The following is a 230,686-nucleotide window of genomic DNA, read 5'->3' as shown; positions in this document are numbered from 1 at the left end:
CGGATAGCAGCATCACCGGCTTGAATCCCAGCTCGGTTCCGTCCACCTTGTACTTGGCATCGGCCGTGACGGTGGACACCACCAGCGGCAGTTGCGCCTGATGGTCCGCCGCGCGCATGCTCATTTCGCCCATGGGCGTGGGGATGCGCGCGTTCTCGAGCGCCTTGGCGAACTCGTTCACGTTCAGCGTGCCGTTCTGCGCGGGGGTGCGCTTGAGCGCCTCTCCCACCATCTTCATGCCGTAGACGGTTTGCGGTTCCACAAAGACGGGGATGTGGCCGGTCTTGGCCTTGTAGTCCTCCACGAACTGCTGCGCGTCGGCGCCGCCGGCCTCCGCGTTGAAGGTGTGCACCACGAAATTGCCGGCGGCCAGGTCGCCCGCATTGGCGAGGTTGCCAGGCTGGTCCAGGTACACGGTGCCATAGCGCGCCTTCAGCCCGGCCGCCTTCGATGCCTTCATCAGGAGCAGCAGGTCGTTGGACCAGTTCCCGGTGAGGACGGTGTCGGCCCCCGAGGCGGCGATCTTCGCCACATAAGGCGCGAAGTCCTGGATCTTGTTCACGTCGTGCAGCGTCTTGTCGACCACCGTGTAGCCGCCGGCCTTCGCGTTATCCAGAATGGCCTGCTGCATATCCTGGCCCCAGGAATAGTTCTGGTTGATGGCGTACACCTTGGTACCCAGCGCGTTGGCCTTCTTCATGCCCTCTACCAGCGCCTTGACCCGGACCTGGGCATTGCCGGCGAAACGGAAATGGTAGAAGTTGCACTTCTCGCCCGTCAGCTCCAGGGCTTCGGCGCCCACGTTGATGTACACCATCTCCTTGCCGGGGTTGCGCAGGTTGTGCTTGCGCACGTCTTCGGTGATTTGTCCGCCGATGGCCGACGACGCGCCCTGCACGACGATCTGCACGCCGTCCGCCGCGGCGGCCTTGAGCTTGTCCGCCGCCCCGGCCGGTCCGCCCTGATTGTCGTACTCCACCAGTTGCACGGGTTCGCCGTTCCATCCGCCGGCTGCGTTGATCTGGTCGATGGCGTAGCGCACCGCCGCTCGATAGGACAATCCGGTCGACGCCTGCGGACCGGAAAGGGTCTCCACCAGGCCGATCTTGACTGGCGCGGCGGCTGCCGGGATCGCCCAGCAGGTGCCGAGCGCCACGACGACGGCGGCGGCGGAAAGGTCGAGCTTGTTCATATCTGTCTCCTTGTTTTTGAGTAGAAACGGGCTTGGCTCGAATCCGCTTGCCTCACCCTTCGTTGTATCGGGCCTGCACCGGCGCGATCGCGGCGGCTGTCAGCCCTGGCGCTTCAGAGATACTCCATGTTCCCGTCCACGCTGATCGCCTGGCCGGTGATATTCCGCGCGGCGGGAGAACAGAGAAACAAGGCCATGGCCGCGATGTCGTCCGTCGTCACCATCCGGCGCAACGAGATTTTCCCCAGATAGGTGTCGCGCATTGCCTCCGCGGACACGCCCGATGCCGCGGCGCGCGCGCCGATCACGCCATTCATGCGTTCGCCCTCCACGGTGCCGGGCAGGATCGCATTGACGCGCACACCCTGGGGCCCCAGCTCGATCGCCAGGGATTTCATCATGCCGACGATGGCCCACTTGGTGGACGCATAGGGGGTACGCAGGGCGTAGCCCAGGCGACCCGCCACCGAACTCATGGCGATCAGGCACGGATTGCTGGCGGACGCCTTGAGCAGCGGAACTGCCCGGCGCGCGAAGTAGAAGTGACTGTTCAGGTTGACGTCCACCGTGCGCTCCCAGTCGCTGGGGCGCAGTTGCTCCACGGGCCCGGTGGGGCCGGCGATGCCGACGTTGTTGACCAGCACGTCCAGGCCGCCCAGCGTATTGCTCACGTCATCGAAGACCGTGTCAACGTCCTTGGCCACCGAAGCGTCCGCCATGCTCGTCGTGATATCGGGTGCTTCGGCGGTCAGCCTGTCCAGCGCGGCGCGGTCGATATCGCAGACATGCACGCGGGCGCCTGCCTCCCGAAAGGCACGGGCCACGGCGGCGCCGATGCCTCCCGCGCCCGCGGTGACCAGGACGCGCAGCCCCGGCGTCGGGCGCAGCGTATCGATGATGCTTGTGTGCACCGGTTTGTCTCCTCTTTGTCCCAGACCGCCAGTGTCCAGGAGATGGCGGCACAACACTATGTTCCAATCACACATTGGACTGGGGGTGTTGATATGATGTTCGCACACTGGCGGTCGGCTGGCGGGCGCGCTCCCCCAAGCCGCCCGCCACTGCCCCGCTTCCACCCCCCAGGCGACCCATGGACCGCAAGCAACCCGCAGGCACCGGCGCAGGCACACGTGCAGGCGCGCGCAACTCCCATCCTGCCACGCCCGGCGTGGAGGCCGTGGCCGCCGACCTGATCGCCCTGCTGAACGGCAACGAACCCACGGAAAGCTTCGCCGCGAGGCTGTCAACGCTGGAGGCATTGCCCGACGGCCTGGCGCAGAAGAACAGCCTGATCGAACTCGCCCGCATGGCCATGGCGCTGCGCCACCGCATCGAGCAGCATGAGCAGCGCGAACGCGGCATGCTGGCCGTCATCGAATCGGCCCAGGATCTGGCCGGCCGCCTGGATCTGTCGGAGCTTCTGAAGGCCATCGTCACCCGCGCCCGTGATCTTCTGCGCGCGCATCTGTGCTGGCTGACCATCTACGACGCCGACATCGGCGAATTCAAGGTCGTTGTCGCCGACGGCGCGATCGCCCAGCGCACGGGGCAGATGACGGCCAAGCGCAAGCGCGGCGTCGCGGGCGTCGTGATGTCCACACGCCTGCCCTTCGCCACGCCGGATTACCTGCACGACAACCGCTTCGTCCACGATTCCGCGCTGGACGACATCTTTCGCGACGAAGGCGTCATGGCGTTGGTGGGGGCCCCCTTGATCTGGGACGAGCAGGTCATCGGCCTGCTATTCGTGGCGGATCGCTATCACCGCACCCACACCGCGCTGAACGTGTCGATCCTGTGCACACTGGCAACCCATGCCGCGGTGGCGATCAACAACGCGCAGGCCTTTGCCGATGCGCAGTCGGCGCTGGAGAAGGCGGAACGGGCGCGCGTCGAACTGGAACAGCATGCCCGCGACGTCCAGGATGCCGTCGAGGCCCACGAGCGATTGACCTCTCTGCTCGCCAAGGGCGCGTCCCTGGGCGAGCTTTGCCAGTCGATCGCGCAACTGCTCCAGGGCAGTATCCTCGTCCTGGACGAAGCCCATCAGGTAATCGCACGTGCGTCCGCCCCTGGCTATACCGGCACGGCGGCGCATGCGTACGAACCGTACGGGCCCCATAGCGCCGCATTGACGCAAGCGCTCAGGGATAGCCGACAAGCCGGCCGTTCGATGCTGGCCTACGACTCGGGCGGCGAGATTTGCCGCGCGAACGCGGTGATCGGCGGCGACGGCATGCTCGGCGCGGTCCTGCTGTTCCGGCGAGAAGACATGCGGGATATTTCGGTGCGGACCTTCGAAAGAAGCTCGAGCGTCATTGGCGTTGTGCTTCTCTCCCAGGAGCGCATCGAGGCCAGCAAGAGCCGCGACGTGTCGGCGTTGTTGCAGTCGCTGATCTCGCCCCGGCAGGGCGAGCCGGCGTTGACGCGCGACCGCGCCGATCGCTTCGGCCTGGATCTCTCGCAGCCGATGACGCTGATGCTGGTCGAACTGGAACAGGGAGAGCCCGGCGCAACCGCTCGGCGCCTGCGCGGCGGCCTGGCACCGCAGGCCGCGGTACTGGACGAAGTCGACGGCGTACTCGCCTTTGTCTGCCAGGCGAGCCGCGCACGGGAATTGGCGCAAGCCTTCGGCGACTTCGCTCGCCGCGAGATCGGGCCGGCGTACCGCGGGGTTGTGTCACGTGCCGCGCAAGGCGCGGCGGAAATGCCTGTGCTCTATGCCTCGCTGCGGCGCGCCCTTTCCGTGTTGGCTCGGCTGGGCATCCGAGGGCGGATTCTCGCCCAGAACGAACTGGCGCTTTATTCCGTGCTGTTCGAAACGCAGGACCCCGGAAGCCTGCACACCTTCCTGGAATCGACGATCGGCGCCGTCGTCGACCACGATCGCCGGCGTGGCTCACAGTTGGCCGCGACCTTGCTCGTTTATCTGGACAATCACCAGAACGCCAAGACCACCGCGGCGCACCTGGCGATCCACGTCAATACCGTGCGGCAAAGGCTGGCGACCATTGAAGGACTCATCGGCCAGTGGGAAGAGGCGACACGTGCCCTGGAGATCCACGTCGCGTTGCGCCTGTGGAGCATCGGCGCCGCCGACGGCCGCTCCGCCCTGGATGCCAGGTAGCGGATGAGCATCTCGATGGGAAAGTCCCGCCCTGATCGATAGTCCTGGCGCCACCATGCCCGAGCGGCGGGCCATGCGCTCATCCGAAGCGGGATGGACGAATGACGGATGCCCTTGAAACTTCCACCGCCATACCCAACATTCGCGGTACTGGCCGGCCGCGAGGCCGTCCCAGGCTCTGGTCAACGGCGGGCGCCACCGGTGCCGCCGGCGGATGCCTCGCCACTTCAACAGGAGAAGATGATGAGCGTACGTGATCTGATCCCCCGGGGCCGCAATTCCCTGGCCGCTGCCAATAACCGCGATAACGGGGAAGACCCGTTCCTGTCCCTGCACCGGGAAATGAACCGGCTGTTCGACGACGTTTTCCGCAACTTCGGCGTGGACCCCCGCGTCAGGCGCGCGTCGGCCGGCTGGCCCAACATCGAAGTGGCCGACGAGGACAGGGCCCTGCGCGTCACGGCGGAACTGCCGGGCATGGAAGAGCAGGATGTGGAGGTCCTGCTCGAGGACGGCGCGCTGACGCTGCGCGGGGAGAAGCGCGCCGAGTCCCAGGACAACGCACGCCGATTCTCGGAGCGTTTCTATGGCCGCTTCGAACGCGTCATTCCGCTCGGTTACGAGATCGACGAAGACAAAATCGTCGCGAACTTCAAGAGCGGCGTCCTGACCATTACACTGCCCAAGAGCGAGCGCGCCCAATCGCGGGCCCGGCGCATCGCCATCAGTAGCTGACACCGCGAGTAGCCGGGGCAATGCCCCGCCCGGCGCGCGGCCCGGCATGGGCCGCGCGCCCGCCGTCCAGGGACACCGATATGAAAATCAATCGGCAGACGCAGTTCCATCTCGGCTATTGGCTTCTCGCCATCGTCGCCCTGCTGTGGTTCCAGTCGCTGTACACCGCCACGCAGCAGGTCGCGCAGATTCCCTACAGCCAGTTCGAAACCTATCTCGACGCGGGGCAGATCGCGGAGGCGGCGGTTTCCGAGCAATACATCCAGGGCCGCTTCACCGCCCCGCAGGAGGGGCGCACCCACTTCATCACCGCTCGCGTGGAGCCCGACATCGCGCAGCAGTTGCGGCAGCACGGCGCCGTCGTGACCGGACAGATCGAGAACACCTTCCTGCGCGACCTGCTGTCGTGGGTGCTGCCGGTACTGTTGTTCGCGGCGGTATGGATCTTCATCCTGCGCCGCATGGGCGGCGGCCTCGGCGGCGGGCTGATGCAGATAGGCAAAAGCAAGGCCAAGATCTACGTGGAGGCGGATACCCGGGTTACCTTCGACGACGTGGCCGGCGTTGACGAAGCCAAGGACGAACTCAAGGAAATCATCGATTTCCTGAAGGACCCAAAAGCCTACGGCCGCCTGGGCGGCCGCATGCCCAAGGGCGTACTGCTTGTGGGGCCGCCCGGCACCGGCAAGACCCTGTTGGCGCGCGCGGTGGCCGGAGAGGCGCGGGTGCCGTTCTTCTCCATCTCGGGATCCGAATTCGTGGAGATGTTCGTCGGCGTCGGGGCGGCGCGCGTGCGCGACCTGTTCGAGCAGGCACGCTCGAAGGCCCCCGCCATCATTTTCATCGACGAACTGGATGCGCTGGGACGGGCGCGCGGCATCGGGCCGATGTCGGGCGGCCACGACGAGAAGGAACAGACGCTCAACCAGCTGCTGGTCGAACTGGACGGCTTCGACGCGTCGACCGGCCTGGTGCTGCTTGCCGCCACCAACCGGCCGGAAATCCTGGACCCGGCGCTGCTGCGCGCCGGCCGCTTCGACCGGCAGGTGCTGGTCGACCGGCCCGACAAGCAGGGACGCGTACAGATCCTGAAGGTGCATCTGAAGAAGGTGCGGCTCGCCTCCGATGTGGATGCGCAAAGCATCGCCGCGTTGACACCCGGGTTCACCGGCGCCGATCTCGCCAACCTCGTCAACGAGGCGGCGCTGCTCGCTACTCGCCGCCGTGCCGACGCGGTGGCGATGGAGGACTTCAATAACGCCATCGAGCGCATCGTCGCCGGACTGGAGAAACGCAACCGGCTGCTGAACCCGAAGGAACGCGAGATCGTGGCCTACCACGAGACCGGCCACGCGCTGGTGGCCACGGCGTTGCCTGGCGTCGATCCCGTCCACAAGATTTCCATCATCCCGCGCGGCATCGGGGCGCTCGGCTACACCATCCAGCGTCCGACCGAGGACCGCTTCCTGATGACGCGCGAGGAACTCGAAAACAAGATGGCCGTACTGCTGGGCGGCCGCGCCGCGGAGTGGGTGGTCTACGGGCATCTATCCACCGGCGCGGCCGACGACCTTGCCAAGGTCACCGATATCGCGCGCGCGATGGTCACGCGCTATGGCATGGCGGAGGCTGTGGGCCACGTGTCGCTCGAACGCGAGCGCCGCTCCTTTCTGATCCGGCAGGAACCGGGTGCCTTCGTACGCGAGCGCGACTATTCCGAGGCCACGGCCGCGGTGGTCGACCGGACCGTGCACGATATCGTCCAGACGGCATTCGCCCGCACCGTGAAGCTGCTGGAGGACCGCCGCGACGTGCTCGAGCGCACCGCCCGGTTGCTGCTGGAAAAGGAAACGCTGGACGAGGACGAACTGCGGGCGATCGTGATGGATCGGCCCCAGGCGGCCATGGAGGCGCTTGCCGACTAGCGGCCGCGGGCTGGGCCGTGCATCGGCCATGAGGGGCCTGGCCCGTGGAACTTCCAAGGCGCGTCGCCACGAACGCGCTTTCATCATCGGGCCGTTCTACCTATCATGTCACCTCGTCGCGCTTTCATTGGCGCTTCCTCGACGTACTCCAACGACGCTCCGGCGCCACACATTCATCCAAAGGCTCCTATCGAATGAACAATGAACCCGTCACCACCTTCTTTCCCGACCTGCGGTTTCTTGGCATCCCGATGCTCAGTTGGATAATCGCCATCGGCGTGGCCATCATCAGCTTCATCGTGCTGCGCCTCGCGGTAAGCTTCCTCCATCGCAGGCTCAGCACGGTCGCAAGCCGCTCCTCTTCCGTCGTGGGCGGCGTGGCCGGAATGGTGGTGGGCGGAACGAGCAACACGCTGCTCGCGCTGGCGGCGGTATTGATCGGGGCCGGACTGCTCGACCTGCCGCCCGCGTGGCTCGACCGGGTGAGCAGCCTGTGGTTCGTGGTGCTTGTGCTGCAAGCCGCACTGTGGGGCAGCCGCGCGATCACGCTGGTGATGACGCACTATATGCAAGGCAAGGGCGGCAACGAACGGGTCCAGCTCAGTGCGCTGACATCCCTGATGATGTGGGGCGCCAAGGTCCTGCTTTGGGCGATCGTCCTGCTGGCCATGCTGTCGAACCTTGGCGTCAATATCACCGCCTTCGTTGCCAGCCTCGGCGTCGGCGGCATTGCGGTGGCGCTGGCCGTTCAGAACATCCTCGGCGACCTCTTCGCATCGCTTTCGATCGCGGTGGACAAGCCTTTCGAGGTAGGCGACTTCATCGTGATCGGCTCGCTCGCGGGAACGGTCGAACATGTCGGCCTCAAAACCACGCGTATCCGCAGCCTTGGCGGCGAACAGATCGTGATGGCCAACACCGCGATGCTCACCAGCACGATCCAGAACTACAAGCGCCTGGCCGAGCGGCGGATCGTGTTCGAGTTTGGCGTCACCTACAACTGCACCGCCGCACAAGCGCGCAAGATACCGCAGATCGTCGAACAGATCGTCCGGTCGTTGGACTGCACGCGCTTTGACCGTTCGCATTTTCGCGGTTTTGGCGAAAGCACGCTCGACTTCGAGACCGTCTATATCGTGCTGAACCCAGGGTACAACGTGTACATGGACATTCAACAGTCCATCAACCTGCGACTGATGGAAGAGCTGGACGCCCTGGGCGTGGAGTTCGCCTTCCCGACCCGGACCATCCACGTGGCATCGATGCCTGCCACCGTGCGCCGGGACCAGAAGAGCGAAGCACCGGCTCCCGCGGCGGCGCCTGAACCCGCCCTCGAGGGCGCCGGCCCCACGGCTTGACGGCGGGGCAGCGGGATGGGTATTGGTGGCGCCCCCGGCGCGCTGCCCCAATGACGCCGCCAGCCGGGACGCAGCGCTTACTCGGGGCGCGAATCCCGCTTGTCGAACAGCCTGCTCAGCATATCGATCGGGATGGGGAATATGATGGTCGAGGATCTATCGTTCGCGATATCGTAGAGCGTCGAGAGGTAGCGCAACTGCATGGCTTCCGGGACGACGGCCAGCTCGCGCGCGGCATCGACGAGCTTTTCGGCGGCCTGCTGTTCGCCTTCGGCGTTTATGATGCGCGCGCGGCGATTGCGCTCCGCTTCGGCCTGCCGCGCGATCGCGCGCACCATGCTTTCGCTGATGTCCACGTGCTTGATCTCGACATTGGCGATCTTGATGCCCCAGTTGTCGGTCTGCCGATCCAGGATCTGCTGAAGGTCGGCGTTCAGTTTGTCCCGCTCCGACAGCATCTCGTCCAGGTCATGCTTGCCCAGGACCGAACGCAATGTCGTCTGCGCGAGCTGGCTGGTCGCCTGCATGTACTGCTCCACCTGGATGATGGCTTTGTTCGGGTCGACCACGCGGAAGTACACCACCGCGTTCACCTTCACCGATACGTTGTCATGCGAGATGATGTCCTGGCTGGGAACGTCCAGCACCACCGTGCGCAGGTCCACGCGAACCAACTGCTGGACCAGCGGCACCAGGATGATCAACCCCGGCCCTTTTACGCCCGTGTAGCGACCGAGCGTGAATACCACGCCCCGCTCGTATTCGCGCAATACCCTGATCGACCATACGACCAGGAGTACGACGAGCGCTGCGATAGCAATATAGGGAATAAGCGTCATGATCACAATGCGTCCTCCTGGCTTGCGCCGGCAGCTTCTACGGTGAGTTTCAGTCCGTCGCGGGCGGTGATGACTACGCGCGCGCCGGGCGCAAACGACGTGCCGCTGTGCGCGTCCCAGCTTTCGTCGCCAAGCCGGACGCGGCCCTCGGTTCCCGCCCAGGTCAGCACCAGCGCGACACGGCCGATCAGGGTGCTGTCGCCGGTGATTGCCTTACGCCGATGCGCCCGCAGGGCGACCCTCAGCAGGATCGCGAACATTACGCCCATGACGATCGTGGCGGTGATCACAACGGGCAGCGACAGCGCGAACTGCGCTTCGCCGCTGTCGAACATGAACAGCGAACCGAACGCGAAAATAGCCACGCCGGCGATCCCGACCAGGCCGAGCGTAGGCGTGAAGGCCTCGGTCACCATCAGCCCGATCCCCAGCAGTACCAGTCCCACACCGGCGTAATTGACCGGCAGCAGATTGAACGCGAACAGCGCCGTGACCAGCGCGACGGCGCCCAGGATTCCCGGAAAGACCGCGCCCGGGCTCATCAGCTCGAAGATGATGCCGTAGACACCCAACAGCATCAGCACATAGGCGATCTCCGGATTGGTGATGACGGCCAGGAATCGGGTGCGCCAGTCGGGTTCGATCTGGACGACCTGGGCGTCCTTCGTGGCCAGAGCCACCCGCTTGCCATTCAGGTTCACCTGCCTGCCGTCGGCCTGGGCGAGCAGGCCATTCAGGTCGGTCGCCAGGATTTCGACCACCTTTTTCTCCAGCGCCTCGTTGGCAGGGATGCTGACACCGTCTCGGACGGCATCTTCCGCCCATGGGGCGTTGCGGCCGTGCATCTCAGCCAGGCTGCGTATGAAGGCGGCGGCGTCGTTGATCGCCTTGCGCATCGATGCGTCGGCGGGCCCGCCCTTGGTCTCGGAGTCCTTGTCCGGCTTCGCTTCGTCTGGCGCCTTGTCCGGCTTACCGTCAGCCGGCGAGGCGGGCTCGCGCTCCGCCGGGCCACGCCGTTCGCCCATGGTCACCACGGTGGCCGCGCCGATATTCGTGCCAGGCGCCATCGCCGCCAGATGGCTGGCGTAGACGATGTAGGTGCCGGCGCTGGCGGCTTGCGCGCCACCCGGCGCGACGTAGGCCAGTACCGGGACTGGCGAGGCCAGCATGGCTCGGATAATGTCGCGCGTCGAAGAGACCAGGCCGCCGGGTGTATCGATGCGAATCACCACGGCGGCGGCCTTTCGTTCCGCGGCGGCGGCCAAGCCCTTGCCTAGGTATTCCGTGGTCGCGGGCCCGATCGCGCCCTTGATATCCAGCAGCACGATCGTGGGGGTGGAAGCGGATGGCGCTTGCGCCCACGCCGCCTGGTGCAGCAGAACAGCGGCAGCCAGCGCCATCCACAGACACCATAGCGTGAGGATAGGGACAGTGCTTCCGGGCCTGGGTCTCGCTACGAAACGACTGGTGGCGGGCAAGTGTCTCTCCTTGCTCGGGATCTCGCCGCAGGCGGGCGGATCGACAATCCATGAACGCACCGGTGGCGCGCGCATGGTTCACGATACTCCTCTGGCATGGGGATGGGGCGATAATCGATCGTTTACCTTGATACGGGAATTCACAAGGGAGCGCGCCGGAATGCCCGGACGAAGATGCCGACCCATGGAAGCCACCACCGAATTCTGGCGCGATCCTGCCTTGCCCTACGCCGAGAGCCGCCGCGCCTGCCATAGCCGCGCCTGCTACATACCCCACAGCCATCCGACCCTCTCCATCGGCGCGGTGGATGGAGGTACGAGCATCTTCACCGGAGCGGACGACGGCCCGGTCGCGCTGCGCGCCGGCACGCTTGTGCTCGTGCCGGCCCATCGCGTCCACGCCTGCAATCCGGCGCCCGACGCCGCATGGAGCTACCAGATGCTGCACCTGGACAGCGCCTGGGTTCAGGCGGTCCGCCAGGAATATGCCGGCCCCGGCACGACATGCAAGGACGAAGCGATCCGGATCGTATGCAAGCCCGCTGTCTATGCGCACTTTTGCGGCCTGAATGCGCTGTTGTTCTCCGGCTCGGATCCGCAGGACAAGGAGGCCGCGCTCATCGAGTTCATCGGAGCGTGCGACGAGGCGGACGGCATGCGTGTCGCCACGCGCGCCACTTCGCCTCGCCGTGCCAGGGCCCTTGGCCCGGTTCTTGATTTCCTGCGGAAGACGCCGGTGTCCAACGCCGCCTTGGTGGATCTGGCGCGCCTGGCCGGCATGAGCCGCTATCAGCTCATCCGGACCTTCCGCGCCGTGACGGGCATGACGCCGCACGCCTGGCAATTGAACCAGCGTGTCAACCTGGCCAGGGCGCGGCTGCGGGCCGGCGAGGATATCGCGCAGGTCGCCCATGGACTGGGATTCGCCGACCAAGCCCACTTCCAACGTGTATTCAAGGCCCATGCGGGTATCACGCCGGGCCGCTACCGCGCCTGACCCACTGCAATTTTCTTCAATACAGGCGCGGCCGGTTTCGACACACTTTCGGGGAGGTATCCGATGTGTGTCCCGCCATGCAGCAATTCCTGATCGTCGCCGCAGCGCATTTCCTGGCCCTGCTTTCGCCCGGCCCCGACTTCTTCCTGATTGCCCGTACATCGCTGGCGGCCGGCTGGCGTGTGGCCAGTGGCGCTTGCCTGGGCATCGCGGCCGCCAACGGCGCCTTCATCGTCCTCGCGTTCGCCGGCACGGCGGCGCTGCGGCCCGCCAGCACACCCTTTATCGCGCTGCAGATCGTGGGATGCGCATACCTGCTCTATCTTGGCGTCCTGTTCATCCGCCACGCCGGCGCCAATACCCTGAACGCGGTACCGGCGCCCCCCGGCCATCCACCCGCGCGGGAACGCCGCACCGCTTCATGGCGGCGCGCCGTGTGCATGGGATTCTTGTCCGGCATCCTGAACCCGAAGAACGCGCTTTTCTACGCCAGCCTGGCGGCGATGCTGACCGGCCCCCATGCAAGCGCCGGCTGGAAAGCCTTCTACGGCGCGTGGATGTTCGCGGTTGTCCTGGCGTGGGATGTGGCTGTCGCCATCCTGATAGGGAATCGGACTGTGCTGCACCGCTTCGCGCGCGTCTTGCCATGGCTGGAACGGACATCCGGTCTCCTGCTGATGCTGCTCGCCCTGGGTGTGCTGGCGGCCCTGGTGGCGTGAGCCGCTCCAGACCGCTCACGGGCAAAGCCCACGGAATGACGCATCAAGCCCCGGAAGGAAAAGGACAAGGGAAGTCATAGCGCACGGACCGGGGGCGGGGATTGCCTAGGCCCGCGCAGGACCACCGCGCCCGGCGTTCCGCATGATGTCGATAAAGCGTTCGACCGCGGGGTTCACGCCGGACGGCTGCCGCGTTGCGATCAACTCCGCCTGGACCGTGCCGGGTCCGCGTATCCCCACGTAGGCGAGGGTGCCCGTGCGCATGCGGGAAAGCGACGCTGGAACCAGCGCGATGCCGAAGCCTGCCTCCACCAGCGTCAGATTGGTGGGGATCATGCTTTCCATCACAATGCGAGGCGCCTTGCCGCTCGCCGCGACCATCAACTGCTGCACCTGGCTGAAATAGCGTGAATGCTGGCGCGAGTACCCGATCAGTTCGTGGTCCAGCACGGTGGCCATGGATACCCAGCGCTTAGCCGCCAGGGGATGGTCTTTGCGCATGGCCACCAGCATGGGTTCCTGATAGACCCGCTGGGGTGACAAGTCCGGATCGGCGAAGGGAGGACGCAGCAGCGCCAGGTCCAGATGACGCTGGTGCAGCGCCTCCGGCATGGCGTTCGAGTTCATTTCGCGCAGGTCCAGCTGCACGGTCGGATAGCGCTTGCGGAATGCGTAGAGCACATCCGACAGATTCGAATACGCGGCGCTGGGGGTAAGCCCGATAATCAGTTGCCCGATCTCGCCTTGCTCGGCCTGCCTGACCGCCCGGACCATGGCGTCGGCGTCCTGCGCCAGCTTCTGCACGTGCCGGTACAGTTCGGCGCCGGCGGCCGTCAGCCTCACCGAACGAGTGGAGCGTATAAGCAGCGTGACGCCCAGGGTTTCCTCCAGCCTGCGTATGCTCTGGCTGAGTGGCGGCTGGCTGATATGCAGTCGCTGCGCCGCTCGCCCGAAATGCAGTTCCTCCGCGACCATGGCGAACGCCTGCAGCAAGCGGTTGTCGATCATCATTAGGTCGTCCAGAATATCAATTCGATCGTCAACTTAGTATTAGACAACATAATTCGCCGGTTCCTAGAATGACTGATCCGATGACCGTGGCAAGGCCACGCATCTTCCAAGGGGAACTCCATGCACGGATCTCGACGTAAATCCGCACCCGCCAGGCTTTGCGCCGTCGCCTTCGCCACATTGGCGGCCGTCTTATCCATCCCGGCCGGCGCCCAGCAAGCCTATCCGAACAAGCCCATCACCTTCATCGTGCCGTACGCCGCGGGCGGCAGCTCGGACACGCGTTCGCGCCAACTGGCGCAAAAGCTCGGCGATCTGCTGAAAGTGCCCGTGGTGGTGGAGAACAAGCCCGGCGCCAGCGGCAACATCGGTACGGCTCAGATCACGCGGGCGCAACCCGATGGCTATACGATCGGCCTGGGCAATTTCGCGCCGCTGTCGGTCAACAAGGCGCTTTACGCCGGCAACCTGGGTTTCGATCCGGACAAGGATATCCAGCCAGTCGTACTGATCGAGCGGGGCGCGATGGTGCTGGGGGTGAACCGGAATTCTCCCTACAAGGACCTGGACGAGTTGATCAAGACGGCCAGGGCCAACCCGGACAAGCTCAACTATGCCTCGACCGGCGCGGGCGGCGCGTCCCATCTGACGACGGAGTTGTTCAAGAGCAGTGTGGGCATCAACGCCACCCACGTGCCGTACCGGGGCGGCGCGCCAGCGGTCAACGACCTGATGGCGGGCAATGTCGATTTCTACATCGAACTGGCCAGCCTTTTCATGCCCTATGCCGAGGGCGACGCGCCACGCCTGCGCCTGCTCGCGGTTGCTTCGGAGAAGCGCCTGGCCGCGTTGCCCGATGTCCCGACTTTCCGCGAAGCGGGCGTGGCCGATATGGTCGTGTCGAACTGGTTCGGCGTCATCGCACCGGCTGGCACGCCCGACGCCATCGTCCGTATGTTGAACGACAACATCAACCGAGTGTTGCAGGACCCGGACTACAAGCGTACGGTGGAATCCCAGGGCGCGGAAGTCGCCGGCGGCACCCCGGCCGACTTCAAGGCCTTCATCGCCGACGAAAGCAGGCGGTGGGGCGGCCTGATCGCGCAGAAGCACATCACCCTCCAATAGTCCGGCGCCGGCGCGCCGGCAATAGTGGCGCAACGCCGGCGTGCCGTTCACCTGTCCACGCAATGACGCACACCGCAGCCTCTTCTCCGGAATCCCTTCCCCGCACGCCGCTGTTCGCCGATCGCGACCCGGGCGACGTGCTGCGGGAAATCGCAACACGCGATGCCGACATCCAGGCCTGGGCCTGGTTGCCCGAGGCGGCGCCGGAGGCCAGCGTGCGGCGACCCGGCGTCCTCGCGGGCGTAGCCTTCGGCGTCAAGGATATTATCGATGTCGCCGGCATGCCGACGCGCTGCGGCGCATTGGCCATGGATGCGGAACCCAGGGCCTTCGACAGCGCATGCGTCGCCCAGCTGCGCGGGGCCGGCGCCATTCCGCTGGGAAAAACCGTGACCGCCGAGTTCGCCTTTACGACACCCGGGCCCACTCGCAATCCGCATCGGCCCACGCATACCCCCGGCGGATCGTCCAGCGGCTCGGCCGCGGCGGTGGCCGCGGGGATGGTGGAGTTGGCGTTGGGCACGCAGACCGGCGGCTCGATGATACGTCCGGCGGCCTATTGCGGTGTCGTCGGCTACAAGCCCACCTTCGGCCGCATACACCGCATGGGCATGCACGTGCTATGCGACTCCCTGGATACCATAGGCTGGTACACACGCACGATCCCGCAAGCCCTGGCCGTCGCCTCGGTGCTGATGCCGGATCCCTCGGCGCCCGCACTGAGCAATCGCGCGCCCAAGGTCGCGGTGTTGCCATGCGCGTCGCTGGGCGCGTTGACCGGCGGCGCATCCGCGGCGATGGCGCAATGTGTGCATGCCTTGCAGGCGCAAGGCGCGACCCTCGTGTTCCCCTCGGTGGACGCGGACATCGACGAGTTGAACGCCCTGCACGGTTGCATCATGCGCTACGAGCTCGCACGGGGCATGATGTCCGTGGTGCGGGCACGTGGACAGCTGGTCAGCGAGCCATTGCGGCAGGCGGTTGAAGCAGGCCTTTCCATCGACCATGGCAGCCATGTGCGCATGCAGGCACGACGCCAGGCCTTGGCACGCAAGTGGGAAGACTTGTTCGGGGACATCGATTTCATCGTGGCGCCCAGCGCGCCCGGCGAGGCCCCGCACGGGCTGCGGAGCACCGGCTCCTCGGTGTTCAACCGTCTGTGGTCCCTGCTGGGCTGGCCTTGCCTGCACCTGCCAGTCGCCGTTGGCGACCAAGGGCTGCCCGTGGGGGTGCAGTGGGTGGCGCGTCCCGATATGGATTGGGCCCTATTGCGCTGGGCGGATGCGTTGCGCGTGGCGGGGCCGTTTCGGTAGAGCGGGCCGTCACGGATTGCCCCGCATTTTGTATCGAAGTTGATCCGCTCGCCGTGCGCATACACGGCCTTACAGAAGCTTCCTTCTCCCAACACAGTGCGGATACATGGGCTTGCGTAAATGCCTGCACTGTTCAGATCGAGGAGAAACGGATGTCCACAGAGATCAATCCCCAAAGACGACGCTTTATCGACGTCGCTGCGCTCGGCATCGCGGCCGCCCAGCTGGGCATCGCGGGAGCCGCTGTCGCCGCGCCCGCAAGCGCGGCACCGGCGGCCAGGCCCAACATGGCCCGCGGCGCCCATACGTCCTTCGCGCCGCTCAAGCACATCCAGGCCGGCGTGCTCGACGTCGCCTACGCGGAAGCGGGTCCGGCGGATGGCAAACCCGTCCTCTTGATGCACGGGTGGCCCTACGATATCTACAGCTACGTCGACGTCGCGCCCATCCTGGCAGCCGCGGGCTACCGCGTCATCGTTCCCTACCTCCGGGGCTATGGCGCGACGCGCTTCCTGTCCGCGGATACCCCACGCAATGGTCAGCAGGCGGCGCTGGCCGTCGACGCGATTGCCTTGATGGACGCCTTGAAGATCGACCAGGCCATCGTCGCCGGTTATGACTGGGGCGCCCGCACCGTGAATATCATGGCCGCGCTCTGGCCGGAACGATGCAAGGCCATGGTGTCCGTCAGCGGCTATCTGATCGGTAGCCAGGAACTGAACAGGACGCCGCTGCCGCCGAAGGCCGAACTCCAGTGGTGGTATCAGTTCTACTTCGCCACCGAACGCGGACAGGCGGGCTACCAGAAGTACACCCGCGATTTTGCCCGGCTTATCTGGGAACTCGCATCGCCCCAGTGGGCGTTCGATGACGCCACCTTCGAGCGGTCCGCATCGGCCTTCGATAACCCGGACCACGTCAGCGTCGCGATACACAACTATCGCTGGCGGCTGGGCCTGGCCGCCGGGGAAGCTCGCTACGACGATCTGGAGAATAAGCTGGCACGGTTTCCGTCGATCGGCGTGCCGACGATCACCATGGAGGGCGACGCCAATGGCGCCCCGCATCCGCCTCCCAGCGCATACGCGAAGAGGTTCTCCGCCCGGTATGAACACCGGCTGATTACCGGCGGCGTCGGGCACAACCTGCCGCAGGAAGCACCGGAGGCCTTTGCCCAGGCCGTTATCGACGCCGACCGGTTCTGAGGCGGCCCGTGGACCCGTGCAAGCGGGTTCCGCTCATTGTCCCTGGCTCGCCTGGGCTTTTTCCAGCTCGTGCCTGGGCTGGTCCCATCCCGAGGCGGGCGTCATCTCGCCTACCCGCGTCCGCACTTCGTCGATGCGGCGGCATAGCGCGTCTACGCAATCGGGTTCATCCGCAACATGGATGCCCTGCGTCATCGTGATGTGGGCGCATTCGAAGCTTCCTCCACCGGCCAGCAGGATCATGCGTGTCGGCGCTTCGTCGCACACCAGGGCAATCACGCCCGGGCTGACGCGTTCCGGCGTCAGGACCGCCGTGGCCTCGGGCGGCAATAGTCCCTCGGTCATCGCGGTGACGGCGCTGGGCGCCAGGCAGTTCACCCGTATGTCGTGCCTGGCGCCTTCCAGCGCGAGCGTCTGCATCAGGCCGACCAATGCCATCTTCGCGGTACCGTAGTTCGACTGGCCGAAGTTGCCATACAGGCCGGACGAAGAGGTCGTCATCACGATACGGCCATAGTGTTGCGACTGCATCTGCGGCCAGACCGCCTTGGTGGCGTTGACAGACCCCATGACATGCACGTCCAGCACCCGGCGGAAGTCGTCGAGCGCCATCTTCGCAAAAGTGCGGTCGCGCAGAATGCCCGCGTTGTTCACCAGGATATCGATGCGGCCGAACGCCGACATCGCCTGGTCCGCCATGGCCTGCATATCGTCATGGCGCGTCACGTCGCCGGCGTGGGCGATGGCCTTGCCACCCGCCTGGCGTATCTCTTCGGCCACGGCCTGCGCGCCAGCGCCCAGGTCATTGACCACAACGCAGGCCCCGTGGCGCGCCAGCTCCAGGGCATGCGTACGCCCCAGGCCGCCGCCGGCCCCGGTGACGATGGCGACCCTGTCATTCAATCTCATGGACATGCTTTGCCGTCCGTTCAAACCCGTTCGAAGATGGCCGCGATGCCCTGGCCGCCGCCTATGCACATTGTCACCAGCGCGTATCGCCCGCCGATGCGGTGCAGCTCATGCAACGCCTTGGTGGTGATGATGGCGCCGGTCGCGCCGATGGGATGACCCAGCGAGATGCCGGAACCGTTGGGGTTGACCCTTCCAGGATCGAAGCCCAGTTCCCTGCTGACCGCGCACGCCTGCGCCGCGAAGGCCTCGTTCGACTCGATGACATCGAGGTCGGCCACCTTCAGGCCCACCCGTGCGAGCAGCCTGCGCGTCGCGGGGATGGGGCCCGTGCCCATGATCGCGGGTTCCACGCCGGCGCAGGCATAGCCGACCAGTCGCGCGACCGGCTTCAGGTTCTGTATTTTCGCCGCTTCTGCGCTGACCAGCACCACGGCGGCCGCGCCGTCATTGACGCCCGACGCATTGCCCGCCGTGACGGTGCCGCCTTCCTTCTTGAAGGCGGGTTTCATGGCGGCCAGGACCTCCAGGGTGGTGTCGGGCTTGACGTGCTCGTCCGTGTCGAAATGGACCACGCCTTGCCGCGTCGCGACGGGCACCGGCACGATCTGATCCTTGAACCGACCGGCGGCGATCGCCGCCGCCGCGCGCTGGTGGCTGGTCACGGCAAGCTCGTCCATCATGCGGCGCGTGATGCCGAACCGCTCCGCGACATTCTCGGCCGTGATGCCCATGTGGACCTGGTGGAAGGGATCATGCAGGGCATTCAGCATCAGGTCCAGCATGGCCGAGTCCCCCATGCGGGCGCCCCAGCGGGCCGACTGCACCAGGTAGCCGGCGCGCGACATGGACTCCGAGCCGGCGCCGACGGCTACATCGCAGTCGCCCAGGAGGATGGACTGCGCCGAAGACACGATGGCCTGCAGGCCCGAACCGCAAAGGCGGTTGACATTGAACGCCGAGATTTCCTGCGGCAGCCCGGCATCGAGCGCGGCGATGCGGCTCATGTAGATATCGCGCGGGTCCGTGGTGATGACGGTCCCCATCGATATATGCCCCACGCTATCCGGGACGACCCCGGCGCGCCGGACCGCTTCGCGCACCACCGTCGTGGCCAGCTCGGCGGGCGGCACGGTCTTCAGGCCGCCACCGAAGCGGCCGATCGCCGTACGCACCGCCGAGACAACGTAGACTTCTTTTCCCATGACGATTCTCCGGTTCAGTCTACCCGGCGCACCGGAGGATAGGCGAACGTGCCTTCGAGGTGCGCACGCTGCGGCTGGTACAGCCGCAAGGTCAGGTAGAACCCCGCGTTCGCGGGGGCGGGCAGCCAGTTCCTTCCCGGGCCGGGATCATCCGCCTGGATGCAAATGCTGAGACCGCCATCCGGATCGCGCCGCAGCCCTTGCGTCCTGTCGCCGATCGAGTGGCGTCCGATGGGATTGGCCACCAGCAGGCAGTCGCTGCGGCGGTACAGCGTGATCGACCAGAAGGCCCCGACCTGCAATGCGTTGTCCGGCGCAAAGCGCAGTACATAGCGCCGGGCGCCGGTCAAGGCTTCACCCTCGGCGTCCACCTCGGCCATGATGTACATCGCCTCTTCGATACCCAGCGTGCCGATCCAGTTGCGGGCCACGCGCGCACGCGTCAGGTAATCGTCCCCGAAAGTGGTGCGCACATTGACCGCAGTCGTCCAGCCGCCGCCCAGTTGCGAGGGCTGGGCGACGTCGCGCAGCTCCGTGTACACATCGGACAATACCTGCTGCAGGGGCTCGGCTGCCGGCGGCCATCCCGGCAGCGGCCGCGCCGGTGGGTTGCGCGCCAGCATCGTGCGCAGTACGCGCTGGTATTCCGCGGCCTGCGGGACGCCGGTGTCACGGTTGTCGAGCAAGGTATCGACGCGCGACAGCGCCGGCGTGCCGTCGGGCCGGTAGATCGCGAAGCGGTCCTGCAGCGCATGGACCTTGGCCAGATCCTCCGCGGTGGCGTCCACCAGAATGCGGCCGATGACCCATACGTCGTTGCAGGGCGCGCTGATCCTGTGCATGTCGGCGGGAACTTCCCCGGCCCAGTCGGGGCCGTGAATGAACAGCCGCTGCGCGTCGCCGCCCGTGGTCCGTCGCCCGGCGTAGGCCCATGGGTTGGTCCAGGCGTCCAGGAAGCCCAGCACCCAGTAGCGCCGCCCCATCTCCGGCACGTCCAGCACCAGCGGCCCCGCCGAAAGGTCCAGCCAGGCGTTCGTGAACAGCGTGTCGTTGTTCGGGGTGACGACTTCCTTGTCTTCCGGACTGCGCAGCCGCCGCGTGTGCGTGAACTGGTTCACCCACCGCATCCTCGATGCGGGGCTGTCGCCGGCATAGCCCTGGGTGGGATGCTTGCGCGCGGTGTTGGAGGCCCGCATGCGGGCCATCTCGAACAGGGGCAGGGTGGCGATCACCGCCTCGCGAACGGAGGCCGGGTCGGACGCCGGCGCGCGGGTCAGCAATACGGCGTCCAGCGCGACGGCGCCCTGCCCCTCGGCCCGCACGACGAAGGGATTGAGCTCGACCGATTCCAGGCTGTCGCCGGCGGACAGGGCGAAGCGCGATAACTGCACGATGGCGTCGGCCAGCGCGGCCACATCCGCCATGGGAGCACCGCGATAACCGTGCAGTAGCGGCGCGGTTTTCAGTTCGCCGATCATCTCGCGCGCCTGCCGATGGTCCACGGGCGCCAGGCGTAGCGCCACGTCCCCGAGCAGTTCCACGTTCACGCCGCCGGAGCCGAGCATGACCACGACGCCCAGGACCGGGTCGCGGCGCGCCCCGAGTATGCATTCCACGCCGCCCCGCAGCATGGGCGCCACCAATACGCCATCGATGCGGGCATCGGGCGCGGCGTCCACCGCCGCCGACACGACGCGGTCGTGCGCGGCGCCCGCCTCGGCCTCATCGTGGATATTCAACGCCACGCCGCCGACATCGCTCTTGTGCGTGATGTCGCGCGACAGGATCTTCATCGCAACGGGGAATCCGATTGCCGAGGCGGCCGCGATGGCCTCGTCGCGGGACCCGGCCCGCCTTGCCGGCAGGACCGGTATGCCGGCCTCGCGCAAGACCTCCATTGCCTCCGCCTCGTTGTAGGGTCCGGCGTGGAAGGCGACACTGTCGGCCGTGCTCGCGTTTGCCGGACTGCCATTCGTCGCGCTCGCGCGGGCGCTGCCGATAAAGAACTTCATGGCGGCCATGACCCGTATGGCGCGCGCTGGATCGGCGAAACACAGGCATCCCGATGCCTCGATGGCGCGATGCTGTTCGGCCGGCACCTGCGCGCTGAATATCACCACCCGCCCGGGGAAGTCGCGCCGCAAGTCCCGCCCCAGGCTGCGCTGGATGTCCTGCATTGCGGCTGTACTGCCGAATGCAGCCAGGAAAACCAGCAGGCTGCCATGGCCCGCTTCGCCAAGCATGGCCCGGGCGGCCACTTCCAGCACTTCGGGTTCAGAGGTCACCTGGCCGGTGAGGTCCACCGGGTTGCGCGTCGCGGCCAACGGCACGCGAGCGCGGATCGATTGCTGCGCGGAGGACGGCAGTTCCGGCACGTCCAGCCCCGCATCGGCCGCGTCGTCCGCCATCATCACGCCGACGCCGCCGGAGACCGTCAACAGACCGACGCGGTCGTTGGCGGGCAGCCCGGAAACAGCCAGGCTATGGGCCACGTCGAAGAACTCCTCGATCGTTCGCGCGCGCCACGCCCCATGCTGCCGGAACAGCGCCTCGAACGCCGCGTCGTCACCGGCCAATGCGGCGGTATGCGAGGCGGCCGTGATGGCGCCAAGGGAGGTGCGGCCCACCTTCACCACCACCACGGGCTTGCCCGCCGCGCGCGCCAGGTCCAAGGCCTGGCGCAGCCCGGCGCCATCCCGGCAGCCTTCGAGGTAGGCCATGATGACCTGCGTGGCCGGGTCGCGGGCCATCCAGGCGATGCAGTCCGCCACGGCGATATCCGACTCGTTTCCCGTCGTGATCCACATGGAAAGGCCGACGTCGCGCTCGCGCGCCATGCCGTATGCATAGGCGCCGAAGGCGCCGCTCTGGCTGACGATGCCGACCTTCCCCGGCCTGGCCAGGCCCGTCGACACCACCGGGGAGAAGGTCGCGTATATCGAGCGGGCGACATTCATGAAACCCAGGCAGTTTGGCCCCAGGACCCGGATACCGGCCGCGCGCGCCTTATCGGCGAAGGCGCGCTGGGCGGCTTCGCCCGCTGGTCCCGTCTCGGCATATCCGGCCGAAAACACGACGATGTTCCGGACCCCGGCCGCGATCGCGTCGTCCAGCGCGGCGTCGGCGCCGGCAGCGGGTATCGCGAAGATCGCCAGGTCGATGGGCCGGCCCACCTCGCGCAGCGACGCATAGGCGGCGCGCCCTTCGATCTCCGCCGCCCGGGCATTGATGGGATATATCTCCCCGGCATATCCGTGTTCAACGAGATATCGCACGGGGACCGCGCCGATCTTGTTGCGGTTCGACGATGCGCCCACGACGGCGATGGACCGGGGTGACAGGAAGGAATCGAGGTCTTGCGAAATCATGGGAGCGAGGCGTCTCCGGAGGCTGGGCCGCCCAAGATACGCCCGCCCATTTTATCGGGCAAGACGAGATTTCCGTGAAACCTATAAGCTGATCTTATTTATCGACCGGCCCTCTCCGCCTCCACGGCGAAGTCCAGGAAGCTTTCCACCGCAGGCGACAGGAACGAGCGGCTGCGCGCGAAAATCGCAATACGCCAGGTAACGGTCGGCTGGAGCAAGGGCAGGAACACCAAGCCAAACCCCTGCACCAGCGACCGCGCCATGGACGGACAAATCACATACCCCGGCCGTACCCGCAGCAAGGAAAGCGCGGTATTCACGCGATGCACCGGCACGACCTGCCTGGGATGATGCCGCGGCGGCACGTTGCTCAGAACGTTCAGCGCCAGGTTGGGCATGTAATTGATCAGGGGACGATCGCGCAGCGCCTTCCAGCTTACCGACTCGCCGTCCGCGAGCGGGTCATCGGGACGCAGGGCCGCCCACAAGGGATCCACCCGGATCGTATGGGCTTCGAGCGCGTCGTCCGCCAGCACGCCGGCCGGCCCGAATCCCACGTCGGCGCTGCCGCTGTGCAGGCCCCCGAGCACCTGTTCGATCGGCACATCGTCGAAGCGTACGTCGATGCCCGGGTGACGCTGCCCGAACTGCGCAATCAGTTCCGGCACCAGCGTGCAGGAAAGCGGTTCCGGGGCGGCCACGCGAACCAGTCCACGGCGCAGCTCCTTCAGGTTGGTCACGCTCTCCAGCGCCTCATCGAGATTGGCCAGCACCCTGCGCACCATCGGTTCGAATGCCGACCCGACGACCGAGGCGCCGACGCTGCGCGTATTGCGATCCAGCAGCCGCACGCCCAGGCGTCCTTCCAGTTCCTTCACCAGCCCGCTCAGCGCCGCCTGGGACAGATGCATACGGTCCGCGGCCTCCGAAAAGCTTCCGCACTCCAGCACCGTCACGAATGCTCGCAACTGCCTCAGCGTGACTTCAAGCGCCATGACGTCTCCTTTGCATGCCGGCATATGCCCGCCGCGCCTTCGCGCCCGGGATGGGCGCGTCCCGTGGAGATTTATAACCCAGGCTTCTAGGTTCCCCGGAAATCTAAAATTGTCCCGATAACGGTGCACATCTATCATCCTGTCTCGAAGCGTGCGCCGCACCGTCTCGCCTTGATACCGGTGCCGGCTTTCATTCCGAATAAAGCGCTCAGGAGACAATCGTGAAACTGAACCGACGGACGCTATTGGGCGCCGCCGCGGCCGGCCTCTGCACCAGCCTCGCGCCACGGGTTTTCGCGCAAGGCGACTGGCCCGCGCGCCCTGTCAAGATCGTCTCGCCGTATGGCGCGGGCGGCCCGAACGATATTTCCGCCCGGCTATTCGGCGAATACCTGGGGCGCAGGCTCGGGCAAACCTTCATCGTGGAAAACAAGGCGGGCGCCGGCACCCGGCTGGGCAACGAGTACGTGGCGCACGCCCGCCCGGACGGCTATACCATCCTGTACGCCGCCGCGCCCTATGCGACGCTGGAAGCGCTGTATGGCAAGCTCGGGTACGACCCCAAGAAGGATCTCGTACCCATCGCCATGGCGGCCATGGTCCCGCTGTTTCTCGTGGTCAACGCGCAATTGCCGGTCAAGAACGTCAAGGAACTCATTGCCTACGGCAAGTCGCGAACCAACGGTTTGACCTTCGGCTCGCCCGGCAATGGGTCGCAACCCCACCTGGCCGCCGAACTGCTGTTCCGGGACGCCGATGTGAAAGGCCTGACGGTGCAGTATCGCGGCGACGCCATGGCGTACACGGATTTGCTGGCCGGCCGTCTCGATGGCACGCTGACAGCCATTACCGCTGCCCTGCCGCATATCCAGAGCGGCAAGCTGCGTGTCCTGGGCGTCGCGTCCGCCACGCGCAGCGAGATCTATCCGGAGGCGCCCACCCTGCGCGAACAAGGCTTGCCCAATGTGGTCGCATCAGGATGGTATGGCTTCATGGCGCCAGCGGGTACGCCGCCGGCCATCGTGGAAAGGCTGGAACAGGAAATCAACCGCGCGTTGAACGATGCCGACATGAAGCAGAAGTTGCTGGCACAGGGCATGGAGGCCCGCCCCGAAAGCGCCGCGGCATTCGGGAAGTTCATCGACAGCGAAATGGCCAAGTGGGGCGACGTGATACGCAAGGCCGGTATCAAGGGCGAGTGACGCAGGGAAGGCAGGCGCGGCGAAGCACGGGCTTATGGATGCCACGCCGTCCAGCTCGCGGATGGGTGCTTAGCGGGTGCACCGTGGCGGCGCAAGGGCGCGGCCCGTGGCGTCAGCCGCCTCCGTCTCCGGGCGACACGAAACTCCGGTCAGTTGCCGAAAACGCGTCGGAGCCGTTCCAATTCCGCCAGGTTCAGACGCTTCGCTTCCTGTTCGGCATAGTCGCGCTCCCCCGACTCGTATGAGCCTTCATACAGGCACTTCTTGCGGTTGGACTTGCACTGGTCCGCAACGCCGGCCGAGGCGGAACCCCGACTCGACGCACCGGGTACGGTCAAGGTCCCGCCCGAGGCGGTGGGTTTGGTCGAGGAGCACGCGGAAACAAGCGCGATAAGACAAGCGGCTGCAGCGCGGAGACTCAGCATTCGCATGGACATCTCCGTGCCTGCAGGGGTGCGATAGGGCATTTTCTTGAAGGCCGCCAAGGGATGGCTTGGCAGGGTAGCCCTGGAGCGGGCAGTGGAGACCGGACCCGGGGCGTAACCTGCTGATTCGTGAAGTGTTGACCCCGGCCGCGGCCGGAATGGGCTTGATTATGGACTTGGTGAAGAGGCGATGGCAACAGGAGAGAAGAGTCCAAGCGTGAAGAGATTTTGTTCTATTTGTCAGTCCTGCCCGCGTGGCGCGGCACGCGGTGGCGGAACGGTGGCCGGACTTTCCTGCGGCGGGACTGCCCGGGCAGACCGAAGGCCTAGCGCCGCCCAACGGGCAGCAAGTGCCTTGCGTGCTCATCACTACGCCTCAACGCCCCTTCGTAGCGCCGTGGGGAATCGGTACATCGGCACTCAAGCGGTCGAGCGCAGCACGAACATCCCACCCAGGATCGCGGCGGCCATCAGCACCCCGGCGAAAAGCGTCGCGGCGACAGGCATCCCGAAAGAATCGATCAAATAGCCCGTTCCGACGGGCAATACCCCGGCGGGGATATAGCCGCCGATATTCAGCACGGCGTTGGCTTCAGCCCGGCGCGCGCCGTCGACGTTCAGCCCGATCAGCGTCAGGCCGCCCAACTGTCCCAGGCCCTGGCCAGCGCCGGCCAAAAGCGCTGCAATGACGAGTGCCGGCGCCACCGCCGCATTGATGGCGATGCCGAGGCTGAACATGGCCAGCACTGTCGCCGCTGCACCGCCCAGCAGAATCGATCGCACGGACAGCCGCCGCACGGAGAACTGCACGCCGGTCGCGGTGAGGAACATGGCGCAGGCCATGCCGCCGGCAATCAGCGGGCTGTGTATATCGAGCAAGCGCGAGAGCAGAGACGGACCCAATGCCAGCACGAAGGACGTAGCCGTGATGCCGGGCCCGAAAATACTGATACCCAAAGCCAGGTGACGCCGGTTCACGGCCGGGACGGAAGGCAGCCGTATCCGCAACGGCTCACGCCCGTCCGGTGCGGGACGGCGCAACGGCAAGAGGCAGGCGACCACCAGCGCGCTGGCCAATACAAGCAGCTCGACGCCAAATACCGCCACGACGGGTTGCGCCATGGCTTGGGCCAGGCCACCGGCGATCAAGGGCCCACAACCTGCCCCGAACACCATGGCGACGGAAGCCAGCAACGCGGCCAGCCGTTTGCGCCCGCTTCCGCCAAGGTCTCCCACGGCGGCCATGCCTGCCGTAACGATCACGCCCACCGAGATACCGGTCAGCAAGCGGGCGATAGCGAGGGCCAGTACCGAGCTGGCGCTGGCAAATAGCACACACGCGGCCAGCGCGGCCAGCAGTCCGGGCAGCAGTACCGGCTTGCGCCCATAACGATCGGACAATTGGCCAGCGACAAGCAGGGTCCCGAGCAAACCCGCGATGTATACCGCAAAGATCACGGTCAACGTGCCGGCGGAGAATCCCATCTGATGCCGCCAATGTTCGTAGAGCGGAGTGGGCGAATTCGACAGCATGAACACCGCCGCAACCATCCAGGTGGCGCCCCACATGGGCCGCTGTGATTCGGTTGGGCTTGTCATCATTCGACGCCTGCGAGAGACCGGATCGCCTTGGGCGTGCCCCCCTGCCCACCGGATGACTTGCCGCCGCGCGGTGCGCCGAGGTAGCGCAGATATGCCGCGGCGCTGGCATCCAATTCGCCGTCGCTGACGTGCGCGACGCCGTTCAAGACGAACGGCGGCAAAAAGATGCCACCCACGCGGCGGACCGTCGCTTCGAACGGCCAGGTCAGCTCTTCAATAGTGTGCCCGACGGAGCCATCGTGCCGATATCCGGTTTCCGGCGTGAATGTCGAGATCGCGATGCCGAATTCCTTGCCCTCCAGTGCGTGGCCGCCCTGGCCATATGCCCATCCATACTCCAGCACTTCGTCGAACCATTTCTTTAGCAGGGGTGGGGAGCTGTACCAGTAGATGGGGAATTCGAAGACAACGCGGTCGTTCTCGCCGAGAAGGGCCTGTTCGCGGCGTATGTCGATTCTTTCGTCGGGATAGCGGCCATACAGGTCGTTGACCGTCAGGTTGGCGTCGCACCGGCCGCGCAGCGTGGCCAACCACGCGCGGTGGATGCGGGATTCCCCAAGTTTGGGGTGGGAGGCGATTACCAGGGTTTTCATGACGTCCTCACTAGTCTATGGGCGAAAGGCCGTCGCGATTGGCTGGGCCGTGGAGCCATAATCCGCCCCGCGGGCACCGTGGTAAATTCCCCAACACCTCACGTGCCATGTGAAAAAAATCCCATGTTCGACTGGGAAGACCTGCATGTCTTCTGCGTATTCATGCGGCATAGATCGCTGTCGGGGGCGGCGCGCGAGCTGCAGGTGGAACACGCGACGATCGCGCGGCGCATCGCCTCGCTGGAAAACGACCTGAAGCTGAAGCTGGTCGATCGCCGGTCCCGCTCTTACGTCCCGACGCCGCATGGGGATGCCATCGCCCACCTTGGCGAACGCATGGAAGAACAGGCCTTCGCGGTGGCGCGTACGGCGGAGTCCGGGCAACTTGGCATCCACGGCGAGGTCATGATCAGTTCTCCGCCTGTCCTCACCCTGAACCTGATCGCGCCCCGACTGGGCGAGCTGCGCCGGCAGCATCCCGCGTTGCGGCTGCGCATCATCGGCGAGACACGTACCGCCTCGTTGCATCAGGGGGAGGCGGACGTGGCGCTCCGCCTCAGCCGCCCCACGGGAGCCGCACTGGTAATACGAAAACTGGGAAGTATTCCCTTTCGCCTGTATGCAGCGCCTGATTACCTGAGCGAGTGCGCGCCAAGCGCCTGGACCTTCCTGGCCTACGACGAGAGTATGGAAGAGTCGCCGCAGCAGACGTGGCTGAAGGCGCATGCCAATGGCAGGCCCATCGTACTGTCGAGCAATCACCTCGATATCCAGCAGGCAGCGGCCGCGGCCGGTGCGGGCATCGTCGGCCTGCCTTTTTTCGCAGGCGACCGGGATCAGCGCCTGGTCCGCGTGGACAGCGACGGGCCGAGCCTGACACGTGATGTCTGGCTGACCGTACATGGCGATCTGCGCCAGGTACCGCGCATAGCCGTGGTCATTGAGTTTCTGAGTAATGTGCTGGGCAGCGCGCTGAAGGGGCCGGCTGCGGCGTAGAACCACGGGCAGCGCCCCCATCCCGATGCATCTATGCCTCCGGCACTTAGCTGGGAACTATCCGTAGGGCGACTGCTGGGCTCCTGGAACCGTAAGCGCGCCCTTGTTCTTGCCCGCGAACACGAACTCGTGGAATCTGCGAGTTCAGGCAACCACGCAAGCCGAGAAACTTAAGCTCTGCCCGGGCACAGACTGGAGATCCTGAATTTTCCGGCAGAGTTCCGGGAATGGCGCTCACTCGGCAGGAATGGGCCGTGTCGCGAGAATTGGAGCGGGTGATGGGAATCGAACCCACGCTTGAGGCTTGGGAAGCCGCCGTTCTACCATTGAACTACACCCGCATTGGCCGTACCGCTCGACACCACGCGGCAGGGGAAGGGATTATAGCGCGACCGTGGCGACGCGGGCGGACGCCGTTCCAGCACCGCCTGTCCCCGCCGCACTGCCGCCCCACTACAATGGCGGGCTATGACTATGACCTCTACCTCGAAGGGCGATACGGCCGCTTCGGCGCCGCTTTCTTCGGCCACCGAGGCCGCGTTGCCCTCTTCCTCGCAGGCCCTGAACAGCCCGGGCGCCGCGCATATCCGCAGTTTCGTGCATCGCCGTGGCCACATCACCCAAGGCCAGCGCGATGCGCTGGAACGGCTGCTGGACCTGTGGTCCATTCCGTACGAACCGCACAAGCTCGACTTGGCCGCGGCCTTCGGCCGGCAGGCGCCGACGATCCTGGAGATCGGTTTCGGCATGGGCGAGACCACCGAGAAAATCGCCATGAGCCGCCCGGATGACAATTTCCTGGGCGTGGAGGTTTTCAACGCCGGCGTGGGGTCCATGCTCAAGCGCATCGAGGCGTCGCAGTTGCAGAATGTGCGCATCATCCAGCACGACGCGGTGGAAGTGGTCCGCGACATGATCGCGCCGGACACGCTGGACGGCGTGCACGTCTACTTCCCCGACCCCTGGCCCAAGAAGCGGCACCACAAGCGGCGGCTGATCCAGCCGCCCTTCGTCGCCCTGCTGGCCAGCCGCGTAAAGCCGGGCGGGTATGTGCACTGCGCCACGGACTGGGAGCAGTACGCGCAGCAGATGCTGGAAGTGCTGGGCAACGACCCGCTGTTGCGCAACGCGGCGGACGGCTATGCGCCGCGCCCGGAATTCCGTCCCCAGACCAAGTTCGAAGCCCGCGGCCTGCGCCTGGGCCATGGCGTTTGGGACCTTATGTTCAAGCGAGTCGGCTGAATGCTATTTCCTGCGATCGAGCCCTACCGTCACGGCATGCTGGACACCGGCGACGGTCACCAGGTGTATTGGGAGCTGTGCGGCAATCCCGCGGGCAAGCCGGCGGTGTTCCTGCACGGCGGCCCGGGTAGCGGCTGCGCGCCGGTGCATCGGCAACTCTTCGACCCGGATCAGTACAACGTGTTGCTGTTCGACCAGCGCGGTTGCGGCCGTTCGCGCCCGCACGCGAGCCTGGAGAACAACACGACCTGGCACCTGGTGGAGGACATGGAACGCTTGCGCGTCGACGTCGCCGGGGCCGAGCGTTGGCTGGTGTTTGGCGGCTCTTGGGGCTCTACCCTGGCCCTGGCCTACGCGCAGGCGCATCCCGGCCGCACGGCGGCCCTGGTCCTGCGGGGCATTTTCACGGTGCGGCGGTCGGAGGTGCAGTGGTATTACCAGCACGGCGCATCGGAACTCTTCCCCGATTTGTGGGAGGACTTCCTGGCGCCCATCCCGGCCGAAGAGCGCGGCGACATGGTCGCCGCCTACCACCGGCGGCTGACGGGCACCGACGCCGCGGCGCGACTGCGCGCCGCCAAGGCGTGGAGCCGTTGGGAGGACAGCACCATAACCATGCTGCCCAGCACCCGACACCAGCAAAGCCATGCCGCCGACCTGGCGGCCTTGGCCTTCGCCCGCATCGAGAACCACTACTTCGTCAACGAGGGCTTCATGACGGAGGGGCAGCTCATCCGCGACGCGCACAAGCTGCGTGACATTCCCGGCGTGATCGTGCAGGGCCGCTACGACGTGTGCACCCCGATGCGGACGGCATGGGATCTGCACAGGGCTTGGCCGGAAGCCCAGCTCCATGTCGTACCAGACGCGGGCCATGCCTTCGACGAGCCCGGCATTCTTACGCGCCTGCTGGAAGCCACCAACCGCTATGCCGCAACGGGGCGGCCATAGGCCATACGTACGGAAGCACGACAACCATGGATATTCTGTTGAACGGGGAAGCGCGCCAGATCGGTCCGGGAACCACCGTGCTGGGACTGCTGGAAGCGCTCGGTTACGTCGGCAAACGGGTCGCGGTCGAAAAGAACGGCGAAATTGTTCCGAAAAGTCAGCACGCTGACGCAATATTGAAACAAAACGACAAGCTGGAAATCGTCGTCGCCGTAGGCGGGGGCTGACCAGGCGTCAAAAAAGGGGGCTGATGCACCGGGCCGGCCCCGGTCAACCCTCGCAACCTGTTACATGTGATTGACGCCCGTTCTGCCCAAGCATCCGCATAATCGACCCATGCCATCGGACTCGTAGCGTGTTCGACCGGCTTACCGGCGCGGATAGTTCCCCGCCCGCTCCGGTCACATCGGCCAGGGCGCACCCCTGGCCGTTTTTTTTTGCGCGGCGCTAGCGCATGCCGCCGAAGCGGCCCAGGCCCTTGATGCCGCCCATGGCCCGCATCATCTTGGCCATGCCGCCCTTCTTCATCTGCTTCATCATGCCCTGCATCTGCTCGAACTGGGCCAGCAGGCGGTTCACTTCCTGCACGGGCACGCCGGCGCCGGCGGCAATGCGCCGCTTGCGCGACGCCTTGATCAGCTCCGGCTTGGCACGTTCGCCGGGCGTCATGGAGTTCAGGATGCCTTCGGTACGGCGCAGTTGCTTGTCGGCCTGCCCGCCCTGCAACTGCCCGGCGGCCTGCTGGAACTGGGCGGGCAGTTTCTCCAGCAGCGAACCCATGTCGCCCATTTTCTTGACCTGGGCCAGTTGCTCGCGAAAATCGTTCAGGTCGAATTTGCTGCCGGACTTCAGCTTGGTCGCCAGCTTCTGCGCTTCGGCGATATCGATGTTCTTCTGCGCCTGCTCGACCAGCGACACGATGTCGCCCATGCCCAGGACGCGTTGCGCCATGCGGTCCGGATAGAAGGCTTCCAGGCCATCGAGTTTTTCCGAAACGCCGACGAATTTCAGCGGCTTGCCGGTGACGTGCCGTACCGACAGGGCCGCGCCGCCCCGCGCGTCGCCATCCAGCTTGGTAAGCACGACGCCGGTCAGCGGCAAGGCATCGGCGAACGCGCGTGCGGTATTGACGGCGTCCTGCCCTTGCATGGCGTCCACCACGAAGAGCGTTTCCACCGGCTTGACGAGATCGTGGAGCGAGCGGATCTCGCGCATCATCGCTTCGTCCACCCCCAGCCGTCCGGCCGTGTCGACGATCAGTACGTCGTAGTGGAAGCGCCGCGCATGGTCGACCGCCGCGCGCGCGATGTCTTCCGGCTTCTGGCCCGCGTCGGACGGCACGAAGTCCACGCCCACCTGGGCCGCGACGGTCTTCAATTGCTCGATGGCCGCCGGGCGATACACGTCGGCGCTGACCACGGCGACCTTCTTCTTGCCGGTCTTGCGGCCGCCCTGGACATGATTGCCCTCGGCCAGCCAGCGCGCCAGCTTGCCGGTGGTGGTGGTTTTGCCTGCGCCCTGCAGGCCCGCCATCAGGATGACGGCCGGTGGCTGCACCGCCAGCGATAATTCGCCGGCTTCGGGGCCCAGGTCGCCCCCCATCAAGGCGGTCAGTTCCTTGTGGACGATACCGACCAGCGCCTGGCCGGGGCTCAGGCTGCTGGCGACTTCTTCGCCCAGGGCTTTTTCGCGGACGCGGGCCACGAAGTCGCGCACCACGGGCAGCGCCACGTCGGCTTCCAGCAGCGCCATGCGCACTTCGCGCAGCATCTCCTGGGTGTTGGCTTCGGTCAGGCGTGCTTCGCCGCGCAGCGTCTTGACGACGCGCGACAGGCGTTGGGTAAGGTTATCGAGCATGAGATGCGTTTCCGCTTAAACTAGTCGGCTGACAGGGGGCCGGCATGGCGCCGGTTGCGTCGGCGCCCGCATGCGGCGGCCGGTGAACGACCGGTGCCCGGACCCTATCCAGAACAACAACGGTTTCTATGTCACCAGGCATTGTATTTCACGCGGTCGCCGCACTGGCGTACGCGGTGCTGGGCGCGTCCCTGTGGCGGCGGCTGGCGGGCGCGGACGGCATCGAGCACGCGGGCCGGGTGGCGCGCACCTGCCTGCTGGGCGCGCTGCTTTTGCAGGGCATCGCCCTGTACCAGTCCATCCTCGGCCAGGACTACCTGTTCATCGGCTGGGCCCTGGCGCTGTCCGCGGCGATCTGGCTGGGCATGGTGATCTTCTGGCTGGAAAGCCTGTTCGTCCGCATCGATGGACTGCTGCTGTTGCTGCTGCCGGCGGCCGCTTTTGTCTGCGTGCTGGCGGGCGCCTTTCCCCAGGGACAGGTCGTACCGCACGCCAACAATGCATGGTTGCGCGGGCACTTGGTCATCGCCCTGATCGCCTACGGATTGATGACGGTGGCAGCCGTCCAGGCCATGCTGATGGCGCTGCTCGACCGGCACCTGCATCGCCCGCCGGGGCTGGAGAACGGCACCAACCTGATGGGCAAGGTACTGGACGTGCAGCCGGCGCTGCTGATGCAGGAGCGGCTGCTGTTCCGCGTCATTTCGGTGGGCTTCGTGGTGCTGACGCTGACGGTGTGCACGGGCTCGGTCGCCTCGTATATGCTGACGCAGCGGCTGCTGCCGTTCGATCATAAGACGGTGTTTACACTGCTCTCGTGGCTGACCTTTGGCGTGCTGCTGGTGGGACGGTACCGAAAAGGCTGGCGCGGCCGCGTGGCCTTGCGTTGGACATTGTCGGGATTCGCACTGCTGCTGCTGTCCTATACCGGCAGCCGGTTCGTGCTGGAAGTTCTGTTGCATCGAGGCTAAGGTGGGCAAGCTGCTTTTCTGGTTCATCCTCGTGCTGGTGGTGTTGACCATCGCACGTATCGCTGCCCGTGCCGCCACCCGCGCGCAACAGGGAGGCGGCGCGACGCGCCGCACCGGTCGTTCGCAGCGGACCCGCGCGGTGCCCGCCGAACAGATGGTCCGCTGCGCGCACTGCGGCATCCACCTGCCCCGGTCGGAAGCCACGCTGATCGACGGGCGCACATGGTGCAGCCACGAACACGCGCGGCTCGGCGAACGTAATCAATGAGGACAGGATAGCGGATGGCTCTGCAACTCGATCGGCATGGATGGTTGAAACCCGCTCGCGGCGTGACACAGGCGCCCTCGCCCAATTTCGACGCCCGGCCGACGCAGGCGGAGGTCTCGCTGCTGGTCCTGCACAACATCAGCCTGCCGCCCGGCCAGTTCGGCGGCCCCCACGTCCAAGGGCTGTTCCAGAACCAGCTGGACTACGACGCCCATCCCTGGCTGGCACGGCTGCGCGGGCTGCGGGTGTCCGCGCACTTCTTCGTGCGGCGCGATGGGGCCATCGTCCAGTTCGTCGGTACGGACCACCGCGCCTGGCATGCCGGCGTATCCCGCTTCGGTGGCCGTGAGCGTTGCAACGACTTTTCGCTGGGCATCGAGCTGGAAGGCACGGACGACCTGCCTTATACCGACGCCCAGTATGCGGCCCTGGCGCGGCTTACCCCCGCGTTGATGGCCCGCTACCCCCTGCGCGCGGTCCGCGGCCATTCGCATATCGCCCCGGGGCGCAAGACAGATCCGGGGCCGGCGTTCGAATGGATGCGCTTCGGGCATCTTTGCGGGTTTTTGCGGCGCGCCTTGCCCCCGCAATAAGCCAGTCTCGCCCTTCCAAGCTCAGCGTGCCGGGCGGCGTTGCGCCGTCGCGGGCCGCCAGCCCAGTTCGCCCGATATCGCGGCGGCAACTTCCTGGACGATGGGGACCATGTCGCGCATCCTTTCCATGGGCATGTATGGGACCGTACTGGAAACGCTGACCGCCGCGACGATCGTTCGGGAAGCATCCCGTACCGGCGCGGCGACGCAACGAATGGACGGTTCGTTGTCCTCGAGATCGAAGGCGTAGCCCGCGCGCGCATAGTCGCGCATGCGGTCCAGGAAGCGTTCTTCGGGCAGTGTGTTGCCCGCTGCCCGCGGCGAGACCGGCGCGCCGGCGTGCAGCATGGCCAGCCATTCCAGTTCATCGCCATCCAGCAGCAGCGCCTTGCCGACACCGGTGACCGCCAGCGGCATGCGGTGGCCCACGCGCGAGCGCATTTCCAGGCCCTTCTTGCCGGGGATTTTTTCCAGATAGAGGGCATCGGCGCCGTCGCGCACGGCCAGGTGGATGGTGTCGCCACTGGCGCGGGCCAGTTCCTCCAGATGGGGACGCGCGAGCGTCGCCAGGGGAATATCCTCGCGTGCCTGGAAGCCAAGTTCGATCAGCCGCGGCCCCAGCGTATAGCCGTACCCCGGCAACACGCGTAGATAGCGCTCCTGGACCAGGCAACTGGCCAGGCGGTGCGTGGTGCTGCGCGCCACGCCGATGCGCGCGCAGATATCGCGCAGATCGCGCGTCCCCGCCGCGACGGAATGGATGACCGCGAGCCCGCGCGCCAGCGTCTGTGTGCCGGAGGCCGTCGGGGCGGGGGCGGCCGTCATGTCTGTCGTGGTAGCCGTGTCCGTTGTGGCGGGCGCGTCTGCTGTGGCAGCAGTGCTCCTCGTGACCGAGGCGCTGGCCACCACAGGCGTGCCGGGAGCGCTGTTGGTGTGTCGTCGAGCCATATCGTTGTTCTGCACCCTGCGTTACGGCGGAGTCCCGGCCGCGCCCGCGCGCGCCGCGTTCGGCCATCCGATGTTCTGTCGCGCATTTTATCCCTATATATGGGATTTGATTCTACATTTTGAGCAAATCGGCATCGAGGGCTAGAATCCGACGCAGGAGACACCACGAGGACAGGCTCTATGACTGCCGCGACGCCGCACCCAGCGGCCCTCATCGCCCTGGATTGGGGCACATCTTCGCTGCGCGCCTACCGCATGGCCGCCGGCGGCGAGATCCTTGATACGCGCCATTTGCCCTGGGGCATCATGCGCCTGCCGACGCCGCCGGGCGACGGCGCCGCGCCGCCTGCGGCAGCCTCCGGTTTCGAGCTGGCGTTCGAGCAAGCCTGCGGCGACTGGCTGCGCGCCACGCCGGGCCTTCCCGTCATCGCGTGCGGCATGGTCGGCAGCGCCCAAGGCTGGGCGGAGGCCGCGTACCTTGATATCCCGGTGGACCTGCGCGCGATCGGTGCGCGGCTGACCCCCGTGGACACGCGGCGCGGCGCCATCCTGCGCATCATCCCGGGACTGCTGCAGCGGCAGGGACTGCCCAATGTCATACGCGGCGAGGAGACTCAGGTGGTCGGCGCCGTGGACAGCCAGGCGGATGCCGCCGAAGACTTGCTGGTCGGCCTGCCTGGCACCCATTGCAAATGGGTACGAGTGCGCGACGGCCGCATTGTCGAGTTCGATACCTTCATGACGGGCGAGGTCTATGCCGCCCTGCGCGCCCACACCATCCTGGGCCGCACCATGGCCGATGCCGCGTCCGCCGATGACGCCGCCTTCGAGCAGGGCTTGGGTGTCGCCGGCTCCGAGCAGGGTCGAGGCGGCGTACTGTCCACCATCTTCAGCACCCGCGCGCTGGGCCTTACCGGGCAACTCGCGCCCACGGCGCAGCCCGATTACCTGTCCGGCCTGTTGATCGGGCATGAAGTCTGCGCGCTGCGCGCCCTGCTGGACGCGCGCGGCATGCCATCGCGCATTGTCCTGTGCGGCGACGAAGCCTTGTGCCGCCGCTACGCGCGGGCCCTGCCGCGCTTCGGACTGGCCACGCCCGGACTGGCCGCGCAGGCGGCGGAACGCGGCCTGTGGCGCCTGGCCGTATCGGCCGGCCTGGTGTGACGCAACCCTGACGCACGAGGATATCCGTATGCCTTCCGTTTCTTCTCCACTGCGCACCGCGATGGCCGGATGCGGCCTGATCGCCATCCTGCGCGGCATTCGGCCCGACGAGGCCGAAGCCGTCGGCGAGGCCCTGTACGGCGCCGGTTTTCGCATCATCGAAGTCCCGTTGAATTCCCCCGAGCCGCTGACCAGCATCCGCAATCTGCGGCAGGCGCTTCCGCTCGACTGCATGATCGGCGCGGGCACCGTGCTGGATCCGTCGGCCTGCGCGGAGATCGCCAAGGCAGGCGGCGAAATCGTCGTCATGCCTCATGGCGATCCCCAGGTCATCCGCGCCGCCAAGGCGGCCGGGCTGGCGGCCTCCCCGGGCGTAGCCACGCCTACCGAAGCCTACGCCGCGCTTGCAGCCGGTGCGGACGTATTGAAGATGTTCCCCGCCGAACAGCTCGGGCCGGCCGTGCTCAAGGCATGGCGCGCCGTGATTCCCAACGATGTGCCGCTGGTTCCCGTTGGCGGGATCACGCCGCAACGCATCGCTGAATACGCGCAGGCGGGCGCGAGCGGCTTCGGCCTCGGATCGGCCCTGTACAAGCCCGGCATGGACGCCGCCGAAGTGGCCGAACGTGCGCGGGCCTTCGTGGCGGCCTGGCGCGACGCCTATCCCTCCACCGAACCGCAATCATGAAAATCACCAAACTCACCACCTACATCGTCCCGCCGCGCTGGTGCTTCCTGAAGATCGAGACCGACGAGGGTGTCTCCGGTTGGGGCGAACCCGTCGTCGAGGGCCGCGCCCACAGCGTGGCGGCCGCCGTGGAGGAACTGGCGGACTACCTGATCGGCAAGGACCCGCGCAATATCGAAGACCACTGGACCGTGCTGTATCGCGGCGGCTTCTATCGCGGCGGCGCCATTCACATGAGCGCGCTGGCGGGCATCGACCAGGCCTTGTGGGACATCAAGGGCCGCGCGCTCGGCGTGCCGGTATCGCAACTGCTGGGCGGCAATGTGCGCGACCGCATCCGCGTCTATTCCTGGATCGGCGGCGACCGGCCGGCCGATACGGCGGCGGCGGCCAAAGCGGCCGTCGAACGCGGCTTTACCGCCGTCAAGATGAACGGCACGGAAGAACTGCAGTTCATCGACTCGCACGACAAGGTGCGCAAGTGCCTGGAAAACGTCGCCGCGGTACGTGACGCCGTCGGCCCGGACGTCGGCATCGGCGTCGACTTCCACGGGCGCGTGCACAAGCCCATGGCCAAGATCCTTATCAAGGAGCTCGAACCCTACAAGCTGATGTTCATCGAAGAGCCCGTATTGAGCGAGAACCACGAAGCCTTGAAGGAACTGGCGCTGCTGTCGTCCACGCCCATTGCCCTGGGCGAACGGCTGTACTCGCGCTGGGACTTCAAGCGCATCCTGTCCGAGGGCTACGTGGACATCATCCAGCCCGATCCCTCGCACGCCGGCGGCATCACCGAAACCCGCAAGATCGCCGCCATGGCGGAGGCGTACGACGTGGCCCTGGCCCTGCACTGCCCTTTGGGCCCCATCGCGCTGGCGACCTGCCTGCAGATCGATGCCGGCTGCTACAACGCCTTCATCCAGGAACAGAGCCTGGGCATCCACTACAACGCCGCCAACGATCTGCTGGACTATGTCAGCAACCGCGAAGTCTTCGCGTACCAGGACGGGATGGTCGCCATTCCACAAGGCCCGGGCCTGGGCATCGAGGTCAACGAGGACTACGTGAAGGAACGCGCGGCCGTCGGCCACCGCTGGCGCAACCCGATCTGGCGCCACAAGGACGGCAGTTTCGCCGAGTGGTAAGGGCCTGACATCGCCGGGGATCCTGCATAAGCCCCGGCAGCCCTGCCACTCGAGGTTCTTGCGACGATTTCCCCGAACACAGCGCAGCCCACCGCGCCGCGATCGACCCCACGACGATCCGCCTGCGCGCCTGGAGACTGCACAGGAGACAGACCGTGCCCACCGCACACATCGGCGCCGTGCCCGGCGCACATGCCACGCGCAGCCGCTACCTGATCATGGTGATGCTGTTCATCACCGTCGTGATCAATTACCTGGACCGCAGCAATCTCTCCATCGCCGCGCCTGCCCTGAAGGACGAGTTCGGCCTGGACACCGTGCACGAAGGCTTGATCCTGTCGGCCTTCGGCTGGACCTACGCCGCGATGCAGATACCGGGCGGCTGGCTGGTCGACCGCGTCGCGCCGCGTTTTCTCTATGCCATCGCCCTGATCCTGTGGTCGGCCGCGACGCTGTTCATGGGCTTCGCCGGCAGCTTCGTCACCCTGTTCGTCCTGCGCCTGGCCGTGGGTGCGCTCGAAGCGCCGGCCTACCCCATCAACAACCGCGTCGTCACGACCTGGTTCCCCGAACGCGAGCGCGCCACGGCGATCGGCTTCTATACGTCCGGCCAGTTTGTCGGGCTCGCCTTCCTCACGCCCGTGCTGGCCTGGCTGCAACACCACTACGGCTGGCACATGGTCTTCGTCAGCACCGGCCTGATCGGCATTGTGTGGGGCGTGCTGTGGTTCATGATCTACCGCGAACCGCGCCAGTTCCGCGGCGCCAACGAGGCCGAGATCGAACTGATCCGCCAGGGCGGCGGCGTGGTCGACCTGGAGCGCCGGGTCACGGAGAAGAAAACGCCGTTCGCGTGGGCCGACCTGGGCCTGGTCATGTCGCGCCGCAAGCTGTGGGGGGTGTACCTGGGCCAGTTCTGCCTGACCTCCACGCTGTGGTTCTTCCTGACCTGGTTCCCGACTTACCTGGTGAAGTATCGCGGCATGGACTTCATCAAGTCGGGCTTCCTGGCCTCGGTGCCCTTCCTGGCCGCTTTCGTCGGCGTACTGTGCTCCGGCGTGTTGTCGGACTGGCTGATACGGCGCGGCGCGACACTGGGCGTGGCGCGCAAGCTGCCCATCATCCTGGGCCTGCTCATCTCCACGTCCATGATCGGCGCCAACTACACCGACTCGACCGGTTGGGTGATCTTCTTCCTGGCGCTGGCGTTCTTCGGCAACGGCCTGGCGTCGATCACCTGGTCTCTGGTCTCTACGCTGGCGCCCGTGCGGCTGCTGGGGCTTACCGGAGGCGTCTTCAACTTCATCGGCAATTTGTCATCGATCTGCACGCCCATCGTGATCGGCTTTCTGGTGTCGCAGGACAACTTCGCTCCCGCCATCGTCTATGTGGCCTCGCTGGCCCTGCTGGGCGCGCTGTCGTACATCCTGCTGGTAGGCAAGGTGGAGCGGATCGAGGAATAAGGCGCCGGACAAGGCACGGGGCAGTGCGCCGCTCAGGCCGCCTTGCCCCACCATCTCGCCGCGTGCCTGCGTGTATTGCCGCGTATCCACTGCGCCAGGCGTTGCAGGAGCGCGGGCTCGGTCCCTGGGTTCAGTTGTTCGCGCAGTGCGTTCGTGACTTCTTCCAATGCCGCCGGCAGGCGCGCTGCCACATCCTTGCCGACCTGCATCACATAGCGTGGCGCGAAACCGAGTTCGCCAGCCATGGCGGACAAGTGGTCCGCGGTAATGCGGCCGGGCGCCATCTCGCCGCCGATAGAGAACGCGAACCGGCGCGACAGCCCGGTGTACATCGCCGTGCACATCAAGTCGTAAAAAGGCGCCAGGCGGTGAGAACCGTCCGGCGCCTGCAGGATCGACAGGTTCTTCGCATGGCTGTCGTTGTTGCCCACGTACAGGTTGAAGAATATCCACGCCAGGAACCGGCGCAGGTCGCCGGCTTGCAGGCCCGAGCGCCGCAGCAATTCCCGGCATAGCGCCAGCGATGGGCCGCCGTCGGCTTCGTACTTGACGTCCGAAGGCTTGCCGGCCAATTGACATAAATCCAGCTGGTGCAGGCGCAGCAGGCCACCCGTGCCATCGTCCAGGCGGTCATACCTGCGGATCAGGCAGGCGCGCGTATCCGGCTGGTAGACGGCTTGGGCTACCCCCAGTTCCAGGCGAGCCGCCAACTGCATCACCACGGTTTCGTTCAAGGCGGAGGCCCATACGCCCGGCAAACCACGGATGTCCGGCTTGAGGATATGGCTGGAGGGCGCTGCCCCTTCCGGGATGGCCGGATTTCCGTCAGCGCCCACCATGATGAGCAGCTTGTCCTGGGCCCCGGCGAGCGAGATCCGCGCGCCTTCGGTTTCCGCCGCGAAGGCCGGCACCGACCCCTCTCGCAGTTGCGCCGCGATTTCGGCCCATGTCGTCGGGCGATAGCGCGGCGGGGCGGGCTTTTCTCCCTGCGGCATCAGCGTCAGGCCGCCGGCGGTGTCGCCCCCCACACTGCGCAGCAGGCCGAACACCGTGGTCGCGTGACGGCTCACCGACAGAAAGCGCCGGATATTGCCTTCCGGGAGCAGGTTCTCGAAATAGGCGACGACTCGATCGTCCGCGTGGTCTTCGGATTGCAGGGGCAGGTGCGCGCTCAACGGCGCGGCGCCGGGCAGCTTCAGCCAGGAGGGATCGTAGCGAAACCGCAGCGGACGTTCGTCGAACAGGCGTCCGACCAGCCGTCCACCGTCGTAGACATCCAGGACATCCGCCGTGGACATCAGAAGCTCCCACGCTTGCGGCGTACGACGACTTCAAGCCCCAGCAAGTCCAGCATATCCAGCACTTTCTGCAATTGCAGGGTGGGCTTGCCGCGCTCCAGGTCCACCACGAAGCGGTTGCCCGTATTGCCCAGCCCAGCCAGATCGGCCTGCATCAAGGCCTGGTCGCGGCGCGTCTGGCGCACCAGTTCGCCCAACTGCTGGGCCGTACGAACGGGGGTGCCGGAAAGCGGCGGGGTAGCCGGGGTATCGTCGGACATGGTCGCTCCGCGTTTATTACCGAACGGTAATTTTATGCGGCCATGCCGGGTATGTCGAGAAGAAAATTACCGAGCGGTAACTCCAATGTCGATCCTCGGCGGAATTCGACGCCAAGTTACCGCTCGGTAAGACGGGATTAAAGGGGCGGTACCCCACCCCGCCGCATCAGGCTTTGAGCAATAGCGCGTTCATCCGCTTCACGAAGGAGGCGGGATCGGCCAACTGGGCACCTTCGGCCAACATCGCCTGGTCCAGCAGCAGTTGCGCCCAGTCGCCGAAGTCCGCATCGGCGGCGTCACGCACGCGCGCCACCAGGGCATGTTCCGGATTGATCTCCAGCGTGGGCTTCACGTTGGGCGCTTCCTGTCCCGCCGCCTTCAGCATGCGCAGCAGGTTCGGGCTGAGTTCGTTCTGGCCGACCACGATGCAGGCGGGCGAATCGACCAGCCGCAAGGTCACGCGCACGTCCGCCACCTTGTCGCCGAGCGTGGTCTTCAGGCGTTCCACCAGCGGCTTGAAGGATTCCTGCACATCGGCCTGGCGCTTCTTTTCTTCCTCGTCCGCCAGCGCGTCCAGATCCAGGCCGCCCTTGGCCACGGAAACCAGCGACTTGCCGTCGAACTCGCGCAGATAGGACAACATCCATTCATCGACGCGGTCGGACAGCAGCAGCACCTCGATGCCCTTCTTGCGGAAGATCTCCAGGTGCGGGCTGTTCTTCGCGGCGGCATAGCTATCGGCCGTCACGTAGTAGATCTTGTCCTGCCCTTCCTTCATCCGGGACACATAGTCGGCGAAAGACACCGTCTGCGCGCCATCCTCGTTGTGCGTGGACGCGAAGCGAAGCAGCTTGGCGATGCGTTCCAGGTTGGCGGCATCCTCGCCCGTGCCTTCCTTCAGCACCGTGCCGAACTCGTCCCAGAACAGCGCGTAATCGTCCTTGCGGTTCTCGGCCAGGTCCTCCAGCAGCGACAGGATCCGTTTGGCCGACCCCTCGCGGATGGCGCGGACATCGCGGCTTTCCTGCAGGATCTCGCGGGAGACATTCAGCGGCAGATCGGCCGAATCGATCACCCCCCGCACGAAGCGCAGGTACGTCGGCAGCAACTGTTCCGCATCATCCATGATGAACACGCGCTTGACGTACAGCTTCACGCCGCGCCGCGCATCGCGGTCCCACAGGTCCATCGGCGCATGCTTGGGCACATACAGCAACTGCGTGTACTCGCTGCGGCCTTCCACGCGATTGTGCGTCCACGCCAGCGGATCGTCGTAGTCGTGCGCCACATGCTTGTAGAACTCGCGATACTGCTCGTCGGTGATATCCCCCTTGGCCCGCGTCCACAGCGCGTTGGCCTGGTTCACCGTCTCCAGCTCGTCCTTCTTGACCTGCTCGCCCTTCTCCGCGTCCCACTCTTCCTTCGCCATGCGGATAGGCAGGGAGATATGGTCGGAGTAGCGCCGCAGGATCTCGCGCAGCTTCCAGCCGCTGAGCAGGTCGTCCTCGTCGGCGCGCAGATGCAGCGTCACATCCGTGCCGCGGCCGGCCTTCTCGGTCTGGGCAATCGTGAACTCGCCCTGTCCGTCCGATTCCCAGCGGATCGCCTGGTCGGCCGGGGCGCCCGCGCGGCGGCTGACGACCGTGACTTTGTCAGCGACGATGAACGACGAATAGAACCCCACGCCGAACTGGCCGATCAGCTGGGCATCTTTCTGCTTGTCGCCGGTCAACTTGGAAAAGAACTCCCGGGTGCCGGAACGGGCGATCGTGCCCAAGTTGGACACCGCCTCTTCCCGGGACAGGCCAATGCCGTTGTCGGAAATCGTGATGGTGCGGGCCGCCTTGTCGTAATCCACCCGGATGCCCAGTTCGGCATCGCCTTCCATCAGCGCGGGGCTATCGATCGCCTCGAAGCGCAGCTTGTCGCAGGCGTCGGAAGCGTTCGAAACCAGCTCGCGCAGGAAAATTTCCTTGTTGCTGTACAGGGAGTGGATCATGAGGTGCAGCAACTGCTTGACCTCTGCCTGGAAGCCCAGGGTCTCCGATGCGGATTGGGATGCGGTTTCGCTCATGGTGTCGAAATCTTCGTGTCTGGTTGGTCGGAAGGTGAACGCCAGGGCGGGCGACCGGCACGCCGGTCGGCCTGCACCCCACACGGCGAGGCGACGCAGCCGGCTCGCCCGCGTGTTGGCGTGGCGAGCTCAGTATGGGGCCAGGAGCCGGGTTTTCAAGTGGGCTATAATTGCGAGCTTTCCGCCACGCAGCGCCACCAGGCGCCTGCGCACGACCTGCCCGGGTGGTGAAATTGGTAGACGCAGGGGACTCAAAATCCCCCGCCGCAAGGCGTGCCGGTTCGATTCCGGCCCCGGGCACCAAAACTCTCAATTCCTTGAATTATTGGGAGTTTTCAGCAAGGCAACGCTCATCAACTGTGATGCGGCGTGCGAACTGCGCCACGGCAGTTTTCCGCAATTTTTCCGTAAGCAGGTCTCGAGACTTTATACCTGTCGCCTCATCGAACCTTCCCCCGTAAGTACGAGCGAGCCTCCAGCCAAACTGGCACTGGTGCCCTCTATCGCTGATGGGTTTCTAACGGCGATGCGCCCCGTCCGTCCACTCAGCGCACCGGAGTGGATACACAAGTGTGTATCCAATGCGGTAAACTCGACAAATGACGACCAAAGAAGTGGGCATTCGTATTCGTGTTGAAAAAGAACTCAGGGACGAGTTCCAATCTGCCTGCCTGTCGGAGAATCGGCGCGCATCGGAAGTGCTCCGCGAATTCATGCGCATCTATGCACGCCATCGGATGGGAGGCCTACAAGGAGGCCTTTTCCCGTCCGGCGACCATCACGCTCCGAAGGAGTCCAATGAATAAGCGCAAGGGTGCAGAGGCACCCAAGAAATACAACGTAATCTCGCTGTTTTCCGGAGCCATGGGACTCGACATCGGGCTCGACCTTACCGGTCGATTCCAGTTACTAGCATGCGTCGAGAAAGTGCCATCGTTTTGCGAAACGATTCGTGCGAATCGCTCAGAGGGGCGGCTCCCTGCCGACCTAAAGGTGTTCGAGGGCGACATCTCTGACCTCGACCCCGCCGAAGTTCTGTCTGCCTGCGGGCTCAAACCAGGGGAGTTGGACGTACTGGTTGGGGGACCGCCCTGCCAAGCATTCAGTACGGCAGGGCGCAGAATGGCCACGCAGGACCCACGCGGTACGCTCTTGTGGCAATACCTCCGTTTTGTGGAGTACATGCAGCCAAAGTTCTTTCTGATGGAGAACGTGAGGGGGCTGCTATCTGCCGCACTAAAACATCGGCCAATTGCAGAGCGCCCCGAACGCGGCGGACCACCGCTTGCATCGGATGAACTGCCGGGCTCCGTTGTTCGGCTGTTTGCCGAAGACATGCAGAATTTGGCCAGTGTTGGGGGCTTCGGCTATCACATGGATTGCTTCGAGGTAAATGCCGTCAACTACGGCGCGCCTCAACTGCGCGAGCGCGCACTATTCATCGGGAATCGCTACAACGTCGTTGTTGATTTCCCCGACCCAACACACGGCCCCAATCACTCGATTCCCGCTCAGACATCCCTTCTTGAAGAAGCTGGCTCACTTAAGCCATGGAGTACGCTCCGGGATGCCATCGGTAGAATAAGTGACCCGGGCGAGGTGATTATGGACTTTAGCCCGCGCAAGAAGTCCTTTCTAGCCCGGATTCCTCAGGGTTCGAATTGGCGCAGCCTGCCGGTAGAACTCCAGCAGGAGTCAATGGGGTCCGCGTGGCATGCGAAGGGCGGCAGGTCTGGCTGGTGGCGCCGACTGAGCTATGACCTTCCATGTCCCACGCTTGTCACAATGCCGAACCACGCTAGCACTGCGCTTTGCCATCCAACAGAAGTGCGCGCCCTTTCGCTGAAGGAGTATGCACATATTCAAGAATTTCCCACAGACTGGGTTTTCAAAGGAACCGCTAGTCAGCAATACGCGCAGGTCGGCAATGCGGTGCCGGTGCGCCTTGGAACAGTAGCCGGAAACGTTATTGCAAAGGAATTGGATGCCCTTGCCGAGCGAAATTGGGTCGCAAGCGCAACCAAACCACAAGAGTACAGAGTAGTCTACGTACAATCGCATGTCCGCACTCGCCAGTGGTTCAAAGGCGGTAAGACTTATGTTTGGGAAGACGGAGAGGCCAATGCGTCGGCAACCTATGAAGCACCGCAGACTCTACGAAAAGTAAGCACAATAGGGTAAAAATGGCAACAGCGACAAGAAGAAGAAATGCAGTCCCAAACACACTCTCCGGGTTTCTTAAGTCACGGACGCATCATTTCAATCCGGAAGAAATTGTTAGGCTCTTCGGGGCGGTAACCGAGGAACGAGTAGACTGCCTCGCCGATGCGCTTGCGGCATACATCGGCACGAACTTACCAGCTGCATTTGAACGTCGAGATGGCCTGTCGGACTACCGTACGAACCCGTATGTGCTAATGACGTCCGCAAGCGTCATGAGATTAGATGACCCACAAGCCTTCGGGGCTTTCCTATTCAATAGCAAGTTATATATGGCGTTGGAGACGTCATTTGGCAAACAGATTGAGGCGGCCTTTGTTAGCCAGTACCCAATAGGCTCAGTTAACAAATGGATTGAGGCGCCGGAGAAGCGCGCAGAGTTTGCCGCTCTCGAGGGACTCAGTCGAGAGGAAAAGGCGCAGCAGCGACTCAATTCCGTGTGGCGCGAGATTGATAAATCCGTAGTTGTGGGCAACCGCCGATATCTTACGTCGATAAAAAGCGGCCCCAACACAATCAATGACACGCAAGTTCAGGGTATGACCCGAGCCATCATTGACAATTATCGCGCTTGGGTGCAACAGACAAGGGTTACATATCCGGAGGTCACTGGCATTGATGTTGTTCTAGGTTTGACATATGGAACAGACCGGACAACAAACAACAAAGAGAACCAGATTCTTGTCAAGCTCTTGCAGAACGGCTTCGAAGAAGCCGACCGAGCGAACGAGCCGGGAGTTTTAATCGACTCGGAAACTCGGTCCGTTCGTGTTTATCGGTGCATCGGCATGGATTTTTGGTCTTTCATTGGCAAACCAGACAATCGCCCAGCTGCGAACTTTGTTTTCTTAGAGGTTTTGCTTGCTCTGGCCAAAGCACTAGGACGAGGCGTCGAGAATGCGGACATCGAGACTCGGATTAACCTCAAGTTGCAACAGCTTGCCCTAGCTCTTTCTAAGTTAATGTTCCCTCGGCAAAGCCTACCCGCGTGGGTCAGAGATGACTTCTCTGAAGGTCAGCTATTCTGGTTCGCCACGGCTATAACGGCCTTCTACGACGAAGGAATTTGATGGCTTCCTGGAAGTAGGGAAAGAGCTGACGGTTTCTATGTTATGCCGGGTGTATCGCTGGTTGCTTTGCTGTAGGCGTGGCAGTCTACGCCGGAAGTCGAATTACCCGAAGCCCAAGACACGACACCCTTCACGACATCAGCTCAGCTAGTGCTTACAACAACGCCCGCCTCGCGCGGGCGTTGTTGTTCATGGTCGCGGAAGCCGTGTATTGACCCAGCGAAACCTGCTCAGGTTAAGCGGCTAATGCAAACGCCTCAGCCGGTGTCTTCATTCCAAGCGCTTGGTGCGGGCGCCGATGGTTGTAAAAGCGTATCCAGTCACCAATCACACGGCTGGCGTGCTGGATGGTCTCAAAGCGGTGGCGATGTACACATTGCTCCTTGAGCGTGCGGATTACCCGTTCGACCATACCGTTCTGCTGAGGGCAATGCGGCGTGATGAACTCCTGGCGCAAGCCGTAGCTGCGTACGAGCGCGGTGTAGCAGCGCGAGGTGAAGACCAGTCCGTTGTCCGATCGGAGCAAGAACGGCGTCGGCACGCGACCTAGCGTTCCGAAGCGGGCGATCAGGGCATGTTCCAGGGCGCTGCCCGCGGTGCATGCCTTGCCACTTCGCGACAGATGCCAGCCAAGTAACTCGCGCGTATGGCAATCGATCACCAGTGCGAGCGTCGCCCAGCCGTCCCGACCGGCCCACACTCGGCACAAATCCGTGGACCAGCGCTCGTTGGGCATTGTCGCCACCGATGGCAGGGCCTGGATGCGTGGCCTGAAGCCGATCGGCCGCTTGCGGACCTGCCAGCCCATTAACTGGAACACACGTTGTACGGTGTTCTTGTTGAACCCTAATAGGTGCGCAACCGTCCGGTAGCCAAACGACGGCGACTCCTCGATCATCGCCTTGATCGGCGCAGCGAATTTGGGATCGATCTTCGGCGCCGACTTAACCGGCTTGTAGTACACCGTGCGGCGCGGCACCTCGAACCAGCGGCACAGCTTGGCGATCGAGACGGTAATGCCGTCGGCTTGTAGTCCCTGGCGGATCATCTCGATCACTTCTCGTCCTCGCCCAGCAGGGACTGCAATTTTTTTCTGGCACGCAGCTCCAACATCGCCTCGCCGTACGCTTCTTGAAGATCCTTCAGCTGACGCTCGTATTGCTCTCGGACATCCTGCGGATTGGCCCTCAGGGCGTTTTCCATGCCGCGCTTGCCGTCATCGACCCATTGCTCGATCTCCGAGGGCGACAGATCGTACGTCCTGCTGGCTTCGGCAACCGTCGTTTTACCCTGAATAATGTCCAGCACCAGGGCGCTCTTGCGCTTGGCGGTCCAACGCTTGCTGTCGTCTTCCATCTTCGTGCTCATCGTCAACTTCCTCAATTATGACGTGAGCAGGTTTTCACTGGGTCAATGCAGCCACGCCGTCAGTCCCGACATCGCCACGCTCGCGGCCACTGTGAAATCGACATCACCCGGCAGCGGCGCGAGATTACGCGCCTCGACGGCGACGTATTCGGCGAGGGTACCGTCGCGATACCAATCCGAGAGGCCGAAGACCCGCTGCCCGACGGACAGGCCCGTCGTGCCATATCCAAGGGCAGTGACCACTCCAGCCAGCTCATGCCCGGGGATCGACGGGGTTCGGTCGCGCTCGAGCCGATCGGTCCAGGTCGGTGGCCACGTCAGCTCATCCCCGGTGAACCCGGACGCATAGACCTGAACGACGACATCGTTTATTGCTGCCTGCGGCCGGGGCCGCTCGGCCAGTTTCATCCCGGCCGTACCCGCGGCCTGGGTCGTCACTATGATTGCCTTCATGGAAATTTCCTCCATTGAGCCGGCCCGGATGGGCCGGGCCACGGTCACTCACGGCTTTGGCACGTTGAGGCGCTGGCTTTGTATAGATGCCAGGAGAAGCGAAAGCGAGGCAGCCAGGAGAACAAGGTCTTTCAGGAGGAACTGGCCGGGCATGGCTGAAATGGCCGGAAATCCCCCCGCCGTTGCCTCGGCTACGCCCGGAGTGGTCAAGAAAAAGGTGAGTGTGATCGCATAGGTCGCAGCCGACATCGCCGCGCCCAATGCCGAGAAGAAAGGCCGGAACGCGCCGAGAATCAGAGCCGCGGCGGTGGACAATTCAAGTACGCCTATAACGTAGCTTGCCCCTTGAACGCCGAACAAGGCATTCAACCAGCCCATGAAAGGGCTGTTGACGATGAACGGAGCGATGCCGCCGGCTTCGTAGGCGGTGAACTTCATCCCGCCGAACCAAAGAAAAATGACGACCAAAGCCCATCTGAGCAAAGCCAGGTGAGAAAGCGAACCCACGCTCTTTTCAGCGACTTGTGGACGAAAGTGATTTGCAGGAGTTGTCATTCCAGGGGTTCCGTTCGGGTTGTTCGTTGGCGATAGAAAGCGTCTACTCTAGGCCCGCCCGATACCGATTTCGAGACTAGCTTTGCTCAACAAACTGCCAGAAAGGATCAAACCAGCAAGACCGGAGCTTCATCCACTGACGGACGTGCGTATCCCGGGCGCGCTCCCGGACCGGCACTGAGCCCGATAGTCGGAAGGTTGAATGCCGTAGACATCATGGAATGCCTTCAGAAAACTGCTTCGGCTGCTGTATCCGACCGAGCGCGCGATCCTATCGACCGATAGTTCGTCGGTGATCAGCATCGACGCGGCTTGGCGCATGCGCAGCCTTCTGAGGACGGTCATCGGGGGCATGCCGATAACTTGCGTGAACCGCGCCATAAAAGACGATCTGCTCAAGCAAGCGATGCGGGCGAGGCTGTTGGCGGAGTGCGGCGCGCCGGGATGCGCCGCCATATGGGAGAAGGCGCGGGCGATATTGACGTCTCCCAATAGCGAGAAGCGCTCCACCCATAGATCGATGGAGGTCAATGAGCGTCTTAGCAACGCGATCAACACTACCTTGAGCAGGGTCGTCGTCATGGCACCCGTACCCACTTCCTGGTCGATGAGCTCCTGAAGGGCCAAGCGCAGTGTGCGGTCAATGTGGTGCGTGCTATCGAACTGTTCGACGATAGGGGCTTGCAACGTCGAGAACAAATTCACGGTCGCGCCATAGGACGCCTGGAAATAGCCGCAGATCAACATCAGGTGCGGGCCGTCTTCGCCGGCGACAAAGCGCCGGATCGCACCCGGCGGGAATGGCTTCCAGCGGCCCTCCACCTCCTGATACACCCCGCTTTCAGGATCCTCCGGCGGCACCGCGATATGGAAATACTGATTCGGCGGCGTGATGACAAGCGTGTGAGGTGAAAGCTCGATGGCCGGATGTCCCTCCAGCACCATGCGTCCCCGCCCGGACAGGTTGTAATGTATGCCGGGTGCGGATGTACCTCCCAGGTTTATGCGCCAACCGGGACTTACCAGGCATTCGGTCAGCCGCACAAAATCCACGGTCAGCGTGGATAGCAGGCCGTCGAGATCGGCGGCGGACATCCGCGTTATTGGCATGACTCGATGTTCAGGCGACCCATCCTCGTTCATAGAACCCCCATCGAAGTTGGAGCCATTCTCCTCGCGTTGTTTCAACGGTCGCAATCAAGTCGATGCGGCAGGGGGAACATTTTCGATAGCGATTGCGCAGACACGTGTCCTGCTTCGTGCAGTATGAGCGTGGCTGCGAACCGCCCGTATCGCCGACGCGGCCTTAACGGCCCGATTAAACTCCTTTTCCCGACAGACGTAACTACGCTGACGACAGCGGCTAGGCGGTTACCACCAGGCCGCGCTGCACAGCCGGACGCGCCAGGCCACGATCGAGCCATATCCGCACCTGACGAAAGCGGTCGAAGCCGACGAGCTCGCGTGCTTCGTAAAAGCCGATCAGGTTGCGCACCCAGCCGAGCAGCGAAATGTCTGCGATGCTGTAGTCCGCACCCATCACCCAGTCTCGGTCGGCGAGGCGTGCGTCGAGCACACCCAGCAGCCGCGCTGATTCGGCCGCGTAGCGTTGCAACGGACGCTTGTCCTCATAGGCCTTGCCAGCGAATTTATTGAAGAAGCCGACCTGGCCGAACATCGGCCCGACACCGCCCATCTGCCACATCAGCCACTGTATCGTTTCATATCGCGTGCCGGGATCGGTGGAAAGGAGTTGCCCGGTCTTGTCGGCGAGATAGATCAGGATCGCTCCCGATTCGAACAGCGCCAGTGGCCGACCCCTCGGCCCGTGCGGATCGTAGATAGCCGGGATTTTTCCATTGGGGTTCAGCGCGAGGAAGGCCGGATCGTGGTTCTCGTTCGCCATGATGTCGACGCGGTGTGGCTCATAGGCCAGCTCCGTCTCCTCGAGCATGATTCCGACCTTCACTCCGTTGGGCGTCGGCGCGGAATAGAGTTGCAACCGATCAGGATATTGAATCGGCCAACGCGTGAAAATTGGATGATCGACTGTCATTGTTTTACTCCTAGCCTTCCAGGCTTGTACGGAACGAGCTTTAGACGGACTCGATGCCGATATCGAGACTGGATCAGCTCAATAGAATGCCAACAAGAATCAAACAACAGGGCGATCCGCACACCTAAACCACGTATTACTCGCCGTCGCGCGCGAGGCGCCGCCATTTCCCTGGCGTCATACCCATCCTGTCGGTGAACACGCGTCGAAAAGCCGCCACGGATCGATACCCCACTGAGTCGGCAACGACCTCGGTGGTCACCGCCGGCCTCTTCAGCTCGTTCGCGGCCAGGCTCATCCGGATATCGGTCAGCAGTTCGTTGGCCGAATGCCCGAGCTTTTGTTGAAAGTGCCGCATAAAGGTGGCGCGCGACATGCTGCACAAGTCGGCCAGTTCAGGGAGGCTCCAGGGGTGCGCCGGATTCGAGAACATGGCCGAAATGGCCGGGCCCAGTCGCGGATGGCCGGCAAGGGCCAGCAAGCCCGCGGGCGCTCGGTCGGATTCGCTTGCCGCGCGCAGTGCCAGTGTGAACAGCGCCGATGTAAGCGCATTGAGAATGGCGTATCGGCCCGGCTTGTCGCCGGCGAGCTCAGTGCGCATCAGCCCTACGAGACTGGACAGGTGCCTCGTGGCGCACACGGCACCTTCTTCACCACGGCCGTCCATGGACCGCACCACCAGAACCGTCGGTAGATAGTGACGAATCAGCCGATCATGCGGCGGCCTTATGAAGAATCGACCGCACAGCATGTCCAGGTGCTCGCCCTGGCCGTCATTTTCGCTAATCGTCCATCCTTCAGAACTTTGTCGATTGCAGGTACGACCCGGCGCATGTCCGCCGCCATCGTGCAGAACGTGCGCAGACCCGTGAGGCAACAGCACGATATCGCCGCCCGCCAGCTCTCTGGCCGTACCGGTCTCCGGATCCGCAATAGTCGCCCGGCCCTTCAGCACGACGTGGTAAGGAATCTCATGCGCCGCGGACCGATCCCGGCCGACGCGCCATGGCGCACCGTAGACACATCGGGCCTCCGGCTGGCTGGTAACGGTGATCATTTGCAGGAGATGGCTCAGCCAGTCGAACTGCGGCATGGAAGACAAGCACGCGCTCATCGGCCGGCACTCTGTCCACCATCGACGTGCAGAATCTCTCCGGTGACGAACGGTGCGGAGTCAAGAAAGAGAATCGCCTGGGCAATATCGATTGTTTCGCCCATGCGTCCGATAGGCTGGAATGCCGCCAGTGCCTCGTGATGTTCAGGTGCATGCATCGGCGTCTTTATATTCCCCGGCGCGACGGCGTTCACGCGAATTCCCTTCTTCGCGTACTCGATCGCCAGTGATTTCGTCGCGGCGTTCAGGCCGCCCTTCGTCATGGCCGCCAAGGCCGAATGGATCCCACTGATTGCAACCTGGTCTATGCTCGTCGTGACAGTGACCACGTGACCACTTGAATGTTTCTCCATCTCTGCGATCGCCAGTCGCGTGATGTGATAGAAACCTGCCATGTTCACATTCATCACGGCCGCATAGTCTTCATCGGTATGCTCGGTGAAAGGCTTTCCGATGTAGATGCCCGCGTTGTTCACCAGCGTATCGATACGGCCAAATCGCGCCACGCCCTCGGACATGACGCGCCGGGCGGTTGCCGGATCGCCGATGTCGCCGGCGATGCTTAGGATGTTGGCGTCGCCTGAAGGCTTGATTGACCGCGAGGTGGCGACGACGCAGTAGCCCAGCTTCCGGAATTCCCTTACGACCGTGGCGCCGATGCCTTGGGATGCACCGGTCACCACAACGACCTTCTGTGGTTTGATCAACCTTCACTCCTGGAAATATTCTTCCGGTTTTGCACGGCTCTTCGGCCCATACGAAAAGCCCGGGTGCGTCCCCAAGACGCTCTCCTGGGTGCCTCCGGGCTTTGGCATTGCGCTGGCATCGGTCCGCATCGCTTCTACGCCGTATAGGGGCGCCCCAAGCGGAAGGCGTTCAGATCGAGCCTGCCGGCGCAACCGCCGGGAAGTCCTTCTCCGGATCGAACACGTTATTGAAGAAGTTGGTCAGGGAATACATGGCTACCAGCGCAACGATCTCCATGACGTTTGCATCCGTGTAGCCGGCATCACGGACAGCCTTCAGATCAGCGTCATCGACTTGACCGCGGGTTTCGATGACTTTGCGCGCAAACTGAAGGGCGGCGTCGCGCTTCGGATCGGTCGCATGGCCCTTGCGCGCCAGGACGACTTCATCGGCCGGCAGCTTGGCCATGTGTTCGGCTGTGAAGCTGTGCACCGTCAGGCAATAGTTGCAGCCGTTCACTTCAGAGACAGCCAGTCCGATGCTGTCGCGGGTCTTCACGTCGAGCGCCTTGCTCAACGAGCCGAGCAGCGTCGCCCATGCGTTGAACGCGATCGGGCTCTGCGCGAACGTCGCCATCATATTCGGGGTAAATCCGATGTTCTTGGTGAACCCATCGAGCGTCGGCTTGGAATCCGCCGGCACTTGTTCGGGCTTCAGAGCTGTGGTTCTTGCCATCGTAGTGTTCCTTAAGCTACTGGTTTACAAGCACTCAAATGAAACCCAGCATGAGGCTGAGCATCACCGGTTCAATCTCGTCGATAAGCGAAACGCAGATTTCCGCAGCGCATGCTTGGTCGATAAAGGCAGTGCCTTCGATAGGCAGGTAATGAACTGAAGTAAGGCCGATGCAGCCGAGCGCCGCGGAAAGATAGGGCGTGAGGAAGTCCGGCTGGTTGGCCCGATCGCCGGTAAACATCCCACCCGAAGCGATCCCGACAAACACGGGTCGGTCCTGCAGCATCCCCACCTTGCCGGACGGTGTCGACTTCATCGTGCGGCCGACACGGAGAATCTGATCGATCCACGCCTTCAATACGGAAGGGATCGTGAAATTGTTCATCGGCGTGCCGATGACGATGACGTCGGCGCTCTCGACCTCGTCGATGAGTTGCTCCGCAAGAACCAGCGCGCTGCTGGACCGGCCCGCCGCCGCCAGCGACGCGGGCGACGCCAGGACGGCTGCATAGTCGGGCCCCATATGGGGTATGGGGTGATACCCCAGATCCCGACGGCTGACATCTGCATCGGGCAGGATCACAAGCAGCTTTTCGACGATTGCCGCTGACAGCCGGCGACTGTGCGAATCCGGTCGCGGACTGCAGTCGATATGAAGAATATTCATGCGCCTGCTCGAGAGGCTTGACACAGCCAAGGACGGCATTACGCACGTGTTCCGTCTTCGAAGCAGCAGGTCTGGCTGCTGCAGCGTCCGCGATTCACTGGCTTGGCCAATAATTAGACGAGGTCCAATACATCAGCCACCGGCAGTCGCGGCTTCGGCGCCCAATTTCCCGGACGTTCCGCGCCGACAGCCAACAGCATGACGGGCACCTCTTCCTCTCCCAGTCCGAACTCGCGATGCACTGCGTCGGCATCGAAACCGATCATCGGCGTCGAGCCCAGCCCCAGCGAACGCGCCGCGTAGATTATCGCCGCCGCCCCGAAGGTGGCGGTGCGTATGGCCTCGTCGCGCCGGCGCTGCGGATACGCCATATACAGATCGCGCGCCGGGATTTCCCATTCCGGCACCATCGCCGCCGGCATGACGCCCGCTTCCACCAGCGGCGCCAGGCGCGCCGGTATTACGCTGGTGTCGACCAGTTGCCCACAGACGATGAAGGTAACCGCTGCGTCGGTTACCGCGGGCTGATTCCACGCGATCGGGCCGAGCCGGGACTTGGCTTCACGTGAGCGGACGGCGATGAAGCGCCAGTTCTGCAGGTGAAAGGATGTCGGCGCGCTCGTGCCGATTCGCACCAACTCGGTGATCTGGTCGTCGCTCAGCGTGGCGGCACGGTCGTAGTATTTGGTGGCGCTGCGGCTCAGGATGGTTTTGATGACGGGATTGCTCATGGTCGCTTCGGTCATGCTTGTTCCTATGGGCGAGAGGACTGGGGCGAATTCTGTACCGGGGCAGCATCGAATAGAAGAACCAAGATTGCTCGATTTCGTGTGTACTAAGAATGGTGACTGGCGATTGCCGGCACGGCCGCGAGGAACGAATCGTGCGTGACCCGGAAAGCCGGATCACTTTTCCCAGCCGGAAACCATTCCGCTATTGATATCGGTCGATGATCTCGAACAATCGACGGCAGGATTTGGCCACGTGCGATGCCGGCGCCGTGGCGACCCCGAGCAGAAGACCAGGCGAGGTCCAGGATGGACACGAGAACCACGCCGACAATGGCGAAGGCGCCATGCCGTGGGTCATCGCTTCCCGAACGATCTCGACGTCGGACGCGCCTTCCGGAAGCTTGAGAAGCACTGCCAGCCCTGCCCCAAGCCACTGTGCGTCGCGCATTTGCAGCTCCTGGCACAGGGCATCACGCTGCGCGCGATATAAACGCTTGAGCCGACGCACACGGCGGATATAGTGGCCATCACGCATGAACCGGGCCATGTCGATCTGAAGCAATGGCGACGGCGCGGGTGCGAGTGTCGCGACCACCTCGGAGAATGCGTTGGTGAGCTTCGGAGGCGCTACGACAAATCCAAGTCGCAGCGCCGGACTGACGGTCTTGCTGAACGAGCCTATGTGGATAACGCGGTTGCCCTCGTCCAGGGAGGCCAGCGCCGGTGTCGCCCTGCCGTCGAGTTGCAGTTCGCTGAGGTAGTCGTCTTCGATAATCCACGCCTCGCTCGCGACAGCCCATTCCAGCAACTGAAGCCGTCGCCTCAAAGACAGCGTGCGGCCCAGGGGCGCTTGTTGACCAGGCGTCACAACGGCTAACGCGGCGTCCCCGGCGTTATCGATTCCATACCCTACGTTGATCCCTTCGGAATCGACAGGTACCGCCACGATATTCAAGCGCGCCAGCTCCAGGCCTTTCCGGGTGACCCTGAAGCCGGGTTCTTCCATCCAGACCTTCTTGCCGCACAGGCCGAGCACCTGCAGTGCAAGGCCTAGACCAGAAACGTATCCTGACGTGATGAACACCTGCTCCGGATAGCAGTGGAGGTTCCTGGCGATGGCGAGATAAGCCGCGATCTCGCGGCGCAGCTCGAACTCGCCTCTAGGGTCCGGGTAGAGAAGTGACGATATACAGCCGACCTTCAACAGGTTGGAAGAACGAGCCCGTGCAAAGAGCTTTTCCGGCAGCGCTTCAAACGCCGGAATGCCGAGCTGAAAGATAGCGGGTCCGGCGTTCATCTCCTGATAGGCCCTCATGAACTCGCCGACCCGCGGCGTTTCGCATTGGGCCGCCACGGTGCGAAGCCTGGGGGCCACGCGCGTGCCCCCGGCCCGGAATGTCTCGATCACCTGGGCATCGGATAACCGTTCGTAGGCCGTTTGGACCGTGCCGCGTGCCACACCAAGATGCGAGGCAAGCGCCTGCCATGAAGGCAATCGCGTACCGGGGGCGAGCAGGCCGGACTCTATTGCCCTGCTGATACTTACCCGGATTTGTTCTGACAGGGACAGCTTCGCGCCGCGGTCGAGCTGAATGTGCAGGTCCGCGCCGCGCGCGTAGGTTGCCTTGTTCACGGCGGCAACCTAGCGGCGCGCTCCGGATCGGTTGCTTCGGCCGACGGGTCGCACACGACCATGGCCGGCCCGGCCGCAGGCGGACGCCGCTGTCACCACAAGTGCGTTGATCGCCACGGAACCGATCACTGCCGGAATACGCATTCCTTATCTCTTCCCTTCCACGAATAGAGGGTAGTGATCGTAGCGTTGGCCGCGTATTCCGTGGTCTCGGATTTGTTCTGAATCGTCCGGATTTTCGACTTCTATTTCGCCTGCATCGCACGCGGCAGGGCTCTATTCTTCCCACCCGACGTTTACATGCGGGACCGACCATTGCGTAACGGCCATCGGCTGAAGCGCCGGTTTTCCAAGGAAGGGAGCCGACAGGCAGTAGATGCCCGCATGCGTCGATACCCAGATAAGGTTCCGATCCCATTCAATGAAAACGGCTTCTGTCGTGCCGCGACGCCAGCTCATGTAGTCGTCGATTTCACCGTCGCGCGGCGGGACGAAGTACGCGACCTCTTTTGGCTCTGTGGGATCCGAAATGTCAAAGAGGCGAACGCCTGCATTGAGATATGACAATGCGACCACATCCGGACGTGATTTCCCGGGCGCGATCCAGTTCTGCATGACCCGCGAGCTGAATCGCCCTCGCGCCATCGCAAAGTCCTTATAGGGCGCATCGGGATGGGGCATCGGACGCGGGAAGAGACCGATGATGCGCGGCTGGATCGGGTCCTTCACATCGATGACATAGCTCGTGTGAAACGGCTCACGACAATCGGACTCAAGGGCCTCCGGTATCCCGATCACGAGGTTTTGCAGGTGCGGGTAGCGTTCCGGATCGGCCGTCACAGGGACGACATGGTGGTACGGAATGGCGCCAATAGCTTCGAGCGGATGCGTCACCCGGCCATAAACCTTGGGATTGCGAATGTCGGACAGGTCATGGACATACATCCCGAAATGGCCCCATCCACCGTATCCGACCGTACCGCCATCCTCGACCCTGACTGGGACGACACAGGGAGTCCGGTTGCCGGTCCACGAGCATTGATCTCCGGCAAACGGATATGTTGCCCGGTAGTGCTCCTCCTCATCCAGCCTCTGACCCGGAACCCACCATCGCGATATTTCCTTCAACCTGGCCGGATCGGACATGTCCACGATCATCAAGCCGTTGCTGTAGACGCGCTCCGTGCTTTCCATGCGCAATTGGTCGTCCCAACCACAGGAGAGATAGGCGTATCGGCCGCCGTCGTAGAACGGCAGATGGACGCCGTGGCCCGTGCTTCCCGTTTCGAACTCGCTCAGCAGCTCGGTCTTCTCAGGATTCGTCACATCGTAGATCTTGACGCCTCGGAAGCCGGGATTGTCCATGGCCTTTCGCGCGTATTCCGCGTGATATTTCCCGCGCGGATATTGTGGCGTGCCGGGTGTCAGCGGCATCTGGTGCGCGACTATGCGGATCCACTTTTTCAGCTGCTGGTTGTATACGCAGCTTTGGAATGTGGCGAGGTTCCCTTCGTCGATCACCGTCGCCTTCAAGGGGTCCGTGATATCGACCCAGCCCCCCTGAAACGCGATGAGGCGGCGCTTTCCCTTGGCCCACATGCATGAATGTTCATCCCCGAACATCCTCAGCTTGATCGACGGATAATAGGCAATGATCTCCATATTGGAGATGTACTGATTACGGTCGAGATAATTCAATGCACCGGCCGGCAACCGGAAAGGCACCGTTCCGCCACCCGGCATAACGCCTTCGACCCTGCCTGCTTCGGCCGTTGATTTTGAAGGTGAAGTGTCATCGTCATTTCGCGCCATTACAGTTCTCCAGTCGATTACGGTTGTCCGCGCCGAAGGCCAGTCAGGCGTGGTGGTCGCCGGAATTCGGGTGTTGCGCGGCCGAATGCACGCCCAGGCGGTCGTCAACCGAAGCGCATGGACACGTTGGATCACGAGACTTGGCACCTGCCCTTCCGTGGCCAGTCACCTGCGCCGGCCACCTGTAGTCGTCACCCGTGGGTGAAGCGCCGCCCTGGCGCTAGCGCGGCTGGAAACCAATATCCTTGACCAGTTTTGCGAAGCGATCGGTATCGCGCTTGATCAGTTCACCGAACTCTTGCGGCGATTTTGATGTCGGTATCAAGCCTAGGGTTCGCAGCCTTTCTTGTATTTCCGGCTCGCCAAGCACCTTGTTGATGGCTGCGTTCAGCTTTTCGATGATCTTCGGATCTGTCCCAGCCGGCGCGACAATACCATTCCAGCCAGACACCGAATAACCGGCCAGGCTGTCACCGATCGCCGGCAATTCGGGCAGGTTCTTATCCTTCGACGTGATGCCCACCAAATGAACTCTGCCTGACTGTATGGACGGCGCAAGGCTCGTGTAGGAAGAAACGCCCAGGTCCAGCTGGCCACTGGCGACGTCAGTCACTATCGGGCCGACATCCTTGTAGGATATGTTCTGTACGTCGAAGCCATTTTCGTGCGCAATAAGGGCAACCGACATATGAGGCAGGCCACCCTGGCTGGGGCTGCCCAATTTCAGTTCCCGCTTTTCTTTCCTGGCCCAGCTAATGACATCATTGATGTTCTTCAGCGGCCCCTTCACGTTCGAAATGATCGCAAGGTAGTTCTCCGCGATCTGGGCGACCGGCACAAAGTCGTTCTGTGCGTCGTACATCATCTTCTCGGTCACAGAGGGCGCGAGCGCCAGATTCGTGATCTGAGCGACCCCCAGGGTATACCCGTCAGGTTTTGCCTTGGCAACGCGGCTAAGGCCGATCTGGCCGCTGGCCCCTGCATGGTTTTCCACGATAACCGGCTGATTGAACTGAAGCCGTAGGCCCTCTCCTATCATCCGAGCCATGATGTCGACCGACGACCCGGGGCTATAAGGCACCTCGATAGTGATGGGTCGGCTCGGGTAATCCTCAGCATGTGAGAATGAGGCGAAACATGTAGTGATCAGCGCCATGCACAGGATATGAATTCGCCGTTTCATCTCAGGACTCCTTGCATGATGCATCCCAGCTTCTTGTGCCGCTGCCCCCAGCGATCCGACCAAATTAGGTTGTCGACAATCGCCTGTCAATTACTTCCGCGCCCGGTTCTCATTAATTGAAAATATTAGGTATAAACCCCTGCGCATGTTGCGGTTCGGCTCCCTGGCGCTTTCGAGCTGTGGCCCGACTCACAAGCCCCATCGCGCATCCTGTCGCGGTAATACGGCCGAGGCCACGCACTCTCACCCATGCGCTCGTCGCACGATAGCGCAACGCGCACCCCACCAAAGCGCATCCGCGCCCGCCGCGACTCCATAAGGGCCAGCGACGGGCGCGCTAAGCTCCGCTGCGTTATTGCAGGCGGGTGCGCAGTTCGTTGGCCATCTGCTTGAGCGCAGTGCGCGTGACGGCATCGTCGGCCAGGGCGTTGAGCAAGCCGTAGTCGTGGATGGTGCCGTTGTAGCGCGTCACGGTGACCTCGTTGCCGGCGGCATCCAGCTTGGCGCCATAGGCTTCCCCTTCATCGCGCAGTACGTCGAACTCGGCCACCTGGACCAGGGCGGGCGGCAGACCCTTCAGGTCCTGGAGCGATGCGCGCAGCGGCGACGCATACTTCTCGTTGCGCTGCGCCTCGTCACGGGTATAGGCATCCCAGAACCAGCGCATCATCGAACGGCTCAGGAAGTAGCCATTCTCATACGCCTGGTAAGAACCAGTCTGGAAGTTGTGGTCGGTGACGGGCCACAGCAGGCCCTGGAATCGGATCGAGGGGCCCTGGCGATCCTTGGCCATCAGGCTGACGACAGCGGCCATATTGCCGCCCACGCTATTGCCCACCACGGCCAGCCGGCGGCCGTCTACGTTGATGTCCTGGCCATGGGCGGCGACCCATTTGGTGGCCGCATAGGCCTGGTTGATGGCCACGGGATAGTGCGCTTCCGGCGAGGGCGCGTAGTTGACGAACACAGCAACGGCGCCCGACTGCACCACCAAGTCGCGCACCAGGCGCTGGTGGGTGGGATAGTCGCCCAGGATCCAGCCGCCGCCGTGGAAGAACATGAACACCGGCAAGGTCCCCGCCACACCGGCCGGGCGGACGATGGTCAGCGGCACGGCGATGCCGTCCTGCGTGATGGTTTTCTCCGAGACCTCGATGCCGGACAGGTCTACCTTGACGCTTTCCTGCGCGCCCACCAGCACCGCGCGGGCCTTTTCCGGCGACAGCGTTTCGATGGCCGGCCCCTTGCTGCCATTCAGCACCTGCAGGAAGGCCGACACTTTTGCGTTTGGACGCTGTTGCTCCTTGCCGCCGCCGGCGGCGATGGCGCTGGCGGACAGGCTTGCAAGCAGGCCAGCGAGGATGAGTTTCTTCGGTGCATTCATGGTGTTTCTCCGCAGAGGGTATCTATCAGTAGATAGACAAAGGGGCCAAAAAAAAGGACAAGGAAGACTCGCGCCGCCGCAGGCCGATACGCGAGGCCGATACGTTGCCCGGCGTATCGGCGGTCCATCATGCCGGGCGCCTGTTGCAAGCCGCCGCGGCGCTTATCAGCGCGATGCCATACGGCGGGGCCTGCACACTGGGTGCCACCCCGTCGGCTTCATTACACCTTCTTCACGCTTGCCACGACATCCTTCAACCGCGCCCGCGACCCGAACAGCCGGCTGGCCAACACGCTGCCCTGGAAGGCGGCGTACAGCGCGCGCGCCGTCGACGCACGGTCCGGGCACACGCGCAGGGAGCCGTCCTTCTCGCCCCGCCCGAGCACTTTCTCGAGCCAGGTCTCGTTGGCCTTGAAGAAACCCTGCACCGCGTCCCGGATGTTGTCTGGCAACGCTGCGATATCAGCGGCCAGCATGCCGCACAGGCAGATACGGTCTCCGTCGTGCATCAAGGCGCCGAACGCGCTGGCATACTCGTCCAACTGGTTTGCGGCGGACTGTTTTTCATCGATGGCCCGTACCACGGCCAGCATGTCGGTGCTGTACGCGTTCACCGCTTCGAGCACCAGGTCTTCCTTGGTTGGGAAGTAGTAATGGATGCTGGACGTTTTAACCCCAACAAGGGTGGCGAGGTCGCGATAGCTGAAGCCGTGGTAGCCCCGTGTCATCAGGAGCACCCTCGCATGTTCCAGCAGTTGGTCGCGGACTGGTTTCGTTTCCATGATCGAATTCTATCTACCAGAAGGTAGACAAGTCAAGCGCACGCGCAAATTCCAAAGTCCACCAAAGAGGCGTTTGTCGGAGACGCACAACCCGCTGCCCCGCCATTTAGATGTTGTTCAAAATCTTTATGCTAGGATAGCGGTCAATCAACATCTATACGGCGAAGCCCTGGTGGCGGATGCTGACTCGGCGGGATGCGCCTGCGGCCCACCGCAATGGCGTTCCCCGAGCATCTTGCGAGGACCTGGTAGTGCAAGCACAACATCAAGCGAACAAGGATGGCCCCGCAGGGGCGAAGTTCCCGCCGCCAAACAGGCCACGGCGGATCACGGCATGGGCCGTGGCCGCGGGCGCGCTGGTCGCCGCAGGTTGGGGAGCGACATATCTGTTCCCTGCCACCAAAGCCCAGGCCGCGGTGCCGGCGGCCCTGCCCGAGGTCACCGTGGCAACGCCGCTGGTGCGGCAACTGGCAACGCAGATGGGCGTGCTGGGACAGTTCTCCGCTGTCAATCAGGTAGAACTTCGGCCGCAGGTAGGCGGCACACTGACGGGCATCCACTTCCGTGATGGCGACGTCGTGCAGCAAGGCGCCCTGCTGTTTACCATCGACCCCAAGCCTTACGAGATCCGCCTGGCGCGCGCCAAGGCCCAACTGGAAATGGCCAACGCGCGATTGGTGCTGGCCAACAGCGAATTGCGCCGCGCCCAGGCGCTCGAACAGGGCAGCGCCGGCACGGTGCAGAACGTGGAGCAAAGGCGTGCCGATCGGCAGGTCGCGCAGGCGGAGGTTGCCGCGGGAAGCGCGGCGGTGGACGACGCGCAATTCGACCTCGACCACTGCCGTATCCTGGCGCCCGTCACGGGCCGCATCAGCAACCACCTTGTGTCGGTGGGCAATCTGGTGGCCGGCAGCCGCGCCGCCACGAGTCCCACCACCTTGCTGGCGACGCTGGTGTCGCTGGACCCGATCTACCTGAATTTCGACCTGAGCGAGGCGGATTACCAGCGCCTGATGCGCTATCGCGCGGCGAACCCCGGCAAGGGCGCTGACGGCGTCGAACTGGCCCTGGCCGGCGACAAGCAGTACACGCGGAGTGGCAAGTTCGACTTCATCAACAACGCGATCGACCGTGCCAGCGGCACCATCCACGCACGCGCCACGGTGCCCAATCCGGGGATGCAGCTGACGCCGGGCGAGTTCGCCCGGGTCCGTGTGAACATCGACCAGCCCAGCACGACCTTGCTGGTGCCGGATGCGGCGGTGCTGCCGGACCAATCGCAGCACATCGTCATGGTGGTGGACAAGGACAATGTGGTGACACCCCGGGTGGTCCAGGTGGGAGACCTGCGCGATGGACTGCGCGTGGTCTCCAGCGGCATCTCGCAACAGGACCGGGTCATCATCGCAGGACTGCCGTATGCCACGCCCGGCGCGAAGGTCAATACCAAGGCAGGCGCCATCACGACGGGCGCGGGTCCCGCCAAGGACTGACCACACATCATGCGCATCGCTCATTTCTTCATCGATCGTCCGCGCTTCGCGACCGTCGTCAGTTGCTTTCTTACCCTGCTGGGCCTGGGCGCGCTGTTCGTCCTGCCCGTCTCGCAGTATCCGGAGATCGTGCCGCCCACCGTGCAGGTGACCACCTCCTATCCGGGGGCATCGGCGGATACCGTCGCACGCACCGTCGCCACGCCCCTGGAGCAGGAAATCAACGGCGTGGAGAACATGCTGTACCTGAGCAGCCAGTCCACCGGCGACGGCAAGCTCACCATCACCGTCACCTTCCGCATCGGTACGGATTTGAATGTGGCGCAGAACCTGACGCAGAACCGCGTCCAGAATGCGCTCCAGCGCCTGCCGGAGGACGTACAACGGCTGGGCGTCCAGGTTCGCAAGTCCACGCCCAGCATCCTGCTGGCGGTGCATCTTTATTCACCGGACAGCAGCCGCGACACCTTGTACCTGTCCAACTACGCGACCCTGCATATCAAGGACACGCTGGCGCGCATCCCTGGCGTGGGCGACGTGCAGTTCGTGGGTGGGCGCGACTACGCCATGCGCATCTGGATCGATCCGGACAAGGCCGCCGCGAATAACCTGAACGCCAGCGAGATCCTGGCCGCGCTGCGCCAGCAGAACCTGCAGGTTTCGGCGGGGGTCCTGAACCAGCCGCCCACGCCGCGGCCCGAGGCATACCAGATCAATGTCGAAGTCCTGGGGCGGCTGACAACGCCGAAGGAATTCGAGGACATTGTGGTCAAGTCGGATAGCCAGGGCCGGATCACGCGCATCCGCGACATCGGCCGGGTGGAGGTCGGCGCGGCCGACTACGGGTCCACGGCGTTCATGGACCGCAATGACGCGGCTGCGCTGTTGATCTACGCGCAGCCGGGAGCCAACTCGCTGGATGTGGAGCACGGCGTCCTGGGCACGATGCAGGACCTGAAGAAGGAGTTCCCCACCGGAGTCGATTACAAGATCATCTACGACCCGACGATCTTTATCGGCAAATCGGTCGACGAGGTGGTGCGCACCATCATCGAGGCGATCATCCTGGTGGTGGCGGTGGTGTTCCTGTTCCTGCAGAACTGGCGCGCCACCATCATCCCGGTGGTGGCGATCCCGATCTCGCTGCTGGGCTCGTTCATCGTCCTGGACCTCTTCGGTATTTCGCTGAACAACCTGTCGCTGTTCGGTTTGGTGCTGGCGGTGGGGATCGTGGTCGACGACGCCATCGTGGTGGTCGAGAACGTCGAACGAAACATCCACCGCGGGCTCTCCCCCACCGAGGCCGCTCACCGCACCATGGATGAGGTGGGCGGGGCATTGGTCTCCATTGCGCTGACGTTGTGCGCGGTGTTCGTGCCGGCCGCCTTCCTGAGCGGCATATCGGGTATCTTCTTCCGCCAGTTCGCCGTCACCATCGCCGCCTCCACCATCATTTCGTGCATCGTGTCGCTGACGCTCAGTCCGGCGCTTTGCGCGGTGCTGTTCAAGCATCGCGACGAAGGCGGGCCTGCGAGCACGCCCGCACGTCGTTGGCTGAACGCGGGCTTTGGCAAATTCAACCGCGGCTTCGACCGGATGTCCGCCGGCTACGGCACCCTAACCCGCCGCATGGCGCGCGTGCTGGGCCTGGTGCTGGTGGTCTATGTCGGGCTGATCGCATTGACGGGGCTGCAACTGGCGCGCACGCCGACCGGCTTTATTCCGGAACAGGACCAGGGTTATCTGATCACCATCGTGCAATTGCCGCCCGGCGCCTCGCTGGCCCGCACCGAACAGGTGGTCCGGCAGGTCACGGAGATCGCGCTCGGCACGCCCGGCATCGAGCACTCGGCGCCATTCGTGGGCCTGGATGCCACCACCAATACGTTCGCGTCGAATGCCGGCACCGTGTTCACCGGCCTGCCGTCCCTGTACAACCATGAGATTCCCGGCGTCAACGCGAACACCGTGCTGGCCGACCTGCGCCGGCGCCTGTCGGTCATCAAGGATGCCTATGTATTGACGATCCCGCCGCCTCCCGTGCAGGGCATCGGCAATGCGGGCGGATTCAAGATGATGCTGCAGGATCGCGCCGGACTGGGCCCCCAGGCGCTGGTGGACGCAGCCAACAAGATGGTCGCGGCGGCGAACAAGGATCCGGCCCTGACGGGCGCCTTTACGCTGTTCAATGCGGGCTCGCCCTCGATCTATGCAGACATCGACCGCGTCAAGGCCGAGAAGCTGGGCCTGAAGCCCACCGACGTGTTCTCCACGCTGCAGGTGTACCTGGGCTCGCAGTATGTCAACGACTTCAACTACCTGGGGCGGACATACCAGGTGATCGTGCAGGCCGACGGCGATTTCCGGCGTAATGCCGACGACATCACGCGCCTGAAAACGCGCAACGCCGCGGGCGACATGGTGCCGCTGGGCAGCGTGGCGACCATCGAGGACCGCACCATCCCTTATCGGGTGCCGCGGTACAACCTGTATCCGGCCGCCGAAGTGCAGGGTGCGGTCGCACCGGGCGTCGCATCGAGCACCGGCCTGGGCCGCATGGAAGCCTTGGCGCACGAGATCCTGCCGCGCGGCATCGGCTTCGAATGGACCGAGCTGGCCTTCCAGCAGCAGCTGGCGGGCACGCCGACGATGCTGGTGTTCGGCGCCGCGGCCCTGTTCTGCTTCCTGGTGCTGGTGGCCCAGTATGAAAGCTGGCGGCTGCCGCTGGCCATCATCCTGATCGTGCCGATGTGCATCCTGGCCGCGGTGACCGGTCTGTCGGCGCGCGGTCTGCCCATCGATATCCTGGCGCAGATCGGTTTCGTGGTGCTTATCGGGCTGGCCGCCAAGAACGCGATCCTGATTGTCGAGTTCGCCCGGCAGCACCAGGATGACGAGGGCGCCACGGCAGTCGATGCGGCCGTGCACGCGGCACGCACGCGGCTGCGGCCCATCCTGATGACCTCGATGGCGTTCATCCTGGGCGTACTGCCGCTGACCATCGCCACCGGCGCAGGGGCCGAGATGCGCCAGTCGCTGGGTACGGCCGTGTTCTTCGGCATGCTGGGCGTGACCGCGTTCGGCTTGCTGTTCACGCCGGCCTTCTACATCTTCATCCGCCGATTCGGCCGCACCAAGCCAGCCCTTGACGACGCATCGCTGGAAAAACATGTTCCTTAAGGGCCAGGACATCATGCAATCGACACCCCACGGCCATCCTCGCGCGCGCCGCCCGGCCATCACGCTTGCCGGGCTGGGCCTCGCGCTCGCCCTGGCCGGCTGCGCGGTCGGTCCCGACTACGTCAAGCCGAACGCGGAACTTGCGCCTTTCCATAGCCGGCCGCAGGCGGATGCCGCGGCCAGCCGCGCCCAGGCGGCGCCACCGCCCCTGGAGCGCTGGTGGCTGGGGTTCGGCGACCCGCAGCTGGTTGCCATCGTCCAGCACGCACTGGCCCAGAACCTGGACCTGGCCGCTGCCCTGGCGCGGGTCGAACAGGCGCGCGCGGTGGCGCAGGCCAGCGGTGCGGCCCTGCTCCCCACCGTGGACGCCACCGCCTCGGCCACCGCCTTGCGGCAAAGCCTGCAGAGTCCCCTGGGAACCATCGCACGGACTTTCCCTGGCTTCGACCGAAACCAGCACGAATACACCGTGGGCGCCGTGGCCAGTTGGGAGATCGACCTGGCCGGCGGGCTGCGCCGCAACGCGGCCGCGGCCCTGGCCCAGGCGCAGGCCGCCGAAGCCGAGCACATCGGAACCCGCGTGTCGGTGGCGGCCGATGCGGCCGACGCCTACATGCAGATCCGCGGCTACCAGTCGCGTATCAACGTGGCCCTGGACCAGATCGAAACCGACAGCCGTCTGCTGGACCTGGTCAAGTTGCGGCGCAAGCTCGGCGCCGCGGACGATCGCGAGATCGCCCAGGCGCAGGCGCTGCTCAGCCAGGCCAGGTCGACGGTGCCGCTGCTGCGGACGGCCCTGGAGGCCCAGTTCAACCGGCTGGACGTGCTGCTCGGCGTGCAACCCGGCACCTATGCCTCGATCCTGGACGATAAGGTCGACATCCCGCCGCTGCCCGCGATGGCCGACATACCGAGCCCGGTCGACGTGCTGCGACGCCGGCCCGATGTGATCGCCGCCGAACGTACCCTGGCCGCATCGAATGAACAGATCGGCGCGGCGATCTCCGATTACTACCCCAAGCTCTCGTTATCGGGCGTGCTGGGCTTCGATAGCATCACGACAAATGGCTTGTTCCGCAACCGCTCTTTCCAGCCCTTGGGCACGGCGGGGCTGCGCTGGCGCCTGTTCGACTTCGGCAAGGTCGATGCCGAGGTCAAGCAGGCGCGGGGGGGCTATGCGGAAGCGCTGGCCCTGTACCGCAAGACCGTGCTCAGGGCGGCGGAGGACGTCGAGAACGCCGTTACGGCGCTGAACCAGTCGCAGGTGCGCAGGCAGGAACTGGCCGACGAAGTCGACGCGTTGACGCGTGCCCGCGACCTTTCCGTAAAGGCCTACAAGGCAGGCGCCATCACGCTTACCGATGTGCTGGACGCCGACCGGCAATTGCTGGTCGCGCGGGACAACCTCGACAGCGTGCGCGTGGACGCCGCGCGCTCGGCCATCGGCGTATACCGCGCCTTCGGTGGCGGCTGGGACCTGCCGCCCGAGGCAACGGGCGCCGTGGCGTCGAAGTAGCCGGGACACACGGGCGCGGCGAGGCTGCCCGGCGGGGCGCCTGAAGCGACCCGTGCTCGCGGCTTACGAATGCGTAATGGTCGTTCCCAACACCTTCATGCATTCGCGCATGAAAGCGGCCAGCCCGGTCCAGCCTTTCGCCGATACCATCGTGCCATCGACATAAGCTTCGTGCGGCTTCACGTCGATATAGGTGCCGCCCGCGAGAATCACCTCGGGCTCGCACGCGCCCAGCGCGGCCACCTTCTTTCCGCGGATCACGCCCTCTACGGCGACCAGTATCTGCACGCCGTGGCATATCGTGAAGATCGGCTTCCTGGCGTCGTGGAAGTGGCGCACCATGGCCTGGATCCGCTTGTCGGTGCGGATGTATTCCGGTCCGCGGCCGCCCGCGCAATACACTGCGTCATACTCCTCGACCTTCACCTCGGAGAAAGTCTTGTTGATCTCGGCCAGATGGCCGAATCGCTCGATGTAGGTCTGGTGACCCTCGAAGTCGTGCAACGACGTCTGAATCATCTCGCCCGCTTTCTTGTCGGGACAGATGACATGGACGGTATGGCCGACAGCCTCCATGCCTTGCTGGAAAACGTAGATTTCATATTCCTCGGTGAACTCACCGCAGAGCATCAGGATCTTCTTGCCGCTCATGTTGTCCTCCTTCGTGGCTGTTATCGCGGGGCCGGGACGATGCCCGGCCCCTGTCATCAGAATGGGCTGTTGGGGAAATAGAACTGGCTGGCGTTCTCGGGCGTGATCAACGGTGCATCCAGCTTGAAGTTGCCGCGCATCGGCGCCTGCCCACTGAGCTGGGCTGCCGTCATGTATATCGCCGACTTGATCATCGACGGCGGATAGGGCGTAGAAATGGGGGTGACCGGATTCTTCGCTTTCACCAGCTCGATCACCTCTTTCATGCCGTTGCCGCCCAGCGCATACTTGATCTCCTTGCGGCCGGATTGCTTGATCGCTTCGAGCACCCCAAGCAGCATGTCGTCGTCATTGGCCCAGACGGCGTCGATCTGCGGATATTTGGCCAGATAGTCCTGCATCAGGGTAAAGGCCTGATCCTGATTCCAGTTGGCATATTGGATGTCCAGGATCTTGATGTCGGTGCCCTTTATGACATCGGTGAAACCCTTGATGCGCTCGTCGTCGATGACGGTCGGGATGCCGCGCAGCACGACGATCTTCCCCTTGTTGCCCAACTTGCCCGCCAGCCATTTCGCGGTGTTCGCGCCGACGGCGATATTGTCGCCCGCGACATATAGGTCCTGGATCGTCGGGTCGGTCAGGCCGCGATCCACGACCGCGATGAAGGCGCCGCGGGCCTTCACTTGTCCAACAGGGCCGGTCAGTTCCTCAGAGGTAAAGGGCAGGATGACCAGTGCGTCCAGTTTCCGGCCTGCCGACAGGTCTTCCAGCGCCGACACCTGCGCTGTCGCGGAAGGCGACGTCTTCACCACGACGTCGATATTCGGGAATGCGGCCTTGATCTCTTTCGCGGCCTGTTCCGCGTGATACACCACGCCCCCCGTCCAGCCGTGGGTGGCCGCCGGAATCGAAACGGCGATTGTCTTCTTGTCCTGCGCCAGTGCACCGGTCGCGGTGAGCGCCATAAGGCTGGCCGCGGCCAGTATCGCAAGCGCACGCTTTGTTATGGACGTCATCTTTTCTCTCCTGGTTATGGTTTTCATGTCGTGTCTCCTCCCGAAACCCTCCACCCCTCCTCGTGGCGGTTATTTGATGAAGCGATGCGCCAGCATGGCGAGGATGATGATCACCCCTTGCACGGCGGCAACGAGGTATTCCGAGACCATGTTGGACAGCACCATCAGGTTCGCGATCACCTCCAGGATCAATGCCCCCGCAAGGGTTCCCCAGATCCGGGCCTTGCCGCCCCGCAGCAAGGTGCCGCCGATCACCACGGCGGTGATCACCTGCAGTTCCCACAACTGGCCCGTTGTCGGTGTCGCGGCGCCGAGCCGGGGGATGTAGCAGATCGCGGCAATCGCCACGCAGAGCCCCTGTATCACAAAGGCAATGGTGCGAACCTTCGTCACCGAGACGCCAGAGAAGCGCGCCACATCGGCATTTGAACCGGTGGCCATGCACCGGCGCCCATATTTGGTCCGGTACAGGATGAAGGCACCGGCCAGGGCGACGGCCAATGTAATGGCCACTGGCACCGGAATGCCCAGCACATCGCCGAAATAGACTGGCCGGTATGGTTCGCGCAATGCCCGCGCCATGGGGATCGAGCCACCATCGGACATCCAGGTAATCAACGCGCGAAAGATCCCCATCGTGCCAAGCGTGGCGATGAAGGGTTCGATCTTGCCCACGGTTACGATCAAGCCGTTGAGCAGGCCGCACCCCGCACCGACCAGCAGCCCCACGAGCGCGCCGACGATGATCGCGTTCGGCCCCATCGTCGGCACGAACCGGTTCATCGTCAGGATCATGATGCCGGTCACGAAAGCCATCATCGATCCGACCGACAAGTCGAGGCAGCGCGATGAGATCACAAAGGTTGCGCCCACCGCGATGATCGCAATGAAAGCCGATCGGGTGACGACGTTCGCGATATTGGTTCCGGTCGCGAAGTTCGAGTTCAGCATCATGCCGGCCAGCACCACTCCCGCCAGAGCGATGAATGGGCCCATGGCGGCCCAACGGATTTGCCGTGGCGCCTTAGTTATCCCGATATTCGTCGCCGCGCTTGTCATCCTGGTCTCCTCCCCGTTTTATGGCTATATGGTCTCGCGGGTCCACCCCATACGCGCTGGCACTGGTGGCCGCATAGACGACGTTTTGCTCGGTAATCTGATCGCCGGTGAGTTCGGCCGCGACGCGGCCTGCGCGCATCACCAGAACCCGATCCGCGAGTCCGACAAGCTCTGGCAGTTCCGAGGAGATCATGATGCAAGCTTTATTCGCGCGAACCAGGCGGTCGATGAAGTCGTAGATCTGGCTTTTGTTGCCGATATCGATGCCGCGGGTCGGCTCATCGATGATGACAACTGAAGGGTCGGTCATCATCACCTTGGCCAGCAGCAGCTTTTGCTGGTTCCCCCCGGACAGCTGCCCGGCGTTCAAGTGGACCGAGCGGACGCGAATGTCGTAGTCACGAACCGCGGTATCCAGTGCCCCGGCCTCTTTGGCGTAATCCAGCGCAAGACGCGGATGGATCCGATCCAGGGCTTGGAGGGTCAGGTTCGGGGCCAGCGGCTCGTCCAGCAGCAGGCCCTTGCCCTTGCGGTCTTCGGTCAGGTAGACAAGGCCCAGCTCTCGCCATGCCCTGACGGAGAGATGCGGGACAGCGCGTCCGGCGAGCGCTATCCGGCCTGCGCTGGCGGGCCGCAATCCCATCAGCCCCTCGCACAGTTCGGTCCGGCCGGAACCGATCATGCCGCCGATACCAAGCACTTCGCCAGGGCGAACCATCAGGCTTGCCTCGACCGCGCCATGATCGACCGACAGACGCTCGACAACCAATAGAGGGTCGCCCGCCGGCATTGGGCGCTTCCGTGGATACAGCACGTCGAGTTGGCGACCGACCATCAGCTCGGCCATCCGGCGCTGCGACAGGTCCGCCGCGGGCCACGTGCCTATCATCTTGCCGTCGCGCAATACGGTAACGCGGTCCGCCAGCGCCTCGACCTCGTCCAGGCGGTGGGAAATATACAGAACCGCGACCCCCTGGGCTTTCAGCCGACGAACTACCCCCAGGAGCGCCGCGACCTCGTCGTTGGCCAGGACGGCGGTAGGTTCATCGAAGATCACCACCTGGCGCGGCTGCAGCAGCGCCCGGCTGATCTGTACCAGTTGCCGCTGCGCCAATGGCAGGTCGCCCACGAGGTCCCGCGGGCTGCAATGCGCGCCGACAGAGGCCAACACGTCGGCGGTACGCCGGTTCATGGCGCGATCGTCCACCATGATGCCGCGCGTCAGCTCGCGGCCCAGGAACAGGTTCTCCGCGACGGTCAAATCCGGCGCCAGGAGGATTTCCTGATGCACCAGCACCACGCCGGCGGCCTCCGCTGCCGCGGCGTCGGCGAAATCGATCGGCTGCCCTTGCATGAGCAAATGCCCGGCGGTGGGCGGTACATAGCCGGACAATAGCTTCATCAGCGTCGATTTTCCCGCGCCGTTTTCGCCGATGATCGCGTGAACCTCTCCCGCGTGGATATCGAGCGTGACATCGGACAGCACGGTGATCGGACCGTAGGCCTTGGCCAGCCCCACCGCGGCAAGCGCGGGATGGCAAGACTCTTCTGCCGCCGCCGGGGCGTCGGCCGATATGGGCGAGGCAGCCAAGGCGTTCATTCGAAAGCCGACATCAGGCGACCACGCGAACACAGGATGTGATCGCGCATCGCGGTTTGCGCAGCAGCCGCATCGCCGGCACGGAATGCCGCCAGCAGGTTTTCATGCTCTTCCAGCGCCTCCTGGGTGACGCGGCTGTGGAACATCAGGCGGAAGAGGTGCAGGTGCACATGCTGGTTGAAAAGTGTCGTGCGGATAACTTCGTTTCCGCCGATCCGCATGATCTCGTCGTGGAAATGCGCGTCGATACGGGCAAAGCGCGAATAGCGGCTGGTCCGATCCACCGGCGTCGCGCCATCCGCCATGTCGGCCGCGATGTCCTCGATATGGGCCAGCGCTGCAGGAGTCATATTCAAGGCGGCCAGGCGTGCGCCTTCCGGCTCGACCAGCAAACGGAAGTTGAATAGATCCTCGAATTGCTTGCGGTTCAGCTGCGGCGCCGCGCTGTAGCCGATAAGGTGCGCCTTGTGGACCAGGCCTTCGCGCTCCAGCCGCGAAAGCGCTTCACGTACCGGCGTCTGCGAAACGTTGAGATCCCGCGCCATCAAGTCGATCGGAATGCGGGCCCCGGGTGCGATGGCCAGCGACATCAGCCGTTCATAGATGCTGTCGTAGACACCATCCACCACGCTTGGCCGGCGCACGAACGCCCCCTCCAGGATTTCTCTTTGCACAGCCATTTTGCGGGGGACGCTCCGTAGGTTGACCTTGACACGGCGAAATGGTGGCAAATATCCTATCGCATGTCAAATAAAATATCCTATACGATATGATCCTGAAAGTGGCCGGCAGGTAGACGAACGCGTCGGCCGTAACGAACACAATGAGGGGACTGTTGATGATGCAATTCGGCGCGATGAGATCGCCACGCGAATTGATATTCGGCGCTGGGCAGCGCGCGGCGCTGGGCGCCGTGGCAAAGCGGCTGGGACGGCGGGCGCTGGTGGTCACGGATCAGCGCCTTGCCGCGGACCCGGATTTCCAGGCCATGGCCGCGGACCTGGAGAGAACTGGCCTGGCAGTACGGATTGAAAGTGGCACCCTGCCCGACGTGCCGGTGGAAGCCACCATCCTGGCTGCCGACGCTGCCCGCGATTTCGCCGCGGACGTCGTCATCGGCGTCGGGGGCGGTTCGTGCCTGGACATGGCCAAATGCATGGCGTTGCTGCTGTCCCATGGCGGCCGACCGCAGGATTACTACGGCGAGTTGAAGGTGCCGGGTCCGATCCTGCCGATGATCGCGGTGCCGACCACCGCCGGTACGGGCTCCGAGGTCACGCCTGTCGCCGTCCTGTCGGACAACGAGCGCGCGCTCAAAGTCGGCATTTCCAGCCCGTATCTGATTCCAACGGCGGCAATCTGCGACCCCGAGCTGACGTTGACGTGTCCGTCGGCGCTGACCGCCATCGCGGGCGCCGACGCGCTGACTCATGCCATCGAGGCATTAACCGCTACTCGCCGCGAGCTGACTCCCGGCCTGACGCAAGACCGGGTGTTCATCGGAAAGAATGCCTTGTCGGATCAGTTTGCGCTGACCGCGATTTCGCTGCTATGGCAAGGGCTGGAGGCTGCATGCACGGACGGCAACAACCTCGCGGCGCGGTCGCAGGTGATGCAGGGTGCGACATTCGCAGGACTGGCTTTTGGCGTGGCGGGCACGGCCGCGGCCCATGCGATCCAATATCCCGTCGGCGCGTTGACCCACACCGCGCATGGCGCGGGCGTGGCGTGCCTGATGCCGTGGGTCATGGAATGGAACCGGCCCGTGATCGGTGCCGAACTGGCGCAAATGGCCGCGATCATGGGTCTGGCCGACAGCGCCGCCGTGATTCCTGCCATCGCGGCCTTGTTCGCCCGCATCGGGATTCCGTCCACGCTGGCCCAGCTGGGGCTGGACGAAAATCAACTGGAATGGGTCGCCGACCAAGCTTGCGGCATCGAGCGGCTGATCCACAACAACCCCCGCCCGCTTGACCGCGACGACATGCGGAAACTTCTGGCTGCCTCTTTTTCGGGCGCGGCCGACACAATCGAACAAGGTGGAATGGAGAGCAAATGAGACGGGATATCACGCCAGCGGCCGAGCGCCATGACTCCCCTGCACTTCATGCGCAGGGTCTTTATATCGGCGGCGAATGGCTACCCGGCAGCGGCATCCCGGTCGTGGACCCGGCCACCGGAGAGGTGCTGGCCGACGTTGCCGACGCCGGCGTCGCGGACGCATTGCGCGCGGTCGATGCCGCCGACGCGGCAGCCGCGGGCTGGCGTGCCACGCCTGCTCGCCAGCGGGCCGACATCCTGCGGCGCTGGTTCCAGCTGATGACCGACCATGCCGAGGAACTGGCGCGCCTGATTTCGCTGGAAAACGGCAAGGCCCTTCCCGACGCTCGGGGCGAGGTCGCCTATGCCGCCGAGTTCTTCCGTTGGTATGCGGAAGAGGCCGTGCGCATCCAGGGCGAATTCCGCCATGCGCCTTCCGGCGCCAACCATATTCTCGTCGACCACGAGCCCATCGGGATCGCGCTGCTGATCACGCCGTGGAATTTCCCGGCCGCCATGGCCACGCGAAAGATCGGCCCTGCGTTGGCGGCGGGCTGCACGGTAATACTGAAACCGGCGTCCGAAACTCCGTTGACCGCCTATGCGATGGCGCGGCTTGGCGCGCAGGCGGGCGTGCCGCCCGGCGTGGTGAACGTACTGACCACCACGCAACCCGCTGCCGTTTCCAACGCCATGCTGGCCGATCCACGCGTGCGCAAGCTTTCTTTCACGGGGTCGACCCAGGTCGGCCGCGTATTGCTCGCCGAGGCGGCAAAGACCGTGGTTTCGTGCTCGATGGAACTGGGAGGCAACGCGCCATTCCTGGTGTTCGACGACGCGGATCTGGAAGCAGCCCTGGACGGCGCGATCATCGCCAAAATGCGCAACGCGGGTGAAGCCTGTACCGCGGCCAACCGCTTCTACGTCCAATCGGACATACACGACGCCTTTGTCGCCGGGCTGACGAAGCGGATGGCGGCGCTTCGGGTCGGTTCCGGCCTCGCGGAAGCAACCCAGGTGGGGCCAATGATCACGGCCAACGCCGTATCGAAGATCGACCGCCTGGTCTCGGGAGCGATCGCACAGGGCGCTCGCGTGCATACAGGTGGAAAACCGCTGCCGGGCAGCGGTTACTTCTACCCGCCCACGGTCCTGGACAATGTGCCCCTGGACGCGGAGATCGCGCATGCGGAGATCTTCGGACCCGTTGCGAGCGTCTATCGTTTCAAGACGGAGGCCGAAGCGATCCAGCTGGCGAACCATACGGAGTATGGACTGGCTGCATATATCTATTCCGGCGATCTGTCGCGCGCGCTGCGCGTCGGCCGGGCGATCGAAAGCGGCATGATAGCGATCAACCGCGGGATAATGTCCGATCCCGCCGCGCCGTTCGGCGGCGTCAAGCAAAGCGGGCTCGGGCGCGAAGGTGGCCTGACCGGCGTGCTCGAATTCATGGAGCCGAAGTATTTCGCGGTGGACTTTTGAACATGGCCCAGGACCTCTATCGCAACCGTGACTTCATCCCGGATTTCGACGCGATCATCGCCGAGACGGCCGCGCGGTCCCGGGAATTCGCCAAGCGGGTCGATATGCGACGGGACGTGTCCTACGGTCCAGGCGCGCGCGAACGGATGGACATCGTTTTCCCGCCCCGTATCGCGAAGGGCGCTCCGCTCCATGTGTTCATCCACGGCGGCTATTGGCGTTCGGGCAACAAGGATGATCACTGGCTGGTCGCCGCGCCCGTGCTGGCCGCGGGCGGTATTGCCGCCCTTGTCACCTACGACCTGATGCCCGACACAAGGCTGGCCGCTATCGTCGCGCAGGTCCGCGCGGCCGTCCGGCATTTGGTCGCGATGGCGCCGGACCTGGGGGCCGACGCCACGCGACTCACTGCCAGCGGCCATTCGGCGGGAGCGCACCTGGCCAGCTACCTGGCCGCGATCGGGACGGAAGAAAGCTCTCTGCCCGATCTGCCCGCGCTGCGCGGGCTGCTGCTGGTCAGCGGCATTTACGACCTGACAGACATCCCGGGCAGTTTCCTGAAGAGCGAAGCGAAGATGACCCCAGCCGAGGCGTCGGCATGGTCGCCCCTTGCCTCCCGCCAGCTTCATGGCCCGCGGCGTATCGTGATGGTCAGTGAAAGGGATACAGCGCCGTTCCACACGCAGGGTCGACAGTTGGCTTCATTGTTGGGGCGCACGGTTCATGACGGACAGTTCCGGGTCGAGGCCGGTCTGAACCATCTCACGGTAGTCCTTGCATTGGGCGACCCCGAGAGCCCTTCGGGCCGTTGTCTCGCGGACCTCGTGGCAAATTGAGCTCGCCCCACTGCTAATCCGTCCGTCCGAGGCGCCGCACCGCCCGGCGCGCCGCCGTCCGAATCTCGTCGGCGAACTGCGCAACGATGGCCGAGCGCGGTCGCATCGGCGAAAACAGGAAGCGTGGCCGCATGTCGATGCGGGGATGAAAGCGCCGCATCACCAGTTGCGGAAAAGCCGAGGTCATCAGGATGAAATGGTCGACGAGCGCGATCGCATTCAGTGCCTCCACCATCGCGCATAGCGTTCCGGTGCTGTTGGACACCAGCGCGGTCTCGTAGGCCACGCCGCAATCGCGAAATGCTTCCCGCAGACGGAACCCGGTGAAGGTATCGTCGGCGAAGGTGATGATAGGCCAGGCGGCCAGCAGCTCGGGGGTCAGCCTGGCATGCCGTGCCAGGGGATGATCGCGATGCAGGACGCACACGACTTCGCTCTTGCAGATCTCCTCCACTTCCAGCGAGGTCGCCGGCGTCGGCACATCCACGATGCCCATGTCGACCTGACTGGTCCCCACGTACTCGATTACATGGCGGGTGGGCAGCGCCCGCACGTCGAACTGCACTTGCGGATGCCGTTGGTGGAACACGTGTACCGCCTGGGCCACCACGGACATCGATAGCGTGGATACCGAAGCCACGGTAATACGGCCCCGCACGCCCTGCCGGATCTCCAGCGCCGCCTGACGCACCGATTCCACGCTACCGAACAGGCGTTCGACCTCCGGCATCAAGGCGTCGGCCTCGGGGGTACACACCAGCCGTCCCTTCACGCGCTGGAACAGCGTCAGGCCCAATTCGCCTTCCAGCAGGCGCAGCGTCTTGGTCACCGCCGGCTGCGAGATATACAGCATGCGCCCCGCGGCGGATACGGATCCGGTCTGGACCACGGTGCGGAAGATTTCCAGGTGGCGCACATTGAGCATCGCTGGTCCCCATAACTTTTTGGAAGGAAGAAGCTGCCAAACCTGTATTGGATATTATGAGTTGAGCTTCCTACACTGCAAGCATTCCAGTCGCGCCAGGCGCGACACCACCTGGGAGGAATGGCCCTTGAACATCCCCGGCAAAACAGAGTGGGCGGCGCGCGCCGCGCAATGCACGCCCGAATGGCGCGCTTTCATAGACGGACAGTACCGTCCGGCACTATCCGGAAAAACCTTCGCCACCATCAATCCGGCGACGGGCCAGGCGATCGCCCAGATCGCCGCCTGCGATGCCGAGGACGTGGACGTCACCGTCGCCAGCGCCCGTCGCGCTTTCGAATCCGGGGTCTGGTCGCGCCGGGCGCCCGCCGAACGCAAACAGGTTCTGCTGAAACTCGCTGAATTGATGATGGCGCACCGCGAGGAACTGGCGCTGCTGGAGTCGCTGGATGTCGGCAAGCCCATCGCCAACGCCTACAACGGCGACATCGTCAGTTCGGCGACCTGCATCCAGTGGTATGCCGAGGCCATCGACAAGCTGTACGGAGAAATGGCGCCCTCCGCCCCCAATATGACCACCATGATCTTGCGCGAGCCGCTAGGAGTGGTCGCCGCGGTCGTGCCTTGGAACTACCCGCTATCCATGGCGTCCTGGAAGCTGGGACCGGCGCTGGCCGCGGGGAACTCGGTGATCCTGAAGCCGGCGGAGCAATCTCCGCTGACCGCTATCCGCATCGCCGGCCTGGCGATGGAGGCCGGACTACCGCCCGGCGTGCTGAACGTGCTCCCGGGCTATGGCGAAACCGCTGGCCGCGCATTGGGCCTGCACATGGACGTGGACGCGGTGGGCTTCACCGGCTCCACCGAGGTGGGCAAGCTATTCATGCAATACGCCGGCCAGTCCAACATCAAGCGTGTCGGCCTGGAATGCGGCGGCAAGAGCCCGCACATCGTGCTGGCCGACTGCCCCGACCTGGACGCCGCGGCGCGCGCCGTGGCGCTGGGCATCTTCAACAACAGCGGTCAGGTCTGCAATGCCGGCTCGCGGCTGATCGTGGAGGCGCCGATCCGCGACGCCCTGCTGGAGAAAATCGCGGCCGTGGGCCGCGAACTGGTCCCCGGCGATCCGCTGGATCCGGCGACCCGGATGGGCGCCATCGTCAGCCAGGTCCAGCACGAGCGCGTGATGTCCTATATCGACGCCGGCCGAGCGGACGGCGCACGGCTGGTCCTGGGCGGCAATCCGGCGCGGGTGGACAGCGGTGGATGGTTCATCGAGCCGACCGTGTTCGGCGATGTGCGCAACGACATGCGCATCGCACAGGACGAAATCTTCGGGCCCGTGCTGTCGGCCATTACCGTCACCGGCTTCGACGAGGCGATCCGCATCGCCAACGACACCATCTATGGGCTTGCGGCTGCGGTATGGACGGGCGACGTGGGGCGCGCCCATCGGGCAGCGCAGAGCCTGCGCGCCGGCGTCGTCTGGGTCAATTGCTTCGACCGTGGCAATATGTCCGCGCCGTTCGGCGGTTTCAAGCAATCCGGCTTCGGACGGGACAAATCCTTGCATGCCTTCGACAAATACATGGATTGGAAGGCGGTCTGGATCGCGTCTTGATCCGCCGACATAGCCGCCATCCGCAACCGCAGTGAACGGAACAAGGGGGTCGACATGAAAAAGCATGATCCGCAAAGCCAGGGCCGGGGCGTATCGCGCCGCTCCCTGTTGAAGGCCGGCGTGGCCATGGCCGGCATGGCCACCCTCGGCACCGCCTTGCCGCTGCGCGCGCAGAGCCGCGGCATCAGCGTCACCTGCTGGGGCGGCGCGTATGAAACGGCGGTGCGGCAAGCCTTTGCCGAGCCATTCGCCAAGGAAACAGGTATCGCCGTCACTTTGGTGAACAACGCCGACCTGACACGGATGAAGGTACAGGTCGACAGCGGCAACGTATCGTGGGACGTGTTCGATAGCATTGGACCGCAGATCATGGCCGGTGCGCGCCAGGGCCTGTGGGCGCCCATTGATGCGGGGATCGTCGACACCGGCAAGCTGCTGCAGCCGGCCGGCAAGGACCATGTGGGCACTTATTCCTATGCCGGCGGCATCGCCTACGACCCCAGGAAGTTTCCCGACGGCAAGCATCCGACGACCTTCGCCGAGTTGTGGGACCTGAAGCGCTTTCCTGGGCGGCGCGGGCTGCGCTCGCGGGCCAGCGAGAACCTGGAGATGGCCCTGCTCGCCGACGGCGTTCCGCCGGCGCAGCTGTATCCGCTGGATGTCGAACGGGCCTTCAAGTCGATGGACCGCATCAAGCCGGCCGTGCGCAAGTGGATCGAGACCACGCCGGAAACCGTGACCCTGCTGACCAGCAATGAAATCGATTTCTCCTACACCTACCTGAGCCGCGTGCTGCCGGCGCAGCGCGCGGGCTCGTCGGTGGCCATGTCCATGCGCCAGACCTTGAACAGCCTGGAATACCTGGCCGTCCCCAAGGGCGGCAAGAATATCCAGAATGCCATGCGCTATGTCGCCTTCTGCCTGCGTCCGGACCGGCAGGCGGCGTTCTGCGAACAGGTGGAGTTCTCGCCCAACGTCGCGGGGGCCGTCGAGCTCGCCAGCGCGGACGCCCGTCGCCGCATGCCCGACATGAAGAGCCCGGACGCCATCATCATCAACGACGCCTGGTGGGGCGAGCACTACGACAAGCTGCAGCGCCGTTTCACCGAGTGGCTGCTGGTCTAGGGCACGCCATGGCGCATACCCTGAGCACCAGGACCGTGGTCGTCCTGCTGGTTCCCCTCTGCGCGCTGCTGCTCCTGTTCTTCCTGGTGCCGCTGGGGCTGGTGGGCTGGTCCAGTATCTACGACCACGGCTACACCCTGCGCGGCTATGCCGAGGTGGCCAGCGGCACGCTGATCCATCGCGTGCTGGGCAATACGCTGCACATCAGCGTGCTGGCCACGCTGACCAGCCTGGTGCTGGGTTACTTGATCGCGATGCACCTCGCAGCCATGCCGGCACGCCGCCGGGCGCCCTACCTGATCATGGTGATGCTGCCTTTCTGGACCAGCATCCTGGTCAAGAGCTATGCCTTCACCATCGTCCTGGGCAATAGCGGTCTCGTGAACCGGCTGCTGGGATGGATATCGGGCGGAACATGGCACGTCGAGCTGCTGTTCAATCGCACAGGCGTGGTCCTCGGTATGACCAACTACCTGCTCCCCTTCATGGTGCTGCCCGTCATGGCCAGCCTGATCAACCAGAATCGCAGCCTGCACCTGGCGGCGGAGATCATGGGCGCCGGCCAATGGCGCATCTTTACCCGCATCACCCTGCCGCTGAGCCTGCCCGGGGTATGCGCAGGAGTGCTGATGTGCCTGACGCTGTCCATGGGGATGTACATCACGCCGGCGCTGCTCGGCGGCCGCCAGGACATGATGCTGGCCAACCTGATCGATTTCTACACGCGGCAGACCCTGGATTGGAACCTGGCATCCTCGATCGCCTTCGTGCTCCTGGCCATATCGGCCCTGTTGATAGCAATGCTGATCCGGGTGCAGCGCGACCGGGAGACGACATTCGCATGACTGAACCCGACGCACACCACCCTCCGGTGTTCACCGCGCGGCACGCCTGGCGCCTGGCCGGCGCCGCCGCCGCGTGGATCGGCTATCTGTTCCTGCTGCTGCCCAGCCTGATCGTCATTCCGATCTCCTTCAGCGGCACGCAGGAGCTGAGCTTTCCGCCCAAGGAGTTCTCGTTGGCGCTGTTCCGCCAGTTCCTGGGCGATCCCGCATGGTGGGGGTCGGCCCTGCAAAGCCTGCTGGTGGCGGGCTGCGTGACGGCGCTGTCGCTGCTGATCGCCCTGCCGGCATCGTATGCACTGGCGCGCGGGCGCTTTCGCGGCCGCCGCGTGCTGGAACTGGTTTCGCTGGCGCCGATGCTGGTGCCCGTGGTGGTGCTGGGCCTGGGCATGTACATGCACCTGTCCACCCTGCGCCTGGTCAACACGACGCTGGGCGTGGTCCTGGCGCATACCGTGGCAACCATTCCCTTCATGCTGGTCGCCCTGGGCGCCGGGCTGCGACACGCCGATCCCGCGCTCGAAACCGCCGCCATGATCATGGGCGCTGGCCGCCTGCGCATTTTCACGGAAGTCGTGCTGCCGCAGATCCGGCCATCCGTCCTCGTGGGCGCCCTCTTCGCCTTCCTGATCTCCTTCGACGAGGTCATCATCGCGTACTTCATCACAGGCCCGGAGTCCATGACCCTGCCCGTGAAGATGTACAGCGCGATCCGCTGGGAGGTCTCTCCGGTGCTGGCCGCCGTATCGACCCTGCTCACTTTGCTGTCGCTGGTGGTCTGCCTGGCCATCATGGCCTTGCAGCCGACACATCGGCGATCCGATTGACCAAGGAAACCCATGGCGACAAGCTACGACGCAATCATCATCGGCGGTGGACACAACGGACTGGTCTGCGGGGCCTACCTGGCGCGGGCCGGCCGCAAGGTATGCGTGCTGGAGCGGCGTGAGGTCATCGGCGGCGCGGCGGTCAGCGAGGCGGTGTGGCCCGGTTACCGGGTATCGGTCGCCTCCTACACCATGGCGCTGCTGCAGCCGCGCATCATCCAGGAACTGGAACTGGCACGCCACGGCTATTCCATCATTCCCCCCACGCCCATGCTGCACCTGTACGGCGAAGGACGTAGCCTTACCTTTGGCGACGACGCCCGGATCCACGCCGGCATGGCGCGCTACAGCGCCGCGGATGCGGCGGCCTACCCCCGCTACCGCGACCATATGGCCCGATTGGGCGCTACGGTATCGCGCATGCTGTGGGAGATCCCGCCCGATCCGGCGGCGCGCGACCTGTCGTCCCGGCTGCGGCTGCTTGGCTTCGCCTGGCGCTACCGAAATATAGGCGATCAGTTCTATGATCTTTACGACGTTTTGACGCTGAGCGCGCGGGATTTCCTGGGACGCTGGTTCCAATCCGACGAAGTGATCGCGGCGCTGGGGTTCTATGTGGCGTGCGGCGGCGCCACCACCACGCTGTCCGCGCCGGGCTCGGCCTATGTGCTGTTGCGTGGCTATGTCCGCGATCACACCACGCCCGCGGGGCCGGCCGGGTTCGTACGCGGCGGCATGGGGTCGATCTCCGAAGCCATCGCGGCCGCGGGGCAGGCGCACGGCATGGAGGTTCGCCTGGGCGCTCCGGTCGCCCGGGTCAATGTGGAAGGCGGCAGAGCGACGGGCGTCACGCTGGCCAGCGGCGAAACGCTGCGCGCCACCTGCGTGGTTTCCAATGCCGCCACCAAGGTCCTGTTCCGCGAACTCATCGATCCGTCGAACGTACCCACGGAGTTCATGCAGCGCGTCGATCGCATCCGCGACGCATCTCACGCGTTCAAGGTGAACCTGGCCATGAACCGGCTGCCGGTCTTCAAGGACTTCGATGCGGCATCGGCCGGTTTCGATTACCCCACGCAGGTCCGCATCGCGCCGTCAGTGGACTACCTGGAGCAGTCCTACGACGCCGCCCGCCATGGCATGTTGGCGCCCCGGCTGCCGCTGGTGGTCCTTACGCCGAGCAAGCTGGATCCCACCGTGGCGCCCGCCGGCAAACATTTGATCAGCATCTTCGGCCAACATGCTCCCTACCGATTGCTGGACCACGACCGCGACATGGCGCGCGACCGCCTGCGCGACACGGTGTTCGAAACGCTGGAAGCGCATGCGCCCGGATTCCGCGACTGCGTGGACCAGGTACAGGTGCTCGCTCCGCAGGACCTGGAAGAAAGATTCGCCCTGCCCGGCGGGCACGTCCACCATGGGGAGCTCAGCGCCGACCAGATCTTCTTCCGCCGACCGGTTCGCGGCGCCGCGGACTATCGCACCCCCATCGCCGGCCTGTACCAGTGCGGCGCCTCCGTCCATCCAGGTGGTGGCGTGACCGGCGTACCCGGCCATAACGCCGCGCGCGTGATCCTGCGCGGCAACCGCTGAATCCATGGATCCAGTCGCCATGAACATGATCGAACTCCGGCAAGTCTCCAAACGCTATGGCAGCGTACAGGCCCTGCATCCCGTGGACCTGGCGGTGCGCAAAGGCGAATTCGTGACACTGCTCGGCCCCAGCGGGTCCGGCAAGACGACCCTGCTGAACCTGATCGCCGGCATGGTGCCGCCGTCCACGGGACGGATACTGATCGGCGGTCGCGATGTCACCAACAGCCCGCCCAGCCAGCGGCAGTTGGGCATGGTGTTCCAGAACTATGCCCTGATGCCGCACATGACGGTGTTCGAGAACATTGCCTTCCCGTTGCGGGTGCGCAAGCTCTCCAGGACGGAGATCGAACGCAAGGTGCGCGATGTGCTGGCGCTTGTCCGTCTGCCCGACCTGGCCGCGCGCAAGCCGCGCGAGCTTTCCGGCGGCCAGCAGCAGCGAGTGTCCCTGGCGCGCTGCATCGTCTACAACCCCGCGCTGATCCTGCTGGACGAACCGCTCGGCGCCCTGGACAAGAAGCTGCGCGAGCAAATGCAGCTGGAATTGCGGCGCATTCACGCCGAACTCGGCATCACCATGCTGAATGTCACCCACGACCAGGACGAGGCGCTGACCATGTCCGACCGCATCGTCCTGATGAACGGCGGACGCATCGAGCAGGAGGACCGGCCGGAAAACCTGTACTTCCGCCCCGCCACCCGCTTTGCCGCCGATTTCATCGGCACGGCGAACCTGCTGGCTTGCGATGTGCGGGCGGCCACCGACGACGGTGTGGCGGTGTCCACCGGGTTCGGCGATGCCCGCGCCACGCTTGCCGCATCGACCGCCGCCGCACCGGCGGCGAACGCGCCGGCGCCAGGCAAGTCCGCCTGCCTGCTGTTACGGCCGGAAAGCATCGCCATGCAGCCGGTTGGCGAGCAGGCCGGCGCGGGCCTCCAAACGGTGGACGGCATCCTGGAAGACACGATCATCCTGGGCGGCATCGTACGCCACCACGTCCGCGTGGCCGGGTCGATCCGGATGGTGGTGCAGGAACAGAACCGGCGCGACCGGATACCGCTGCCGCGCGATGCCCCGGTACGGCTGACGTGGTCGCACCGGGATTGCGTGGTGCTGGACTAGGTCTACGTTAAACGGCAGCACGCCGCGGGCTGCGACCGGATACTTGAGGGAAATTCAATGCATACACAGTCTTCGACCGTGCAGGCCGAGCTCGTCCGCCGGGAACGCGAAGAGTCGCTTGCCCTGCCCGAATCGCTGGGCGAATTCGTGCGCCAGCGCGCGGCGCTGATGGGCGGCGCCACTGCCGCCGTATGGTTCGAGCAGCGCCGATCCATGACTTATGCCGAACTGAACGAGCAGGCGGACCGGCTGGCGTCCAGCCTGCTGCTCCGCGGCGTGCGCAAAGGCTGCCATGTCGCGGTCATGCTGGGCAATACACCGGCGTTTCCGGTCAGTTGGGTGGCGCTGGGGCGCATCGGTGCGGTGATGGTTCCGGTCAATACCTCGTACACGACCGATGAGCTGGATTTCGTACTGCGGGATTCGGACGCGCAGTATGTGATCGTGGACTCGGCCCTGCTTCCCAGGCTCGATGCATTGCCCGTGCTGCCGCCCCTGCTCGCACCCGAGCGGATCGTCGTTCACGCGGAAACCGTGGACACACGGCCTGGCGATGCGCAGGACGACGGCGTGGACCGCGTGGACCCGCAAACCGGCAGCACACGGGACGACACCGCCCATCCCGACTGGAGCGCCCTGGTCCGCGATGGCAGCCCCGGATTCGTCGCGCCCGCGCCGGTCGCGCGTACGGACGTGCTCAACCTGCAGTACACCTCCGGCACGACGGGCTTTCCCAAGGGGTGCCTGCTGACGCACGACTACTGGATGATCCATGCGCACAATTCCGCCCGGCATCGGCGCACCGACGAAGGTGGGATCCAGAACGTGTTGATCTGGGCGCCGTTTTTCTACATGGACCCCATGTGGCAGTTCCTGATGACGCTGGCGCTGGGTGGTACGGCGTTCATCGCCGACCGCATGAGCTTGAGCCGCTTCATGTCCTGGCTGAAGGACTATCGCATCCACTATTGCATCTTCCCGGAGCCGGCCCTGTCGCATTACCCCGAATCCGAGGAAGACCTGAAGATCAGCCTCAAGTACATCAGCATCTACGGCTGGACCGAGTCGGCGCGGCGCGACGTGCAACGCCGCTTCGCGCTGACGGCGCGGGAAGGCTACGGCATGACGGAGATCGGCACGGGAGCGCTCATGCCCGCATGGGCGCGGGAAATGTCGCTCTTGCGCAGTTGCGGGCTGCCGGCAGCCTACCGCCGTTTCGATATCCGCAATGAGGACGGCACGCCGACGCCCGAAGGCGAAATCGGCGAACTGTGGGTGCGCGGGCGCGGCATCTTCCTGGGCTACTACAAGCGGCCGCAGGCCAACGCGGAGAGCTTCGACGGTCCCTGGTTCCGCACCGGCGACTTGTTCCGGCGCGATGCGGATGGCTACTACTACCTCGTCGGCCGCATCAAGGAAATGATCAAGCGCGCGGGCGAGAACATCGCCGCCAACGAGGTCGAGGCCGTACTGCGCGGCATGGACGACATCGAAGAGGCGGCCGTCGTCCCGGTGCCCGACCCGTTGCGCCGCGAGGAGGTCAAGGCGTACATCAAGCTGCGCACCGGCCTGACCGCCGCGGATGTTCCGCCCGAAGCGATCTTCGCGCACTGCGCCCGGCATCTCGCGCCTTTCAAGGTCCCGCGCTACCTGCAGTACATGAAAGAGGATTTCCCCCGTACACCGTCGCGCAAGATCGCCAAGAAACGTCTCATCGCCGAGACCGTCGATCCATTCGCGGGCAGCTACGACCGCCAACAATCGACCTGGCGCTGACCGAGCCCAGAGGAGAACGCCATGTTCATCGATTTCTCCAGCCGCCCGCCCGCGCCAGGGTTCGAAGGCAAGGCGCCCCATCTGTCGAACTACCGCCGCGTCTACAGCAATAGCGAAGCCCAGGTAGATCGCGAAGCGGGCGCCGACGCGTTGCGAGACTACCTCGACACCTATGAACGCCTCGACGCGCGCGCCGTGGTCCTGAAGGCGCGCGACCTGGGCTCCACCTTCGGGTTCAAGATCGCCAACGAGACCGTGGCGGCCTTCTGCCGCGACCACGGGCCGCGCTACGTCGGCTTTGCCGGTGTCGATCCACATCGCGGCATGGCGGCGGTGCGCGAATTGGAGCACGCAGTCCGTGAACTGGGCCTGCGCGGCCTGAACATCCAGGGCTTCGAACTGGGCCTGGACATCGATGACCGCCTGCTCTATCCGCTGTACGCGAAATGCGTGGAGCTCGGCGTGCCCGTCAACGTCCATTGCGGCACGAACTTTTCCACACACGCGGCTATGCACCATGGGCATCCGCGAGCACTGGATCGCGTCCTGAGGGACTTCCCGGAATTGCGCGTATGCGCGTCGCCGCCGGGCTGGCCCTGGGTCAACGAACTGATCGCAGTGGCATGGCGCCACCCCAACCTGTGGATCGGCACCCTGGCGATCCGGCCCCGCCTGATGACCACGTCGCACTCGGGCTACGAGCCGCTATTGCAGTACGGGAAAACGGTCTTGAAGCACCGCATGATCTTCGGGACCGCCTTCCCCATGATGCCTGTACCGCGCACGTTGGACGAATTCTCCGCCCTGCCCCTGCCGGATGAAGTGCGCCAGCGCTGGCTATGCGACAACGCCGCGGAATTCCTGGGCCTGGATACAGCAATCTGATTCCGGGCAATGGTCACTTTTCCCAGGGAAATACGTGCTTCCAATCGCGCTTCATGCTGATGACCGTCCACCCTTGTGCATTGGCCTGGTCATATAGCTCTTGCGTAAAAGTCCCGGCCTTTGTATCCGGCAGTCCTTGCGCCGGGCCGTACGCGTATTCGCGTGCATGGTCATCGTGCATGACCAACATGGCCAGGCGCGCGCCGGCGCCGCCCTTGGTGTATTCCAGCATCTGCCGATCGCCCACCGAATTGCCGAACGCTGCGACTGGCCGGCGTCCAACCATGAAGTGAATACCTTGGGCCTTCCCCGCTTCATCGTTATCGAGAAGCAGCTTGGCCGCCTTGGTCAGCACGGGCTTGCCGTCCTTGCCATAGCCATACGTGACGTCACCCGCGGTTCCAATCACCTGCTCCGGCGGGATGTCATAGACGCGCGCGGCATACACCCGGACGAAATCCTGACCGCCCCCGGTGACGATATAGGTTTTGAACCCGTTCGCCCGCAGATACTGAAGCAGTTCCAACATGGGCTGGTACACCAGGTCGGTGTATGGGCGCCGCCAACGTGGATCCTTGGCTGTATCCAGCCAGTCGCTCACCTCGGCGTTGAATTGCTCCACCGACATTCCTGTCAGGGTAGCGGCGATGATCTTCTCCAGATCCTGGCGCGACAACTTAGACTTGGCGCGCGCATCGTCTGACAGCACGGTCTTGAATGGCTCCGTGGTCTTGAACTCCGGCCTGGTTTGCGCCAATACTGCCACGCGGGTCAGGCAGTACGAGAGCTGGGCATAGATCGGATGTTCGACCCACAGCGTGCCATCCTGGTCGAACGTTGCCACCCGTGCCTCCGGAGGCACGAAGTTCGGATGTGTCTGGTCGGTCGTCTCTTTCACGAAGGAGAGGACCGCGTCTTTTGAACGGCCATCGTTCCAGGAGGGCAGCGGGTCGGCCTGCGCGCCCGCCGGCAAGGCATGTCCCAGCAGGAAAACGCATAGAACCAGCCTGACCAGGCAGGAGGCGAGACGTACGTGGTTCATAGCGACCTCGGATGTCGAATCGGGGCAACGTCGCCCACCTATCACTACTTCTGGGCCACGTACTTCCCGATTTCCTGCGCAGCGCCATCAGCCCAAGTGTCGATGAGGGGTTGCAGGTCTGCCGGCTCGACGCCCCCGGCGCCCTGCGATGCCGCTTCGATACGCTTGCCGGTGCCTCCTCGAACAGCGGCGTACAGCAACTCGTCCGTCATGCTGTCGGTCACCGACGTCTCCATGGCGATGGTCGCGTCCTTCGGTCGACCGCCCTCGGCCACCGCCACGACGCCGGTTATCGCAAGGCCTATGGGAATGTATTGATACGCCTTCAGCGCCTGTGTTTCCGCACCGACGGCCGTGATGGCAATGCGTACGTTGGCCACACCCGCACCCGGTTTGTCGGTCAGCATCACCTGCTGTCCAAATTTCTGGCGTACCGATGTTTCGACATAGGAGCGGATGCTCGCGAGCGTCTCCATCGGAACTTCTTCTGTCGGCTGCGGGTCCGGGTAGTACACCACCGGCTGCAGCAGGATCGCGTTGTAACGAGACGGCGTAAAGTCAGGACTGACGTACGCTCTTCTCGTTCCGCCACCTGGCACGTCCTCGGTCTTCAGCCTGGAATAATCCTTCAGAAAGCCTGAGTCCGTCGGCTTGTTCGTGTTCGCGCAGCCCGACATCAGAAGCGTCGCCAATGCTCCTACACAGACCAGCCTGATCAAATGCGGAATCATGGTATGTCTCCCGAGGATTGTCGCCATGGCCACCGCGCAACTCCTGACACAACCGCCTGACCTGGAGTATGGCCGGCCTCCATTCATCCGCAAGGCCGAGACGTGGATAAAGCACATGCTACGCCGCCAGGCTGCCCGGACCGTCAGCCGAACGATGGCTCCTGTTTGATTAGGCCATTCAGCGACCTCAATGCGGGTTGCTACCGGGTAAACGAGGCTGCAAGGTCGCAAGCGCTCGCGTAGCTTGCGCAGTATTGCCATATCGGATTCGTGGCGCCTTCTTCCGCTGACGACCGAACGGGCCAATAAGTAAAAGCGAAAGAACATTAACCGCCAAGAACGCTTTCGGGCATTCCAAACACTATTGGAAGTGGCCCGGCGGCTACTTTTACGCCCGCCGGCCAGCCGTACTGCCCGACTTGCAACTACTTGCTTTCATAAATCGTTGGGGCTCTGGAGCGGTTTCGGGACCGGCTGCGCGGTTTACGTTTCGCTCCTCCGTGATACCGGTCAAGGAGCGTCGACATGAAGCAACGAATACTGAAGATCCTGCTCGTCTCGGCAGCCTTGCTGCCGGCTGTGCCACCCTTCTGTCAGGCACAGACCCAGGCCCAAGGCCAAGTCCAAAGCCCGCCACAGAGCCAAACCCAGCCAACGGGCCGACAACCGAACATCATTGTGATCATGGGCGACGACATCGGTTGGTTCAACGTCGGCGCCTATCACCAGGGGATCATGGCGAGCAGGACCCCCAACCTGGACAAGATGGCGGCGGAAGGCATGCGGTTCACCGACTATTACGCGGAAGCCAGTTGCACTGCCGGGCGGGCCAACTTCATCACCGGCGAACTGCCCATACGCACGGGCCTGACGACCGTCGGCCAGGCCGGCTCCCCGATCGGGATTCCGGCGGAAGCCGCCACTATCGCTACCGCCCTGAAATCCATGGGATACGCAACTGGACAGTTCGGGAAGAACCACCTTGGCGATCTCAACAAGTTCCTGCCGACCGTACATGGCTTCGATGAATTCTTCGGCTACCTTTATCACCTGGACGCGATGGAAGATCCGGCTCATCCGAACTATCCGCAGGCCCTGAAAGCTACGGTCGGGCCGCGCAATATGGTGCATAGCTGGGCCACGGACACGGAAGACACGACCGAACAACCGCGCTGGGGGAAGATCGGAAAGCAGAGGATCGAAGACGCCGGCCCTCTCTATCCGAAGCGGATGGAGACCGTTGACGACGAAATCCGCGACTTCACCTTGAATTTCATAGACAAGGCCCATACGGAAGGAAAGCCATTTTTTGTCTGGCTGAATCCCACACGGATGCACGTCGTCACCCACTTGTCGGAAAAGTACCAGAGCAGGCGCACCGCGGAAAACGGCTGGTCGATTTCAGAAGCCGGAATGGCACAGCTCGATGACGATATCGGTCTCGTGTTGAAGAAGCTGAAGGACCTGGGCATCGACGACAACACCATCGTCGTATTTACCACGGACAACGGCGCGGAAAACTTCACCTGGCCGGACGGTGGCCAGACTCCCTTCGCGGGCGGCAAGGGGACGGCGCTGGAAGGTGGTTTCCGCGTGCCGGCGATATTGCGCTGGCCAGGCAAGGTGCCTGCGGGAAAAATCGAGAATGGGATCATGTCGGGCATGGACTGGTTCCCTACATTCCTTGCGGCGGCCGGCAATCCGAACATCGCCGAAGAACTTAAAAAGGGCAAGCAACTGGGGGACAGGACTTACCGGATTCACCTGGACGGGTACGACCAGACCGCGCTGATAACCGGCAAGGGTCCATCGGCTCGCCACGAGATCATCTATTTCACGGAAAGCACGCTCTCCGCGGTACGCATCGACGACTATAAATACCGCTTCACCGACCAGCCGAACGGATGGTTGGGTGGGACGATAAAGGTCGACTGGCCTATCCTGACCAACCTGCGACTCGACCCCTTCGAGCGCACCGGCATACCGACGGCCAACGGCGGCTCCCTCAATTTCTACAGCTGGTTCATCTATGAGTTCTGGCGGTTCCAGTTCGTGCAGCAAGAGATCGCGCAACTCGCCCAAACCGCCATCGACTATCCCCCCATGCAAAGAGGTGCGAGTTTCAACCTCGATGCTGTCAAGGCGCAGATCCAGAAGGCCGTAGAGTCGCATGTGGGCAATTGAGTCGGGCGAACCTCGGAGCGTGCTCATGAAACTCGGAACCAAACCACGCTGCATGACGCTGACGGCGATCGGCTTGATCGCTGTCGGGTCGCTCCTCGGCGGCTCACATATCGTGGCGCCGGAAGAACACCGAGGGGCCAGGGCGGGCGATGGCATCGTTGGCCCCGCCGGGATGGTATGGGTCGAGGGCGGAACCTTCCAGATGGGCAGCGATGCGCGGCCGGCCCAGCCGAACGAGCGACCAGCTCATCCGGTCAAGGTGCGCGGATTCTGGATGGATCAGCACCATGTCACCAACGCGCAATTCCGCAAATTCGTAGACGCCACCGGATACATCACAACGGCCGAGCGCAAGCCGGACTGGGAGTCCTTGCGCGTCCAGTTGCCCCCCGGCACGAGCAAGCCGCCCGACGCGGCCCTTGTACCGGGAGGCATGGTGTTTGCCGGAACCTCCGGCCCCGTGGCGCTGGACAACATGGCACTATGGTGGCGGTACGTGGCAGGCGCCGACTGGCGGCACCCGTTGGGCCCCGAGAGCAACATCGACGGCAAGGACGACCATCCCGTGGTCCAGGTGTCGTACGAAGATGCGCAGGCCTATGCGAAGTGGGCACACAAGCGCTTGCCGACCGAAGCGGAATGGGAGTACGCCGCGCGGGGCGGATTGGAGCAGGCCACGTACGCCTGGGGCGACGACTTCACTCCGGCTGGCAAGCAGATGGCCAATGTCTGGCAAGGGCAGCAGGCACAACCCTTCCCCGTCACTGGCGACAACGCCAGGACCTCTCCGGGCACCAGCCCGGTGGGAACGTATCCCCCCAACGGCTATGGCTTGTCCGACATGACCGGCAACGCATGGCAATGGGTGGCCGATTGGTATCGCTTCGACCAGTTCCAGCGGGAGGCGGCCCTGGGCAGGCAGATCATTGATCCGGCCGGACCTTCGGAAAGCTATGACCCGCATGAGCCCGGCGTTCCGGCAAACGCCCCGAAGCGCGTGACGCGAGGCGGCTCATTCCTCTGCAATGAATCCTATTGCCTGAGCTATCGGCCCAGCGCCCGGCGCGGCGCCGACCCGTACAACAGCATGTCCCACCTCGGCTTCCGCTTGGTCATGGACGATACCCGATGGCAGCAGGAGGCGCGCCGCCCGAAAAGTGCAACGCAGGCAATGGCCGGCCCGTAAGCGCAGCGATCCACGAAGAGCGCGATGTCACGTGAAGATGCCATGGGGAGGCTCGATGAAACGCTCACTGTCTGGCCGATGTGCCCGACCTTCGCTGGCGGTCCTTGCATTCGCGGCCTCCACGTCCGCCCTGGCGCAAGCCAGTCCATCCGCCGACACATGGCAGTTCGAAGTGACGCCCTACTTCTGGGCGGCCGGCATGAGCGGCTGGGGGCGTATCGGGGCCCGGACGCCCACGGTCAAATTCGACACCAGCTTTTCGGACGTATGGCGCAATCTGGACGTGGGCGCCATGGGCACCATCGAAGCACGCAAGGGTCGCTGGGGTGTGCTGTTCGACGCCATGTATGTCAAGCTGGGGCAGGACTCGGAGCCATTGGCCGGCGGCGAGCTGGGCACGGCAAAACTGAAAGTATCGCAAACCATATTGCAACTCGCTGGCGCCTACCGGGTCGTCGATGATCGGGTAATGCCCATCGATGTGCTGGGCGGCGCCCGCTATACCTACTTGGACGGCGAGCTCTCCTTTTCGCGAAGTCCACGCTTGCCCAACGGCATCGACCGAAGCAACAACGTCAGCTGGGTCGATGGATTCCTGGGGGTGCGGGCCCGCTACTACCTGACGGACAAATGGTCTGTGCTGGGCTATGCCGACGCGGGAACCGGTGGAACCAAGTATTCCTGGCAGCTTATCGCCGGAACCAACTACGACTTCACGAAGTCGGTGGTGGGAAAGTTTGGCTACCGGATCATCAGCATGAAGTACGAATCCAACAACTTTCTCTATCAAGTCAAGACCGAGGGACTCTATCTGGGCGTAGGCATGAAGTTCTGAACGCTTCATGACGCCCGTTCGCTCTCGGACGGACAGTCCGCCAAGGGTGGCCGCAGGTTGACATTCGTGAAATGGCTATTCGGCACCGACGACGTAGCAGCGATGTCGCTGGAGCGGAACTGGTGCATCGTCTTTCGTCACTGAGCACCCCGCCTCACGGGACAATCGCGCACAAGCCGCCTGATCGCGGCCAGGAGCCCGCACCGTGAACAGACTGCGCGGAAGGAGATGGAATGAGGGTGGCCCACGATACGCAGTGGAGCTATACGGAGACGATGAAGAGATTGCACGACAGTGCGCATACGGCGCAACCGTACGCGAAGGCCAAGACCAACGCCGACGCCGACGCCTGCCTCAACGCCAACGCCGCCGGACACGCAGATCCATCCGGACCTGGGGCGGACAATGTACACGCGGCAGTGATCATGTCCGTGCTATGGAAACGCTGGCCGCCCGATTCCGCCCATGCGGCCCCACCAGGGGCCGAATAGACCTCGGGCGGAATACCTGCTAGGGCGTGGCCTTATCCAGCCATTCGCGCATCGGCGTGGCGCTGATGCCATACGCCTTCTTGCGATACAGCGCTTCCCATCCGGAGCAGGCTACCGGCTGCGCACCCAGTTGCCTTTCCAGCGCGTCTTCCGCCGTTTCGCGGGTGGGATAGCCGCTCAGTTTCCTCAACGCTGGCGCGCCGGCGGCCAGGACCTCGTCCACAAAATCCAGGCAACGCACGACGAAGCTCCGGCTTTCCGAATCGCTGGATGGGTCGCTTTCCACCATGATGCGCACCAGTTGCCCGACCATACACTCCGACACGCCGCAACGCCGGGCGTACGGAAGTATCCAGACGGGGTGGTAATGCGTGTTGCCCAGCAAGTGCGTGTACGCCTGGAAGTGCATGACGGCAGTCTCGTGCGCCAGCTCGACGCAACGCTCCCATTCGCCTTCGCGCCACGCCTGCAAAAGCTCGGCAAGTAAAAGATGGCCGCAGGCCTTGCGGCGATAAAGCAGGTACTGCAGGCGCTGGCGTCCGATCTCCTGGCGCAGGCGTGCCAGGCGAGCCCCGCCTTGGATGTCATGTGAAACGTAAAGCCGGTGCAGGAATACCAGGTCGCGCAGCGGTAACGGCGCAGGTGGCGTTATGAGGTCCCGCCGTGCCGCCTCGTGGAGAAGGCAGATCGCGACTGCCAGGCCGTTCAGCTCGTCCCAGGTCCGGTAGTGGATGTCGACTCTGATGGACGTGCCGGGAACGACGGCATGAATGCAGCAGATCTCCGCGTCGCAGTCCCGTTGCGTGAGCCGGACGCCGCCCCGACCCACCACCCTGCCATAGCGGCCGACATCCACCTGGGCCACGGTCAAGCGCGCGTCTCGAAGTACATAGGCATCGACGTCCGCCTCGGCGCTACCCAGCCCTTCCAGGCACGAGCCGCCGACGAAAGCCGCGTCCCGGTCGGTGAGATAGGCGTGCCCGAGCACGAAAGTGCGCTCCGTGGCGATCGAACCCGCCAACTGAAGCTGCTGTTGTTCGGTAATCTCGTCCATAAATGGTCCTCCAGGTGCGGCGCGGACGCGCCGGCGGATCCCGTGGGCCGGTGAACGATCTCGAAAGATGGGAGCAAGCAGAACCGGCCGCTGACGAAAAAGCGCAGGCCAGTGTGCATAATGGTCCGATGATCTATCGTTCTGGACGGACAAAATCAGACCAGACGGACCGCAAAAGCTTGGAACAACGATGGGCTGCTAGGCGGTTGCCTGGACGGTTTCGACACGCGCCGGTACGGCCTGGTCGCGCCGGACCGACGTCAACGCAATCAGCAGCACCATGGTGATGGCGTAGATCGGGACGCTGCGCATATTCCGGAACATCATTTCCGTAAGGCTGAATACCGTGTAGCCCAGGCAGAACAGCAGGCCGATCTGGGCCCCTACGTGAACGACCGGGTCCGGCGCGAACATGCGCCGGTAGAAAATCGCCGCGGGGATCAGGTACAACCCCAGCATGCTCAGCAAGCCCACGATGCCGTAGCCCGCCAGCGCCGCGATCAGGTCGTTGTGCGGTTCGCCGTAGTCGCTGGCGACCAATGGCGTCACGATGCCCTGGTCGCGCAGTTCGGCGAGATTGGCGCGGAAATTACGGGCGCCGCTGCCCAGTATCGGGTGATCGAGGAACATCAGCCACGACGCATGCCAAAGCTGCATGCGTATCCCCACCGACGTGTCCCGGTTTGCGTCCTGCACGTACGATTCCACATCCGACGCGACCTCGCGCATGCGGCTGTCATGGGCGTGCCACAAGGCGGCGGCGCCCGCCGCCAGCACCAGGGCCAAACAGAGCACGAACACGCATTTGGCCTTGCGGGACCAATGCGCCCGCGACAGCAGGATCACCAGTCCGAACACCGGCAGCAGCATCCAGCTGCTGCGCGTCTGGGAAAGCCAGGCTGCATACAGGCTGACCACTGCGGCGGCGACCTTCAGGCCACGCTCCAGGACGGGCCACCGCGTCAAAGTCCAGGGCAAGGTCAACAACGATGCGAAACCGAAGAACAGGGTCAGGTCGGCAAACGCGACGGCGTTGTACCGGCCGCCAAACTCGCTGACCGCCCCGCGCCCGAGATCCGGGTTGTACATGATGACGATCAGCATGACCGAGCCGGCGAACGCGCTGAACAGCAGGCTCCACTGGATTTGCTGCAGCCACGGCCGTGGCGCGCGCAGCAACAGCCAGCACACCGGGCACGCCAATGCGAAGCGCAGCCATTTCTCGAATTCCGAGCTGCTCCACGCACCGGTATACGCAGAGGTGACCATGACGGCGACGAAGGGAAAAATCAGGGCGACCGGTAGCAGGCCGAGTTCACGCCAATTCCAGGGCTCGTAGCGCCGCAGGGCGTTGTGCGCGATGGCGGCCAGCGCGATCAGGGCGGACAGATACAGGAGGGTTGGACCGCCAGCGGCGCTGGTCAATGCAAGCGCGGGCACAAGCAGGGCGAGTATCGCCGTCAATCGGGGATAGAGCGAGGGCATGGAATCAGATCAATAACCGGGGCAGCGCCGCGCGGGCTGGCTTCTGGGATACAGCCGGCCGAGCTTGCCACCGGATGCTCGGCCAGTCGAACAGCGCGACCGTGAGATCACGCGGCAGTCCAAGGGGGAAGAACGGGGTTGCGCCGGTCGTCCTGCTGTAGCCGGCGGAAGGCCGACATGACGCTGCCAGGAAGCAGCAACTGGCGCCAGAGGCGATCGCGCCAGCGGCCACCGGGAATATAGGCGGGATACACAATGCGCGAAGTAGCCCATGCCGGACGCCAGGCCTTGGTGCGCGTCGGGCGCCCCGTGACGGACAGCGTCGGTACGCCAAGGTTGGAGGCCAGGTGCCCCAGTCCGGATTCGTTGCCGATAAACCAGCCTGACGCGTGGATCAGGGAGGCGACCTCCGACAAGGACGGCAGTTGCGGCACTTTCAGGCCGGCATCGATCAGGAAGGTCCAATCGGCCCGCTCCTGCGGCGCCACCAGGAAATTGGGTTCGTAGCCCGCCTTCAACAGGCGCCTGCCCAGGTCCTCGAAATGACGTGGGGCCCAGCAACGCAGGGCTTCGGTCGAGGTGGGATGCAGGATGATGCGTTCGGGATGGCAGCGGTGTTCGTGGCGGTTCAGCGGCTGCAGGCCGTTGTCGGTGGTCGCCGCCGGCAGATCCAGCTCATCCCGGCAAAAGTCGCGGATCTGGAACAGCTTGACGAAGCCACGCCCGGTAACCACTACATGGGCGTCGTAATAAAAGTAGTTGGAGTGGCAGTCGTGCAGGGTGTATGGCCAGCCGATGTGCATCTGCGCGGCACAGTCGTATTGCGCCAACACCCGCGGCGCGTCACAGGCAGCCAGCGAGGGCTGCACATCCATGCTCGGGAACCAGTCCTTCAGCGTCTGCGCGTAGTCGCCGAACACCGTCACCTGGCGGCCGTGCAGGGCCAGGTTCTGCGCCAGCGTCATCATCAGGAGCGTGTCGCCCAGCCGGGGCGCCATGAGCAGCGCGACCCGTCCCGCCGCGCGCAGGCCGCGCAGCGCCTTTGACCTGTCATACGGGGGCATCTCGCCCGAGGGTTTTGGCATGGTCCTTCTATTCCAAACGGAGCCGCAGTTCCATGGTGGACGATTTTAGGAGTTTGCCTGGAATTAAGTTGCTGTTTGTGACAATATAAAACCTCGTATGTCGCGCCGGGGCGACAGCGCCAGACGCTCGACCATACCCCATGCAAACATACGCCGCGATCCGACCGGCCCCGGCCGGACTGCAAGCCGCGAACCTGGCTCGCGCCAGGGGACCACAGCGGGCAGTGTACCGCGAACGCCTCCCGCCAATTCCGCCCGCCCGGCAAGGAGGAGTAACTTTGATTACGGCACCTGCGACGCAGCAAGTTCCGCGATCGGGCGGGACGCCACGCCCAGGTCGCGCCAATGCGCGGGATGGCAGGTAAACAGCAGAATCTGGTGCCGGGTGCCCGCGTCGAACAGCACGCGCTTCATCTGTGCCAGGCGGACGTCATCGGTGTGCACCAATGCGTCGTCCAGGATGACCAGCGTCGGCCTGCCCGCCTCCCGCAACAGGTCCGCATATGCCAGCCGGCCGATCAATCCCATCTGCTCGCGGGCGCCGAAGCTCAAGGCGTCGAAGGGACTGACCCGGGTTCCATCCCGGCCCGTGCGCGTCAAGGGTCCCAACATCAGGTCTTCATCAATGTCGACCTGCGCCTGCGGGAACAGCAGCTCGACATAGCGTTGCAGGCCGCGCCGCAATGGCGCCTGCAGTTGCCGCGTCAGCGCATTGCGCCGTTCGCCCAGCAGGCCGAGCAGATAGTCCAGGGCGCGGGCCTGCCGTCCCAGCTCCAGCGCCTGGCGCTGCGCCTGGGCCAGATCGCGACTCAGCTCGGCGTGGCGCTCTTCCAGTCCCTGGGCACCGGCAGCCTGAAGTTCCACTTCAAGCCGGACCAGGCGATCGCGCCGCTCGCTGTGACGCTTTTCATGTTGTTCTGCGCTCCTGCGCAGACGCTCGATGTCCTGCTCGAGGATGTCCGGGCGTGCCTGCGCCACCTGGCGCGCCAGGGTCTCGGCGCGCACCTGCGCGGCGTCCCGCTGCGCCATGGCATGGGCCAGATCGCGCTCGACTTCCGCGCGGCGCGCATCGCGGCCTGCGGCGTCCAGCACGGCCTGCGCCGCATCGCGTTCGCGCTGCGCCGCTTCAGCCTGCACCTGCGCCTGCCGAGCGGCCAACTGCGCGGCGTGCAGGCCTTCGGTGGCCTGGCGCAGCGCCTGTTCCGCCGCCACAGCGACCGCCTCGGCCTGCTCGACGGAAAGACCGGCGGCGGCGTCGACCGACGAGGGGGGCGACGGTGCCGTGGATTCGATTTCTGCCAGGCGGGCGCGAGCACCAGCCAGTTCGGCGCGCAGCGCCTCAAGACCGCGCGGGGCCAGGCCTTTCAGGGTCGCTTCGGCGTTGCGAGCCTCGGCCACGTGCATGGCGTGGGCGCCTTGCCGTGCCTGCGCGGCATCGAGCGACGGCACGCCGAGACGCTGCAGCAGAATCTGCTGGCGGGAAAGCAGCTCGTCCAGTTCGCGGCGCAGGGCCGCCAGGTCCGTCCCGCCCGGTACGATCTCGATCGTGCCCTGGCCCGCCAGCGACAAGGTGGTCGACTCGAGCAGCAGGCGTTCGCCGCTACCGGCTACCGTATCCTCGCCGATGTCGATCTGCACGCCCGCCTGCAAGGCGTAACGCAAGCGCGTACCGACGCCGGCCAGGCGCAGCTCCAGCTCGCGCACGGCAAGGTGGACCTCCAGCAAACGTTTGAGGTCCGCCTCGTCGATGCGGCAGGCGGTGGCTTCTCGCTGATGCTCGATGAGCCGGGCTTCTTCCTTTTCTGCGGCGGCAACGGTGTCGAGGACCGCGGCGATCCGGGCCTGCACGGTCTCGCGCTCGCGGGCGAGGTGTCGATGCGCTTCTTGCAAGCGTGCGCTTTGCAGGCGCTCCCGTGCCGCCGCCAGGGCCCGCTCGGCGTCCCTGAGCGTGCTTTGCCAGGGGGCCGCCAGCGCAGCGGCGGCTGCCACGGCTTGTGTGGCGCGGCCCAGCGCTTCCTGGCGCGTGGCGGCGGTCCGCACTTCGGCGTCCAGGGTGTCGAGTTGCGTCACCATCAGCGCGACCCGGCTGTCCCATTGGCCGACCTGGGCCTGCTCCATGGCCAGGGCGTCCTGCAGCGCCTTGATCCCGCGCAACCGCTCCGACGCGGCTTTCTCCTCGGCGCGGAATGTCGCCCACGGCTGTTCCGCGGCATCCTGGGCATGCTCGTGGCGCAGGACGGCCAGCGTATCGACCGTCTGGCGATACGCCGCAATTTCCTGCTGCAAGGCGGACACCGCCGCCTCCAGGCGGGCGGAGGCCTCCAAGGCGGTGGCATATGCGCCCTTGGGCTTGCCCGTGGACGGTGTGAGCAAGGCGTCGCGCGCAGCCTGGACCTCCGCGATCACCTCGTCGCCATGGCTGCTGGCGACTTCGCCCAGCGACCCGTCCAGCGCCGTGCGCAGATGCGCCGTGGCGTACCTTACCGATTCGCGCACGTCCTGCGCGCTGCCCTGCTGGATCCACAGCAAGCCCGGTATGCCCCAGTGATCCGCCTTGCTCGCCCCCTTGCCCGCGTGCTCGAAGCCCATCAGCGTGGCCAGGTGGTCTTCCGCCTCCGCGCCGTCCAGCATGCGTGGTCCGACCTGTAATTCACAACGTTTGCGGGCCAGGAACCGCTTGGTCAGGCGGTACGCCTGGCCGCCGTGCTCGAAGTCCAGCATGACGGTGGGGGATGCCGCGGCGTCGCCCCACGGGCGGAAGTCTTCCGCCGCTCCTGAACGGTAGCGTTCGAAGAAGGCCGCGCGGATAGCCGCCACGACCGTACTCTTGCCGGCTTCATTGGGGCCCGTGAAAAGGTTGATGCCGTCCTGCAGGCTGTCGATCTCGATCGCGTCGCGGAACTGCCTGAACTGCTCGATGCGGATGCGCGTCAACTTCAACCTGCGTCTCCTGCGGGGGCGCTGGGGGGCAGCGCGACGGCACGACCGGCGCGCCGATCCAGGATACCCGCCAGCACGGCCAGCGCGTCGCGGGCGACCTCCGCTTCGGGGCCGTCCTGGGCGCCCCGCAGCGCGGACAATACTTCGCCGAGATAGCCATCGGCCTGCAAAGCGTCCAGGTCCTGCCCGCTGGGTTGCAACGTCAGCTGGGAGAGGTCCGCGAGCAATGCCCGGACAATGCCCTTCGCCTGGCCCAGCGCCTGTTGCAAGCGACGGTAGCCGTCGAGGTCGACGGACCCCGAGCAGGCCAGTTGCACGACATCATTGCCGCCGAAGGCCCCCAGGCGCTGCATGGCCGCGTCCACATCGCTCGGCACCCGCAAGACCAGCTCTTCGGTATGCCAACGAAAGGCGCCGACAGCGACTGGGGCCACGCTGGGCGCGGCGCCCGGACCATCCAGCTCGACGATGAGCACCTGCCCAGATGTATTGCCGCGGAAGCGGTCGGTTTCCGGTGTCCCGCTGTACCAGGTCCGGGTATCGATCTGGCGTTGGCCGTGCCAGTCCCCCAGCGCCAGATAATCCAGCCCGGCTTCGTGCGCCCGGTCCGCCGCGATAGGGTTGGGAGAATCGATGTCCTCCGCCAGCACACCTTGGACGCTGCCGTGCGCCATGCCGATACGCAGCAGCCCGGGCGCGGTTTCCGCACCGGCGAACCACTCGGTCAGGTCGGTATAGGTGTTGCGCTGCGTGAGCGGCGCCGGCAGGATGGCCAGTCCCTGTTCGAGCAAGACCAGGGGCTGCGCCTGCAGGCAGACATGAACATGGGGCGGTATGGCGCCCAGGCGCTGTGCACGGGTCCACACCGACTCGGTCAATGCGGCGTCATGATTGCCGGGGATCAGCACCCAGGGGCCAGCGTAGCCGCCCATGGCGTTGAAAAGACGATGCAGGGTGCGATCGGAGACGGTCTGCGCGTCGAACACGTCGCCCGCCACCAGGGCCGCGTGGACGCGATGTTCGGACGCCAGGGTGGCGATACGTTCAACCACACGGAAACGGGCATCGGCCAGGATTGCGGCGTCATCCGTTTCGAACTGGCCGAACAACTTGCCGATTTGCCAATCTGATGTATGAAGTAATCGCACCACGGCGCGCTCGCTAAGGACTGGTCGAGTTTAGCAGTCGCGGTCGCTGGTCATGCCGGGGCGCCCCAGCCGGTCGTTCGCCGAACCAAGGGAGATTGCGTCGGTGGCGGCGGTCAATCCACCGCCACCGATCAATGACGGTCAGGCCAGGCCCGCCCGTCGCTTGCGCAGCTACTGCGTGGAGGAAATTTCCTTCAGCTTGCTGGACAGGTCCGCCAGGGTCCGGCGCATCCATGCGATGTCCTGGGCGAACTGCTGCATACCTTCGCTGCCGCTGGCTTCCACCAGGGCACTGACCGCCGCCTGGTCCTGCGCAGCGTATACCCGGATCCGCTGCTCGACGGCTTCGAACTCCGATTGCAGGTAGGTGGCATTCAGGTACTGCGTGTACTCGGCATGTTCAGCCCTGTGCAGGTCGGAAGAGGCCCAGCCGGGAATGATTGACCATGGATTCTTGGCGTTAAGCGCTGCAGTCGCCAGGCGCCGTGCCAGGGAACTGGGGTCCCTGGAAAACCCGGCGCCCATGCCGCGTCCTTGTTCATCCGCCATGTGGCGGAAAGACCCGCTTTCGGTCAGATAATGCATGTTCGCCTTAGTGACGGCATCCCCTTTGAATTCGTCCATGACCGCCGTGGCCTTCAGCGCGCTGTCCAGGGAGACGGTGAGGTCGCCCGCCCGCAGGACGGGGGCCGTTGCCGGGGCAGCTTGTGGTGCGCGCGCGGGATTGGATATGGGCGTCCACGCCATCGCCTTGTTGACGGCCGACACGATGCCCTGGCGCAGGTCCGCGTAGGCGCGCATCAGGCCGGATGCAGCGGAGTGCACGCCTCCGTATACGGCATCGCAGAACCGACCGAGCTTTTCGGTGACCTCCCGGCCGGCGGTCCGGCCGTTGACCGAGGACGCAGCCGGTGACGGTGACTTTTCTGAAGGGAAAGGCAGCGCCATGACGGGCAGGTCCGGCACGAAAACCAGTGTATCGAAAGCCCACGGGCCGAGCGGATACTCGGCGGGCTCAGGCTCCGCGGCTTGCGCGGAAAGTGTCAGGGGCGCGGCAAGCAGTGCTTCGGCGGCCGTGGTGACCTGAGCAGCTTTGGCGAGTTCAGCGGCTTCAATAACCTTGGCGTCAGGGACGGCCCAGTGCCCCGCGAGCAGCCCAGGGTGACCCTTGTCGGCAGGCGCCTGGATCGTTATTCGGTCGCGGCCCGATCGAGGGTCTGGCGCAGCCGCCCGCGCGGACGTCGCCGAGTGCGCCGATTTGCGCTGGACCGCGCTGCGAAGTTTCTTGTTGTCCAATTTGTTCACACCGGCGCCGGTCTTGTGCACGAAACGGCGGGCGGCTCGCGCTTGCCGGCCGTGCTGCACGCCCATGGCGCGCGCTGCTTCCCAGCTTGCACTGGAGCCACCGGGTGGCCAAGATTGCGGGGCAGCCGAGCCGCCGATCAGAGTTTCCATAGTCATGTGTGAATCCCCACTGATGAAAGTGATAAGCGATGCTGGCCAATGGCCGGGAGCGACTCGCCGCCCCCGGCATGAAAGCCTGAGAACGTCCGGGCATTGCGGCCCGTAGTAACCGCGTGGCGGGCAGCGTTGCCCTGCGCGGCGTCATCAATGGGACGTATCCACAGTTCCACGGGCACTATCAGACCCTTTACCCGACGCCCTGTCCTATCTATATGCAGATTCATGACAACGGCGGCGTCTGCGTCGGGCCGGTTGGTGTCCAGGGATGCGGACACGTCGACCCGATACTCGCCACGCGGCAGCTCGCTAACATCGAAATGCACCTGCCTCACACCCTGCGGATCCGGAACTCCGAGCCAGCGCCCCAGCGGCGCCATGTTGCGCATCGACGCGGTGAAATCCGCGATACCCTGGGCCACCAGCGACATCAGCCGCGTCAGGCTCGCTCCGCCGTCATCCGTCATGCGTGCGAGAGTAGCCAGCGCGCGATTGGACGCCTCCGGTGCCTGAGGCGTCGACGTGCCCGCTCCATCGCCATACGCGGGACGATCGCGCCCCTCGCCTTCGACCCACAGGGAGATATCGCCACGCTGATACAGGGCACGGTGAAAGTGCCTTTCCACCTGTACCGCTCCCTCGTTGCCTGCTGCGGGCAACGCCAGGGATTCGAAGGAGACGCGTGCCGGCTGGGCCATCAGCATGCCCAGCGATGCCATCAAGCGGGCCCGATGCTTCAGGCCGAACAGCGGCTGTGCGCGCCGGCGTGCCGGATCGAAACGCAGGCCGAAGCTCGCGGCGACCTCGGTGAGGCGGCTATCGTTCCAATAGGGATCGTTCGCGTATGACCCCGCGTTGTCGCCATGGGGCACCTTGCCGTACCGGGCGATGGCTTCCAGGACCGATATCGCCGCGGCCACCTTTGCCGTCGCCCGTCCCTCCCCCGCCGCGGCACTGCCCGGCCGGGCGCCGCCTGCCGCCGCGATGGCGCGCAGCGCCCTGGACAGCCCGGCGACATGGCGCCTGGCTTCGGATGTCAACTGCGCCGACGCGGCGCCATCGCGATACAGGGCCGACAACACCGTGTGCGCCAACGCATCGGAGTGCAACAGGGCCTGATCCGCATGTCCATACCCGAGGATTTGCTGCGCATCCAGACGCGCCGTCTCGGCCAGGACCAGGGATGCCACCGCGCGGGTGAACGTTCGTGGCGAGACGCTGCCCACATGCAGCAAAGCCATCACTTGATCCAGGCGCTCCGCGAGCGCCGCGTCGTACGGCGCCGAGCGCCGGCCGATTTCGGCGGCAAGCGCCGCGCCATCCAGCGACAGACCGTGGGACGCCAGCCCATCGCCTGCCACACGCAGGCTGCCCAGGGCACCGTCGTTCAAGACCCGCAGCGATACCTGCCCGAGCCCGGCATCGGCATCGCCCCCCAACCGCAAACTGCCCGCGGCACGGTCGATGGTGGCCCCCAGGGCCAGGTCGTCCTCCCGTGGCGATGATGTCTCGCAGTGTGACGAGAAGCGCTCGCGTTCGGCCAACGCGTCCCCAAGCACCATCAATGCATGGGCAACCGCGATGCGCCTATCCTGCTTCAACGCGGCTTCGACGCCGCCGCGGGCGTCCAGCACGTGGGCATGCAGGCCGGCATGGCGAGCATGGCAGGCCTGGTCGACAACCAGCGCCAGCCTGTCCCATTGCGCCTCGGTCCAGCAGTGGCGGTGGCCGTACACCGCGAGCAGGCGCTCGGTATCGACCTTCGCCAGCACGGCCACCAGCGCATCCGATTTCAATTGCTCGAGCGTGCGCGCGAACAATGATTCCACTTGCGCATCCACCACGGCATCCACATCGGCATCGTCGTCCTCTGCGGCCCCGCGCGTGTACAGCCAGCCGAGCTCCTTCACCGTTTCGCGCATCGTGCGCCACGCCCGGTTGGCAACCTCGGCCGTCCTGACGCCAGGGCGCAAGGCGTTGTCCAGGCGACCGGCCATTTCAGTCGCCTGGGCGGCCAGCGTGGATGCCACGTGTTGACGAACGGATTCGCGGACCGCTGCCTGGTCCAGGTGCTGGTCCCGCGCAGCGGCCGGCGCACCGGCCCGAGCCTCATTGACGATGGCGTCGAGCAACTGGCGGGCCTTGCGGGCGAACGGCGGAACCTGGTTCGCCAGCACGGCCGCCAGGACACGGGTCCGAGACATGGGCAGGCGTTCCAGGCCGGCCTGCAGATAGGCGACCCGATCCAGGCCTTCGTCGCCCGCCGATCGAACGCGGTCATCCAACCAGTACCATGCCCGGGCGATGTCGGCAGGCCGCAGCGCCGTTTCATTCAGGCGACCGGCAAGCATCATGAGCGGCGCGCCGATCTCGCGCTCGGCGAGTTCCTGCAGGAGCGACCGCTTCAGGACCTGCATCACCGCTTGCACGTCCTGGCGATTGGTCTCGTTCATCGCGGCAAACAACGATTCGGCTCCGGCGAGGACATCCAGGCGTTCGTTCAGGAGGAGCAGGTCCGCACGGCTGCCGCCGGCGCAATACACCTGCGCGAACGGGCGCGACATCTGTTCCGCGGTACCGCTTACCTTGATGGTGGCGGTTTCACCCAGGAATCTGTGCAAAGCCTCCAGCGCCGGCAGCAGCCGTGGACGACGTGCCGAGACGAGCTCATCGATCCATGACTTGTACTGTGCCCGCAGCTTGTGGTTGCTGCCGCGCGCTTCCGATCCCGCGCGCGGCCGTGTCTGGTCGGGCACCGAGAAGTAGGATTGCGCCATACTGGACAGGTAGGCGACCACCGCGCCTGCCCGCTTCCGTGTACCACCCTGCTTTCTGAATGCCGGCTTGCCGGCGAGTAACTGGACGCGATCCTGGGAACGACCGCTGTCTGCGATCAGCGAAGAATGGGAACCGTGTATGGTGGCCATATTGATTTATCGGGGACTGCCGCCGCACACGACGGCGATGGACTACAAGGAAGGACGCCGGCTTGCGGCCTGGCCCGTGCCGGACAACCCATGACCGCGGAATGGCGTCCCAGTGTAAAGAAGCAGCCACGACAAAGCCGTAGGGGCTGGGCCGGGCAGCCGGGCAGGCAAAGCGGATGGACTGCGTGGGAAACTTCCCAAACGCAACGCGTATCGCCGGGCTCGCCGCTAGGCCGCGCTTGGAACTTGTTGCCGATTGTTCAGCTCGTTACCTACAAAAGCCAATTCATTTGGATTAGGATTTTTGTTGACCTAACCGCTTCCAAGGAAACACATTGAAAGATCCCGAAAGCGTCACCCTCGCTCCGCCCGCCGCCTCCGCAGGTCCGGAAAACGATCGGTCGTCGTTGTCCCGGGAATCGCTGAAACGCGCTTTTTTGGACCATCTGCTCTATACGCAAGGCAAGTCGCTGGACATCGCGTCGAAGAATGACCTGTATCAGTCTCTTGCCCACACGGTGCGTGATCGGCTGGTGCGGTCCTGGTTCGACACCACGGCCACGTACCAAAAACGCAACGCTCGTACAGTGGCATATCTGTCGGCCGAGTTCCTCATGGGACCCTACCTGGGCAACAACCTCCTCAGCCTGGGAGTTTCCCACGAGATCCGCCTGGCGATGAGCGAGCTCGGCCTGGACCTGGACGAGCTGTTGCGCCAGGAAGAAGAGCCGGGCCTGGGCAACGGCGGCCTGGGGCGGCTGGCGGCGTGCTTCATCGAATCGCTGGCCACGCTGGAAGTGCCGGCCATCGGCTATGGCATCCGCTACGAATACGGCATCTTCTACCAGACCATCATGGACGGCTGGCAGGTGGAAAACACCGATGCCTGGCTGCGCTTTGGCAACCCATGGGAAATCCAGCACGCGGAATGGGCGGTGCAGGTCAAGCTGGGCGGACACACCGAACAGTACACGGACGACAATGGCCGATTCCGTGTCCGCTGGGTTCCCGAGAAAACCGTGGCTGGCGTGCCCTTCGATTCTCCGATTCCCGGCTACCGGGTCGGCACCACGAACACCCTGCGCCTATGGCGGGCCGAAGCCACCGAGGCCTTCGACTTCCATGTGTTCAACCGCGGTGACTACCTGGGCGCGGTCAGCAAGAAGGTCACGTCGGAAAACCTGACCAAGGTCCTCTATCCCAACGACGAAAGCCGCCAGGGCAAGGAATTGCGGCTGGAGCAGCAATACTTCTTTGTTTCGTGCTCTTTACAGGACATGCTGCGCCTGCAGCGCCAGCGCGGACAGCCCGTCACATCGTTCCACAAGTCCTTTGCGATGCAGTTGAACGATACCCACCCGGCCATCGGCGTCGCCGAACTGATGCGGCTGCTGGTGGACGAACACCTGGTGCCCTGGGAACGTGCCTGGGACATTACGCGGCAGACGTTTTCGTACACCAACCATACCTTGCTGCCCGAGGCACTGGAGCGCTGGCCGCTGGAACTTTTCCGCCGGGTGCTGCCGCGCCACCTGGAAATCATCTACGAAATCAATGCGCGCTTCCTGAACGAGGCCCGCATCCATTTCTTTGGCGACGAAACGCGCATCGCGCGCTTGTCGCTGATCGACGAGAGCGGTGAACGCTATGTCCGGATGGCCCATCTGGCCTGTGTCGGCAGCCATGCCATCAACGGCGTCGCGAACCTGCACTCGGAATTGCTGAAGCGCGACCTGCTCAAGGATTTCTACGCCATGTGGCCGGAGAAATTCGACAGCATGACCAACGGCGTCACGCCGCGCCGCTGGGTGGCCCTGAGCAATCCCCGCCTGACCAAGCTGGTCACGCGATGCATCGGTGATGAATGGATCAAGGACTGGCCCCAGATCGCCGGCATCGAGCCCTATGCGGACGACGCGGCCTTCGGCAGCGAATGGCGCGCGATCAAACGCGCCAACAAGGTCGATCTGGCATCGGTCATCCTGCGCAAAACCGGCATCAAGGTCGATCCCGATTCGATGTTCGACGTCCAGGTCAAGCGCATTCACGAGTACAAGCGCCAGCATCTGTCTGCGGTCCATATCGCCGCCCTTTATCACCGGCTGAAGTCGCAGCGCAACCTGGATATTGCCCCGCGCACCTTCATCTTCGGCGGCAAGGCGGCGCCGGGCTATGTCCGTGCCAAGCTGATGATCAAGCTCATTACCGCCATCGGCGACGTGGTCAACAACGATCCGGATGTACGCGACCGGCTGAAGGTGGTCTTCCTGCCCAACTTCAGCGTCACCTTGGGACAATGGGTCTATCCCGCCGCAGAGCTTTCGGAGCAGATATCCCTGGCCGGCAAGGAGGCATCGGGCACGGGAAATATGAAGTTCGCGATGAACGGGGCGATAACGATCGGCACGATGGACGGCGCGAACATCGAAATCCGCGACGAAGTCGGCGAGGACAACTTCTTCCTGTTCGGCCTGACCGCCGAAGAGGTTTACGGGCTGCGCCGCGAAGGCTATCGCCCGATGGATTTCCTGGAGCAGGATGCCGAGTTGCAGTCCGTACTGGAATTGATCGGTTCGGGTTTCTTCTCGCGCGGCGACAGCGCACTGTTTTCGTCAATGATCGACGATCTGCTGCACCACGACCCCTATATGCTGCTGGCCGACTACGCCTCGTACGCGGCCTGCCAGAACCGGGTCGACGAGGCCTATCGGGATACGCAGGCCTGGACGCGGATGTCGATTCTGAACACGGCTCGCTCGGGAAAGTTTTCATCGGACCGGGCGGTGCGCGAGTACTGCGACCGTATCTGGAAGGCCCACGCCGTTCCGGTTGAAAAGCTGTAGGGGCGTGTCGGTTGCAATCGGTAGGGGAATGTCGCCGTTGTTTGAATTGTTGTGGCGAATAATGGGTGCGGACCACGGCGGCAGGGCAAGACGGCGCGCCGAGTCCTCATCTGGTCCCGGGCCCGTGCCCGCGGCTTCGCTTCATACAACGCTGGGAGAAAAGCAATGAACCGTCGAAACTTCGTGACTTTGCCTGCTGCGATGCTGTTGGCCACGGCCCTGGCGGCGTGCACCACAACGGGAGACAAGGCGTCCGGGTCCGCCAGCACCAAGCGACAGGAACTTAATTCCGGAGCCGATGCCACCCTGAGCCGCCTGTACAACTCGGTGCCCGGCTCGCGCGAAATGGCGAGCAATGCCAAGGGCATGCTGGTGTTCCCCAGCGTATTGACCGGCGGCTTCGTAGTAGGCGCCGAATATGGACAAGGCGTGCTGCGCGTCGGCAATGCCACGCAGGGCTATTACAGCCTGGCCTCCGGCTCCGTCGGCTGGCAGTTGGGCGCCCAATCGAAAGCCGTCGTCATCATGTTCATGACGCCGGAAGCCCTGGACAAATTCCGCAACAGCAATGGCTGGAGCGCCGGTGCCGATGCCTCGGTGGCCGTCGCGAAGATCGGCGCCAATGGCTCGGTGGACACGACGACCGCGCGCCAATCGGTGGTGGCCTTCGTCATGACCAACGCCGGCCTGATGGCCAATCTGACGCTCGAAGGCACCAAGATCACCAAGACGGACTTGTAAGCCAGTAGTGCGTCGGCGGCCATCGACGGCGGTTCGACGCCCCGGCTTGCCGCGACACGGATCGCGGCGGCGACCAGACGCCGCCTACCCCTGCCTGATGACCATCGTCGCAGGCTCGTTTCGGGGATCGGCGGCGTCGATGCATTCAATGTATGCCGTCGCGCCGGCCTTGGAGGTTCGTCGGCGCGGCGTCGTGCTTTTATCCTGCGCTTGCACACGCGCCAGCGCATCGGCCATATCGGCGGATGGGGACGCCGGCGTTACGGGCGGGTTGGCCGGGACAGAGGCCATACCGGTATTTCGGTGTGCGGCACCATCGATCGAACTCATGGACTTCTCCTTCACGCGAGCCGCTCGGCGGCGGCGGGACGGGAAGTCTAGACAGCCGATAGGCACCGGTCAGTCGGAGAATTCCGACTCTCGGCGCCATGAACGGCAGAACACCGTAGGAATTTTCCCTCCGCCCCAACGCATCCTCGCAGCAGACGCCAGAGGGCCGCGGCGATATGCCCTCGCCGCATCGTTACGCAGCGGCGCGGATGGCGGCGTCAGCGTCGGGCCAGGGCGTCCAACGCCATGGAAGGCATGGACAGGCCCTGCCACGCCATGGCGCACGTCACGCGCAGGGCGGCGCGCAACTCCGACTCCTGCACCACCGCGGGGATATCTCCAGGCGACAGGATGTTGTTGACGGCCGATTCGGGACGATCGAACCCCGCCACCAGGCGCAATGCGGGGATGCCATGCGCGGCGAAGTTGGCGTGATCGGAATTCGGCATCAGCGGTAAATAACTATCCACCGGGATACCGGCGCGCGCACCGGCTTGCGCGACGAAGGGCGCCAGGGCCGGGAAATCGCTGATCAAGGCGGTCAGGCGCGAGTCACCGCCCACCGTATCCAGGTTGATGTTGAGCTTCAGCGTCCGACGTTGCGCGGGGTCCATGTCGGCCAGATACCGGGCCGAGCCCGCCAGGGCCCATTCCTCGGCGGTGAAGAAGCAGACCCGCAGGCCATGCGTCTGCGTGGATATGCGGGGCGCCAGCACGCGCGCGGCGGCCAGGGCCACTGCCACGCCGGTGGCATTGTCCAGGGCGCTGCTGCCCAGGTCGTGGCCGTCCATATGGGCGCTGATGACGACCCGGCTGTCGGTCCCGCCCGGTATATCGAGGATGGCCAGATCGGCCAGGGCGTTTTCGTCTTCCTGGCCTTCGACCACCATGCGCACGCGGGCGGGGCCCGCCTGCGCCGCCCGGGCCAGCGCCAGCGCGCTGTCGTAATCGACATAGGCGGCCGGTATGCCCGCCGCGCCGCGCGGACGTCCCGACGAACCGGACAGCAGGCCGCCGCCGGGCAGCGGGTTGGCGATGAGAAAGCCTATGGCGCCGCGCGCGACGGCAAGGTCGTATTTGCGCCGCCGGTGCAGGTGGCGCGGGGAAAACGGATACTCGTGCCGGACCAGGACAATCTTGCCCTGCACCGCCGGGCCGGCTCGGTCGAAGTCCTCGGTACGGCCTTCGCCCAGGTCGACGAGTTCGCCCTCCAGTCCTTCCACGGGCGTCGAGGCGGACCGCAGCAGAGCCCGGCAGGCCAGGGGTTGAGGGCTGCCGACCAGTGTCAAGGCGACACGCCCCGCGCGCCAGCCGTCATAGGGTACCTGCAGGCGGCGCGCGTCGTCGCCGATGTGGCGCATCCGGCTCAACGCCCAACCGATGGCGGCGGTGTCCTGCCCACTGCCCGAGAGGCGCCCGCCGAAGGCGCAGATTGCATGGAAATCGTTCATCAGGGCGGCATCGGCCGCCGCATCTTCCAGCCATGTATCCATGCGCCGGGCTCCTTATTCGAAGGTAATGCCGGCGCGTTTGACGACCTCGTCCCAACGCGTGAAGTCGGCGGCAAGCAGCTTCTGCAGGGCCGCGGCGCTGGTGTCCGAGGGCAGATTGACGCCCACGCTGTTCAGTCGCCCCACCACCTTGGGCGATTGCATGACCTTGGCCATGGCGGCGTTGAGTTTTTCCAGCACCGGAGCGGGCGTACGAGCCGGGGCCACGAGGCCCCACCAGCTTTGCACCGTCATATTGGCCACGCCGGCCTCGTCGAAGGTGGGAACATCGGGGCTTTCCTGCTGGCGCTGGGGGCTGGATACCGCCAGCGGCCGCACACGGCCCGCCTGGTACAGGGCGGTGGCGGTAGGCATGGTGGTGAAGCTGGCGTCGATCTGGCCGCCGGCAAGGTCGTTGACGGAAGCCGACGCGCCCTTGTAAGGGATATGCACCAACTTGATCCCGGTATTGAGCATGAAAAGCGCGGCCATGAGGTGCGTCAGCGAACCATTGCCGCCGGAACCGATGGAGATGGAGCCGGGCTTGGCGAGCGCCATGTCCACCAGTTCCTTCACGCTCTTTGCGGGAAACGCCGGGTTGACGAAAAGGTACATGGGCGACACGCCCAGCAGCGACACCGCGGTGAAGTCGGCCTGCGGCTTGTACTTGATGCGGTCTCCATACAGGGCCGGCACGATGGTAAAGGGGACGTCCGCCAGCAGGAGCGTATAGCCATCCGCCTTTTCATTGGCGACGTAGGCAGTCCCGATCATGGAGCCCGCCCCGGCGCGGTTCTCCACGATGACCGACTGGCCAAGTTCGGCGCTCAGTTCGTCGCTGATGGCGCGCGCAATGACATCCGAGCTGCCGCCCGCCGTGTACGGAACGACGATCTTGATGGGTTGATCTGGATAGGCGGCGGTCGCGGCGGGCGCCGCTATGGTGGCGGCGGCCAGGGCGAACGCGGCGGCGAAGGGTTTCCAGGGCGTCATGATGGGCTCGGCGGATAAGGAAAGTAACTGAACGAATTCTGAATTCGGGCACTATCGACCGCAATGGAAGTATGGGCATGCACTATTCCAATTTGGAATACCTGGCATGGCTGCATCGCCAGGCGGCCTGCGCCCGCCGATGGCGGGTCACGGATGAGGCGTGGCGCGCGACGGATCAGGCGTCGTGACGAGCGGCGCGTGGCGGACGATGGATGATGGATGATGGATGGCGGATGGCCGCGTCCGGGGCGTGCCGCGGGACTACGCCACCAGGGCGTGGACGGCGGCGTTCAGCGCCTGGGCGCGGGCGGCAATCCAGTCGCACCAGGCATCCAGATAAGGCCCTCCGACATCGGGGCGGGGCCGCATCAGGTAATACGCGTAGCGGCCTTCCACCGATTCGCCCAGGGGCCGCTGGAGCTGGCCGGCACGCAGTGCGTCGACGACCATGCACAGGGGCACGACGGCTACGCCCAAGGCGTTCATCACGGCGGGCATGAGCACCGAGAAGCCTTCGTATTCGGGTGCGGTGGGCGCCGGGCCGGGCCAGTCGGGGGCGATGTCCGCCTTCCATTCGTCCCACCCGTATCCGCGCTGCGCCCGTTTGAGCAGCGGCACACCGGCCAGGTCGTCGATGGTCCGCACGGGGTTGCGCTCGAACAGCGACGGCGCGCCGACGAGCGCCATCTCCCTCCCGCAGAGGTATTGGGTGGTCATGCCCGCCATGTGGCCGGTATGCAGCTGGATCTCCGCATCGAACCGTTCCGCCTTGTCACGGCCGTACAGCAGGCGCGGACGCAGGTTGATGCGGATCTCCGGATGCATGTCGAAGAACGCGCGGAGCCCCGGAATCAGGCAGAACTGCGCGAAGGACGGGGAGACCGCGATGTTCAACGCCACGCGCGCGTCGGGACGCGCCACCACGGCGTCGGCTTCGTCGAGCAGGCGTACCGCGGCGCTGACGCGCTCCAGGTAGAGGGCGCCGGCATAGGTAAGGCGCAAGCCGGCGGAGGTCCGCTTGAACAGGCTTACGCCGAGGCGTGCCTCGGTGGCCTGGATATGCTTGCTGACCGCGCTCTGCGTCAGGCTGAGCTGCTCGGCGGCGCGGCTGAAGTTCAGGTGCCGCGCCGCCGCCAGGAAAATCCGCAGCGATGTCAGCGACTGGCGCGACCCTTTCATGGTCGCGTCCCCACGTCAGCGATCATCGCCGGCCGGCCGCATCAGGCCGATATCTTCGGCGCCAGGCCCGCCTCGGCGCCATGCAGCGGCAATACCGCCGCCGGTACGGAGGCGGAGGCGCCGGCGGCCGGCGCGACGGCCCGGGCAGCAGCCGTTGCCGTATCGCGCTCGAACGTGTGGCGCTGCCTGATGTCCTGGCCGGCCCAGGTGCATTCACTGTCGATCACATCGCTGCGGCCGCTCAACAGCGGGCAACGGCTGAAGATTTCCGCCGCCCAGTCGGTGAAGGCCCGCACCTTGGGGGACAGATGCCGGTTGTGCGGGTACACCACGGATATCGGCATGGGCTTGGGCTTCCAGGCCGGCAGGATCTCCTTGAGCGCCCCGCTTTGCAGATACGGCAAGGCCATGAAGCGCGGCGGCTGTATCAGCCCGAATCCCTGCAGGCCGCACGCCATATAGGCTTCCGAATCGTTGACCGACACGATGCCAGGCACTTTGACCTCGATGGCTTCGCCGTCGACCATGAAGTCCCAGTCGATGACGCGGCCGGTGCGGCTGGAGAAATAATGCACCGCCTGGTGTTCAGCCAGGTCCTCCAGGGTCTGCGGTTCGCCGTGGGCTTCGATGTAGCTGGGCGCGGCGCAACTCATTCCTTCGAACATGCCGATGCGGCGCGCGACCATGCTGGAGTCCTTCAACTCCCCGACCCGGATGACGCAGTCCACGGCCTCCTGCACCAGGTCCACCGGGCGGTCGCCCATGCCGATCACCAGTTCGATATCGGGATAGCGTTCGTGGAATTCGCACAATGATGGAATCAGGATCAGCCTGCCGATGGCGGCCGGCGTGTCGATGCGCAGTTTTCCGCGTGGACGGCGCGACGCATCCATGAAGGCCGCCTCGGCTTCTTCCACGTCGGCGAGGATGCGGACGCAGCGTTCGTAATAGGCGGCCCCATCCGGCGTCAGGCTGAGCCGTCGGGTGGTGCGATTGAGCAGCCGCACATTCAGCAGCTTCTCAAGGTTCTGGATGATGGTGGTGACGGTGGTGCGGGGCAGGCCAAGATGATCGGCGGCGCGGGTGAAGCTGTTCGCGTCGACCACCCTGACAAACACCTGCATGGCCTGAAAACGATCCATGGTGCGACCTCGGCAAGGGTGTGACGGCATTATGAACAAATAATTGTTCGAGATGGCCGAATAGAGTTGTTTGAGTATAGATATTTATTCGTGGCAACAAAACAGCCAGAATGCGTCCATTCCGATTAACCAGGCGGAAATGGATCGATCGGCGTCCCGGCCTCCGGGCGCCTTTGCCCCTGCTTTCCGTCACGGATGCGCGTCGCGCCCAACCGGTTTTCGCCAACGACCGGCCGGCCGACAGACCACGCCACGGCGTGGATAACCACAATTCAAGCGCATGTGCGGCTGTGCCGCGCCCAGGCCGCCGTCCCGGCACCTGGCTTCCGTGACCCGCGCCGCTGCCGTGTAAGACAGCGGGATCGTTCGCCATGACCGCTTCGCCCCCTTCAAGGATTCGACATGTCTGTGTTGCGCAGTCGCTACGCATTGGCGGCCACGTTCGCCGCTCTTATCGCCATCGCCGGCGGTATCGCCGTTCTTCGCGGCCAGGGGAACAATACCGCCACCGCGGCCAGCGCGCCCCCGGCGGCCCCCGTGGACGTGGCCGAAGTGGTCGAACGGTCGATCACCGACTGGCAAAGCTATTCCGGACGCCTGGAAGCGGTGGACCGGGTCGAAATCCGGCCGCGCGTGTCGGGTACCCTGATCGCCGTCCATTTCAAGGATGGCAGCCTGGTCCACAAGGGCGACGAACTCTTTACCATCGACCCCTTGCCCTATCAGGCCGAGGTGGATCGCGCCGAGGCCAACCTGGCGGGCGCCAAGGCGCGTGTCGCCTATACCGCTTCCGAACTGGCCCGGGCGCAGCGGCTGATCGCCGACAACGCCATCGCGCGCCGCGATCTGGAGCAGAGGCAGAACGACGCGCGTGAAGCCGCGGCCAGCCTGAAGGCGGCGCAAGCGGCGCTGGAGATTGCCCGGCTGAACCTCGGCTACACGCGCATCCTGGCCCCCGTTTCGGGCCGGGTGTCGCGCGCCGAGGTGACCGTCGGCAACCTGGTGGCCGCGGGCGCCGGCTCCACGGCGCTGACCACGCTGGTATCGGTCGATCCGATGTATGCATCGTTCGACGTGGACGAACAAAGCTTCCTGAAGTACGTCAATCCGGCGCGTACCGGCAAATCGGGCCAGGTGCCTGTCTTCATGGGGCTCGCCAACGAGGACGGCTACTCGCGCCAGGGCAAGGTGCAGTACGTGGACAACCGGCTGGACACCAGCTCGGGCACCATCCGCGTGCGCGCCACCTTCGACAATCCGGACGGCGCCCTGGTGCCGGGCCTGTACGCCCGCATCCGCCTGGGCGGCGGCGACCCGCACAAGGCCATCCTGATCGATGAAAAAGCCCTGGGCACCGACCAGAGCAAGCGTTTCGTGATGGTCGTGGACGCGCAGAACAAGGCGCAGTACCGCGAAGTGCAGCTGGGTTCGGCCCAGGATGGCCTGCGCGTCGTCAGCGCCGGGCTGAAGCCGGGCGAGCGCATCGTCGTCAACGGCCTGCAACGCGTGCGGCCCGGCGACGCCGTCGACCCGCACCTGGTGCCCATGGCCGGCCTGGAGCCGCCCACGCAGACCAGCGGCGCGCAGGCTCCCGCCAACCCCGCCTGACCCGATCCGCCACCGAGAGCGTCATGAACATATCCAAATTCTTCATCGATCGCCCGATCTTCGCGGGCGTGCTATCGGTGCTGATTCTCCTGGCCGGGATACTGGCCATGTTCCAGCTGCCGATATCCGAGTACCCGGAAGTCGTACCGCCTTCCGTGGTGGTGCGCGCCCAGTATCCGGGCGCCAACCCCAAGGTGATCGCCGAAACCGTGGCCGCGCCGCTGGAAGAGGAGATCAACGGCGTCGAGAACATGCTGTACATGCAGGCGCAGGCCAACAGCGACGGCAACATGACGCTGACGGTCTTCTTCAAGCTGGGCGTGGACCCCGACAAGGCCCAACAGCTGGTGCAGAACCGCGTGTCCCAGGCGCTGCCGCGCCTGCCGGATGACGTACAGCGCCTGGGCGTGACGACGGCCAAGAGCTCGCCGACCCTGACGCTGGTGGTCCACCTGATTTCGCCGGACAACCGCTACGACATGACGTACCTGCGCAACTACGCGGTGCTCAATGTCAAGGACCGCCTGGCGCGGATCTCCGGCGTGGGCGACGTGCAGCTGTGGGGGTCGGGCGACTATTCCATGCGCGTCTGGCTGGATCCGCAGAAGGTCGCGCGGCTCGGCATGACGGCCAACGACGTGGTCAGCGCGATCCGCGAGCAGAACGTGCAGGTCGCCGCGGGCGTCATCGGCGCCTCGCCCACCCTGAACAATGTTCCGCTGCAGTTGAACGTCAATACCCAGGGCCGCCTGCAAAGCGAAGAGGAATTCCGCGACATTGTGCTGAAGACCTCTCCGGACGGCGGCGTGGTGCGCCTGGGCGACGTGGCCCGCGTGGAATTGGACGCCGCCGAATACGGCCTGCGTTCGCTGCTGGATAACAAGCCGGCGGTGGCGCTGGGCATCATGCAGGCACCGGGCGCCAACGCGCTGGACGTGTCCAAGCAGGTGCGCGAAGCCATGAAGGAGCTGTCGGCGGACTTCCCGCCCTCGGTGAAGTACGACGTCGTGTATGACCCCACGCAATTCGTGCGCGCCAGTATCGAGGCGGTGGTGCATACCCTGCTGGAGGCCATCGCGCTGGTGGTCATCGTGGTGATCGTCTTCCTGCAGACGTGGCGCGCATCGCTGATCCCGCTGCTGGCGGTACCGGTGTCCATCATCGGCACGTTCTCGTTGCTGCTGGCCTTCGGCTATTCGATCAACGCCCTGTCCCTGTTCGGCATGGTGCTGGCCATCGGTATCGTGGTGGACGACGCCATCGTGGTGGTGGAGAACGTCGAGCGGAACATTGCCGCCGGGCTATCGCCACGCGACGCGACATACCGCGCCATGCAGGAAGTCAGCGGGCCCATCATCGCCATCGCGCTGACCCTGGCTGCCGTGTTCGTGCCGCTGGCCTTCATGACGGGCCTGACCGGCCAGTTCTACAAGCAGTTCGCCATGACGATCACCATCTCCACCGTGATCTCGGCCTTCAACTCGCTGACCTTGTCGCCGGCCCTGGCCGCCCTGCTGCTCAAGAGCCATGATGCCAAGCCGGATTGGCTGACGCGCGTCATGAACCGCGTGCTGGGCCGGTTCTTCGCTGCCTTCAACCGCGTGTTCAACCGCGCCTCCGATCGCTATTCGTCCAACGTCGGCGGCGTGATCCAGCGCAAGTCCGCCAGCCTGGCCGTGTACGCGGTGCTGCTGGCGGCGACGGTGGGTATCTCGTACATCGTGCCGGGCGGTTTCGTGCCGGCCCAGGACAAGCAATACCTGGTGGGCTTCGCGCAGTTGCCCAACGGCGCTTCCCTGGACCGCACGGAAGACGTGATCCGGCGCATGGGCGACATCGCCATGAAGGAACCGGGCGTAGACCATGCCGTGTCCTTTCCCGGCCTGTCCATCAACGGGTTCACCAATAGCTCCAGCGCGGGCATCGTATTCGTCACGCTCAAGCCCTTCGATGAGCGGGTGAAGGACGGACTGCCGGCCGACAAGATCGCGGCCTCGCTGAACCAGAAGTTCGGCGCCGTGAAGGACGCGTTCATCGCCGTGTTCCCGCCGCCGCCCGTCATGGGCCTGGGCACGCTGGGCGGCTTCAAGCTGCAGATCGAGGACCGCGGGGCGCTCGGCTACGAAGCGCTGGACCGCGCCACGCAGTCTTTCATGGCGGCCGCCGCCAAGGCGCCTGAGCTGGGACCGTCGTTCACCAACTACCAGATCAACGTGCCGCAGCTGGACGTGGACCTGGACCGCGTCAAGGCCAAGCAGCTGGGCGTGAAGGTGACCGATGTCTTCGACACCATGCAGATTTACCTGGGCTCGCTGTATGTGAACGACTTCAACCGCTTCGGCCGTGTGTTCCAGGTACGTGCCCAGGCCGACGCGCCTTTCCGCGCCCGCGCCGAGGACATCGGCTTGCTGAAGACCCGCAACGCCGCGGGCGAGATGGTGCCGCTGTCTTCGCTGGTGCGGGTGTCGCAGACCTACGGCCCTGAAATGGTGGTGCGCTACAACGGCTATACCGCCGCCGACATCAACGGCGGGCCGGCTCCCGGCTATTCGTCCGACCAGGCCAAGGAAGCCGCCGAGCGCATCGCGGCGGAGACCTTGCCGCGCGGGATCAAGTTCGAATGGACGGACCTGACGTACCAGCAGATCCTCGCGGGCAACGCCGGCATCTGGGTCTTCCCGATCAGCGTGCTGCTGGTGTTCCTGGTGCTGGCGGCCATGTATGAAAGCCTGACGCTGCCGCTGGCGGTCATCCTGATCGTGCCCATGAGCATCCTGGCGGCGCTGACCGGCGTGTGGCTGACGCGGGGGGACAACAACATCTTCACGCAGATCGGCTTGATGGTGCTGGTGGGGCTGGCATGCAAGAACGCCATCCTGATCGTGGAGTTCGCCCGCGAACTGGAGATGCAGGGGCGTACCGCCTTCGACGCGGCGATCGAGGCCTGCCGCCTGCGCCTGCGGCCCATCCTGATGACCTCCATCGCTTTCATCATGGGTGTGGTTCCGCTGGTTTACTCGTCGGGCGCCGGCTCCGAAATGCGCCACGCCATGGGTATCGCGGTGTTCTTCGGCATGCTGGGCGTAACGCTGTTCGGCCTGTTCCTGACGCCGGTCTTCTACGTGGCGCTGCGTGCCATCAACCCGCGCAAGCTGCACTCGGCCAGCAAGCATCACGCGCCGGGCACCCCGGCGGACGGCCAACCACCGGCACACGGCCACCCCGTGCCCGGCGCTGAATAATCGAATCGGATGACCGACATGAAGTCCCAGATGAAAACGCTGAACCGCTTTTCGATGTCCACGCTGACCGCCCTGATCCTGGCCGGCTGCTCGCTCACGCCGACCTACGAACGGCCGGCGGCGCCGACGACGGCGGCCTTCAAGGAAGCGCTGCCGCCGGAACAGGCGGGCCAATGGAAGGCGGCCCAGCCGTCCGAGGCCGCGCTGCGCGGCGAATGGTGGAAGGTCTTCGGCGATGCGACCCTGGACGCACTGGAAAGCCAGGCCGCCGAAGCGAACCAGAACCTGAAGGCCGCCGCGGCGCGCCTGGCCCAGGCCCGTGCCGTGCAACGCGAAGCGCGGTCCGGCCTGTTCCCGGAAGTCAACGCGGCGTTCGGGCCCACAAGGCAGCGGGCCTCGCCCGCCTCGCAAGGTTTCGCGGACGACGGACCGGCGACCACCGGTACGCTGTGGCGCGGCCAGTTGGGCGTCTCGTATGAAGCCGACCTGTTCGGCCGGGTGTCGTCGACCGTGGACGCCGCCACCGCGGACGCCCAGCAAAGCGAAGCGCTGCTGCGTTCGGTGCAACTGGCGCTGCAGGCCGACGTGGCGGAAAACTACTTCATCGTGCGAGAGCTCGATGCCGAGCGCCAGCTCTACGTGCAGACGCTGGCCCTGCGCCAGCAGACGCTGGATCTGGTCGAACGCCGCTACAAGGAAGGCGACATCAGCGAACTCGACGTGGCCCGCGCCCGCTCGGAACTGGCGTCCGCGCAATCCGAGGCCCTGGGCATCGACCGCCGGCGCGCCGCCTCGGAGCACGCCCTGGCGGTGTTGCTGGGCAAGGCGCCCGCGGAGTTTTCGTTGCCCGCGAACCCGCTATCCCGCGTCGTCATCAATGTGCCGCCGGGCCTGCCGTCCGCGCTGCTGGAGCGCCGGCCCGACATCGCCGCCGCGGAACGCGCCATGGCGGCGGCCAACGACCGCATCGGTGCGGCGCGCGCGGCCTTTTTCCCGCAATTGAACATTACGGGCAACGCCGGCTTCGAATCGTCGGAGCTGGGCAACCTGTTCGAATGGTCCAGCCGGGCCTTCCTGCTGGGGCCCTTGACGGGCGCCATGCTGACGTTGCCCATCTTCGATGCGGGCCGCCGCCAGGCCGGCCTGGATCGCGCGCGGGCAGCGTATGAGGAAGACGTGGCCAACTACCGCCAGACGGTGCTCGGAGCGTTCCGGGAAGTCGAGGACAACCTGGCCAACCTGCGCATCCTCACCGAACAGACCCAGGCGCAGGACCGGGCGGTGCAGGCTTCGTCGCGGGCCGCCCAGCTTTCCCACACCCAGTACAAGGAAGGCTCGATCAGCTACCTGGACGTGATCGATTCCGACCGTACGGTGCTCACCCAGCAGCGCGTGTCGGTGCAGTTGGACGGAGAACGCGCGCGCTCCACCGTGAACCTGATCCGCGCGCTGGGCGGCGGCTGGGGACTGGACAGCCAGCAGGCGCAGCAGGCCGCCGCGCCCGCCGCGGCCGCGGTGGCGAACCGCTAGGCCAGGATGCGGCCGCGACGGGTGTACGCTGGAGGCCTTCGTCGCCAGCGTCATACCCGTCCCGCCATGGCCCCTCGATCGCAACCGCTCCCGTCTGCCGAACCCGCACAGGCCGGCTCCGTCCGGCTGTTTTTTGCGCTGTGGCCCGATGCGGTCACCTTGCGGATGCTGACGCAGTGGGCACAGCAGGCGCATGCCGCCTGCGGCGGTCGCGTCATGCGGCCGGATACCCTGCACCTGACATTGGCCTTTCTGGGCGATACCTCGCCCGAAGTGATGCACACCTTGGCGCAGGCGACGAAGACGCAGCGTATCGCGCCCGGCGCCGTCACCTTGAGCCGCTTCGGCGCGTTCGCCCGTCCGGGCATCGTATGGGCCGGACCGGCGGACGGCGGGATGACACCTGTCGACGACGAAATGGACGCGGGCCGCGGCCAGCATCGACCCGATGAAGACGACCAAGGCGCGGCACGGCTGCAGGCCGAGCATGCGCGCTTGTGGGACTGGGTCGGCCCCTTGCATCCTGCCAGGCCGGAGAACCGTTTCCGGCCCCATGTCACGCTGTTGCGCAATGCCGATACACGCCAGTTGCCGCAGCCGCCCGCCACGCCCGTCGTCTGGCGTTATGACCGCTATGTGCTCGTGGCCTCGACCCAGAACGGCGCCTCGCGCTACCGGATCGTGGCGGCCACCCAGGCCTGAATCCGAACACAAAGGTTGATGTCCGCGCCGGGCGAAGGCCCCGGGCCCACGCTGCCCGTCGCCCGACGCGCGCGGGACGTTCCCCCGGCGCCGGGGCACGCTGCGGCAGGCTGCGGCACAATAGGCCTCCTCCCCGCCCTCATCGCGCACATGCTCATCCTGATCGACCAAGACGGCGTGCTCGCCGACTTCGAAAACGCCTTCGTCGCGGCCTGGCGCCGGGCGCATCCGGACATCCCGCCGGTCGAATTCGAGGACCGCAGGTCCTTCCATATCCTGGACGACTATGCACCCGAGCTGCGCGCCCGCGCCGAGGCGCTGTATACGGCGCCGGGCTTCATACGCAACCTGCCTCCGGTGGCGGGCGCCCTCGACGCGATCCGTGAACTCGCGGACCTGGGCCTGGATGTCCGCATATGCAGTTCGCCGCTGCGCCAGTACGAAAACTGCGTCGCCGAGAAATACCACTGGGTCGAACGGCACCTGGGCCGCGCCTGGACGCAGCGGCTGATCCTCACCCGCGACAAGACGCTGGTGCAGGGCGACATCCTGATCGATGACCGGCCCCACATCGAAGGCGCGCTGCCGCCGCGCTGGCGGCACATCGTCTATGACGCGCCCTATAACCGCGGCATCACGGACCGCCCCCGGCTGTCGTGGTCGAACTGGCGCGACGTGCTGGGCGGCGAACTGTACAAGGCCGACCGCTGAGCTGGCCATCGCGCGTGGACGTGGGCCGGCGGTGGGGAACCAGCCGAAGGGTGTAGCCAGGAGGCCGCGTGCGCCCACGCCTCGCGCGAAAGCCGTAACGATAGCGTGCGCCTCCCAAGCGATTGATTGCATCCGGCGCGTCCAGGGTGCTGTAAGCTGACCGCATCGCCACCCAGACGCGAGGAGACCCGGGATGAACCTTCATCGCATGCTCAAGCAACGCGAGGCCGATGGCAAACCGATACGTATCGCGCTGATCGGGGCCGGCAAGTTCGGATCCATGTTCCTGAGTCAGGCGCATCGCACGGCGGGGATGCGCCTGGTGGCCCTGGCGGACCTCCGACCAGACTCGGCGCGCGCGGCATTGACCAAAGTCGGGTGGCCGGCCGCCGCCTTGCACGCCAAGTCCATTGGCGAGGCGGTCCGCGGCGGAGCCGTGTTCTGCTCCGATGACGCGCTGGCGGTCATCAGCCACCCGGAGATCGACGTGGTCATCGACGCCACGGGCAGCGCGACGGCGGGCATCCGCCACGCCCTGGCGTGCTGCGACCACGGCAAGCACATCATCATGGTCAATGTGGAGGCCGACGCGCTGGCCGGCCCCTTGCTGGCGCGCCGCGCCCGCGAAGCGGGTGTCGTCTATTCGCTGGCCTATGGCGACCAGCCGGCCCTGATCTGCGAAATGGTGGACTGGGCGCGCGCCAGCGGCTTTGACGTGGTCGCCGCCGGCAAGGGCACGAAGTACCTTCCCGCCTTCCATACCTCGACGCCGGACACCGTCTGGCCGTATTACGGCTTTACCCCGGAGATGGTAGCCGCCGGCGATTTCAACGCGCAGATGTTCAATAGCTTCCTGGATGGCACGAAGAGCGCCATCGAGATGGCCGCGGTGTCGAACGCGACCGGCCTGCTCCCCGCGCCCTCGGGCCTGCACTTTCCGCCCTGTGGCGTGGACGACCTGGCGCGGGTGCTGCGGCCGCGCGACGATGGCGGCACGCTGCACCACCGCGGGCAGGTCGAGGTGGTGTCCTCGCTGGAACGCGACGGGCGGCCGGTCTATCGGGATCTGCGCTGGGGGGTGTACGTCGTCCTTGCCGCGGACAGCGACTACGTGCGGCGCTGCTTCAAGGAATACGGCGTGGTCACGGACCCCAGCGGCAATTATTCGGCCATGTACAAGCCTTACCATCTCATGGGCATGGAGCTCGGCATCAGCGTGGGCAATGTGGCGCTGCGCCGGGAGCCCACCGGCAGCCCCAGCGGCTGGCATGGCGATGTGGTCGCCACCGCCAAGCGCGATATGCCGGCAGGCCAAGTGCTGGACGGCGAAGGCGGCTATACCGTCTATGGGCGGCTGATGCCGGCGCGCGATTCCGTCGAAGGCGGCTATCTGCCGCTGGGCCTGGCCCACAACGTCAAGCTGAAAAACCCCGTGCGCGCGACCCAGGCGGTGAAGTGGTCGGACATCGACTATGACGATACGGGCGAAGCGCTGCGATTCCGCCGCGAGATGGAGCAAGGCTATCTTTGAATGAGCGGCGCGGCCAGGCGCCGCGATTGTTGCTCCCGGCGTACAAGTCCTTTGTTCCGGGCGGTCTGTTTCCCGAAATGGTCGACGCGCACAATACGGCCTTCGTATCATTCCTCGGGAATTGCCATGCCTGTCGCTTTATGGGCGCTTGCCGCCGGTGCCTTCGGCATCGGGACCACTGAATTCGTCATCATGGGACTGCTGCCGGAGCTGTCCCGCGACCTCAACGTGACTCTTTCCAGCGCCGGCCTGCTCGTCACGGGCTATGCGCTGGGCGTCTTCATCGGTGCGCCCATCGTCACACCGATGATGTCCCGGCTGCAACGCAAGACCGTCCTGCTGGGCCTGATGCTGCTCTTCACCGTCGGCAACCTGGCCTGTGCCCTGGCGCCCGGGTACGGCACCTTGATGGCCGCCCGCGTGCTGACCTCGTTCGCGCATGGCGCGTTCTTCGGCATCGGTTCGGTGGTGGCGACCAGCCTGGTCGCGGCCGACAAGAAGGCCTCGGCCATCGCGCTGATGTTCACCGGCCTGACACTGGCCAATGTGATGGGCGTGCCGCTGGGCACATGGCTGGGGCAGCATTTCGGCTGGCGCAGCACCTTCTGGGCTGTCACGGCGGTGGGCATCGTGGCCATGGCGGCCATCGCTTTCCTGGTGCCGCGCAGCCGCGATGACCAGCAAGCGAACTTCACGCAGGAACTGCGGACGCTGGGCCGTCCCCAGGTGCTGCTCGGTTTCCTGATGACCGTCCTCGGCTTCGGCGGCGTGTTCGCGGCCTTCACGTATATCGCGCCCATCCTGACCCAATTGGCGGGCTTCTCGGATGCGGCCGTGTCGCCCATCCTCCTGCTGTTCGGCGTCGGCCTGGTGGTGGGCAATACGCTGGGCGGCAAACTCGCCGACCGCCGGCTTATGCCGACCTTGATCGGGACGCTGTTGATCCTGGCCCTGCTGCAGGCGGTCTTCACCTTCACGGCCCATGCGCAGTTGACCGCGGCCATCACCGTGGGACTGCTGGGCGCGGCGGGATTCGCCACCGTGCCGCCGCTGCAGATGCGCGTACTCGAAAAAGCGGCGGGCGCGCCCAACCTGGCGTCGGCCTTCAATATCGCGGCCTTCAACCTGGGCAATGCGGCGGGCGCCTGGGTGGGCGGCCTTACCATCGACCACGGCCCTGGCCTGGCCGCGCTGCCGTGGGTTGCCAGCCTGATGACGGCCGGGGGGTTGTTGGTGGCCTGCTACAGCTGGCGCCTGGACCGGCGCGAGCAGCCCGCGCGCCCCGGCCGGCCCGCCGCCGAGTGCGCGTAGGGGCGCGGCGGCGCCGGGGGGGCTGGCTGTGGCAACCCCGCATCATCCTGGAGTGCCCGGGGATGCGAGACGCACCCCAGAAGCGCCCCGTAAGGGCAGGGCGGCGCCGCGACGGTCACGCCGCGGCGCTATGTCTCAACGCCGCGTCAACTGGCTGACGTCACGCACGGCGCCGCGATCGGCGGAGGTGGCCAGGGCGGCATAGGCCTGCAGCGCCTGCGAAACCACGCGCTGGCGGTCGACGGGCTTCCAGGCGCGATCGCCGCGGCTTTCCATTTCCTGGCGGCGCGCGGCGAGCTCCGTGGCGCTCACTTCCAGGTGGATGCGGCGATTGGGGATATCGATCTGGATCGCATCGCCATCGCGCACCAGGCCGATGGTGCCCTGTTCGGCGGCTTCCGGCGAGGCATGGCCGATGACCAGGCCCGACGAGCCGCCGGAAAAGCGCCCGTCGGTGAACAATGCGCAGGATTTGCCCAGCCCCTTGGACTTCAGGTACGAGGTCGGATACAGCATTTCCTGCATGCCCGGACCGCCCTTGGGGCCTTCGTAGCGGATGACCACCACGTCCCCCGGCACGATCTTGTCGGCCAGGATGGCTTCCACCGCCTGGTCCTGGCTTTCGAAGACGCGCGCACGGCCCTGGAAGGTCAGCTGGCTTTCGTCCACGCCCGCCGTCTTGACGATGCAACCCTTCTCGGCCAGGTTGCCGTACAGCACGGCGAGCCCGCCGTCCTTGGAATACGCGTGCTCCAGATCGCGGATGCAGCCGTTGGCGCGGTCCAGGTCCAGCGTGAGATAGGTCTGATCCTGGCTGAAGGCCACCTGCGTCGGCACCCCGCCCGGGGCCGCGCGATAGAACTTCTGCGCGGCTTCGCCCGCGCCGCCGTTCACGTCCCACTGCTCCAGCGCCTTGCCCAGCGTGCCGCTGTGGACGTTGCCGGTAGACAGGTCCAGCAGGCCCGCGCGCGCCAGCTCGCCCAGGATGCCGATGACGCCGCCGGCACGGTGCACATCCTCGATGTGGTACTTGTCCGTCGCCGGCGCGGCCTTGCAGAGGCAGGGCACGCGACGCGAAATGCGATCGATGTCGGCCATGGTGAAATCCACGCCGGCTTCCTGGACCGCCGCCAGCAGGTGCAACACCGTATTGGTCGATCCGCCCATGGCAACGTCCAGCGTCATGGCGTTCTGGAAGGCCGCCTTGGTGGCGATGTTGCGCGGCAGGACCGACGCATCGTCCTGCTCGTAGTAGCGGCGGCACAGGTCCACGACCAGGCGGCCCGCCTGCTCGAACAAGCCCTTGCGCCACGCGTGGGTGGCGACGATGGTGCCGTTGCCGGGCAGGGCCAGCCCCAGCGCCTCGGTGAGGCAGTTCATGGAGTTGGCGGTGAACATGCCGGAACAGGAGCCGCAGGTGGGGCAGGCGCTGCGCTCGTACTCCGCCACATCGGCGTCGCTCATGGCGGGGTCGGCGGCCTTGATCATGGCGTCGATCAGGTCGATCTTGGCCAGCACCTTGCCGTCGGTCGGCGACTTGATCTTGCCGGCTTCCATCGGGCCGCCGGATACGAACACGACCGGGATGTTCAGGCGCATGGCGGCCATCAGCATTCCCGGGGTGATCTTGTCGCAGTTCGAGATGCAGACCATGGCGTCGGCGCAGTGCGCGTTGACCATGTATTCCACCGAGTCCGCGATGAGTTCACGCGACGGCAGCGAGTACAGCATGCCGTCGTGGCCCATGGCGATACCGTCGTCCACGGCGATCGTATTGAATTCCTTGGCGATGCCGCCCGCGGCTTCGATTTCGCCGGCGACCAGGGCGCCGAGGTCGCGCAGGTGCACATGGCCCGGCACGAACTGCGTAAAGGAGTTCACCACCGCGATGATGGGCTTGCCGAAGTCGCCGTCCTTCATGCCGGTGGCGCGCCACAAGGCGCGCGCGCCGGCCATGTTACGGCCATGGGTGGAAGTACGTGAGCGGTATTGCGGCATGGCGTGTCTACTCGCAAAGAGCGGAAATGGCGGAAATGGGCCATCATCATAACGCCTGGGCCTGGCCGCGGCCGCGCCACGGTCGGACCGCCTCGCGGCTCGCGGGCGGCCATGGTGGCGTCGCCGTCTGCGCCAGCGGGACTGCCCGAAGCCCGGGACCGCCCGAGGCCCGCGACGCCGCCGGTCCGGGACCGATCCGGCTTGGGGACGGCCCTGGCTTGGGAACTGCCCCAGGTTTTGCTTATGGATTGCATAATGCGGCGCCGCTTGCCGCATCGGCGCAGCCCGCCGACACTGGCGCCTTCCTTATCACCCTGACCGCCTTTCCGATGAACGCCCCGCGCTCCGCTGCCCTCGTTATCCGCGACGCCCTGCCCGCCGACATGGCGGCAATCCAGGCCATCTACAGCCACCACGTCCTGCACGGCACGGCGTCGTTCGAACTGGCGCCGCCTTCGCTGGACGAGATGCAGCAGCGCCGCGCCGCGGTGCTGGCCAGCGGCCTGCCCTACCTGGTCGCCGAACAGGAGGGCCAGGTGGTCGGGTATGCGTACGCCACCCTGTACCGGCCGCGCCCGGCGTATCGCTACACCTGCGAGGACTCGGTCTACGTCAAGCCCGGCATGGCGGGACACGGCATCGGCGGGCGCTTGCTGACCGCGCTGGTCGAGCGCTGCACCGCACTGGGGTGGCGCCAGATGCTGGCCGTCGTGGGCGACAGCGCCAACGCCGCCTCGCTGGCCGTGCATGCCCGCTGCGGTTTCCATCCCGTCGGTACCCTGCGGAGCGTGGGACACAAGTTCGGCGAATGGCGGGACACGGTATTGATGCAGCGCGCGCTGGGCGACGGCGACGCCACGGCGCCGCGCGAACCTGCGGCCTGATACACCGGCCCGGCGGCCATCAGCCCGGCGGCAGGTCCGCCGCCGCGCCGGCCACCCAGCGCTCCCAGCCGGCCTTGCGCAGGGCGCAGGCCGGGCAGGTGCCGCAGCCATAGCCCCAATCGTGCCGGGCGCCGCGTTCGCCCAGGTAGCAGGTATGGCTGTGCTCGACCACCGTCTCGACCAACGCGTCGCCCCCCAGCCGCTGCGCCAGCGCCCAGGTCTGCGCCTTGTCCAGCCACATCAGCGGCGTTTCGATGGTCATGCGCGTCGCCAGGCCCAGCCCCAGGACCACCTGCTGCGCCTTGATCGTGTCGTCGCGGCAATCGGGATAGCCCGAGAAATCGGTTTCGCACATTCCTCCGACCAGCACGTCGAGCTGCCGGCGGTAGGCCAGCGCCGCGGCCACCGTCAGGAACATCAGATTGCGCCCCGGGACGAATGTGTTGGGCAGCCCATTGGCCTGCATTTCGATCTGCCGGTCGCTGGTGAGCGCCGTGTCGCCTACCTGCGACAGCACGGACAGGTCCAGCAAATGGTCTTCCCCAAGGCGCGCCGCCCAGTCCGGCCGGCGCGCGCACAATTCACGCCGCACATTCAGGCGCGCATCCAGCTCGATGCGATGACGCTGGCCGTAGTCGAATGCCACCGTTTCGACATGCGCATAGCGCTCCAGGGCCCAGGCCAGGCAGGTGGTGGAATCCTGTCCGCCGGAGAACAGGACCAGGGCGCGGCGTTGGTGATTTTGCATAAAAACCAGGAAGAGATGCGGTCGGAGATGATGGCAAGGGCGGCCCCGGGCGATGGAAGCGATGCCGGCCCACCCATGGGCCGACTTTACCGCACGCGCCGGACGTACTGCAGCCGCCCGTCGCGCCTAGCGCCGCCGCAAGGCTTCGTTGATCTGTTCGGCGGCTTCGCGCAACGCCGGCAGGAAGGCGGCCACCATGTCTTCCGGCGTATAGCGGCTGGCATGGCAACTGACATTCATGGCGGCGATCGTGCGGCCGGCGCGATCCACGACAGGCACAGCCACCGATTGCAGGCCCGGCTCCAGTTCGCGCACCACGCGCGCATAGCCCTGCCGCCGCGTGTCCTCGATGACGGCCTTGAGCGCTCCGGTATCGGTGATGCTTTCAGGGGTGTAGGCCGTGGGCGGATGTTCGCCCAGGATCCGGTCCAGCGAGGCCTCGTCCAGTCCCGCCAGCAGGACACGGCCCATGGCCGTCACCCAGGCGGGCAGCCGGCTGCCCACGGATAGATTGATGCTCATGACCTTGTGCGTGGACAGGCGCAGGATATAGACCACATCGGGCCCATCCAGCACGGAGACCGAACACGATTCGCGCGTCGACTGCGCCACCGCCTCCATATAGGGCAATGCCAGGTTCCACAACGGCAGCCCCGACAGATAGGCATACCCCAGGTCCAGGATGCGGGGCGTCAGCGCGAAACGGCGCTCGTCCACGGCGACATAGCCCAGCTGCGCCAGGGTCAGCAGGATACGGCGGGCGCCGGCGCGGGTCAGGCCGGTGCGGCTGGCGACCTCCGACAGGGTCATGTGGGGCCGCTCCGGCCCGAACGCGCGGATCACGGCCAGGCCCCGCGCAAAGGATTGCACGTAGGTGTCGCCGGGGGCTACGGTGACGGCATCCCCGGCGGGGGGCGCCGGGACGGGTGGGAGCGGAATGGAAGGCATGGCAAGCGGCGGAGCCGCAAAGTGTTCACGGTGAGGACAGCGCGTCTTGACAGCATTCGCACGCCCATGAAAGTATGGCGTTCGATTATAGAACTTTTGTTCTATATACGAACAAATTGGGCACACGCCACAGCGACACGGCGGAATAGGCGGAAAAGAGCCACCGACGGCGCAGGCGCACTATTGCATGTAGGCGCATGAGGCCCCGGACGCCGTCGCCAACCGGGCCGTCATGCACCTTCCTCCTTTCCTTTTCACTTCGGACTGCCGATGATTTCCAAACTCGTTGAAAGCACCGCCGAGGCGCTGGCCGACATCCCGGACGGGGCCACCGTGCTCATCGGCGGTTTCGGCCCCGCCGGCCAACCGGTCGAACTGATCGACGCCCTGCTGGCGCAGGGCGCCAAAGACCTGGTCATCGTGAACAACAATGCCGGCAACGGCACGACCGGCCTGGCCGCGCTGCTCGGCGCCGGTCGCGTACGCAAAATCATCTGCTCCTTCCCCCGGCAGGCGGATTCGCAGATCTTCGACGGCCTGTACCGCGCAGGCAAGATCGAGCTGGAACTGGTCCCGCAAGGCACGCTGGCCGAGCGGATCCGCGCCGCGGGCGCCGGCATCGGCGGTTTCTACACCCCCACCGCCTATGGCACGCCCCTGGCCGCCGGCAAGGAAACCCGCGAACTGAACGGCAAGCAGTACGTATTCGAACTGCCCCTGCACGCCGACTACGCGCTGATCAAGGCCGAGCGCGCCGATCGCTGGGGCAACCTGACCTACCGCAAGACCGCCCGCAACTTCGGGCCCATCATGGCCAGCGCCGCCAAGGTGGCGGTGGCGCAGGTGCGCGAAATCGTCGACCTCGGGGTGCTGGATCCCGAAGCCATCGTGACCCCCGGCATCTTCGTCCAGCGCGTGGTGCGTGTCGCCGCGCAAGCCGCCAAGGAGCAGCAATGAACGCGAAACTCAACCGCGACCAGATGGCCGCCCGCGTGGCGCGCGATATTCCCGAAGGGGCTTACGTGAACCTGGGTATCGGCCTGCCGACCCTGGTGGCGAACCACCTGCCCGCCGATCGCGAAATCGTCCTCCACACCGAAAACGGCATGCTGGGCATGGGACCGGCGCCGGCCAAGGGCGAGGAAGACTACGACCTCATCAATGCCGGCAAGCAGCCGGTCACGCAGGTGCCCGGCACATCGTTCTTCCACCACGCCGACTCCTTCGGCATGATGCGCGGCGGCCACCTGGACATCTGCGTGCTCGGCGCCTTCCAGGTTTCGGTGAAGGGCGACCTGGCCAACTGGCACACCAACGCGCCCGATGCCATCCCCGCCGTGGGCGGCGCCATGGACCTGGCCAGCGGAGCCAAGCAGGTGTTCGTCATGATGGAATTGACCACACGCGAAGGCCAGAGCAAGCTCGTGCAGGAATGCACCTATCCGCTGACCGGCGTGGGCTGCGTGTCGCGTGTCTATACGGAAGTCGCCGTATTCGACATCCGCAAGGATGGCGTGTACGTTATCGATACCTTCGGCGATACCGATGTCGCGGCGCTCGAACGCATTACCGGCCTGCCGCTGCGCACGGAGCCATCCCTCCACCGTTGATCCGCTTGCCGTACGCAGGAGAACCCATGAAACGCCTCTTCGCCACCCTGCTGCTCGCGACCGCGGCGATGAGCGCCGCGGCGCAGTCCTTGCCGCACGGCGTCACCCTCGACCGCCTGCAGGCCGTCAAGGACACGGCCTCCGGAGCCACCGCCATCACGGGAACCCTGCACAACAATACGGGCCGCACGCTGAACAGCGCGTCGGTGGTGTTCCGGCTGCAGGACCCGCAGGGCAATGTGGTGGGCACGGCGTCGGCCAAGACCTACAACCTGCCCAACCAGGAAAGCTGGCAACTGCGCGCCACCACCACGCAGCCGTTCAGCCGGTTCACCGCTTACGAGGTCAAGGTCGACTAGGGGCTTTTCGCACTAGCCGGGGCCGCCTGCAATTCCAGCGTATGCGCGGCCGGCCCGGGCAGAAAAGGCGCGGCCACGCCGTTCACCCAATCCTGGTGCCCGGCCAGGAAGAACGGCGAAAGCGGATGGCCCGACGCGCCGCCCGGCATCTCCAATATGCCCTCGGTTTCCCTGCCCGGCGCGACGATGAACCGCTCCGACGCCCCGGACGAGGTCCGCTGCACGCGCGGCATGTTGGTATCCCCGGGCATCGGCTGGGCGGGCGCGGTCAGCCAGCCCCGCAATGGCGCGGGCAACATGCCGGCGAAGGGATGGCCCACGGCCAGGACGTTGCGCTGGCCCCAGCGCGCGTCCGCCAAAGGCGCGCCGCGCGGGCGGTTGCGCTGGACGGTGGCGTCGATGCTGGCCAGCATGAAAGCGCGCCAGTCCGCATGGCGCGCGGGAATCCAGGCATGGCGGCGCGCCAGCGCCTGCATGACGGCCTCCAGGCGCGACGATGCACGGCCGACGGAAATCCCCGGCGCCAGTTCGGGCGCGCGGGCCGACAGGCGTTCGTCCAGGCCTCCGAACCACGCCCCGTACAGCGTTTCACGGAAGTCCCGCAGCAGCGTGTAGCCGGCCTGGTCGACGTCGGCACGCCCGTTCCATTGCGTCACGATGCGGCGGAATGCCGCCCGGTCCGGATGCTGGGCCAGCGCTTGCGGGTCCAGGGCCTCCAGCGCGAGCCGGCGCCAGAACTCCAGCCACAGTCCGCGGTCGTCCAACTGGATCGCCAGGAGCGCGCGCTCATCGTATACATCGCCGTCCAGCAGGCCGGCGCGGATCTGCGAGGCGCGCAGGCCGACGTCCGCGCCGCCATCGCCGATCTTGCGCTGCCGGGCGGGGTCGCCCAACTGGGTGCTGTTCGCCGTCCAGAGCCGCCCGGACGGCGGGTCGACGATGCTGGGGTAATCCTTGGCCGGCAGACGGGGCGCGGGCGGGGGTGCGCCCGCCGCCCCCACGGGATAGCCGTCGGCGTCGCGAACGGCCCCGGGCAAGGGGCCGGCCAGGGTCCAGCCGATGTGCCCGGCGCCATCCGCGACCAGGATATTCTGCGTCGGCACCCCGGCGCCTTGCGCCACCCGCAGGGCTTCGGCCACATTCCGGGCCGTTTCCATGCCGAGCAGCCCGAGATCGACCGCGTCGGCACGATAGGCGATCCAGTCGACCGCGTAGGATCCTTCGCCGGCTTCCAGGATAGGGCCCCAGCGGGTCTCCAGCACCGCCAGGCGTACCGGCGCGCCGCCCTTCACGTCGATCCGCTCGTCATGTTCGATGGCGGTTTCCCAGTTGCCTGACGGACCACGGTAGCGCCGCGGGTCTGCGGGGTCGCGCTGCAGGCGCACCAGGTCGATGAAATGGCCGTAGCTGTTCGTGAATCCCCACGCCACGTCGCCATTGCTGCCGGCGACCACCACGGGCGCGCCCGGCAGGCTCACGCCGGAGATGCGCCGCGCCTGCGGTCCTTGCAATACCAGCGTCAGCCGATACCAGATGTTCGGCAGGCGCAGCCCCAGGTGCATATCGTTCGCCACGCGCGCCGCGCCGCCCTGCCCGTGCGCCCCGGCCACCGCGAACGCATTGCTGCCGACGTCCGTGGCGGTGCCGCCCCAGCCGTCACGCTCCCCGTCGGTTGCGCTCCACGCGTAGGCGCGCGCAAGACCGGCGGGGCCCGACGCCGCCTCCCCAGCCCGCCCTGGGCGGCCGGTTTCGCCGCGCGCGGGCGATGGCGCGTCCAGCCAGTCGGGACGGGTGGCGGGCACGGCCAGCGGCGCCACGGTCATCGCGGCACCGTCCAGCGGTGCGTCCATTGCGCTGGAACGTGGCGTCAGGAAGGCGAGCAGCTCGGGCGGCACCATGTCACGCAGGAAACCCCGCGACAGCACGCGGTTGAGCTCGCCGGATTGAAGATCCAGGTACATGGCGTCGATCACCAGCAGGGTGTCTTCCGGGCGCCAGGGCTGCGGACGCACGCCCAGCGTGATGTACTCGAAGGGCCATACCGGCGATGCCGCCAGCGCGGCGTTCACCCCGTCCGCATAGCGTTGCAGCAGGGTTTGCTGCGCGGATGGCAGCGCCCGGTATGCGGCTTCGGCGCGGCTGCGAAACCGGTGCATGCGGTTGCGCCGATCCACATTGAGCGCAGAGGCGCCCACCAGGGCCGCGACCTCGCCAGCCGGCACCCGGCGCAGGAGATCCATCTGGAAGAAACGGTCCTGGCCGTGCGCATAGCCCGTGGCATAGGCCAGATCCAGCCGGTCGGACGCGCTGACGGTCACGCTGCCTTGCGCGTCGCGCGCGATCGTGGCGGGCGCGGACAGTCCGGGCACGGCGACTTCCCCATCCAACCGCGGCAGGCTGGCCTGCAGTGCCCACCATCCGGCTCCGGCAGCGAGCACGGCCAGCACCACCAGCGACGCGGCGAACCAGACCAGGAAACGCCGCAGGCGGCGCGGCCGAACGACGGCGGAGGGCGACGGGCCCGCCATGTCAGCGCAGCTCCACGACGATGGGTTGATGATCGGACGCAGCGCTGCGCGCGTCGACATCGCACCGCGTGAGCCGCGCCTCGAGGTCCGGCGTGACGAAGACGAAATCGCAGGCGAAGGGTCCTTGCGGCCACTGCGCGTGGTCATAGAGGCCCACGGTGGGCGCTCGTGGCGCCTGGCCATGCACCGCCGCCCAGGCGTCCACCAGCGGCGGTACGCCGGGCGGCATGGGCTCGAGCATGCAGCGATACGCCGCGTCCTCGACGGCGCTGTTGAAATCGCCGCAGACCAGCGCCGCCCGCGGCCGCTGCGTGGCGGCGAAGGGACTATTGGGACCGCCATCCGGGCCCGGGCGCATCGCATGGCCGCTGGCCTCGATGTGCCGATCGCGCAACGCCTGCGCCTGGGCCAGCCGCTGCGTGGCGGAATAGAACTCCAGGTGGGTGCACAGGATGCGCAGCGGACCCACGTCGCTGTGGACCACGGCTTCGACGGCCACGCGGGGCATCGACATGGCGGTCGGATCCGCCGGCCAGGGCAGGCTGTGACGGAACACCGGTCCCACCGGATAGCGTGTGGCGATCAGGTTGCCGACCTGGCGTCGCGCGCCGCCGGGCGTTACCGGCGCGATATCGCAGCCTATGCCGGCCAGCACCGTATAGCCTGGCAGCAGCGCGGCGAGCGCCTCGAACTGGTCGGCGTCCGGATCGCCCGGCAGGCCGCCGCCGCCCGGTCCGCCGTGGAAGCCGCGCGTGACCTCCTGCAGGCACAGGACATCGAAGTCGGCCAGGCCGCGCGCTTCGTCGACGATGCGCCGCAGATCGACCTGGCCATCGACGCCACGCCCCCATTGAATGTTCCAGTTCACCAGTTGCATACGGGGGTTTTACCAGCCGCCCTGTTACCCGTCCACCCGAGCGCAGGGCTTACGACGGTTTGTTTTGAGCAAAACCGGCCGGCGGCAGCCCCTTCTTCCCCGAGGGCCCCGGGCAGGAAGGAAGCGCAGCCGCCCACGGGCCGGCATGGCGTCCCACGCCAGGGCCGGGACGTGCGCGCGCACGTCGCAGATACGGGCATCGATGCATGGAACCGGCCTACGGCAGCGGGGCACTCAACGCGCTCGAAAAAGGGGCGCCGGGCAATCCGGCGGTCGAACAGGAGCTTGGAAGCATGACAACGAAGCGCGTCCAGGCCGAGCCACGCGGCCACTTGCCGCCGGCGGGAGGCAAATCTCGATGATCACGATCTCTGGACCTGCCGGGGGCATCGCGCTTATACCGGGTGCACACAACGCCGACACGGCCGAAGACGCCATCGAGGTGGTGTGCGGAGTGGCGTTCCGTATGAAGGAATCGTGGCCCTACGCGCAAGCGCGGTTCGCGCGCGCGATGGAGGTACTGCACGCCACGGACATTGGCGCGACGCTGTGCCATGCCATTGCCGCCCTGGATATTCCAGACGCGGAGCGGCCATCCGTCTTCTTCCATGACTACGATGACTTCTGCGATGAAACGGCATCGGAATACAAACACCGTTATTGCAGCGATACAACCGTGATCCCGTTCTGCGTCTTGCGCCGGGGCACCATCGGGGCCGACGGCCAGCCCGGCGTGTTCGACGCCAGCGACATCGACCAGGTGGACCAGATCGTCCAGCTGTTCCGCGACCTGGTGGACTTTCATGCGGCGCGGACCGGTTCGCTGCCCGGCGCAGCGGCGTCCGGCCTTGCCCGGTTTTCGCCTTTCGCCCTGCGCGAGCAACTGGGCCATCCCCTGGATGAGTGGGAGGTGGACATGCGGGCCTATATCCATGCGGACCCCGGCGCCTTCGACCCGCGCCAGGAGGTATACGACCGCACCGCGGCCTATGTCAGGGCCGGCAACTACGAGGCGCCCCTGGACCTGAATTGCCTGGAGCTGAAGGAATGCCCGCCCTTGCGCAAGGTAGCGGCACTGACCAAGGTGATACTGTCGAACAACTGGCTTGTCGCCTTCCCGCCGCGCGATGCACTGCCGGAAGCCATCGTGCTGGTGGATCTCGGGAACAACCCGCTGCAAGCCGGCGCCGCGAGCTATGGTCCGCACCTGCGCCTCGTCACCGTGGGCGGGCGGGGTTGCGACGCGGCAGCCCTACGGGCGGCCATGCCCGCGCATGTCCGGCTGAGCGTCGTCGAGCAGCTCGACGATGTACAAAGATCGATCGAGACAGCCCGGATACTTCGCGATTTCGTCAGCCTGGCGGACGATATCGTCCCGGTCGAGGATATGGAGCGCGCCGGCCTGACGCACGAGGCCATGGGGGCGATCTACCCCGACGACATGCTGACGCAGGCCGTCAAGGCGTGGATCCCCGCGCCCAACGAATCGTGGGCACAGCTGCAGAAACAGGACCTCCTGGCCGCGTTGGCGTTCAGAAGCATGCTGCGTCGCCTGGGCGCCATCGCGGACAAGGATGGCCCCGCGTTTCGCGCCGAGATCGCCGCATTGATCGACAAGATGCAGCAGCCGGGCAACAAGGCTTTCCAGGCCCGCTGCGTGGAGATCGCCCGCAACGGCGCCGAAACATGTGCCGACCGTGTCGTCATGACCCTGAACGACCTGTACACCGCATCCCTGAACGCGGACGCCGAGGCGGGGCTCTATGACCACAACATACGCGGGCTGCTGGACCTGGCCGAAAGCATGCTCAACCGTGAGGTATTGAGCGAATTCATCGTCGCGCGCATGCCGGAACTGCGCAAGCGGGAGGAGGAAGTCGATGAAATCGACGCCTTCGTCCATCTGCAGAAGCGGCTGTACGGCGAGATAAAGCTGCCGATCATCCGGGCGGATACGGCCTTCCAGCATCCTGCCCTGCTGAGCGACGAAGACGTCGACCTGGCCCGCGTGCAATTGCGAGCACGCCAACAAACCGGCTTCGTCGATTTCCTGACGACATGGGCGCCCATGACTTCGGTAATCGGCCGGCTGGCGCCGGGGCGGCTGCGCGAGGCGCAGCGCCGGCGCGCCCGCATCCATACCGACCGTGGCCTGCTCTACCGCGCCCTGGAGCGGCTGCTGAACAGGAAAGGAACGCTGTTCGTCCACGACAAGGCGAGCGACTTGTCCGTATTCAAGGTTCCATACCGCATATTCTGGACGCGCTACGAGCGCTTGATCGACAAGCGGCTCCGCGACAGCGAGCTCGCTCACCGCCGGAATGCGGGCCCCATGGACACGGATATCGTGCTTCAGCTCGGCGCGGTCGTCGCCGACGAGGTCCAGCGCTCGACCATGCGCCCGGTGGTGCGCCGGTTCCTGGCCGCGCATGGCATCGCGCCACAGCCCAGGCAGACGCACTGACCTCGCGTTTCACTGCAGCGCGCCGCCGCGCCAGCACGCGCTGTCAGGGATAGTCCGGACGCCGCAGGTGAAAGGCGAGTTCCGGTGATATCTCGAAGTACGCGGTCGGGCCGCCGCCCCGCAGGATCGGCCGGGCCGCCGCCGTATCGAAAATGCCGTCCTTCAGCAGGGCGCGGTCTATATGGACGCCCACCACTTCGCCCAGCACCAGCCAGGCATCGATGTCCGCGCCGGCGGCGCTTTGCAGGCGGATGATCTGCGACCGCCGGCACTCGAAGGCCACCGGGCTTTCCGCCACGCGTGGGACGCCGACGATGCGCGAGGCCACCGGCGTGAGCCCCGCAAGGGCGAACTCGTCGATCTCGGCTGGCGCGGCCGCGCTGCTGCGGTTCATCGGCTCGGCCAGGTCCCGGGTCGCCAGGTTCCACACGAACTCGCCCGTCTGTTCAATGTTATTCAGCGAGTCTTTGCGCCCCACGCTGGAGAAACCGATGATGGGCGGCCTGTAATTGAAGGCATTGAAGAAGCTGTAAGGCGCCAGATTCAGCGCGCCGTCAGCCGCCCGGCTGGCGATCCAGCCGATGGGGCGCGGCGCCACGATGGCGTTCAGCGGATCGTGCGGCAAGCCGTGGCCCTGGGCCGGCTCATAGAAATGGATGTCTGGGGACATGCGCGATGGTGCTCAGGTTGTGATGGATGGAGCGTCTTCCCGGCCCGGCGTGCGGCCGGGTCCGCCGCGAAACTGCCGCCGATATGCGGATGGCGAGACCTGGAAGTTCCGGGAGAAATGTTGCCGCAGCGACGATCCGCTGCCCAGGCCGGCCTTGGCGGCGATGACCTCCAGCGGCAGTTCGGTGGTCTCCAGCAGCTTTTGCGCCAGGCGCAGCCGTTCCGCCAGCAGCCATTCGCCCAGGCTGCATCCGGTCAGGGACAGGAAGCGCCGGTTGAAGGTGCGCCGGCTCATCGCCAGCCGTTCCGCCAGGCTATCCGCCGTGTGCTTCTCGACGATGGTGCCGCGCAGCCAGTCCAGCAGCTCGGCCAGGCGAAAGCCGGACCCTTCGGTCGGGAAAGGCTGCGACGCCAGCTGGGTCTGCGAACCATGACGATGCGGCGGCACGACCAGGCGCCGAGCGGCGAAGTCGGCGACCTTGGCGCCGTACAGGGCCCGCACGATATGCAGGCAACAGTCGATGCCGGCCGCCGTGCCTGCCGACGTGGTGGCGTTGCCATCATCGACGTAGAGCACCGAGGGCTCCACCTTGACTTTGGGATAAGTCCGGGCAAAGTGGTCGGCCCAGGCGAAGTGGGTGGTGGCGCGCCGGCCGTCCAGGATGCCCGCCGCCGCCAGGACATAGGCGCCCACGCACAGGCCGACCACCCGCGCGCCGCGCGCATGCGCCGCCGCGACGGCTTCCACCAGCGGCGCGGGCGGTGTCTCGCGCGGGTCGCGCCAACTGGGCACCACCACCACATCGGCGGTCCGGGTGATCTCCAGCGACGGCGTTGCCACCAGGGAAAAACCCGACGTGGTCATCAGGGTTTCCTGCTCGGCTGAGCACACTTTCAGCTGGAATTTGGGCGCGCCCGGCACGCCGCCGTAGCGGCCGAATACGGCACAGGGCACCGACAGATGAAACGCGCTGATCCGGTCGAATGCGATAACGGCGATGACGGGCGCGTGCATAAGCTGCTACAGGGCCAAGGGGGCGGAAACGAGGGTTGGCCCAATTCTATCGAAATTTGACCGTAAACCAGCGAACCATATTCGGTGGATGCTCGAGAATCGCGATGCCATGGGGAAAGAAGCCACCGTTGGGCCAGCCCGCGAAGCGCGTGCCAACCAGCAGGTTTCGATCAAAAAAAACGATATAGAAGGCAGGGCTGCGCGATGCCGATCAAGCTTCTCTCGAACGGGAAAACCATTACGCTTCGGTCGTTTCCACGCGCCGAGGATTTCCCGGTCGAAGAGCGCGCCGCCACCATGGACGCCTTCAACCGCCTTATCGGTATGAATTGGGACGTCACCGCGCCGCATTGGACGTCGACCCACAGCCCCTTTCGCAGTGGCTATGGCCTGGTGATGATTCACGCCGACAAGGAGCTCGTGGGGTTTTCGATCTACCAGTACTTCGACATGAACGGCGACCTTTGCCTGTACCGATCCGGTACGGAACTGGCGCCGCCCTACCAGGGCCTGGGGTTGTACAGCGATGTCACAGACCTGATCTTCGCTGAGGCCTTTCGCCAGCGGCCGCATCAATCGCGGCTGCTGTACTGCTGGCGGACACGCAATGCCATCGTCGCACTGGCCAACGCGCGCCGGTGTGCCGAGGTCGTCCCGGACCTGCAGGCCGACCCGCCTAAAGAAAACGGCGGACGGGCCGGCCTGCTTGCCCTGGCCGTGCTGGCTGCCAAGCGGCTATATCCGGACCGCGTGCTGGAGCTGCCGGCGCTCGTCATGCGCGACGTCTACGGCCACATCAAGCACCGCAAGCCGCCCTATCGCGGGGCGGCGACGCATGTGGGCAAGCGCATCGCCGAGCTGGCCCCGAGTGCCGGCGACGCACTGTTCTCCCTCGGGATCGTACGCCGACCGACCCTGTCATGAGCAAGGTTGTCTCGTTGGCGCCACCGCCGGCCGCGCTCGAGGCCGACCGGCCGTCGGCGCGCGCCTACGCGTCCTGGATGCTGATCGCGGTGGCCTACGCCATCGCGTTCATGCAGCGGCTGGCGCCCCAATCCATGCTGACCGAGCTCTCCCGGTCTTTCTCCATCGATGCGGCGGGCCTGGGCGTGCTGGCTTCGGGCTATTTCTATGGCTACCTGGCCATGCAGATACCCGCCGGCATATTGGTCGACACCCTTGGGGTGCGGCGCGTGCTGCTGGGCAGCCTGCTGGTGTCCTTGACCGGCACCGTGTGCTTCGCCATGGCGCCCAGCGTGCCCGCGGCGTTCGCGGCGCGCCTGGTGGTGGCGTGCGGCGACGCACTGGTCTTCACCGCCATGCTGAAACTGGTCGCCCTGAAGTTCCGGCAAAGCCGCTTCGGCCTCATGTCCGGCTTGTCGCAGGTTTCAGGCTATGTAGGTGGCGCCATGGCGACCACGCCGCTGGCCGTCGCGGTGTCCGGCCTGGGTTGGCGCGAGTGCTTCGCCATCGTGGCCTGCGCCATTGGGATTACGCTGGCCGCGTCCTTCATGGTGTTCTCGCGCGCCGACCAGCAGCCCCTGGCCATCAAGGATATGCCGGCCAGGTTCATGCGCACCATAGGGCTGTTCCGCAGCCGCCTGCGCAACCGCGACAGCTGGGGATGCGCGACGGTTTTCGCTTCGCACTTCGCTTCTGTCACTACGCTATCTGGAGTATGGGGCCTACCCATGGTCCGCGATACGCTGGCCGTCAGTAAAGAGCAGGCCAGCACTTGCATCCTGGCCTTCCTGGTCAGCAATGTGGTCGGGTCTATCGTCCTGGGCCATATGTCCGACCGGGTGGCCAATGTGCGTCGCGCGCTGATGTGGAACTGCCTGGTTCGCGCGGCCATACTGCTGACCCTGCTCCCGGCATTGCTCTCGGCGCTGGGCTACACGTATGCCATTGCGTGCTTCTGCGCGCTTGGCTTCGTTGCAGGCGGCACCGTACCGCTGGTATTGAAGTCCGTCAGGAAGCTTTACTCCACCGAGATGATCGGCATCGGAGCGTCGTTCAATACCACGCTCGCCGGCATTACGGCTGCCCTCGTTCAGCCGCTGGTGGGCATGCTGCTGATGGCTTCCGCCACAGGCGCCCCTGGCCATCTGGTCTACACCGCCCAGAGCTATACCGGATTCGTTGTCCTCATGGCGGCCATCTCGGCCCTGGGCTGTATCGGCGCGGCGGCGATGCGCGTGCTGCATCAAGGCTAGTCTCTCTTTCCGTGCCGATGCGGCCGGGCGCCGCGCGCACGTCATGGCGGGTCGATTCATTTCCCTCAACCAGAAAGGGTAGACACAGCCGTGAAAGACTATCTAAGCCGTATACAAGTGCAGGAGCGCTACGCCGAAGGAACGTGGCAGGCCATCCTTTTTCAGGAGCTGGCTGCCAGCTTCAACAGCGACACCCGTGCTTTCCCGTGCATCTTCGGGGTAGCCGGGTTCCGCGCGGACCAGCTGCGCTATCTGTTCCTCGACGAGGAGGACGTGGAAGGACTTGCCGTCAATCTTCGCCGCTATGTGGAGGAAGCGCGCAGCTTCGGTCCCAACACATCGTTGGTCGTATTCTTTCGCCCCAGGCCCCTGCTGCCGCTGGAGGCGTACCGGGCCAAGTTCTGGGCCATGCTGGGACGCCTGTCGTCGCTGGACGAAGCCGAATGGCCGGCCGATATCCCAGCCGAACTCGATACGCCCGAATGGGAGTTCAGCTTCGCGGGCGAACCCATTTTCGTCGTGTGCAATACGCCCGCGCACGTACAGCGCCAGAGCCGGCGCTCCAGTTCCCTCATGGTCACTTTCCAGCCGCGTTGGGTCTTTGACGGCATCCTCGGCACGCAGAAGGCGCGCGATGCCAGCGTGTCCAAGGTCAGGACGCGGCTGGAGAAGTACGACATGATCCCGCCCTCGCGCGACCTTGGCGCCTACGGCGATCCGGCGAACCGGGAGTACAAGCAGTATTTCCTCGGTGACGACAACCGCCCCACCACCGGCTGCCCTTTCCATGCGATGCGCGCCGCCGACGTGGCTTCGGAAATCTGAGACGGAGGACACCATGGAAATCATCAAGGGACTGCTTGGCGATATCGGACTGGCAACGGACTTGCGGGCGCTGCTGCCCCGTCAAGGTTGCATCGAGGTGCAGCGCGACGCGCCCGGCAAGGAACACCGCACGCACAGCCACCCCACCGACGAAACGCTGATCATCGTCGACGGCGGACTGACCGTCTACGCGGACGGGGTGGAGTACTTTTGCACGAAGGGCGATGTCATCGATCTTCCAGGAGGCACCATCCACGGGTCGACGGCGTCGTCCCAGGGCGCCATCTACCTGATCGCGTTCGAGCGGCTGGCCCCGCAGCTACGGGAATCGGCGGACGCGCTGGCGATAGCCTGACGCAAGCATCGCCGCTCGGGGAGCGGCAGGCCGCCCGCTGCGCGACAGCCGGCAAAGCGGGCGGCCCCACCCTGGCCGAGGCAACGAAAATGCCGCCGGCGCCACTCATGCCCGCTCACGGCAGCGGCATGGCCCAAGCTCCTGAAATCATGACGCGCCGCCTCGTCCGTCCGCTTCATGAGGTTTCATGTCTTCGCTGTTCCGACTGTCCGCTCCACCCTCCCACGCCACCCCGCCCCTATCCGCCTCCCTCCCGCCCGCCGGGCGCGCCTCCGTCATCCTGACGCACGCGCGATCCGCCACTGTCGAACGGCAGGCGGAAGCCTTCGCAGCGTGGCCGGTTCACGACCCTCATCGCGCCGCGCGCCGGCGACGTGACACGGGAGTACAGGCGGCGATGAACAGCCGCGCGGCGGCCGCAACAGCGGATATCGCCAAGGCCGATCAAACATCGGCGTGCCGCCCCACCGCCCTGCAAACGCCGGATGTGGACACGCAAGCGGACCCGCGCTCGCTTATCGGCGCGCGGATCGCGGCGGCGCGTGTCCTGGTGGGTCCGAAGGCGAAGGCAATGGGGCAGGACAATCTGCTTTTCGCGGCGAATGCCGTCCATCGCAAGGCGCAGCGCTCACCCCGGGACTACGACGCACGGTCGGCGTCCATCGCGCTGTGGCGCGAAGAAGCGGCGGCCTGGGCCAGGGCCAACGACGCTGGTCCCGGCATCGGAGAAGCGACCCGGCTGCGGGCCTACCAGGAGCAATGGTCCCTGGCCCTGGATCCGCCGCCGGTGCCGGCGTTCCAGGATCGAAGCGCCCTGGCCACCGCCTATGTGCTGGAGCGCTCGGCGGCCGGCCTGCCATACGCCATCGCGCAGCGGCCATCGCCCACGCCGGTTCCTGTAAAGGACTTGATCGAGCACTACAAGGACGACCCCGAGGTCCGCACCCGGTACTACGGCCAGTTCGCCCGCTATATCGAATCCCATCTGGACCGCTTCAGCACGCTCAGCGCCATCGCGGATGCCGACCGCGCGGGGGTGCATGCGCTGCGCCTGTACGAAGCGCCGACCCGCCTCTGGCACGTGGAGGAAGTGACGCAGTTTCCCTCCGGCGCGCACCGCCTGCCATCGGGAGCGATCCTGTCCGCGTCGGGCCGGAGCCTGGGACCGTCCTTCATCGCCGAATTGCCGGGCGGCCAATTCGTCCATGTCGACGCCCGCGGCACAGTGAAACGCCTGGCGGGCGCCGTGGTCCGCGCCGATGGCGAACTGCATGCAAGCGCGGTGCTGCGGGCGTATGGCCTTGCAGCGCAGGACCCGGGCGGCACCGGAGGCCCGGGCGCGGAATACGTGGTCCGTGCCGCGCGCCGCGACGCCATGCCATTGCGCGAGCTGGTCATCGGGCAACGCAAGCAGGCGCTGGGCACGGCCATCACGCAGTGGAAAAAAGACAACTACCAAGCCTCCTGGGGCGAATCCATCATGGGAACGATCATTCCCTTCTACGATGTCTACCACCAGTTGAAATGGGACCCGGGTTACCGGGTGCAATTCGAGGACATCGCGTGGGACTCGGTCGGGCTGGCGCTGACCGTCGCCAGCGTGGCGATGATAGGCCTGGGTGGCCCGGCGGGCGTGGCCGCGGCGGCTGGCGCCATCCGCGCCGCGGTCGGCCAGGGCGTCAGGGAGATGGTGAAGGCCGGCCTGCGCTCGGTGGTGCGGCACTTCAGCCTGAAGGCCTTGCTATTGCAGGGGGCGCGCGAAGCCGCCGACTTCGTCGTGCCGGTGTTCTCGGCCCGGGAGCTGCTGCGGGGCATCGGCCATCTTGCTCCGCTCGGCAAGCGCGCGATGCTCACGGCGCTGAAGGAAACCGCCGCCACAATGCAGGGCGCCGACCCAAGGCTGCTGCTGGACGGCATCTACGAACACCTGGCGCGCACCGGCGCGGCCGGAAAGACCGCGACGCCTGAGAGCATCCGGCGCACGCTGCAGGCGGCGGCCGCGCGCCCGGTGCCATCGCGGGTGTACCGGGGCCACAGCGGCAACGCGGGGCGAAAAATGCTGCAGGCCGGTGTCAGCATCCGCCCAGGCACCACCGGCGACGATATCCTGGTCGCCTGCATTGTGCATTCGGCGTCGACGGGCGGCAGCTGCGGCAAGGTCCTATCGCTCAGCGCCGACCGCTCCGTCGCCGTGCGCTTCGGCAAGGAACGGCCGGAACCGCATCTCTTCGCCATCGACACCACGTCGGCGCCGGGCGATTTCCGCACCGTCGAAGACATCCTGCTGAACGAAGGGCCGCGCCTGGTGCAGCAAGGCAAGATACAGCCGGGCACGCTGCGGGCCGCCATACAAAACACCCTGCTGCACGAAGAGAGCGAAATCTTCTACATGGGTGGAAGCATTCCTGACCGCTTGATCAAGACCGTCAGCGCCTTGCCGGCCTGACGCGAGCCGCGACCACTTGCCGCCCATGGCGCTCGCACAACACGCGCGGGCGCAGCCCGTATGATTGGGGCCACCGCCAGCTGTCCCGGTACCGGCGATCGTCCGGGATGAAAAGAGGAACATGCCATGAACATATCCAAACTGTTCGCAGGCGCGGCCAGAACCTGGCCGCAACGGCCCGCGCTGCTCGCCGGCGCTTCCGTTCGGTACGACTACGGCACCATGCTGCGCGTCGTGCGGCAGCGCGCCAGCTGGCTGGCCTCGCTGGGCCTGGCGCCGGGGGACCGCGTGGTCCTGTGCATGGGTAACCGGCCGGAGTACCTGGAACTGCTCTATGCCGCGCTATGGGCCGGGCTGGTAATCACCCCGGTGAACGTCAAGCTGCACGCGCGCGAAGTCGCCTATGTGATCGAACACAGCGGGGCGCGCGCCATCGTCTCCGACCGCCTGGACGAGATGGCGCTGCCCGCCACGATCCGCGCCATCGACGTGAACGCATTGCCGGCGCCGGAATCGTTCGCCGAAGCCAGCATGCACGGGTCGCGCGACGACGATCTGGCCTGGCTGTTCTACACCAGCGGGACGACCGGCCGTCCCAAGGGCGCGATGCTGACGCACGCCAATCTGCTGGCCATGAGCGTCAGCTACCGTTCCGACGTCGAAGCGGTAGCCGGCACGGACGCCTATGTGTACGCCGCGCCGATATCCCATGGCGCGGGACTGTATACCTTCGCCTACGCCGCCTCGGCGGCGCGGCACGTGGTCCCCGCGTCCGGCGGATTCGACCCTGCCGAGGTGCTCGATCTGGCGCACGCGCTGGGCGACCTGTGCATGTTTGCCGCGCCCACCATGGTCAAGCGGCTGGTCGACGAAGCCGCGGGCCGGCCACACCCGCCCTCCGGCATCAAGTCCATAGTCTATGGCGGCGGGCCGATGTATGCCGCCGACATCGAACGGGCCCTCGCGGCCCTCGGACCCTGCTTCGCGCAGATCTACGGCCAGGGGGAAACGCCCATGACCATTACCTGCATGACGCGCCAGGAAATCACGGCCGCGCGGCACGCCGGCAACGGCCGCCTGGCTTCCGTGGGCCGCAGCCACTCGGTGGTCGACGTGCGGGTGGTCGACGAGGACGGCCGCGCCGTTTCGGCCGGCGTGTCGGGCGAGGTCATTGTCCGCGGAGCCACCGTCATGCAGGGTTATTGGGCCGACGAACGCGCCACCGCGTCGGCGCTGCGGGATGGCTGGTTATATACGGGCGACATCGGCTACTTCGACGCCGATGGATTTCTTACGCTGCTGGATCGCTCCAAGGACGTCATCATCAGCGGCGGCTCCAATATCTACCCGCGTGAGGTCGAAGAGGTCTTGCTGGAGCACCCCGCGGTGGCGGAAACCGCCGTCATCGGAACGCCCGACCCCGAATGGGGCGAGAACGTCATCGCCTTCATCGTCGTGCAGGACCGGGCCGGCGATGCCGTCACGGACGGCGAGCTGGATGCGCTGTGCGTTGCGCGCATCGCGCGCTTCAAGCGCCCCAAGGCCTATGTGCGCGTGGACGCGCTGCCGAAGAACAACAACGGCAAGGTATTGAAGACGGAACTGCGCGCGCGGTATGCCGCGATGAGGCCATAGCTTTCCCGGCGCCGTGAGGCCGGGCCCACAGATGGGAAGATCGCCGTCCATGCGCGCTCCCATGGGGCCGCATGTAAAGGCAAAGCGATAAAGCGCCTGACCCGCCTATGCCATCGGGAAACGGTGCGGAATGGGCACGAAGAGGCCGCACATCGACCCGCGCTTACCCCGTTGGCCCGGCGACACCCGACGCAAAAAAGCCGGCGCCGCTCGCGCGGTTCCGGCTTCTGCTGCTGGCGTCGAGAACACCACCAAGAATTCGACCACAATCAGTGGTCGGGGCGAGAGGATTCGAACCTCCGACTCCTGCGTCCCGAACGCAGTACTCTACCAGGCTGAGCTACGCCCCGATGTTTCGCGCGGTGATGGCGGGCGGCCGGCACGGGTGCTTATCGCATGAAGGCAACCTTGTACCAAGATGGCCAACGTGCAATCACGCCCTTCGGTCTACCGTCCACGTACCCTGTTGACTGCCATGCAGCACTGGCCTGCATCAGCGATCACGGTTTACCGCGAAAGCGCAGAATTCTAGCAGGGATTGCTGATAAACGGAAATTGGGTACGCGGCCAGCGCCTGCCGCGCCAGCTCGGCTTCCGCGCGCGCCGCGTCCAGTGCGTGCGGCAACGCATCGGTGGCGTGGATGGCGGCCGCGACGGCTTCGAAATCGGCATGGCCGGTCTCGATGGCGCTGCGCACCAGTTGCTGCTGTTCGGGGGTGCCGACTTCCATCACGCGGATCAGCGGCAGCGTGGGCTTGCCTTCGCGCAGGTCGTCGCCCACATTCTTGCCCAGCGCCTCGGCATCGCCGCCATAGTCCAGCACGTCGTCGACCAGTTGGAAGGCCGTGCCGATATGGCGGCCATAGGCGGCGGCCGCCTGTTCCTGTTCCGCGGTCGCGCCAGCGAGCACGGCGCCGGCCTGGGCGGCAGCCTCGAAAAGCTTGGCCGTTTTGTAGCGCACCACCTGGAGGTAACGCTCCTGCGAGACATCCGGGTCATGCACATTGAGCAATTGCAGCACTTCCCCTTCGGCGATGACCGTCGTGGCCTGCGAAAGAATGGCCATGACGCGCATCGAGTCGATATCGACCATCATTTCGAAGGAGCGCGAATACAGGTAGTCGCCCACGAGCACGCTGGCGGCATTGCCGAAGACCGCATTGGCGGTCTGGCGGCCACGGCGCAGATCCGACTCGTCCACCACGTCGTCATGCAGCAGCGTGGCGGTATGGATGAATTCCACGACCGCGGCAAGGGTATGGTGGTCCGTGCCGGAGTACCCCAACGCGCGCGCGACCATCAGCAACAGCGCCGGGCGCATGCGCTTGCCGCCCGCGCCGACGATATAGTCCCCGATGGTGCGGATGAGCACCACGTCGGAATCCAGCCGCGCGCGGATCACGGCGTCGACCGCCTTCATGTCGTCGGCAATGGGGGCAATGAGCTCGGGGAGATTCAAGACGTGTCCGGGTGGTAAGAAAGAGGCGAGCCGCACGGCTCTCATCGCGGGCCCGCGCCCGCCATGCAAGCCGACCGGGGGTCGGATGGATTATACGGTGTCGTGCGTCGATTCCCCGTCGCGCGCCGCGCACCGGCGCCCCACTATGGCACGGCGTATGGGATGCCTGCAGGCGGACCCGCGACGGCGACCCGATGCAAGGGCTAAGCCCTTGGGCGGACAGCACTTTTTGACTTTGGGCGCGGGCGAGGATAGAATTTCGAGTTCGGCGTCTTGCGTCCGGGGCGGGTATCTCGCATCGGGCTGCATCTCCCCAGGGATCCACGCGGTGCGACCTGAAGTACGCAGGTGGATCACGGGGGGGGATGGTAAATCATCGCAAAGCTGTCGCAGCCTGGTGCAAGCCTTGGCGTAGCGGCGGCGCCGCGATGAAGTGTGCTGGAAAACAAGGGCGCCGTAATCACCTCATTTTCCTAGGAATTTACCCATGTACGCGGTCATAAAAACCGGCGGCAAGCAGTATCGTGTCGCAGCCGGCGAAAAACTCAAGGTAGAACAGATACCTGCTGACATTGGGCAAGAAATCACCCTGGACCAGGTGCTGTCCGTGGGCGAAGGCGACCAGTTGAAAATTGGTACGCCGTTCGTCTCGGGCGCCGTGGTCAAGGCGAAAGTTCTTGCGCATGGCAGGCATGACAAGGTCAAGATCTTCAAGATGCGCCGTCGCAAGCACTATCAGAAGCATCAGGGCCACCGTCAGAACTACACCGAAATCCAGATCGGCGACATCACCGCCTGAATCGGGCATCGGTATCCATAGCAGGAGCTAAACATGGCACAGAAAAAGGGCGGCGGCTCTACGCGAAACGGTCGCGATTCAGAATCGAAGCGACTCGGCGTCAAGGCCTACGGCGGTCAACTGATCCCGGCCGGTTCGATCATCGTGCGTCAGCGCGGTACCCGTGTGCATCCCGGCGTGAACGTCGGGATGGGCAAGGACCACACGCTGTACGCGCTGGTCGACGGCAAGGTGCAGTTCGCCACCAAGGGCGCGCTGAACAAGAAGATGGTTTCGATCGTCGCTGCCGAGTAAAAGCAGGATCTTCGATCCCGCACCGCAAAAAGCCCTGTCGCGTGCGGCAGGGCTTTTTGTTTTATCGTTTCCACTCCTAGAGAACAGGCGCGCCGCATCGCGCGCATCGGCCATCATGAAATTCGTAGACGAAGCCACCATTGAAGTCATTGCCGGCAAAGGCGGCAACGGCGTGGCGAGCTTTCGCCGCGAAAAATTCATTCCCAAGGGCGGCCCGGACGGCGGCGACGGCGGACGCGGCGGCAGCATCCTTGCCGTGGCCGACCGCAATATCAATACGCTGATCGATTTCCGCTACGCCCGGCTGCACCGCGCGCGCAACGGCGAAAACGGACGGGGTTCGGACCAGTATGGCGCCGCCGCGCCCGATATCGAGCTGCGCGTTCCGGTAGGCACGGTGGTGTACGACGCCGACAGCGGCGAGCAGCTTTTCGACCTGGACCGCCATGGCGAGCAAGTGGTATTGGCCGCCGGCGGACAGGGCGGCCTGGGCAATCTGCACTTCAAGTCCAGCGTCAACCGCGCCCCGCGACAATGGACGCCCGGCAAGGAAGGCGAGCAGCGCCGCCTGCGCCTGGAGCTGAAAGTCCTGGCCGACGTCGGCCTGCTGGGCCTGCCCAATGCCGGCAAGTCGACCCTGATCAGCAAGATCTCCAACGCACGGCCGAAGATCGCCGACTATCCGTTCACGACGCTGCATCCCAACCTGGGCGTGGTGCGCACGTCGCCGTCGCGCAGCTTCGTCGTGGCCGATATACCGGGCCTGATCGAAGGCGCCTCCGAGGGCGCGGGCCTGGGACATCTGTTCCTGCGCCACCTGGCGCGCACTCGGGTGCTGCTGCATCTGGTCGACGTCGCGTCGCCGGACCCGGACATCGACCCCATTCCCCAGGCGGTGGACAACGCACGCGCCATCGTCGAGGAATTGCGCCGCTACGATGCCGAGCTTGCTGCCAAGCCGCGCTGGCTGGTGCTGAACAAACTGGACATGGTGCCGAACGAGGATGCCGCCGCGCTGAAGGCGCGCTTCTGCGACGCCTTCGGATGGACCGGACCGGTCTTCACCGTCTCGGCGCTGACCGGTGAAGGCACGCAGGAACTGGTGTGGGCGCTGCAGGACTACCTGGACGCCGAACGCCACAAGGACCAGATCGCGCAGGACCAGGCCGAAGGCACCTACGTGGCCGAGGATCCGCGCTTCGATGACACGCGCTCGGACGCCGAGCCGCGTCGCGGTGACGAATAAGCCATAATCGCTCTCCATCGCCGCCGCAAGCGGGCGGCAGACACCGCCCCGCGGCCACGACCCTCGTCACCTTCCGCTCCTGTATCGGCCATCGTCATGACCGCTGACAGCAACACCGTATCCGTGATTTCCGCCGCCAGCAGGCTGGTGGCCAAAGTGGGCTCCACCCTCGTCACCAACGAGGGCCGCGGGCTGGACCGTGCGGCCGTCGCCCACTGGGCGCAGCAGATCGCCGCCTTGCGGCAGCAGGGCCGCCAGCTGGTGCTGGTTTCCAGCGGCGCCATCGCCGAAGGCATGGCGCGACTGGGCTGGCGCAAGCGGCCCTCCGCCATGCACGAACTCCAGGCGGCGGCGGCAGTCGGGCAGATGGGTCTGGCGCAGGCCTACGAAGCGGCCTTCGCGGAATATGGCTTGCGCACCGCGCAAGTACTGCTCACGCACGAAGACCTGGCGGACCGGCGCCGCTACCTGAACGCACGGTCCACGCTGTTCGCGCTGCTGCGCCTGGGCGTCGTGCCCATCGTCAATGAAAACGACACCGTGGTCACCGACGAGATCCGTTTCGGCGACAACGATACGCTGGGCGCGCTGGTCACCAACCTGATCGAAGCGGACGCGCTGATCATCCTGACCGACCAGCGTGGACTGTATGAAGCCGATCCGCGCAAGGATCCGCAGGCCCGCTTCGTTTCGCACGCGCAGGCGGGCGATCCGGCGCTGGAAGCCATGGCGGGCGGCGCGGGCAGCGGCATCGGGACCGGTGGAATGCTGACCAAGGTGCTGGCCGCCAAGCGGGCGGCGCACAGCGGCGCGCACACGGTGATCGCGTCCGGCCGCGAACGCGACGTGCTGGTGCGGCTGTCGCAGGGCGAATGCATCGGCAGCGAGCTGCGCGCGGTCTTGCCGGTGTGGTCGGCGCGCAAGCAGTGGCTGGCCGACCACCTGCGCCTGCGCGGCCGCGTGGTGCTGGACGAAGGCGCCGTGCGCGCGCTCATCAACGAAGGCAAGAGCCTCCTGCCGATCGGCGTGGTGGACGTGGAGGGCGACTTCGAGCGCGGCGACGTGATCGCCTGCATGGACGCGGATGGCCGGGAATGCGCGCGCGGGTTGGTGAACTATTCGGCGTCGGAAACGCGCCGGATCATGCGCCAGCCCTCATCGCGGATCGAAGCGCTGCTGGGCAGCATGACGGACCCGGAGCTGGTGCATCGGGACAACCTGGTCGTCCTGTAGGGCCTCGCCGGGCATACCATCGGTGACGCGCGGCTGGCAGCCCGCCGCCGCCCGGCATGCCTGGCACTAAGCCGGGCCCGCTAACGCGCGCGGGCATCCGGCGACTAGCCGGCCAGCAGGGACATGTTCAACTGCACGCGCCGCTGCAGCCACAGGCTGGGGCGATAGCGGGGATCGCCCGTCACGCGCTCCATATTGCGCAGGATTTCCAGGATGCGGTTCGCGCCCAGCGCGTCGCCCATGGCCAGCGGCCCCACGGGATATCCCAGGCCCAGCGTCACGGCCTTGTCGATATCGCTGGCGGTCGCAATGCGTTGCTGCGCGATGTCGCAGGCAATGTTGACGATCGTGGCGACGATGCGCTGCGCCACGAACCCGGGCGAGTCCTCGATCACGCTGACGCGCGCGCCATCCGCGGCGAACAAGCCGTGCGCGGCATCGCGCCATTGCGGCAGCAGGGCGGGGCTTGCCATCACGGTGCGCCGGCGCGCCGCGTCCAGCCCATGCAGGGTGTCCAGCCCCACGGTGCGCGACGGATCCAGTCCCTGCGTGAAGACCGCCGTGGAGACATCCTCGCCATAGGGCGTGACGACGATCAGCGCGTCCTCGGGCGCGTGGCTGTCGGCCACGCGGGCCACGCCCAACCGGTCGATCAGCGCGACGACCGCTTCGTAACCCTGGTGGTGCAGCGGGCTGACCCACACCTTCAGGCCATCGGGTACGGCGGGGGCGGCCGGCTCGGACGGAAGCTGTTTCTGGCCTTCCACATAGCGGTAGAAGCCCTCGCCCGCCTTGCGCCCCACCAGCCCGCCGGCCAGCCGCACGGTAGTGATAGGCGACGGCCGGAACCGCGGCTCATCGAAGAACTGCCGGTAGATCGATTCCATCACCGGATGCGACACATCGAGCGCCGTCAGGTCCATCAATTCGAACGGCCCCATGCGAAAGCCGGCCTGCTCCCGCATGATGGCGTCGACCTGCGCGAAGGACGCCACCGCCTCCTGGGCAATGCGCAGTCCCTCGGTGTTCATCCCGCGGCCCGCGTGATTGACGATGAAGCCGGGCATATCGCGCGCGCGCACCGGCGTGTGTCCCATGCGGCGCGCCAGCGCGACGAGGGCATCGCCTGCGGCGGGATCGCTGCGCAGGCCGTCAATGACTTCCACCACCTTCATCAGGGGCACGGGATTGAAGAAGTGATAGCCCAGGACACGGCCGGGCAGGCGGCAGCCGGCGGCAATGGCCGTGATCGACAACGACGATGTGTTGGACGCCAGGATGCAGTCGTCGCGGACCACCGCTTCCAGTTTGGCGAATACGTCGCGCTTGACGTCCAGCCGTTCGACGATCGCTTCGACGACCAGTTGGCAGTCCGCCAGGTCGGCCAGCGTATCGCAGGGAACGATGCGGTCGAGGGCGGCTTGCGCCGACTCGGCGCCGAGCTTGCCCTTCTCCACCAGCTTGTCCCAGGTCTGCCGCAGGCTGCTACGCGCCGCGGCGACGGCATCGCCGCTGGCGTCATGCAGCCGGACGGTCAGGCCCGCCTGGGCCGCGATCTGGGCGATACCGCGCCCCATGGCGCCGGCTCCGACGATGCCTACGGTATTGATCTCTGCCATAGTGCCTGCTCTCCTGCGTGATACCGGATCCAAAGAAAGTGCGCGCGTGCGTTCTCGCCGTGCATCATGCGCCGGCGCCGCCGGCCAGGGCGCGGATGTCGTCGTCGGACAGGCCGAGCCGTTCGCGCAGCACCTGCTCCGTGTGTTCGCCCAGCATGGGTGGCGGGCGCCGGTACGCCACAGGGCTGCCGGAAAGCCGCAACGGGCTGGCCGCCACGGGCACGGTACCCGCGGCCGGATGCGGCAATTCCCGGCGCATTTCGCGAAAGACCACTTGTGGGTCTTCGTAGACCTGGTCAAGGGTGTTGATCGGGCCTGCGGGCACCCCGGCCCGTTCGAGTTCCGCCAGCCAATGATCGCGCTCGCCTTGCGCCATGCGTGCGGCCAGGATGGGCACCAGCACTTCGCGGTTGACGACGCGCCTGGGATTGGTGGCGAAGCGCGGATCGTCCGCGAGCTCCGGCGCGCCAATGACGCGGCAGTATGCGCGGAACTGGCTGTCGTTGCCCACGGCCACGATCATGTGCCCGTCGCTGACCGCGAAGACCTGGTAGGGCACCAGGTTCTGGTGCGCGTTGCCCGCGCGGCGCGGCGCCTCGCCCGAGGTCATGTAGTTCAGATTCTGGTTCGCCATCATCGCGACCTGGCAGTCCAGCAGCGCCATGTCCAGATGCTGGCCCAGGCCGCTGCGTTCGCGCTCATACAGGGCCGCCAGGACCCCCACCGCGGAATACATGCCGGTCATCAGGTCAGCCACCGCCACACCGGCCTTCTGCGGTCCGCCGCCCGGCAGGTCGTCGCGTTCACCCGTGATGCTCATCAAGCCGCCCATGCCCTGGATCATGAAGTCGTAGCCGGGGCGGCTGGCATACGGTCCGGTCTGTCCGAAGCCGGTGATCGAGCAATAGACGAGACGCGGATTGGCCTGGCTCAGGCTTTCGTAGTCCAGCCCGTATTTGCGCAGGCCGCCGACCTTGAAGTTCTCGACCAGGATGTCGCTTTGCAGGGCCAGCTCGCGCACCAGAGCGGCACCGCGGGCCGATGCGATATCCAGGGCCACGGACATCTTGTTGCGGTTGGCCGACAGGTAATAGGCCGCTTCCGTGGTCTCGTTGCCGTCCTGGTCCTTCAGGTAGGGCGGCCCCCAGCCCCGCGTGTCGTCGCCGCTGCCCGGACGCTCGATTTTGATCACCTCGGCACCAAGGTCCGCAAGGTTCTGCGTGCACCAGGGGCCGGCGAGCACGCGGGTCAGGTCGAGGACACGTATGCCGGTAAGGGGAGCGGGACGAGTGGACATGAACGGGATCGTGGTTGGTTGGGAATCCGCCAGCAGGCAGGTCTGTGTAGTCGGCTATTGTGCCTTATGGGATGGCGGGCGCCGCGCCGCGATTCCGGCGCGCGGAACGCGCATTGGCTCCGCCCATCCGCGGGGCGCGGGCCGGCAAGGCGGCGCGGCGTATCCGGTATGACGCCGCCCTGCACCACGTGGGCCGCTCGGCGCGGCAGGCATGCCCTCGCGCCGCCCGGTCAAACGCCATGCGCCTTCATCGTTTCCCGCGCGATGACCAATTGCTGGATCTGCGACGTCCCCTCGTAGATGCGGAACAGGCGGACGTCGCGATAGAAGCGCTCCACCGCGTATTCGGAGATATAACCGGCGCCGCCGTGGATCTGCACCGCGCGATCGGCGACGCGGCCCACCATTTCCGAGGCGAAGAGCTTGCAGCAGGCGGCTTCGAGGGTGGTGTTTTCGCCGCGGTCGCGCTTGGCCGCCGCGTCCATCACCATGGTGCGGGCGGCGTAGATGTCGGTCTGGCTGTCGGCGATCATGGCCTGGATCAACTGGAACTCGGCGATCGGCTTGCCGAACTGCTTGCGCTCGGCGGCATAGCGGACGGCATCGCCGAGCAGGCGTTCCGCGATGCCCACGCACAGCGCCGAGATATGCAGACGCCCCTTGTCCAGCACGCGCATCGCCGTGCGGAAGCCGTTGCCCTCTTCTCCGCCCAGCAACGCCTCGGCGGGCACGCGGCAATTGTCGAAGACCACGTCGCAGGTCAGCGAACCGGCCTGCCCCATTTTCTTGTCGGGCTTGCCCAGTGTCAGGCCCGGCGTGCCGGCCTCCACCAGGAAGCAGGAGATCGCATCGGATTGGCGGTCGGGCCGCGTGCGCGCCATGACCGTGAACAGGCCCGCCACGGGCGCATTGGTGATGAACCGCTTGGTGCCGTTCAGGACATAGTGCTCGCCATCGCGCTGGGCGCTGGTGCGCAGGGACATCGCGTCGGAGCCGGCGTCGGGTTCGGTCAGGGCGAATGAGCCGATCAGCTCGCCGCTGGCCAGGCGGGGCAGATAACGCTCGCGCTGGGCCTCGGTGCCGGCCAGCACGATGGCCTGGGAGCCGATGCCGATATTGGTCCCGGCCAGCGAACGGAAAGCGGGCGCGGTGTGGCCGAGCGCCATGGCTACCTGCACTTCTTCCACCATGTTCAGCCCCAGGCCGCCGTATGCGGGGTCGATGGAAAGGCCGAACAGGCCCAGCTCGCGCATGCCGGCCACGATGGATTCCGGGATGACGCCGGATTCGGCCAGTTCGTGTTCGGCTGGAACCAGCTTATCGGCGACGAAGCGGCGAACGGCGTCCAGCAACAGGGTCAGGGTTTCGGCATCAAGGGCCATGTCGGCCTCCTCGGTCGTCGGGGGTAGACAAACAGGTAGTGCCTAGCGGCGCAGGCCGCCCAGCAATAAATCGAAGTAGCCTGCGGCCACGGCCTCGGCATCCTGGCCCTGGCCGGGCTTGTACCAGCGCGCCATCCAATTGAGCATGGACAGCACGGCGCGGCCCGTACCGGCGGGGTCGAGATCGCGGAAGACGCCGTGCGCGGCGCCCTCGGCGATCAACGCCCGCAGGCGGGCCTCGTAGTCGTCGCGCAGGCGGGCGGCGTCGTCGCGGTAGCCGGGGCTCATTCCGGAGTAGCCGATCAGCATGGTGACGAAGGCGGCGTGGTGGGCCTCGAAGTAGCGCGCGTGCGCGAGCATGAAACGGCGCAGGCGCTCGACGGGGTCCGCCTGGGCCTCGACCTCGGCCGCCACCGCGGCGGTCAGGCCGCTCAGCACGTCGAGGATGATGGCGTCGTAGACGTCCTGCTTGGTGCCGAAGTAATGGTAGATGGCCGCCTTGGACACCCCCAGGCTGGCCGCCACGTCCGCCATGGAACTGTTTTCATAGCCACTGCGCGCGAACAGCCGGGCGGCCTCATCCAGGATACGTTCGCGCGGCGCCGGCATGCTGGGAGGGCGCCCGGCGCGGGGACGTGCCGCCGGAAGGCTGGCAACGTCGGTCGGCACGGAGGAATCGGCGGAAGTGGCCATGGGGTCCTGGACTGCATCGGCGGGAGTGGTGAGCACTGGAGCGACGCGCGGATGCCAGCGCCTATTATAAATACATACCGACCAGACGGTAAATAATTATCCGGACTTTTTCCGCAGGCCATTCAGCAGCGGGTGTAGGGCTGGCTGGGCCTTGTCGTGCCTACTTACAACACCACTAGGGTAAACCCCAGGTTTTTGTTGCACCGCATCTAGGGTTTTCCCTATAATGGTTTTCACTGATCGAACAAGCACGCCACAGCAAGGAGCACCGCCATGACGAACATCGCCCTGAATCAAAACCTGCGTCTGACCGACGCCCTCGAACGTGACATTCTGGAGAACACCTTGAACGGACAACCTACCTCCCATCCCATCGTCGCCGCCAAGCGCATGGCGCGCGCTGTTGCCCATGGCTTCGGCGCCTTCTTCGACTTCATCGAGGAAGTGCAGGACACCATGAGCCGCGCCCAAGAGCAAAACCGCCGCTACAGCGGCTCGCAGTGGTAAGCACGGCTACGCCGGGGCGCCGCCTGGCCGCGTAGACGGAACGAATGTTCGTGCCGTCCATGCCGAAGGCTTTCCCCGGCGTGCACATGCATACCGCAGCAGACGTCGACGCCCTGCCCGTCCCGTGTCGGATGACGAAGCAGTTGAGCAGTTGAGCAGTTGAGCAGTTGAGCAGTTGAGCAGTTGAGCAGTTGAGCAGTTGAGCAGTTGAGCAGTGCGTTCCTTATCGCGGCAGGGCCGGTTCCTGCTCTTTCCCCGGAGCGCAGCTGTGCATATTGGATGATGTGGTGGCCGGCCGTACCGGCTGCGGACGATGCGCCGCGGCTGGCCACCACAGCGTGGATATGCGTTCCCCCGGCTGGCGCCCTTCCCGGCAGCGACCATCGCAGCCTGGCGTCTTCGCCATCTCCCTTTCCCCCAGCTCCACCCGTGCCGCGTCGGCGACTGCATGCGCGATCGTGCACACTACGGCCGCCCGCCCATGACGCGCGCGCCGCGCGCGTGCCGCCGCCGCATAATCATGCAACAGTCCAAGGCATGGCCGTTCTCGCAAACGAGAATTGACAGCGTTTCGGGGCGCTCACCATAATCGCCCGCTTCGGCGATTGCGACTAGCAACAACGATTCAACGATTTCATCGGCGGCGGCCGCCTGGCGGACCAGCCATCGGGAGCGCTCCATCCGTGGGGTCGCGGTTGTCGTCGCGCCCCCTCTTCCGGAGTTTGTCCATGCTGTACTCCCGCCATGCCCTGGCCCTGTTGTGCGCCAGCGTCGGTATCGCCGCGGCCGTCCCGGCCCAGGCGCAGACCCTGAAAATCGCGTTGTCGGCCGAACCCACCGCCGCCGATCCGCACTATCACAAGATGTCGGCCAACGACGCCTTTTCGGCGCACGTGTACAGCTCTCTGCTGGGGCGCGACGCCGATATGAACCTGGTGCCGGGCCTGGCCACGTCATGGAAGAACCTGGACGACCTGACCTGGGAGTTCAAGCTCCGCCATGACGTGACGTTCTCCAACGGCAAGCCCTTCACGTCCGAAGACGTGCTGTTCACGATCTGCCGCACGCTGAACAACGAAACCAACGTCTCCAGCTCCTACGCGTCGCTGACCAAGCTTTTCGCCGACGTCCAGACGCCGGATCCTTATACGGTCATCATCAAGACCCACGTGCCGCTGCCCGTCATGCCGGCGGAAGTGGCGCGTTCGCTGCCCATCATCTGGAACGGCATCGTGCCGCACGGCAAGCTGACCTTCACGCCGAAGGAAGGCTGCGGCGTGACCGGGCCGTGGCCCACGGTGGTCGACTTCAATAACGGCAAGGACGCCATCGGCACCGGCCCGTATGTTCTGAAGTCCTACGTGAAAGGTACGGCCATCGAACTGGAACGCAACGAGAGCTATTGGGGTCCCAAGCCCTACTGGAAAAACGTGAAGATGGTGCCGGTGCCCAACGCCGGCCCCCGCATGACCGGGCTGCTGTCGGGCGATTTCGACCTGATCGAGAACCCCGCCGCGCGCGATATCCAGCGATTGAAAGAGAACCCCAAGTTCGGCTACGTCGCGACGCCGTCGACCCGCCTGGTCTTCTTCCAGCCCGACGTGGGCCGCAGCCCCAGCCCCTTCGTCAAGGCCGCGGACGGCAAGAATCCGCTGCAGGACCTGCGGGTGCGGCAGGCCATCAATATGGCGATCGACCGCAAGACGATCACCCAGCGCATCATGGACGGCATGGCGACGCCGGCCTACCAGTACATGCCGGACGGCATGTTCGGCGGACTGGCCCACGCGCCGGAGATCAAGTACGACCCGGCGGCCGCCAAGAAGCTGCTGGCCGAAGCCGGCTACCCGGACGGCTTCGAGCTGACGCTGTCGAGCACCAACGATCGCTATATCAATGATGGCCAGGTCACGCAGGCGGTAGCCCAGTATCTGTCGCGCATCGGCATCAAGGCCAATGTGGATGCCATGACGGCCTCCATCTACTTCCCCAAGCGTGCCAAGCGGGAGTTCAGCTTCGCGCTGGGAGGATGGCCGGCGGAAGTCGGCGAGGCATCCGCCCTGTTCCAGCTGTGGGTCACCTCGCTGGACGGACCGAAATCGCTGGGCACCAGCAACTACGGCGGCTATTCCAATCCCGCCTTCGACAAGGTCTACCGCGAGGCCGCGGTGACGGTGGACCCCGACAAGCGCCGCGCGCTGCTGGAGGAATCCACCCGCATCGCGCTGGCGGACGTGCCCTTGATCCCGCTGCACTTCGAGAGCACCTTGTGGGCGTACCGCAAGGACATCTCCTATGAAGGGCGGCGCGATCAGTTCACCCTGGCCATGTCGGCCAAGCCGGCGGATAAGTAAGCAGCGAAGCCGCCCGGGCATCCCGGGCGGTCCGTGTTCAGGGAGTGGGGGCAACCGCCAGCGCCAGCGCGGCGGCCTGTCGCATCGGCCTGCATCGCAAGTGCGGACAGGCCCGGGACGCCCCCGCCAGAAAAGGCGGCGGCGGAAAGAGTCTTGACCGGCCCTAGCCCGCCGCCCGCACCGTGACCGCCGCGGACACCCGCTGTGCCTTCGCGCGGGCGGCCTCCACCGTATCCGCGGTCGCCAGGCCCACGCCCATGCGCCGCTTGACGAAGGACTCCGGCTTGCCGAACAGCCGCATGTCCGTGCCGGGCTCGGCCAGCGCTTCGGCCACGCCATGGAAAGTCACCGCGCGTGTATCGAGGCCGCCGTAGATGACGCTGCTGGCGCCAGGCTGGCGCAGCGAGGCATCCACGGGCAGCCCCAGCAGCGCGCGGGCGTGCAGCTCGAATTCGTTCTGGGCCTGGGTAATCATGGTCACCATGCCGGTATCGTGGGGGCGCGGGCTGACCTCCGAAAACCATACCTGGTCGCCGGCGACGAACAGTTCCACGCCGAAAATGCCCAGTCCGCCCAGATTGCCGGTCACCGCCAGGGCGATTTCCCGGGCCCGCGCCAGCGCCTGCGGCGACATGGGATGCGGCTGCCAGCTTTCGACGTAGTCGCCGTCCACTTGCCGGTGGCCGATGGGGTCGCAGAAATGCGTTTCGATTTCCCCCGACGCGCCGCGCGCGCGCACCGTGAGCAGGGTGATCTCGTAGTCGAAGCGGATGAAGCCTTCGACGATGGCCCGCCCTGCTCCCACGCGGCCGCCTTCCTGGGCATAGCGCCAGGCCGGCGCAATATCTTCGGGTCCACGCAGTACGGATTGCCCCTTGCCCGATGAAGACATGACCGGCTTGAGTACGCAGGGATAGCCGATGCCGCCGCCATCGATGGCCTCGCGCAGCTGCGCCTCGGTATCGACGAAACGATAGGGCGAAGTGGGCAGGCCCAGCGTTTCGGCGGCCAGGCGCCGTATGCCTTCGCGGTTCATCGTCAATTGGGCCGCGCGCGCCGTGGGCGTGACGCGCGCCGTCCCGGCCGCTTCCAGTTCGACCAGCAGATCGGTGGCGATGGCCTCGATTTCCGGCACGATCACATGCGGCCGCTCCTGCGCGATGACGCGGCGCAGCGCTTCGCGGTCCGTCATTGAAACCACGTGCGCGCGGTGGGCCACCTGCTGCCCCGGCGCGTCGGCGTAGCGGTCCACCGCGATCACCTCCACGCCCAGGCGCTGCAAGGCAATGACCACCTCCTTGCCCAATTCGCCCGCGCCCAGGAGCATGACGCGCGTGGCGGAAGAAGAAAGCGGCGTACCGAGAACGGGCGCTGGAGTCGTCGACATATGTAGGAACCTGCTGCGGGAAACGGGCCGTGGCCCCGGGGGCGAGGAGCCCGCCAGCATGCCATAGGGCCCGGACCGCGGCAACCCGCGGCCCGGACGCGGCAAGTTGTCGCAGTGCGATTAAAATCCGTCCATGAATGCCCTTCCCGCCACCTCTCCGGACGATGCGCTGGCCTCCGCCCGGCGCACCCTGCGTATCGAAGCGCAGGCGCTGCACGACCTGCAAGCCCGTCTGGACGACAATTTTGCGCGTGCCGTCGAAATGCTCCTTAATTGCCGGGGCCGCGTTGTCGTCAGCGGCATCGGCAAGACCGGCCATATCGCCCGCAAGATCGCCGCCACGCTGGCTTCGACCGGCACCCCGGCCTTTTTCGTGCACGCAGCCGAAGCGGTACACGGCGACCTGGGCATGATTACCCCGGACGATGTGCTGATCGCCTTGTCCTATTCCGGCACGGGCGAGGAGTTGCTGACCATCCTGCCCGTGGCGCGGCGCATGGGCGCCCGGCTGATCTCCATGACCGGCAACCCGTCCTCCGAGCTGGCCCGGCAGGCCGACGTGCACCTGGACGTCAGCGTCAGCCAGGAGGCTTGTCCCTTGAACCTGGCGCCGACGGCCAGCACCACGGCCGCGCTGGCCCTGGGCGATGCCATTGCCGTCGCCTGCCTGGAAGCACGCGGCTTCGGCCCGGACGACTTCGCGCGCTCGCACCCCGGCGGCGCGCTGGGGCGGCGGCTGCTGACGCACGTGCGCGATGTCATGCGGCAAGGCGCGGCGCTGCCGACCGTGCCGGGCGACGCGCCGCTATCCCGCGCGCTGGAAGAGATGTCCGCCAAAGGCATGGGCATGACGGTGGTCGTCGACGCGCGCCGGCATCCCATAGGCATCTTCACGGACGGCGATCTGCGCCGCTTGATCGAACGACACGGCGATATACGCGGTCTGAACATCCTGGATGGCATGACGCGCTCACCGCATACGGTGCCGCCGGACGTGCTGGCGGTGGTGGCGGCCCAGCAGATGGACGCCTTGCGGGTGAGCCAGATGCTGGTGCTGGACGATGACGGGGTGCTGATCGGCGCCATACACATGCACGACCTGATGGCGGCGAAGGTGGTATGAAATGATGACGACAGCAGCTTCCGCGACGCATCCGGCCGAGGCGCTGATCCTGGCGCGGCTGCAACCGCTGGTCAGGGAACGCGCGGCGGCGGTGCGCCTGATGGTGTTCGATGTGGACGGCGTGCTGACCGACGGCAGCCTGTACTACGGCGAGCACGGCGAAATATTCAAGCGCTTCAATGCGCTGGATGGCCACGGGCTGCGCCTGCTGGCCGAAGGCGGAATCGGCGTGGCGCTGATTACCGGCCGTTCCGGCCCTATCGTCGACCGCCGCGCCGCCGAACTGGGCATCGCCGAGGTGATGCAGGGCGTGCGCGACAAGGGCGCTGCCCTGGCCGCCGTGGCGCAGCGCCGCGGCGTGACGCTGGACCACACCGGCTACATGGGCGACGACATCATCGATCTGCCCGCCATGCAGCGTGCCGGCTTTGCCGCGACGGTGCCCAATGCGCCGGCCTATGTTGCGCAGGGCGCGCATTGGATCGCCACGCTGCCCGGCGGCAGCGGTGCGGTACGCGAATGCTGCGATGTGCTGTTGGCCAGCCAGGGCCGGCTTGGGCAACTGCTCGTTTCCCCGGGCCTGCTTGGCCCGGGCGCCATCCAATAGGGCCCGCATGTCCTCAACCCTTTACGGCTCCCCGGGATGAAAGAACGTTTTCCGTCGCTGATCGCCCTCTTCCTCCTGCTGTCCCTGGTGCTGGGCACATGGTGGGCGGCCGACTATACGCAGCGGGCCGTACCCACGGACCCGCCGCGGCGCCTCACCCACGAAATGGATGCGTGGTCGCGCAACTTCGTCATGGTGCGCACGGATGTGGATGGCAAGCCCATCAACCGCCTCGAAGGCGACTATGGCGAGCACTATCCGGATGACGACTCCTACGTGGTGACCAATCCCCGGGCCGTCGGCCTGCGCCCGAACACGCCGGTGACCGTCGCCACATCGGAAACCGCCACGATGTACGAGGGCGGCAAGCGCATCGTCATGGACAAGGACGCCCACATGCATCGCCAGGCCGACGCCGACACGCCGCCGCTGGACGTGCGCAGCCAGCAACTCGTCCTGCTTCCCGACGAAGACCTCATCACCACCGACTTGCCCGCCCTGGTTACGCGGGGACAATCGCGCATGAACGGCACCGGCATGAAGTACAACAACAAAACCCGCCAGCTGGAGGTCTACGCGTCCACCAACGTGGAAATCGCCCCGGCCGACACGCAGCGCGCCCAGCCCAAACCGAACCCGCCTGCCGGCTCCTCCGCTGCCCCCGCGCAAGCGCCCGCCCACGCTCCCACAGAAAAACAACCATGATCGAACTTCGCAAACGCCTGCTGCCGATGTGCCTGACAGGCGCCATCCTTGCCGCCGCGGGCGGCGCGCATGCCCAGGCCGTCGCGCCGGCCGGGCAGCAAGCGGCCCCGTCCAAGAACACACAGGTGGCGCCGGCCGGCAAACCGGCGGGCAACGGCGGCAGCAAGCCGGCTCCCACCCCGCCGGCCGAAGAGCCCAATACCGTGATCCTGTCGGAAAAGCTGCATTACGACGACGTCAAGAAGACCAGCGTCTTCACGGGCAATGTCATCATGACGCGCGGATTGATGACGCTGCATTCCGACGAGTTGCAGATGCACGAGGACGCGCAGGGCAACCAGTACGGCACCGCCCTGTCCGATCCGGGCAAGATGGTGACCGTACGCCAGGAGCGGCCCGAGAATTTCGAAGTGATCCAGGGCGTCGGCAAGCGCGCCGAATACGACGGCACCCGGAGCACCTTCGACCTGATCGGCCAGGCGGTGGTCACCCGCTACATCTGCGGCAAGCCCTTCGACACCATCCGCGGGCAACGCGTGCGCTACAACGAGAAGGCGGGGACCTACGAGGCGGTCGGGGGTCCGGAATCGGCGGCCGCCGGCGGGCGCGTGCGTTCGGTCATGGAACCGCGGGCGCGCACCGACGCAGCCATCGCCGAGTGCCGCAACTCGCAACAGGGCAAGGAGCCAGCCGGCAAAAGCCCAGCCCCGCGGAACCCGGCATCGTCCGGCGCGTCCAACACCCAGTCCAAAGTGTCCCCAGCCAACGGGGACGCCCCGGCCACCCGGCCGGCCCGTGGCAACTGACGCCGCGGGACGCGCCTGCTGCGCCCGCCCCGACGCGCGGTCCGCCCCGACCGCCGTCCGCCCTTGACTTCACCAATTCCCCTCGATGATCACCAAAGCGACTCCCGATACGCAGACGCCCGTAGCCTCCCCCACCAGCAGCCTGCGGGCCATCGGCCTGCGCAAAACCTATCACGGGCGAGCGGTCGTGCAGGACGTTTCGCTTTCCGTGGACAGCGGCGAGGTCGTGGGCCTGCTCGGCCCCAACGGCGCCGGCAAAACCACCAGCTTCTACATGATCGTGGGGCTGGTGCCGGCCGAAGCCGGCCGCATCGAGATCGATAGCGAAAACATCACGGGCCTGCCCATCCACAAGCGCGCCCGCATGGGGCTTTCGTACCTGCCCCAGGACGCCTCGGTATTCCGGCGCCTGACTGTCGAGCAGAACATCCGTGCCGTACTCGAATTGCAGCTGGACGAGCATGGCCGCCCCATTTCCAAGCAGCAGATCCAGGAAAGCCTGGAATTGCTGCTGGACGAACTGCAGATCGGCCATATCCGTGGCAATACCGCCATTTCGCTGTCCGGCGGGGAGCGCCGCCGCGTCGAGATCGCGCGCGCCTTGGCGACCAGCCCGCGCTTCATCCTCCTGGACGAGCCCTTCGCCGGCGTGGACCCCATTGCGGTGATCGAAATCCAGCGCATCGTGCGCTTCCTGAAGAGCCGCGGGATCGGCGTGCTGATCACCGACCACAACGTGCGCGAAACGCTGGGCATCTGCGACCGCGCCTACATCATCAGCGAAGGGAAGGTGCTGACGGATGGGAATCCGGAAGACATCGTCGGCGACCCCGCAGTGCGCCGCGTCTACCTGGGCGAGCACTTCCGAATGTAAAAGTTCTCACCTGTACCCTTCCGCCGGGGAAGAGTATTCGAGGGACGGATTGAATTGGCCCACAGAGTCTTTACACTAGGGTTACAGGGTTTCTTCCAACGCACTTTCCAAGAGGAGATTACGTAACGCGTCCTTATGCGCCGTCCGGCGCACGAACCTTTACTTGGCAGAAGGAGATTGCATATGAATCTGAGCATCTGCGGTCGTCATCTCGACGTCACCCCGGCTATCCGGGAGTATGTGGTCAACAAATTGGCGCGAGTGCTGCGGCATTTCGATCACGTCATCGATACCCAAGTCATGTTGTCGGTGGAACCTTTACGCCATACCGCTGAAATCACCATGAGACTGCGGGGCAAGGACATCCACTGCGAAGCGCAGGATGAGAACCTGTACGCCGCCATCGACTTGCTTGCCGACAAAATCGACCGACAGGTCATCAAGCACAAGGACAAGGTCCAGAGCCACGCCACCGAGTCTGTGAAGCGGCAACCTCTCGCGGCATAGCCGCCCCGCGCCTCACGACGGCTCGCTGACGAGCTGAGCAAGACAGCGCCAAGCGCGCGATAGTCCATCCGACCGTGCCGATGTCCCGCAGATCCCGCATCCGGGGCATCGGTCCCGCCAGACAGCTCCTCCTCCCTTCCCGCCCCCCATCCCGCAAGCCATCTGCCGAACCCGGAATGCCGCCTCGTCGCGCCACGCCCCGCTTTTTTGCGTCGCGGCATATGCACATATAATCCCGTTATGAAACATCTGCCCCGCATCCTGCCTGCCGGGAATGTCGTGCTCGACCTGCTGGCCACCAGTAAGAAGCGGGCCTTCGAACAGGCGGGTCTGCTTTTCGAGAACCACCACGGCCTGGCGCGATCGACCGTATTCGACAGTCTCTTTGCCCGGGAGCGGCTGGGATCCACGGGTTTGGGCCAGGGAGTGGCCGTGCCGCACGGCCGCGTGAAAACCCTGACCGAGGCATTGGCCGCCTTCATCCGGCTGTCCCGCCCCGTTCCGTTCGATGCCCCGGACAATCAGCCGGTCGGCATGCTGCTGTTTCTGCTGGTGCCGGAGAACGCGACGCAGCAGCACCTGGATATACTCGCCGAGCTCGCGCAATTGATGTCCAATAAGCCTCTGCGCGAGGCATTGGCCACCGAAACCGATCCGGTGGCCGTCCATCGCATGCTGACGACCGGCAAACTCTGATTCCTCCATCGCCATGCTTACCGTGCAGGAACTGGTCGACGACAACGCCGACAAAATCCCCTTCAACTGGATCGCGGGACAAGGCGCGGCGGACCGTATCGTTCCGGATGACGGCATGGCCGCAGCCGACCTGGTCGGTCACCTGAACCTGATCCACCCCTCGCGCATCCAGGTGTTCGGCCAGGAGGAACTGGCCTACTACACGCGCTTCGACCTGCGGCGCCGCATGCACCACATGGACGAGCTGCTCATCGGGGGCGTGCCCGCCATCCTGCTGGCCGACGGCCTGACCGCACCGCAGGACCTGATCGACCAGTGCGACCAGCACCAGGTGCCCCTGCTGAGCACGCCCGTCGCGGCGGCGCAGTTGATCGACCTGCTGCGCATCTACCTGGGCAAGAAGCTCGCACCGACCACCACCGTCCATGGCGTCTTCCTGGACGTGCTGGGGCTGGGCGTGCTCATCACCGGCGAATCCGGCCTGGGCAAGAGCGAGCTGGCGCTGGAGTTGATTTCGCGCGGGCACGGCCTGGTGGCGGACGACGCCGTCGAGTTGTCGCGCACCGCGCCCAACATGATCGAAGGCCATTGCCCGTCGCTGCTGCAGAATCTGCTGGAGGTGCGCGGACTCGGCCTGCTCGATATCCGCACGATATTCGGCGAGACCTCGGTGCGTCGCAAGATGCGCCTGAAGCTGATCGTGCACCTGGTGCGCGCCACGGCGCAGGACAAGTTCGAACGCCTCCCCTTGCAGGACATCACGCAGGACATGCTGGGACTGCCCATCCGCAAGGTGATGCTGCAGGTGGCCGCGGGCCGCAACCTGGCCGTGCTGGTGGAAGCGGCGGTGCGCAACACGATCCTGAAGCTGCGCGGCATCGATACGCTGGGCGAATTCATGGAACGCCAGGCAATGGCGATCCTGCAGAACAGTAAATAGGCGCTGCCGCCAGCGAGCACGGCGGCACGACGAATGGCGGCCGGCGCTCAACACGGCGCGCGGCGCTGCGGCATGCCCCCGCCGCGTTGTCGCGCGCGATGTCCAACGGGATGCCCCCTTGCTGTGTGGACCGCGCCTATCCGCCCACTGCGCGGGCCTGCTTCACCTGCAAGGACGTCACGCCGCCCGCGGCGTTGCCCCAACTGTTGCGGATATAGGTCACGACCGCCGCCACATCGTCGTCGCTGAGCACCTGGCCGAAGGGCGGCATGCCGTGCGGCTGTGGATTGGCGGCGGTGGCGGGCGCGAACCCGCCTGCCAGCACCATTTGGATGGCATTGCCGGGATACGGCGCCACCACGCCGATGTTGCCCGCCAGCGGCGGCCAGTCGCGGCCACGGCCCTGGCCCTCCGCGCCATGGCATTGCGCGCAGTGCTGCTCGTATAGCGCGGCGCCGCGCCGCATACCGCCTGCCGCGCGGACCACGGGCGCATCCCCGGTTGACGGGGCCGGGATGGTCTTCAGGTAGGCCGCGATGGCCTGCGCATCCACATCGGACAGGTATTGGGTGCTGCCGACGACCACTTCCGCCATCGGGCCCGCCGCCGCGCCATGCCGGCCGGTGCCCGTCTTCAACAGCATGACGATGTCGTCCTCGGACCAGCCGCCCAGGCCGGTTCGCGCCGCGCCATCCAGCGCGGGTGCATACCACCCCAGGCCGGCGATATCGCCGCCCGGCAAGCCCGCTTCCTGCGCCGTGGCGCCCAGCGCATTGCGGGGGGCGTGGCAGGCAACGCAATGACCCAGCCCGTCGACCAGGTACCGGCCCCGCGCGATCAGCGCCGGGCGGTCGGGCACGACGGCATCGGCGGCGGCGAACGCAGGCACGGCGGCCCGGGCATCTGCATGTACCCCTGGCTTGAAGTACAGCCCGCGCCACAACGCCAGCAAAGGCCGCCAGCCATAGGGAAAGTCCAGTTCGTGGGGCCGGCTCGGCTGGGTGACGGGCGGAATGCTCCGCAGGTAGGCATACAGCGCGTCGGCGTCCGCGCGGGTGATGCGGGTGTACTCGGTATAGGGAAACGCCGGGTAGAGCAGCGTGCCTGAAGGCCCCTTGCCCTGGTGCAGCGCGCGCCAGAAGTCATCCGCCGTCCAGTTGCCGATACCCGTGGCGGCATCGGCCGTGATGTTGGGCCCATAGAAGGTGCCGAAAGGCGTCGGGATGGCCGCGCCGCCGGCGTAGGGCTTGCTTCCGGGCGCCGTGTGGCAGGCCATGCAGTCGCCCACCTTGGCCAGGTAGGCGCCGTACGCGACCTGCTGCGCCGGGTCGCCGACGGCCTCGCGCGGGCCCGTGGAGGAGTCGTCGCGGTAGCCCAGCCATGCGAGGACGGCGAGCGCGGCGATCGCGATGGCGAGCAGCACGACGACCGCCTGCGAGACCCGGCGCCACGCCGATGGGCGGCGTCGGATAGGTTCGGACGATGAAGAAATGGGCATCGGTGTCGCGCTATTCCTGGGTCTGGCTGCCGCATGCGGTGGGCAGCGAAATGGAGCCGGCGGGGTTAGGCTGATACGGCTGCGGGACCGGCTGGGAGGACAGCCATGCCGCCACCGCGCCGATGTCTTCCGGCGTGAGCTGGCGCGCCACCTGCGCCATGCAATCGGGTTCGTGCGCGCGCCGGGTGCCGCTTCTCCAACTGCCGATCTGCGCCAGCAGGTAGTCGCGCGGCAAGCCCAGCAGGCCGGGTATTCCGGGCGCCAGCCCATCCAGGCCGGCGCCGTGGCATGCCGTGCAAGCCGGGACGCCGCGCCCCGGGTCGCCGCTCACGGTGAGCAGGCGGCCGCGTTCCAGCGTGGCCGGCGCGACGTCGGCACGCGCCGGCGCGGGATACGGCGCATGCTGGCCGGCGAACCAGTCGGCGATCTCGCGCAGATAGGGATCGGGCAGGTTGCGCAGCAGATGCGACATGGGCGGATACTGGCGCCGTCCGTCGCGGAAATTCTGCAGCTGATGATAGAGATAGTCGCGTGGCTTGCCCGCCAGGCGCGGGTAGTAGCCGTCCGGACCGGCGCGGCCCTGTTCCCCGTGGCAGGCCGTACAGGCCGCAAGGCGGGCACGCATGGTGCCCGGCTCCAGGGGCGCAGGCGCCTGCGCACGCGCCGCCGGCAACGCCGCGGCGGCGGCGAGCAGCAGCGCCGCGCATGCTGCGCGGCCATGGCGGAAACGCGGCGTGGAAAAAACGGTGTGAAAGCGAACGGTCATGGCGGCGTGTCGGGTGGTCCGGCGCGCCGATGCCGATGCGGCATGGGCAGAACCCGGGGGAACAGGTGCAAGCGTAGACCACGGATGCCGTCAGGAACAGGGGCAGTTGCACGGTTTACGGGCATATCAGCGGGCGGCGCCGGCGCAAGCGCCACGGAAATCGTGCACAATCATGCCCATGTTGAGCGTCGTCCTGATCACCGGCATTTCCGGCTCCGGCAAATCCGTCGCCCTGCGGCTGCTGGAGGACTCCGGCTATACCTGTGTCGATAATCTGCCCGTCCGTTTCCTGGCGGACTTCATCGCCAGCGCCCGCAGCGATGACACGCACCGCGTGGCGGTCGCCATCGACGTGCGGTCCCCCGGCGAGCTGGCCGAACTGCCTGCGGCCATCGCCTCGCTGCGCGCCATGGGCACCCGCATGCGCGTCGTATTCCTGGACGCCGATACCAATACCCTGGTGCAGCGCTATTCCGAATCCCGGCGCCGCCATCCCCTGACCGATCGCCTGCAGCGCAGCGGCAAGCCTGCCTCGCTGCTGGATTGCATCGGCGTGGAGCGCGAACTGCTGGCGCCGCTGCGCGACCAGGAACACGTCATCGATACCTCCGAGCTGACCCCCGGACAGCTGCGGGCGTGGATCCGGGACCTGGTGCAGGCCGACCGCCAGGCCATCGTGCTGACCTTCGAATCGTTCGCCTACAAGCGCGGCGTCCCGCGTGACGCGGACCTGGTCTTCGACGTGCGCTGCCTGCCCAACCCGTACTACGACCCCGTGCTGCGGCCGCTGACCGGGCGCGACGCGCCCGTGGCTGCGTATCTGGCCGGCTTCGACGCCGTGCGCCAATTGATCGACGACATCACCGGCTTCATCCGCAAATGGCTGCCGCGCTACATGGAAGACACGCGCAGCTACCTGACGGTGGCTATCGGCTGCACCGGCGGCCAGCACCGTTCGGTCTATGTCGTGGAGCAGTTGGCGCAGCGCTTCGCCGATCACAAACCCTTGCTGGTCCGACACCGCACCCAACTCCCCGAAGAACAGGCATGAATTTCCGGCACCTGCGCAATCTACTGGTCATCGCTTTGCTGGTCGCGGTGGTCGCGGGTTGTTCCAGTACCGGCGGACGCAAGCGCGGCGGCTATTACAAGGACGACGGCCCCGACGCGAATCCGCCGTCCAACCTGGACGCGGTGCCGGATGCCGAGCCCCGCATCGAACCGCTGGCGAGCGGCGCCAACAGGCCCTATGTGGTGTTCGGCAAGCGCTACGTACCCGACACCAGCGATCGGCCGTACACGCAGCGCGGCATCGCCTCGTGGTACGGCAAGAAATTCCATGGCAATTCCACGTCCATCGGCGAGCCGTACAACATGTATGCGATGACGGCCGCGCATCCCACCTTGCCGATCCCGAGCTACGCGCGCGTGACCAGCGCCATCAACGGGCGCACCATCATCGTCCGCGTCAACGATCGCGGGCCGTTCCATGACAACCGCATCATGGATCTTTCCTATGTGGCGGCGTACAAGCTGGGGATACTGGGACCCGGAAGCGGCCAGGTCACGGTGCAACGCATCCTGCCTGACGAGATCCGGCGCATGGTGGCGGAGCGCAACAGCGGCAGCACGGCCGCCGCGGCCGCACAGCCCGTAGCCGCTTCCACCGAGGCCGGTGCACCGACGGCCCTGCCCGTGTCCGCGCCGCCAGCCGTGGCGGCGGCGCCGGTCGCATCTTCCGGCGCGGCCGCCTTGAACACCTTGCCACAAGCCGGCGCCGCGCCGGGGACGCCGGGCAGGACCACGCCGCTGCCCTTGGAAACCGGCACGCCGCTGGCGGCGCCGGCCCCGGTGTCCGCGCCGCCTGCGGGAGCGGCCGGCGGCACGGTCTACCTGCAACTGGGCGCCTTCAGCATGCCCGCCAATGCACAATCGCTGGCCTCGCGCGTCAACGCACAGTTGTCCGCGATGGGGGTTCCGCCGGCCACTGTAGAGCAGTCCGGTGCGTACTACCGCGTGCGGGTCGGCCCGTATGCCGACCGCAATGCCGCGATGTCGGCGGTCCAGGCGGTGGCCGACCGTACCGGCATACTTCCCAGCATCGCGACCCAGTAACACCGCCAGGTAGCGCCACCCGGTGGCGTCAACCAGTAAGCACTGGCGTTATCCGCTGAGGTCCGGCGGCGCCGGCCACCGGCGTCGCGCAAGGAGGCGACCGGCAATCCCGCCGGCGACGCGCCCGGTAATGCCCCCGGTAATGCGCGCGGGCAATGCCGCGCCGCGACACCGTCCCGCATCACCAGAGCGTGCCTTGCCGTGAATCGGCGTTGGCGCGCCGGGCATCGCGGGCCGGGGTGGCGTAGGCGTGCCCTTCCAGCGCCAGCAGCGCCTGCTTGCGGGCCAGGCCGCCGCCGAAACCGGTCAGCGCACTGTCGCTGCCGACGATGCGGTGACACGGAATGAAGATGGATATCGGGTTGCGTCCGACCGCCTGGGCGACGGCGCGCACGGCCGCGATCTGCGCGCAGCGGCCGGCCAGCGCGCCATAGCTTTCCAGGGCGCCGAAGGGCACGTCGCGCAAGGCATCCCATACCCGCCGCTGGAAGGGCGTGCCCCGCGTGGCCATCGCCAGCGAAAACGCCCGCCGCCGGCCGTCGAAATACTCCGCCAGCTCGAGCGCGGCCTGGTCCAGGACGGTCCCTTCGGCCTGTCGATCCGGCGCCGAGGTGTCGCCGTAGGCATCGGGCGGCATCGCCCGCTGGCTGGCCGCCAAGGAGGCCCGCGGCCTGTCGCAGCATGCCTTCCTGTCCGCATCCGTGTCGTCGGCCGGCCCGGCCGGGCAATCCGCCTGGTCCAGGAACCAGGCGCCGGTCAGCGCGCCGCCCCGGGCTCGCAACAGCATGCGGCCCAGGGGCGTTTCGACGATGCGCTGGGATGCCGGTGTCATGTCCCGCCGTCCCGCACGGCCGACTGCGGGCCGGCTTGCGTGGAAGCATCGGGGCGCGCCGGCGCGCCGGACGCCGCATCCGGGTTCTTGCGCGCCAGCGCGCGCGCATACAGCACGTCGCGCGGCAGTCCGCTGACGCGCGATGCGATGCGCGCCGCGTCGCGTACCGACACCGCATCGAGCAAGGCGTCCAGCAGGGCGTCGGTGGCGGGGTCCATGGCGTCGCCGCTTTCGGCGGCCGGCGCGGCATGGGCGATCAGCACGAACTCGCCCTGCGTGCGGTGCGGCTGCGCCTGCAGCCATTCCCGGGCTTGCGCCAGGGGCAGCGTGGCGATCTCCTCGAAGCGCTTGGTCAGCTCGCGCGCAATGGTCACATCGCGCTGCGGCCCGCACACCGCCAGCATGTCGGCCAGCGTGGCCGCCACGCGGTGCGGCGATTCGAACATCACCACCGGCGCCGCCAGCCCGCACCATTGCGCCAGCCAGCGTTGCCGCGCGGCCGACTTGGGGGGCGGAAAACCGGCGAACGCGTAGGCCGGGTTTTCATCGGAGGTGACGCCGCTTCCCATCAGGGCGGTGATCACCGCGCTGGCGCCGGGCACGGGCACCACGGTGTAGCCGGCCTGCCGCACGGCGCGCACGATGCGCGCGCCCGGATCGCTGACCGCCGGTGCGCCGGCATCCGATATCAGCGCCACGCGCTGGCCCTGGGCCAGGCGCTCGCAGATGGCCTGGGCGGCGGCGGCCTCGTTGTGCCGGTGCGCGGCGATCAAGGGCGTGGCGATACCCCAGGCGTCCAGCAGGTTGCGGCTTTCGCGGGTGTCCTCGGCGGCGATGACGTCGGCCCGCGTGAGCGCCTCGCAGGCGCGCAGCCCCAGGTCGCCCAGGTTGCCGATGGGCGTCGCGACGACATACAGGGTGGCGGCCGGCCAATGCTGGGCGGCGACGCGCTCGGCGACGCGGCGCCACGCCTCGCGGCCCGCCGGCGATGCGACGTTTTCGTTCATTGGGGAAAAAGGTGAAAGCAAACCATGTCAGTGTAGTGGCTTATCCCCGGTCCCGCCGCCATGGCCGACGATACGCCCGCCCTGCTGTTCGAACTGGCCCGCCGCGCGCAGTCCGCACGTGCCCGCGCGCGCCGACGCGCACGCCGCGAGAGCGCCGGGGATGAACGGGCGGCGCGCGTGGCCCATGCCGCGGCCCCCGCCGATGCACTCCGGCAGTCCGCGGCCCAGCGGCGCGGCGCCGCCTACGAAGACCGCGCGCTGTCCTTGCTGGTGGACGCCGGCCTGCAACCCCTGGCGTGCAACCTGCGCTGCCGGGCCGGGGAGATCGACCTGGCCCTGCGCGACGGAGATATCCTGGTCCTGGTCGAGGTCCGGGCCCGCGCGGGCAGGCGCTACGGCGGCGCCGCGGCCAGTGTGGACCGCCCCAAGCAGCGGCGCCTGGCGCGCGCCGCCGCCTGCCTGCTGCCCGGCCTTGCGACGCGCCATTGGCAGGGACGCTTGCCCAGGGTGCGGTTCGACGTGGTGGCCTTCGAAGCGGACGGCCCGGTCTGGCTACGGCATGCCTTCGGCGGCATCGACCCCATGAGATAATCCGCGCCATGATGGAAATGAAGACCCGCATGGTGTCGCACTTCAACACGGCGATCGCCACCCAACAGGCCGCCCGCGACACATTGGCCGAACCGCTCGCGGTCGCGGTGGACATGCTGTTCGGCGTGCTGTCCAGCAACGGCAAGATACTGGCCTGCGGCAATGGCGGATCGGCAGCCGACGCGCAGCATTTCGTGGCCGAACTGGTCGGACGCTTCGAACGGGAACGGCTGCCCCTGGCGGCCGTCGCGCTGAACACCGACACGGCCATCCTGACGGCGGTCGGCAATGACTACGGCTATGACGAAGTCTTCGAACGCCAGGTCAATGCATTGGGACAGCACGGCGACGCGTTGGTGGCGATTTCCACGAGCGGCAATTCGCCCAACGTGGTGCGGGCGGTCCAGGCCGCACAGGAGCGCGAGATGCACGTCATCGCGTTGACCGGCAAGGGCGGCGGCGTGCTGGGGGAACTCATGACGCCCCACGACGTCCATCTCTGCGTGCCGAGCGACCGCACCATGCGGATCCAGGAAATCCATATTCTGCTGCTGCATGCACTGTGCGACGGTATCGACGCCTTATTGCTGGGAGACCCCGAATGACATCCAGAACCCGATTGTTCGCTGTACCGCTGGCCATCGCCCTGACCGTGCCGGTGCTGCTATCCGCCTGCGCGCCCGTGGTGGTGGGCGGCGCGGCGGCGGGCGCCGCGGTGGTGGTGACCGACCGGCGCACCTCCGGCATCCAGCTGGAGGACTCGAACATCGGCTTCAAGGTCGAGCGGCTGGCGTCGCAGAAATTCGGCGACTCCGCCCGGATCAGCGCGAGTTCCTACGAAGGCGTCGTCCTGTTGACGGGCGAGGCGCCCACCGAAGCGGCCAAGGAACAGGCGACGGCGCTTGCGCGCGGGGTGGAAAACGTCAAGAAAGTCGTCAACCAGATCACGGTCGGCCCCATCGCCAGCTTCGGCACGCGCTCGAACGACACCTGGCTGACCTCCAAGGTCCGCACCGAACTGCTGAACACCCGGTTCGTGCCCTCCGGCACCATCTCCGTGACGACCGACAAAGGCGTCGTCTACCTTCAGGGCAAAGTAACCCAGGCGGAAGGAGAATACGCGGCCAATGCGGTGGCGGGCCTGAGTGGGGTGACCAAGGTGGTTAAACTGTTCGACATCATCAGCCGCGAGGAAGCGGTGCGGTTGTCTGGATCCGGTTCGGGCAATGCCCCGGCGACTGGCGGTTCCAGCCCCGGGCGGGCGCCGATCGAAACCGGGGGCAGCGGCGGCCTCGAACCCGGCATGAGCGGGCCTGACGGCAGCGGAACCGGCGCGGGTGGCGGTGGCGGTGGCGGCGGTGGCGGCGGTGCCCAGGCCATACCGATCAAGTGATCCGGGTAACGTGTCCAAGGGCGGGGATCGATCGTAGTCGCGTGCGTTCCCGGAAGGAATGCGAAGGGATGGTGTCCTTATGAAGAAACTCGTTGTCGCAATGGTGGTGGTGGTGGCCGCGGGCATCGCCGGCTGGTTCATCTGGCGCCCGGTACAGGCCGCGCCCAACGTGACGTTCGCGTCCATCGACGGGCAGCGCATCGCCTTGCAGGACCTGCGCGGCAAGGTGGTGCTGGTCAAGTTCTGGGCAACCGACTGCGTGACCTGCATCAAGCAGATGCCCAGCACGATCGCCGACTACAACCGCTACGCGCCGCAAGGCTTCCAGACGGTGGCGGTGGCCATGCAGTACGACCCGCCCAACTACGTGCTGAACTACGCGCAGACCCGCAAGCTGCCTTTCACCGTGGCCCTGGATACCCAGGGGCAGCTCGCGCAGGCATTCGGCAATGTGCAGTTGACACCGACAGCCTTCCTCATTGACAAGCAGGGCCGCATCATCAAGCGCTACCTGGGCGAGTACGATCCCAAGGAATTCCACGCGCAGGTCGAAAAAGCGCTGGCCGCAAGCTGACCGCGCCCCCGGCGGGCGCGCCTGTCCGGCATGCGCGGACGGCGCGGGCCGCCCCCGTCACCGTCTACGCAAGCTCGTCACGCCCCATGGCAGAAACCTCCGCGCCTTCCCCTTCCAATATCCCGGACGTGATCGTCACGCCGCACGGGCACGTGTTCGCCTTTCGCGGCGGCGAGCTTCTGGTGCGCGAGCACGACCTGGCGCTGCCGGGGGACGAACTGCGCGGCCAGGTGGCGGCGACCGATATCGAGTGGCACGCCGTCGGCACGTATGCGGGGCGCGGCTGTGTCAGCGCGGCGCTCGGCCGCGACATCCAGGCCCCGGCGGGCTACGTCTTCAAGCGGCTGCGGGAAATGCTGGGCGTGCTGGGCGAGGAAGGCGCCTCGATCGCCAGCCGCGCCTTCCAGGTCGCGGAATGGGCGCGCACGCACCGCTACTGCGGCGCGTGCGGCACGGCCACGGTGCGCGTGCCGGAAGAGTACTGCATGAAGTGTCCGCGCTGCGGGCTGTCCGCGTATCCGCGCATCTCCCCGGCCATGATGGTCCTGATCAAGAAGGGAGACAGCATCCTGCTCGCGCGCAATGCGAACTTCGTCGCCGGCCGCTACAGCGCCCTGGCGGGCTTCGTCGAGGCGGGTGAATCGCTGGAGGCGACGGTGCACCGCGAGGTCTACGAGGAGGTCGGCCTGAAAGTCCACGACCTCAAATACTTCAAGAGCCAGTCATGGCCGTTTCCGCATTCGCTGATGCTGGCCTTCACCGCGGAATACCTCAGCGGGGAGATCCAGGTCGATGGCAAGGAAATCGTCGACGCGCGCTGGTTCGGCCCCGGCGATACGCTGCCCGATATCCCGCCGCTGGATTCCGTCGCCGGCTCGCTCGTGCGCGCCCACCTGCCGGCTGGCGCGGTCACTTATGACCAAAAATAATATATAAAACGAAAATTCTTTGTTTGCGTTACTAAGCGAGCCGGGCATGATGCCACGGCCGTCCACCCCGGACGGCGTCTGCCTGCCCAGCCGCCCACCCGGACGGTTGATGCCTGCCCCAACCGGCCATTCGGGACGGTTGTTGTCTGTCTTGGAGCCGTCCCCTTGATCAAGCGTCTTCTTGTCACCTCCTTCGCCGCCGCCATGCTGGCGGGTGCGGCGACCGCCTCGGCCCAGCAAACGCTGCTGAATTCCTCATATGACATCTCGCGCGAACTTTTCACCGCGATCAATCCCAAGTTCGTCGCGTACTGGAAAGAAAAGACCGGCGAAACGGTGACCGTGGAGCAGACCTTCGGCGGCACCTCGCGGCAAGCCCAGGCCATCATGCAGGGCCTGAAGGCGGATACGGTGACCTTCAACCAGGTCACCGACGTGGACGTGCTGGCCAAGCGCGGCCTGGTCGGCAAGGATTGGCAGAAGCGCTTCCCCGGCAACAGCTCGCCCTACTACAGCACCATCGCCTTCCTGGTGCGCAAGGGCAACCCCAAGCACATCAAGAGCTGGGACGACCTGGTGCGCGATGACGTGAAGGTCGTCTTCCCCAACCCGAAGACCTCCGGCAACGCGCGCTATACCTATCTGGCGGCCTGGCTCTACGCGCTGCAGAAATTCAATGGCGATGAAGCCAAGACCCGCGCCTTCGTCGGCAAGCTGCTGCACAACGTGGAGAGCTTTCCCACCGGCGGCCGTGGCGCCACGGTGGCCTTCGCCCAGAACAACCAGGGCGACGCGGTGCTGACGTTCGAATCGGAAGTGCGCAACATCGCCGTCGGCGAGGAGTTCAAGGCGCTCGGCGCGGAAGTGGTGGTGCCGCCGGTCAGCGTGCTGGCCGAATTCCCGGTGGCCGTGGTCGACAAGGTGGTGGACGCCAAAGGGACACGCAAACTGGCCGAGGCCTACCTGCAATACCAATACTCGCCCGAAATCCAGGAGCTGCTGGCCAGCTTCAATTACCGCGTGCGTGACCCGGCCATCGTCCAGAAGTACGCCAGCCGCTTCCCCAAGGTAGAGCTGCTCGATCCGCAGAAATTGCTCGGCTCCTGGGACCAGATCCAGGAAACGCATTTCAAGGGCGGCGGCGTGCTGGACCAATTGCTGGCCGGCAAGTCCTGATGCTGCGCGGGCCGCTGCGCGCCGCTATATCGGCGGCCGCCGTGGTGCCGCCGGCTTCCGCAGGCAGACCTCCCGGCCGCACCGGCATGCAGGGATGACTTCCACGCCGACCCCGCGGCCCGGGTAGACTACGGCCCCGGGCGCCGCGTCGGCAAGGCCAGGCGCCGGCCGGCCGCATTGCGCGGCCGGCCGGTTTTCATCGCAAGGGTATGTCGAGATTCTTCCAACAACATCCGACCCTGCCGGGGTTCGGCCTGAGCTTCGGCGTCAGCAGCCTGTTCATCTCGCTGGTGATCCTGTTTCCCATCGCGGCCCTGCTCGCCTATACCAGCGAGATGAGCGCCGCGCAGTATTGGCAGGCCATTACGGACCCGCGCGTGCTGGCGAGCTACCGCGTCACCCTGCTGGGCGCGGCGCTGTCGACCGTGACCGTCGTGCTGTTCGGGTTGCTCCTGGCCTGGATACTGGTGCGCTACCGCTTTCCCGGCCGTCTGTTCCTGGACTCGCTGGTCGACTTGCCGTTCGCCCTGCCCACCGCGGTCGCCGGACTGACGCTGTCCGTCCTGCTGGGACCCGCCGGGTGGGTGGGCCAGTGGTTCGACCAGATGGGCTTCAAGATCTCCTATGCCTTTCCCGGCCTGGTGTCGGCCATGATCTTCACCAGCCTGCCTTTCGTCGTGCGGTCGGTGCAGCCTGTCCTGGAAGAAATCGGCCCGGAATATGAAGAGGCGGCGCACACGCTTGGCGCCAGCGAATGGCAGACCACGTGGCGCGTACTGTTGCCGGCCCTGGCCCCGGCGGTATTCACCGGCGCCTCGCAGGCGTTCATACGCAGCCTGGGCGAGTTCGGCGCGGTGGTCATGATCGCCGGCAATATTCCGTTCAAGACCGAAATCACCTCGCTGATGATCTTCGTGCGCGTGTCCGAATTCGATTATCCCGCCGCCTCCGCCATCGCCACGGTGGTGCTGGCCGTTTCCCTGCTGTTGTTGTTCGCGTTGCATGTGCTGCAGGGCCGCCTGCTGCCATGGCAGCGCCCCGGACGTTGACCATGCGAAAACCGCACAACTGGCGCCAGTGGGCCCTGATCGCCATCGGAGTCGCCGGCGCCTTCCTGCTGCTGGTGCTGCCGCTGGCCCTGATTTTCCAGCAGGCGTTGTCCGGGGGATGGCACATGCTGCTGCAGAACCTGGGCGACGAGGAAATGCAGCACGCGATCTGGCTGACCTTGCTGGCCGCGGTGCTGACCGTGCCGATCAATGTGGCCTTCGGCATCCTGCTGGCGTGGTGCGTGACGCGCTACGAATTCCGCGGCAAGCAGGTGCTCACGACCCTGGTGGATATCCCGTACGCCACCTCGCCGGTCGTGGCCGGCCTGTGCTACCTGGTCGTCTACGGCATGGAAAGCGCCGTCGGCGGCTGGCTCAGCGAACACGATATCCAGTTGATGTTTGCGTGGCCGGGCATCGTCATGGTCACGGTGTTCGTGACTTCGCCGTTCGTGGCGCGCATCCTGATCCCGCTGATGCAGGCCCAGGGCTCGGACGAGGAATACGCCGCCCTGACGCTGGGGGCGAACGGCTGGCAGATCTTCTGGCGCATCACCCTGCCCAACATCAAGTGGGCCCTGCTGTACGGCACCGTGATCACCAATGCGCGCGCGGTCGGGGAATTCGGCGCGGTGTCGGTGGTCTCGGGCGCGATCCGCGGCCAGACCGTCACCTTGCCGCTGCTGATCGAGCAATTGAGCGACGACTACAAGACCGTCGGCGCGTTCACGGCCGCGGCCTTGCTGGCGTGCATGGCGCTGCTGACCATGGTCGTGAAGACCGCCATGGAATGGGGCCAGCGCGTCAAGCTGCGCGGCCCCGCGCATTAGCCCGCCGGCGCACGGCGGCGCCACAACTGCCATGCCAGGAAGGCAATGATCAGCACGTTGGCCAGCACGACGACGGCGCTGAGCAGCGACGGCCGGTGCAGCAGGTGGCGCACCTCGAAGGGCACATAGATGGCCCCGGACAGCGCCCCCAGCCATTCGCCCCACGCGCGATCCTTCCACAAGCCATACGCCTCGGTCAGGCGCAGCGCCACATAGGCCGTCGCCAGCATGACCAGGGCCTGCACGCTGGTGTCCTGCAACAGCGTGGCGTAGTGCAGCAGCGCCATCGGGTAATGTCCGCCCGGGTCCAGGCCGAAATGCCCGATCATGACCTCGACCATATGGCGCAGGTCGTGATGCAGCAGGCTCAGCAGCCCGATGCTGGCCGCCAGCGCGCCGATGCCTTTCAATGCCTCGAACAGCGCGATCAGGCGCTGTGCCCGCCGCCGCGTGGCCACCTCGGCGGGCACGATCGGCGGGCTGCGAGGGTCCGTCCTTTCCATGGCGCCGCCCATGCTCAGCCCAACCTTGCCGGCCGGTGCCGGCCGCAGTCCCGGTGCATGCAGGCCGGCGACCTGTCCGCCGTTCCTTCCAGCGCCGCCTTGGGCGCTCGCCATCCTGGGACCTGGGCCGTGCGGCGTCCGCGATCGGGAAAATAAATGTTCATTCGACGGATCCTTGGCGGGCATGCGTGGGGCGAGCGGGCCGGCGCCCGATGGCGGACGCCTGGTGTCCGGGCGTGGACGCGGCTGCGACTAGCATAGCGGCTTTCCTCGCGGCGGTCGGCCATGGGAGAATTCCGTCCAGAACATCAAGAGGATCCCAGCATGCCTTCATTCGACGTCGTGTCCGAAGTGGACAAGCACGAGCTCAGCAATGCCGTCGACCAGGCCAATCGCGAACTGGCGACGCGTTTCGACTTCAAGGGTACGGACGCCAAATTCGAACTGGAGGAATACGTCGTGACGCAGATCGCGCCGTCGGCCTTCCAGCTCAAGCAGATGCTCGATATCCTGCGCGGCCGCCTGACGGCGAGAGGCATCGACCCGCGCAGCATGGACGCGGCCGAACCGCTGGTCAACCTGGGCGGGGCGCGGCAGAAGGTCACGCTGAAGCAGGGCATCGAACAGCCTGTCGCCAAGAAGCTCATCGCCGCCATCAAGGACGCCAAGCTCAAGGTCGAGACGCAGATCAACGGCAACAAGCTGCGCGTCACCGGCAAGAAGCGCGACGACCTGCAAAGCGCGATCGCGCTGCTGCGCAAGACCGACGTGGACCTGCCGCTGCAATTCGAGAACTTCCGGGACTAGGGCCGCCCATCGCGGGCCGGCACGCAGCCAACCGCGCGGCGATGTGACTTGCAAATCAAAAGTCACTCACGTAGAATCACTTTCAAATCGCAAGTCACTCTGCCGGCCGCCTGCCAAACCCCCATGCCCCACACCGATTTCGCCGCCATGCCCTGCCCCATCGCGCGCACCCTTGCTCGCGTGGGCGAACGCTGGAGCATGCTGATCCTGCGCGATGCCTTCTACGGCATGACGCGCTTCGATGAATTCCGCAAAAGCCTGGACATCGCCCCGAATATCCTGACCCGCCGGCTGGCCGAACTGGTACAGGCGGGCCTGCTCGAAAAGCGCGTCTATACCAGCCGGCCTACCCGCTACGAATATGTGCTGACGCAGCAGGGGCGCGAACTGCGGCCGATCATGCTCGCCATGGTGGCCTGGGGCAATCGCCATTTCTCCCCGGAAGGGCCGGCGCTGGCCGTGGTGGCGCGCGAAACCGGCGCGCCGGTCGAGCAGTGCTGGCTGGACACGTCCACGGGACAGGTACTGGGCCTGGACGGCGTCACGGTGATGGCCGGCGCCGGCGCCACGCCCGGCGTGCGCGAGCGGATCGCACTCGCGGCGCGCAAGCACGGCGAATCGGCGGCTGACGAAGCGCCCCACGACCCCCAGGACATCCAGGACCCCCACGACCCCGAACCGACCACGGCGGCCTGACCCAGGCGCCCGCTTGCGCCGTGGGCGCCGCAATCCGACCTCTTACCCCAGAGCCTGTCCATGTCACGCACCTCCGCCAGCGCGGCCCTTCCCATGCCCGCTGTCACCGCCGCCCATCCCGGCGCCTCTTCCTCCTCCGCCGATGGCTCCGTCGCCGCGTCGCGCGGTGACGACACGCCTGCCCCCAAACGAGGGCGGCGCCCCTTCTACTTCGCCGGACTGCTGGTCGTGCTGCTCGGCGCGGCATGGTACGGACATCACTGGTGGTACGAAGGCCGCTTCATCGAGGACACCGACGATGCCTATGTGGGCGGCGACATCGCGGTGCTGGGCGCCAAGGTGCCCGGCTATATCGCCATGGTGGCGGCCGGTGACAACCAGGCAGTGCGCGCCGGCGACGTACTGGTCAAGCTGGACGACCGCGACTACCGGGCCGCGCTGGAAAAAGCCGAAGGAACGGTCGCGGCCGAACAAGCCCTGCTGGAGAACCTGGACGCGAACCGGCGGCTGCAGGAAGCCGTGATCCTGCAGGCGCGCGCCACGGTGGCCGCGGCCGCAGCCGAAACCGTACGCACGCGCCAGGACCAGGTCCGCTACAAATCGCTCTCCGGCAGCGCCGCCGTGTCGCTGCAGAGTTTCCAGAAGGCCGATTCGGACTACAAGCAGGCGGTGGCGAACCAGCAGAAGGCCGACGCCGCACTGGTGGCCGCGCAGCGCGCCCTGGAAGTCATCGATACCCAGAAAACCCAGGCCCGGGCCGCCCTGGCCCAGGCCATGGCCGACCGCGAACAGGCCCGGCTGAACCTTTCCTACACGACGCTGCGGGCGCCGATGGACGGCACGGTCGGAAACCGGCGCGCGCGCCAGGGCGCCTACGCGCCCGCGGGCGCGCAATTGCTGGCGCTGGTGCCCGCGTCGGGACTATGGGTGGACGCCAACTTCAAGGAAAGCCAGCTGGCCCGCATGGCGCCCGGCCAACGCGCCACCATCGTGGCCGATATCCTGCCGGACCGGGTCTTCCATGGCCGCGTCGCCAGCCTCGCGCCGGCCACGGGGGCGCAGTTCAGCGTCCTGCCGCCCGAAAACGCCACGGGCAACTTCACCAAGATCGTGCAACGCGTTCCCGTGCGCATCGTGCTGGACGAAGAGGATGCGCGGCTGGGCCTGCTGCGCCCGGGCTTGTCGGTGCGCGCCGACGTCGACGTACGACCGGCGCCATGAGCGGCGCGGCCGTCGCAGGCGGGGCGCTGCGCTCGCCCGCGGAGATGCGCACCGGCGAGAAGGTCTTTGCCTTCTCCACCATGTGCCTGGGCATGTTCATCGCCTTGCTGGATATCCAGATCGTATCGGCATCGCTCAAGGACATCGGGGGCGGCCTGTCGGCGGGCGTCGACGAAACCGTGTGGGTACAGACGTCCTACCTGATCGCGGAAATCATTGTCATCCCGCTGTCCGGCTGGCTGGCCCGGGTCATGTCCACCCGCTGGCTGTTCTGCGCCTCGGCGGCCGGCTTCACCGCGGCGAGCCTGCTGTGCGGCTGGGCCTGGAACATCGAAAGCATGATCGCGTTCCGCGCCCTGCAAGGCTTCCTGGGCGGCTCCATGATTCCGCTGGTATTCACCACGGCCTTCGCCTTTTTCGCCGGTCCGCAGCGCGTGCTGGCGGCGGCGACGGTGGGCGGCCTGGCCTCGCTGGCCCCCACCCTGGGGCCCACGGTGGGCGGCTGGATCACGGACCACTACTCCTGGCATTGGCTGTTCTTCGTGAACCTGGTGCCGGGCGTGTTCGTCGCCATCATGGTGCCCATGTTCGTGCGCGTGGACCGTGCCGACCCGTCGCTGCTGCGCGGCGCCGACTATCTGGGCATCGTCCTGCTGGCGCTCAGCCTGGGCTGCCTGGAATACACGCTGGAGGAAGGCCCGCGCTGGGACTGGCTGGACGACCCGACCATCCTGGCCACCGCATGGGTGGCGGCGCTGGCCGGCATCGGCTTCGTCTGGCGCTCGCTGACCTATGCGCATCCGATCGTCGACCTGCGCGCGCTGAAGGATCGCAACTTCGCGCTGGGTTGCCTGTTCTCCTTTGTCAGCGGGGTCGGGATCTTCGCGACGATCTACCTGACGCCGCTCTTCCTGGGCCACGTGCGCGGCTACAGCGCCCTGCAGATCGGCACGGCGATCTTTTCGACCGGCCTCTTCCAGATCATGTCGATTCCGCTGTACACGATGCTGGCGAACCGCGTGGACCTGCGCTGGCTGCTCATGGCCGGGCTGGCCTGTTTCGCCTTTTCGATGTGGAACTTCGCGCCCATCACGCACGACTGGGGCGCGGGGGAGCTGCTGCTGCCGCAGGCCTTCCGCGGCATGGCGCAGCAGTTTGCCGTCGCCCCCACCGTCACGCTGACACTGGGCAGCCTGTCGCCGGTGCGCCTGAAACTGGCATCCGGGCTGTTCAACCTGATGCGCAACCTGGGCGGTGCGATCGGCATCGCAGTGTGCGCGACCCTGTTGAACGATCGCACCAACCTGCATTTCTACCGGCTGGCGGAACACCTGAATGCGACGAACGAAGCCATGAATGACGTGCTGGCCCGCGTGACGGCGCAGGCGGCCCACTGGGCCGGCGATCATGCCGCCACGGTGGGCCTGGCCCGGCTGTGGTCGTTGGCATACCGGGAAGCACAGACCCAGGCCTACGGCGATGCCTTCCTGGCCATCATGGCGTGCTTCATCGGGGCCACGGCCCTGGTGCCGCTGATGCGCAAGGTCCAGCCGCCGCAGGCGCCGTCCGCCGACGCGCACTGAAGCGCGCGGGGCTCGGGGTGGGGCGCGATGCCGCGCGTGCGGCGACGCGGTACGCGGCACGCAGGAATGCCGCGCCCGCGACGCCAACTCAACTTATTGGTTCCGGGCGGGAACACATCCACGGGATAGGGGACTCATCCGCGTTCCGACACGGCAGGGAGCCGCCCGTGCCATTCCGCATCGCCTACGCCATCACATCCCAATGCCCGTGACGCGACAGGACTCGACGCCGATCGGTGCGGTGCATCCATCCGGCATGCCGGGGCCTGCTCCCCATGCGCGACGTCCGGCACATGGGCATCATGGCGATGCCGCGGCACCGGCGTTGCGGGAGGCGCGAGCCGGCGCGCCCGCCCGTGCCGCGCAGGCGCGCCACGGCTCCGCCCCGGCCGGCGGCGTGCGTCGCCTGTTGTCGTATTGCCTGGGCGGCGGGCAGCGCCAGGCGGCGCTCCCGTACGACGGCGCCGCGCACCGCATCGCCGTGTCCCTCCGCGACCTGGCCGGCTTGCTGTGCGCGCGCGAACGGGAGCAACGCCTTCCCGCCGCCGCCACGAAATGCCTGAAGACCTTGTGCATGGACGCGCGCGGGCCGGGCCGGGCACCGACCCAGCATGATGCCGATGCGGCGCACGCCGCGCTGCTCGCCGGTCTGGCGGCGTGCACCGCCGACATGGAGCTGGGCGCGCTGTCCATCCTGTATTCCGAGCTGTCATCCGGTCCGCAGCGGACCAAGGCACTCGTGCAGCCTTTGCCCTGCAAACTGCGCCCCGCCGCCGGCGACATCCTGGACGCGATGGAGCGGGCCGTGGTGCGGGAGCTTGCCGTGCGCATCGGTTCCGGGCACGTCCGCATGCTGGTGCAGGCGGCCCACGCTGGACAGCGGGATCCGGCCACCCTGGCAGCGCCGCTGACCCAATTGCATGCGATCGGGGTGTGGCTGGCATCCCCGGCGCGCCCGGCGGCGCAGGTACTGGATCTGCTGCTGGATGACCTGCCCGACGAAGACCTGGGCGCACTGGCCGTACAGGCCTGGCCGGCGCTGTCCGCCATCGACTGCGTTCCGGCTGCAGCCACCGTGGCGCCGGCCGCCGAGCTGCGCGGCGGGGATCGGGGCCGGACAGTCGCCGACACGGACGTGGACGACGTCAATATCGCCGGCGATGGCGAAGGCGAAGGCGATGACGACGGCGATGGCGAAACGCGCGGCATGCCCGCCGGGACGGAGCAGGCTGGCGTCGAGGCGATGTGGGCCTCCTGGCGCTCCGGCTTGCGCATCCAACTGCACCACCGCGATGCGCGCGCGGCCGCCAGCGCCGCCGAAGCGGTGCGCCACAGCGACCGGCTGGGAGGGTCCATCGCCACGGCCATACGCGACGTGTACACGATGCTGGACCGCCAGGCGCTGTCCCTGGCGGGCGGCTTTCCGACGGCCGGCGCCTTGCGGGAACACCTGCGTGACGAAGCCCTGGCGCTGGCGCTGCAATACCTGCCTGCCGCCCTGCGCCACGCCGGCTTGCTGAAGCTGCCGGCGCGGGGATTGGCCTCTTTGCGGGGCTCGATGAACTCCCTGCCTGAACTGCTCCCCCTGCAAGCCACCGTGGGGCAATCCGTGGGCGCGGTATGCGAAGGCGTGCTGGACATCCACCATAAGGCCGTCGACGTCGCGCTGGAGAGCCTGCGCCATGCCATCGCACGCGGGGACCGCGCGGGGGCGTCGGTGTGCATGAAGCGCGTGGGCATGGCGCTGGCCCGGCTGGCGGAGGTCGACACGGCCTTCCAGGCGCCCATGCCGGCGGCGCTGCACGGGGCCGTCCAGGACGCCGTGGCACGCACGCGCGAGCTGCTGTTCGGGCACCCCGCCGGCAGCGGCATGCAGGAGGCGCGCATGCAGGAAGTGGCCACGGAGGAAGTGGCCACCTCGAAAGCCGGCACACAGGAAGTGGCCACCTCCAGTGCCGGCACGCAGGCAGCGGATATGCCGCCAGCAAGCACGTCCGATCCAGGCATGCCGGAAGACCTGCCCGGCCGCCTGCGGCAACTGTCGGATGCGGAACTGGGGAACCTGCGCGCCGCGGCCGGCGCCGTGGCGCCCTTCGCGGTGCTGGTGGACAAGGCGGCGCTGATGGCGGAAATCCGCCGCCGCAGCGGCATGCCGGACCCGGCGCGTGGCCAGTTGGCGGCATTGCTGGACGCGGTCGCCGCGCCCGGTTCCAGCGTGTTCGATATCGTCGCGCGGCTGCGCGACATCGCCGACACGTTGATGGACTTCATGCAGGCCCGCGTCCTGTTGGGCGATCCCATGGATACCGACGACCGCACGGCCCTGGTCAACGCCTGGGTGGACCAGGTGCTGGATGGCCGAGGCGGCGCCATGCCGGCGGCCGCGCTGCGCGACGCCATCCGCCACGCCGGCATGATGGGCGCGGCGCTGCGGCAGCTCGTGCCGGCCCTGGCGCAATACGCCGCCGATCTCTCCGGCCGCGATACGGCGCGGTTGACGCGCACGCTGGTCGTCCTGCAGATGGCCTGCTATGTCGTGTACTCCCTGCGACACGCCTGCCAGGCCCGCGCCGATGGCATGGCGGCGCCCGCCGATGACGCCTTGCCCGACCATCCCGCGCTATGGCAAGCGATCGCCAACGAATTCGGCGTGCAGTGGTGCTGCGCCACGGAGACGGCGCGGCCACGATTGTCCGCGGCCGATCACCAGCGTTTCGAGGCCGCCCTGCTGGCGCGGGCCGATGCCCGTACGGTGCGCTGGACGCCCGTCAACCTGCCCGTTCCCGGCGAGGGCGAGCAATGGTACATGGTGGCCGGAGCCTTCGCGCAGGATGCGCTGCGACGGCCGGGCATTTCGCTGGCCCTGGACGGCGTCGGCGCCCAGGGCGGCACGGTGCATCATCCGGGCTTCGATCCACTGCTGGCGGGCCAGGAGCGGCTGGCGGCGGCCGGCGCCGCGGTAAAGGCGCTGCACAGGCTGGCCGGCAGGTCGGCGAAGGCGCTGACGACGTTGATGTGCCAGCGTGCGGCCGATGCATTCGTGACCGTGCTGGCGCAGCAGGACGAGCCGGCCTTCCAAACAGCCGAGGCCGGCGGGCGGGCTGCCGTCGAGCCGGCCTGCATGCATGTGCACCTGCAACGCTGGCCCGAGGGCGATTACCATCTGCGCTTTCGCCTGCGCTATCGCGTGCCAGGCGGATCAGAGGACGCGGTCGGCATGGCGGGCGCGGAGGACGCTGAGGACGTGGCGGATGCGGAGGATGCGGCGGACACGATGGGCACGGAGGGCGCGGCGCCGTCCGGCAGCGTGGCGCACATCGACGCCACCTTCTGCGTGGCCCTCGATACGGACGGCGCGATGACGGGACTGGCGGAACCCCTGGACGTCCGCTATCGGCTGGCCGCGCCGGCGCCGGCAGTGCATAGCGAAGCCGGGCAGAGCACGATGGAAGGCGCGTAGCGCCGTTGGCCTTCGAGCCATAGGGCCATTGGACCATCCGGCTCCAGCCTCGGCCGCCTTTCAAGCCGTGGCGGCCTCTACAATGCGGCTCTGCAGCCGGCTTCCGGCGCGGCGGCCGGTATCCGGGATCTTCATTCCCCGCCCCGCCTGCCGCCCACCGACCGCACCGACAACAAAGGCCCCGCAGATGAAGCTCTCCGACATCCCCTTCGGCACGACGGACTGGTCGACGATCGAAGCGACCGAACACGCGGGAACCACCGGCAAGGCGTATTGGCGCACGCGGCAATTCGGCGACATCCGCGTGCGCATGGTCGAATACACGCCCGGCTATCTGGCGGACCACTGGTGCAGCAAGGGGCATATCCTGCTTTGCCTGGCCGGTACGCTGGAGACGGAGCTCGAGGACGGTCGCCAATTCACCCTGCGGCCCGGCATGAGCTACCAGGTAGCGGACGCCGCCGAGGCGCATCGCTCATCGACAGCGAACGGCGCCACCTTGTTCATCGTCGACTAGGGCGGTCCATGCCCGGAGCGGCGCGCCGCCACGCCGCATGCGGGCGCGCGCGGCGCCTTGCACGATGCGTTCGTAATGGCCCCTAGCCGCGCGGACTGCTGTAGCGGGGCGAAAACCGCGCATACCAGACCAGCGCCGCCGCGCACAACGCCGTCACCGTGCTGGCCAGGAAGGCCGAGGCGATGCCCAGGTTCTGCGCCACCACGCCGGCGGCCGGACCGGCCATGGCCAGGCCGAGGTCGAAACACGCGAGGTAGGCGCCGATGACCAGGCCACGGTTCTCCGGCGCCACCCGCTTCATCGCCTCGACGCCCAATGAGGGAAATACCAGGGAATACCCCACGCCCGTCACGGCCGCGCCCAGCAGCGCCGTCGCGGCGCTGTCGGCATGCCAGATCAGCAATTGCCCGACCGCCTCGACGATGAGCGAGAACCCCGCCACGCGGTAGCCGCCGGCGCGGTCGGGGACTCCGGCGAAGAACAGGCGCATCACGATATAGGTCACGCCGAAGGCGGTCAGCGCGGCGCCCGGATTGGACCATCCGCCCGCCAGGTAGAGGGGCGGCAGGAACGCTGCCATGGTGCCGAAGCCGGCGGAGGCCAGGGCCAGCGCCAGGCCAGGCAGCCAGATGACGCCCACCACGCGCAGGAAAGACACGCGCTTGCCGCGCGGCGGCGCCACGTCGGTCCAGCGCGTCGCCATGATGCCGCCCACCAGCGGGCACACGATGGCGATGGCCGCGACAAGGATGAACCCACCGGCCTGCAGCAACAGGCTGCCCACCGGCGCCCCGAAGGCCATGGCGCCGTACATGGCGATGCCTTGCCAGGCCATGGCGCGGCCCGCGTGGGCGGCGCCCACCCGCGCGATGCTCCAGGTCGCCAGGGAAGTAATGAACAGGCTTTCGCCCAATCCCAGCAGCAAGCGCCCGGCGACCAGCAACAGCAGGCTGGCCAGCGGCACGTGCACGACCAGGCCGGAGACGAAATACAGCAGCGCGGCCGCCGACGCGCTGCCGAAGCCCAGGACCGCGGTGAACTTGGGGCCGCGCGTGTCGCAGAGACGGCCCGCGTACTGCCGTGTCAGCAGGGTGGACAGCGATTGCGCGCCGACGACGCAGCCGACCATGACGCTGCCGTACCCCAGGACATGCCCCACCTGCGCGGGCAATACGGAAAGCGGTATGCCGATCGAAAGAAAGCCGAAGAACACCGCCAGCGAAAAAGGCAGCAACTGGCGGACGACGTCGGGTTTGGGGCTTGGGTTCATACCGGTCCGGATACACGAGGGGCGCCGCCCCGCGTAACGGGACAGCGCGCCGATTGTATGCGCCGCCGACGGCGGCACGGCCGGCCCGGGCAAGCCCGGTCGGCTGCGGACAAGGACGGGGCCTAGTTCGGTACTCATCCGTTCGCATCATTGACGCTCCCCGGCGCGGGCTCTAGCTTGCTTGATGGCATCGTGCATACGCGCGATGCCTCGCTCCGGCCCTCGCCCCGATGGTGTATTGACCATCCCGCAGCGCTTGCGACGGCCCACCGGCACCACCCACCACCGGAGGTAGCGCATGAACCAGGAAACCCTGTCCGACCCGACCCCCCGTGTTTCGCCCCCGGCAGCACCCGGCGCCAACGTGACGGTCAGCATGACCGTCAATGGCGCGGGCACGACGCTGTCCGTGGATCCGCGCCTGTCCTTGCTGGACCTGTTGCGTGAGCAACTGCACCTGACCGGCACCAAGAAAGGCTGCAACCAGGGCGCCTGTGGCGCGTGTACCGTCCTGGTCGACGGCCGCCGCGTCGTTTCCTGCCTGGCGCTCGCCGTCCTGCACCAGGGCGCCAAGGTCACCACCATCGAGGGACTGAGCCAGGACGGGCAATTGCATCCGCTGCAGGCGGCGTTCATTGCGCATGATGCCTTCCAGTGCGGCTACTGCACGGCGGGGCAGATCATGTCCGGCGTGGCGTGCATCGCCGAAGGCCATGCCGCCACGCCGGAGGACATCCAGTTCTGGATGAGCGGCAATATCTGCCGCTGCGCCGCGTATCACGGCATCAATGCGGCCGTGGCCTACGCCGCCAGGGAGGCCTGACCATGCTGCCCTTCACACTGCAACGCGCCGGCAGCGAGCGCGACGCCATCGCCATGGCGCGGGCCGGCGGACGCTACATCGCCGGCGGCACCACGCTCGTGGACCTGATGCGCGAAGAGGTCGAGCGGCCCGAGGCGCTGGTGGACATCAACGGCATCCCGCTGGACTATGTGCGGGAGGAAGACGGTGAACTGGTCATCGGCGCGTTGACGCGCATGTCCGACGCCGCCGCCCACCCCTTGACGCGCCAGCACCAGCCCTTGCTGGCCGAGACCCTGATCGAGGGCGCTTCGCCGCAACTGCGCAACATGGCGTCCATGGGCGGCAATCTGCTGCAACGCGTGCGTTGCCCCTACTTCCGCATGCTGGACGCGCCCTGCAACAAGCGATTCCCGGGCAGCGGCTGCGCGGCCATCGACGGCTTGCACGCCGGCCATGCGCTGTTGGGCGGCAGCGCGGCCTGCATCGCCACGCATCCTTCCGACCTGGCCGTCTCGCTGGTAGCCCTGGACGCCACCGTCCGCGTATTGGGACCGGGCGGAGCGCGCAGCTTCCCCGTCGAGCAACTGTACCGGCTTCCGGAAACGACGCCGCACCTGGAACACACGCTGCTGCCGGGCGAACTGATCACCGAGATCCGGGTCCCCGGAGGCCCCCATGCCCGCCGTGCGCGCTACCTGAAAGTGCGCGACCGCGCCTCCTACGAATACGCACTGGTATCGGCAGCCGTGGCGCTCCATATCGTGGACGGCATCATCATGGAGGCCCGCATCGCATGCGGCGGCGTCGGCACGCGGCCGTGGCGCATGCGCGCCAGCGAAGACTGCCTGGCGGGCCGCAGCGCCGGCGATGCCGCGTTCGACGAAGCGGGACAAGCGGCGCTTGCCGGCGTCCAGCCCCTGCGCGACAACCGCTACAAGGTCCCGTTGCTGGCGCGGACCGTCAAGCGGGCCCTGGAACTGGCCAGCGAGGCGCAGCCATGAACGCCACCATGGGAACACCGGTCGCGCGCGTCGACGGCCGGCAGAAGGTCACCGGCGCAGCGCGCTATGCGGCGGATTTCGACCAGGACGGGCAGGCCTATGCGGTCATTGTCGGCGCGACGGTCGGCCTGGGCGAGGTGCTGGCGATCGACGACGCCGCGGTCCGCGCATTGCCCGGCGTCATCGACGTCCTGACGCATCTGAACGCGCCGCGCCTGCCCTACGCGGAGCGGCGCAGCTTCATCGATCCAGGCGCCGGGGAACGCCTGCACGTATTGCAGGATGCCCAGGTTCGCTTCCATGGGCAGCCGGTCGCCGTGGTCATCGCGGAAACGCTGGACCAGGCCGAACATGCCGCGCTGGCCTTGCGCGTGCGCTACCAGGCCGCGCGTCCGGTTGTCGACCCGACCGACGACACGGTCGGCGAGATCGTCCCGGAGGCCTTCGGCGTGGAACGCGCCGACCACGTCCGGGGCGCGCCGCAGGCGGACGCGGCAGTCGACGATGTGGCGATCGACGCGCACTACGAGATCGCGCGCCAGAACCATATGCCCATCGAGCCGCATGCCACGATCGCGGCCTGGCACGGCGACACCTTGCGGCTGTGGAGCAAGAGCCAGTTCGTCGCCAACGAGCAGGCGGAAATCGCCGCGATCTTCGGGTTGCGCGAGGACCAGGTGGACGTTGTCTGCCCCTTCGTCGGCGGCGCCTTCGGCACCAGCCTGCGTACCTGGCCGCACGTGACCCTTGCCGCCATGGCGGCAAGGGTGTCGGGCAGGCCGGTCAAGCTGGTGTTGACGCGCCGGCAGACCTTCCACGCCACCGGGCATCGGCCGCGCTCGCTGCAGCGCGTCGCGTTGAGCGCCGCCCCCGACGGCGCACTGCGTCGCGTCATCCACGAGGGCCGTGGCGAAACCAGCCGCTTCGAACAGTTCACCGAGGCCATGACATCGGCGACCTCCTACCTGTATTCCTGCCCCAACGTCCATACGCGCTATCGCCTGCTGCCCCTGGACGTGTCCACGCCGACCCATATGCGCGGGCCCGGCGAAGCCAGCGGCATCCTGGCCCTGGAATGCGCCCTGGACGAACTGGCCTATGCCCTGCGCATCGACCCGCTGGCGCTGCGCCGCCGCAACGAACCGGCCCAGGACGAAGGCGCGCGCAAGCCCTTCTCCAGCCGCGCGATGCTGGATTGCTATGCCATGGGCGCGGACCGTTTCGGCTGGTCGCGCCGCACCATGGCGCCGGGCTCCATGCGCGACGGGCGGCTGCTGCTGGGCTGGGGGATGGCCGCCACTACGTACCCGACCTTCTTCGCACCGGCCAGCGCCCGGGCCCGGATACTGCCCGATGGCCGTTTCGAAGTGGAAGCGGCGGCGAGCGACATGGGTCCCGGCACGTATACCTCCATGACCCAGGTGGCGGCCGACACGCTGGGTGTCGCGCTGGACCGCGTCACCGTCAGCCTGGGCCGTTCGGCGTATCCCCCGACACCGCCGCACGGCGGGTCCATGACCATGGCGTCGGTGGGAAGCGCCGTGCTGGCCGCGTGCCGCGAACTGCAGGCCGAACTCGCGCGGCGCCTGCTGGGCGACCCCGAGGCGCCTTTCGGCGGCGCGCCCCTGGATGAACTGACCTGGGGCAAGGGCGCCCTGTATCGCACCTCGTCACCCCAGGACGCGCTGCGCTACGAGGAGATCATGGCGCGCATCGGCGGCCAGCCGATCGAAGTTGGCGCGACCGGCAGCCGTGACGACAAGGCAGGCGACACCTATTCCATGCATGCCTTCGGCGCGGTGTTCGCGGAAGTGGCCATCGACCCGGACGTTTGCACCATGCGCGTACGGCGCATGGTGGGCGCCTACGACGTTGGCCGCGTCATCAACCCGCGGCTGGCGCGCAGCCAGTGCCTGGGCGGCATGATAGGCGGCATCGGCATGGCCCTCATGGAAGCCACCGCGCTGGACCCGCGCGACGGGCGTCCGGTCAACGCCCACATGGCGGACTACCTGGTGCCGGTCAACCGCGACATCGGCGAGCTCGACGTCTGCTTCGTGGGCGGCCACGATGCGCATGCCAACGCGCTGGGGGTGAAGGGCGTGGGCGAAATCGCACTGGTCGGCGTGGCGCCCGCGATCGCCAATGCGGTGTTTCATGCGACCGGCAAACGCGTGCGCCGGCTGCCGATACGCATCGAGAACCTGCTGGAGCCAGGCGTGGAGGCTTGAAGCTGCGCGGCAGCCGCCCGCCTGTCGCGCGCCGTCATGCCAGCATCGGCACGACGGCGCGCGCATCTCCGCTATTTGCCGAATCGCACCACGGCCTTGCGCGACGCCTCGGTCTGCGGCAAGGACGCGAACTCGCCCAGGCTGACGGGCTTGGTCGGAAAACGCAGCCGATAGTAGCCGACCTCGCGGGGGTGTACGCCGCGTTCCTGCGCGATGAGTTCGGTCACGGTCGCGCCGCAGAACCGGCCCTGGCAGGGCCCCATGCCGCAACGCAGGAAGGCCTTCATCTGGTTCACGCCGGTACAGCCCAGCTGCACCGTGTCGCGCACCTGCTGCGCCGTGACTTCCTCGCAGCGGCAGACGATGGTCTCGCCGGCCGGGCGCCGGAAGGCCGGGGCGGGCCGGTACAGGGTGTCGAAAAAGGCGCGGCCGCGCGTGGCGCGGGCGTGCGCCCGCAGGGCCTGCGCCGCGCCCGCATCGCGCTGTTCGCGGCTGATCGTGCCCAGGACATGCGCGGCATGCCAGGCCGCGACGCGGCCGCCCTGCTCGGCCGCCAGCGCCCCCGCGATACCGCCGCCGTCGCCCGCCAGGCTGACGCCGTCCAGGCTGGTGGCGCCCCAGCGGTCGACCACCGGTTCCCAACAGGCCAGCCTGTCGTTCCAGTCGCAGGCCAGGCCCATGGCCCGCGCCAGATTCAGGCCGGGGATGACGCCCTGGTGCAGCAGCAGATGGCGCGCGGCCTGCACACGCTCGGCCGCGCCGACGCGATAGCGTACCGACTCCAGGCGCGCCTGCCCTCCGGCGCGCAGGTCGGTAACGTGCCTGGCCACCGGGATCGCGGCGCGCACTTCGCGCAGCAGTTTCCAGCCCTTGGCCAGGTAGGGCGAGCGCAGGAAGCCCCAGGCGTGCGGCAAGGCGGCGCGCGCATTCGCCGCGGGCGTCGTATCCAGCAGCAAGGCGACGGGCGCCCCGGCGTTCAGGTACTGCCATGCCAGCAGGTACAGCAGCGGACCCGAGCCGGCCAGCACGGCAGGTCCTTCAGGCGCCATGCCCGCGGACTTCAGCAGGATCTGCGCGGCGCCCGCGCCCAGCACGCCCGGCAGTGTCCATCCCGGAATGGGGAAAGGACGCTCCTGCGCGCCGGTCGCCAGCAGGACGTGGCGGGCGTGCAGCAGATTCGCCGCCCCGTCCACCGAATAGGCCAGCTCCCATGCCGGTGAGTCCCTGGAGACAACCGCGCCGCGCGTCGGCGCCGATGCCGGCATGGCGGCAGACCGCGCGGAGCCGGACACAGGGTGGGACAGCGCACGCGACACCGGCGCGGCGGCCCACACGGTGGCCCCGGGCAGATGGCGGGCGCCGCAGGCCCGGAAGGGTTCCAGCAGCGTCTCGCCATGCCAGTAGTCCTTGCCCAGCACGGCGCGGGCGGCCAGTGGCGTATGCGTGATGGCGCGATAGATCTGCCCGCCCGGCGCGGCCTGCTCGTCCAGCACGACGACATCCAGTCCCAGGCCGGCGGCCGTGGTGGCGGCGGCAAGCCCGGCGGGGCCGGCGCCGACGATGGCAAGATCGCAGCATTGCGGGGCCGTCATGGCTGCAGCTCCCGCGCGCCGTCCTGGCGCCGCACCGACATGCCGGCGCGCACCGGCGTCATGCAGGCCTGGCGATTCGGCGTGCCGTCGATTTCCACCAGGCAGTCGAAGCACACCCCCATCATGCAGTACGGTCCGCGCGGGCTGCCGGACACCGGCGTGCCGCGGCAGGCGTCGAAGCCGTGCGCCAGCAGGACGGCGGCGACGGTATCGTGCGCGGCGCAGGACAGCAAGCGCCCTTCCACCGTAATGGTGACCGGGTCGTGTGACGCCACGGGCGTCGCGAGGTCAAGTCGTTTGAACATCGAAGCGATCGGTAGAAAAGGGAAGGAAGGCGTCGTCCAGCGCGCCCGCGGCGATGCGCGGCGCCAGCGACAGCGCATGCGCGGCGGCCAGCGTGACGCCGCTATGGCAGGTGGCCACGAAGGCACCGGGACAGCGCGTCGATTCCTGGTACACGGGAAAGCCGTCGCGCGCCATGACGCGCAGCGCGGACCAGGTCCGCACCACGCGGACGTCGCGCAGGGCGGGCAGCGTGCGTACCGCGCGGTCGGCCAGGGTCGCCAGGACGGGCAGGCCTAGGCTGGCGTCGTCGAAGCCGGCCTCTTCCTGCGAATCGCCCACCAGCCACGTGCCCTCATCGGTCTGGCGCAGCGTGACACAAGGCAGCGGCAGGTGGCGGCGCGTGCGCTCCAGCACCATGATCTGGCCGCGCTGGGGCCGCACGGGCACATCCAGCCCCACTTGCGCGGCGAGCGCCTGGTTGGCCAGCCCCGCCGCGATGACGAGCCTGCGTGCGCGCAGCTCGCCGCGCGGCGTGGCCACGCGGAAAAGGCCTCCGCCATGCGAGCCATGCCCGCCATGCGGTGCATGCGAAGCCGGCGACGGCTCGCGCAGGACCCCTTGCAAGTCCCCGTGCATGCCTTCGTGCGACACGGATTGCGCCGGCGTGCGCGGCAGGTAGTGCACGCCCATGCGGGCGAACGCGGTATGCAGCGCGAGCAGCAGCTTGAGCGGGTTGAGGATGCCGTCACGTTCAGACCAGATCGCGCCTTGCACGTCCGGTCCCACGCCGGGCAGCGCCTGCGCGGTCTCGTAGCGGTCCAGCAGCTTCCATTCGTACTTCGGCATGCCCGGCTGCGCGTGCAGGCGCCGCATCGCGGATACGCGCGCCTCGATCTCGCCTTCGCTCATCAACGGCGTCAGGCCGCCGGGCTGCTCCAGCCGCACGTCGATCCCGGTCTGATCGAGCAGCCGCGCGGCGAAAGCCGGCCACAGGCCCGCGGACTCGACGGTCCAGCGTGAATACGCCGCCATGCCGATGCCCTTGCTCTGCACCCACACCAGGCCGAAGTTGCCGCGCGACGCGCGCCATGCCACGTCGCCTTCGTCCAGCACGGCCACGCGTTCGAACGCGCCGCGCAGGCCGTAGGCGATCGCGGAGCCGACCAGGCCGCCGCCCACCACCAGCGCATCCAGGACGCCGTCGAACGCCCCGCGGTCACCGCCCGGCATCCCGGCCTCCTCCTGTCCACGCGCAGACTCCACGCGTCATCGCGCCAGCTCCTCCGGCACCGCGCCGTACAGCTCGCCAGCCGCCGTGGCGCTGACCTTGCCATCCAGCAGGTCGCGCCGCAGCCGTTCGCGGGCGCGCAAGGCGGGCGACCCGTAGCCGCCGCCGCCGGGGGTTTCGATGCGGACGCTTTCGCCGGCGTCCAGCGTGATGCCGGCCGTCTTGGAAAACAGTTCCTCCTCGCGCGGCGTACCGTGGTTGCGCACCAGCCGCGCGCGCCTCCCATCCCGGCCCCCGTCCACGCCGGTGGCCACGCCGACGGTGTGGCTGTCCGAGCGCGCCGAGAACACGATGCCCGGCACCAGCGCGCGGATCTGCTTGGCGATCGCCAGTCCGCCGCGCGTGCGGCCTGCGCCGCCCGAATCCGGGATCATGGCGTACTCGTCCATCAGCAGCGGGTATTCGTTTTCCAGCGCTTCCACTGGCAGGTTGGAGGTGTTGGTCATGTGCACATGGATGGCGTCCATGCCGTCCATGTCGTAGCGCGCACCGGCGCCGCCGCCCAGCGTTTCCAGGTAGACGAACTCGCCCGCGCGCGCCGGCCATTTGCCGGAGAACACGATGGCCGGGCAGCAGTCGTTGCCCGAGGCCATGATCTTTTCCGGCGGCAGCAGGCCGCGGAAGGCCCCGAATATCGCGCCCGCGACCTTCTGCGCGGTGATGGACCGCGCGCCCACCGCCGCGGGGTGTTCCGGGTTGGTGATGGTGCCCAGCGGCGCCGAGATCTCGATGGGTGCGAACAGGCCCGCATTGGGCGCGATGTCCGGATCGAGCAAGGCCTTGACGGCGTAGTACACCGAAGCACGCAGCGCATTGACCGGCAGGTTCATCGCGCCGCGCGCCTGCTTGCCCGAGCCGCTGAAATCGAAGTGCAGCCGGTCCGGATGAACCGTCAGGGTGACCTGGATGCGCACCGGGTCGCCGCCGAAGCCGTCGTCGTCCAGATCGGAATGGAAGGTATAGCTGCCCTGCCTGAGCTCGGCGATGCGATTGAGCAGGCGACGCCGGGTATAGCGGATCACGTCTTCCACCGACTGCAGCACCGCGTCCAGCCCCATCTGCCGGATCAGCCCCTGCACCGCGGCCGCGCCGCGCCGGTTGGTCGCCATCTGCACGCGCAGGTCCAGCAGGCGTTCTTCGGGATCGCGGGTATTGGCGCAGATCAGGTTCAGCAGGTCCTCGTCGACGGTGCCGGCCCGCACGATGCGGCTGACGGGAATGCGCACGCCTTCCGCGAAGATCGACCCCAGGCCGCCGGCGATGGAGCCGGGCACCGGCCCGCCGACGTCCGAGTGGTGGGCGATGTTGGCCGCGAAAAAGCGCAGCGTGCCCTCCCAGAACACCGGGGTGACGATATTGATGTCGGGCAGGTGGCTACCGTTGGCCAGGTAGGGGTCGTTGCAGATGAAGACATCGCCGTCCTGGATGGTGTCCACCGTGTGGCGCTCCAGGATGGCGCGCATCGCCCCGTCCAGCGACCCCAGGTGCAGGGGAATCTGCGTGCCCTGCGCCACCAGCCGCCCCGCGGCATCGAACAGCGCCACGGAGCAATCCTTGCGTTCCTTGATGTTCGTGGAAAACGACGCCCGCACCAGCGTGTTGTTCATGTCTTCCGTGATCGACAGCAGCCGGTTGCAGAAGACCTCCATGCCGATCGGATCGGCCAGGTCCCCGGCCGCGCGAATGTGTTCAGCCATGTGCGTTGCCTCGCGGATGTGTTCAGCCATGGGAATTGCCTTGCAGGGTGATGATGAGGTTGCCGTAGTCGTCCACCACGGCGTGATGGCCGACGCCGACCACGGTGGTGGAACTCATTTCCTCCACCAGCGCGGGTCCCTGGAAGGACACGGCGGTGGGCAGGCGGGCGCGGTCGTAGACGGGGGTCTCCAGCCATCCGTGGGCGGCGCCGAAATAGGAGTCGCGCGTGCCGATGCGGGCGTCGGCCACCGTGCCCGAGACGGTGCGCGGGGACAACGGCGCCTTGATCACCTGGCCCTTGGCCTGCACGCGGCAATTGATGATCTGGATGGCGCGGTCGTCCACGTCGTAGCCGTACTCGCGCTGGTGCGCCTGCGCAAAGCGCGCCAGGAATTCCTGGAAGCCGCTTTCACCGGTGTCGTCCAGCGGCACCTGGACCTCGAAGTTCTGGCCCTCGTAGCGCGCATCGATGGCGCAGTGCGCGGCGCGCAGGCCCTGCGCCACGCCTTCGGCCGCCAGCCATTCATCGGCCTGCCGCCGCAGGTCGTCCAGGATGCCCGCCACGCGGGTCCAGTTGGCCGGGGTGGCCAGGGAGATTTCGCTGCGCACGAAATCGAAGGAGATATCGCTCAACAGGATGCCGCGCGCGCACATGGTGCCGGGCTCCTGCGGCACGATGACACGCGGTATGCCGCACTCCTGCGCCACCTCGACGGCATGCAGCGGGCCGGCGCCGCCAAAGGCGAACAGCGCGAAGCGGGACAGGTCGTAGCCGCGCTCGGTCGATACCGCGCGGATGGCGCGGCTCATGTTGGCGGTGGCGATGCGCAGGATGCCTTCGGCCGCCGCCTCGATACCCAGGCCCAGCGGCTGCGCCACCTTTTCCTGGATGACGCCGCGCGCGGCCTCGGCGTAGACGGGCATGCGGCCGTTCAGCAGCGAGACCGGATTCAACCGCTGCAGCACGATTTCCGCGTCGGTGATGGTGGGTTCGGCGCCGCCGCGGCCATAACCCACGGGCCCGGGCACCGCGCCGGCGCTATGCGGTCCCACCTTCAAGGCGCCGGCATCGTCCATCCACGCGATACTGCCGCCGCCGGCGCCGATCACATGGATATCGACCATGGGTGTCTTCACGGGATAGCCGGCCACGTGGCGATGCGAGGTGAACAAGGGCTTGCCCTCGACGATCAGGGATACGTCGGTGCTGGTGCCGCCCACGTCGAAGGTGACGAGGTTGGGGCTGCCGATCACGCGGCCCACCGCGGCGGCGCCCACCACGCCGGCAGCCGGGCCGGACAGGCAGGTACGCACCGGAAACTGCCGCACGCTGGCGATGGACATCAGGCCGCCGTTCGAGTGCACCGTGTGGGGTTCGTGAGCGATGCCCAGCTCGCGCACCCGCAGCAGGAAGCGCTCCAGGTAGCCGGCCATGCGGGGCCCGACCGCGGCGTTCAGCACGGTGGTGGACAGCCGCTCGTATTCGCGGAACTCCGGCAGGACTTCGCTGGACAGGCTGATGTACGCATCCGGCATTTCCTCGGCGACGATCTCGCGCGCGCGCCGCTCGTGCACCGGATTGCGATAGGCATGCAGGAAGCAGATCGTGACCGCGCCGATGCCATGGCTGGCGAAGTAGCGCGCAGCATGCCGCACCGCCTGTTCGTCCAGCGGCTCGCGCACCTCGCCGCCGGCCTGTATGCGTTCGGCGACCTCGATGCGGAACTGGCGCGGCACGGCCACGGGCGGCTTGCCCACGCTGTAGTCGTACAGGTGCGGACGGGTCTGCCGGCCGATCTCCAGCACGTCGCGAAAGCCCCGCGTGGTGATCAGACCCACCTGGGCTCCCTTGCGTTCGATGATGAGATTGGTCGCCACCGTCGTGCCGTGGCCGACATGCGACACCTGCGACGCATCGACGCCGTGGGTCTCCAGCAGGCCCGCGATACCCGTGGCGATCGCGCGCGACGGATCATCCGGCGTGGACGGCACTTTGTGAAAGTGCACGATCCCCGCGCCTTCGTCGATCATGGTGAAGTCGGTAAACGTCCCTCCGACGTCTATGCCGATACGGTACATAGGGTTCTTCCTGAAGAAAATAAAGGTTCCCCGGGCGGCCGCGCCAGGGCGTGGCCGCCGGTCCCAGACGATGGATCGTTGCGGTCCGCGCGATCGACCCGGACGGACCGATGCGGCGCGGATCATTCCAGGCCGGTCATCGCGCGCGCATCGCTTCCAGCCCCGTTCATTCGCGGGTCATCATTCCAGGCGGATCTGCGCCTGCTGGACCACCTTGCACCACTTGGCGGTGTCGTTCCTGATCATGGCGGCGAACGCGTCGCCCGCCGTCGACGACACCTGCGCACCGGTGCTTTCCAGATAGGGCTTCATGTCAGGGCCGTTCTGGACGGCGACGATGGCCTTCTCCAGGCGACTGGCGATCTCCGGCGGCAGGTTCGCCGGCGCGAACATGCCGAACCACACGATGGCCTCGAAACCCGGATAGCCCGATTCCGCCACGGTCGGCACATCGGGCAGCATGGCGCTGCGCTGCGCGGACGTCACCGCCAGCGCGCGCAACTTGCCTTCCTTGATGTAGGGGTAGGAGGTCATGACGACATCCATCATCATGTTGACCTGCCCGCCCAGCAGGTCGATCAGGGCCGGCCCCGATCCGCGGTACGGCACGTGAGTCATCGAAATGCCCGCCACGCTGGTGAAGGCGGCGGAAGCCAGGTGGTTGGAGGTGCCGGGTCCGTTGGACGCGTAGGTATAGCGGCCGGGGTCCTTCCTGGCGAGCGCAACGAAGGACTGCAGGTCCTGCGCCGGCAGGTCCTTGTTGATCACGATCACATTCGGGATGGTGGCGACCACGGCCAGCGGCGTGAAATCCTTGGCGGGGTCGTAGGGCAGCTTGGGATAGATGCACGGCGCGCTGCCGTGCGTGCTGACCGAGCCCATCAGGATGGTGTAGCCGTCGGCGGGCTGGCGGGCCACATAGTCGGTGCCCACCGTCCCGCCGGCGCCGGGACGGTTCTCCACGATGACATTGGCGCCCAGGTTCTTGCCCAGGCCTTCGGCCAGCTTGCGCGCGACCAGGTCGGTCGAGCCGCCGGCAGCGAACGGCACGACCATGCGGATGATTTTGTCGTTGGGCCAGGCCGCCATGGCCGTGGCGCTGGCGGCCGCCAGCACCAGGCCCGCCAGCAACCCACCACACCTGCGCAACATGCGAGTCTTCATGAACGTATTCCCCTTGTCTATGAATATCGGTTCCGGCGCGGCTCGTTGTCCGCTGGAAACCGGCCGATGCATTGCAGCAGCCATCCTAGGGCTGGGCCGGAGTCGGCGGCAGCCGTTTCCATTTATAGTCACATAAACGTCATTGATGCACCGGTGCGCTGCATCCACGGGACTGCCGCCATGAAACACCCCGACCTCAACCTGCTCGTGCACTTCGATGCCTTGATGACCTGCCGCGCCGTGTCGCGCGCGGCTGAGCAGGTCGGCGTCAGCCAACCCGCGATGAGCGCCGCGCTGAGCCGGCTGCGCAAGCTGTTCAACGACCCGCTGCTGGTCCGCGAGGGCGCGCTGTGGAAGCCCACGCCGCAGGCGACCGCCCTGCATCTGGAATTCCAGCCGCTGCTGGCGCGCTGGCAACGCGCCACCAGTCCGCGCCAGGACTTCGACCCGCGCATGACGGCGCGCACTTTTTCGCTGTATGCCACCGACTACATGCAGTTCACCGTGCTGCCGCGCGTGCTGCCCGACCTGGCACGTGATGCGCCGCATGTGCATTTGCGCATCATGCCGGCCCGGCCGCTGCATGGGATGAGCATGCTCGACACCAATCACGTCGAACTGCTGACCGGCTATTTCCCCGATCCGGCGCAGAACCTGCGCGCCCGCTTCCTGTATGAAGAGCCCGCCGTCTGCATCGTGCGGGAACAGCATCCCTGCTTGCGCCGGCGCTGGAACCTGGATAGCTACCTGCGCTACGCCCATGTCGACCTTTCCGCGCACACGGGCCACTTCAGCGTGGCCATCGACCGCATGCTGCAGACCATGAATCGCCGCCGCCGGGTGGCCGCGACCCTGTCCAGCTACATGGTTTGCCCCTATGTGGTCGCTGCTTCCGACCTCATCGCCACCATGCCGATGAGCGTGGCGAAGGCAGTGGCCCGGACCACCGGGCTCGCGCTGCTCGATGTGCCGCTGAAATTGCCGGTGATGTCGGTGTCGCTGTACTGGCACGAGCGCTACCAGGACGACCCGGGCCATGCCTGGCTGCGCCAGTACATCGCGGCGCGCGTCACGCAACCCTGAGCGGCCGCGCGGACGGCCAGGCCAGCGGCGCCTTGGCATCGATGATGCCGCCCCGTGCGGCATCGGAGGCACGCGGATTGCGACCGCCGCGTGATCGCCCACGCGGCAGGAGAACACCATGCGCATCCGACTCAAACCCATCGCCGAGCAGGTCATCGTGATCACCGGGGCCTCCAGCGGGATCGGCCTGGCCACCGCCATGCTGGCCGCCCATCAGGGCGCCCGGGTCGTCATGGCGGCGCGCAGCCGCAGCACCCTGGAGCATGTCGCCCAGGAAATCGTGGCCGGCGGAGGCAACGCGGTCGCCGTGGCGGCCGACGTGGCGGTGCGCGAAGACGTGGAGCGTATCGCGCAAGCCGCCGTGGATCGCTACGGCCATGTGGACACCTGGATCAACAACGCGGGGCTGTCCATCTACGGCCGCCTGCACGAGGTTCCGGAAAAGGACGCCAGGCGGCTGTTCGATGTGAACTACTGGGGCGTGGTGCACGGCTCGCTGGTCGCCCTGCCCCTGCTCAAGAGCAGCCAGGGAGGCGCCCTGATCAATGTCGGCAGCGAGGTCTCCGACGCCGTCGTGCCGTTGCAGGGCATGTACGCCGCCAGCAAACATGCCGTGAAAGGTTTTACTGATGCATTGCGCATCGAACTGGAGGCTGACGAGGCCCCGATCTCCGTGACGCTGGTGCAGCCCACCGCGGTGGATACCCCGTTCCCCGAGCACGCCGCGAACTACATGAGCCAGGCGCCGAAGTTGCCTACGCCCATGATCGAAGCGCAGAAGGTCGCGAGCGCCATCCTGGAAGCGGCCACGGATCCCACGCGCGAAGTCAAGGTTGGCGCGATGTCGGTACTCAACACCGCGATGTTCAAGCTGTTGCCGGGTCTGGCCGACCGCATGGCGAAGAAGCAGATGGGCCGCCAGCAACGCAACGCCGCGGCCTATCCGCGGCCCGGTACCCTGTACGAACCCGGCGAAAGCGGCGAAATCACCGGGTTCGGCGATACCAATGCAGCCGACCCGGACCAGGCGATGCAATCCAACAAGCGCTCGCCCGTCTGACCGTCGCCGGCACGCCGTGCCGGCCCCAGGTGTCTCCGCCGCCCGGTCCCCAGGTTCGATGCCCGCATTCCCGCGGGCTCGCCTGTACCGGCGATTCAGCCACGGCAACGCCGTGGCATTTTTTTTCACGGCTCCCGCTGCGATTTGCCGGTACGGACAGGCGCCCGGCAGTTCCCCCGAAGGGGCGATTGGCCCCGCCTGCCCTTTTACCGCTAGACTTGCCGGGATATCCGTCGCGCGCGCGCCCTGCTCAACCACAACCGCACTGGGCGGACCCACGACACGACGGCCGCCGGCCCACGAGAAATCCATGAACGAACCCGCCATTCCCGACAAACCGTCCCTCGCCCTGCAAGGCGACCGGCGCCTGGAGCTGATGCTGCGCGCCATCAAGGACTACGCCATCTACCTGCTGGACCGGGATGGCTATATTGTCAGCTGGAACGCCGGCGCGGAACGGTTCAAGGGTTATACCGCCGACGAGATCATCGGCCAGCATTTTTCCCGCTTCTACACGGATGAAGACCGGGCGAGCGGCCTGCCGCAGCGCGCCCTGGCCACCGCCGCCGCCACCGGCACCTACGAGGCCGAAGGCTGGCGGGTGCGCAAGGACGGCACGCGGTTCTGGACCAGCGTGGTGATCGACCCGGTGTACGACGACGACGGCTCCCTGATCGGCTACGCCAAGGTCACCCGCGACATCAGCGACAAAAAACGGGCGCTCGAGGCGCTGTTCGCCAGCGAGCAGCGTTTCCGCCTGCTGGTGCAGGGCATACGCGATTACGCCATCTTCATGCTCGACCCGGACGGCCGCATCACGAACTGGAACGCCGGCGCCCAGGCGATCAAGGGCTACAGCGCGGCGGAGATCATCGGCGAGCACTTTTCGCGCTTCTATACCCCGGAGGATCGCGCCCGCGGCGAACCGGCCCGCGCACTGGGCACGGCCCTGCGCGACGGCAAGTTCCTGGGCGAAGGCTGGCGCATGCGCAAGGACGGCACGCGCTTCTGGGCCAGCGTGGTGCTGGACCCCATACGGGACGAGCGTGGGCATCTGATCGGCTTCGCCAAGATCACGCGCGACGTGACCGAACGCCGCGAAGCCCAATTGGCGCTGGACCGCAGCCGCGACGCGCTGAACCAGGCGCAGAAGATGGAAGCAATCGGCCGCATCACGGGCGGCGTCGCGCACGACTTCAACAACCTGCTGACCATCATCCGTTCATCCGCCGAGCTTCTGCGGCGTCCGGGATTGCCGGAGGCCAGGCGCGCCCGATATATCGACGCGATCGCCGATACGGCCAACAAGGCGGCGCAACTGACACGTCAACTGCTGGCCTTCGCCCGCAAGCAGCCGCTGCAGCCGGAAGCCTTCCTGGTCAGCGAACGGTTGCGCGGCCTGGAGCACATCATCCGTACCTCGGTAGGCTCGCCCGTCAAGCTGCACTTCGAGCTTCCCGACGGCATACGCGCGGCCGAAGCGGACCCGAACCAGTTCGAAACCGCCGTGCTGAACATCGTCATCAACGCGCGCGACGCCATGCCGCGCGGCGGCCATCTGACCATTTCGGCCAGACAGGTGGACCGCATCCCGTCAGTGCGCAACCATTCCGGCGCCCAGGGCGACTTTGTCGCGGTGTCGATCACCGACACGGGCACGGGTATCGAACCGGGCACCCTGCGCCGAATATTCGAGCCGTTTTTCACCACCAAGGCCGTGAACAAGGGTACCGGCCTGGGCTTGAGCCAGGCCTATGGCTTCGCCAAGCAATCCGGCGGCGAAATCGACGTCAGCACCCGGGTGGGCGAGGGCACCACCTTCACGCTATACCTGCCCTGTGCCAAGATCGACGCAATCCCACGGCAAGAAGCCGAGACCTCTGTGCACGCCAGCACGCCGGACGGCATCGAGCCGCTGTCGGTCCTGCTGGTGGAAGACAACGAGACCGTGGGGCGCTTCGCGCTGGGGCTGCTGAACGAACTGGGCTTGCGGGCAAACTGGGCCACCGATGGACAGTCGGCGCTGGCCCTGATGGAACAGCGCAACGGCGGCTTCGACCTGATGTTTTCCGACGTCGTCATGCCGGGGATGAACGGCGTCGAACTGGCCTCCACGGTGCGCAAGCGCTGGCCCAGCGTGCGGGTAGTCCTGACCAGCGGCTATAGCCATGTGCTGTCCGAACAGGGCATGCACGGCTTCGACTTCCTGGCCAAGCCCTACTCCGCCGAAGCGCTCGTGAAGATCCTGCACCTGCCCACGCCGGGCAGCACGGGGGACGCGCCGGCCGCGGCCTGATACGCCGCGCGCACGGTACGGGGTTTGCTGCCGGCAGGGCTTCCATTTCAGGAAGCCCTGGCGCTTCCATTTGCCCGGAGGTTCCCCATGCAAACCATCCTGCCCGACATGCAGCGCTGTATCGACGAATGCCTGAATTGCTATCAAAGCTGCCTGGGCGGGGCGATGCGGCACTGCCTGGAAGCCGGCGGCCCGCATCTGGCCCCCGACCACTTCCGCCTGATGATGGCCTGTGCGGAAATGTGCCGTACGGCCGCCCATTTCATGCTGCTCGGCGTACCGCACCACCGCCACACGTGCGCGGACTGCGCCTCGCTGTGCCGGCAGTGCGCGGACAGCTGCGACAGCCTGCGGGACATGGACGAATGCGCCGCCATGTGCCGTCGCTGCGCCGATGCCTGCGAACGCATGGCCGGCACGGCGGGCGCGACGGCAGGCCGTCCTTGACGGCTTGATGGCCAATGCCCCGGCCGGCCGTGCTCAGGCCAGCAGCCCGCTGGCGCGCCGTACCTGCCGCGCGATCCCCTGCTCCAGCACGCCTTCGCCTCCCGGGCTCAGCACGGTCAGGAAGGCGCGGGCGCGGGTGATGCCCGTATAGAGCAGCTCCCGCGTCAGGATCGGGCTGAGCCGCTCCGGCAGCACGACGGCGGCATGCTCGAATTCCGAACCCTGGGACTTGTGCACCGTCAGCGCGAAGACGGTCTCCACGGCCTGCAGGCGGCTGGGGAGCACCCACTTCACCCGTCCGCTGCCGTCGGTCATGGGGAAGGCCACGCGCAGGGCCGCGGGCTGGTCGGGGGCGCGCGGCAAGGCCAGCGTAATACCGATGTCGCCGTTCATCAGGCCCAGCGCATAGTCGTTATGCGTGACCAGCACCGGACGTCCGGCGTACCAGTCGCCCGCACCCGCGATCAGGCCCTGGTCGCGCAGCAACTGGGCCACGCGCCGGTTCAATCCCTCCACGCCCCAGGGGCCGTGGCGCAAGGTGGTCAGCAGTTGGAAAGCGCCATGGGCCTGGAGAACCGCGCGGGCCCAGTCGTCCAGGGCTTCCTGGTCCGCATCCAGGCCCGGCGTCCGCTCGCGTAGCACGCGCAGGTAGTTGGCATATCCCTGCGGGCCGTGCAGGGCGCCAGGCGCGCCGGCCGGCTCCTGCCGCAAGGGCCCGGCCGCGGCAAGTTCGAGTTCCGTCTGCGCCTGCCCGTTCAGCACCAGGGCGGCGAAGTGGCGATCGCACTCGCGTCCCGCCAGGCGGGCCACGCCCGCGTGCGGCTGGCGCCAGAACCGGGCGACCGCCGCGCGATCGCCGGCGTTGACCGCGGTGGCCAGCCGGCCGATGCCGCTGTCCGCCGCGAAACGATGGCTGTGACGCAGCATGACCACCGCCTGGTCCAGGTCTGTTCCGTCGGCATCGACCAGCGCAGGATCGACTTGCTCGCCGGTCACCTCCGCCAGCCAGTCGCGCGTCGCCGGGGTATAGCGGCCGGCGTGCGCCTCGCGGCACAGGTCGGCCAGCACCGCGCCGGCCTCCACGGAGGCGAGCTGGTCCTTGTCGCCCAGCAGGATCAGGCGCCCCCGGGCGGGCAGCGCCTGCAACAGCGCCGCCATGGTCTCCAGGTCGATCATCGACGCCTCGTCCACCACCAGCACGTCCAGCGCCAGCGGGTTGTCGGCATCGTGCCGAAAGCGACGCGAACCGGGCCGGCTGCCCAGGAGGCGGTGCAAGGTGGAGACCTCGGTAGGAATGGCCGCGCGTATCGCCACGCCGGAGGACAGGTCGCCGACCGGCAGCCGGGCAACCGCCCCGGATATCGACTCGCTCAGGCGCGCGGCCGCCTTGCCGGTGGGCGCGGCCAGCCGGATGCGCAGGGGCCGCGGCGGATTCGCGCCGCCGTGCGCGCCATCCAGCGCCAGCGCTTGCAGCGCGGCAAGAACCTTCACCACCGTGGTGGTCTTGCCGGTGCCGGGTCCGCCCGTGATGATGGTGAAGGCGCTGCGCGCCGCGGCGGCGCAGGCGATCTTCTGCCAATCGGCGCCGCTGCGCGCCGCGCCCGCCGGCGGGGCAGCCGGGAACAAGGCATCGAGCAGGCGACGCAGGCGCGCGGCGGGCAAGGCCGCCTGCAATTCCGGATTGCGTGCCAGCCGCGCCATGATCCCGGCATTGATGTCCTGCTCGTACTGCCAGCAGCGGCGCAGGTAAAGGCGCTGCTCCACCCGCACCAGCGGCGTCGCGCCCGGGCCCTGCCCCACCAGGACGGGCAGGTCCAGGGCCGCCTGCCAGCGCGACAGCGACACGTGTTCCAGCAGCGCGGCGGGCGAGCGAGCGGCTGCTTCGCCCGCCGCCAGGTCGGCGCCCTCGGGCGGCAGCGCCAGCGTCATCTCCGGGTCTTCCAGCGCGGCGCCCAGGTCCAGGCACGCATGTCCGTGCGCCAATTGGTGGCTCGCCAGCAGGGCGCCGAAAATCAGCAGCGGCGGCGCCTCCGGCACCTCCGTCCACAGAAAGCGCGCGAAGACCGCGTCGAGCTGCCGTATCCAGCCCTGCGCCGTCCAGGCGTCGAACAGGGCCAGCAGTTCCTGCGTGGCGGCGGCCGCATCGTTCGACAGGCCGGCCCGACCGGCCCCGGACCGGGCGCCGGGGCGCAAGCCATGCGCAAGACCGGCGGCGTCCGTGGAATGGCCATGACCGGCGGCATCTTCCGGACCGGCACGGCCGCCGCCAGGGGCCGTGGGACGGAACAGCAGGGGGCGGAACATCAGGCCACCTCCCGCGGCGCATCGGCGGCGAACAGCCGGTCCAGCGCCTGCACCATGGCGGCCGGGGGCCGCTGCGCGAACACGCCGGCGTGCGGCGACCGCATGCCGCGCAGGAAAACATAGACCGCGCCGCCCACGTGCCGGTCGTAATCGTAGTCCGGCAGGCGGGCGCGCAGCAGCCGGTGCAGGGCGAACACATACAGCGCGTATTGCAGGTCATAGCGGTGCGCCAGGACGGCGTCGCGCATCGCGGCCGGCGTGTAGGCCGCGTCGTCCGGACCCAGGCGGTTGGACTTGTAGTCCAGCACGTAATACCGTCCTTCGTGCTCGAAGACCAGGTCGATGAAGCCCTTCAGCATGCCGTTGATGCGCGTGGATTCGAGCTGCGGCCGCGGCGCGTCGTCCAGCGTGTACGCGCGAACGATGCGATCCAGGCGGCGTACGTCCACGTCGTCGGCGGCCAGCCAGAACTCCATCTCCGGGATGGCCTGGTCCAGTCCCGCCAGGGTGGCCGGCCTCACGGGACCGGCCGGCGTATCGGGCAAGGCCATGGGACGCGCAACGGCATCGAGCAGCCACTCGGTGATCGGGTCCGTCCATGCCGACCAGTCGCGTACCTGGCAGCGCCGCGCCACCGCATCGCGCACGCGCTCCGGCTGCGCGGGCAGCGTATCGAAGCCCTGGGCGGCGGCCCACTCCAGCAGTTCGTGAAAGAAGGTGCCGGCCTGCGCCCCAGCGGGAACGGCGTGCAGCGCCGCGGCGCCCGCGGATCCGCCACGCGGCGCCCCGACGGCGCGCGCGATCGCGTCGCGCGGATCGCCATCCGGCATGGGGCCGGCATCGAGCGTTTCCTGGAAAACGTCTTCCTGTGCGGTTTCCGGCGCGGCCTCGGGATCGGCATCGCCCCGGACAGAACGCAGCGACGAATAACTGGCGATCCACCAGTGGTCGCGCACGGCGCGTCCCATGGCGCGCGCACGGCCATCATGCCGGGGCCCGCTGTCGGCGCGATAGACATAGGACGGCGGCTCCGGCGCCTGCCGCACCGCGATGCAGGGATGCCCGCCCTGCCAGGCCGCAAGGGCGTCCGGCAAAGGCAGTCCGCGCGCGGACTCTCCGGCGCCGATCAGATAGCCGAACGCGCTGAGCTCCAGATTCGCCAGCGGGGCCAGGCCCACCCACGTGGCGTAGCGCGCACGTGTCAGCGCCACGTACAGCTTGCGCAGGTCCTCGCCCAGGCGCTCGCGATCGGCGCGCGCGTGGCCGTCGGCATCCGTGGATAGCGCAACCTTCAGGTCGCCCCGGTCATCATGCCAGGACAAGGGCACGGCGTCGGCCGGCACCGCGCGAAACGCCGCGGCGTAGGGCAGGAAGACCAGCGGATACTCCAGCCCCTTGGATTTGTGCACGGTGATCACCCGCACCAGGTCGGCATCGCTTTCCAGGCGGATGGTCAGGGCATCGTTCTCTTCGCCCTGTTCGGCGGCGTGGCGCATTTCCGCCAGATAGCGGATCAGGCCGTGTTCGCCATCGATGCCCGCGCTGGCCTGCTGGAGCAGTTCGGCGATGTGCAGAAGGTCCGTCATCGCGCGCTCGCCGCCGGTGCCGCCGTCGTCGGACTGGTGGATGGCTTGCAGGTCGGGTCGGGGATCGCCTGGAACATCGTCTTCAAGGTCGGCGTGCAGGTCGGCCGGCACACCGATCGCGCGGCCCCCGCCCAAGTGGCGCGCGGGCACGTCGAAGTCGTCGAGCAGGCGGCGCAGCATGGGCAGCACGCCCTTCTCGCGCCAGGCGCGCGCATAGGCGCGGAACTGCTGTGCACGAGCTTCCCACGCCAGCTCGTCATTGCCCAGGCGGTCCAGTTCATGCCAGGGCACGCCCAGCATCGGCGTGGCGAGGGCGGCGCGCAATGCGCGCGCATCGTCGGGCTCGGCGCAGGCGCGCAGCCAGAACTCGACCTGCGTGGCCTGGTCGCTGGCGAACACGGATTGCCGTTCGGACAGGTAGACGCTGCGCACGCCCCGGCGCGACAGTGCGCGCCGTATCGCGCGCGACTGGCGCCCCGTGTCGACCAGCACGGCGATGTCGGCCGGACGCAAGGCGCGCGGCGGGTCGGCCTGCGCGCCGCAGAAAGCCGCACGGCCATCGCGGCTCATGGTCAGCAGGCGCACGATCTCGCCCGCGCAGGCATCGGCCATCGTTTCCAGGTAGGCGCCCGCGCCCACCGGCTTGCCGTCCTCGCCGGCCGGCAGCCACCAGGCCGTCAGGGCCGGCACCTCGGCTTCCTGCGCTCCTTCCCGCACGATCAGGCGGTCCGGACGTCCATGCGCCTGCGCGGACACGAAAGGGACCGGGTTGCCGTCGGCGCGGCGGAACAGGAAGGCGCCTTGGCCATCGGGACGGCGCTCCGCCGTTTCGAAGCAGTGGTTGACGGCCTGCACCATGGCGTGCGTCGACCGGAAATTCGTCTGCAAGGCATACAGGCGGCCTTGCACGGCGGCGCGGGCCCGCAGGTAGGTATGGATATCGGCGCCGCGAAAGCCGTAGATGGCCTGCTTGGGATCGCCGATCAGGATAAGCCCGGTGGCGCGGTCGTTGCGCGCGACGCGATAGACGGCGTCGAAGATCCGGTACTGCACGGGGTCCGTGTCCTGGAATTCGTCGATCAACGCGACCGGGAACTGGCCGCGCAGCGTCGCCGCCAGCGCGTCGCCGCTGGGACCGGCCAGTGCCGCATCCAGCTGGTCGAGCAAGGCATCGAAACTCATCTGCGCGCGTTGCGCCTGTTCCTGCGCGAAACGCCGGCTGACCCACGCCGTGGCATGGCACAGCACATCCTGCCGTGCCTGCGGCAGCGCGCGGGTGCGTTCGCGCAGTTCGGCCAGCGCGGCGAAGGCGGGATGATCGGGCGGGTCGCCCTTCCAGGCCTCGCCCAGGCCCGGCCCCAGGCGTTGCCATGCGGTATCGCTCAGGACGGGGGCGTGCGCGTGCGGGTCCTCGCTCCAGGCCGCCAGGCTTTCCAGCCATGGCACGTAGTAGCGGGCCTGGAGCTGGCGGCCGTTGACGCGCTTGCGCGCGACACCGTCATCGAAGAGCGCGCGCAACGCCGGCAGCCATTGCGGCCAGGGCTGCTTCAGTTCGTCCAGCATGGCCTGGCGCCGCTCGCGGGCGGCGCAAAGCAGCACCTCGGGATGATCCGGCGCCTTGAGCTGCGGCGCGTATTTCAGCACCGTCTGCAACTGTGCCTGCAGGGCCTCCGGCCCGGGCCACCAGGCCCGCACCTCGGCGGCGGACACGGCATCGAGCGGCGCGATATGGGTGCGCCAGTAATCGCGCACCACCTCGGCCAGCAGCGGCGCCGTGTTCTGCTCCAGCGTCTGCTGGAACAGGCTGTTGCTGTGGAAGGCGTGCTCTCGCAGCATGCGATTGCACCAGCCGTGGATGGTGCTGACGGCTGCCTCGTCCATCCATTCCACCGCCAGCTGCAGCTTGCGTGCGCAGGCGGCCCACGCCTGCGGCGGATAGTCGGCGCGCAGATCGTGCAGCGGATCCTGCCCCGGCGGCAAGGCCGCCACCTGGGCCGGATCGGCCAGGAAATATGCCGCCGCCTGCGCCAGCCGCGCGCGTATGCGGTCGCGCAGCTCCTGCGTGGCGGCTTCGGTAAAAGTGACCACCAGGATCTGCGGCGGCGTCAGCGGCCGATCGTAGCCGTCCGCGCCGCCGTGTCCCAGCACCAGGCGCACATACAAGGTGGCGATGGTGTACGTCTTGCCGGTGCCGGCGCTGGCCTCGATCAGGCGGCTGCCATGCAGCGGAAAGCGCAGCACGTCCAGCGGCGTGGCCGCCATGCTGGCCAGGGTGGGCCTTGCGTCAGGCATCGTCGCCCTCCATGCCGGCCGCTGCCGGCCTGCCCTTGTTGCGGTCGGCGTAAAGCGCGGCGCGCATGGGCCGCAGCCAGGCCTGGGCCAGCGCGAAGAATTCCCCGCTGCCCGTCAATGACGCGAAGTCGGGGTAGACCGCGCGCAGGTAAGCGCTGCCGTCCACTTCGCCGCGGGTTTCCACGCCGCCTTCGTAGACCTTGCGCGCGGCCTGCGCGGCGGCCGAGGCCTGCAGCCCCTGCGCGTCCGCCAGCGGGTCTTCCTCGTCCCCGGGGGGCGCCGGATGGCGCGTCAGCCACTCGAAGGCCGCCGCCGCCGCCAGGGGCAGCGGACGGCGCATCCCCATCTGCCAGGCATGCAGCCAGGTGCGCAGCATGCGCAGGGCCAGGGCGGGATCGAGAGGCGGGAACACGACGTCGCCGGCCTTGCTGACCACCACGGTGGTGGCCTCGCCGCCCGCCAGCTGGGCGGCGACATGGGCCACCCAGTGCGGCACGATGCGCGTCGCCCGGTACTTGCCCTTGGGAATCAGGCTGCTGCTGTCGACCAGGATGCGGCATCGCTGTCCCGCATCGTCACGGCGCCAGGCGCCCAGGCTGTCTTCCAGCGCGGGCGCATCCCCGTCGGCGGCCACGGCCAGCAACGCGTCGCCCTCGAGGGCATGGGGCCAGCGCTGCAGCGCCTTGCCATGGCGATCGAGCATATCGTCCAGGGGCTCGACGAGTTCGCTGGCCGTCAGCGCGCCGAAGGCCCCGTCGGGCAGGGTGCCGGCGCGGCCGATACGCGCCAGTTCCGCCTCGCGGCTGGCATGGGGGTCCGCGCCGCTTTCCAGGGCGCGCGACTGCGCGCGGATCAAGGCGTCCTGCAACTGCCATTGCTCCAGGGAGTCCGGCACGAAAGGCTCGATGTCCTGCGCCGCGGCGTCGTCCAGCACGAAGCTGACCTGCAGCCGTTGCCGGAAGAACGCGTCCACAGGCGCCCGCACGAAGTCGGCCAGCTCGCGCAGGCGCAGCGGCTCTTCGCGCGCCAGCGGCGCCAAGGGCCGCGCCACAGGACGCGCGGCATTGCCCACGCCATGCCATTCATGCGCATAGGTGAAAAGGCCGCCGGCGCGCGCGGCCGCCAGCGGGTCCGGCGGAAAGTAGGCGGCGCTGAAGGGTTGAAGACGATGCTCGGTCGTCAGCGCCGACAGCAGCGCATCGTCGGGCGAGGCCGCATCGGTATCTTCATCGGAGGCGCCCTGCGCGCCGGCCAGGCGCCAGCCCGTGGCGAGATGGTCGCGCAACTGGCTCACCAGCACCGAGGGCGGTCGCGGCGTGTTGTCGCGCACGCTGCGACCCACCCAGGACACATAGAACCGGTCGCGCGCGGACAGCAGGGCCTCGAGGAACAGATAGCGGTCGTCCTCGCGCCGCGAGCGGTCGCCGGGCCGGTAGTCGCACGCCATCAGGTCGAAATCCATGGGCATGCGGATGCGCGGATACTCGCCGTCGTTCATGCCCAGCAGGCAGACGATGCGAAACGGGATGGCGCGCATCGGCATCAAGGTCGCGAAGGTCACCGCACCGCCGAAAAAGCGCTGCGACAGCCCGCCCTCGTCCAGGCGCGACAGCCAGTGTTCGGCCACCACGGACAGCGGCAGGGACTCGTCCACGCCCCCTTCCGCGCAGATCTCCAGCCATTCCTGCAGCGCCGCGTTCAGTTGCTGCACGGTATAGGCGTCCGCGCTCTCGCCGGGCAGGAAAAACCGTCCCAGCAGCGCCGCGAGGCGCTCGCCCCAGGCCGAAGGCAGGGCGGGCGTGCCGAGTTCGCGCCAGGTCTGCTCCAGCGCGTCGATGACAGCCGTCAGCGGCCCCAGCAGCGCGGCATCCAGGCCGCCGATATCGTCGTACGGCTCGATGCCGTTCCAGTCGCCCGCGCCAGCGCCGACCGCATAGCCCAGCAGGATGCGGCGCAGGCCGAACAGCCAGGTGTTCTGCGCGGCCGGCGTTCCGCTGGAAGGCAGCCCCAGGGCCTGGCGCTGGTCGTCATGCAGGCCCCAGCGGATATTGGCGCCGCGTATCCAGGCATGCAGCAGGGCCAGCTGGTCCTCCGCGATGCCGAAGCGCCGCCGCACCGCCGGCACTTCCAGCAGGTCCATGAACTCGCTGACCGAGAAGCGCGCGCGCGTCAATTGCAGGAGTTGCTCCAGCGCGTGCAGCAAAGGGTCGGCGTGGCGCTTGCCGCGATCGGCAATGGTGTATGGGATCGCGCGCCTGTCGTCGGCGTCGTGCAGGCCGAAGGCGGCCTGGATGTGCGGCGCGTAGGCCTCGATATCGGGGACCATGACGATGACGTCGCGCGGACGCAGCGCGGGATCGTCGTCGAAGGCGGCCAGCAGCTGGTCGTGCAGGATCTCCACTTCCCGCTGCCGGCTGTGTGCGACATGGAAACGGATGGACGCGTCCCGCGCCGTGTCCACGGCTGGCCAGCGCGCGCGTGTTTCGCGCAGCGGCCGCAGGTCGCGGATATCGTCCTGCAGTTGCCGCAGCAGCGTGTCCTCCCCGGCGGAACCGAACAGATCCAGCCGCCGCGGCTGCTCGCCCATCGCCGCCGACGCGCGCGCGCGGGCGTCGGCACTGTCGTGCTCGTCCAGCAGGCCGATGAAATCGCGTCCCTGCTTGCCCCAGGCCGCCAGCAGCGGATGGGCGTGCAGATGCAAGGCATCCTCGGCGATCCGGGGCGGACTGCCGTGGCGGCGCGCCTGGCGGGCCTGGGTGGCGCGCAGCAGCTCCTTGCCTTCGATAATGTCTGCCCAGTAGTGCTCGCAGGGATTGTTGACGCACATCAGCACCTGGATCCGGCGCGCCAGCACGGCCAGCACCTCCAGCGACTGGCGCGGCAAGGTGGATATGCCGAAGACCACCAGGCGGCGCGGCAAACCCGGCAGCACCGTGTCGTCCGGCAGCGTCGCGGCCCGTTGCAGGAAGGCGGCATGCACCGCGGCGCGCCCGTCCGAAGAAGGCGCCGCGCCCACCGGCGCGTCCAGCGCCTTTACGTCGTCCAGGATTGCGCGCCACAGCGCTGCCTGCCAACGCTGGCCGTCGGGCAGCGGCAGGTCGGGGCCCGCATCGCGCGGCAGCGTGTCGCGCCCCGCCGCCCAGGCCGCCAGCCAATCGGCGCGATACACCTGGTACTGGTCGAAGACGTCGGCCAGCCGCTCCGCCAACTGATAGCGCTTGCGGCAGTCCGCGTCGTCCTCCAGGAAGCGGCGCAACGGAGCGTACACCGGCTGGTCCATCACTTCGGGCAGCACACGCATCAGGCGCCACATCAGGCGCGGCTTGTCGAAAGGCGAGACTTCCGGCACGGCGGCCGCACCCAGTACCGCGCGATACGCGCGCCACAGAAACCGGGCCGGCAACAGGAACTCGAAGGCCGCCGCGATGCCGGCCCCGCCCCCAGGTCCATCGGCTTGCCTGTCGGCGGCCAGCGCCAGCTTCAGCCATTGCGCGATGCCGCTGCTTTGCACCAATACGACCTCGCGCTCCAGCGGCGCCAGAGGGTGGTCGCGCATCCACGCAACCAGCACGTCGCGCAGCGACTCCGACAGGTTGCTGTGGATGACGATCAGGCCAGGCGGCAGGGACGGCACGGGCACGTGGCGGATACCAGGGTGTACGCAATCCGCAACGATAACGCGGATCGCCGGGATCGGCCGGCGCCGGCCGCCCGGCGATCCTGCAGCGGCGGCGGAAAAGCGGCAAAATGCGCCAACTCTTCTGGGACGATCCGGCATGATCCGTTTGGACGACTTGGCCCTGTTCGTGCGCGCAGCCGCGCTCGGCAGCTTTTCCCACGCCGCGCGCGAGGTAGACCTGCTGCCTGGCCAGGTCAGCGCGGCCATCAAGCGCCTGGAAACGGAATTGGGCATCCGCCTGTTCGCGCGTTCCACCCGCAGCCTGCGCCTGACCGCCGAAGGCGAGCATTATCTGCCCTATGCCAAGAACGCCCTCGACGCCCTGCGCGAAGGCAGCGAGTGCCTGCGACCGCAGGATGCCGCCCAGTTGCACGGGACCTTGCAGATCGCCGCGCCTTCGGATATCGGGCGCAACCTGATCCTGCCCTGGCTCGCCTCGTTCCGCCGCCAGCATAGCGGGCTGACCCTGCGCCTGTTCCTGTCCGACGGCATCACCGACGTTTTCCGCGATCCGGTCGATATCGCCCTGCGCTACGGCCAGGTCGCCGACGCCAGTTTCATCGCGCTGCCGGTGGTGCCGGACAACCGGCGCGTATTGGTTGCCGCGCCCGCCTACCTGGAACGCCATGGGCGTCCGGAGGACATCGCCGCGCTCGGCCAGCACAACTGCCTGCTGTACATGATGCACGGCCGCCCCTACGACAAGTGGCGCTTTGGCGATAACGGCGACCGCCATGTCGTCCCGGTGTCCGGCACGCTGCTTACCGATGACGCGGACGCCGTGCATCGCTGGGCCCTCGCCGGCGAGGGCATCGCCTACAAGTCATGGCTGGACGTCGGCGCCGACGTCCGGGCCGGCCACCTGGAGCTGGTGCTGCCGCACGTCCCCGGCGAACCGGCGCCCTTCAACCTGATCTGCCCGCACCGCAAGCAGTTCTCCCCCGCCGTCCAACTGCTGCATAGCGGACTGAAGGCGTATTGCACCCCGCTGGCGGAGGACGCGCCGGCGCGCCGCACCTGAGCGGCGATGCCGGAACCGCGCAAGCGCGCGGAAACGGCATCCGCGCGGCGTGCCTAGGCCTACTGCGTTGCGCCCGCCCGCCTGCGGCGCCTTTCACCCATCCGCCAGGCCCAGCATCGTGGCCAGGCTGTCGGATGCCGGCTGCTGCACGATGCTGATATGCGCCTCCAGGTCGCGCAGATGGCGGTCCATGGCGCGTATGGCGCCCGCGGTATCGCCGCGTTCGATAAGGTCCACCACGAGCACATGTTCGTCATGCTCGCAGGTCGCGTTGCCCGGCGGCTGGAACACCGCCACCACCAGCGCGCAGCGCGAGACCGTCTCGTCCAGATAGCGTTGCAGCATCGGATTGCGCGACAGCGCCGCGAGCTTGACGTGGAAGGCACTGGCGAGCACGGCCCACTGCGCCTGCGCGCTGCGGTGCAGGACCCGGTGCTCTTCCCGCAGATGCCTGCGCAGCGCCGCATAGTCCGCGCGCGTGGCGTGACGCGCCACCAGCGGCACGATCGCCGCTTCCAGTGCGCGGCGCGCCTCGAACAGCTTGGCGACTTCCTCGCGCGTGGGCATGGCGACGATGGCGCCGCGATTCGGGCGCAACTCGACGACATGGTCGCGCGCCAGCCGCTGCAGCACCTTCTGCACCATCAGCCGGCCCACGCCGAAGAGCTCGCACAACGCCGCTTCGGGCAGCTTCGTCCCGGGCTTCAGCCGCTGCGCCAGCACGCTCTGCACCACGGCCTGGTAGATATGCGTTTCCGTATCGCCTTCGTGGGCACCTGGTATTCCGTCGGCGGGCACGCTGGCGACCGGCGCCAGGGGTTCCGGCCGGACCCTCGGCCGTCCGCGCGGCCTGGCGGCCGTGGTGGCGGCCTTCCCCGCCTTCTTCATGCCGCGCGTTCCCCGGTCCGGGCGTCCGTGTCCAGCGTCTCGACATGCCGGCAAATCGCGCCCGGCGTGGTCAGCCAGATACCGCCGCGGTCGCGCGCCTGCGCGATATGCGCGAGCGCGCGCCGCAGGTGGCGCAACCGGTATGGCTGGCCCACCAGATAGGGATGCAGCGCAATGCCCATGACCAGCGGCTGGCGCGCCGACTGCGCCAGCATCTCATCGAAGTTGTCGATGATCATCTGCGCGAAATCCTTCGCGTCCATCTGCCGCGCCACGATCATCGGGATGTCGTTCAGCTCCTGGGGATAGGGAATGGACCAGAACGGCTGGCCGCCGCGCGTACGCATGCGCACGGGCTGGTCGTCATGCGCCCAGTTCAGCGTATAGCGGTAACCCGTTTCCGCCAGCAGGTCCGTCGTCACGCGCGACTCGGCAATCCAGGGCGACAACCAGCCGTCGGCTTGTCCGCCCAGCGCCGCGATGCGGTCGCGGCAATGTTCCAGCAGCATCCGCTCCTGGGCCTCGGGCAGCGAGCTCTGGTGGTCCGAATTGGTGTGGCCATGCCCGATCAGTTCGTCGCCGCGCCGCAGGCAGGCCTCGATCAGCGAGCCGCAATGGTCGAACACCGACGTATTGGCGATGATTCCCGCCGGGAAGCCCAAGGCGTCGAACAGTTCCAGGCAGCGCCATGCGCCCACGCGGTTGCCATACTCGCGCCACGAGTAGTTCAGCACGTCGGGCTCGGCGAGCGCCGCGCCCAGCTTGGCCCCCAAGCCTTCGCCAAAGGCGAAATGCTCGATGTTGAAACCCAGGTAGACCGCCAGCCGCGCACCACCCGGCCACGCGTAATCGGCACGTTCGGCGATGGGCGAATAGTCGAAGCGGTCGTGTGTCGCCAGCGTGTTGAAACGAGAGAGTGTCGTCATTGGAGTCTCGGTCCTGCGTGGGATGCGCCGCCACGGTGCGCGATGCACGGATCGCGGCACGCCGTGCACCGCATTGACGCCTGACCGCTCGTCGCATGCGTGACGCGGGCCGCCGGGCGCCGCCACATTATCTCCAATCCGATATTTTTTGCCGACAAAAATTCGCGCAGATCGCTGACAAAAATATCCGTCGCATCGCCGCGCTTCGCGCGTCCTGAAATTGGCATGGTTGTTGCATCAGTACCGGTTGCCGTACGTCACGCCACGTCAAAGCAACAATGCCAGGGGAAACCATGAATCGACCGTCCCGTCGTACCTTCGCCGCATTCGTCCTGGCCACGCTCGGCCTGGGCTGGCTGCCTTGCGGCCACGCCGCCGAGCCGATCAAGATAGGCCTGGTCGCCGCGCTGTCCGGCCAATCGGCGCTGTCGGGTGAAGCCATCACGCGTGGCCTGCAGATCGCTATCGATGAAGTCAATGCACAAGGCGGCCTGCTCGGCGGACGCCGCCTGGAGCTGGTGCGGCGCGACGACGAATCCAATCCGGCCAAGGGCGTGACTGCCGCGCGCGAACTGATCTATCGCGAGAAGGTGGCCGTCATCTTCGGCGGCATCGATACGCCCGTGGCCCTGGCCATCGCACCCCTGGCCAACCAGGCCAAGGTGCCCTTCATGAACCCATGGGCGGCGGGCACCGCGATCACGCGCAACGGCGCCAAGGACAACTATGTCTTCCGGGTCTCGGCCGTGGACGAATTGGTGGACAAGGGCATGCTGGCCTACGCCCGGAAGACCTTCAACACCTCCCGTTTCGGCCTGCTCATGATCAACAACCCCTGGGGCGAATCCAACCAGAAGGGCCTGGTCGCCGCGCTCAAGGAGCAAGGCATGGAACCCGTGGCCAGCGAGAAATTCGAGGCCAGCGATGTGGACGTGACGCCGCAGTTGACGCGCCTGAAGGCCGCGGGCGCGGACACGATTTTCCTCGTCGCCAATGTGGGGCCGGCCGCCCAGGTGGTGAAATCGATGGATCGCATGGGCTGGAAGGTGCCGGTGGTCTCGCACTGGGGCGTGGCCGGCGGCCGTTTCACCGAACTCGGCGGTCCCAACGCCAGCAACGTGCACTTCGTGCAAACGTACAGCTTCTACGGCAAGCTTTCGCCCGTGGGGACCAAAGTGGTCGCCGCGCTGCAGGCCAGGTATCCCGACATCAAGCAGGCCAGCGACATCACGCCGGCCGTGGGCGTGGCCAATGCCTACGACGGCATGCGCCTGACCGCCCTGGCCATCGCGAACGCGGGCTCCACGGACGGCGAAAAGATCCGGCAGGGCTATTACGGGATCGACCGCTACGAAGGGCTGATCAAGGTCTACATCCATCCCTTCAGCGCGACCCGGCACGACGCGCTGAGCGAAAACGACTACGTCTGGGCACAGTTCATCGACAACCGCATCGTGCCCGTCGGCATGAAGCCCTGAGCGCCGGGAAACAGCGTGCAGCTTCTGTCGGCACTCATTACCGGCCTGAGCCTGGGCAGCATGTACGGCGTGGTGGCCCTGGGCTTCACCATGACATACGCGGTGTCGGGCACGGTGAACTTCGCCCAGGGCAGTTCAGTCATGCTGGGTGCGGTCGTGTGCTTCGCGCTGGCGCAGGGCGCCGGCCTGCCCATGGCCATTGCCGTGGTGCTGGCGCTGGCCGTCTGCGCGGCGTATGGCGCGGTGGTCGAACTGCTTGCGGTGCGACCCTTCGCCAGCAGGGGCTCCAACGCCTGGCTGATGTCCACGGTAGCCCTGGGCATCGTGCTGGACAACCTCATCATGCACACCTTCGGCAAGGAGCCGCGCAGCCTGCCCTCGCCGCTCGTCGGCAGCCAGGTCACGGTGGGCGGCGTCGGCCTGGGCGTTTATGCGCTGCACCTGCTCATACCGGCGATCGGCCTGGCGATGGCGGCCGCGCTGCACGTGGTATCGCGCCGCACGCGCTGGGGCAAGGCGCTGCTGGCCGTGGCGCAGAACCGCGACGCGGCGCGCCTGATGGGTATCCCGATCCGCCGCGCCATCACTGCCTCCTTCGCGCTGTCCACATGCTTCGCCGGCGTGGCGGGGATCCTGATCGCGCCGCTGTTCAATGTGAGCGCGGACATGGGCACGCTATTCGGCCTGAAGGCTTTCGCCGTCGCCATCCTGGGCGGCATCACCAGCGCCTGGGGCGTGATGCTGGCCGGGCTGCTGTTCGGCATTGCCGAAGCGCTCATCGCGGCTTACCTGGGTTCGGGGTACACGCAGATCATTACGTTCGGGCTGGTCATCGCCTTGCTTGCCATCCGTCCGGACGGCCTGCTGGGGCGCGCGGGAGTGCGCAAGGTATGAGCCGCGCCGCGACGGTCTGTGCGCTGTCGGGCGCCATCCTCTGCGTGGGCCTTGCGGCGACACTGAACAGTTACTACGTATTCGTGCTGGCGAATGTGGCCCTGGTCGCCATCGTCGGCATAGGTTTGAATGTCCTGCTGGGATTGACGGGGCAGGTGTCGTTCGGACACGTGGGTTTCTACGCGTTGGGCGCGTATACGGTGGCCGTCCTGACCAGCCACGCCGGCTGGAGCTTCTGGCCGGCGTGGGCCGCAGGGGTGCTGCTGAGCGCCGCTGCCGGCGGCCTGCTGGCCCTGCCCGCGCTGCGCGTCAAAGGTCCTTACCTGGCGATGATCACCATCGCTTTCAGCTTCATCGTGCAGCATGCCATCGTGGAGATGCCAGACCTGACCGGCGGCCAGAACGGCATCATGGGCATTCCCGCGCCATCGTTCGGCGGCCTCGCGCCGGAACAGGGGATCGCGATGGTCGCCATCGCCGCCGTGCTGGTGCTGCTGGGCGCGTATGCGCGCCTGGCGCGCGGCATGTGGGGCGCCGCCATGCGCGCGGTAATGGACAGCGAAACAGCGGCGGAATCCGTCGGCCTGAACCCGCTGGTCATCAAGACCGCCGCGTTCGCGATCTCGGCGGGGCTGGCCGGATTGGCCGGCGGCCTGTTCGCCCCGCTCTCCGGCTTTGTCACGCCCGACACCTTCGGCTTCATGCAGTCCATCCTGTTCGTGCTCGTGGTCGTGATCGGCGGCGCCGGCACGGTCGCCGGCCCCATCGTGGGCGCCGTCATCGTCGGCGTCCTGCCGGAACTGCTGGCCTCGCTGGAAGCCTATCGGCTGCTGTTCTTCGGTGCGCTGCTGCTGATCGTGCTGTGGCTGGCCCCGCAGGGCGTGGCCGGGGCGGCGGGACGCTGGCTGCGGGCCCGCGCCGGCCGCCATCCCGCGGGCAGCCGCGTCACGCCCCCGCAGCCGGCCGACGGAATGCCGCTGGGCCCGCGGCCGCGCGCGACCCTGCGGGTACGCGGCCTGGGCATGACCTTCGGCGGCGTCCACGCCGTCAGCGAACTGGACTTCGACGTCCCGCCCGCCGCGGTCACCTGCCTGATCGGGCCCAACGGCGCGGGCAAGACCACGGCGCTGAACATGCTCAGCGGCTTCTATGTCCCCAGCAGCGGCGAGTTCTCGCTGCAGGGGCATGGGCTGCAAGGCCTGCCGGCCTTCCGCATCGCGCGGCGCGGCATCGCGCGCACCTACCAGACCTCGCAGTTGTTCCCCAGCCTGAGCGTGCAGGACAACGTCGCGCTTGCGATGGCGCGCGGCCGCCTGGGGCCGCCTTTGGCCGGCGGCCCCTTGGCTTCGCCGGCGCACCGGCAGCAGGCGCGCGCGCTGCTGGCCTTCTGCGGTTACAGCGGCGATCCCGGCCTGCCGGCCGACGGCCTGGCCCACGTGGACCGCCGGCTGGTCGAAATCGCCCGCGCCCTGGCGGCGGATCCCGACGTGCTGCTGCTGGACGAGCCCGCCGCCGGCCTGAGCCGCGAAGACAAGGAAAAACTGGCGCGGCTGTTGCGCCGCATCGCTGACGCCGGCCTGAGCGTAGTGGTTGTCGAGCATGACATGACCCTGGTCATGGGCATCTCCGATCACATCGTGGTCCTCGATGCCGGCAGGCGCCTCGCCGTCGGTACGCCGGCGCATGTCCAGGCCGACCCCGCCGTACGCAAGGCCTACCTGGGCGAACAGGCCGATACCCCGGGCCCGCCGCGCGACGGCGAACCCCGCACGCCCGGGCACGAATTGCTGGGCGTGGGCGGGCTGGTGGCGGGCTATGGCGCCAATCCCGTGCTGCATGGCATCGACTTGCAGGTGCGCCAGGGCGAGATGGTGGCCCTGCTGGGCGCCAATGGGGCGGGCAAGTCCACCCTGATGCGCACGCTGGCCGGCCTGCAACGCGCCACGGCGGGCGGCGTGCACCTCGAAGGGCGGCCCCTGGACCACCTGTCGTCCGAAGCCATCGTCAAGCTGGGGGTGGTGCTGGTTCCCGAAGGGCGGCAAGTCTTCCCCGACCTGTCCGTGCTGGACAACATACGCCTGGGCGCCTTCCTGCATCCGCGCGACGGCGAGGCGCGCGTGCAGGAGATGCTGGACCGTTTCCCACGCCTGCGCGAACGCCTGCACCAGCGCGCCGGCCTGCTGTCCGGCGGCGAGCAGCAGATGCTCGCGCTGGCGCGCGGCCTGATGGCGCGGCCCGTCATCCTGCTGCTCGACGAACCCTCGCTGGGCCTGGCGCCCAAGGTCATCGCGGAACTGTTCGCGTCGCTGGACGCCTTGCGCGCGCAGCGCATGACCTTGTTGCTGGTGGACCAGATGGCCGGGCTGGCCCTCGCCCTGGCCGACCGTGCCTACGTCATGGAGGCCGGCCACATCGTCGCCCAGGGCACGGCCCAGGCCATCGCGAGCGACGAAGGACTCGCACGAGCCTACCTGGGCGCGCACTGACCAAGGAACGAACATGGACGACTTCCACGACAAACGCATCCTGGTCATGGGCGGCAGCGCCGGCATCGGGCTGGCCACGGCGGCGCTGGCCGGCGCGCGCGGCGCGCAGGTCACCATCGCCAGCCGCTCGGCCGACAGGTTGGCCGCCGCGCGCGCCAGGCATCCGGCCATCGCGCAATGCGCTTGTGTCGACCTGACCGATGCCCCGGCCGTCGAACGCTTCTTCCTTGCCCACGAAGACTGGGACCATGTGGTCGTCGCCGGTTCGCAGACGCGCAGCGATACCGTGCGTGCGCTGCCGCTGGAAGACGCCCGCGCCGCCATGCAAAGCAAGTTCTGGGGCGCCTACCATGTCGCGCGGGCCTGCCGCATCCGCGCGCAGGGTTCATTGACCCTGGTGTCCGGCGTGTTCAGCGTCCGGCCGAACCGCGACGCCGTGCTGCAAGGCGCCATCAATGCCGCCCTGGAAGGACTGATGCGCGGCCTCGCGCTGGAACTGGCGCCCGTGCGCGTCAATGCCGTATCCCCCAGCGTCGTCGATACGCCCTTGTGGCAGAAGCTGGACCCGGGGGCGCGCCAGCACAAGTTCGACGCCTACGCCGCGCGCGTCCCGGTCCGCCGCATCGGCCGGCCGGAAGAGGTCGCGCACGCCATTTTGTCGCTCGCCGGCAATCCCTACATCACCGGCGCGACCCTGCTCGTCGACGGCGGCGATGCAGTCGCCTGAGCCGGACCATCCACTCCAAGCTTATGCAGAGGTACGCCCCATGAAGCTCCTGCAAGTCCCCGTCATCGACATCTCGCGTTTCGCGGCCGGTAGCGCCGCCGGGAAGCAGGCCATCGCCCGCTCGGTGGACCAGGCCTGCCGCGACATCGGCTTCCTGATCATTTCGGGACACGGCATCGACGGCGGCCTCATGGCGCGCATGCGCGACGTATCGCGCCGCTTCTTCGACCTGCCGCTGGCCGAGAAGACACGCATCGCGCGCCCCGGCATCGACGTGGCGCGCGGCTACATCGGCCTGGAAGACGAAACGGTGGGCCGTTCCCGCGACCAAACCGCGATGGCGGGAGACCTGAACGAAAGCCTGATGATCGGACCGGTCGACCCGCCCGACCCCGCCTACGCCCACGCTCCCGCGGCGGGCCGCCATTTCGCGCCCAACATCTGGCCCGCCGCGCCGGCGGACCTGCAAGCCGTCTGGACCGAGTATTACCGCGCCATGGGTGCGCTGGCGCGCACGCTCATGCGCATCTTCGCCATGGCGCTGGAGCTCGACGAGTACCATTTCGACGACAAGATCGACCGCCACATCAGCCGCCTGCGGCTGCGCAACTATCCCGCGCCGGACAAGCCGCCGCTGCCCGGCCAGATCCGCGCCGGCGCGCATTCCGACTATGGCAGCCTGACCATCCTGGCCACCGAAGACCGCCCGGGCGGTCTGCAGGTCTTCAATGCCGAAGGGCAATGGGTGGACGTGCCCATCGTGCCCGATTGCTTCATCATCAACATCGGCGACCTGATGGCGCGCTGGACCAACGACCGCTGGGTCTCGACCTTGCACCGGGTGGTAAACCCTCCGCCGAGCGCGCAGGCCGAAAGCCGCCGCCTATCCATCGTCTTCTTCCACAACCCCAATTACGACGCCCGCATCGAATGCCTGCCCACCTGCCGCAGGCCCGGCGAGCCGGCCAAGTACCCGCCCACCACGTCCGGCGAACACCTGCGCGCCATGTTCGTCGCCACGCAGAACGCCACCATGTAGCGCGTCGCGGCAACACCTTCAAAAAAAATGCCGGCCTCCGCAAAGGCCGGCTATCCTTTCTTCCCGACCGGAGATCCACCATGCCTACCCTGCCTCGCCCCACCTCGGCCCTGCGCCGACTGGCCCACGCCCTCGGGGCCCTGGCCTTCGGACTCGGCCTGACCGCCGCCAGCGTGACCGCGGCGCACGCCGACTACCCGCAGCGGCCCATCCAGGTCATCATCTCCTTCCCGCCGGCCGGGGCCACGGATATCCTGGCCCGGGCCATCAGCCAGAAGCTCTCCATCGAGCTCAAGCAATCCGTCATCGTCGAGAACCGCCCCGGCGCCGGCGGAGCGATCGGCCTGGTCGCGGCGGCCAAGGCGCCGGCCGACGGCTATACCCTCTACCTGGCCGCCGTCACCAACCAGGCCATCGCCGCCGCCCTCTACAAAAAGCAGGCGGCCAGCCTGATCGACGACTTCACGCCCATCGCCGGCGTCGGCATCGTCCCGCACATCCTCGAAGTGCCGGCATCCCTGCCCGTCAACAATGTCGGCGAACTGGTCGCCTACCTGAAGGCCAAGCCAGGCCAATACAACTTTGCCTCGCAGGGCACCGGCACGCTATCGCACCTGGAAGCCGAACTCTTCGCCCTGAAAACCGGCGTCAAGGCCACCCACATACCCTACAAGGGCAGTTCGCAGGCCCTGCCCGAACTCGTCACCGGCTCGTCCAGCTTCATGTTCGACAGCATTCCGGGCTCCATGCCGCTCATCCAGGCCGGCAAACTGAAAGTCCTCGCCGTGGCCTCCGGCTCGCGCGCCAGCCTGCTGCCCGACGTTCCCACGCTCAAGGAAGCGGGCGTCCCGGGCGTCCAGGCGGACAACCTGTTCGGTTTCGTCGCCCCCAAGGGCACACCCCAGGCCGCCATCGACGTGATCGCGCAGGCCCTGCAGAAAGTCCTCGTCATGCCCGACCTGAAAACCGCCATGGCGGCCCAGGGCGCGGAACTCATCTACACCCCCGCCCCCGCTTTCCAGAAAGCCATCGCGGCGGAACACGCGACCTGGGCCGAGGTCGTCAAGGAAGCCAAGGTCAGCGTCGAATAACCGGCAGCCGCGGCCAGGGCTGCCATACCGACTCCGGTTACCGCCCGATGGCGCTACGCCTGGACGCCGGCGCATCCGCGCCGGACCCCGGCCATCTTTGCTGAAGGGTCGCCGCCGCCCCCTGCGTTCCGGCCGCCACTCGGCCAACACGCAGACCGGCAACAGCCATCGGTGATTCGCGCTGCACAGGCGCGGATGCTGGAAAATCTGCCGATGCCCGCAAAACCCTCAAAATCGTATGCCGATGAGCGGTCCCCGCGGGCCGCTCATCGGCGGGCGCGCCGAGACCTTCCATCAGCACACACCGCAAAGCGCAGCGGCAAGGAAACAGACGCACGCAGCGCCCGTGAATCAAAGATGCCGCAGTCCGGCGGGGTGGTCGCCTGCCGGGGACGGCCCGTGAAGGGCGAACGAGCGGATGCCGAAGGCAGCCGAGCCGGCACCCCGCCAAAAAGAAACCCGCCATCGAACGGCCGGCGGACGAGGCGAGCGAAGTGGTCTGCGGCGCCCGCGCGCCGCAGCGCCCGCCCGGGCCGTCCCCGGCAGGCGACCACCCCGCCGGACGGACCATGAAAAACTGCGCCGTCTTATCGCCCCCCCGGAACCCATGGCGACATCGATACACGAACCTCGACCCCGCAAGACCCCCAGCCCGCCGGCCCCATGCCATGCTGCGCCGATCACGATGCAGCCTGACACGTCACCTTCCCACCCTCGTACCCACACACAGTGTCCATGGCCACATACCCTTCCTCGACTCCTGCGCTCTCCGTACCCGCCCACCGCCCCGCACCGCAACCGAAGCCTGAAAAAACGCAGCCTGAAACGGGCGAAAACATCTTCGCCTCGTACCAGCCCCCCAGCGCACCGCCAACGCCGCGCGCCCCGCCTGCCACCGCGTATTCCCTGACATCCGCTGCCGACCGCGCCACGGTCCCGGCACCCCGGACCGTTCACGAACCGCACTCCATGCGCGATACCCTGCGCAAGGCCGTCGCCGCCCTGGAGACCTGGTTCTCCCATAGCCCACCGCCCGACGTCAAAATCTATAAACCCGTGCAGACCAACTACGTCAAAATCGACGTCTGGCAAGGCCTGGGCGCCGCCAAGAAATGCCACGGCTCCCTGATCGCCGACAACGTCGTCCTGACAGCCGGCCATTGCCTGCGCGGCAACTGGGACAGCGTCGTGACCCGCTATGGCCGTGATTTCGCGCACGCCATCACCGTCGTCCGCGATGACGTCCAGCCCAATTGGGCCCGCATCCACGACAAGAACAAAGACATGAAGCCGGACCTCGCGCTCATCAAACTGCCTGCGCCCGTCCGTCCGGAAGAAGGCGCCATTACCGCCTCCATACCCGAGCAGGACAACTGCGAGGCCAGCCTCGGCCCGGCACAGGCTTATCGCAGCATAGGAACCTTATCGGACCAGATGGGCATACAAACCACGGATGTCTCCAGCATTGCGTTCGATGAAGCCTGGGGCACCACGCTGCGCAGCAACAACAGGACGTCCGTCCGGGGGGACTCCGGCAGCCCTCTGATGTCCTCTACCCAGACACAGATCGGCGTGCATAGCGGCTCCATCTTCGACTCCGCGACGCGGGCCCATATCGAATCCCACGCCGTCGCCTTGTGCGCATACGCCGACTCCATCAAGGCGCAGCTCCGCGCATGGAACGCGAGCCCCGACGGGGCACCCGCGGCGTAGCCCATCCGCACCGCACGGGCGGCGCGGCGAACTCCTCGCCCGCCGCCAGCGCGCCCTCAGCCCCGCACAACACCCGATTGACGCCGCATGTCATGGCGGGTACACCACAGGCAGGCTCGTTCCAGCTCGCATCGGATCGTCCATAACAAGGCAAACGCGCCACCGCGCAACCGTGCGGTGGCGACGTCGAACCACTCTGGAGACAAACGATGAAGACCCCAATCCTGCGGTTGGCTTTACTGCTATGCCTGGCCCTGTTCGGCCTTATCGGAGTCAGGACCGCCGTCGCGGAAAACATCTCCATCGCCACCGGCGGCACCGGCGGGGTCTACTACCCCATCGGGGGCGGCATCGCCGCCGTGCTCTCCAAGAAAGTCCCCGGCATGGAAGCCACCGCCGAAGTCACCGGCGGCTCCGTCGACAACCTCAAGCTGATCGATGGCGACGCCTCGTACATCGGTCTCACCATGTCCGACGCCGCCCAGGACGCCTATCGCGGCGAGGACAAATTCAAGGGCCGCAAAGTACCCCTGCGCACCCTCATGATCCTCTACCCCAACCGCATGCATGTCGTCTCCGTCGAGGGCAAAGGCATCAACACCATGGCGGATCTCAAGGGCAAGCGCATCTCCACCGGCGCGCCCGGCAGCGCCACCGAAGTCATGGCCTTCCGCATGCTCGAAGCGGCCGGCATAGACAAGGACAAAGACGTCAAGCGGGAGCGGCTCAGCGTCGCCGAATCCGTCAACGCCATCAAGGACAACAAGATCGACGCCTTCTTCTGGGTCGGCGGCCTGCCCACCGCGGCGGTCACGGACCTGGCCAACACGCCGGGCACCACCATCAAGATGATCGACAATGCCGACCTCGTGCCTGCGATGAACAAGAAATACGGCAACCTGTATGTCCAGGACACCATCGCCAAAACCGTCTACCGCGGCATGGACAAGGACAACCGCCAGGCCACTGTCATGAACATCCTGGTCGCCAACGAAAAGATGAGCGACCAGACGGCCTACGACATCGTCAAGACGATATTCACCAGTCGCGACGAACTCATTGCCGTGCACAAGGATACGGCCGACTTCAAGCTGGAGAACCAGAAGACCGCCGCCACGCCGATTCCCTTCCATCCCGGCGCCGTCAAGTACTACAAGGAACGGGGCGTCAACCTGGATTGAGTCGCGCGCCGCGATGCGCCCGTCGCGGCGCATCGCCGGCCGGCCTTGCCTACCGCTTGAGGGAGTCGCCGCATGACCGAAGCCGTACGAGCCGATACGCCCGCCGCCGTCGATGACGAGGCGCTGCGCAAGGCCGAGGAATACATCGAACAGGAGGAAGGCGCCAGCAACCGGCTCGGCGGCTGGCTGGGCGCATTCGTGGCCACCGTCGCGGT

190 protein-coding genes, 3 tRNA genes and 1 pseudogene (2 of these 194 only partly in view) are annotated in these 230,686 nt (G+C 66.5%); 110 read left to right on the top strand and 84 right to left on the bottom strand.

All coding sequences use genetic code 11. The features are described from left to right. Together BAU07_RS02290 and BAU07_RS02285 are read right to left on the bottom strand one after the other, a co-directional pair. A protein-coding gene (locus BAU07_RS02290; protein ID WP_066653523.1) for a branched-chain amino acid ABC transporter substrate-binding protein crosses the window boundary here: on the bottom strand, positions 1-1,192 show its 5' portion. 56 nt of this gene lie to the left of the window's left edge; the window shows 1,192 of its 1,248 coding nt (coding positions 1-1,192); the start codon lies at positions 1,190-1,192; its stop codon lies beyond the left edge, outside the window. A 113-nt stretch (positions 1,193-1,305) separates the two neighbouring features. Continuing rightward, a complete protein-coding gene (locus BAU07_RS02285; protein ID WP_066653520.1) occupies positions 1,306-2,103 on the bottom strand; it encodes an SDR family oxidoreductase in 798 nt (265 codons plus the stop codon). Between the two features lie 179 nt (positions 2,104-2,282). Between BAU07_RS02285 and BAU07_RS02280 the strand changes: the two genes are divergently transcribed. From BAU07_RS02280 to BAU07_RS02265, 4 genes are all read left to right on the top strand, one after another. Continuing rightward, positions 2,283-4,319, top strand: coding sequence for a helix-turn-helix domain-containing protein (locus tag BAU07_RS02280; RefSeq protein ID WP_084025134.1), 2,037 nt, complete (start codon positions 2,283-2,285; stop codon positions 4,317-4,319). Between the two features lie 243 nt (positions 4,320-4,562). Beyond that, positions 4,563-5,054: an Hsp20/alpha crystallin family protein gene (locus BAU07_RS02275; protein ID WP_066653517.1), complete on the top strand. Its 492-nt coding sequence runs from the start codon at positions 4,563-4,565 to the stop codon at positions 5,052-5,054. An 80-nt stretch (positions 5,055-5,134) separates the two neighbouring features. After that, the gene (ftsH, locus tag BAU07_RS02270; protein ID WP_462935895.1) at positions 5,135-6,979 is read left to right on the top strand and encodes an ATP-dependent zinc metalloprotease FtsH; all 1,845 of its coding nucleotides are present in this window, start codon (positions 5,135-5,137) and stop codon (positions 6,977-6,979) included. A gap of 194 nt (positions 6,980-7,173) precedes the next feature. Continuing rightward, complete coding sequence (locus tag BAU07_RS02265; RefSeq protein ID WP_066653515.1) at positions 7,174-8,337, top strand: mechanosensitive ion channel family protein; 1,164 nt, start codon at positions 7,174-7,176, stop codon at positions 8,335-8,337. A gap of 77 nt (positions 8,338-8,414) precedes the next feature. On the opposite strand, the gene BAU07_RS02260 is transcribed toward BAU07_RS02265, so the two are convergent. Together BAU07_RS02260 and BAU07_RS02255 are read right to left on the bottom strand one after the other, a co-directional pair. After that, complete coding sequence (locus BAU07_RS02260) at positions 8,415-9,176, bottom strand: slipin family protein (protein ID WP_066664590.1); 762 nt, start codon at positions 9,174-9,176, stop codon at positions 8,415-8,417. Between the two features lie 2 nt (positions 9,177-9,178). Then, the gene (locus BAU07_RS02255) at positions 9,179-10,576 is read right to left on the bottom strand and encodes an NfeD family protein (protein WP_066653514.1); all 1,398 of its coding nucleotides are present in this window, start codon (positions 10,574-10,576) and stop codon (positions 9,179-9,181) included. Between the two features lie 262 nt (positions 10,577-10,838). Here BAU07_RS02255 and BAU07_RS02250 point away from each other — a divergent pair, with 262 nt between their 5' ends. Together BAU07_RS02250 and BAU07_RS02245 are read left to right on the top strand one after the other, a co-directional pair. Next, the gene (locus tag BAU07_RS02250) at positions 10,839-11,651 is read left to right on the top strand and encodes an AraC family transcriptional regulator (RefSeq protein WP_066653512.1); all 813 of its coding nucleotides are present in this window, start codon (positions 10,839-10,841) and stop codon (positions 11,649-11,651) included. A 77-nt stretch (positions 11,652-11,728) separates the two neighbouring features. Next, positions 11,729-12,370: a LysE family translocator gene (locus BAU07_RS02245; protein ID WP_066653510.1), complete on the top strand. Its 642-nt coding sequence runs from the start codon at positions 11,729-11,731 to the stop codon at positions 12,368-12,370. A gap of 105 nt (positions 12,371-12,475) precedes the next feature. On the opposite strand, the gene BAU07_RS02240 is transcribed toward BAU07_RS02245, so the two are convergent. Beyond that, positions 12,476-13,381, bottom strand: a complete 906-nt coding sequence (locus BAU07_RS02240) for a LysR family transcriptional regulator (protein WP_084025131.1) — start codon at positions 13,379-13,381, stop codon at positions 12,476-12,478. Between the two features lie 120 nt (positions 13,382-13,501). Here BAU07_RS02240 and BAU07_RS02235 point away from each other — a divergent pair, with 120 nt between their 5' ends. From BAU07_RS02235 to BAU07_RS02225, 3 genes are all read left to right on the top strand, one after another. Beyond that, positions 13,502-14,509, top strand: coding sequence for a Bug family tripartite tricarboxylate transporter substrate binding protein (locus tag BAU07_RS02235; protein WP_066653507.1), 1,008 nt, complete (start codon positions 13,502-13,504; stop codon positions 14,507-14,509). Positions 14,510-14,571: 62 nt separating this feature from the next. Then, positions 14,572-15,822 (top strand): amidase, encoded by a 1,251-nt coding sequence (locus BAU07_RS02230; protein ID WP_066653504.1) that lies wholly within the window; start codon positions 14,572-14,574, stop codon positions 15,820-15,822. Between the two features lie 152 nt (positions 15,823-15,974). Next, positions 15,975-17,027, top strand: coding sequence for an alpha/beta fold hydrolase (locus tag BAU07_RS02225; protein WP_066653501.1), 1,053 nt, complete (start codon positions 15,975-15,977; stop codon positions 17,025-17,027). Between the two features lie 33 nt (positions 17,028-17,060). Here BAU07_RS02225 and BAU07_RS02220 read toward each other — a convergent pair whose 3' ends face one another. From BAU07_RS02220 to BAU07_RS02205, 4 genes are all read right to left on the bottom strand, one after another. Beyond that, a complete protein-coding gene (locus BAU07_RS02220; protein WP_066653494.1) occupies positions 17,061-17,942 on the bottom strand; it encodes an SDR family NAD(P)-dependent oxidoreductase in 882 nt (293 codons plus the stop codon). 14 nt (positions 17,943-17,956) lie between these two features. Continuing rightward, positions 17,957-19,141 (bottom strand): acetyl-CoA C-acyltransferase family protein, encoded by a 1,185-nt coding sequence (locus tag BAU07_RS02215; protein ID WP_066653492.1) that lies wholly within the window; start codon positions 19,139-19,141, stop codon positions 17,957-17,959. Positions 19,142-19,155: 14 nt separating this feature from the next. After that, positions 19,156-22,509 carry an acetate--CoA ligase family protein gene (locus tag BAU07_RS02210; protein ID WP_066653490.1) on the bottom strand — a complete coding sequence of 1,118 codons (3,354 nt, stop codon included), beginning with the start codon at positions 22,507-22,509 and terminating at the stop codon, positions 19,156-19,158. Positions 22,510-22,607: 98 nt separating this feature from the next. Continuing rightward, positions 22,608-23,504: a LysR family transcriptional regulator gene (locus BAU07_RS02205; RefSeq protein WP_066653488.1), complete on the bottom strand. Its 897-nt coding sequence runs from the start codon at positions 23,502-23,504 to the stop codon at positions 22,608-22,610. Between the two features lie 221 nt (positions 23,505-23,725). On the opposite strand from BAU07_RS02205, the gene BAU07_RS02200 reads away from it, so the two are divergent. After that, positions 23,726-24,706: a Bug family tripartite tricarboxylate transporter substrate binding protein gene (locus BAU07_RS02200; protein WP_066653486.1), complete on the top strand. Its 981-nt coding sequence runs from the start codon at positions 23,726-23,728 to the stop codon at positions 24,704-24,706. 845 nt (positions 24,707-25,551) lie between these two features. Here the strand turns inward: BAU07_RS02200 and BAU07_RS02190 are convergent. After that, complete coding sequence (locus BAU07_RS02190; RefSeq protein WP_066653483.1) at positions 25,552-26,733, bottom strand: MFS transporter; 1,182 nt, start codon at positions 26,731-26,733, stop codon at positions 25,552-25,554. After that, positions 26,730-27,326 carry an NAD(P)H-dependent oxidoreductase gene (locus BAU07_RS02185; RefSeq protein ID WP_066653480.1) on the bottom strand — a complete coding sequence of 199 codons (597 nt, stop codon included), beginning with the start codon at positions 27,324-27,326 and terminating at the stop codon, positions 26,730-26,732. The genes BAU07_RS02190 and BAU07_RS02185 overlap by 4 nt, the downstream gene beginning before the upstream one ends. A gap of 123 nt (positions 27,327-27,449) precedes the next feature. Here BAU07_RS02185 and BAU07_RS02180 point away from each other — a divergent pair, with 123 nt between their 5' ends. After that, positions 27,450-28,322 carry a LysR family transcriptional regulator gene (locus tag BAU07_RS02180; protein ID WP_066653478.1) on the top strand — a complete coding sequence of 291 codons (873 nt, stop codon included), beginning with the start codon at positions 27,450-27,452 and terminating at the stop codon, positions 28,320-28,322. Between the two features lie 267 nt (positions 28,323-28,589). On the opposite strand, the gene BAU07_RS02175 is transcribed toward BAU07_RS02180, so the two are convergent. After that, positions 28,590-28,663: transfer RNA gene (locus BAU07_RS02175), tRNA-Gly, on the bottom strand. Positions 28,664-28,796: 133 nt separating this feature from the next. Here BAU07_RS02175 and trmB point away from each other — a divergent pair. From trmB to thiS, 3 genes are read left to right on the top strand one after another with little or no spacing between them, the layout of a single operon-like run. Continuing rightward, the gene (trmB, locus tag BAU07_RS02170) at positions 28,797-29,564 is read left to right on the top strand and encodes a tRNA (guanosine(46)-N7)-methyltransferase TrmB (RefSeq protein WP_084025128.1); all 768 of its coding nucleotides are present in this window, start codon (positions 28,797-28,799) and stop codon (positions 29,562-29,564) included. Then, positions 29,565-30,515: a prolyl aminopeptidase gene (gene pip / locus BAU07_RS02165; RefSeq protein WP_066653470.1), complete on the top strand. Its 951-nt coding sequence runs from the start codon at positions 29,565-29,567 to the stop codon at positions 30,513-30,515. A 26-nt stretch (positions 30,516-30,541) separates the two neighbouring features. Further along, positions 30,542-30,742: a sulfur carrier protein ThiS gene (gene thiS / locus BAU07_RS02160; protein WP_066653468.1), complete on the top strand. Its 201-nt coding sequence runs from the start codon at positions 30,542-30,544 to the stop codon at positions 30,740-30,742. 220 nt (positions 30,743-30,962) lie between these two features. Here thiS and ffh read toward each other — a convergent pair whose 3' ends face one another. Beyond that, positions 30,963-32,372 (bottom strand): signal recognition particle protein, encoded by a 1,410-nt coding sequence (gene ffh / locus BAU07_RS02155; RefSeq protein WP_066653464.1) that lies wholly within the window; start codon positions 32,370-32,372, stop codon positions 30,963-30,965. A gap of 128 nt (positions 32,373-32,500) precedes the next feature. Between ffh and BAU07_RS02150 the strand changes: the two genes are divergently transcribed. The 3 genes from BAU07_RS02150 to ampD are packed head-to-tail and all read left to right on the top strand — an operon-like array spanning position 32,501 to position 34,204. Further along, positions 32,501-33,343, top strand: a complete 843-nt coding sequence (locus BAU07_RS02150; RefSeq protein WP_066653462.1) for a cytochrome C assembly family protein — start codon at positions 32,501-32,503, stop codon at positions 33,341-33,343. Position 33,344: 1 nt separating this feature from the next. Continuing rightward, positions 33,345-33,611 (top strand): PP0621 family protein, encoded by a 267-nt coding sequence (locus BAU07_RS02145; protein ID WP_066653459.1) that lies wholly within the window; start codon positions 33,345-33,347, stop codon positions 33,609-33,611. Between the two features lie 14 nt (positions 33,612-33,625). Then, positions 33,626-34,204, top strand: a complete 579-nt coding sequence (gene ampD, locus BAU07_RS02140) for a 1,6-anhydro-N-acetylmuramyl-L-alanine amidase AmpD (protein WP_066653456.1) — start codon at positions 33,626-33,628, stop codon at positions 34,202-34,204. 21 nt (positions 34,205-34,225) lie between these two features. Here ampD and BAU07_RS02135 read toward each other — a convergent pair whose 3' ends face one another. After that, positions 34,226-35,029, bottom strand: coding sequence for an IclR family transcriptional regulator (locus BAU07_RS02135; protein ID WP_066653453.1), 804 nt, complete (start codon positions 35,027-35,029; stop codon positions 34,226-34,228). On the opposite strand from BAU07_RS02135, the gene BAU07_RS27455 reads away from it, so the two are divergent. From BAU07_RS27455 to BAU07_RS02110, 5 genes are all read left to right on the top strand, one after another. Beyond that, a complete protein-coding gene (locus tag BAU07_RS27455; RefSeq protein ID WP_157121933.1) occupies positions 35,028-35,297 on the top strand; it encodes a hypothetical protein in 270 nt (89 codons plus the stop codon). The two genes, BAU07_RS02135 and BAU07_RS27455, sit on opposite strands and share 2 nt — an antisense overlap. Before the next feature lie 35 nt (positions 35,298-35,332). Continuing rightward, positions 35,333-36,316, top strand: a complete 984-nt coding sequence (locus BAU07_RS02125; protein WP_066653448.1) for a 2-dehydro-3-deoxygalactonokinase — start codon at positions 35,333-35,335, stop codon at positions 36,314-36,316. A 28-nt stretch (positions 36,317-36,344) separates the two neighbouring features. After that, a complete protein-coding gene (locus BAU07_RS02120) occupies positions 36,345-37,004 on the top strand; it encodes a 2-dehydro-3-deoxy-6-phosphogalactonate aldolase (RefSeq protein WP_066653445.1) in 660 nt (219 codons plus the stop codon). Further along, on the top strand, positions 37,001-38,149 hold the full coding sequence (dgoD, locus tag BAU07_RS02115; RefSeq protein WP_066653443.1) for a galactonate dehydratase: 1,149 nt from the start codon (positions 37,001-37,003) through the stop codon (positions 38,147-38,149). The genes BAU07_RS02120 and dgoD overlap by 4 nt, the downstream gene beginning before the upstream one ends. 155 nt (positions 38,150-38,304) lie before the next feature. Continuing rightward, entirely contained in the window at positions 38,305-39,612 is a 1,308-nt protein-coding gene (locus BAU07_RS02110) for an MFS transporter (protein WP_066653441.1), read from the top strand. A gap of 32 nt (positions 39,613-39,644) precedes the next feature. On the opposite strand, the gene BAU07_RS02105 is transcribed toward BAU07_RS02110, so the two are convergent. The 3 genes from BAU07_RS02105 to htpG form a co-directional block, all read right to left on the bottom strand. Next, positions 39,645-40,910 (bottom strand): type II toxin-antitoxin system HipA family toxin, encoded by a 1,266-nt coding sequence (locus tag BAU07_RS02105; RefSeq protein ID WP_066653439.1) that lies wholly within the window; start codon positions 40,908-40,910, stop codon positions 39,645-39,647. Then, on the bottom strand, positions 40,910-41,170 hold the full coding sequence (locus BAU07_RS02100; RefSeq protein ID WP_066653434.1) for a helix-turn-helix domain-containing protein: 261 nt from the start codon (positions 41,168-41,170) through the stop codon (positions 40,910-40,912). Before BAU07_RS02100 ends, BAU07_RS02105 begins: the two co-directional genes overlap by 1 nt. Before the next feature lie 166 nt (positions 41,171-41,336). Then, positions 41,337-43,244 carry a molecular chaperone HtpG gene (gene htpG, locus BAU07_RS02095; RefSeq protein WP_066653432.1) on the bottom strand — a complete coding sequence of 636 codons (1,908 nt, stop codon included), beginning with the start codon at positions 43,242-43,244 and terminating at the stop codon, positions 41,337-41,339. 218 nt (positions 43,245-43,462) lie between these two features. On the opposite strand from htpG, the gene BAU07_RS02090 reads away from it, so the two are divergent. The 4 genes from BAU07_RS02090 (at position 43,463) to BAU07_RS02080 (ending at position 46,534) form a co-directional block, all read left to right on the top strand. Then, positions 43,463-43,547: transfer RNA gene (locus BAU07_RS02090), tRNA-Leu, on the top strand. Positions 43,548-43,843: 296 nt separating this feature from the next. Then, on the top strand, positions 43,844-44,050 hold the full coding sequence (locus BAU07_RS02085) for a hypothetical protein (RefSeq protein ID WP_066653428.1): 207 nt from the start codon (positions 43,844-43,846) through the stop codon (positions 44,048-44,050). Continuing rightward, positions 44,043-45,425, top strand: a complete 1,383-nt coding sequence (locus tag BAU07_RS26635; RefSeq protein ID WP_084025122.1) for a DNA cytosine methyltransferase — start codon at positions 44,043-44,045, stop codon at positions 45,423-45,425. The genes BAU07_RS02085 and BAU07_RS26635 overlap by 8 nt, the downstream gene beginning before the upstream one ends. Before the next feature lie 2 nt (positions 45,426-45,427). Further along, on the top strand, positions 45,428-46,534 hold the full coding sequence (locus BAU07_RS02080) for a PmeII family type II restriction endonuclease (protein ID WP_084025119.1): 1,107 nt from the start codon (positions 45,428-45,430) through the stop codon (positions 46,532-46,534). Between the two features lie 235 nt (positions 46,535-46,769). Here BAU07_RS02080 and BAU07_RS02075 read toward each other — a convergent pair whose 3' ends face one another. The 16 genes from BAU07_RS02075 to BAU07_RS02000 all read right to left on the bottom strand — a co-directional run bounded on the left by BAU07_RS02075 (position 46,770) and on the right by BAU07_RS02000 (position 61,694). Continuing rightward, on the bottom strand, positions 46,770-47,582 hold the full coding sequence (locus BAU07_RS02075; RefSeq protein ID WP_157122462.1) for an IS3 family transposase: 813 nt from the start codon (positions 47,580-47,582) through the stop codon (positions 46,770-46,772). Between the two features lie 5 nt (positions 47,583-47,587). Continuing rightward, a complete protein-coding gene (locus BAU07_RS02070) occupies positions 47,588-47,902 on the bottom strand; it encodes a DUF1153 domain-containing protein (RefSeq protein ID WP_066653421.1) in 315 nt (104 codons plus the stop codon). A gap of 42 nt (positions 47,903-47,944) precedes the next feature. Continuing rightward, positions 47,945-48,355 (bottom strand): alcohol dehydrogenase catalytic domain-containing protein, encoded by a 411-nt coding sequence (locus BAU07_RS02065; protein ID WP_232338233.1) that lies wholly within the window; start codon positions 48,353-48,355, stop codon positions 47,945-47,947. A gap of 48 nt (positions 48,356-48,403) precedes the next feature. Further along, complete coding sequence (locus tag BAU07_RS02060; protein WP_066653418.1) at positions 48,404-48,910, bottom strand: YkgB family protein; 507 nt, start codon at positions 48,908-48,910, stop codon at positions 48,404-48,406. Positions 48,911-49,039: 129 nt separating this feature from the next. Then, positions 49,040-50,005: an AraC family transcriptional regulator gene (locus tag BAU07_RS02055; protein ID WP_232338232.1), complete on the bottom strand. Its 966-nt coding sequence runs from the start codon at positions 50,003-50,005 to the stop codon at positions 49,040-49,042. 268 nt (positions 50,006-50,273) lie between these two features. Then, positions 50,274-50,966: a glutathione S-transferase N-terminal domain-containing protein gene (locus BAU07_RS02050; RefSeq protein WP_066653416.1), complete on the bottom strand. Its 693-nt coding sequence runs from the start codon at positions 50,964-50,966 to the stop codon at positions 50,274-50,276. A gap of 136 nt (positions 50,967-51,102) precedes the next feature. Further along, on the bottom strand, positions 51,103-52,059 hold the full coding sequence (locus BAU07_RS02045; protein WP_066653415.1) for an AraC family transcriptional regulator: 957 nt from the start codon (positions 52,057-52,059) through the stop codon (positions 51,103-51,105). A 17-nt stretch (positions 52,060-52,076) separates the two neighbouring features. Further along, positions 52,077-52,787 carry an SDR family NAD(P)-dependent oxidoreductase gene (locus BAU07_RS02040; RefSeq protein WP_066653412.1) on the bottom strand — a complete coding sequence of 237 codons (711 nt, stop codon included), beginning with the start codon at positions 52,785-52,787 and terminating at the stop codon, positions 52,077-52,079. A gap of 169 nt (positions 52,788-52,956) precedes the next feature. Then, positions 52,957-53,502 carry a carboxymuconolactone decarboxylase family protein gene (locus BAU07_RS02035; protein ID WP_066653409.1) on the bottom strand — a complete coding sequence of 182 codons (546 nt, stop codon included), beginning with the start codon at positions 53,500-53,502 and terminating at the stop codon, positions 52,957-52,959. A gap of 34 nt (positions 53,503-53,536) precedes the next feature. Further along, a complete protein-coding gene (locus BAU07_RS02030; protein WP_066653404.1) occupies positions 53,537-54,169 on the bottom strand; it encodes an FMN-dependent NADH-azoreductase in 633 nt (210 codons plus the stop codon). Between the two features lie 113 nt (positions 54,170-54,282). Beyond that, positions 54,283-54,900, bottom strand: coding sequence for a nitroreductase family protein (locus BAU07_RS02025; RefSeq protein ID WP_157122461.1), 618 nt, complete (start codon positions 54,898-54,900; stop codon positions 54,283-54,285). A gap of 202 nt (positions 54,901-55,102) precedes the next feature. Next, positions 55,103-56,533, bottom strand: coding sequence for a MocR-like pyridoxine biosynthesis transcription factor PdxR (pdxR, locus tag BAU07_RS02020; protein WP_066653395.1), 1,431 nt, complete (start codon positions 56,531-56,533; stop codon positions 55,103-55,105). Between the two features lie 276 nt (positions 56,534-56,809). Then, entirely contained in the window at positions 56,810-58,345 is a 1,536-nt protein-coding gene (locus BAU07_RS02015) for an LVIVD repeat-containing protein (RefSeq protein WP_157121930.1), read from the bottom strand. Between the two features lie 220 nt (positions 58,346-58,565). Further along, positions 58,566-59,528, bottom strand: coding sequence for a Bug family tripartite tricarboxylate transporter substrate binding protein (locus BAU07_RS02010; RefSeq protein WP_198168859.1), 963 nt, complete (start codon positions 59,526-59,528; stop codon positions 58,566-58,568). 352 nt (positions 59,529-59,880) lie between these two features. Beyond that, positions 59,881-60,912: an alpha/beta hydrolase gene (locus tag BAU07_RS02005; protein ID WP_066653381.1), complete on the bottom strand. Its 1,032-nt coding sequence runs from the start codon at positions 60,910-60,912 to the stop codon at positions 59,881-59,883. 221 nt (positions 60,913-61,133) lie between these two features. Continuing rightward, entirely contained in the window at positions 61,134-61,694 is a 561-nt protein-coding gene (locus BAU07_RS02000; RefSeq protein ID WP_066653376.1) for a TetR/AcrR family transcriptional regulator, read from the bottom strand. 251 nt (positions 61,695-61,945) lie between these two features. On the opposite strand from BAU07_RS02000, the gene BAU07_RS01995 reads away from it, so the two are divergent. Genes BAU07_RS01995 through BAU07_RS01985 form a run of 3 tightly spaced genes read left to right on the top strand, consistent with a single transcriptional unit; the run spans position 61,946 to position 67,883 of the window. Further along, on the top strand, positions 61,946-63,187 hold the full coding sequence (locus tag BAU07_RS01995; protein ID WP_232338231.1) for an efflux RND transporter periplasmic adaptor subunit: 1,242 nt from the start codon (positions 61,946-61,948) through the stop codon (positions 63,185-63,187). Positions 63,188-63,196: 9 nt separating this feature from the next. After that, positions 63,197-66,367, top strand: coding sequence for an efflux RND transporter permease subunit (locus tag BAU07_RS01990; RefSeq protein ID WP_066653373.1), 3,171 nt, complete (start codon positions 63,197-63,199; stop codon positions 66,365-66,367). Next, positions 66,357-67,883, top strand: coding sequence for an efflux transporter outer membrane subunit (locus tag BAU07_RS01985; protein ID WP_232338230.1), 1,527 nt, complete (start codon positions 66,357-66,359; stop codon positions 67,881-67,883). Before BAU07_RS01990 ends, BAU07_RS01985 begins: the two co-directional genes overlap by 11 nt. A 63-nt stretch (positions 67,884-67,946) precedes the next feature. Here the strand turns inward: BAU07_RS01985 and BAU07_RS01980 are convergent, their stop codons facing one another. The 5 genes from BAU07_RS01980 to BAU07_RS01960 form a co-directional block, all read right to left on the bottom strand. Further along, positions 67,947-68,534, bottom strand: a complete 588-nt coding sequence (locus BAU07_RS01980) for a DJ-1/PfpI family protein (protein ID WP_066653372.1) — start codon at positions 68,532-68,534, stop codon at positions 67,947-67,949. 56 nt (positions 68,535-68,590) lie between these two features. Next, on the bottom strand, positions 68,591-69,502 hold the full coding sequence (locus BAU07_RS01975) for a substrate-binding domain-containing protein (protein WP_232338229.1): 912 nt from the start codon (positions 69,500-69,502) through the stop codon (positions 68,591-68,593). 120 nt (positions 69,503-69,622) lie between these two features. Next, positions 69,623-70,612 carry an ABC transporter permease gene (locus BAU07_RS01970; protein WP_157121924.1) on the bottom strand — a complete coding sequence of 330 codons (990 nt, stop codon included), beginning with the start codon at positions 70,610-70,612 and terminating at the stop codon, positions 69,623-69,625. Beyond that, entirely contained in the window at positions 70,578-72,212 is a 1,635-nt protein-coding gene (locus BAU07_RS01965; protein WP_066653368.1) for a sugar ABC transporter ATP-binding protein, read from the bottom strand. Before BAU07_RS01965 ends, BAU07_RS01970 begins: the two co-directional genes overlap by 35 nt. Beyond that, entirely contained in the window at positions 72,209-72,892 is a 684-nt protein-coding gene (locus BAU07_RS01960) for a GntR family transcriptional regulator (protein ID WP_066653365.1), read from the bottom strand. Before BAU07_RS01960 ends, BAU07_RS01965 begins: the two co-directional genes overlap by 4 nt. A gap of 143 nt (positions 72,893-73,035) precedes the next feature. On the opposite strand from BAU07_RS01960, the gene BAU07_RS01955 reads away from it, so the two are divergent. From BAU07_RS01955 to BAU07_RS01945, 3 genes are read left to right on the top strand one after another with little or no spacing between them, the layout of a single operon-like run. After that, positions 73,036-74,271 (top strand): iron-containing alcohol dehydrogenase, encoded by a 1,236-nt coding sequence (locus BAU07_RS01955; protein WP_232338228.1) that lies wholly within the window; start codon positions 73,036-73,038, stop codon positions 74,269-74,271. Further along, the gene (locus BAU07_RS01950) at positions 74,268-75,737 is read left to right on the top strand and encodes an NAD-dependent succinate-semialdehyde dehydrogenase (RefSeq protein WP_084025109.1); all 1,470 of its coding nucleotides are present in this window, start codon (positions 74,268-74,270) and stop codon (positions 75,735-75,737) included. The genes BAU07_RS01955 and BAU07_RS01950 overlap by 4 nt, the downstream gene beginning before the upstream one ends. 2 nt (positions 75,738-75,739) lie before the next feature. After that, entirely contained in the window at positions 75,740-76,573 is an 834-nt protein-coding gene (locus BAU07_RS01945) for an alpha/beta hydrolase (RefSeq protein ID WP_066653359.1), read from the top strand. A gap of 13 nt (positions 76,574-76,586) precedes the next feature. On the opposite strand, the gene BAU07_RS01940 is transcribed toward BAU07_RS01945, so the two are convergent. After that, a complete protein-coding gene (locus tag BAU07_RS01940) occupies positions 76,587-77,498 on the bottom strand; it encodes a LysR substrate-binding domain-containing protein (RefSeq protein ID WP_066653358.1) in 912 nt (303 codons plus the stop codon). Positions 77,499-77,625: 127 nt separating this feature from the next. Between BAU07_RS01940 and BAU07_RS01935 the strand changes: the two genes are divergently transcribed. From BAU07_RS01935 to BAU07_RS01900, 8 genes are read left to right on the top strand one after another with little or no spacing between them, the layout of a single operon-like run. Then, positions 77,626-79,119: an aldehyde dehydrogenase gene (locus BAU07_RS01935; RefSeq protein ID WP_198168907.1), complete on the top strand. Its 1,494-nt coding sequence runs from the start codon at positions 77,626-77,628 to the stop codon at positions 79,117-79,119. Between the two features lie 54 nt (positions 79,120-79,173). Continuing rightward, positions 79,174-80,244 (top strand): ABC transporter substrate-binding protein, encoded by a 1,071-nt coding sequence (locus BAU07_RS01930; protein WP_066653356.1) that lies wholly within the window; start codon positions 79,174-79,176, stop codon positions 80,242-80,244. Between the two features lie 8 nt (positions 80,245-80,252). After that, positions 80,253-81,089, top strand: a complete 837-nt coding sequence (locus tag BAU07_RS01925) for an ABC transporter permease (protein WP_066653354.1) — start codon at positions 80,253-80,255, stop codon at positions 81,087-81,089. After that, on the top strand, positions 81,086-81,913 hold the full coding sequence (locus tag BAU07_RS01920; RefSeq protein ID WP_066653351.1) for an ABC transporter permease: 828 nt from the start codon (positions 81,086-81,088) through the stop codon (positions 81,911-81,913). Before BAU07_RS01925 ends, BAU07_RS01920 begins: the two co-directional genes overlap by 4 nt. Positions 81,914-81,925: 12 nt before the next feature. Next, entirely contained in the window at positions 81,926-83,509 is a 1,584-nt protein-coding gene (locus BAU07_RS01915) for a phytoene desaturase family protein (protein ID WP_066653349.1), read from the top strand. Between the two features lie 19 nt (positions 83,510-83,528). After that, positions 83,529-84,632 (top strand): ABC transporter ATP-binding protein, encoded by a 1,104-nt coding sequence (locus BAU07_RS01910; protein WP_066664556.1) that lies wholly within the window; start codon positions 83,529-83,531, stop codon positions 84,630-84,632. A 57-nt stretch (positions 84,633-84,689) separates the two neighbouring features. Next, complete coding sequence (locus BAU07_RS01905; RefSeq protein WP_066653347.1) at positions 84,690-86,408, top strand: class I adenylate-forming enzyme family protein; 1,719 nt, start codon at positions 84,690-84,692, stop codon at positions 86,406-86,408. A 21-nt stretch (positions 86,409-86,429) separates the two neighbouring features. After that, positions 86,430-87,293, top strand: a complete 864-nt coding sequence (locus BAU07_RS01900; protein WP_066653345.1) for an amidohydrolase family protein — start codon at positions 86,430-86,432, stop codon at positions 87,291-87,293. 13 nt (positions 87,294-87,306) lie between these two features. On the opposite strand, the gene BAU07_RS01895 is transcribed toward BAU07_RS01900, so the two are convergent. Both BAU07_RS01895 and BAU07_RS01890 read right to left on the bottom strand, forming a co-directional pair. Next, entirely contained in the window at positions 87,307-88,266 is a 960-nt protein-coding gene (locus tag BAU07_RS01895; protein WP_198168858.1) for an HAD family hydrolase, read from the bottom strand. 113 nt (positions 88,267-88,379) lie between these two features. Beyond that, positions 88,380-89,066, bottom strand: a complete 687-nt coding sequence (locus BAU07_RS01890) for a DUF3313 domain-containing protein (protein ID WP_066664553.1) — start codon at positions 89,064-89,066, stop codon at positions 88,380-88,382. Positions 89,067-89,591: 525 nt separating this feature from the next. Between BAU07_RS01890 and BAU07_RS01885 the strand changes: the two genes are divergently transcribed. Genes BAU07_RS01885 through BAU07_RS01875 form a run of 3 tightly spaced genes read left to right on the top strand, consistent with a single transcriptional unit; the run spans position 89,592 to position 93,271 of the window. Beyond that, on the top strand, positions 89,592-91,250 hold the full coding sequence (locus BAU07_RS01885; protein WP_084025107.1) for an arylsulfatase: 1,659 nt from the start codon (positions 89,592-89,594) through the stop codon (positions 91,248-91,250). A gap of 25 nt (positions 91,251-91,275) precedes the next feature. Further along, positions 91,276-92,436, top strand: coding sequence for a formylglycine-generating enzyme family protein (locus BAU07_RS01880; protein WP_232338227.1), 1,161 nt, complete (start codon positions 91,276-91,278; stop codon positions 92,434-92,436). 55 nt (positions 92,437-92,491) lie between these two features. Further along, positions 92,492-93,271, top strand: a complete 780-nt coding sequence (locus tag BAU07_RS01875) for a hypothetical protein (RefSeq protein WP_066653339.1) — start codon at positions 92,492-92,494, stop codon at positions 93,269-93,271. Between the two features lie 510 nt (positions 93,272-93,781). On the opposite strand, the gene BAU07_RS01865 is transcribed toward BAU07_RS01875, so the two are convergent. The 7 genes from BAU07_RS01865 to BAU07_RS01835 all read right to left on the bottom strand — a co-directional run bounded on the left by BAU07_RS01865 (position 93,782) and on the right by BAU07_RS01835 (position 105,862). Next, positions 93,782-94,816, bottom strand: a complete 1,035-nt coding sequence (locus BAU07_RS01865) for a hypothetical protein (RefSeq protein WP_066653337.1) — start codon at positions 94,814-94,816, stop codon at positions 93,782-93,784. A 198-nt stretch (positions 94,817-95,014) separates the two neighbouring features. Next, positions 95,015-96,301, bottom strand: coding sequence for an O-antigen ligase family protein (locus tag BAU07_RS01860; RefSeq protein ID WP_066653335.1), 1,287 nt, complete (start codon positions 96,299-96,301; stop codon positions 95,015-95,017). A gap of 107 nt (positions 96,302-96,408) precedes the next feature. Next, positions 96,409-97,386: a glycosyltransferase family 9 protein gene (locus BAU07_RS01855; protein WP_066653331.1), complete on the bottom strand. Its 978-nt coding sequence runs from the start codon at positions 97,384-97,386 to the stop codon at positions 96,409-96,411. A 282-nt stretch (positions 97,387-97,668) separates the two neighbouring features. Further along, entirely contained in the window at positions 97,669-100,326 is a 2,658-nt protein-coding gene (locus tag BAU07_RS01850) for an AAA family ATPase (RefSeq protein WP_066653328.1), read from the bottom strand. Next, complete coding sequence (locus tag BAU07_RS01845; RefSeq protein ID WP_066653325.1) at positions 100,323-101,477, bottom strand: metallophosphoesterase family protein; 1,155 nt, start codon at positions 101,475-101,477, stop codon at positions 100,323-100,325. The genes BAU07_RS01850 and BAU07_RS01845 overlap by 4 nt, the downstream gene beginning before the upstream one ends. Before the next feature lie 168 nt (positions 101,478-101,645). Continuing rightward, on the bottom strand, positions 101,646-102,935 hold the full coding sequence (locus BAU07_RS01840; protein WP_157121921.1) for a hypothetical protein: 1,290 nt from the start codon (positions 102,933-102,935) through the stop codon (positions 101,646-101,648). Then, complete coding sequence (locus BAU07_RS01835; protein WP_157121918.1) at positions 102,932-105,862, bottom strand: hypothetical protein; 2,931 nt, start codon at positions 105,860-105,862, stop codon at positions 102,932-102,934. The genes BAU07_RS01840 and BAU07_RS01835 overlap by 4 nt, the downstream gene beginning before the upstream one ends. Before the next feature lie 335 nt (positions 105,863-106,197). Here BAU07_RS01835 and BAU07_RS01830 point away from each other — a divergent pair, with 335 nt between their 5' ends. Then, on the top strand, positions 106,198-108,705 hold the full coding sequence (locus BAU07_RS01830; RefSeq protein WP_066653319.1) for a glycogen/starch/alpha-glucan phosphorylase: 2,508 nt from the start codon (positions 106,198-106,200) through the stop codon (positions 108,703-108,705). Positions 108,706-108,870: 165 nt separating this feature from the next. Further along, complete coding sequence (locus BAU07_RS01825; protein ID WP_066653317.1) at positions 108,871-109,446, top strand: BPSL1445 family SYLF domain-containing lipoprotein; 576 nt, start codon at positions 108,871-108,873, stop codon at positions 109,444-109,446. 84 nt (positions 109,447-109,530) lie between these two features. On the opposite strand, the gene BAU07_RS01820 is transcribed toward BAU07_RS01825, so the two are convergent. From BAU07_RS01820 to BAU07_RS01800, 5 genes are all read right to left on the bottom strand, one after another. Further along, entirely contained in the window at positions 109,531-109,776 is a 246-nt protein-coding gene (locus BAU07_RS01820) for a hypothetical protein (protein WP_066653316.1), read from the bottom strand. A 218-nt stretch (positions 109,777-109,994) separates the two neighbouring features. Next, complete coding sequence (locus tag BAU07_RS01815) at positions 109,995-111,269, bottom strand: M28 family peptidase (protein WP_066653308.1); 1,275 nt, start codon at positions 111,267-111,269, stop codon at positions 109,995-109,997. 12 nt (positions 111,270-111,281) lie between these two features. Beyond that, positions 111,282-112,259: a Bug family tripartite tricarboxylate transporter substrate binding protein gene (locus tag BAU07_RS01810; protein WP_066653307.1), complete on the bottom strand. Its 978-nt coding sequence runs from the start codon at positions 112,257-112,259 to the stop codon at positions 111,282-111,284. Positions 112,260-112,520: 261 nt separating this feature from the next. Then, positions 112,521-113,438 (bottom strand): LysR substrate-binding domain-containing protein, encoded by a 918-nt coding sequence (locus BAU07_RS01805; protein WP_066653305.1) that lies wholly within the window; start codon positions 113,436-113,438, stop codon positions 112,521-112,523. Between the two features lie 41 nt (positions 113,439-113,479). Then, positions 113,480-114,580 (bottom strand): LysR family transcriptional regulator, encoded by a 1,101-nt coding sequence (locus BAU07_RS01800; protein WP_084025105.1) that lies wholly within the window; start codon positions 114,578-114,580, stop codon positions 113,480-113,482. Between the two features lie 402 nt (positions 114,581-114,982). On the opposite strand from BAU07_RS01800, the gene BAU07_RS01795 reads away from it, so the two are divergent. The 7 genes from BAU07_RS01795 to BAU07_RS01765 all read left to right on the top strand — a co-directional run bounded on the left by BAU07_RS01795 (position 114,983) and on the right by BAU07_RS01765 (position 125,215). Then, positions 114,983-116,188, top strand: coding sequence for an efflux RND transporter periplasmic adaptor subunit (locus BAU07_RS01795; RefSeq protein ID WP_066653303.1), 1,206 nt, complete (start codon positions 114,983-114,985; stop codon positions 116,186-116,188). Between the two features lie 23 nt (positions 116,189-116,211). Next, the gene (locus BAU07_RS01790; protein WP_066653294.1) at positions 116,212-119,430 is read left to right on the top strand and encodes an efflux RND transporter permease subunit; all 3,219 of its coding nucleotides are present in this window, start codon (positions 116,212-116,214) and stop codon (positions 119,428-119,430) included. 9 nt (positions 119,431-119,439) lie between these two features. Then, positions 119,440-120,960 (top strand): efflux transporter outer membrane subunit, encoded by a 1,521-nt coding sequence (locus BAU07_RS01785; protein ID WP_157121915.1) that lies wholly within the window; start codon positions 119,440-119,442, stop codon positions 120,958-120,960. Between the two features lie 66 nt (positions 120,961-121,026). Then, positions 121,027-121,662: a 2'-5' RNA ligase family protein gene (locus tag BAU07_RS01780; RefSeq protein WP_066653293.1), complete on the top strand. Its 636-nt coding sequence runs from the start codon at positions 121,027-121,029 to the stop codon at positions 121,660-121,662. A gap of 150 nt (positions 121,663-121,812) precedes the next feature. After that, positions 121,813-122,373, top strand: a complete 561-nt coding sequence (locus BAU07_RS01775) for a 5'-3'-deoxyribonucleotidase (protein WP_066653292.1) — start codon at positions 121,813-121,815, stop codon at positions 122,371-122,373. A 193-nt stretch (positions 122,374-122,566) separates the two neighbouring features. Continuing rightward, entirely contained in the window at positions 122,567-123,904 is a 1,338-nt protein-coding gene (locus BAU07_RS01770; protein ID WP_066653291.1) for an NAD(P)H-dependent oxidoreductase, read from the top strand. Between the two features lie 126 nt (positions 123,905-124,030). Then, complete coding sequence (locus BAU07_RS01765; RefSeq protein WP_066653290.1) at positions 124,031-125,215, top strand: MFS transporter; 1,185 nt, start codon at positions 124,031-124,033, stop codon at positions 125,213-125,215. A 135-nt stretch (positions 125,216-125,350) separates the two neighbouring features. On the opposite strand, the gene ilvD is transcribed toward BAU07_RS01765, so the two are convergent. Next, positions 125,351-127,213 carry a dihydroxy-acid dehydratase gene (gene ilvD / locus BAU07_RS01760; protein WP_066653281.1) on the bottom strand — a complete coding sequence of 621 codons (1,863 nt, stop codon included), beginning with the start codon at positions 127,211-127,213 and terminating at the stop codon, positions 125,351-125,353. Between the two features lie 329 nt (positions 127,214-127,542). Here ilvD and BAU07_RS01755 point away from each other — a divergent pair, with 329 nt between their 5' ends. Then, positions 127,543-128,097, top strand: coding sequence for a GNAT family N-acetyltransferase (locus BAU07_RS01755; protein WP_066664542.1), 555 nt, complete (start codon positions 127,543-127,545; stop codon positions 128,095-128,097). Positions 128,098-128,116: 19 nt separating this feature from the next. Here BAU07_RS01755 and queC read toward each other — a convergent pair whose 3' ends face one another. Both queC and BAU07_RS01745 read right to left on the bottom strand, forming a co-directional pair. After that, positions 128,117-128,845: a 7-cyano-7-deazaguanine synthase QueC gene (gene queC, locus BAU07_RS01750; RefSeq protein ID WP_066653279.1), complete on the bottom strand. Its 729-nt coding sequence runs from the start codon at positions 128,843-128,845 to the stop codon at positions 128,117-128,119. 126 nt (positions 128,846-128,971) lie between these two features. Next, on the bottom strand, positions 128,972-129,793 hold the full coding sequence (locus tag BAU07_RS01745; RefSeq protein WP_084025102.1) for an IclR family transcriptional regulator: 822 nt from the start codon (positions 129,791-129,793) through the stop codon (positions 128,972-128,974). 270 nt (positions 129,794-130,063) lie between these two features. Here BAU07_RS01745 and BAU07_RS01740 point away from each other — a divergent pair, with 270 nt between their 5' ends. From BAU07_RS01740 to BAU07_RS01730, 3 genes are read left to right on the top strand one after another with little or no spacing between them, the layout of a single operon-like run. After that, positions 130,064-130,750 carry a 3-oxoacid CoA-transferase subunit A gene (locus tag BAU07_RS01740; RefSeq protein ID WP_066653277.1) on the top strand — a complete coding sequence of 229 codons (687 nt, stop codon included), beginning with the start codon at positions 130,064-130,066 and terminating at the stop codon, positions 130,748-130,750. Further along, entirely contained in the window at positions 130,747-131,403 is a 657-nt protein-coding gene (locus BAU07_RS01735) for a 3-oxoacid CoA-transferase subunit B (protein WP_066653275.1), read from the top strand. The genes BAU07_RS01740 and BAU07_RS01735 overlap by 4 nt, the downstream gene beginning before the upstream one ends. A gap of 26 nt (positions 131,404-131,429) precedes the next feature. Then, complete coding sequence (locus BAU07_RS01730; RefSeq protein WP_066653273.1) at positions 131,430-131,762, top strand: FxLYD domain-containing protein; 333 nt, start codon at positions 131,430-131,432, stop codon at positions 131,760-131,762. Here the strand turns inward: BAU07_RS01730 and BAU07_RS01725 are convergent. Together BAU07_RS01725 and BAU07_RS01720 are read right to left on the bottom strand one after the other, a co-directional pair. Next, on the bottom strand, positions 131,759-134,290 hold the full coding sequence (locus BAU07_RS01725) for a penicillin acylase family protein (protein ID WP_066653267.1): 2,532 nt from the start codon (positions 134,288-134,290) through the stop codon (positions 131,759-131,761). The genes BAU07_RS01730 and BAU07_RS01725 overlap by 4 nt on opposite strands. A 1-nt stretch (position 134,291) precedes the next feature. Continuing rightward, positions 134,292-135,167, bottom strand: a complete 876-nt coding sequence (locus BAU07_RS01720; RefSeq protein ID WP_066653266.1) for an endonuclease/exonuclease/phosphatase family protein — start codon at positions 135,165-135,167, stop codon at positions 134,292-134,294. 358 nt (positions 135,168-135,525) lie between these two features. Between BAU07_RS01720 and BAU07_RS01715 the strand changes: the two genes are divergently transcribed. After that, on the top strand, positions 135,526-137,631 hold the full coding sequence (locus BAU07_RS01715; protein WP_066653265.1) for an NEL-type E3 ubiquitin ligase domain-containing protein: 2,106 nt from the start codon (positions 135,526-135,528) through the stop codon (positions 137,629-137,631). A 43-nt stretch (positions 137,632-137,674) separates the two neighbouring features. On the opposite strand, the gene BAU07_RS01710 is transcribed toward BAU07_RS01715, so the two are convergent. Then, positions 137,675-138,301: a flavin reductase family protein gene (locus BAU07_RS01710; protein WP_066653263.1), complete on the bottom strand. Its 627-nt coding sequence runs from the start codon at positions 138,299-138,301 to the stop codon at positions 137,675-137,677. A 12-nt stretch (positions 138,302-138,313) separates the two neighbouring features. Next, complete coding sequence (locus BAU07_RS01705) at positions 138,314-139,315, bottom strand: helix-turn-helix domain-containing protein (protein WP_066653260.1); 1,002 nt, start codon at positions 139,313-139,315, stop codon at positions 138,314-138,316. Between the two features lie 204 nt (positions 139,316-139,519). Here BAU07_RS01705 and BAU07_RS01700 point away from each other — a divergent pair, with 204 nt between their 5' ends. The 6 genes from BAU07_RS01700 to BAU07_RS01675 all read left to right on the top strand — a co-directional run bounded on the left by BAU07_RS01700 (position 139,520) and on the right by BAU07_RS01675 (position 146,792). Continuing rightward, the gene (locus tag BAU07_RS01700; protein WP_066653257.1) at positions 139,520-140,239 is read left to right on the top strand and encodes a hypothetical protein; all 720 of its coding nucleotides are present in this window, start codon (positions 139,520-139,522) and stop codon (positions 140,237-140,239) included. Continuing rightward, positions 140,236-141,531 (top strand): MFS transporter, encoded by a 1,296-nt coding sequence (locus BAU07_RS01695; RefSeq protein WP_066653254.1) that lies wholly within the window; start codon positions 140,236-140,238, stop codon positions 141,529-141,531. Before BAU07_RS01700 ends, BAU07_RS01695 begins: the two co-directional genes overlap by 4 nt. A 90-nt stretch (positions 141,532-141,621) precedes the next feature. Further along, positions 141,622-142,356: a YqcI/YcgG family protein gene (locus BAU07_RS01690; RefSeq protein WP_066653245.1), complete on the top strand. Its 735-nt coding sequence runs from the start codon at positions 141,622-141,624 to the stop codon at positions 142,354-142,356. Positions 142,357-142,369: 13 nt separating this feature from the next. Continuing rightward, a complete protein-coding gene (locus BAU07_RS01685; RefSeq protein ID WP_066653243.1) occupies positions 142,370-142,711 on the top strand; it encodes a cupin domain-containing protein in 342 nt (113 codons plus the stop codon). Positions 142,712-143,108: 397 nt separating this feature from the next. Continuing rightward, positions 143,109-145,157 carry a hypothetical protein gene (locus tag BAU07_RS01680; RefSeq protein WP_066653238.1) on the top strand — a complete coding sequence of 683 codons (2,049 nt, stop codon included), beginning with the start codon at positions 143,109-143,111 and terminating at the stop codon, positions 145,155-145,157. 126 nt (positions 145,158-145,283) lie between these two features. Continuing rightward, on the top strand, positions 145,284-146,792 hold the full coding sequence (locus BAU07_RS01675; protein ID WP_066653233.1) for a class I adenylate-forming enzyme family protein: 1,509 nt from the start codon (positions 145,284-145,286) through the stop codon (positions 146,790-146,792). A 273-nt stretch (positions 146,793-147,065) separates the two neighbouring features. Here the strand turns inward: BAU07_RS01675 and BAU07_RS01670 are convergent. After that, positions 147,066-147,142: transfer RNA gene (locus BAU07_RS01670), tRNA-Pro, on the bottom strand. A gap of 143 nt (positions 147,143-147,285) precedes the next feature. Next, positions 147,286-148,251, bottom strand: a complete 966-nt coding sequence (gene ispB / locus BAU07_RS01665; RefSeq protein ID WP_066653230.1) for an octaprenyl diphosphate synthase — start codon at positions 148,249-148,251, stop codon at positions 147,286-147,288. A 487-nt stretch (positions 148,252-148,738) separates the two neighbouring features. Between ispB and rplU the strand changes: the two genes are divergently transcribed. The 4 genes from rplU (at position 148,739) to proB (ending at position 151,823) form a co-directional block, all read left to right on the top strand. Beyond that, positions 148,739-149,050, top strand: a complete 312-nt coding sequence (rplU, locus tag BAU07_RS01660) for a 50S ribosomal protein L21 (RefSeq protein ID WP_066653226.1) — start codon at positions 148,739-148,741, stop codon at positions 149,048-149,050. Between the two features lie 33 nt (positions 149,051-149,083). Beyond that, positions 149,084-149,344: a 50S ribosomal protein L27 gene (rpmA, locus tag BAU07_RS01655; protein WP_066653222.1), complete on the top strand. Its 261-nt coding sequence runs from the start codon at positions 149,084-149,086 to the stop codon at positions 149,342-149,344. A gap of 115 nt (positions 149,345-149,459) precedes the next feature. Beyond that, on the top strand, positions 149,460-150,590 hold the full coding sequence (gene obgE / locus BAU07_RS01650) for a GTPase ObgE (RefSeq protein WP_066653204.1): 1,131 nt from the start codon (positions 149,460-149,462) through the stop codon (positions 150,588-150,590). A gap of 96 nt (positions 150,591-150,686) precedes the next feature. Further along, positions 150,687-151,823: a glutamate 5-kinase gene (proB, locus tag BAU07_RS01645; RefSeq protein WP_066653202.1), complete on the top strand. Its 1,137-nt coding sequence runs from the start codon at positions 150,687-150,689 to the stop codon at positions 151,821-151,823. A gap of 104 nt (positions 151,824-151,927) precedes the next feature. On the opposite strand, the gene BAU07_RS01640 is transcribed toward proB, so the two are convergent. The 4 genes from BAU07_RS01640 to BAU07_RS01625 all read right to left on the bottom strand — a co-directional run bounded on the left by BAU07_RS01640 (position 151,928) and on the right by BAU07_RS01625 (position 156,814). Then, positions 151,928-153,442, bottom strand: coding sequence for a 3-hydroxyacyl-CoA dehydrogenase (locus BAU07_RS01640; RefSeq protein WP_066653201.1), 1,515 nt, complete (start codon positions 153,440-153,442; stop codon positions 151,928-151,930). Between the two features lie 64 nt (positions 153,443-153,506). After that, positions 153,507-154,739 carry a CaiB/BaiF CoA transferase family protein gene (locus tag BAU07_RS01635; protein WP_066653200.1) on the bottom strand — a complete coding sequence of 411 codons (1,233 nt, stop codon included), beginning with the start codon at positions 154,737-154,739 and terminating at the stop codon, positions 153,507-153,509. Between the two features lie 230 nt (positions 154,740-154,969). Continuing rightward, positions 154,970-156,121: an acyl-CoA dehydrogenase family protein gene (locus BAU07_RS01630; RefSeq protein WP_066653190.1), complete on the bottom strand. Its 1,152-nt coding sequence runs from the start codon at positions 156,119-156,121 to the stop codon at positions 154,970-154,972. A 42-nt stretch (positions 156,122-156,163) separates the two neighbouring features. Beyond that, positions 156,164-156,814, bottom strand: coding sequence for a TetR/AcrR family transcriptional regulator (locus tag BAU07_RS01625; RefSeq protein WP_066653187.1), 651 nt, complete (start codon positions 156,812-156,814; stop codon positions 156,164-156,166). Between the two features lie 273 nt (positions 156,815-157,087). On the opposite strand from BAU07_RS01625, the gene BAU07_RS01620 reads away from it, so the two are divergent. Both BAU07_RS01620 and BAU07_RS01610 read left to right on the top strand, forming a co-directional pair. Further along, positions 157,088-157,321: a hypothetical protein gene (locus tag BAU07_RS01620; RefSeq protein WP_066653184.1), complete on the top strand. Its 234-nt coding sequence runs from the start codon at positions 157,088-157,090 to the stop codon at positions 157,319-157,321. Between the two features lie 728 nt (positions 157,322-158,049). Beyond that, a complete protein-coding gene (locus tag BAU07_RS01610; protein WP_066653174.1) occupies positions 158,050-159,675 on the top strand; it encodes an ABC transporter substrate-binding protein in 1,626 nt (541 codons plus the stop codon). A 163-nt stretch (positions 159,676-159,838) separates the two neighbouring features. On the opposite strand, the gene purT is transcribed toward BAU07_RS01610, so the two are convergent. After that, positions 159,839-161,062 (bottom strand): formate-dependent phosphoribosylglycinamide formyltransferase, encoded by a 1,224-nt coding sequence (gene purT / locus BAU07_RS01605; protein WP_066653171.1) that lies wholly within the window; start codon positions 161,060-161,062, stop codon positions 159,839-159,841. 133 nt (positions 161,063-161,195) lie between these two features. On the opposite strand from purT, the gene BAU07_RS01600 reads away from it, so the two are divergent. From BAU07_RS01600 to hprK, 8 genes are all read left to right on the top strand, one after another. Next, a complete protein-coding gene (locus BAU07_RS01600; protein WP_066653168.1) occupies positions 161,196-162,185 on the top strand; it encodes a KpsF/GutQ family sugar-phosphate isomerase in 990 nt (329 codons plus the stop codon). Positions 162,186-162,189: 4 nt separating this feature from the next. After that, positions 162,190-162,792 carry a KdsC family phosphatase gene (locus tag BAU07_RS01595; RefSeq protein WP_066664536.1) on the top strand — a complete coding sequence of 201 codons (603 nt, stop codon included), beginning with the start codon at positions 162,190-162,192 and terminating at the stop codon, positions 162,790-162,792. 36 nt (positions 162,793-162,828) lie between these two features. Continuing rightward, positions 162,829-163,497 carry an LPS export ABC transporter periplasmic protein LptC gene (gene lptC, locus BAU07_RS01590; protein WP_066653164.1) on the top strand — a complete coding sequence of 223 codons (669 nt, stop codon included), beginning with the start codon at positions 162,829-162,831 and terminating at the stop codon, positions 163,495-163,497. Beyond that, positions 163,494-164,303 (top strand): lipopolysaccharide transport periplasmic protein LptA, encoded by an 810-nt coding sequence (lptA, locus tag BAU07_RS01585; RefSeq protein WP_084025093.1) that lies wholly within the window; start codon positions 163,494-163,496, stop codon positions 164,301-164,303. Before lptC ends, lptA begins: the two co-directional genes overlap by 4 nt. Before the next feature lie 85 nt (positions 164,304-164,388). Further along, positions 164,389-165,177 carry an LPS export ABC transporter ATP-binding protein gene (gene lptB / locus BAU07_RS01580; RefSeq protein ID WP_066653161.1) on the top strand — a complete coding sequence of 263 codons (789 nt, stop codon included), beginning with the start codon at positions 164,389-164,391 and terminating at the stop codon, positions 165,175-165,177. 183 nt (positions 165,178-165,360) lie between these two features. Further along, positions 165,361-165,684 (top strand): ribosome hibernation-promoting factor, HPF/YfiA family, encoded by a 324-nt coding sequence (gene hpf / locus BAU07_RS01575; protein ID WP_066653158.1) that lies wholly within the window; start codon positions 165,361-165,363, stop codon positions 165,682-165,684. Between the two features lie 240 nt (positions 165,685-165,924). Further along, on the top strand, positions 165,925-166,380 hold the full coding sequence (locus tag BAU07_RS01570; RefSeq protein ID WP_066653152.1) for a PTS sugar transporter subunit IIA: 456 nt from the start codon (positions 165,925-165,927) through the stop codon (positions 166,378-166,380). A gap of 13 nt (positions 166,381-166,393) precedes the next feature. Beyond that, positions 166,394-167,320, top strand: a complete 927-nt coding sequence (hprK, locus tag BAU07_RS01565) for an HPr(Ser) kinase/phosphatase (protein ID WP_066653150.1) — start codon at positions 166,394-166,396, stop codon at positions 167,318-167,320. A gap of 136 nt (positions 167,321-167,456) precedes the next feature. Here the strand turns inward: hprK and BAU07_RS01560 are convergent, their stop codons facing one another. Together BAU07_RS01560 and BAU07_RS01555 are read right to left on the bottom strand one after the other, a co-directional pair. Then, positions 167,457-168,818 carry a c-type cytochrome gene (locus BAU07_RS01560; RefSeq protein WP_066653148.1) on the bottom strand — a complete coding sequence of 454 codons (1,362 nt, stop codon included), beginning with the start codon at positions 168,816-168,818 and terminating at the stop codon, positions 167,457-167,459. A 10-nt stretch (positions 168,819-168,828) separates the two neighbouring features. Next, on the bottom strand, positions 168,829-169,584 hold the full coding sequence (locus BAU07_RS01555; protein ID WP_066653146.1) for a c-type cytochrome: 756 nt from the start codon (positions 169,582-169,584) through the stop codon (positions 168,829-168,831). Positions 169,585-169,762: 178 nt separating this feature from the next. Here BAU07_RS01555 and rapZ point away from each other — a divergent pair, with 178 nt between their 5' ends. Together rapZ and BAU07_RS01545 are read left to right on the top strand one after the other, a co-directional pair. Beyond that, positions 169,763-170,635 (top strand): RNase adapter RapZ, encoded by an 873-nt coding sequence (rapZ, locus tag BAU07_RS01550; RefSeq protein WP_066664533.1) that lies wholly within the window; start codon positions 169,763-169,765, stop codon positions 170,633-170,635. Then, entirely contained in the window at positions 170,632-171,699 is a 1,068-nt protein-coding gene (locus BAU07_RS01545) for a septal ring lytic transglycosylase RlpA family protein (protein WP_066653139.1), read from the top strand. Before rapZ ends, BAU07_RS01545 begins: the two co-directional genes overlap by 4 nt. A 181-nt stretch (positions 171,700-171,880) precedes the next feature. Here the strand turns inward: BAU07_RS01545 and BAU07_RS01540 are convergent, their stop codons facing one another. Beyond that, on the bottom strand, positions 171,881-172,531 hold the full coding sequence (locus BAU07_RS01540) for a methylated-DNA--[protein]-cysteine S-methyltransferase (protein ID WP_066653133.1): 651 nt from the start codon (positions 172,529-172,531) through the stop codon (positions 171,881-171,883). Between the two features lie 86 nt (positions 172,532-172,617). Continuing rightward, positions 172,618-173,538: pseudogene (gene rsmI / locus BAU07_RS01535) on the bottom strand (16S rRNA (cytidine(1402)-2'-O)-methyltransferase); the annotation flags it as partial. Between the two features lie 60 nt (positions 173,539-173,598). Between rsmI and BAU07_RS01530 the strand changes: the two are divergent. The 8 genes from BAU07_RS01530 to cysW all read left to right on the top strand — a co-directional run bounded on the left by BAU07_RS01530 (position 173,599) and on the right by cysW (position 180,080). Continuing rightward, a complete protein-coding gene (locus BAU07_RS01530; RefSeq protein ID WP_066653121.1) occupies positions 173,599-174,129 on the top strand; it encodes a YraN family protein in 531 nt (176 codons plus the stop codon). A gap of 11 nt (positions 174,130-174,140) precedes the next feature. After that, complete coding sequence (locus BAU07_RS01525) at positions 174,141-174,734, top strand: phosphoheptose isomerase (protein ID WP_066664530.1); 594 nt, start codon at positions 174,141-174,143, stop codon at positions 174,732-174,734. Next, positions 174,731-175,522, top strand: coding sequence for a BON domain-containing protein (locus tag BAU07_RS01520; RefSeq protein WP_066653119.1), 792 nt, complete (start codon positions 174,731-174,733; stop codon positions 175,520-175,522). Before BAU07_RS01525 ends, BAU07_RS01520 begins: the two co-directional genes overlap by 4 nt. Before the next feature lie 79 nt (positions 175,523-175,601). Then, a complete protein-coding gene (locus BAU07_RS01515; protein WP_066653117.1) occupies positions 175,602-176,096 on the top strand; it encodes a peroxiredoxin family protein in 495 nt (164 codons plus the stop codon). 86 nt (positions 176,097-176,182) lie between these two features. Next, on the top strand, positions 176,183-177,025 hold the full coding sequence (gene nudC / locus BAU07_RS01510; protein WP_084025087.1) for an NAD(+) diphosphatase: 843 nt from the start codon (positions 176,183-176,185) through the stop codon (positions 177,023-177,025). Positions 177,026-177,190: 165 nt separating this feature from the next. Next, positions 177,191-178,201 (top strand): thiosulfate ABC transporter substrate-binding protein CysP, encoded by a 1,011-nt coding sequence (cysP, locus tag BAU07_RS01505; protein WP_084025083.1) that lies wholly within the window; start codon positions 177,191-177,193, stop codon positions 178,199-178,201. Positions 178,202-178,410: 209 nt separating this feature from the next. Continuing rightward, positions 178,411-179,250 (top strand): sulfate ABC transporter permease subunit CysT, encoded by an 840-nt coding sequence (cysT, locus tag BAU07_RS01500; protein WP_066653115.1) that lies wholly within the window; start codon positions 178,411-178,413, stop codon positions 179,248-179,250. 2 nt (positions 179,251-179,252) lie between these two features. Continuing rightward, the gene (gene cysW, locus BAU07_RS01495) at positions 179,253-180,080 is read left to right on the top strand and encodes a sulfate ABC transporter permease subunit CysW (RefSeq protein ID WP_066653113.1); all 828 of its coding nucleotides are present in this window, start codon (positions 179,253-179,255) and stop codon (positions 180,078-180,080) included. Here cysW and BAU07_RS01490 read toward each other — a convergent pair. Continuing rightward, the gene (locus BAU07_RS01490; RefSeq protein ID WP_232338225.1) at positions 180,077-180,697 is read right to left on the bottom strand and encodes a DUF2127 domain-containing protein; all 621 of its coding nucleotides are present in this window, start codon (positions 180,695-180,697) and stop codon (positions 180,077-180,079) included. The two genes, cysW and BAU07_RS01490, sit on opposite strands and share 4 nt — an antisense overlap. A gap of 210 nt (positions 180,698-180,907) precedes the next feature. Here BAU07_RS01490 and BAU07_RS01485 point away from each other — a divergent pair, with 210 nt between their 5' ends. The 6 genes from BAU07_RS01485 (at position 180,908) to BAU07_RS01460 (ending at position 188,867) form a co-directional block, all read left to right on the top strand. Continuing rightward, positions 180,908-181,390, top strand: a complete 483-nt coding sequence (locus BAU07_RS01485) for a YajQ family cyclic di-GMP-binding protein (RefSeq protein ID WP_066653107.1) — start codon at positions 180,908-180,910, stop codon at positions 181,388-181,390. A 123-nt stretch (positions 181,391-181,513) separates the two neighbouring features. Then, the gene (locus BAU07_RS01480) at positions 181,514-182,086 is read left to right on the top strand and encodes a winged helix-turn-helix transcriptional regulator (protein WP_066653101.1); all 573 of its coding nucleotides are present in this window, start codon (positions 181,514-181,516) and stop codon (positions 182,084-182,086) included. Positions 182,087-182,179: 93 nt separating this feature from the next. Further along, positions 182,180-183,307, top strand: coding sequence for an HlyD family secretion protein (locus tag BAU07_RS01475; protein ID WP_066664518.1), 1,128 nt, complete (start codon positions 182,180-182,182; stop codon positions 183,305-183,307). After that, positions 183,304-184,890, top strand: a complete 1,587-nt coding sequence (locus BAU07_RS01470; protein WP_066653099.1) for a DHA2 family efflux MFS transporter permease subunit — start codon at positions 183,304-183,306, stop codon at positions 184,888-184,890. The genes BAU07_RS01475 and BAU07_RS01470 overlap by 4 nt, the downstream gene beginning before the upstream one ends. A 202-nt stretch (positions 184,891-185,092) precedes the next feature. Beyond that, complete coding sequence (locus tag BAU07_RS01465) at positions 185,093-188,350, top strand: hypothetical protein (RefSeq protein WP_157121912.1); 3,258 nt, start codon at positions 185,093-185,095, stop codon at positions 188,348-188,350. A gap of 187 nt (positions 188,351-188,537) precedes the next feature. Beyond that, a complete protein-coding gene (locus tag BAU07_RS01460) occupies positions 188,538-188,867 on the top strand; it encodes a DHCW motif cupin fold protein (RefSeq protein ID WP_066653095.1) in 330 nt (109 codons plus the stop codon). A gap of 82 nt (positions 188,868-188,949) precedes the next feature. Here the strand turns inward: BAU07_RS01460 and BAU07_RS01455 are convergent, their stop codons facing one another. Further along, entirely contained in the window at positions 188,950-190,137 is a 1,188-nt protein-coding gene (locus BAU07_RS01455; protein WP_066653085.1) for an MFS transporter, read from the bottom strand. 298 nt (positions 190,138-190,435) lie between these two features. Here BAU07_RS01455 and BAU07_RS01450 point away from each other — a divergent pair, with 298 nt between their 5' ends. Genes BAU07_RS01450 through BAU07_RS01440 form a run of 3 tightly spaced genes read left to right on the top strand, consistent with a single transcriptional unit; the run spans position 190,436 to position 194,174 of the window. Further along, the gene (locus BAU07_RS01450; protein ID WP_084025077.1) at positions 190,436-190,960 is read left to right on the top strand and encodes a (2Fe-2S)-binding protein; all 525 of its coding nucleotides are present in this window, start codon (positions 190,436-190,438) and stop codon (positions 190,958-190,960) included. Between the two features lie 2 nt (positions 190,961-190,962). After that, entirely contained in the window at positions 190,963-191,943 is a 981-nt protein-coding gene (locus BAU07_RS01445) for an FAD binding domain-containing protein (RefSeq protein WP_066653075.1), read from the top strand. After that, entirely contained in the window at positions 191,940-194,174 is a 2,235-nt protein-coding gene (locus tag BAU07_RS01440) for a xanthine dehydrogenase family protein molybdopterin-binding subunit (protein ID WP_066653073.1), read from the top strand. Before BAU07_RS01445 ends, BAU07_RS01440 begins: the two co-directional genes overlap by 4 nt. Before the next feature lie 71 nt (positions 194,175-194,245). Here the strand turns inward: BAU07_RS01440 and BAU07_RS01435 are convergent, their stop codons facing one another. The 6 genes from BAU07_RS01435 to BAU07_RS01410 all read right to left on the bottom strand — a co-directional run bounded on the left by BAU07_RS01435 (position 194,246) and on the right by BAU07_RS01410 (position 202,280). Then, complete coding sequence (locus tag BAU07_RS01435) at positions 194,246-195,766, bottom strand: FAD/NAD(P)-dependent oxidoreductase (RefSeq protein WP_066653072.1); 1,521 nt, start codon at positions 195,764-195,766, stop codon at positions 194,246-194,248. Further along, entirely contained in the window at positions 195,763-196,071 is a 309-nt protein-coding gene (locus BAU07_RS01430) for a (2Fe-2S)-binding protein (protein WP_066653069.1), read from the bottom strand. The genes BAU07_RS01435 and BAU07_RS01430 overlap by 4 nt, the downstream gene beginning before the upstream one ends. Further along, the gene (locus tag BAU07_RS01425) at positions 196,055-197,281 is read right to left on the bottom strand and encodes an NAD(P)/FAD-dependent oxidoreductase (protein WP_066653066.1); all 1,227 of its coding nucleotides are present in this window, start codon (positions 197,279-197,281) and stop codon (positions 196,055-196,057) included. The genes BAU07_RS01430 and BAU07_RS01425 overlap by 17 nt, the downstream gene beginning before the upstream one ends. Before the next feature lie 36 nt (positions 197,282-197,317). Beyond that, a complete protein-coding gene (locus BAU07_RS01420) occupies positions 197,318-199,036 on the bottom strand; it encodes a hydantoinase B/oxoprolinase family protein (RefSeq protein ID WP_066664516.1) in 1,719 nt (572 codons plus the stop codon). Between the two features lie 22 nt (positions 199,037-199,058). Continuing rightward, the gene (locus BAU07_RS01415; RefSeq protein WP_066653064.1) at positions 199,059-201,116 is read right to left on the bottom strand and encodes a hydantoinase/oxoprolinase family protein; all 2,058 of its coding nucleotides are present in this window, start codon (positions 201,114-201,116) and stop codon (positions 199,059-199,061) included. A gap of 180 nt (positions 201,117-201,296) precedes the next feature. Further along, positions 201,297-202,280, bottom strand: a complete 984-nt coding sequence (locus BAU07_RS01410; protein WP_066664512.1) for a Bug family tripartite tricarboxylate transporter substrate binding protein — start codon at positions 202,278-202,280, stop codon at positions 201,297-201,299. Positions 202,281-202,460: 180 nt separating this feature from the next. On the opposite strand from BAU07_RS01410, the gene BAU07_RS01405 reads away from it, so the two are divergent. The 4 genes from BAU07_RS01405 (at position 202,461) to BAU07_RS01390 (ending at position 207,166) form a co-directional block, all read left to right on the top strand. Further along, complete coding sequence (locus BAU07_RS01405) at positions 202,461-203,363, top strand: LysR family transcriptional regulator (protein ID WP_066653062.1); 903 nt, start codon at positions 202,461-202,463, stop codon at positions 203,361-203,363. Positions 203,364-203,481: 118 nt separating this feature from the next. Then, positions 203,482-204,423: an SDR family oxidoreductase gene (locus BAU07_RS01400; RefSeq protein WP_066653060.1), complete on the top strand. Its 942-nt coding sequence runs from the start codon at positions 203,482-203,484 to the stop codon at positions 204,421-204,423. A 310-nt stretch (positions 204,424-204,733) separates the two neighbouring features. Further along, entirely contained in the window at positions 204,734-206,719 is a 1,986-nt protein-coding gene (locus BAU07_RS01395) for a hybrid sensor histidine kinase/response regulator (RefSeq protein WP_157121909.1), read from the top strand. 87 nt (positions 206,720-206,806) lie between these two features. Beyond that, the gene (locus BAU07_RS01390) at positions 206,807-207,166 is read left to right on the top strand and encodes a four-helix bundle copper-binding protein (protein WP_066653054.1); all 360 of its coding nucleotides are present in this window, start codon (positions 206,807-206,809) and stop codon (positions 207,164-207,166) included. 33 nt (positions 207,167-207,199) lie between these two features. Here BAU07_RS01390 and recD read toward each other — a convergent pair whose 3' ends face one another. From recD to recC, 3 genes are read right to left on the bottom strand one after another with little or no spacing between them, the layout of a single operon-like run. Further along, complete coding sequence (gene recD / locus BAU07_RS01385) at positions 207,200-209,470, bottom strand: exodeoxyribonuclease V subunit alpha (protein ID WP_084025074.1); 2,271 nt, start codon at positions 209,468-209,470, stop codon at positions 207,200-207,202. Further along, complete coding sequence (locus BAU07_RS01380; protein WP_066653052.1) at positions 209,470-213,348, bottom strand: UvrD-helicase domain-containing protein; 3,879 nt, start codon at positions 213,346-213,348, stop codon at positions 209,470-209,472. The genes recD and BAU07_RS01380 overlap by 1 nt, the downstream gene beginning before the upstream one ends. Next, entirely contained in the window at positions 213,341-216,988 is a 3,648-nt protein-coding gene (recC, locus tag BAU07_RS01375; protein ID WP_232338223.1) for an exodeoxyribonuclease V subunit gamma, read from the bottom strand. The genes BAU07_RS01380 and recC overlap by 8 nt, the downstream gene beginning before the upstream one ends. A gap of 136 nt (positions 216,989-217,124) precedes the next feature. On the opposite strand from recC, the gene BAU07_RS01370 reads away from it, so the two are divergent. Next, the gene (locus BAU07_RS01370) at positions 217,125-218,048 is read left to right on the top strand and encodes a LysR family transcriptional regulator (RefSeq protein WP_066653049.1); all 924 of its coding nucleotides are present in this window, start codon (positions 217,125-217,127) and stop codon (positions 218,046-218,048) included. Positions 218,049-218,141: 93 nt separating this feature from the next. On the opposite strand, the gene BAU07_RS01365 is transcribed toward BAU07_RS01370, so the two are convergent. Next, positions 218,142-218,936, bottom strand: a complete 795-nt coding sequence (locus BAU07_RS01365) for a GntR family transcriptional regulator (RefSeq protein WP_066653046.1) — start codon at positions 218,934-218,936, stop codon at positions 218,142-218,144. Continuing rightward, positions 218,933-219,862, bottom strand: coding sequence for a polysaccharide deacetylase family protein (locus BAU07_RS01360; RefSeq protein WP_066653043.1), 930 nt, complete (start codon positions 219,860-219,862; stop codon positions 218,933-218,935). The genes BAU07_RS01365 and BAU07_RS01360 overlap by 4 nt, the downstream gene beginning before the upstream one ends. Positions 219,863-220,155: 293 nt before the next feature. Here BAU07_RS01360 and BAU07_RS01355 point away from each other — a divergent pair, with 293 nt between their 5' ends. The 9 genes from BAU07_RS01355 to BAU07_RS01315 form a co-directional block, all read left to right on the top strand. Beyond that, the gene (locus BAU07_RS01355) at positions 220,156-221,340 is read left to right on the top strand and encodes an ABC transporter substrate-binding protein (protein WP_066653040.1); all 1,185 of its coding nucleotides are present in this window, start codon (positions 220,156-220,158) and stop codon (positions 221,338-221,340) included. A gap of 15 nt (positions 221,341-221,355) precedes the next feature. Further along, entirely contained in the window at positions 221,356-222,234 is an 879-nt protein-coding gene (locus tag BAU07_RS01350) for a branched-chain amino acid ABC transporter permease (RefSeq protein WP_066653037.1), read from the top strand. Beyond that, positions 222,231-224,720, top strand: a complete 2,490-nt coding sequence (locus BAU07_RS01345) for a branched-chain amino acid ABC transporter ATP-binding protein/permease (RefSeq protein ID WP_066653034.1) — start codon at positions 222,231-222,233, stop codon at positions 224,718-224,720. Before BAU07_RS01350 ends, BAU07_RS01345 begins: the two co-directional genes overlap by 4 nt. A 13-nt stretch (positions 224,721-224,733) precedes the next feature. Next, positions 224,734-225,447, top strand: a complete 714-nt coding sequence (locus BAU07_RS01340; RefSeq protein ID WP_066653031.1) for an SDR family oxidoreductase — start codon at positions 224,734-224,736, stop codon at positions 225,445-225,447. A gap of 40 nt (positions 225,448-225,487) precedes the next feature. Continuing rightward, positions 225,488-226,486, top strand: a complete 999-nt coding sequence (locus tag BAU07_RS01335) for an isopenicillin N synthase family dioxygenase (protein ID WP_066653020.1) — start codon at positions 225,488-225,490, stop codon at positions 226,484-226,486. Positions 226,487-226,566: 80 nt separating this feature from the next. Then, entirely contained in the window at positions 226,567-227,577 is a 1,011-nt protein-coding gene (locus tag BAU07_RS01330; protein WP_066653018.1) for a Bug family tripartite tricarboxylate transporter substrate binding protein, read from the top strand. A 969-nt stretch (positions 227,578-228,546) separates the two neighbouring features. Then, a complete protein-coding gene (locus BAU07_RS01325; protein WP_066653016.1) occupies positions 228,547-229,290 on the top strand; it encodes a S1 family peptidase in 744 nt (247 codons plus the stop codon). Between the two features lie 209 nt (positions 229,291-229,499). Then, positions 229,500-230,471 carry a TAXI family TRAP transporter solute-binding subunit gene (locus BAU07_RS01320; protein ID WP_066653014.1) on the top strand — a complete coding sequence of 324 codons (972 nt, stop codon included), beginning with the start codon at positions 229,500-229,502 and terminating at the stop codon, positions 230,469-230,471. Positions 230,472-230,543: 72 nt separating this feature from the next. Beyond that, positions 230,544-230,686, top strand: partial view of a TRAP transporter permease gene (locus BAU07_RS01315; RefSeq protein WP_066653012.1) — the start only. 1,927 nt of this gene lie beyond the right edge of the window; only the first 143 of its 2,070 coding nucleotides appear in the window; the start codon lies at positions 230,544-230,546; its stop codon lies beyond the right edge, outside the window.

Source organism: Bordetella flabilis (assembly GCF_001676725.1).
Taxonomy (GTDB): domain Bacteria; phylum Pseudomonadota; class Gammaproteobacteria; order Burkholderiales; family Burkholderiaceae_B; genus Bordetella_C; species Bordetella_C flabilis.
The sequence above is the reverse complement of the archived record's forward strand: the minus strand, read 5'-3'. Positions and strand labels throughout refer to the sequence as shown.

What these genes read in the sequence shown, in the direction of transcription:
- BAU07_RS02280 (WP_084025134.1), top strand. Translation starts at nt 2,283, where the DNA reads ATGGACCGCAAGCAACCCGCAGGCACCGGCGCAGGCACACGTGCAGGC.
- BAU07_RS02275 (WP_066653517.1), top strand. Translation starts at nt 4,563, where the DNA reads ATGAGCGTACGTGATCTGATCCCCCGGGGCCGCAATTCCCTGGCCGCT.
- ftsH (WP_462935895.1), top strand. Translation starts at nt 5,135, where the DNA reads ATGAAAATCAATCGGCAGACGCAGTTCCATCTCGGCTATTGGCTTCTC.
- BAU07_RS02265 (WP_066653515.1), top strand. Translation starts at nt 7,174, where the DNA reads ATGAACAATGAACCCGTCACCACCTTCTTTCCCGACCTGCGGTTTCTT.
- BAU07_RS02260 (WP_066664590.1), bottom strand. Translation starts at nt 9,176, where the DNA reads ATGACGCTTATTCCCTATATTGCTATCGCAGCGCTCGTCGTACTCCTG.
- BAU07_RS02255 (WP_066653514.1), bottom strand. Translation starts at nt 10,576, where the DNA reads ATGGCGCTGGCTGCCGCTGTTCTGCTGCACCAGGCGGCGTGGGCGCAA.
- BAU07_RS02250 (WP_066653512.1), top strand. Translation starts at nt 10,839, where the DNA reads ATGGAAGCCACCACCGAATTCTGGCGCGATCCTGCCTTGCCCTACGCC.
- BAU07_RS02245 (WP_066653510.1), top strand. Translation starts at nt 11,729, where the DNA reads ATGCAGCAATTCCTGATCGTCGCCGCAGCGCATTTCCTGGCCCTGCTT.
- BAU07_RS02240 (WP_084025131.1), bottom strand. Translation starts at nt 13,381, where the DNA reads ATGATGATCGACAACCGCTTGCTGCAGGCGTTCGCCATGGTCGCGGAG.
- BAU07_RS02235 (WP_066653507.1), top strand. Translation starts at nt 13,502, where the DNA reads ATGCACGGATCTCGACGTAAATCCGCACCCGCCAGGCTTTGCGCCGTC.
- BAU07_RS02230 (WP_066653504.1), top strand. Translation starts at nt 14,572, where the DNA reads ATGACGCACACCGCAGCCTCTTCTCCGGAATCCCTTCCCCGCACGCCG.
- BAU07_RS02225 (WP_066653501.1), top strand. Translation starts at nt 15,975, where the DNA reads ATGTCCACAGAGATCAATCCCCAAAGACGACGCTTTATCGACGTCGCT.
- BAU07_RS02220 (WP_066653494.1), bottom strand. Translation starts at nt 17,942, where the DNA reads ATGTCCATGAGATTGAATGACAGGGTCGCCATCGTCACCGGGGCCGGC.
- BAU07_RS02215 (WP_066653492.1), bottom strand. Translation starts at nt 19,141, where the DNA reads ATGGGAAAAGAAGTCTACGTTGTCTCGGCGGTGCGTACGGCGATCGGC.
- BAU07_RS02210 (WP_066653490.1), bottom strand. Translation starts at nt 22,509, where the DNA reads ATGATTTCGCAAGACCTCGATTCCTTCCTGTCACCCCGGTCCATCGCC.
- BAU07_RS02205 (WP_066653488.1), bottom strand. Translation starts at nt 23,504, where the DNA reads ATGGCGCTTGAAGTCACGCTGAGGCAGTTGCGAGCATTCGTGACGGTG.
- BAU07_RS02190 (WP_066653483.1), bottom strand. Translation starts at nt 26,733, where the DNA reads ATGATGACAAGCCCAACCGAATCACAGCGGCCCATGTGGGGCGCCACC.
- BAU07_RS02185 (WP_066653480.1), bottom strand. Translation starts at nt 27,326, where the DNA reads ATGAAAACCCTGGTAATCGCCTCCCACCCCAAACTTGGGGAATCCCGC.
- BAU07_RS02180 (WP_066653478.1), top strand. Translation starts at nt 27,450, where the DNA reads ATGTTCGACTGGGAAGACCTGCATGTCTTCTGCGTATTCATGCGGCAT.
- trmB (WP_084025128.1), top strand. Translation starts at nt 28,797, where the DNA reads ATGACCTCTACCTCGAAGGGCGATACGGCCGCTTCGGCGCCGCTTTCT.
- pip (WP_066653470.1), top strand. Translation starts at nt 29,565, where the DNA reads ATGCTATTTCCTGCGATCGAGCCCTACCGTCACGGCATGCTGGACACC.
- thiS (WP_066653468.1), top strand. Translation starts at nt 30,542, where the DNA reads ATGGATATTCTGTTGAACGGGGAAGCGCGCCAGATCGGTCCGGGAACC.
- ffh (WP_066653464.1), bottom strand. Translation starts at nt 32,372, where the DNA reads ATGCTCGATAACCTTACCCAACGCCTGTCGCGCGTCGTCAAGACGCTG.
- BAU07_RS02150 (WP_066653462.1), top strand. Translation starts at nt 32,501, where the DNA reads ATGTCACCAGGCATTGTATTTCACGCGGTCGCCGCACTGGCGTACGCG.
- ampD (WP_066653456.1), top strand. Translation starts at nt 33,626, where the DNA reads ATGGCTCTGCAACTCGATCGGCATGGATGGTTGAAACCCGCTCGCGGC.
- BAU07_RS27455 (WP_157121933.1), top strand. Translation starts at nt 35,028, where the DNA reads ATGTCTGTCGTGGTAGCCGTGTCCGTTGTGGCGGGCGCGTCTGCTGTG.
- BAU07_RS02135 (WP_066653453.1), bottom strand. Translation starts at nt 35,029, where the DNA reads ATGACGGCCGCCCCCGCCCCGACGGCCTCCGGCACACAGACGCTGGCG.
- BAU07_RS02125 (WP_066653448.1), top strand. Translation starts at nt 35,333, where the DNA reads ATGACTGCCGCGACGCCGCACCCAGCGGCCCTCATCGCCCTGGATTGG.
- BAU07_RS02120 (WP_066653445.1), top strand. Translation starts at nt 36,345, where the DNA reads ATGCCTTCCGTTTCTTCTCCACTGCGCACCGCGATGGCCGGATGCGGC.
- dgoD (WP_066653443.1), top strand. Translation starts at nt 37,001, where the DNA reads ATGAAAATCACCAAACTCACCACCTACATCGTCCCGCCGCGCTGGTGC.
- BAU07_RS02105 (WP_066653439.1), bottom strand. Translation starts at nt 40,910, where the DNA reads ATGTCCACGGCGGATGTCCTGGATGTCTACGACGGTGGACGGCTGGTC.
- BAU07_RS02100 (WP_066653434.1), bottom strand. Translation starts at nt 41,170, where the DNA reads ATGTCCGACGATACCCCGGCTACCCCGCCGCTTTCCGGCACCCCCGTT.
- htpG (WP_066653432.1), bottom strand. Translation starts at nt 43,244, where the DNA reads ATGAGCGAAACCGCATCCCAATCCGCATCGGAGACCCTGGGCTTCCAG.
- BAU07_RS02085 (WP_066653428.1), top strand. Translation starts at nt 43,844, where the DNA reads ATGACGACCAAAGAAGTGGGCATTCGTATTCGTGTTGAAAAAGAACTC.
- BAU07_RS26635 (WP_084025122.1), top strand. Translation starts at nt 44,043, where the DNA reads ATGAATAAGCGCAAGGGTGCAGAGGCACCCAAGAAATACAACGTAATC.
- BAU07_RS02080 (WP_084025119.1), top strand. Translation starts at nt 45,428, where the DNA reads ATGGCAACAGCGACAAGAAGAAGAAATGCAGTCCCAAACACACTCTCC.
- BAU07_RS02075 (WP_157122462.1), bottom strand. Translation starts at nt 47,582, where the DNA reads ATGATCCGCCAGGGACTACAAGCCGACGGCATTACCGTCTCGATCGCC.
- BAU07_RS02070 (WP_066653421.1), bottom strand. Translation starts at nt 47,902, where the DNA reads ATGAGCACGAAGATGGAAGACGACAGCAAGCGTTGGACCGCCAAGCGC.
- BAU07_RS02065 (WP_232338233.1), bottom strand. Translation starts at nt 48,355, where the DNA reads ATGAAGGCAATCATAGTGACGACCCAGGCCGCGGGTACGGCCGGGATG.
- BAU07_RS02060 (WP_066653418.1), bottom strand. Translation starts at nt 48,910, where the DNA reads ATGACAACTCCTGCAAATCACTTTCGTCCACAAGTCGCTGAAAAGAGC.
- BAU07_RS02055 (WP_232338232.1), bottom strand. Translation starts at nt 50,005, where the DNA reads ATGTCCGCCGCCGATCTCGACGGCCTGCTATCCACGCTGACCGTGGAT.
- BAU07_RS02050 (WP_066653416.1), bottom strand. Translation starts at nt 50,966, where the DNA reads ATGACAGTCGATCATCCAATTTTCACGCGTTGGCCGATTCAATATCCT.
- BAU07_RS02045 (WP_066653415.1), bottom strand. Translation starts at nt 52,059, where the DNA reads ATGCCGCAGTTCGACTGGCTGAGCCATCTCCTGCAAATGATCACCGTT.
- BAU07_RS02035 (WP_066653409.1), bottom strand. Translation starts at nt 53,502, where the DNA reads ATGGCAAGAACCACAGCTCTGAAGCCCGAACAAGTGCCGGCGGATTCC.
- BAU07_RS02030 (WP_066653404.1), bottom strand. Translation starts at nt 54,169, where the DNA reads ATGAATATTCTTCATATCGACTGCAGTCCGCGACCGGATTCGCACAGT.
- BAU07_RS02025 (WP_157122461.1), bottom strand. Translation starts at nt 54,900, where the DNA reads ATGAGCAATCCCGTCATCAAAACCATCCTGAGCCGCAGCGCCACCAAA.
- BAU07_RS02015 (WP_157121930.1), bottom strand. Translation starts at nt 58,345, where the DNA reads ATGGCGCGAAATGACGATGACACTTCACCTTCAAAATCAACGGCCGAA.
- BAU07_RS02010 (WP_198168859.1), bottom strand. Translation starts at nt 59,528, where the DNA reads ATGAAACGGCGAATTCATATCCTGTGCATGGCGCTGATCACTACATGT.
- BAU07_RS02005 (WP_066653381.1), bottom strand. Translation starts at nt 60,912, where the DNA reads ATGAATGCACCGAAGAAACTCATCCTCGCTGGCCTGCTTGCAAGCCTG.
- BAU07_RS02000 (WP_066653376.1), bottom strand. Translation starts at nt 61,694, where the DNA reads ATGGAAACGAAACCAGTCCGCGACCAACTGCTGGAACATGCGAGGGTG.
- BAU07_RS01990 (WP_066653373.1), top strand. Translation starts at nt 63,197, where the DNA reads ATGCGCATCGCTCATTTCTTCATCGATCGTCCGCGCTTCGCGACCGTC.
- BAU07_RS01985 (WP_232338230.1), top strand. Translation starts at nt 66,357, where the DNA reads ATGTTCCTTAAGGGCCAGGACATCATGCAATCGACACCCCACGGCCAT.
- BAU07_RS01980 (WP_066653372.1), bottom strand. Translation starts at nt 68,534, where the DNA reads ATGAGCGGCAAGAAGATCCTGATGCTCTGCGGTGAGTTCACCGAGGAA.
- BAU07_RS01975 (WP_232338229.1), bottom strand. Translation starts at nt 69,502, where the DNA reads ATGGCGCTCACCGCGACCGGTGCACTGGCGCAGGACAAGAAGACAATC.
- BAU07_RS01970 (WP_157121924.1), bottom strand. Translation starts at nt 70,612, where the DNA reads ATGACAAGCGCGGCGACGAATATCGGGATAACTAAGGCGCCACGGCAA.
- BAU07_RS01965 (WP_066653368.1), bottom strand. Translation starts at nt 72,212, where the DNA reads ATGAACGCCTTGGCTGCCTCGCCCATATCGGCCGACGCCCCGGCGGCG.
- BAU07_RS01960 (WP_066653365.1), bottom strand. Translation starts at nt 72,892, where the DNA reads ATGGCTGTGCAAAGAGAAATCCTGGAGGGGGCGTTCGTGCGCCGGCCA.
- BAU07_RS01955 (WP_232338228.1), top strand. Translation starts at nt 73,036, where the DNA reads ATGAGGGGACTGTTGATGATGCAATTCGGCGCGATGAGATCGCCACGC.
- BAU07_RS01950 (WP_084025109.1), top strand. Translation starts at nt 74,268, where the DNA reads ATGAGACGGGATATCACGCCAGCGGCCGAGCGCCATGACTCCCCTGCA.
- BAU07_RS01945 (WP_066653359.1), top strand. Translation starts at nt 75,740, where the DNA reads ATGGCCCAGGACCTCTATCGCAACCGTGACTTCATCCCGGATTTCGAC.
- BAU07_RS01940 (WP_066653358.1), bottom strand. Translation starts at nt 77,498, where the DNA reads ATGCTCAATGTGCGCCACCTGGAAATCTTCCGCACCGTGGTCCAGACC.
- BAU07_RS01930 (WP_066653356.1), top strand. Translation starts at nt 79,174, where the DNA reads ATGAAAAAGCATGATCCGCAAAGCCAGGGCCGGGGCGTATCGCGCCGC.
- BAU07_RS01925 (WP_066653354.1), top strand. Translation starts at nt 80,253, where the DNA reads ATGGCGCATACCCTGAGCACCAGGACCGTGGTCGTCCTGCTGGTTCCC.
- BAU07_RS01920 (WP_066653351.1), top strand. Translation starts at nt 81,086, where the DNA reads ATGACTGAACCCGACGCACACCACCCTCCGGTGTTCACCGCGCGGCAC.
- BAU07_RS01915 (WP_066653349.1), top strand. Translation starts at nt 81,926, where the DNA reads ATGGCGACAAGCTACGACGCAATCATCATCGGCGGTGGACACAACGGA.
- BAU07_RS01910 (WP_066664556.1), top strand. Translation starts at nt 83,529, where the DNA reads ATGAACATGATCGAACTCCGGCAAGTCTCCAAACGCTATGGCAGCGTA.
- BAU07_RS01905 (WP_066653347.1), top strand. Translation starts at nt 84,690, where the DNA reads ATGCATACACAGTCTTCGACCGTGCAGGCCGAGCTCGTCCGCCGGGAA.
- BAU07_RS01900 (WP_066653345.1), top strand. Translation starts at nt 86,430, where the DNA reads ATGTTCATCGATTTCTCCAGCCGCCCGCCCGCGCCAGGGTTCGAAGGC.
- BAU07_RS01890 (WP_066664553.1), bottom strand. Translation starts at nt 89,066, where the DNA reads ATGATTCCGCATTTGATCAGGCTGGTCTGTGTAGGAGCATTGGCGACG.
- BAU07_RS01885 (WP_084025107.1), top strand. Translation starts at nt 89,592, where the DNA reads ATGAAGCAACGAATACTGAAGATCCTGCTCGTCTCGGCAGCCTTGCTG.
- BAU07_RS01880 (WP_232338227.1), top strand. Translation starts at nt 91,276, where the DNA reads ATGAAACTCGGAACCAAACCACGCTGCATGACGCTGACGGCGATCGGC.
- BAU07_RS01875 (WP_066653339.1), top strand. Translation starts at nt 92,492, where the DNA reads ATGAAACGCTCACTGTCTGGCCGATGTGCCCGACCTTCGCTGGCGGTC.
- BAU07_RS01865 (WP_066653337.1), bottom strand. Translation starts at nt 94,816, where the DNA reads ATGGACGAGATTACCGAACAACAGCAGCTTCAGTTGGCGGGTTCGATC.
- BAU07_RS01860 (WP_066653335.1), bottom strand. Translation starts at nt 96,301, where the DNA reads ATGCCCTCGCTCTATCCCCGATTGACGGCGATACTCGCCCTGCTTGTG.
- BAU07_RS01855 (WP_066653331.1), bottom strand. Translation starts at nt 97,386, where the DNA reads ATGCCAAAACCCTCGGGCGAGATGCCCCCGTATGACAGGTCAAAGGCG.
- BAU07_RS01840 (WP_157121921.1), bottom strand. Translation starts at nt 102,935, where the DNA reads ATGACTATGGAAACTCTGATCGGCGGCTCGGCTGCCCCGCAATCTTGG.
- BAU07_RS01835 (WP_157121918.1), bottom strand. Translation starts at nt 105,862, where the DNA reads ATGGCCACCATACACGGTTCCCATTCTTCGCTGATCGCAGACAGCGGT.
- BAU07_RS01825 (WP_066653317.1), top strand. Translation starts at nt 108,871, where the DNA reads ATGAACCGTCGAAACTTCGTGACTTTGCCTGCTGCGATGCTGTTGGCC.
- BAU07_RS01820 (WP_066653316.1), bottom strand. Translation starts at nt 109,776, where the DNA reads ATGAGTTCGATCGATGGTGCCGCACACCGAAATACCGGTATGGCCTCT.
- BAU07_RS01815 (WP_066653308.1), bottom strand. Translation starts at nt 111,269, where the DNA reads ATGGATACATGGCTGGAAGATGCGGCGGCCGATGCCGCCCTGATGAAC.
- BAU07_RS01810 (WP_066653307.1), bottom strand. Translation starts at nt 112,259, where the DNA reads ATGACGCCCTGGAAACCCTTCGCCGCCGCGTTCGCCCTGGCCGCCGCC.
- BAU07_RS01805 (WP_066653305.1), bottom strand. Translation starts at nt 113,438, where the DNA reads ATGAAAGGGTCGCGCCAGTCGCTGACATCGCTGCGGATTTTCCTGGCG.
- BAU07_RS01800 (WP_084025105.1), bottom strand. Translation starts at nt 114,580, where the DNA reads ATGGATCGTTTTCAGGCCATGCAGGTGTTTGTCAGGGTGGTCGACGCG.
- BAU07_RS01795 (WP_066653303.1), top strand. Translation starts at nt 114,983, where the DNA reads ATGTCTGTGTTGCGCAGTCGCTACGCATTGGCGGCCACGTTCGCCGCT.
- BAU07_RS01790 (WP_066653294.1), top strand. Translation starts at nt 116,212, where the DNA reads ATGAACATATCCAAATTCTTCATCGATCGCCCGATCTTCGCGGGCGTG.
- BAU07_RS01785 (WP_157121915.1), top strand. Translation starts at nt 119,440, where the DNA reads ATGACCGACATGAAGTCCCAGATGAAAACGCTGAACCGCTTTTCGATG.
- BAU07_RS01780 (WP_066653293.1), top strand. Translation starts at nt 121,027, where the DNA reads ATGGCCCCTCGATCGCAACCGCTCCCGTCTGCCGAACCCGCACAGGCC.
- BAU07_RS01775 (WP_066653292.1), top strand. Translation starts at nt 121,813, where the DNA reads ATGCTCATCCTGATCGACCAAGACGGCGTGCTCGCCGACTTCGAAAAC.
- BAU07_RS01770 (WP_066653291.1), top strand. Translation starts at nt 122,567, where the DNA reads ATGAACCTTCATCGCATGCTCAAGCAACGCGAGGCCGATGGCAAACCG.
- BAU07_RS01765 (WP_066653290.1), top strand. Translation starts at nt 124,031, where the DNA reads ATGCCTGTCGCTTTATGGGCGCTTGCCGCCGGTGCCTTCGGCATCGGG.
- ilvD (WP_066653281.1), bottom strand. Translation starts at nt 127,213, where the DNA reads ATGCCGCAATACCGCTCACGTACTTCCACCCATGGCCGTAACATGGCC.
- BAU07_RS01755 (WP_066664542.1), top strand. Translation starts at nt 127,543, where the DNA reads ATGAACGCCCCGCGCTCCGCTGCCCTCGTTATCCGCGACGCCCTGCCC.
- queC (WP_066653279.1), bottom strand. Translation starts at nt 128,845, where the DNA reads ATGCAAAATCACCAACGCCGCGCCCTGGTCCTGTTCTCCGGCGGACAG.
- BAU07_RS01745 (WP_084025102.1), bottom strand. Translation starts at nt 129,793, where the DNA reads ATGCCTTCCATTCCGCTCCCACCCGTCCCGGCGCCCCCCGCCGGGGAT.
- BAU07_RS01740 (WP_066653277.1), top strand. Translation starts at nt 130,064, where the DNA reads ATGATTTCCAAACTCGTTGAAAGCACCGCCGAGGCGCTGGCCGACATC.
- BAU07_RS01735 (WP_066653275.1), top strand. Translation starts at nt 130,747, where the DNA reads ATGAACGCGAAACTCAACCGCGACCAGATGGCCGCCCGCGTGGCGCGC.
- BAU07_RS01730 (WP_066653273.1), top strand. Translation starts at nt 131,430, where the DNA reads ATGAAACGCCTCTTCGCCACCCTGCTGCTCGCGACCGCGGCGATGAGC.
- BAU07_RS01725 (WP_066653267.1), bottom strand. Translation starts at nt 134,290, where the DNA reads ATGGCGGGCCCGTCGCCCTCCGCCGTCGTTCGGCCGCGCCGCCTGCGG.
- BAU07_RS01720 (WP_066653266.1), bottom strand. Translation starts at nt 135,167, where the DNA reads ATGCAACTGGTGAACTGGAACATTCAATGGGGGCGTGGCGTCGATGGC.
- BAU07_RS01715 (WP_066653265.1), top strand. Translation starts at nt 135,526, where the DNA reads ATGATCACGATCTCTGGACCTGCCGGGGGCATCGCGCTTATACCGGGT.
- BAU07_RS01710 (WP_066653263.1), bottom strand. Translation starts at nt 138,301, where the DNA reads ATGTCCCCAGACATCCATTTCTATGAGCCGGCCCAGGGCCACGGCTTG.
- BAU07_RS01705 (WP_066653260.1), bottom strand. Translation starts at nt 139,315, where the DNA reads ATGCACGCGCCCGTCATCGCCGTTATCGCATTCGACCGGATCAGCGCG.
- BAU07_RS01700 (WP_066653257.1), top strand. Translation starts at nt 139,520, where the DNA reads ATGCCGATCAAGCTTCTCTCGAACGGGAAAACCATTACGCTTCGGTCG.
- BAU07_RS01695 (WP_066653254.1), top strand. Translation starts at nt 140,236, where the DNA reads ATGAGCAAGGTTGTCTCGTTGGCGCCACCGCCGGCCGCGCTCGAGGCC.
- BAU07_RS01685 (WP_066653243.1), top strand. Translation starts at nt 142,370, where the DNA reads ATGGAAATCATCAAGGGACTGCTTGGCGATATCGGACTGGCAACGGAC.
- BAU07_RS01680 (WP_066653238.1), top strand. Translation starts at nt 143,109, where the DNA reads ATGAACAGCCGCGCGGCGGCCGCAACAGCGGATATCGCCAAGGCCGAT.
- BAU07_RS01675 (WP_066653233.1), top strand. Translation starts at nt 145,284, where the DNA reads ATGAACATATCCAAACTGTTCGCAGGCGCGGCCAGAACCTGGCCGCAA.
- rplU (WP_066653226.1), top strand. Translation starts at nt 148,739, where the DNA reads ATGTACGCGGTCATAAAAACCGGCGGCAAGCAGTATCGTGTCGCAGCC.
- rpmA (WP_066653222.1), top strand. Translation starts at nt 149,084, where the DNA reads ATGGCACAGAAAAAGGGCGGCGGCTCTACGCGAAACGGTCGCGATTCA.
- obgE (WP_066653204.1), top strand. Translation starts at nt 149,460, where the DNA reads ATGAAATTCGTAGACGAAGCCACCATTGAAGTCATTGCCGGCAAAGGC.
- proB (WP_066653202.1), top strand. Translation starts at nt 150,687, where the DNA reads ATGACCGCTGACAGCAACACCGTATCCGTGATTTCCGCCGCCAGCAGG.
- BAU07_RS01640 (WP_066653201.1), bottom strand. Translation starts at nt 153,442, where the DNA reads ATGGCAGAGATCAATACCGTAGGCATCGTCGGAGCCGGCGCCATGGGG.
- BAU07_RS01635 (WP_066653200.1), bottom strand. Translation starts at nt 154,739, where the DNA reads ATGTCCACTCGTCCCGCTCCCCTTACCGGCATACGTGTCCTCGACCTG.
- BAU07_RS01630 (WP_066653190.1), bottom strand. Translation starts at nt 156,121, where the DNA reads ATGGCCCTTGATGCCGAAACCCTGACCCTGTTGCTGGACGCCGTTCGC.
- BAU07_RS01625 (WP_066653187.1), bottom strand. Translation starts at nt 156,814, where the DNA reads ATGGCCACTTCCGCCGATTCCTCCGTGCCGACCGACGTTGCCAGCCTT.
- BAU07_RS01620 (WP_066653184.1), top strand. Translation starts at nt 157,088, where the DNA reads ATGACGAACATCGCCCTGAATCAAAACCTGCGTCTGACCGACGCCCTC.
- BAU07_RS01610 (WP_066653174.1), top strand. Translation starts at nt 158,050, where the DNA reads ATGCTGTACTCCCGCCATGCCCTGGCCCTGTTGTGCGCCAGCGTCGGT.
- purT (WP_066653171.1), bottom strand. Translation starts at nt 161,062, where the DNA reads ATGTCGACGACTCCAGCGCCCGTTCTCGGTACGCCGCTTTCTTCTTCC.
- BAU07_RS01600 (WP_066653168.1), top strand. Translation starts at nt 161,196, where the DNA reads ATGAATGCCCTTCCCGCCACCTCTCCGGACGATGCGCTGGCCTCCGCC.
- BAU07_RS01595 (WP_066664536.1), top strand. Translation starts at nt 162,190, where the DNA reads ATGACGACAGCAGCTTCCGCGACGCATCCGGCCGAGGCGCTGATCCTG.
- lptC (WP_066653164.1), top strand. Translation starts at nt 162,829, where the DNA reads ATGAAAGAACGTTTTCCGTCGCTGATCGCCCTCTTCCTCCTGCTGTCC.
- lptA (WP_084025093.1), top strand. Translation starts at nt 163,494, where the DNA reads ATGATCGAACTTCGCAAACGCCTGCTGCCGATGTGCCTGACAGGCGCC.
- lptB (WP_066653161.1), top strand. Translation starts at nt 164,389, where the DNA reads ATGATCACCAAAGCGACTCCCGATACGCAGACGCCCGTAGCCTCCCCC.
- hpf (WP_066653158.1), top strand. Translation starts at nt 165,361, where the DNA reads ATGAATCTGAGCATCTGCGGTCGTCATCTCGACGTCACCCCGGCTATC.
- BAU07_RS01570 (WP_066653152.1), top strand. Translation starts at nt 165,925, where the DNA reads ATGAAACATCTGCCCCGCATCCTGCCTGCCGGGAATGTCGTGCTCGAC.
- hprK (WP_066653150.1), top strand. Translation starts at nt 166,394, where the DNA reads ATGCTTACCGTGCAGGAACTGGTCGACGACAACGCCGACAAAATCCCC.
- BAU07_RS01560 (WP_066653148.1), bottom strand. Translation starts at nt 168,818, where the DNA reads ATGCCCATTTCTTCATCGTCCGAACCTATCCGACGCCGCCCATCGGCG.
- BAU07_RS01555 (WP_066653146.1), bottom strand. Translation starts at nt 169,584, where the DNA reads ATGACCGTTCGCTTTCACACCGTTTTTTCCACGCCGCGTTTCCGCCAT.
- rapZ (WP_066664533.1), top strand. Translation starts at nt 169,763, where the DNA reads ATGTTGAGCGTCGTCCTGATCACCGGCATTTCCGGCTCCGGCAAATCC.
- BAU07_RS01545 (WP_066653139.1), top strand. Translation starts at nt 170,632, where the DNA reads ATGAATTTCCGGCACCTGCGCAATCTACTGGTCATCGCTTTGCTGGTC.
- BAU07_RS01540 (WP_066653133.1), bottom strand. Translation starts at nt 172,531, where the DNA reads ATGACACCGGCATCCCAGCGCATCGTCGAAACGCCCCTGGGCCGCATG.
- BAU07_RS01530 (WP_066653121.1), top strand. Translation starts at nt 173,599, where the DNA reads ATGGCCGACGATACGCCCGCCCTGCTGTTCGAACTGGCCCGCCGCGCG.
- BAU07_RS01525 (WP_066664530.1), top strand. Translation starts at nt 174,141, where the DNA reads ATGGAAATGAAGACCCGCATGGTGTCGCACTTCAACACGGCGATCGCC.
- BAU07_RS01520 (WP_066653119.1), top strand. Translation starts at nt 174,731, where the DNA reads ATGACATCCAGAACCCGATTGTTCGCTGTACCGCTGGCCATCGCCCTG.
- BAU07_RS01515 (WP_066653117.1), top strand. Translation starts at nt 175,602, where the DNA reads ATGAAGAAACTCGTTGTCGCAATGGTGGTGGTGGTGGCCGCGGGCATC.
- nudC (WP_084025087.1), top strand. Translation starts at nt 176,183, where the DNA reads ATGGCAGAAACCTCCGCGCCTTCCCCTTCCAATATCCCGGACGTGATC.
- cysT (WP_066653115.1), top strand. Translation starts at nt 178,411, where the DNA reads ATGTCGAGATTCTTCCAACAACATCCGACCCTGCCGGGGTTCGGCCTG.
- cysW (WP_066653113.1), top strand. Translation starts at nt 179,253, where the DNA reads ATGCGAAAACCGCACAACTGGCGCCAGTGGGCCCTGATCGCCATCGGA.
- BAU07_RS01490 (WP_232338225.1), bottom strand. Translation starts at nt 180,697, where the DNA reads ATGGCGAGCGCCCAAGGCGGCGCTGGAAGGAACGGCGGACAGGTCGCC.
- BAU07_RS01485 (WP_066653107.1), top strand. Translation starts at nt 180,908, where the DNA reads ATGCCTTCATTCGACGTCGTGTCCGAAGTGGACAAGCACGAGCTCAGC.
- BAU07_RS01480 (WP_066653101.1), top strand. Translation starts at nt 181,514, where the DNA reads ATGCCCCACACCGATTTCGCCGCCATGCCCTGCCCCATCGCGCGCACC.
- BAU07_RS01475 (WP_066664518.1), top strand. Translation starts at nt 182,180, where the DNA reads ATGCCCGCTGTCACCGCCGCCCATCCCGGCGCCTCTTCCTCCTCCGCC.
- BAU07_RS01470 (WP_066653099.1), top strand. Translation starts at nt 183,304, where the DNA reads ATGAGCGGCGCGGCCGTCGCAGGCGGGGCGCTGCGCTCGCCCGCGGAG.
- BAU07_RS01465 (WP_157121912.1), top strand. Translation starts at nt 185,093, where the DNA reads ATGCCCGTGACGCGACAGGACTCGACGCCGATCGGTGCGGTGCATCCA.
- BAU07_RS01460 (WP_066653095.1), top strand. Translation starts at nt 188,538, where the DNA reads ATGAAGCTCTCCGACATCCCCTTCGGCACGACGGACTGGTCGACGATC.
- BAU07_RS01455 (WP_066653085.1), bottom strand. Translation starts at nt 190,137, where the DNA reads ATGAACCCAAGCCCCAAACCCGACGTCGTCCGCCAGTTGCTGCCTTTT.
- BAU07_RS01450 (WP_084025077.1), top strand. Translation starts at nt 190,436, where the DNA reads ATGAACCAGGAAACCCTGTCCGACCCGACCCCCCGTGTTTCGCCCCCG.
- BAU07_RS01445 (WP_066653075.1), top strand. Translation starts at nt 190,963, where the DNA reads ATGCTGCCCTTCACACTGCAACGCGCCGGCAGCGAGCGCGACGCCATC.
- BAU07_RS01440 (WP_066653073.1), top strand. Translation starts at nt 191,940, where the DNA reads ATGAACGCCACCATGGGAACACCGGTCGCGCGCGTCGACGGCCGGCAG.
- BAU07_RS01435 (WP_066653072.1), bottom strand. Translation starts at nt 195,766, where the DNA reads ATGACGGCCCCGCAATGCTGCGATCTTGCCATCGTCGGCGCCGGCCCC.
- BAU07_RS01430 (WP_066653069.1), bottom strand. Translation starts at nt 196,071, where the DNA reads ATGTTCAAACGACTTGACCTCGCGACGCCCGTGGCGTCACACGACCCG.
- BAU07_RS01425 (WP_066653066.1), bottom strand. Translation starts at nt 197,281, where the DNA reads ATGCCGGGCGGTGACCGCGGGGCGTTCGACGGCGTCCTGGATGCGCTG.
- BAU07_RS01420 (WP_066664516.1), bottom strand. Translation starts at nt 199,036, where the DNA reads ATGGCTGAACACATTCGCGCGGCCGGGGACCTGGCCGATCCGATCGGC.
- BAU07_RS01415 (WP_066653064.1), bottom strand. Translation starts at nt 201,116, where the DNA reads ATGTACCGTATCGGCATAGACGTCGGAGGGACGTTTACCGACTTCACC.
- BAU07_RS01410 (WP_066664512.1), bottom strand. Translation starts at nt 202,280, where the DNA reads ATGAAGACTCGCATGTTGCGCAGGTGTGGTGGGTTGCTGGCGGGCCTG.
- BAU07_RS01405 (WP_066653062.1), top strand. Translation starts at nt 202,461, where the DNA reads ATGAAACACCCCGACCTCAACCTGCTCGTGCACTTCGATGCCTTGATG.
- BAU07_RS01400 (WP_066653060.1), top strand. Translation starts at nt 203,482, where the DNA reads ATGCGCATCCGACTCAAACCCATCGCCGAGCAGGTCATCGTGATCACC.
- BAU07_RS01395 (WP_157121909.1), top strand. Translation starts at nt 204,734, where the DNA reads ATGAACGAACCCGCCATTCCCGACAAACCGTCCCTCGCCCTGCAAGGC.
- BAU07_RS01390 (WP_066653054.1), top strand. Translation starts at nt 206,807, where the DNA reads ATGCAAACCATCCTGCCCGACATGCAGCGCTGTATCGACGAATGCCTG.
- recD (WP_084025074.1), bottom strand. Translation starts at nt 209,470, where the DNA reads ATGTTCCGCCCCCTGCTGTTCCGTCCCACGGCCCCTGGCGGCGGCCGT.
- BAU07_RS01380 (WP_066653052.1), bottom strand. Translation starts at nt 213,348, where the DNA reads ATGCCTGACGCAAGGCCCACCCTGGCCAGCATGGCGGCCACGCCGCTG.
- BAU07_RS01370 (WP_066653049.1), top strand. Translation starts at nt 217,125, where the DNA reads ATGATCCGTTTGGACGACTTGGCCCTGTTCGTGCGCGCAGCCGCGCTC.
- BAU07_RS01365 (WP_066653046.1), bottom strand. Translation starts at nt 218,936, where the DNA reads ATGAAGAAGGCGGGGAAGGCCGCCACCACGGCCGCCAGGCCGCGCGGA.
- BAU07_RS01360 (WP_066653043.1), bottom strand. Translation starts at nt 219,862, where the DNA reads ATGACGACACTCTCTCGTTTCAACACGCTGGCGACACACGACCGCTTC.
- BAU07_RS01355 (WP_066653040.1), top strand. Translation starts at nt 220,156, where the DNA reads ATGAATCGACCGTCCCGTCGTACCTTCGCCGCATTCGTCCTGGCCACG.
- BAU07_RS01345 (WP_066653034.1), top strand. Translation starts at nt 222,231, where the DNA reads ATGAGCCGCGCCGCGACGGTCTGTGCGCTGTCGGGCGCCATCCTCTGC.
- BAU07_RS01340 (WP_066653031.1), top strand. Translation starts at nt 224,734, where the DNA reads ATGGACGACTTCCACGACAAACGCATCCTGGTCATGGGCGGCAGCGCC.
- BAU07_RS01335 (WP_066653020.1), top strand. Translation starts at nt 225,488, where the DNA reads ATGAAGCTCCTGCAAGTCCCCGTCATCGACATCTCGCGTTTCGCGGCC.
- BAU07_RS01330 (WP_066653018.1), top strand. Translation starts at nt 226,567, where the DNA reads ATGCCTACCCTGCCTCGCCCCACCTCGGCCCTGCGCCGACTGGCCCAC.
- BAU07_RS01325 (WP_066653016.1), top strand. Translation starts at nt 228,547, where the DNA reads ATGCGCGATACCCTGCGCAAGGCCGTCGCCGCCCTGGAGACCTGGTTC.
- BAU07_RS01320 (WP_066653014.1), top strand. Translation starts at nt 229,500, where the DNA reads ATGAAGACCCCAATCCTGCGGTTGGCTTTACTGCTATGCCTGGCCCTG.